General features: G+C 63.1%; 204 protein-coding genes, 2 tRNA genes and 2 pseudogenes (2 of these 208 only partly in view). 100 read left to right on the top strand and 108 right to left on the bottom strand.

Annotated elements, in window-relative coordinates; translation table 11 throughout:
• On the bottom strand, positions 1–677 hold the 5' portion of the coding sequence (locus H163_RS0104715; protein ID WP_115336392.1) for a tetratricopeptide repeat protein. Its footprint begins 130 nt before the window's first position; the window shows 677 of its 807 coding nt (coding positions 1–677); its start codon is at positions 675–677; the stop codon falls past the left edge of the window.
• A 205-nt stretch (positions 678–882) separates the two neighbouring features.
• Here H163_RS0104715 and H163_RS0104710 point away from each other — a divergent pair, with 205 nt between their 5' ends.
• The 3 genes from H163_RS0104710 to H163_RS0104700 all read left to right on the top strand — a co-directional run bounded on the left by H163_RS0104710 (position 883) and on the right by H163_RS0104700 (position 3,602).
• Positions 883–2,280 carry a leucyl aminopeptidase family protein gene (locus tag H163_RS0104710; protein ID WP_026355459.1) on the top strand — a complete coding sequence of 466 codons (1,398 nt, stop codon included), beginning with the start codon at positions 883–885 and terminating at the stop codon, positions 2,278–2,280.
• Positions 2,281–2,342: 62 nt separating this feature from the next.
• On the top strand, positions 2,343–2,693 hold the full coding sequence (locus tag H163_RS0104705; RefSeq protein WP_019963398.1) for a MarR family transcriptional regulator: 351 nt from the start codon (positions 2,343–2,345) through the stop codon (positions 2,691–2,693).
• 33 nt (positions 2,694–2,726) lie between these two features.
• On the top strand, positions 2,727–3,602 hold the full coding sequence (locus H163_RS0104700) for a C40 family peptidase (RefSeq protein WP_026355458.1): 876 nt from the start codon (positions 2,727–2,729) through the stop codon (positions 3,600–3,602).
• 104 nt (positions 3,603–3,706) lie between these two features.
• Here H163_RS0104700 and H163_RS22215 read toward each other — a convergent pair whose 3' ends face one another.
• On the bottom strand, positions 3,707–4,891 hold the full coding sequence (locus H163_RS22215; protein WP_019963396.1) for a DNA recombination protein RmuC: 1,185 nt from the start codon (positions 4,889–4,891) through the stop codon (positions 3,707–3,709).
• Positions 4,892–5,041: 150 nt separating this feature from the next.
• On the opposite strand from H163_RS22215, the gene def reads away from it, so the two are divergent.
• The 4 genes from def (at position 5,042) to truA (ending at position 7,973) form a co-directional block, all read left to right on the top strand.
• Positions 5,042–5,560 carry a peptide deformylase gene (def, locus tag H163_RS0104690; protein WP_019963395.1) on the top strand — a complete coding sequence of 173 codons (519 nt, stop codon included), beginning with the start codon at positions 5,042–5,044 and terminating at the stop codon, positions 5,558–5,560.
• A gap of 77 nt (positions 5,561–5,637) precedes the next feature.
• Positions 5,638–6,576: a methionyl-tRNA formyltransferase gene (gene fmt, locus H163_RS0104685; RefSeq protein WP_019963394.1), complete on the top strand. Its 939-nt coding sequence runs from the start codon at positions 5,638–5,640 to the stop codon at positions 6,574–6,576.
• 34 nt (positions 6,577–6,610) lie between these two features.
• Positions 6,611–7,144: a GNAT family N-acetyltransferase gene (locus tag H163_RS0104680; protein WP_019963393.1), complete on the top strand. Its 534-nt coding sequence runs from the start codon at positions 6,611–6,613 to the stop codon at positions 7,142–7,144.
• A 4-nt stretch (positions 7,145–7,148) separates the two neighbouring features.
• Positions 7,149–7,973 (top strand): tRNA pseudouridine(38-40) synthase TruA, encoded by an 825-nt coding sequence (truA, locus tag H163_RS0104675; RefSeq protein ID WP_019963392.1) that lies wholly within the window; start codon positions 7,149–7,151, stop codon positions 7,971–7,973.
• A 342-nt stretch (positions 7,974–8,315) separates the two neighbouring features.
• Here truA and H163_RS0104670 read toward each other — a convergent pair whose 3' ends face one another.
• Entirely contained in the window at positions 8,316–9,140 is an 825-nt protein-coding gene (locus tag H163_RS0104670) for a DUF2189 domain-containing protein (RefSeq protein ID WP_019963391.1), read from the bottom strand.
• Between the two features lie 205 nt (positions 9,141–9,345).
• On the opposite strand from H163_RS0104670, the gene H163_RS0104665 reads away from it, so the two are divergent.
• The 3 genes from H163_RS0104665 to H163_RS0104655 all read left to right on the top strand — a co-directional run bounded on the left by H163_RS0104665 (position 9,346) and on the right by H163_RS0104655 (position 11,789).
• Positions 9,346–9,771 carry a DUF805 domain-containing protein gene (locus tag H163_RS0104665; protein WP_019963390.1) on the top strand — a complete coding sequence of 142 codons (426 nt, stop codon included), beginning with the start codon at positions 9,346–9,348 and terminating at the stop codon, positions 9,769–9,771.
• A 48-nt stretch (positions 9,772–9,819) separates the two neighbouring features.
• A complete protein-coding gene (gene dapE / locus H163_RS0104660; protein WP_019963389.1) occupies positions 9,820–10,989 on the top strand; it encodes a succinyl-diaminopimelate desuccinylase in 1,170 nt (389 codons plus the stop codon).
• Positions 10,990–11,114: 125 nt separating this feature from the next.
• The gene (locus tag H163_RS0104655; RefSeq protein WP_019963388.1) at positions 11,115–11,789 is read left to right on the top strand and encodes a class I SAM-dependent methyltransferase; all 675 of its coding nucleotides are present in this window, start codon (positions 11,115–11,117) and stop codon (positions 11,787–11,789) included.
• A 61-nt stretch (positions 11,790–11,850) separates the two neighbouring features.
• On the opposite strand, the gene H163_RS0104650 is transcribed toward H163_RS0104655, so the two are convergent.
• Both H163_RS0104650 and dapD read right to left on the bottom strand, forming a co-directional pair.
• Complete coding sequence (locus tag H163_RS0104650; RefSeq protein ID WP_026355456.1) at positions 11,851–13,530, bottom strand: HAMP domain-containing methyl-accepting chemotaxis protein; 1,680 nt, start codon at positions 13,528–13,530, stop codon at positions 11,851–11,853.
• A gap of 579 nt (positions 13,531–14,109) precedes the next feature.
• Entirely contained in the window at positions 14,110–14,958 is an 849-nt protein-coding gene (gene dapD, locus H163_RS0104645; protein ID WP_019963386.1) for a 2,3,4,5-tetrahydropyridine-2,6-dicarboxylate N-succinyltransferase, read from the bottom strand.
• Positions 14,959–15,133: 175 nt separating this feature from the next.
• Between dapD and H163_RS0104640 the strand changes: the two genes are divergently transcribed.
• Positions 15,134–16,039 (top strand): EamA family transporter, encoded by a 906-nt coding sequence (locus H163_RS0104640; RefSeq protein WP_019963385.1) that lies wholly within the window; start codon positions 15,134–15,136, stop codon positions 16,037–16,039.
• Between the two features lie 3 nt (positions 16,040–16,042).
• Here H163_RS0104640 and H163_RS0104635 read toward each other — a convergent pair whose 3' ends face one another.
• The 7 genes from H163_RS0104635 to rpmH all read right to left on the bottom strand — a co-directional run bounded on the left by H163_RS0104635 (position 16,043) and on the right by rpmH (position 22,006).
• On the bottom strand, positions 16,043–16,918 hold the full coding sequence (locus H163_RS0104635) for a LysR substrate-binding domain-containing protein (RefSeq protein ID WP_019963384.1): 876 nt from the start codon (positions 16,916–16,918) through the stop codon (positions 16,043–16,045).
• 91 nt (positions 16,919–17,009) lie between these two features.
• Positions 17,010–17,756: a pyrimidine 5'-nucleotidase gene (locus H163_RS0104630; protein ID WP_019963383.1), complete on the bottom strand. Its 747-nt coding sequence runs from the start codon at positions 17,754–17,756 to the stop codon at positions 17,010–17,012.
• Positions 17,753–18,640, bottom strand: a complete 888-nt coding sequence (argB, locus tag H163_RS0104625; RefSeq protein WP_019963382.1) for an acetylglutamate kinase — start codon at positions 18,638–18,640, stop codon at positions 17,753–17,755. The genes H163_RS0104630 and argB overlap by 4 nt, the downstream gene beginning before the upstream one ends.
• 157 nt (positions 18,641–18,797) lie before the next feature.
• The gene (gene yihA, locus H163_RS0104620; protein ID WP_026355455.1) at positions 18,798–19,439 is read right to left on the bottom strand and encodes a ribosome biogenesis GTP-binding protein YihA/YsxC; all 642 of its coding nucleotides are present in this window, start codon (positions 19,437–19,439) and stop codon (positions 18,798–18,800) included.
• 114 nt (positions 19,440–19,553) lie between these two features.
• The gene (yidC, locus tag H163_RS0104615) at positions 19,554–21,365 is read right to left on the bottom strand and encodes a membrane protein insertase YidC (RefSeq protein ID WP_019963380.1); all 1,812 of its coding nucleotides are present in this window, start codon (positions 21,363–21,365) and stop codon (positions 19,554–19,556) included.
• Positions 21,366–21,374: 9 nt separating this feature from the next.
• On the bottom strand, positions 21,375–21,806 hold the full coding sequence (rnpA, locus tag H163_RS22210; RefSeq protein ID WP_019963379.1) for a ribonuclease P protein component: 432 nt from the start codon (positions 21,804–21,806) through the stop codon (positions 21,375–21,377).
• 65 nt (positions 21,807–21,871) lie between these two features.
• Positions 21,872–22,006 carry a 50S ribosomal protein L34 gene (rpmH, locus tag H163_RS0104605; protein WP_026355454.1) on the bottom strand — a complete coding sequence of 45 codons (135 nt, stop codon included), beginning with the start codon at positions 22,004–22,006 and terminating at the stop codon, positions 21,872–21,874.
• A 389-nt stretch (positions 22,007–22,395) separates the two neighbouring features.
• Here rpmH and H163_RS0104600 point away from each other — a divergent pair, with 389 nt between their 5' ends.
• On the top strand, positions 22,396–23,913 hold the full coding sequence (locus H163_RS0104600; RefSeq protein WP_019963377.1) for a sensor histidine kinase: 1,518 nt from the start codon (positions 22,396–22,398) through the stop codon (positions 23,911–23,913).
• 475 nt (positions 23,914–24,388) lie between these two features.
• A tRNA-Arg gene (locus tag H163_RS0104595) sits at positions 24,389–24,465 on the top strand.
• On the opposite strand, the gene H163_RS24290 is transcribed toward H163_RS0104595, so the two are convergent.
• Positions 24,436–24,585 (bottom strand): hypothetical protein, encoded by a 150-nt coding sequence (locus H163_RS24290; RefSeq protein WP_155975124.1) that lies wholly within the window; start codon positions 24,583–24,585, stop codon positions 24,436–24,438. The two genes, H163_RS0104595 and H163_RS24290, sit on opposite strands and share 30 nt — an antisense overlap.
• Positions 24,586–24,733: 148 nt before the next feature.
• Between H163_RS24290 and H163_RS24285 the strand changes: the two genes are divergently transcribed.
• Positions 24,734–25,447 carry a hypothetical protein gene (locus H163_RS24285; protein ID WP_147290385.1) on the top strand — a complete coding sequence of 238 codons (714 nt, stop codon included), beginning with the start codon at positions 24,734–24,736 and terminating at the stop codon, positions 25,445–25,447.
• 108 nt (positions 25,448–25,555) lie between these two features.
• Here H163_RS24285 and H163_RS24280 read toward each other — a convergent pair.
• From H163_RS24280 to H163_RS22205, 3 genes and pseudogenes are all read right to left on the bottom strand, one after another.
• Positions 25,556–25,651: pseudogene (locus tag H163_RS24280) on the bottom strand (aldehyde dehydrogenase family protein); the annotation flags it as partial.
• Positions 25,645–25,755 (bottom strand): annotated as a pseudogene (locus H163_RS24675) (helix-turn-helix domain-containing protein); the annotation flags it as partial. The pseudogenes H163_RS24280 and H163_RS24675, both read right to left, overlap by 7 nt.
• Before the next feature lie 224 nt (positions 25,756–25,979).
• A complete protein-coding gene (locus tag H163_RS22205) occupies positions 25,980–26,903 on the bottom strand; it encodes a LysR family transcriptional regulator (RefSeq protein WP_019963375.1) in 924 nt (307 codons plus the stop codon).
• A 97-nt stretch (positions 26,904–27,000) separates the two neighbouring features.
• On the opposite strand from H163_RS22205, the gene H163_RS0104580 reads away from it, so the two are divergent.
• Both H163_RS0104580 and H163_RS0104575 read left to right on the top strand, forming a co-directional pair.
• Complete coding sequence (locus tag H163_RS0104580) at positions 27,001–28,182, top strand: CaiB/BaiF CoA transferase family protein (RefSeq protein ID WP_019963374.1); 1,182 nt, start codon at positions 27,001–27,003, stop codon at positions 28,180–28,182.
• On the top strand, positions 28,179–29,315 hold the full coding sequence (locus H163_RS0104575; protein WP_019963373.1) for an acyl-CoA dehydrogenase family protein: 1,137 nt from the start codon (positions 28,179–28,181) through the stop codon (positions 29,313–29,315). The genes H163_RS0104580 and H163_RS0104575 overlap by 4 nt, the downstream gene beginning before the upstream one ends.
• Positions 29,316–29,497: 182 nt before the next feature.
• On the opposite strand, the gene H163_RS0104570 is transcribed toward H163_RS0104575, so the two are convergent.
• Entirely contained in the window at positions 29,498–30,976 is a 1,479-nt protein-coding gene (locus tag H163_RS0104570; protein ID WP_019963372.1) for an NAD-dependent succinate-semialdehyde dehydrogenase, read from the bottom strand.
• Between the two features lie 3 nt (positions 30,977–30,979).
• Entirely contained in the window at positions 30,980–32,257 is a 1,278-nt protein-coding gene (locus H163_RS0104565; RefSeq protein ID WP_026355453.1) for a 4-aminobutyrate--2-oxoglutarate transaminase, read from the bottom strand.
• A 146-nt stretch (positions 32,258–32,403) separates the two neighbouring features.
• On the opposite strand from H163_RS0104565, the gene H163_RS0104560 reads away from it, so the two are divergent.
• Positions 32,404–33,222, top strand: a complete 819-nt coding sequence (locus H163_RS0104560; protein WP_019963370.1) for a MerR family transcriptional regulator — start codon at positions 32,404–32,406, stop codon at positions 33,220–33,222.
• A gap of 184 nt (positions 33,223–33,406) precedes the next feature.
• Here H163_RS0104560 and H163_RS0104555 read toward each other — a convergent pair whose 3' ends face one another.
• The 8 genes from H163_RS0104555 to H163_RS0104520 all read right to left on the bottom strand — a co-directional run bounded on the left by H163_RS0104555 (position 33,407) and on the right by H163_RS0104520 (position 41,605).
• A complete protein-coding gene (locus tag H163_RS0104555; RefSeq protein WP_019963369.1) occupies positions 33,407–34,444 on the bottom strand; it encodes an ABC transporter permease in 1,038 nt (345 codons plus the stop codon).
• A complete protein-coding gene (locus H163_RS0104550; RefSeq protein WP_019963368.1) occupies positions 34,441–35,958 on the bottom strand; it encodes a sugar ABC transporter ATP-binding protein in 1,518 nt (505 codons plus the stop codon). Before H163_RS0104550 ends, H163_RS0104555 begins: the two co-directional genes overlap by 4 nt.
• Before the next feature lie 276 nt (positions 35,959–36,234).
• The gene (gene torT, locus H163_RS0104545) at positions 36,235–37,308 is read right to left on the bottom strand and encodes a TMAO reductase system periplasmic protein TorT (protein ID WP_019963367.1); all 1,074 of its coding nucleotides are present in this window, start codon (positions 37,306–37,308) and stop codon (positions 36,235–36,237) included.
• Between the two features lie 48 nt (positions 37,309–37,356).
• Positions 37,357–38,325 (bottom strand): 5-oxoprolinase subunit C family protein, encoded by a 969-nt coding sequence (locus H163_RS0104540; protein WP_019963366.1) that lies wholly within the window; start codon positions 38,323–38,325, stop codon positions 37,357–37,359.
• Complete coding sequence (locus H163_RS0104535) at positions 38,315–39,190, bottom strand: 5-oxoprolinase subunit B family protein (RefSeq protein WP_019963365.1); 876 nt, start codon at positions 39,188–39,190, stop codon at positions 38,315–38,317. The genes H163_RS0104540 and H163_RS0104535 overlap by 11 nt, the downstream gene beginning before the upstream one ends.
• A complete protein-coding gene (locus tag H163_RS0104530) occupies positions 39,190–40,572 on the bottom strand; it encodes an acetyl-CoA carboxylase biotin carboxylase subunit (protein WP_019963364.1) in 1,383 nt (460 codons plus the stop codon). Before H163_RS0104530 ends, H163_RS0104535 begins: the two co-directional genes overlap by 1 nt.
• Positions 40,569–40,811 carry an acetyl-CoA carboxylase gene (locus H163_RS0104525; protein WP_019963363.1) on the bottom strand — a complete coding sequence of 81 codons (243 nt, stop codon included), beginning with the start codon at positions 40,809–40,811 and terminating at the stop codon, positions 40,569–40,571. The genes H163_RS0104530 and H163_RS0104525 overlap by 4 nt, the downstream gene beginning before the upstream one ends.
• The gene (locus H163_RS0104520) at positions 40,808–41,605 is read right to left on the bottom strand and encodes a 5-oxoprolinase subunit PxpA (protein WP_019963362.1); all 798 of its coding nucleotides are present in this window, start codon (positions 41,603–41,605) and stop codon (positions 40,808–40,810) included. Before H163_RS0104520 ends, H163_RS0104525 begins: the two co-directional genes overlap by 4 nt.
• 288 nt (positions 41,606–41,893) lie before the next feature.
• On the opposite strand from H163_RS0104520, the gene H163_RS0104515 reads away from it, so the two are divergent.
• The 4 genes from H163_RS0104515 to H163_RS0104500 all read left to right on the top strand — a co-directional run bounded on the left by H163_RS0104515 (position 41,894) and on the right by H163_RS0104500 (position 43,809).
• Positions 41,894–42,793: a LysR family transcriptional regulator gene (locus H163_RS0104515; RefSeq protein ID WP_019963361.1), complete on the top strand. Its 900-nt coding sequence runs from the start codon at positions 41,894–41,896 to the stop codon at positions 42,791–42,793.
• A 77-nt stretch (positions 42,794–42,870) separates the two neighbouring features.
• Positions 42,871–43,164 (top strand): type II toxin-antitoxin system RelE/ParE family toxin, encoded by a 294-nt coding sequence (locus tag H163_RS0104510; RefSeq protein ID WP_019963360.1) that lies wholly within the window; start codon positions 42,871–42,873, stop codon positions 43,162–43,164.
• A gap of 2 nt (positions 43,165–43,166) precedes the next feature.
• Positions 43,167–43,460 (top strand): addiction module antidote protein, encoded by a 294-nt coding sequence (locus H163_RS0104505; RefSeq protein ID WP_026355451.1) that lies wholly within the window; start codon positions 43,167–43,169, stop codon positions 43,458–43,460.
• Positions 43,461–43,479: 19 nt separating this feature from the next.
• Positions 43,480–43,809, top strand: coding sequence for a type II toxin-antitoxin system HicB family antitoxin (locus H163_RS0104500; protein WP_019963358.1), 330 nt, complete (start codon positions 43,480–43,482; stop codon positions 43,807–43,809).
• An 8-nt stretch (positions 43,810–43,817) separates the two neighbouring features.
• Here the strand turns inward: H163_RS0104500 and H163_RS0104495 are convergent, their stop codons facing one another.
• The gene (locus H163_RS0104495; RefSeq protein ID WP_019963357.1) at positions 43,818–45,242 is read right to left on the bottom strand and encodes a pyridoxal phosphate-dependent decarboxylase family protein; all 1,425 of its coding nucleotides are present in this window, start codon (positions 45,240–45,242) and stop codon (positions 43,818–43,820) included.
• 259 nt (positions 45,243–45,501) lie between these two features.
• On the opposite strand from H163_RS0104495, the gene H163_RS0104490 reads away from it, so the two are divergent.
• The 11 genes from H163_RS0104490 to H163_RS0104440 all read left to right on the top strand — a co-directional run bounded on the left by H163_RS0104490 (position 45,502) and on the right by H163_RS0104440 (position 58,558).
• Positions 45,502–46,011 (top strand): RNA polymerase sigma factor, encoded by a 510-nt coding sequence (locus H163_RS0104490; protein ID WP_026355450.1) that lies wholly within the window; start codon positions 45,502–45,504, stop codon positions 46,009–46,011.
• 106 nt (positions 46,012–46,117) lie between these two features.
• Complete coding sequence (locus H163_RS0104485) at positions 46,118–47,170, top strand: FecR family protein (protein ID WP_019963355.1); 1,053 nt, start codon at positions 46,118–46,120, stop codon at positions 47,168–47,170.
• A 140-nt stretch (positions 47,171–47,310) separates the two neighbouring features.
• On the top strand, positions 47,311–50,121 hold the full coding sequence (locus H163_RS0104480; protein ID WP_026355449.1) for a TonB-dependent receptor: 2,811 nt from the start codon (positions 47,311–47,313) through the stop codon (positions 50,119–50,121).
• A 114-nt stretch (positions 50,122–50,235) separates the two neighbouring features.
• Positions 50,236–50,952, top strand: a complete 717-nt coding sequence (locus H163_RS0104475) for a hypothetical protein (protein WP_019963353.1) — start codon at positions 50,236–50,238, stop codon at positions 50,950–50,952.
• Between the two features lie 13 nt (positions 50,953–50,965).
• Complete coding sequence (locus H163_RS0104470; protein ID WP_040677812.1) at positions 50,966–52,819, top strand: type I secretion system permease/ATPase; 1,854 nt, start codon at positions 50,966–50,968, stop codon at positions 52,817–52,819.
• The gene (locus tag H163_RS0104465) at positions 52,816–54,126 is read left to right on the top strand and encodes an HlyD family type I secretion periplasmic adaptor subunit (RefSeq protein ID WP_019963351.1); all 1,311 of its coding nucleotides are present in this window, start codon (positions 52,816–52,818) and stop codon (positions 54,124–54,126) included. Before H163_RS0104470 ends, H163_RS0104465 begins: the two co-directional genes overlap by 4 nt.
• A gap of 30 nt (positions 54,127–54,156) precedes the next feature.
• The gene (locus H163_RS0104460; protein ID WP_019963350.1) at positions 54,157–54,783 is read left to right on the top strand and encodes a biliverdin-producing heme oxygenase; all 627 of its coding nucleotides are present in this window, start codon (positions 54,157–54,159) and stop codon (positions 54,781–54,783) included.
• 274 nt (positions 54,784–55,057) lie between these two features.
• Positions 55,058–55,498 (top strand): globin domain-containing protein, encoded by a 441-nt coding sequence (locus tag H163_RS0104455; protein ID WP_081625953.1) that lies wholly within the window; start codon positions 55,058–55,060, stop codon positions 55,496–55,498.
• Positions 55,499–55,563: 65 nt separating this feature from the next.
• Entirely contained in the window at positions 55,564–56,637 is a 1,074-nt protein-coding gene (locus H163_RS0104450) for an anhydro-N-acetylmuramic acid kinase (RefSeq protein ID WP_019963348.1), read from the top strand.
• A gap of 81 nt (positions 56,638–56,718) precedes the next feature.
• The gene (locus tag H163_RS0104445; RefSeq protein ID WP_026355445.1) at positions 56,719–57,336 is read left to right on the top strand and encodes a GntR family transcriptional regulator; all 618 of its coding nucleotides are present in this window, start codon (positions 56,719–56,721) and stop codon (positions 57,334–57,336) included.
• A gap of 139 nt (positions 57,337–57,475) precedes the next feature.
• On the top strand, positions 57,476–58,558 hold the full coding sequence (locus H163_RS0104440) for a TRAP transporter substrate-binding protein (protein WP_019963346.1): 1,083 nt from the start codon (positions 57,476–57,478) through the stop codon (positions 58,556–58,558).
• Positions 58,559–58,603: 45 nt separating this feature from the next.
• On the opposite strand, the gene H163_RS0104435 is transcribed toward H163_RS0104440, so the two are convergent.
• Both H163_RS0104435 and H163_RS0104430 read right to left on the bottom strand, forming a co-directional pair.
• Positions 58,604–59,008 carry an MAPEG family protein gene (locus H163_RS0104435; RefSeq protein ID WP_019963345.1) on the bottom strand — a complete coding sequence of 135 codons (405 nt, stop codon included), beginning with the start codon at positions 59,006–59,008 and terminating at the stop codon, positions 58,604–58,606.
• A gap of 238 nt (positions 59,009–59,246) precedes the next feature.
• Complete coding sequence (locus tag H163_RS0104430) at positions 59,247–59,945, bottom strand: GntR family transcriptional regulator (RefSeq protein ID WP_019963344.1); 699 nt, start codon at positions 59,943–59,945, stop codon at positions 59,247–59,249.
• 177 nt (positions 59,946–60,122) lie between these two features.
• Here H163_RS0104430 and kynU point away from each other — a divergent pair, with 177 nt between their 5' ends.
• Together kynU and kynA are read left to right on the top strand one after the other, a co-directional pair.
• The gene (gene kynU, locus H163_RS0104425) at positions 60,123–61,352 is read left to right on the top strand and encodes a kynureninase (protein ID WP_019963343.1); all 1,230 of its coding nucleotides are present in this window, start codon (positions 60,123–60,125) and stop codon (positions 61,350–61,352) included.
• A 1-nt stretch (position 61,353) separates the two neighbouring features.
• Positions 61,354–62,196 carry a tryptophan 2,3-dioxygenase gene (gene kynA / locus H163_RS0104420; protein ID WP_019963342.1) on the top strand — a complete coding sequence of 281 codons (843 nt, stop codon included), beginning with the start codon at positions 61,354–61,356 and terminating at the stop codon, positions 62,194–62,196.
• 42 nt (positions 62,197–62,238) lie between these two features.
• Here the strand turns inward: kynA and H163_RS0104415 are convergent, their stop codons facing one another.
• A complete protein-coding gene (locus H163_RS0104415) occupies positions 62,239–64,332 on the bottom strand; it encodes a putative bifunctional diguanylate cyclase/phosphodiesterase (protein ID WP_019963341.1) in 2,094 nt (697 codons plus the stop codon).
• 686 nt (positions 64,333–65,018) lie between these two features.
• Here H163_RS0104415 and kynB point away from each other — a divergent pair.
• The 6 genes from kynB (at position 65,019) to H163_RS0104385 (ending at position 70,334) form a co-directional block, all read left to right on the top strand.
• Entirely contained in the window at positions 65,019–65,654 is a 636-nt protein-coding gene (kynB, locus tag H163_RS0104410) for an arylformamidase (protein WP_019963340.1), read from the top strand.
• A 70-nt stretch (positions 65,655–65,724) separates the two neighbouring features.
• Positions 65,725–66,495, top strand: a complete 771-nt coding sequence (locus H163_RS0104405; RefSeq protein ID WP_019963339.1) for an ABC transporter ATP-binding protein — start codon at positions 65,725–65,727, stop codon at positions 66,493–66,495.
• Positions 66,492–67,199: an ABC transporter ATP-binding protein gene (locus tag H163_RS0104400; protein WP_019963338.1), complete on the top strand. Its 708-nt coding sequence runs from the start codon at positions 66,492–66,494 to the stop codon at positions 67,197–67,199. The genes H163_RS0104405 and H163_RS0104400 overlap by 4 nt, the downstream gene beginning before the upstream one ends.
• A 12-nt stretch (positions 67,200–67,211) precedes the next feature.
• A complete protein-coding gene (locus H163_RS0104395; protein ID WP_019963337.1) occupies positions 67,212–68,084 on the top strand; it encodes a branched-chain amino acid ABC transporter permease in 873 nt (290 codons plus the stop codon).
• A gap of 15 nt (positions 68,085–68,099) precedes the next feature.
• Positions 68,100–69,065: a branched-chain amino acid ABC transporter permease gene (locus H163_RS0104390; RefSeq protein WP_019963336.1), complete on the top strand. Its 966-nt coding sequence runs from the start codon at positions 68,100–68,102 to the stop codon at positions 69,063–69,065.
• Positions 69,066–69,128: 63 nt separating this feature from the next.
• Positions 69,129–70,334 carry an ABC transporter substrate-binding protein gene (locus tag H163_RS0104385; protein WP_019963335.1) on the top strand — a complete coding sequence of 402 codons (1,206 nt, stop codon included), beginning with the start codon at positions 69,129–69,131 and terminating at the stop codon, positions 70,332–70,334.
• 100 nt (positions 70,335–70,434) lie between these two features.
• On the opposite strand, the gene H163_RS0104380 is transcribed toward H163_RS0104385, so the two are convergent.
• The 9 genes from H163_RS0104380 to betI form a co-directional block, all read right to left on the bottom strand.
• Complete coding sequence (locus H163_RS0104380; RefSeq protein WP_026355444.1) at positions 70,435–70,782, bottom strand: DMT family protein; 348 nt, start codon at positions 70,780–70,782, stop codon at positions 70,435–70,437.
• 118 nt (positions 70,783–70,900) lie between these two features.
• The gene (gene hemP, locus H163_RS0104375; protein ID WP_208975302.1) at positions 70,901–71,122 is read right to left on the bottom strand and encodes a hemin uptake protein HemP; all 222 of its coding nucleotides are present in this window, start codon (positions 71,120–71,122) and stop codon (positions 70,901–70,903) included.
• Between the two features lie 447 nt (positions 71,123–71,569).
• Positions 71,570–72,028 carry an Rrf2 family transcriptional regulator gene (locus H163_RS0104370; protein ID WP_081625952.1) on the bottom strand — a complete coding sequence of 153 codons (459 nt, stop codon included), beginning with the start codon at positions 72,026–72,028 and terminating at the stop codon, positions 71,570–71,572.
• A gap of 94 nt (positions 72,029–72,122) precedes the next feature.
• Positions 72,123–73,184, bottom strand: coding sequence for a LacI family DNA-binding transcriptional regulator (locus H163_RS0104365; RefSeq protein ID WP_019963331.1), 1,062 nt, complete (start codon positions 73,182–73,184; stop codon positions 72,123–72,125).
• Between the two features lie 76 nt (positions 73,185–73,260).
• Positions 73,261–74,445 carry a BaiN/RdsA family NAD(P)/FAD-dependent oxidoreductase gene (locus H163_RS0104360; RefSeq protein ID WP_019963330.1) on the bottom strand — a complete coding sequence of 395 codons (1,185 nt, stop codon included), beginning with the start codon at positions 74,443–74,445 and terminating at the stop codon, positions 73,261–73,263.
• A 322-nt stretch (positions 74,446–74,767) separates the two neighbouring features.
• Positions 74,768–76,078 carry a DUF5623 domain-containing protein gene (locus tag H163_RS24765; RefSeq protein ID WP_147290386.1) on the bottom strand — a complete coding sequence of 437 codons (1,311 nt, stop codon included), beginning with the start codon at positions 76,076–76,078 and terminating at the stop codon, positions 74,768–74,770.
• 271 nt (positions 76,079–76,349) lie between these two features.
• Complete coding sequence (gene betB, locus H163_RS0104350; RefSeq protein ID WP_026355442.1) at positions 76,350–77,813, bottom strand: betaine-aldehyde dehydrogenase; 1,464 nt, start codon at positions 77,811–77,813, stop codon at positions 76,350–76,352.
• A gap of 63 nt (positions 77,814–77,876) precedes the next feature.
• Positions 77,877–79,535 (bottom strand): choline dehydrogenase, encoded by a 1,659-nt coding sequence (gene betA, locus H163_RS0104345; RefSeq protein WP_019963327.1) that lies wholly within the window; start codon positions 79,533–79,535, stop codon positions 77,877–77,879.
• A complete protein-coding gene (gene betI / locus H163_RS0104340; RefSeq protein WP_019963326.1) occupies positions 79,532–80,143 on the bottom strand; it encodes a transcriptional regulator BetI in 612 nt (203 codons plus the stop codon). Before betI ends, betA begins: the two co-directional genes overlap by 4 nt.
• A 242-nt stretch (positions 80,144–80,385) precedes the next feature.
• Between betI and H163_RS0104335 the strand changes: the two genes are divergently transcribed.
• The 3 genes from H163_RS0104335 (at position 80,386) to choV (ending at position 83,394) form a co-directional block, all read left to right on the top strand.
• Positions 80,386–81,342: a choline ABC transporter substrate-binding protein gene (locus tag H163_RS0104335; protein ID WP_019963325.1), complete on the top strand. Its 957-nt coding sequence runs from the start codon at positions 80,386–80,388 to the stop codon at positions 81,340–81,342.
• A gap of 167 nt (positions 81,343–81,509) precedes the next feature.
• Positions 81,510–82,370 carry a choline ABC transporter permease subunit gene (choW, locus tag H163_RS0104330; protein WP_026355441.1) on the top strand — a complete coding sequence of 287 codons (861 nt, stop codon included), beginning with the start codon at positions 81,510–81,512 and terminating at the stop codon, positions 82,368–82,370.
• Entirely contained in the window at positions 82,363–83,394 is a 1,032-nt protein-coding gene (gene choV / locus H163_RS0104325; RefSeq protein WP_019963323.1) for a choline ABC transporter ATP-binding protein, read from the top strand. Before choW ends, choV begins: the two co-directional genes overlap by 8 nt.
• Positions 83,395–83,859: 465 nt before the next feature.
• Here choV and H163_RS0104320 read toward each other — a convergent pair whose 3' ends face one another.
• Complete coding sequence (locus tag H163_RS0104320; protein WP_019963322.1) at positions 83,860–84,717, bottom strand: MurR/RpiR family transcriptional regulator; 858 nt, start codon at positions 84,715–84,717, stop codon at positions 83,860–83,862.
• Positions 84,718–84,901: 184 nt separating this feature from the next.
• Here H163_RS0104320 and H163_RS0104315 point away from each other — a divergent pair, with 184 nt between their 5' ends.
• The 9 genes from H163_RS0104315 to H163_RS0104275 all read left to right on the top strand — a co-directional run bounded on the left by H163_RS0104315 (position 84,902) and on the right by H163_RS0104275 (position 94,113).
• Positions 84,902–85,708, top strand: coding sequence for an N-formylglutamate amidohydrolase (locus H163_RS0104315; protein ID WP_019963321.1), 807 nt, complete (start codon positions 84,902–84,904; stop codon positions 85,706–85,708).
• A complete protein-coding gene (locus H163_RS0104310; protein WP_026355440.1) occupies positions 85,701–86,297 on the top strand; it encodes a TRAP transporter small permease subunit in 597 nt (198 codons plus the stop codon). Before H163_RS0104315 ends, H163_RS0104310 begins: the two co-directional genes overlap by 8 nt.
• On the top strand, positions 86,297–87,634 hold the full coding sequence (locus H163_RS0104305; protein ID WP_019963319.1) for a TRAP transporter large permease: 1,338 nt from the start codon (positions 86,297–86,299) through the stop codon (positions 87,632–87,634). The genes H163_RS0104310 and H163_RS0104305 overlap by 1 nt, the downstream gene beginning before the upstream one ends.
• A gap of 210 nt (positions 87,635–87,844) precedes the next feature.
• The gene (locus H163_RS0104300) at positions 87,845–88,894 is read left to right on the top strand and encodes a TRAP transporter substrate-binding protein (protein ID WP_019963318.1); all 1,050 of its coding nucleotides are present in this window, start codon (positions 87,845–87,847) and stop codon (positions 88,892–88,894) included.
• Positions 88,895–89,008: 114 nt separating this feature from the next.
• Positions 89,009–90,376, top strand: coding sequence for a glutamine synthetase family protein (locus tag H163_RS0104295; RefSeq protein WP_026355439.1), 1,368 nt, complete (start codon positions 89,009–89,011; stop codon positions 90,374–90,376).
• Between the two features lie 89 nt (positions 90,377–90,465).
• Positions 90,466–90,855, top strand: coding sequence for a DUF7662 domain-containing protein (locus tag H163_RS23600; RefSeq protein WP_019963316.1), 390 nt, complete (start codon positions 90,466–90,468; stop codon positions 90,853–90,855).
• Positions 90,848–91,264 carry a type II toxin-antitoxin system VapC family toxin gene (locus H163_RS0104285; RefSeq protein ID WP_019963315.1) on the top strand — a complete coding sequence of 139 codons (417 nt, stop codon included), beginning with the start codon at positions 90,848–90,850 and terminating at the stop codon, positions 91,262–91,264. Before H163_RS23600 ends, H163_RS0104285 begins: the two co-directional genes overlap by 8 nt.
• Positions 91,265–91,301: 37 nt before the next feature.
• Complete coding sequence (locus tag H163_RS0104280; RefSeq protein WP_026355438.1) at positions 91,302–92,690, top strand: aldehyde dehydrogenase family protein; 1,389 nt, start codon at positions 91,302–91,304, stop codon at positions 92,688–92,690.
• Positions 92,691–92,949: 259 nt separating this feature from the next.
• The gene (locus H163_RS0104275; RefSeq protein WP_019963313.1) at positions 92,950–94,113 is read left to right on the top strand and encodes an iron-containing alcohol dehydrogenase; all 1,164 of its coding nucleotides are present in this window, start codon (positions 92,950–92,952) and stop codon (positions 94,111–94,113) included.
• Between the two features lie 70 nt (positions 94,114–94,183).
• On the opposite strand, the gene H163_RS0104270 is transcribed toward H163_RS0104275, so the two are convergent.
• The 15 genes from H163_RS0104270 to H163_RS0104195 all read right to left on the bottom strand — a co-directional run bounded on the left by H163_RS0104270 (position 94,184) and on the right by H163_RS0104195 (position 111,098).
• Positions 94,184–95,227: an LLM class flavin-dependent oxidoreductase gene (locus H163_RS0104270; RefSeq protein WP_019963312.1), complete on the bottom strand. Its 1,044-nt coding sequence runs from the start codon at positions 95,225–95,227 to the stop codon at positions 94,184–94,186.
• A 3-nt stretch (positions 95,228–95,230) separates the two neighbouring features.
• Positions 95,231–96,148 carry an ABC transporter substrate-binding protein gene (locus H163_RS0104265; protein ID WP_019963311.1) on the bottom strand — a complete coding sequence of 306 codons (918 nt, stop codon included), beginning with the start codon at positions 96,146–96,148 and terminating at the stop codon, positions 95,231–95,233.
• A 69-nt stretch (positions 96,149–96,217) separates the two neighbouring features.
• Entirely contained in the window at positions 96,218–97,153 is a 936-nt protein-coding gene (locus H163_RS0104260; protein WP_019963310.1) for an ABC transporter substrate-binding protein, read from the bottom strand.
• A gap of 137 nt (positions 97,154–97,290) precedes the next feature.
• Positions 97,291–99,138: an amino acid ABC transporter permease/ATP-binding protein gene (locus H163_RS24885; protein ID WP_019963309.1), complete on the bottom strand. Its 1,848-nt coding sequence runs from the start codon at positions 99,136–99,138 to the stop codon at positions 97,291–97,293.
• The gene (locus H163_RS22185; RefSeq protein WP_019963308.1) at positions 99,125–99,733 is read right to left on the bottom strand and encodes a GNAT family N-acetyltransferase; all 609 of its coding nucleotides are present in this window, start codon (positions 99,731–99,733) and stop codon (positions 99,125–99,127) included. The genes H163_RS24885 and H163_RS22185 overlap by 14 nt, the downstream gene beginning before the upstream one ends.
• Positions 99,730–100,929, bottom strand: coding sequence for a M20 aminoacylase family protein (locus H163_RS0104240; protein ID WP_019963307.1), 1,200 nt, complete (start codon positions 100,927–100,929; stop codon positions 99,730–99,732). Before H163_RS0104240 ends, H163_RS22185 begins: the two co-directional genes overlap by 4 nt.
• Before the next feature lie 10 nt (positions 100,930–100,939).
• Entirely contained in the window at positions 100,940–102,280 is a 1,341-nt protein-coding gene (locus tag H163_RS0104235) for an LLM class flavin-dependent oxidoreductase (RefSeq protein ID WP_019963306.1), read from the bottom strand.
• A gap of 13 nt (positions 102,281–102,293) precedes the next feature.
• Entirely contained in the window at positions 102,294–103,292 is a 999-nt protein-coding gene (locus tag H163_RS0104230) for an MsnO8 family LLM class oxidoreductase (RefSeq protein WP_019963305.1), read from the bottom strand.
• Positions 103,293–103,575: 283 nt separating this feature from the next.
• Positions 103,576–104,175 carry an alkylhydroperoxidase domain protein gene (locus H163_RS0104225; protein ID WP_040677804.1) on the bottom strand — a complete coding sequence of 200 codons (600 nt, stop codon included), beginning with the start codon at positions 104,173–104,175 and terminating at the stop codon, positions 103,576–103,578.
• A 14-nt stretch (positions 104,176–104,189) separates the two neighbouring features.
• Positions 104,190–104,828, bottom strand: coding sequence for a CMD domain protein (locus H163_RS22180; RefSeq protein WP_019963303.1), 639 nt, complete (start codon positions 104,826–104,828; stop codon positions 104,190–104,192).
• A gap of 27 nt (positions 104,829–104,855) precedes the next feature.
• Entirely contained in the window at positions 104,856–105,905 is a 1,050-nt protein-coding gene (locus tag H163_RS0104215; protein ID WP_019963302.1) for a putative FMN-dependent luciferase-like monooxygenase, read from the bottom strand.
• Complete coding sequence (locus H163_RS0104210; protein ID WP_019963301.1) at positions 105,902–107,596, bottom strand: dipeptide ABC transporter ATP-binding protein; 1,695 nt, start codon at positions 107,594–107,596, stop codon at positions 105,902–105,904. The genes H163_RS0104215 and H163_RS0104210 overlap by 4 nt, the downstream gene beginning before the upstream one ends.
• Positions 107,593–108,438 (bottom strand): ABC transporter permease, encoded by an 846-nt coding sequence (locus tag H163_RS0104205; RefSeq protein WP_019963300.1) that lies wholly within the window; start codon positions 108,436–108,438, stop codon positions 107,593–107,595. The genes H163_RS0104210 and H163_RS0104205 overlap by 4 nt, the downstream gene beginning before the upstream one ends.
• A complete protein-coding gene (locus tag H163_RS0104200) occupies positions 108,435–109,388 on the bottom strand; it encodes an ABC transporter permease (RefSeq protein WP_019963299.1) in 954 nt (317 codons plus the stop codon). Before H163_RS0104200 ends, H163_RS0104205 begins: the two co-directional genes overlap by 4 nt.
• A gap of 66 nt (positions 109,389–109,454) precedes the next feature.
• Positions 109,455–111,098, bottom strand: coding sequence for a TIGR04028 family ABC transporter substrate-binding protein (locus tag H163_RS0104195; RefSeq protein ID WP_019963298.1), 1,644 nt, complete (start codon positions 111,096–111,098; stop codon positions 109,455–109,457).
• Between the two features lie 265 nt (positions 111,099–111,363).
• Between H163_RS0104195 and H163_RS0104190 the strand changes: the two genes are divergently transcribed.
• The 8 genes from H163_RS0104190 (at position 111,364) to H163_RS0104155 (ending at position 119,574) form a co-directional block, all read left to right on the top strand.
• Positions 111,364–111,984: an NUDIX domain-containing protein gene (locus tag H163_RS0104190; RefSeq protein ID WP_019963297.1), complete on the top strand. Its 621-nt coding sequence runs from the start codon at positions 111,364–111,366 to the stop codon at positions 111,982–111,984.
• 216 nt (positions 111,985–112,200) lie between these two features.
• Positions 112,201–113,673 carry an aldehyde dehydrogenase family protein gene (locus H163_RS0104185; protein WP_026355435.1) on the top strand — a complete coding sequence of 491 codons (1,473 nt, stop codon included), beginning with the start codon at positions 112,201–112,203 and terminating at the stop codon, positions 113,671–113,673.
• Positions 113,674–113,714: 41 nt separating this feature from the next.
• On the top strand, positions 113,715–114,467 hold the full coding sequence (locus H163_RS0104180; RefSeq protein WP_019963295.1) for an SDR family oxidoreductase: 753 nt from the start codon (positions 113,715–113,717) through the stop codon (positions 114,465–114,467).
• Positions 114,468–114,645: 178 nt separating this feature from the next.
• Positions 114,646–116,112 carry a siroheme synthase CysG gene (gene cysG / locus H163_RS0104175; RefSeq protein WP_019963294.1) on the top strand — a complete coding sequence of 489 codons (1,467 nt, stop codon included), beginning with the start codon at positions 114,646–114,648 and terminating at the stop codon, positions 116,110–116,112.
• A 60-nt stretch (positions 116,113–116,172) separates the two neighbouring features.
• Complete coding sequence (locus tag H163_RS0104170; RefSeq protein ID WP_019963293.1) at positions 116,173–116,463, top strand: DUF2849 domain-containing protein; 291 nt, start codon at positions 116,173–116,175, stop codon at positions 116,461–116,463.
• A gap of 101 nt (positions 116,464–116,564) precedes the next feature.
• Positions 116,565–118,223, top strand: coding sequence for a nitrite/sulfite reductase (locus H163_RS0104165; protein ID WP_019963292.1), 1,659 nt, complete (start codon positions 116,565–116,567; stop codon positions 118,221–118,223).
• Positions 118,210–118,956, top strand: a complete 747-nt coding sequence (locus tag H163_RS0104160; RefSeq protein WP_019963291.1) for a phosphoadenylyl-sulfate reductase — start codon at positions 118,210–118,212, stop codon at positions 118,954–118,956. The genes H163_RS0104165 and H163_RS0104160 overlap by 14 nt, the downstream gene beginning before the upstream one ends.
• Before the next feature lie 57 nt (positions 118,957–119,013).
• Positions 119,014–119,574, top strand: coding sequence for a DUF934 domain-containing protein (locus tag H163_RS0104155; protein WP_019963290.1), 561 nt, complete (start codon positions 119,014–119,016; stop codon positions 119,572–119,574).
• Positions 119,575–119,926: 352 nt separating this feature from the next.
• Here H163_RS0104155 and H163_RS0104150 read toward each other — a convergent pair whose 3' ends face one another.
• The 4 genes from H163_RS0104150 to H163_RS0104135 form a co-directional block, all read right to left on the bottom strand.
• Positions 119,927–122,653, bottom strand: a complete 2,727-nt coding sequence (locus H163_RS0104150) for a bifunctional acetate--CoA ligase family protein/GNAT family N-acetyltransferase (RefSeq protein ID WP_019963289.1) — start codon at positions 122,651–122,653, stop codon at positions 119,927–119,929.
• A gap of 522 nt (positions 122,654–123,175) precedes the next feature.
• Positions 123,176–124,006 (bottom strand): universal stress protein, encoded by an 831-nt coding sequence (locus H163_RS0104145; RefSeq protein WP_026355434.1) that lies wholly within the window; start codon positions 124,004–124,006, stop codon positions 123,176–123,178.
• Between the two features lie 188 nt (positions 124,007–124,194).
• A complete protein-coding gene (locus H163_RS0104140; protein ID WP_019963287.1) occupies positions 124,195–125,865 on the bottom strand; it encodes a thiamine pyrophosphate-binding protein in 1,671 nt (556 codons plus the stop codon).
• Between the two features lie 163 nt (positions 125,866–126,028).
• Complete coding sequence (locus H163_RS0104135; RefSeq protein ID WP_019963286.1) at positions 126,029–126,409, bottom strand: hypothetical protein; 381 nt, start codon at positions 126,407–126,409, stop codon at positions 126,029–126,031.
• 156 nt (positions 126,410–126,565) lie between these two features.
• On the opposite strand from H163_RS0104135, the gene H163_RS22175 reads away from it, so the two are divergent.
• Complete coding sequence (locus H163_RS22175; protein ID WP_040678088.1) at positions 126,566–128,125, top strand: bifunctional aminoglycoside phosphotransferase/ATP-binding protein; 1,560 nt, start codon at positions 126,566–126,568, stop codon at positions 128,123–128,125.
• Here H163_RS22175 and H163_RS0104125 read toward each other — a convergent pair.
• From H163_RS0104125 to H163_RS0104115, 3 genes are read right to left on the bottom strand one after another with little or no spacing between them, the layout of a single operon-like run.
• Positions 128,114–128,434, bottom strand: a complete 321-nt coding sequence (locus H163_RS0104125) for an AzlD family protein (protein ID WP_019963284.1) — start codon at positions 128,432–128,434, stop codon at positions 128,114–128,116. The two genes, H163_RS22175 and H163_RS0104125, sit on opposite strands and share 12 nt — an antisense overlap.
• Positions 128,427–129,167 carry an AzlC family ABC transporter permease gene (locus H163_RS22170; protein ID WP_051105309.1) on the bottom strand — a complete coding sequence of 247 codons (741 nt, stop codon included), beginning with the start codon at positions 129,165–129,167 and terminating at the stop codon, positions 128,427–128,429. The genes H163_RS0104125 and H163_RS22170 overlap by 8 nt, the downstream gene beginning before the upstream one ends.
• A complete protein-coding gene (locus tag H163_RS0104115) occupies positions 129,164–129,994 on the bottom strand; it encodes a sulfite exporter TauE/SafE family protein (protein ID WP_019963282.1) in 831 nt (276 codons plus the stop codon). The genes H163_RS22170 and H163_RS0104115 overlap by 4 nt, the downstream gene beginning before the upstream one ends.
• Positions 129,995–130,515: 521 nt before the next feature.
• On the opposite strand from H163_RS0104115, the gene H163_RS23595 reads away from it, so the two are divergent.
• Positions 130,516–132,516: a HAMP domain-containing methyl-accepting chemotaxis protein gene (locus H163_RS23595; protein WP_208975301.1), complete on the top strand. Its 2,001-nt coding sequence runs from the start codon at positions 130,516–130,518 to the stop codon at positions 132,514–132,516.
• Positions 132,517–132,597: 81 nt separating this feature from the next.
• Here H163_RS23595 and H163_RS23590 read toward each other — a convergent pair whose 3' ends face one another.
• The 6 genes from H163_RS23590 to H163_RS0104080 all read right to left on the bottom strand — a co-directional run bounded on the left by H163_RS23590 (position 132,598) and on the right by H163_RS0104080 (position 137,358).
• Positions 132,598–133,056 (bottom strand): BLUF domain-containing protein, encoded by a 459-nt coding sequence (locus H163_RS23590; protein ID WP_019963280.1) that lies wholly within the window; start codon positions 133,054–133,056, stop codon positions 132,598–132,600.
• Positions 133,057–133,271: 215 nt separating this feature from the next.
• Positions 133,272–133,724, bottom strand: a complete 453-nt coding sequence (locus tag H163_RS0104100) for a BLUF domain-containing protein (protein WP_019963279.1) — start codon at positions 133,722–133,724, stop codon at positions 133,272–133,274.
• Between the two features lie 103 nt (positions 133,725–133,827).
• Positions 133,828–134,514 carry an SDR family NAD(P)-dependent oxidoreductase gene (locus tag H163_RS0104095; RefSeq protein ID WP_026355433.1) on the bottom strand — a complete coding sequence of 229 codons (687 nt, stop codon included), beginning with the start codon at positions 134,512–134,514 and terminating at the stop codon, positions 133,828–133,830.
• Between the two features lie 149 nt (positions 134,515–134,663).
• Complete coding sequence (locus H163_RS0104090; protein WP_019963277.1) at positions 134,664–134,963, bottom strand: type II toxin-antitoxin system RelE/ParE family toxin; 300 nt, start codon at positions 134,961–134,963, stop codon at positions 134,664–134,666.
• Positions 134,960–135,247: a type II toxin-antitoxin system ParD family antitoxin gene (locus H163_RS0104085; RefSeq protein WP_019963276.1), complete on the bottom strand. Its 288-nt coding sequence runs from the start codon at positions 135,245–135,247 to the stop codon at positions 134,960–134,962. Before H163_RS0104085 ends, H163_RS0104090 begins: the two co-directional genes overlap by 4 nt.
• A 131-nt stretch (positions 135,248–135,378) precedes the next feature.
• The gene (locus H163_RS0104080; protein ID WP_019963275.1) at positions 135,379–137,358 is read right to left on the bottom strand and encodes a bifunctional 2',3'-cyclic-nucleotide 2'-phosphodiesterase/3'-nucleotidase; all 1,980 of its coding nucleotides are present in this window, start codon (positions 137,356–137,358) and stop codon (positions 135,379–135,381) included.
• A gap of 213 nt (positions 137,359–137,571) precedes the next feature.
• Between H163_RS0104080 and H163_RS0104075 the strand changes: the two genes are divergently transcribed.
• The 3 genes from H163_RS0104075 to H163_RS0104065 all read left to right on the top strand — a co-directional run bounded on the left by H163_RS0104075 (position 137,572) and on the right by H163_RS0104065 (position 141,033).
• A complete protein-coding gene (locus H163_RS0104075) occupies positions 137,572–138,762 on the top strand; it encodes an Mrp/NBP35 family ATP-binding protein (RefSeq protein WP_019963274.1) in 1,191 nt (396 codons plus the stop codon).
• Between the two features lie 147 nt (positions 138,763–138,909).
• Complete coding sequence (locus tag H163_RS0104070) at positions 138,910–139,788, top strand: DMT family transporter (RefSeq protein WP_115336395.1); 879 nt, start codon at positions 138,910–138,912, stop codon at positions 139,786–139,788.
• Positions 139,789–139,791: 3 nt separating this feature from the next.
• Complete coding sequence (locus H163_RS0104065) at positions 139,792–141,033, top strand: multidrug effflux MFS transporter (RefSeq protein WP_019963272.1); 1,242 nt, start codon at positions 139,792–139,794, stop codon at positions 141,031–141,033.
• Positions 141,034–141,056: 23 nt separating this feature from the next.
• Here H163_RS0104065 and moaA read toward each other — a convergent pair whose 3' ends face one another.
• Positions 141,057–142,073: a GTP 3',8-cyclase MoaA gene (gene moaA / locus H163_RS0104060; protein WP_019963271.1), complete on the bottom strand. Its 1,017-nt coding sequence runs from the start codon at positions 142,071–142,073 to the stop codon at positions 141,057–141,059.
• Between the two features lie 177 nt (positions 142,074–142,250).
• Between moaA and H163_RS0104055 the strand changes: the two genes are divergently transcribed.
• Positions 142,251–143,714, top strand: coding sequence for a cryptochrome/photolyase family protein (locus H163_RS0104055; protein ID WP_019963270.1), 1,464 nt, complete (start codon positions 142,251–142,253; stop codon positions 143,712–143,714).
• Positions 143,715–143,987: 273 nt separating this feature from the next.
• Entirely contained in the window at positions 143,988–144,347 is a 360-nt protein-coding gene (locus tag H163_RS0104050; RefSeq protein WP_019963269.1) for a gamma-butyrobetaine hydroxylase family protein, read from the top strand.
• A 13-nt stretch (positions 144,348–144,360) separates the two neighbouring features.
• Here H163_RS0104050 and H163_RS0104045 read toward each other — a convergent pair whose 3' ends face one another.
• The 3 genes from H163_RS0104045 to H163_RS0104035 all read right to left on the bottom strand — a co-directional run bounded on the left by H163_RS0104045 (position 144,361) and on the right by H163_RS0104035 (position 147,203).
• On the bottom strand, positions 144,361–144,957 hold the full coding sequence (locus H163_RS0104045) for a L,D-transpeptidase (RefSeq protein ID WP_019963268.1): 597 nt from the start codon (positions 144,955–144,957) through the stop codon (positions 144,361–144,363).
• Between the two features lie 242 nt (positions 144,958–145,199).
• Complete coding sequence (gene attM, locus H163_RS0104040; protein WP_019963267.1) at positions 145,200–145,991, bottom strand: AttM family quorum-quenching N-acyl homoserine lactonase; 792 nt, start codon at positions 145,989–145,991, stop codon at positions 145,200–145,202.
• A gap of 51 nt (positions 145,992–146,042) precedes the next feature.
• The gene (locus tag H163_RS0104035) at positions 146,043–147,203 is read right to left on the bottom strand and encodes an iron-containing alcohol dehydrogenase (RefSeq protein ID WP_019963266.1); all 1,161 of its coding nucleotides are present in this window, start codon (positions 147,201–147,203) and stop codon (positions 146,043–146,045) included.
• A 254-nt stretch (positions 147,204–147,457) separates the two neighbouring features.
• On the opposite strand from H163_RS0104035, the gene H163_RS0104030 reads away from it, so the two are divergent.
• Positions 147,458–148,267, top strand: coding sequence for an IclR family transcriptional regulator (locus H163_RS0104030; protein ID WP_026355430.1), 810 nt, complete (start codon positions 147,458–147,460; stop codon positions 148,265–148,267).
• Positions 148,268–148,573: 306 nt separating this feature from the next.
• On the opposite strand, the gene H163_RS0104025 is transcribed toward H163_RS0104030, so the two are convergent.
• The 4 genes from H163_RS0104025 to H163_RS0104010 all read right to left on the bottom strand — a co-directional run bounded on the left by H163_RS0104025 (position 148,574) and on the right by H163_RS0104010 (position 152,162).
• Positions 148,574–150,211: a fumarate hydratase gene (locus H163_RS0104025; protein WP_019963264.1), complete on the bottom strand. Its 1,638-nt coding sequence runs from the start codon at positions 150,209–150,211 to the stop codon at positions 148,574–148,576.
• A 149-nt stretch (positions 150,212–150,360) separates the two neighbouring features.
• Positions 150,361–150,915: a YceI family protein gene (locus H163_RS0104020; RefSeq protein ID WP_026355428.1), complete on the bottom strand. Its 555-nt coding sequence runs from the start codon at positions 150,913–150,915 to the stop codon at positions 150,361–150,363.
• A gap of 39 nt (positions 150,916–150,954) precedes the next feature.
• Positions 150,955–151,527 carry a cytochrome b gene (locus H163_RS0104015; RefSeq protein ID WP_019963262.1) on the bottom strand — a complete coding sequence of 191 codons (573 nt, stop codon included), beginning with the start codon at positions 151,525–151,527 and terminating at the stop codon, positions 150,955–150,957.
• A gap of 59 nt (positions 151,528–151,586) precedes the next feature.
• A complete protein-coding gene (locus tag H163_RS0104010; protein ID WP_019963261.1) occupies positions 151,587–152,162 on the bottom strand; it encodes a YceI family protein in 576 nt (191 codons plus the stop codon).
• A gap of 304 nt (positions 152,163–152,466) precedes the next feature.
• On the opposite strand from H163_RS0104010, the gene H163_RS0104005 reads away from it, so the two are divergent.
• Positions 152,467–152,781 carry a DMT family transporter gene (locus H163_RS0104005; protein ID WP_019963260.1) on the top strand — a complete coding sequence of 105 codons (315 nt, stop codon included), beginning with the start codon at positions 152,467–152,469 and terminating at the stop codon, positions 152,779–152,781.
• A 53-nt stretch (positions 152,782–152,834) separates the two neighbouring features.
• Here the strand turns inward: H163_RS0104005 and H163_RS0104000 are convergent, their stop codons facing one another.
• Positions 152,835–154,001 carry an acetyl-CoA acetyltransferase gene (locus H163_RS0104000; protein WP_026355427.1) on the bottom strand — a complete coding sequence of 389 codons (1,167 nt, stop codon included), beginning with the start codon at positions 153,999–154,001 and terminating at the stop codon, positions 152,835–152,837.
• A 454-nt stretch (positions 154,002–154,455) separates the two neighbouring features.
• Between H163_RS0104000 and H163_RS22155 the strand changes: the two genes are divergently transcribed.
• Entirely contained in the window at positions 154,456–155,202 is a 747-nt protein-coding gene (locus H163_RS22155) for a glycosyltransferase (RefSeq protein WP_019963258.1), read from the top strand.
• A gap of 130 nt (positions 155,203–155,332) precedes the next feature.
• Here H163_RS22155 and H163_RS0103990 read toward each other — a convergent pair whose 3' ends face one another.
• Complete coding sequence (locus tag H163_RS0103990) at positions 155,333–156,190, bottom strand: DUF6492 family protein (protein WP_019963257.1); 858 nt, start codon at positions 156,188–156,190, stop codon at positions 155,333–155,335.
• Between the two features lie 189 nt (positions 156,191–156,379).
• Between H163_RS0103990 and H163_RS0103985 the strand changes: the two genes are divergently transcribed.
• The gene (locus tag H163_RS0103985) at positions 156,380–157,156 is read left to right on the top strand and encodes a glycosyltransferase family 2 protein (protein WP_019963256.1); all 777 of its coding nucleotides are present in this window, start codon (positions 156,380–156,382) and stop codon (positions 157,154–157,156) included.
• A 19-nt stretch (positions 157,157–157,175) separates the two neighbouring features.
• Here the strand turns inward: H163_RS0103985 and H163_RS0103980 are convergent, their stop codons facing one another.
• A complete protein-coding gene (locus tag H163_RS0103980; protein ID WP_115336397.1) occupies positions 157,176–158,507 on the bottom strand; it encodes an HD domain-containing phosphohydrolase in 1,332 nt (443 codons plus the stop codon).
• A 222-nt stretch (positions 158,508–158,729) separates the two neighbouring features.
• Here H163_RS0103980 and H163_RS0103975 point away from each other — a divergent pair, with 222 nt between their 5' ends.
• Together H163_RS0103975 and H163_RS0103970 are read left to right on the top strand one after the other, a co-directional pair.
• Entirely contained in the window at positions 158,730–159,950 is a 1,221-nt protein-coding gene (locus H163_RS0103975) for a BaiN/RdsA family NAD(P)/FAD-dependent oxidoreductase (RefSeq protein ID WP_026355426.1), read from the top strand.
• Positions 159,947–160,408, top strand: a complete 462-nt coding sequence (locus H163_RS0103970) for a YaiI/YqxD family protein (protein ID WP_019963253.1) — start codon at positions 159,947–159,949, stop codon at positions 160,406–160,408. Before H163_RS0103975 ends, H163_RS0103970 begins: the two co-directional genes overlap by 4 nt.
• 239 nt (positions 160,409–160,647) lie before the next feature.
• On the opposite strand, the gene H163_RS0103965 is transcribed toward H163_RS0103970, so the two are convergent.
• The 4 genes from H163_RS0103965 to H163_RS0103950 form a co-directional block, all read right to left on the bottom strand.
• Positions 160,648–161,055, bottom strand: coding sequence for a BA14K family protein (locus H163_RS0103965; protein WP_026355425.1), 408 nt, complete (start codon positions 161,053–161,055; stop codon positions 160,648–160,650).
• 251 nt (positions 161,056–161,306) lie between these two features.
• Entirely contained in the window at positions 161,307–162,704 is a 1,398-nt protein-coding gene (locus tag H163_RS0103960; protein ID WP_019963251.1) for an aspartate aminotransferase family protein, read from the bottom strand.
• A gap of 64 nt (positions 162,705–162,768) precedes the next feature.
• Entirely contained in the window at positions 162,769–164,178 is a 1,410-nt protein-coding gene (locus tag H163_RS0103955; RefSeq protein ID WP_051105322.1) for a glutamine synthetase family protein, read from the bottom strand.
• A 173-nt stretch (positions 164,179–164,351) separates the two neighbouring features.
• Entirely contained in the window at positions 164,352–165,104 is a 753-nt protein-coding gene (locus H163_RS0103950; protein WP_019963249.1) for a GntR family transcriptional regulator, read from the bottom strand.
• Positions 165,105–165,264: 160 nt separating this feature from the next.
• Between H163_RS0103950 and H163_RS0103945 the strand changes: the two genes are divergently transcribed.
• The 10 genes from H163_RS0103945 to H163_RS0103905 all read left to right on the top strand — a co-directional run bounded on the left by H163_RS0103945 (position 165,265) and on the right by H163_RS0103905 (position 176,507).
• Entirely contained in the window at positions 165,265–166,650 is a 1,386-nt protein-coding gene (locus H163_RS0103945) for a glutamine synthetase family protein (protein ID WP_019963248.1), read from the top strand.
• A 204-nt stretch (positions 166,651–166,854) separates the two neighbouring features.
• On the top strand, positions 166,855–167,943 hold the full coding sequence (locus H163_RS0103940; protein WP_026355423.1) for a polyamine ABC transporter substrate-binding protein: 1,089 nt from the start codon (positions 166,855–166,857) through the stop codon (positions 167,941–167,943).
• Positions 167,944–168,043: 100 nt separating this feature from the next.
• Complete coding sequence (locus H163_RS0103935) at positions 168,044–169,201, top strand: ABC transporter ATP-binding protein (RefSeq protein WP_019963246.1); 1,158 nt, start codon at positions 168,044–168,046, stop codon at positions 169,199–169,201.
• A gap of 83 nt (positions 169,202–169,284) precedes the next feature.
• Positions 169,285–170,211 carry an ABC transporter permease subunit gene (locus H163_RS0103930; protein WP_019963245.1) on the top strand — a complete coding sequence of 309 codons (927 nt, stop codon included), beginning with the start codon at positions 169,285–169,287 and terminating at the stop codon, positions 170,209–170,211.
• On the top strand, positions 170,208–171,032 hold the full coding sequence (locus tag H163_RS0103925; protein WP_019963244.1) for an ABC transporter permease: 825 nt from the start codon (positions 170,208–170,210) through the stop codon (positions 171,030–171,032). Before H163_RS0103930 ends, H163_RS0103925 begins: the two co-directional genes overlap by 4 nt.
• 190 nt (positions 171,033–171,222) lie before the next feature.
• Positions 171,223–172,371 (top strand): GNAT family N-acetyltransferase, encoded by a 1,149-nt coding sequence (locus tag H163_RS0103920; RefSeq protein WP_026355422.1) that lies wholly within the window; start codon positions 171,223–171,225, stop codon positions 172,369–172,371.
• Positions 172,372–172,630: 259 nt separating this feature from the next.
• Entirely contained in the window at positions 172,631–173,326 is a 696-nt protein-coding gene (locus tag H163_RS0103915) for a CoA transferase subunit A (RefSeq protein WP_019963242.1), read from the top strand.
• Between the two features lie 14 nt (positions 173,327–173,340).
• A complete protein-coding gene (locus tag H163_RS0103910) occupies positions 173,341–173,970 on the top strand; it encodes a CoA transferase subunit B (protein WP_026355421.1) in 630 nt (209 codons plus the stop codon).
• 48 nt (positions 173,971–174,018) lie between these two features.
• Positions 174,019–174,189 (top strand): hypothetical protein, encoded by a 171-nt coding sequence (locus tag H163_RS24275; RefSeq protein WP_155975122.1) that lies wholly within the window; start codon positions 174,019–174,021, stop codon positions 174,187–174,189.
• Positions 174,190–174,311: 122 nt separating this feature from the next.
• The gene (locus tag H163_RS0103905) at positions 174,312–176,507 is read left to right on the top strand and encodes a putative bifunctional diguanylate cyclase/phosphodiesterase (RefSeq protein WP_115336398.1); all 2,196 of its coding nucleotides are present in this window, start codon (positions 174,312–174,314) and stop codon (positions 176,505–176,507) included.
• A gap of 29 nt (positions 176,508–176,536) precedes the next feature.
• Here the strand turns inward: H163_RS0103905 and H163_RS22150 are convergent, their stop codons facing one another.
• The 4 genes from H163_RS22150 to H163_RS0103880 form a co-directional block, all read right to left on the bottom strand.
• A complete protein-coding gene (locus H163_RS22150; protein ID WP_019963239.1) occupies positions 176,537–178,213 on the bottom strand; it encodes an ABC transporter permease in 1,677 nt (558 codons plus the stop codon).
• Positions 178,214–178,349: 136 nt separating this feature from the next.
• Entirely contained in the window at positions 178,350–179,402 is a 1,053-nt protein-coding gene (locus tag H163_RS0103895) for a Fe(3+) ABC transporter substrate-binding protein (RefSeq protein ID WP_019963238.1), read from the bottom strand.
• A gap of 468 nt (positions 179,403–179,870) precedes the next feature.
• A complete protein-coding gene (locus H163_RS0103890) occupies positions 179,871–180,395 on the bottom strand; it encodes a phasin (protein WP_019963237.1) in 525 nt (174 codons plus the stop codon).
• Positions 180,396–180,706: 311 nt separating this feature from the next.
• Entirely contained in the window at positions 180,707–181,090 is a 384-nt protein-coding gene (locus H163_RS0103880; protein ID WP_019963236.1) for a phasin, read from the bottom strand.
• A 498-nt stretch (positions 181,091–181,588) separates the two neighbouring features.
• Here H163_RS0103880 and H163_RS24750 point away from each other — a divergent pair, with 498 nt between their 5' ends.
• Together H163_RS24750 and H163_RS0103870 are read left to right on the top strand one after the other, a co-directional pair.
• Positions 181,589–185,662, top strand: a complete 4,074-nt coding sequence (locus H163_RS24750; protein WP_019963235.1) for a histidine kinase dimerization/phospho-acceptor domain-containing protein — start codon at positions 181,589–181,591, stop codon at positions 185,660–185,662.
• A 221-nt stretch (positions 185,663–185,883) separates the two neighbouring features.
• Positions 185,884–185,960, top strand: a tRNA-His gene (locus H163_RS0103870).
• A gap of 233 nt (positions 185,961–186,193) precedes the next feature.
• Here H163_RS0103870 and ribB read toward each other — a convergent pair.
• The 3 genes from ribB to H163_RS0103855 form a co-directional block, all read right to left on the bottom strand.
• Positions 186,194–187,513 carry a 3,4-dihydroxy-2-butanone-4-phosphate synthase gene (gene ribB, locus H163_RS0103865; RefSeq protein ID WP_026355419.1) on the bottom strand — a complete coding sequence of 440 codons (1,320 nt, stop codon included), beginning with the start codon at positions 187,511–187,513 and terminating at the stop codon, positions 186,194–186,196.
• A 71-nt stretch (positions 187,514–187,584) separates the two neighbouring features.
• On the bottom strand, positions 187,585–188,667 hold the full coding sequence (gene aroC / locus H163_RS0103860) for a chorismate synthase (protein ID WP_019963233.1): 1,083 nt from the start codon (positions 188,665–188,667) through the stop codon (positions 187,585–187,587).
• A 74-nt stretch (positions 188,668–188,741) separates the two neighbouring features.
• Complete coding sequence (locus H163_RS0103855; protein WP_019963232.1) at positions 188,742–189,953, bottom strand: DUF3095 domain-containing protein; 1,212 nt, start codon at positions 189,951–189,953, stop codon at positions 188,742–188,744.
• A 218-nt stretch (positions 189,954–190,171) separates the two neighbouring features.
• Between H163_RS0103855 and H163_RS0103850 the strand changes: the two genes are divergently transcribed.
• Positions 190,172–190,429 carry a DUF1344 domain-containing protein gene (locus H163_RS0103850; RefSeq protein ID WP_019963231.1) on the top strand — a complete coding sequence of 86 codons (258 nt, stop codon included), beginning with the start codon at positions 190,172–190,174 and terminating at the stop codon, positions 190,427–190,429.
• A 10-nt stretch (positions 190,430–190,439) separates the two neighbouring features.
• Here the strand turns inward: H163_RS0103850 and H163_RS0103845 are convergent, their stop codons facing one another.
• Together H163_RS0103845 and fabI are read right to left on the bottom strand one after the other, a co-directional pair.
• A complete protein-coding gene (locus H163_RS0103845) occupies positions 190,440–191,078 on the bottom strand; it encodes a histidine phosphatase family protein (protein ID WP_019963230.1) in 639 nt (212 codons plus the stop codon).
• A 201-nt stretch (positions 191,079–191,279) separates the two neighbouring features.
• Complete coding sequence (fabI, locus tag H163_RS0103840; protein ID WP_019963229.1) at positions 191,280–192,098, bottom strand: enoyl-ACP reductase FabI; 819 nt, start codon at positions 192,096–192,098, stop codon at positions 191,280–191,282.
• A 192-nt stretch (positions 192,099–192,290) separates the two neighbouring features.
• On the opposite strand from fabI, the gene H163_RS0103835 reads away from it, so the two are divergent.
• Positions 192,291–193,703, top strand: a complete 1,413-nt coding sequence (locus tag H163_RS0103835; RefSeq protein ID WP_019963228.1) for an FAD-binding oxidoreductase — start codon at positions 192,291–192,293, stop codon at positions 193,701–193,703.
• Positions 193,704–194,089: 386 nt separating this feature from the next.
• Here H163_RS0103835 and H163_RS0103830 read toward each other — a convergent pair whose 3' ends face one another.
• The 3 genes from H163_RS0103830 to H163_RS0103820 form a co-directional block, all read right to left on the bottom strand.
• Positions 194,090–195,244 (bottom strand): acyl-CoA dehydrogenase family protein, encoded by a 1,155-nt coding sequence (locus H163_RS0103830; RefSeq protein WP_019963227.1) that lies wholly within the window; start codon positions 195,242–195,244, stop codon positions 194,090–194,092.
• A gap of 128 nt (positions 195,245–195,372) precedes the next feature.
• On the bottom strand, positions 195,373–196,983 hold the full coding sequence (gene xseA, locus H163_RS0103825; protein WP_019963226.1) for an exodeoxyribonuclease VII large subunit: 1,611 nt from the start codon (positions 196,981–196,983) through the stop codon (positions 195,373–195,375).
• A 50-nt stretch (positions 196,984–197,033) separates the two neighbouring features.
• The gene (locus H163_RS0103820; RefSeq protein ID WP_040678077.1) at positions 197,034–197,645 is read right to left on the bottom strand and encodes a TetR/AcrR family transcriptional regulator; all 612 of its coding nucleotides are present in this window, start codon (positions 197,643–197,645) and stop codon (positions 197,034–197,036) included.
• Between the two features lie 232 nt (positions 197,646–197,877).
• On the opposite strand from H163_RS0103820, the gene H163_RS0103815 reads away from it, so the two are divergent.
• From H163_RS0103815 to H163_RS23585, 5 genes are all read left to right on the top strand, one after another.
• Positions 197,878–199,014, top strand: coding sequence for an efflux RND transporter periplasmic adaptor subunit (locus H163_RS0103815; protein WP_019963224.1), 1,137 nt, complete (start codon positions 197,878–197,880; stop codon positions 199,012–199,014).
• Positions 199,015–199,016: 2 nt separating this feature from the next.
• Entirely contained in the window at positions 199,017–202,139 is a 3,123-nt protein-coding gene (locus H163_RS0103810; protein ID WP_019963223.1) for an efflux RND transporter permease subunit, read from the top strand.
• 104 nt (positions 202,140–202,243) lie between these two features.
• Positions 202,244–203,005 carry a 16S rRNA (uracil(1498)-N(3))-methyltransferase gene (locus H163_RS0103805; RefSeq protein WP_026355415.1) on the top strand — a complete coding sequence of 254 codons (762 nt, stop codon included), beginning with the start codon at positions 202,244–202,246 and terminating at the stop codon, positions 203,003–203,005.
• A gap of 83 nt (positions 203,006–203,088) precedes the next feature.
• The gene (locus tag H163_RS0103800) at positions 203,089–204,462 is read left to right on the top strand and encodes a glutamate--cysteine ligase (RefSeq protein ID WP_019963221.1); all 1,374 of its coding nucleotides are present in this window, start codon (positions 203,089–203,091) and stop codon (positions 204,460–204,462) included.
• 147 nt (positions 204,463–204,609) lie between these two features.
• Positions 204,610–205,440 (top strand): DUF937 domain-containing protein, encoded by an 831-nt coding sequence (locus H163_RS23585; RefSeq protein WP_147290388.1) that lies wholly within the window; start codon positions 204,610–204,612, stop codon positions 205,438–205,440.
• 133 nt (positions 205,441–205,573) lie between these two features.
• Here the strand turns inward: H163_RS23585 and H163_RS22140 are convergent, their stop codons facing one another.
• Positions 205,574–205,909 carry a DUF1127 domain-containing protein gene (locus tag H163_RS22140; protein WP_160118247.1) on the bottom strand — a complete coding sequence of 112 codons (336 nt, stop codon included), beginning with the start codon at positions 205,907–205,909 and terminating at the stop codon, positions 205,574–205,576.
• A 234-nt stretch (positions 205,910–206,143) separates the two neighbouring features.
• On the opposite strand from H163_RS22140, the gene H163_RS0103785 reads away from it, so the two are divergent.
• Positions 206,144–207,019 carry a LysR substrate-binding domain-containing protein gene (locus H163_RS0103785; RefSeq protein WP_019963218.1) on the top strand — a complete coding sequence of 292 codons (876 nt, stop codon included), beginning with the start codon at positions 206,144–206,146 and terminating at the stop codon, positions 207,017–207,019.
• Positions 207,020–207,028: 9 nt separating this feature from the next.
• On the opposite strand, the gene H163_RS0103780 is transcribed toward H163_RS0103785, so the two are convergent.
• Together H163_RS0103780 and H163_RS0103775 are read right to left on the bottom strand one after the other, a co-directional pair.
• Positions 207,029–207,946 carry a DMT family transporter gene (locus tag H163_RS0103780; protein WP_019963217.1) on the bottom strand — a complete coding sequence of 306 codons (918 nt, stop codon included), beginning with the start codon at positions 207,944–207,946 and terminating at the stop codon, positions 207,029–207,031.
• Positions 207,947–208,064: 118 nt separating this feature from the next.
• The gene (locus tag H163_RS0103775; protein WP_026355414.1) at positions 208,065–208,670 is read right to left on the bottom strand and encodes a hypothetical protein; all 606 of its coding nucleotides are present in this window, start codon (positions 208,668–208,670) and stop codon (positions 208,065–208,067) included.
• A 103-nt stretch (positions 208,671–208,773) separates the two neighbouring features.
• On the opposite strand from H163_RS0103775, the gene H163_RS0103770 reads away from it, so the two are divergent.
• Entirely contained in the window at positions 208,774–209,475 is a 702-nt protein-coding gene (locus H163_RS0103770) for a type 1 glutamine amidotransferase (RefSeq protein ID WP_019963215.1), read from the top strand.
• A gap of 18 nt (positions 209,476–209,493) precedes the next feature.
• On the opposite strand, the gene H163_RS0103765 is transcribed toward H163_RS0103770, so the two are convergent.
• Together H163_RS0103765 and H163_RS22135 are read right to left on the bottom strand one after the other, a co-directional pair.
• On the bottom strand, positions 209,494–210,657 hold the full coding sequence (locus tag H163_RS0103765; RefSeq protein ID WP_019963214.1) for an alpha-hydroxy acid oxidase: 1,164 nt from the start codon (positions 210,655–210,657) through the stop codon (positions 209,494–209,496).
• 43 nt (positions 210,658–210,700) lie between these two features.
• A complete protein-coding gene (locus tag H163_RS22135; RefSeq protein WP_019963213.1) occupies positions 210,701–211,540 on the bottom strand; it encodes an FCD domain-containing protein in 840 nt (279 codons plus the stop codon).
• A gap of 166 nt (positions 211,541–211,706) precedes the next feature.
• Here H163_RS22135 and H163_RS0103755 point away from each other — a divergent pair, with 166 nt between their 5' ends.
• Positions 211,707–213,029, top strand: a complete 1,323-nt coding sequence (locus tag H163_RS0103755) for a DUF3422 family protein (RefSeq protein ID WP_019963212.1) — start codon at positions 211,707–211,709, stop codon at positions 213,027–213,029.
• A 257-nt stretch (positions 213,030–213,286) separates the two neighbouring features.
• Here the strand turns inward: H163_RS0103755 and H163_RS0103750 are convergent, their stop codons facing one another.
• Positions 213,287–213,682: a c-type cytochrome gene (locus tag H163_RS0103750; RefSeq protein WP_019963211.1), complete on the bottom strand. Its 396-nt coding sequence runs from the start codon at positions 213,680–213,682 to the stop codon at positions 213,287–213,289.
• Positions 213,683–213,791: 109 nt separating this feature from the next.
• On the bottom strand, positions 213,792–214,733 hold the full coding sequence (locus H163_RS0103745; protein WP_019963210.1) for a LysR family transcriptional regulator: 942 nt from the start codon (positions 214,731–214,733) through the stop codon (positions 213,792–213,794).
• 182 nt (positions 214,734–214,915) lie between these two features.
• On the opposite strand from H163_RS0103745, the gene H163_RS0103740 reads away from it, so the two are divergent.
• The 3 genes from H163_RS0103740 to glcF are packed head-to-tail and all read left to right on the top strand — an operon-like array spanning position 214,916 to position 219,047.
• Complete coding sequence (locus H163_RS0103740; RefSeq protein WP_019963209.1) at positions 214,916–216,412, top strand: FAD-linked oxidase C-terminal domain-containing protein; 1,497 nt, start codon at positions 214,916–214,918, stop codon at positions 216,410–216,412.
• A gap of 13 nt (positions 216,413–216,425) precedes the next feature.
• Positions 216,426–217,694, top strand: coding sequence for a glycolate oxidase subunit GlcE (glcE, locus tag H163_RS0103735; RefSeq protein ID WP_019963208.1), 1,269 nt, complete (start codon positions 216,426–216,428; stop codon positions 217,692–217,694).
• Positions 217,695–217,715: 21 nt separating this feature from the next.
• Positions 217,716–219,047 carry a glycolate oxidase subunit GlcF gene (gene glcF, locus H163_RS0103730; RefSeq protein ID WP_019963207.1) on the top strand — a complete coding sequence of 444 codons (1,332 nt, stop codon included), beginning with the start codon at positions 217,716–217,718 and terminating at the stop codon, positions 219,045–219,047.
• A 110-nt stretch (positions 219,048–219,157) separates the two neighbouring features.
• On the opposite strand, the gene clcA is transcribed toward glcF, so the two are convergent.
• The 3 genes from clcA to H163_RS0103715 all read right to left on the bottom strand — a co-directional run bounded on the left by clcA (position 219,158) and on the right by H163_RS0103715 (position 222,233).
• Entirely contained in the window at positions 219,158–220,525 is a 1,368-nt protein-coding gene (gene clcA / locus H163_RS0103725) for a H(+)/Cl(-) exchange transporter ClcA (RefSeq protein ID WP_019963206.1), read from the bottom strand.
• A gap of 58 nt (positions 220,526–220,583) precedes the next feature.
• Positions 220,584–221,327 (bottom strand): L,D-transpeptidase, encoded by a 744-nt coding sequence (locus tag H163_RS0103720; protein WP_019963205.1) that lies wholly within the window; start codon positions 221,325–221,327, stop codon positions 220,584–220,586.
• 183 nt (positions 221,328–221,510) lie between these two features.
• Positions 221,511–222,233, bottom strand: a complete 723-nt coding sequence (locus H163_RS0103715; RefSeq protein WP_019963204.1) for a DUF2927 domain-containing protein — start codon at positions 222,231–222,233, stop codon at positions 221,511–221,513.
• A gap of 235 nt (positions 222,234–222,468) precedes the next feature.
• Here H163_RS0103715 and H163_RS0103705 point away from each other — a divergent pair, with 235 nt between their 5' ends.
• The gene (locus H163_RS0103705; RefSeq protein WP_019963203.1) at positions 222,469–223,203 is read left to right on the top strand and encodes a protein phosphatase CheZ; all 735 of its coding nucleotides are present in this window, start codon (positions 222,469–222,471) and stop codon (positions 223,201–223,203) included.
• A 116-nt stretch (positions 223,204–223,319) separates the two neighbouring features.
• Positions 223,320–223,958 carry a DNA-3-methyladenine glycosylase I gene (locus H163_RS0103700; RefSeq protein WP_040677797.1) on the top strand — a complete coding sequence of 213 codons (639 nt, stop codon included), beginning with the start codon at positions 223,320–223,322 and terminating at the stop codon, positions 223,956–223,958.
• A gap of 149 nt (positions 223,959–224,107) precedes the next feature.
• Here H163_RS0103700 and hisG read toward each other — a convergent pair whose 3' ends face one another.
• The 3 genes in view from hisG to hisS are tightly spaced (at most 10 nt apart) and all read right to left on the bottom strand, a layout consistent with a single transcriptional unit that may run on beyond the window.
• Positions 224,108–225,076: an ATP phosphoribosyltransferase gene (hisG, locus tag H163_RS0103695; protein ID WP_019963201.1), complete on the bottom strand. Its 969-nt coding sequence runs from the start codon at positions 225,074–225,076 to the stop codon at positions 224,108–224,110.
• Positions 225,073–226,242, bottom strand: coding sequence for an ATP phosphoribosyltransferase regulatory subunit (locus H163_RS0103690; RefSeq protein WP_019963200.1), 1,170 nt, complete (start codon positions 226,240–226,242; stop codon positions 225,073–225,075). Before H163_RS0103690 ends, hisG begins: the two co-directional genes overlap by 4 nt.
• 10 nt (positions 226,243–226,252) lie before the next feature.
• Positions 226,253–227,580, bottom strand: the 3' portion of a protein-coding gene (hisS, locus tag H163_RS0103685; RefSeq protein ID WP_019963199.1) for a histidine--tRNA ligase. 208 nt of this gene lie beyond the right edge of the window; the window shows 1,328 of its 1,536 coding nt (coding positions 209–1,536); its start codon lies beyond the right edge, outside the window — the gene reads right to left on this strand; it ends in the stop codon at positions 226,253–226,255.

Raw genomic sequence — 227,580 nt, 5'->3', positions numbered from 1 at the left:
TTTCCTTGCAGCCCCAGTGCCAGCGCCAGATTCTGGCGGATGCGGCTGTCGGCGCGCGGGCTCGCGGCTGCACGGCGCAGATAATATTCCGCGTCCGGCGCTTGACCTGCCAGAAGGAAGGAAAGACCCAGATTGTTGAGCACAGTAGGCTCTTCCGGCACGATCTTCAGGGCCTGATTATAAAGCGCCCGTGCCCGCTGCGGATTGCCCATCTGGTCATGTACGGCGCCTTCTGCCGACAGCAGGCGCCAGTCCGGGGTCGCCGGGGTCTGGGCATTCTGAAGCACATTCAGCGCTTCCTGCAGGTTGCCGTTCATCGCGAGGATCTTGCCATAGGCCGATGCGATTTCCCGGTCAGAGCCGTGCTTGATGATGGCCGTGCGCAGCACCGCCATGGCCTGCTCGGCCTGCCCGTTGCGGCGCAGGGCATTGGCAAAACCGATGATCACCTGCCGGTCATCCGGGCTGCGCTGATAGGCGCTGGACCATGCGGAAACCTCGCGCATGGCCTCGGCCGAGCCGGGCTGTACATAAGCGGCAGTGGCAGAGGAGTTGGTGCTGGTCTGCTGCCGGGTGGAGTTGCAGCCCGCGGTCAGGACCACGGCGAGCGCGGCCATGGCAATGCGGCCAGCCTTTGCGGCGCGATACCCTGTCCGGAGTTTCCCAGCCTGTTCCATGATCAGCTCCCTGTGCGGCCTGCTGCTGCGGCGAGGCCCGCCGATTTGACCAGATGACAGAAATAGCTTGTTAACCCTAATGCATGGTTAACCTGCCGCAGATTGCGAAAGCTTAATGTCTGGAAGCATTTGCACGTGATTGCATTCGCCGCCCCGGGGCATTACCACTGGTAACAATCCTGAGGGTCATTGGAAGGAAATGAACATGCCTCATGCTCTTCTGCCTGGCGATGCGAGCCTGACGCCCGTGCCGGTCGAGGCCGTAACCCCGGCGACTTTGCCCGATGTTCTGGCCCGGATCGGCGGGACGGCGGAGGCCTGGGCAAGCCTTCAGGGCTACAAGGCAGCGGCAGGGTCCGTCCTGCTGGTTCCGGCCATCGATGGCACGCAGGCCGCTGTTCTTTTCGGGCTTGGGGACAATGGCCTGACCGATCCCTTTGCGCCGGGCGCACTGGCAAATGCCCTGCCGGAAGGGGACTACGTGCTGGCCGAAGGTTTCCCGGATGCCGAGACGGCACTCGTCGCCATCGGTCTGACAGCATACCGCTTCTCCCGTTACCGCTCCGAAATGCCCAAGCCGCTGCCGCGCTTCCGCGTTGCCGATGAGGCGGTGCTGAGCCGGGTGGCCCGGATCGTACGGGCTGTGTCGCTGGCCCGTGATCTGGTCAACACGCCCTCTAACGACATGGGGCCGGACGAGCTGGAAGGCGCGGCCCGCGCCTTGTTCAGTGCTCACGATGGTGCATCCCGTGTCATCAGCGGTGAGGCACTGCTGGAAGAGGGCTTCCCGATGATCCACGCAGTGGGCCGTGCCAGCCCGCGGGCGCCGCGCCTGATCGATTGCAGCTGGGGTGAGGAAAGCCATCCGAAGATCACGCTGGTGGGCAAGGGTGTGGTGTTCGACACCGGCGGCCTCGACATCAAGCCGTCCAGTTCCATGCTGCTGATGAAGAAGGACATGGGCGGCGCCGCCAACGTGCTGGGCCTTGCCTCGCTGATCATGGATGCCCGCCTGCCGGTGCGCCTGCGCGTGCTCATTCCGGCGGTGGAAAACGCCGTCTCGGGCAATTCCTTCCGTCCGGGCGACATCCTGCCGAGCCGCAAGGGCCTGACCATCGAGATCGGCAATACCGATGCGGAGGGCCGTCTCGTGCTCGCCGATGCGTTGACGCTGGCTGATGAGGAGGAGCCGGATCTGCTGATCGACATGGCGACCCTGACCGGTGCGGCGCGAGTGGCGCTGGGCCCGGATCTGCCGCCCTTCTACACCGGTGATGAGGCTCTTGCGGGCGAGATTTCCGCACATGCGGTGAAGGTCAATGACCCGCTGTGGCGCCTGCCGTTGTGGCAGCCCTACATGAAGTATCTCGACAGCAAATGTGCCGACATGAATAACGTCAACCAGTCTGGCGGCGGCTTTGCCGGGTCGGTGACTGCGGCGCTGTTCCTGTCCCGCTTTGTAGCTAAAGCCAAAGCCTGGGCGCATTTCGATATCTTCGCATGGACCCCGATCGAGCGGCCCGGCAAGCCCTATGGCGGCGAGGCGCAGGCAATCCGTGCGCTGTTCTCCCTGCTGGAAGCGCGCTACGGCGCAGGTAAATAACGCATCCGAAACGATTTCGTGCTCTTCTCCGGATCTGAACAGGATTCGGGGAAGCGCCTTACATGGCAGTGGAGATCCGCGCCTCGCAGGCGCTCAGGCTGTGGCACGAAGTCAATCTGGAACTGGTGCGCGACGGGGAGCAGGATCTCTCCGCCCGTCAGATGACGATTCTGCTCACGGTCTATCTGGAGCCGCCTCCGCACACCGTGCGCGGGCTGGCGGCAAAGCTGAACGTGACCAAGCCTGCCATTACCCGTGCGCTGGACACGCTTGGCAGCATGCGGCTTCTTTCGCGCAAGCGTGACGAGGCCGACAAGCGTAACGTCATCATCACCCGCACCGTTGACGGCGCGCTTTATCTTGACCGGCTGGGCGATCTGGTGTCCGAAAAGGCCAAGGAACTGCCGCGCTGATCTTCCAGCATCGATTGCCTTTGAGGAATGTCCATGTCTGACACGCTCGACCGCCGCCGCCATCCCGTGCGCCCGGATCTTGCCGCCCGCGCCTATGCGGGCCGGGTGAGCCCGCGCCGCTTTGCCGATGGCGAGCGCATGCGCATTGCGGCGGATGTGGTGGCGCTGCGCAAGGAACCGCGCCCCGATTGCGGGCTGGATACGCAGGCGCTCCATGGGGAAACGGTGATGGTCTATGAGACCACATCCGAGGGCTGGGCCTGGGGCCAGCTGGACGGCGACGGCTATGTCGGCTGGCTTCCTTCCGATGCTCTGGCGCCGGTGGAAGAGGCGACGCATGTGGTGCGGGCACTTCGCACTTTCCGTTACCCGGGCGCGGACCTGCGCTTTCCGGCACTCGGGCATCTGTCTCTCGGTGCGAAGGTGCGTGTCGTGGGGCAGGCGGAAACACGCGGTCTGGCCTATGCGCTGTTATCTGACGGCTCGGCTGTGGTGGCCGGGCATCTGGTGCCGGTTGGCAGCTTCGAGCCGGATTGGGTGGCGATTGCCGAAAGCCTTTTGGGCGCGCCCTATCTGTGGGGAGGCAAGTCCTCGCTGGGGCTCGATTGTTCGGCGCTGATCCAGCTTTGCGCGTCTTTTGCTGGCCACGCCCTGCCGCGTGACAGCGACATGCAGGAAGCCGAAGCGGGCGAGCGTCTGGATTTCACGGAAGGTGGCCCTCTGCCGCAGGATCTGCGGCGGGGAGATCTTCTGTTCTGGCGCGGCCATGTCGGCGTGCTGAGCAGCCCCACCATCCTCACCCATGCGAACGGCTACACCATGACCGTTTCGCAAGAACCCCTCAATGCCGCCGTTGCCCGCATCGGCGCCAAGGAATACGGCGCGCTGACCTCGATCCGGCGGCTTTGACTGGGGTAGACGCGGGAACCGTTCCTTATTTTGCGCCGTCCCGGCCTTCGTGCCGGGACCTGTCAGGGGGTGCACTGCCTTCCAGCTCACTCAGGCGGCAGCCCTTATTCCTCGCCCGCCATCAGCCGCACTCGTTCCCCTGACGAAGTGGCGGCCTCCCCACGCACCTCGCCAAGATCCAGATCCTCGATCTTGCGGCCGCGCTTTGAGATCTTGTCGGTGGAGATGAGGATCTGGTCGATGTCCTTGCTCGCCTGCGCAAAATGCGCCTGCAGCTTGCCGGTGCGGTCGTTGAGGCGGGCGATATCGGCGGTGAGATGGGCGACTTCGGCCTGAATGAGATGCGCCTGCTCGCGCATGCGGGCATCGCGCAGCACCGCCTGAATGACCTGAATGGACAGCATCAGCAGGGAGGGCGAGACGATGACGACGCGGGCGCGGTGGGCTTTCTGCACCAGATCCTCGAAATTCTCGTTGAGCTCCGCAAAGACGCTTTCCGAGGGCACGAAGAGGAAAGCCGTATCCTGCGTTTCTCCGGGGATGAGGTAACGCTCCCGGATGTCCTGAATGTGCTTGGTAAAGTCGCGCCGGAACTGCGTCTGCGCCTGTTTCAGATCCTCCTCCGACTGGGCCTTGCGCAGGAGATTGAAGGCCTCCAGTGGAAACTTGGCGTCGATGGCCAGCGGCGGCGCGCCGTTGGGCATGTGCACCAGACAGTCGGGCCGTGAGCCGCTGCTGAGTGTGGCCTGAAAGCTGTAGCCGGAAGGGGGCAGCTGGTCCTGGATGATGGCTTCCATCCGTCCTTGCCCGAAGGCACCGCGCGTCTGCTTGTTGGCAAGGATCGCCTGCAACTGGCCGACCTGACCGGACAGATCCGTGATGGTCTTCTGCGCCCGGTCGATCACCGCCAGCCGTTCGTGCAGCTGGCGCAGGCCGTCATGGGTCTGGCGGGTGGTGTCGGCCATGGAGAGGCCCAGTTTATGGCCCATGCCATCCAGCCGCTCGTTGACGGCACGCATCATGTCGCCCTGACGGCTGGAGAACACCTCGGCCATGGTCTGCATGCGCCCGGTGATTTCCCCCTGCGAGCGCAGCATCCGGGCCAGATGCTCCTCCAGATCCTCGATCCGGTCTGCGGCAATGGCCTCGCTCGTGGCCCGTGCCTTGATCTGGCGCAGGGCGCTGACCACCAGAAGGGTGATAAAAGCCAGCAAAAGAAGCGCGGCGAGAACGCTGGCTTCCAGCAGGCTGACGGGTCGGGTGCCGAAGGTGAAAACTGTGTCTTGCATGAAACAAACATAGAACGATTCGGGTGTGGGGGCAGCCTTGGCCTTGCGTGGCGGGCATGGAGGGCACAGAAGACCGAAACACGCCCATCAACAGCTGAAACCTTGAGGAAACGCGTTGACCGGCTAACCGCCTTTGCCTATCTGGATCACATGACGAAACGCACCATCATCACCCTTCCCGATCCCGTGCTGCGGCAGGTCTGCGCGCCTGTTGCCGCCGTTGGCGATGACATCCGCCAGCTGGCCGACGACATGCTGGACACCATGTATGACGCGCCGGGCATCGGCCTTGCCGCCAGCCAGATCGGGGTGCTGCAGCGCATCTTCGTGCTGGACGTGGCCAAGGAAGACCAGCCGAAGGCACCCATGGTCTTCATCAACCCGGAAATCGTCTGGTCCTCGCCGGAACTGTCAGTCTATCAGGAAGGCTGCCTGTCGATTCCCGAGTATTACGATGACGTGGAACGCCCGGCCTCCGTGCGCGTGACCTTCCAGAACCGGGAAGGTGCGCAGCAGGAAATCCTCGCTGACGGGCTGCTGGCCACCTGCATCCAGCACGAGCTGGACCATCTCAACGGCAAGCTCTTCATCGACTATCTGTCGAAGCTGAAGCGCGACCGGGTCGTGAAGAAGTTCCAGAAACAGGCCCGCACCACGGGCAAGTCCTGACACGGCAGACGGCCCATAGCGGGCCGTTCGCATTTTCCGGGCCATCGCGGCCCCGCCCAGATTTTCGGAAGCAGCGCATGACACTTCGCATCGTCTTCATGGGTACGCCTGATTTCTCCGTGCCTGCCCTCATGGAAATCGTGGGGCAGGGGCATGATGTGGTGGCCTGCTACAGCCAGCCGCCGCGCCCCGCAGGCCGTGGCATGGAGTTGAAGAAGTCGCCTGTGCATGAGGCGGCAGAAGCACTGGGCATTCCGGTCTTCACCCCGCTCAGCCTCAAGGGCGCGGACGAGCAGGGCGTCTTTGCCGGGCATGATGCCGATGTGGCCGTGGTCGTGGCCTATGGCCTGCTGCTGCCTAAGGCTGTTCTGGATGCCCCGCGTGAGGGTTGCCTGAACATCCACGCCTCGATCCTGCCGCGCTGGCGCGGGGCTGCCCCGATCAACCGGGCGATCATGGCCGGTGACACGGAAACCGCCGTGCAGGTGATGCGCATGGAAGAGGGGCTGGATACCGGCCCCGTCTGCATGTCCGAAACCGTGGCGATTACGCCGGACATGACCGCAGGTGACCTGCATGACCGTCTGTCGGCGCTGGGCGGGGACCTGATCGTGCGGGCGCTGGCCGCCCTGTCACGCAATGCGCTGGCGCAGGTGCCGCAGGCGGAAGAGGGCGTGACCTACGCGAAGAAGCTCAGCAAGACTGAGACGCGGATCGACTGGACGCGGCCTGCCCGCGAGGTCCACAATCACATTCGCGGCCTCTCGCCCTTCCCCGGCGCCTGGTGCGAGCCGGTGATCGCCGGCACGGCGGAGCGGGTGAAGGTGCTAAGGTCTGCAATTGCCGAAGGGCAGGGCGCACCGGGCGAGGTGCTGTCCGTGGACGGTGCGCCGGTGATCGCCTGCGGCGAGGGCGCGGTGCGTCTCGTCAACGTGCAGCGTGCCGGCAAGAAGCCGATGGGCGGCGAAGAGTTCCAGCGCGGTGCCAAGCTTGCAGCTGGCGAGCGGGTTGGCTGAGCGGCATTTGTTGAGATTGAGGGAGCATCCGGTGATGACTGCAGCGCAGAACAGCCCCGTCTTCACGGTCCGTCCTGTCACTGAGGCTGACGAGAAGGAGGTAGCCGGTGTCATTACCGCTGCCTTCAACCAGCAATCTGAAGTCCGGCTGGTTCATAACCTGCGCCACTGCGGTGCGCTGCTGGTGGAGCTGGTGGCGCAAGGGGATGACGGGCGGCTTCTGGGCCATGTCGCCTTCAGCCGGGTGACCGGGGCTGGCGCCGGCCACCGGCTGCAGATTTCCTGCCTTGCGCCGGTCTCCGTGCTGCCTGAGGTGCAGAAGCTTGGGATCGGCTCGGCGCTGATCACGGCCGGGCTGGATGAGCTGCGCTCGCAGGGCGAGGATCTCGTTCTGGTTCTGGGCCCGCCCGCCTATTACCCGCGCTTCGGGTTTGATGCCGAGCTGGCAAGGCAGGTGCAGGCGCCCTATGCCGGGGCTGCCTTCATGGCGCTGGCGCTGACGGATGCCGGGCGTGAGCATTTGCCGGTGGAAGTGAGTTTCGCCACGCCCTTCCAGGAATTCGAGTAGCCTGATGCCCCGCTACAAGCTGACCATCGAATATGACGGCCGTCCCTTCTGCGGCTGGCAGCGGCAGGCCAATGGCCCTTCCGTGCAGGCGGTGCTGGAGCGTGCCGTCAAGGCCTTCAGCGGTGAAGAGGTGGCCATCGGCGGCGCCGGGCGAACCGATACGGGCGTGCATGCCACCGGGCAGGTGGCGCATGTGGATCTGGAAAAGGACTGGCCGGCCGAAACCGTGATGGGGGCGATGAACTTCCATTGCCAGCCGGACCCGGTCGCCATTCTCGCCTGCGAGAAGATGCATGAGGGCTTCGACGCCCGCTTTTCTGCCATCCGCCGCGCCTACCGCTACCGCATCCTCAACCGCCTGCCGCCGCTGACCTTCGAAAAGGGGCTGGCCTGGCATGTGAAGCAGCCGCTGGATGTGGAGGCGATGCACGAGGCCAGTCAGGTTTTCATCGGCCATCACGACTTCACGACCTTCCGCCACACCCGCTGTCAGGCGAAGAGCCCGGAGAAGACGCTGGAGACCTTCAGCGTGCGCCGGGAAGGGGACTTCGTGATCGCGGAATGCTCCTCCCGCTCCTTCCTGCACAACCAGGTGCGCTCCATGGTGGGCACCCTGCGGCTGGTGGGGGAAGGGCGCTGGACGGCAGATACCGTGCGCGAGGCTCTTGCGGCCCGCGACCGCAAGGCCTGCGGCCCTGTGGCTCCACCGGACGGGCTCTATCTCACCCGCGTCGACTACCGCCCCGCCGCCACCGACATCGCCTCCCACGCCGAATGGCACGCCCGCTCTGCGGCTGTGGAGGATGACGGGGATGACGTGGAAGTGTGACGGAGGGCTTTGATCGGCTTTTGCTGTGAGGTTCACACGGCAGTTGCAGATGGTTCATTGCGATGACGAGCGAGTTTGCAACAGAGAGTTTCAGCCTCGCTCCCCGCAAGAGGGTCGTTTTTACATCGGACGGCCAGTCCGGCTTCCCGGTCATGGTTTGAGGAAAGCCTGCGTTCTGGTCATTCCGGCCCGGCGTTTCAGCCCCCTCCCCACGAGGGGGAGGGGGGCGGAGGGGGCCTGCCGGAAAGCAGTTGCATTACTGCGGTCGACGTCAGAACCTGATGTGTGAAGCCGGTAGGACGCCTGAACCCCCTCAACACACGGCGGCCCCTCGCTTGCCCCTTACCCCGCCTCCGGCTCCACCGCGATCCTGTAGATGTGCCAGGTCGTGTGGCCGAGGATGGGGAGGGTGAAGATGAGGCCCATGAAGGAGGGGATCATCGAGACGATCAGCGTCAGCGTGACCGCGATGCCCCAGCCGATCATCGGCAGGGGTGAAGTGGCGACGGTGCGCACGCTGGTGATCATGGCGGTGATGAAATCCCGGTCCCGGTCGAGCAGCAGCGGGAAGGAGATGACCGTCAGCGAGAACAGCAGCAACGACAGGATGGCCCCGACAATGTGGCCGGTGAGCAGGAACATCAGGCCTTCCGGCGTCGAGATCACCGTGTCGATGAATTCGGGGAAACTGGCGAAGGACTGGAAGCCGAGGAACAGGGCCAGCAGCAAGCGCACCTGATACATCCACATGATCAGCACGAACAGTACGGCAAAGGCCATCCAGCCGATTTCCCGGCTGCGCTGCGCCCAGATGACGCCGAGCACGCCGCCCCAGGTGAGCGGCTCGTTCTGCTCCAGCCGGCGGCTCACCTCATAAAGGCCGCAGGCGATGAAGGGGCCGACGAGGGCAAAGCCCGCCGCCAGCGGATAGCTGAGATAGCTCATGTGCAGCGCAGAGGCCGTCAGCAGCACGAGGATGCCGCCGAGGGCATAGATGCCGCCGAAGAACAGGCCGAATTGCGGGGCCCGCCGGAAATCGCGCAGGCCCTTGCCAAGGGCGGTGATGATGTCGGCGGAGCTGATCTTGCGCACCTTGGGATCAGGTCTGTGCGCCGGAGCCGCTTGCGGATGTGTGCCGTCTGTTTTCTCGATACTGGTCTCTTCCATCGCCGGTTTCTCCTCCCTGCGTTGCAGACCTTCGCGGCAACAGTGACGTGAAAACCGCAAGCCGCCAATCGTATTTTCCGGTAGGAGGGGCCGAAATTTTCCAATCTGCACCTACATATGCGTTGCGGTGCTGCTTTTGCTTGATCCCCGCTGCTTGCCGCAGTACCTGCCACGTCAGGACCTGTCCTCACCCACTGGAGCAACAATGGTTTCCGGACTTCCCCCTGCCCAGCTGAGCCCCGGCATCCGCTGGCTGCTGCTCAGCCCGATTGGCCGCCTGTCGCGCAAGGTCTATTGGTACGGGCTTGCCTTCAACTGGGTGATCATTGCCATCGCCGCCAACATGTGGATGAAGTCCCTGCCGGGCGATGTGGACCTCGCCTCGCTCACCTTTGGCGACTTCATGGGCTCCAACCCGCTGTTTCCGGTGCTGTTTGTGGTGCTGACCTGGTTCGAGATGGCTCTGCTGATCAAGCGGCTGCAGGATGTGGGGCTGCCCGGCTTCTTTGCGCTGGTGGCCTTCGTGCCGGTGATCAATTTCTTCGCGGTGCTGACGCTGGGCTTCCTTCCCAGTGCCGCAGGGCCGAACCGCTATGGCCCGCAGCCCGACAGCTATTACCGCCGCCGCTGACACGGCACGCATTGACCCGCTCCCCCAACCGGGGCTAGGACTCTGATCATGACCCAAGCTCTGTCTCCCGCCGTTTCCATCGCCCGTGATCTCATCCGCTGCCCTTCCGTCACGCCCGCTGAAGGCGGCGCGCTGGCGTTTCTGGAACAGCTTCTGGGCAATGCAGGCTTCTCCGTCTCCCGCGTCACCTTCTCCGACACGGATACGCCGGACGTGGAAAACCTCTTTGCCACCATCGGCAGCGGCGCGCCGCATTTCGTCTTCGCCGGCCACACGGATGTGGTGCCGGCAGGTGCGGAAAGTGACTGGCAGCATGATCCCTTCGGCGGCGAGATCCGCGACGGTGTGCTCTACGGGCGCGGCGCGGTGGACATGAAGGGCGGCATCGCCTCCTTCGCCGCTGCTGCACTGGGCTTCATTGCAGAGCGCGGCAAGGCCTTCGGCGGCACCATTTCCTTTCTCATCACCGGCGACGAAGAAGGCCCGGCGGTCAATGGCACGTCGAAGCTTCTTGCTTGGGCGAAAGAGCAAGGCCACGTGTTTGATGCCTGCATCGTCGGCGAGCCGACCAATCCGGCAGCGCTTGGAGATGCCATCAAGATCGGCCGCCGTGGTTATCTCTCCGGCATCGTCACGGTGGAGGGTACGCAAGGCCACGCCGCCTATCCGCAGCTCGCCGACAACCCCATCCCCGGCCTTCTGGCGCTGATGAGCGCGCTGGATGCGCTGGTGCTGGACGAGGGCAACGAGCGGTTCGAGCCCTCGAACCTTGAGATCGTCAACCTGCATGTGGGCAATCCGGCTTTCAACGTCATCCCGGCCCGCGCCGAGGGGCGCTTCAACATCCGCTTCAACGACGAGTGGACGCTGGACGCCCTGAAGGCGAAACTGCAGGACACGCTGGCGGCTGCGGCCCGCCCGGGCCTGCGCTACAGCCTCGACTTCCGCCGCGATGCAGGCGAATCCTTCCTCACCCGCGATGATGCGCTGATCACGGCGCTGGCGGACGCGGTGGAAGCGGTGACGGGCCGCCGCCCGGATCTGTCCACCAACGGCGGCACTTCCGATGCCCGTTTCATCAAGAGCTACTGCCCGGTGGTGGAATTCGGCCTTGTCGGCCAGACCATGCACAAGGTGGACGAATGCACCCCGGTCGCCGACCTCGACCAGCTCGCCGCCGTCTACCGCCGCTTCCTCGACAGCTATTTTACTGGCTGAGGCAAGGCATTCTGCCCCTGCGTTAATCGGCAATTATCAGTAGCCTGCCATAGTCCCGGTCATTGGGTCCCGGCACCGGCCGGGACTGCAGAGCCTTTGCTGTGCCCAGATCCGGGAGTTGTCCCTTGCTCGATGTATCGCCGGTTTCAACGCAGAACTCGTTCCGCAAGAAGCGTGTGCAGTCGCTTGCCCGCATCATTGATGATTATATCGCCGCAAAAGGCCACTGCAGGATCATCGATCTGGGAGGCACGCGCGGCTTCTGGGATGTGTGGAAGAGCGAGCTCGATTTCGCCAATCTCTCGGTCGATTGCGTCAACCTGTTTCCGGACAGCGATCCCAACACCACCGACATGCCCAATGTGCGCATGACGCAGGGCAATGCCTGTGACCTTGCCGGGGTGGCAGACGGGGCCTATGACCTCGCCTTCTCCAACTCGGTCATCGAGCATGTGGGCTCCTGGAGCAACAAGAAGGCCTTTGCGCGGGAGGCGGGCCGTGTGGCGCGCAGTTACGCCATCCAGACGCCCAGCTTCTCCTTCCCCATTGAACCTCATGCCCGCAGCCTGTTCCTGCACTGGCTGCCGGATCCGGTCCGCTACCGCATTCATCTGGCGCGGACCACCGGCTTCTATCCGAAGGCTGCGAATATCGACGAGGCCATGGCATCGCTGGAAGACGCCCGCATGCTGGACCTGCGCCAGATGCGCTATCTCTTCCCCGATGCGGTGATGGAGAAGGAAAAGTTCTTCGGCCTCACCAAGTCCTTCACCGCCGTGCGGCATCTGCCGCTGCGCTGAGAACGCCGGGAACTAAAAATCCCCCGCCGGAGCACCCTCCGGCAGGGGCTTTTGCTTGAGGTCAGCCTTGACGCAGGGTCTTGACGAACTCAACCACTTCCCGCTGCAACGTGCCGGACTGATCGTTCAGATCCGAGGATAGCGTCATCAGCTGGGTTGAGGCGGCGCCGGTCATTTCTGCGGCAGTGCCGACACCCGCGATGTTCTGCGTCACGTCATCGGCGCCTGTTGCAGCGCGCTGGGTGTTGGCGGCAATCTCGCTGGTTGCTGCCCCCTGCTCCTCGACGGCAGCAGAAATTGCCTGAGCCACTTCCTGAATATGTCCGATGGTGCGGACGATGCGTGAAATCGACTCCACCGTCGTGTTGGTCGAGGACTGGATCTCGCCGATCTTCTGGCTGATTTCCTCTGTGGCCTTTGCGGTCTGGCTGGCCAGCCCCTTCACCTCGGAAGCAACAACCGCAAAGCCCTTGCCGGCTTCGCCTGCGCGGGCAGCTTCAATCGTGGCGTTGAGAGCCAGAAGGTTGGTCTGCTCGGCGATGCTGGTGATCAGTTCGACGACCTCGCCGATCTGCTGGGCAGCAGCCGAGAGGTTCTGAACATTGCGGCTGCTGGCCTCCGCTTCCAGGGCTGCATCATTGGCAATCTGGGCGGAGCGGGCAACCTGGGAGGAAATCTCCCGGATCGACGCGGACAGCTCTTCTGCGCCGGAGGCGACGGTCTGAACATTGAGGGAGGCTTCCTCAGCCGCACCTGCAACGACCTGAGCCTGGCGGGACGTCTCTTCCGCCGTGGCCGAGAGATTGCGCGCAGCTTCTGCGACCTCGTTCGACGACCTGACGAAGGACGTGGCCAGCTGGCCCATGGTCGCCTCAAAGCGGTTGGCGATCGAGTGGCGTTCGCTGGTCAGCTTCTCCGCGTTCAGGCGCTCGGTTTCCAGCTGCTCGGCGCGCAGGCGCTCGGTTTCAAGCAGATTGTCCCGGAAGGTTTCCAGCGCGCCAGCCATGCTGCCAAGCTCGTTCTTCTTGTCCGTGTAAGGGATTGCCGTTGCCAGCGCGCCGGACGCAATCTGACGCATTGCTTCCGTGATCTGGTTGATGGGGCCCGTCACCTGGAAGACCACGAAGTACAGGCAGACCAGACCGATGAGACCGGCGATGACGGCACTGATGATCGTGGTGTTCATCACGCTGGCGTAGACGGCCTGGCTCTCCTCTCCTGCTTCCTGCGAGCCGGCAACATTCATCTCGGTCAGCTTCTTGAGCAAGTCTGAGGCGGCGTTATATGCCGTACGCAGTTCCCCTTGAAAAAGCGCGCCAGCCTGTTCTTTGTCCCCGGTCCGGGAAATGGAGACAAGTGTATCATTCAGCTTGGCATATTGTTGCCATGCGCTCTGGAAGTCCATGAAGATTTTACGCTCTGATTCAGATGCAATCAGAGGCTCGTAACTACGCTTGGCGGTTTCGATGTTCTGTATTTCTTCTTGCAGGCGGCGCTCCGCGCGGTTCATCTCTTCCGGGCTTTGAGCGATGACATGATTTGAACCACTGATACGATAGTCTGCGGTTGCAGTGTTCATCTCTCCCAGATACCGGACGCTTGGCAGCCAATTGTCCTTTATCTCGAGGAGGTTGCCATTCAGCTGATGGCTGCCGCGAAGCGCGACCACTGCCAGTGCGCCGGTGAGGGCGAGCATAAGAATTGTAAGCGTGATTAATAAATTCCGGATCGAGAGCTTCATCTAACAGACTCCAATACACTGCCCGGCATGTAAATCTCTGATTCCGTGTTAAAAAATTATGAATAATGAAATATAAATCATCCGAATTAATCCCGATAACCTAGAGTTGCTATGTAATAAAATGGTAAATTTCAGAAAAGAAACTTTGTCTCGATGTGGATGTTGATGTGAAATATCGATACTCATACATATGGTATCGTTTTCATTCTTGTGGGTATGATTTTAGAGGAAGTATGATGGAGGATACAGGGTCATGTTTGGGGTATGCCTTGTTTTTGGGCGGATGCCGCTTTTGTACGCTACGGCAGCTCTGCAGAAGCTCCGTTGATCGACTTGGTTTGCCAGCTCATCCGCTGCCGGGAATCCTTTTGGGCTTGAAGGAAATGTGAGGTGCGCGGGGCTGAATGAAGTAGCGCAACAGGAAATGCAGTTTTTACGTGTATTTTGGTTGTGTCGAGCGATCCTGATGCCGGAACTCTGGCCGTCCCACGCAAAGAAAAAGCCCAGGATAGAGTATCCTGGGCTCGGTGACCGCTTGCTCTGCAGAGCCTTGGAGCTGTTACTCCAAGGCACTTGATTTCAATCGCGCAGCAGCTCGTTGATGGCGGTCTTGGCGCGGGTCTGGGCGTCGACGCGCTTGACGATCACGGCGCAATAGAGGCTCGGGCCGGGGGTGCCATCCGGCAGCGGCTTGCCGGGCATGGAGCCGGGCACGACGACGGAATAGGCCGGAACCTCGCCGATGAAGACTTCGCCGGTGGCGCGGTCAATGATCTTGGTGGAGGCGCCGATGAAGACGCCCATAGACAGCACCGCGCCCTCACGCACGATCACGCCTTCCACGACTTCCGAGCGGGCGCCGATGAAGCAGTTGTCCTCGATGATCACGGGGCCTGCCTGCAGCGGCTCCAGCACACCGCCGATGCCGACGCCGCCGGACAGGTGCACATGCTTGCCGATCTGGGCGCAGGAGCCCACGGTGGCCCAGGTGTCCACCATCGTGCCTTCACCCACATGGGCGCCGAGGTTGACGAAGGAGGGCATCAGCACCACGCCCTTGCCGATGAAGGCCGAGCGGCGGACGATGGCGCCCGGAACGGCGCGGAAGCCGGCTTCCTCGAAGTCCACACCGCGCCAGCCGTCAAATTTGGACGGCACCTTGTCCCACCAGGTCGCATCGCCGGGGCCGCCCTTGATGACGTCCATCGGGTTGAGGCGGAAGGAGAGCAGCACGGCCTTCTTGGCCCACTGGTTCACGATCCAGCCGCCGTCCTGCTTTTCTGCAACGCGCAGCTGGCCACGGTCCATCAGGTTCAGGGCAGTGTCCACGGCCTGACGCACGTCACCCGTCGTGTGCGTGTCGATATTGGCGCGGTCTTCAAAGGCGGCGTCAATGGTGGCGGCAAGTTTCACGAGATCGGTCGACATGGAAATGATCGGCTCCGCAATGGGGTCGGTTAGGGTTCGCCGGATAAAAGGCGGGTGCGGGGCTTGAGTCAATGGTTCATGCGGCTTGAGAAGCGCTCAACTGCGCAAAGGCCGCAAACAGGCGACATTGAGGACGGTTTCTTCCGCATCTTCTCAAGCCCGCAGGCCGCCTCTCATGGAACTCTGGATTCCCATCACTCTCTTTGCCGCCTTCTGCCAGAACCTGCGCTCGGCGCTGCAGAAGCACCTGAAAGGCCGCCTTGGCACCAGCGGGGCGACGCTGGTGCGATTCGCTTATGGCTTTCCCTTTGCCCTTGCCTATGTGCTGGTGCTGCATCTGGCCTTCGGCATGTCCTTTCCGGACATGAACGGCCGCTTCCTTCTGGCGGCGGCTCTCGGCGGCCTCGCCCAGATCATTGCGACCTTCCTGCTCGTCCACCTCTTCTCCTTCCGCAATTTCGCGGTCGGCACGGCCTATTCCAAGACCGAACCGGTGCAGGCGGCAATCTTTGGCGTGGTCATCCTTGGCGAGCACGTAACCGGGCTGACGGCAACGGCCATCGGCATCGGCGTTGCGGGCGTGATCCTCATTTCCATGGCGCGGGTGCCGCTGACGGGCCGGGCGATCGTGGCCTCTCTGGCCGGGCGTCCGGCGCTGATCGGGCTGGCTTCGGCTGCCTTCTTCGGGGGCTCGGCTGCGCTCTACCGCATGGCTTCGCTCTCGCTGGAGGGGCCCGGCTATCTCATGCAGGCCGCCTACAGCCTTGCGGTTGTCACCCTGATGCAGACGGTGGCCATGGGGCTCTACATGGTCTGGCGCGAGCCGGACCAGCTGGCCGCCTCCGTCCGCCACTGGCGGCAGGCGGTGTGGGTGGGGCTTGCCGGTGTGGCAGGCTCTGCGGGCTGGTTCACCGCCATGACGCTTCAGCAGGTTGCCTATGTGCGGGCACTGGCGCAGGTGGAACTGGTCTTCACCCTCATCGCCTCCTGGTTTTTCTTCAAGGAGCGCATCAATGGCCGCGAGATCACCGGCTGCGTGCTGATCGTCGCCGCCATTCTGGTGCTGCTGTCCGGTACCTGATCACTACCCGGCATCCGCCGCCGAGGTACCGATCAGCCAGTCGCGGAAGCCGGAGATGGGGCGGGAGAGGGGGCGGTTGGGCGAGCGTACGAACCAGTAGCCGCTGTCGAGCTGCAGCACCGGCCAGTCGGGCATGACGAGATGCCCGGCCGCCAGCTCCAGCATGACGAAGCGCCGGTCGATGACAATGGCGCCCATGCCCGCGATGGCGGCCTGAATGGCAAGATCCCGGCTTTCCAGCACCATGCCGGAGCTGGCATCGGGCAGCTTCAGCCCCGCATGGGCCAGCCAGCGGGACCAGTCGTCACGCCGGGAGGCACTGTGCAGCAGCTTGAGGCCGGGCAGGGCGGCGTCCGGGCCAGCATCTTCGCGCATCAGGCGCGGGGCCATGGCAACGGCCAGATGCTCGCGCCACAGCAGCGTTGCGTCGATGCCCGGCCAGTCGCCCCGGCCAAGCCGGATAGCACAGTCGTAATTTTCCCGGTCGAGATCAACGACGCGGGTGGAGGCCGAGAGCAGCAGCTCCACATCGGGCTGTGCGGTCTGAAACTGCGGCAGGCGCGGGATCAGCCAGCGGGTGGCGAAGGTGGAGACGGTACTGATGCGCAGCTCCGTCCGGCCCCGGCGGCGGAAACCGTCCACGGCCGATTCAATGCGGTCAAAAGCATCGCCGAGCCCGGCGGCCAGGCGCTTTCCCTCTTCGGTGAGTGACAAGCCGCGTCCGTCGCGCAGAACCAGCGTGGCGCCCAGCTCGCTTTCCAGCTTGCGCAGCAGATGCGACAGGGCAGAAGGCGAAATGCCGAGGTCGTCCGCTGCCTGCGCGGCGCGGCCGTTGCGGGCCAGAAGAGCAAAGGCATGCAGGGCGCGCAGGGAGACCATGGTTCACTCGCGGGCTTCGGTTCGCCGGGCTGGCGGCCGGGATTGTTGAGATTACATCAATAAACCGGCGAAGCTCCCGCGGTCCAGTGCCTCACGCTTCAATCGCTCCCAGAACCCCTTCGAGGAAGCCGGCCAGATTGCCGGTGACGAAGTCGATATGCGGGGCGTCGTGGCCTTCCATCTCCCACTCCTCGCGGAAGACTTCTCGTGTGACCTTCGGCACGATCAGCGCCGTGCGCATGCCAAGCTTGTGCGGCACCAGCAGATTGCGCGGCAGATCCTCGAACATGGCCGCCCTGGCGGGTGATACGCCTGTCCTTGCGATGAAGGTCTGGTAGGTCTCAAGGTTCGGCTTCGGCATCAGGCCTGCGGCAACGATATCGAAGATGTCCTCGAAATGATCGCTGATGCCGAGCGCGGCAGCGGTGCGCTCCGCATGGGGCCGGTCGCCGTTGGTGAAGATGAACTTGCGGCCCGGCAGACGGCTGATCGCTACCCCAAGCGCCGGGTCCGGCTTTACCGGCGAATAGTCAATGTCATGCACATAGGCGAGGAAGTCATCCGGATCGATCTTGTGCTGCATCATCAGCCCGCGCAGCGTGGTGCCGTAGTCGCGGTAGAACTCCTTCTGCTTCGCCCGCGCGGCATCCCTGCCGATGTCCAGCAGCTTCGCGATGTAGTCGGAGATGCGGATGTCGATCTGCGAGAACAGATCAATCTCAGCCGGGTAGAGTGTGTTGTCGAGATCAAAGACCCAGGCCTCCACACCGGTGAAGGCCCGAAGATCATGACGATGGGCGCCCTGGCCCTCGCCCGGTGTGGGGATGGTGTCTGTCACTTGCTGATCAGGGTCCCGGCGCCCCGGTCGGTGAAGAGTTCCAGCAGGACGGCGTGCTTCACCTTGCCATCAAGGATGACCACGCCCTCGACGCCGCGGTCCAGCGCCTCGATGCAGGTTTCCACCTTCGGGATCATGCCGCCGGAAATGGTGCCGTCGGCGATCAGCTCGCGCGCATGGGCAACGGTGAGGTTCTTGATCAGCTTGCCTTCCTTGTCGAGCACGCCCGGCACGTCGGTCAGGAACAGCAGGCGCGAGGCATGCAGCGCACCGGCAATGGCGCCGGCGAAAGTGTCGGCGTTGATGTTGTAGGTCTCCCCGTCCGCACCAGGCGCCACGGGGGCGACCACGGGGATCAGGTCTTCCTTCAGCATCAGGTCCAGCATCACCGGATTGACATGCGCGGGCTCGCCGACGAAACCAAGATCGAGGATCTTCTCGATGTTGGAATCGGGGTCCTTTTCCGTGCGTGTCAGCTTGGTGGCGGTCACCAGATTGCCGTCCTTGCCGCACAGGCCAACCGCACGGCCGCCCTCGGCATTGATCAGCTGGACGATTTCCTTGTTGATCGAACCGGCCAGCACCATCTCGACGATCTCGACGGTTGCCTTGTCGGTAACGCGCAGGCCGCCGCGGAACTCGCTGACGATGTTCAGGCGCTTCAGCATGTTGCCGATCTGCGGGCCGCCGCCATGGACGACAACCGGATGCACGCCGGACTGGCGCAGCAGGGTGATGTCGGCGGCAAAGGCCTTGCCCAGATCCGCATCGCCCATGGCATGGCCGCCGTACTTCACCACGACACGCCGCTTGTCATAGCGCTGCATGTAGGGCAGGGCCTGGGCGATGATATGGGCGTTGTTGCTGAAGTCCGGGGTGCTCATGTGCGGGAACACTCGCTGCTGCGGTGGCGGGAAAAGGCGCGGAGGCCCTTGATCGGAAGCAAGGGCTTGCAGCGTCTATAACCGGTTTGGCCGGGTATCTCAACGGATCGCATGACCGGACACGAAAGCTTCAATCCAGTCCCGGCTTCGGCGCGCCTCAGGGCAGCGCGCAGATCTCCGCACGCAACAGGTCGATGCCCAGACCCTTCTCGGAGGACGTGGGGATGAGCACCGGGTGGGCCGCCGGCCGCTTGCGCAGGATCTCGGCTGTTGCCGTCATCAGCGTGGCCAGCTGGCCGGGCTTGATCTTGTCCGCCTTGGTGAGAACCACCTGATAGACGACGGCCGCCTTGTCCAGCAGCTGCATGGCCTCAAGGTCGTTCTCCTTGATGCCGTGGCGGCTGTCGATCAGGAGGAACACGCGCCGCAGGTTGGGCCGCCCGCGCAGGTAGGAGAACACCAGCCGCGTCCAGGCATCCACCATCTCCTTCGGCGCCTGGGCATAGCCATAGCCCGGCATGTCCACCACGGTGACGCTCGCGCCCTCCGCGCCGAAGAAGTTCAGCATCTGCGTGCGGCCCGGCGTGTTGGACGTGCGGGCAAGGCCCTTGCGGCCTGTCAGTGCGTTGATGAGGCTGGACTTGCCCACATTCGAGCGCCCGGCAAAGGCGATTTCCGTGCCGCGTGAGGCCGGAAGCTGGCGCATGTCGGCAACGCTGGTCTGGAAGGTCCAGGGGCGGTTGAACATCAGCCGGCCGGCTTCAAGCTGTTCGTCGGTGTATTCGGGCAAGTCGGTCATGATGTGCTTTTAGCTGGCTGCGGCCGCGCCGTCGAGCGCAGGTTGAGCATGTGGCAAACAGAAGGGCCTGCCGTGTGGCAGGCCCTTTGATCTTTGGTGCTGAAGAAGGCCGGATCAGCTCTTCTTTTCCGCTTCGGGTTCGCCCTTCTTGCGCTTGAACGTCTCCCTGAGGTTCCCCCACAGTTCCACCTTCACGCCCTGGCGGCGCATGATGATGTACTGCTGGGTGATCGACAGGCTGTTGTTCCAGGCCCAGTAGATGACCAGACCTGCCGGGAAGGAGGCCAGCATGAAGGTGAAGAGCACCGGCATCCAGGTGAAGACGATCTGCTGGGCCGGATCGGTCGGCGCCGGGTTCATCTTCATCTGCAGGAACATGGTGATGCCCATGATGATCGGCCAGATGCCCAGCATCAGCAGATGCGGCGGGGTCCAGTCGATCAGGCCGAACAGGTTGAAGATCGTCGTCGGATCCGGGGCGGAAAGGTCCTGAATCCAGCCAAAGAACGGCGCATGGCGCATTTCGATGGTGACGAACAGCACCTTGTAGAGCGCGAAGAACACCGGGATCTGGATCAGAACCGGAAGGCAGCCCGCCAGCGGGTTGATCTTCTCGGTCTTGTACAGCTCCATCAGCGCCTGCTGCTGCTTGGCCTTGTCGTCCTTGTATTTCTCGCGGATGTCCATCATCTGCGGCTGCACGAGCTTCATCTTGCTCATGGAGACATAGGACTTGTTGGCCAGCGGGAAGAAGATGGCCTTGACCAGAACCGTCACCAGCAGGATGGCGATGCCGAAGTTGCCGACCAGATGGAACAGCCAGTCGATGACGTAGAACATCGGCTTGGTGAGGAAGTAGAACCAGCCCCAGTCGATCAGCAGGTCGAAGCGGTCGATGCCGATGCTCTCTTCATAGGAGGCAAGGAGCTTGGTTTCCTTGGCGCCGGCAAAGAGATAGGTGCTGGCCTCCTGCGTGCTGCCGGCTGCAATGGAAACCGCGTCGCCCAGGTAATCGGCCTGGAAATTGTCGGTGGCCTTGTTGTAGCTGAAGCTCGGCTGGAAGCTGGTGCCCGGCTCCGGCGCAACCGTTGCAGCCCAATACTTGTCGGTGAAGCCGAGCCAGCCCCGGTTCGCTTTTGCCGGCATGGTCTTGCCGTCTTCGGCGAGGGTCTTGTACTTGATTTCCTGCAGGCCTTCGTCACCGGTCACACCGATCAGGCCTTCATGCAGAATGTAGAAGCCTTCGGTGTGCGGCGTGCCGTTGCGGACAATCAGGCTGTAGGGATAGAGCGTCAGATCAGCGCCCGTGTTGTTGGTCACCGACTGGGTGACCTTGAACATGTAGTTCTCGTCGATGGAGAAGGTGCGGCTGAACACGGCGCCTTCACCATTGTCCCAGGTCAGGGTGACCGGGGTGCCGGGGGTCAGATTGCTTTCGCCCGCAACGGTCCACACCGTGTCTGCACCCGGCAGCTTCACCTGTGCGCCCGGCTCAGACACCCAGCCATTGTCGGCATAGAAAGCGCCCTGCGTGCCCTTGGGCGAGAACAGGGTGATGAGCGGGCTGTCCTTGTCGACCGTCTCGCGGTAGTCCTTCAGGCGCAGGTCATCGACCCGTGCACCGGTCAGGCTGATGGAGCCGCTCAGGCGCGGTGTCTCGATGGAAACGCGCGGAGCCGCTGCAATTGCCTGCTCGCGGCTGAGGGGGCCGGTGGCTTCACCTGCAGAGCCGGGGATGCCAGCCGTGCCGGGTGCGGCACCGGGCGTTGCGCCGGGTGCCGGAGTGCCGGCCTGCTGTGCCTCTGCCTGCTGCTGCGCGGCCTGCTGAGCCTGCTCCAGCTGCGGCCGGGCGACAAAATACTGCCACCCGAGAAGGACCACCAGCGACAGCGCGATGGCGATGAATGTGTTGCGGTTGTCAGCCATGAGCTGCGGTTACCCCTGTCTCTGTCCTGACCCCTGTGCGGGTTCCTTGCCTTGTGCCTGCCCGCCTGCCTTTGGCTTGCGGTTGTCACGGCGGCCCTGCCATGATCCGTTGCCCTTGCGCTCCAGAGCAGGCTTGAGCCCTGAGTTAAGCTCTCTGACCAGATCTGCAAAGGGCTGATTCAGCGCGGCGCGGCGTCCGATGATCACAAAATCCGCACCGGATGGTACGGTCTCGTCCTCAAGTTGCGCAACAGCCGCGCGCAGCCGTCTCTTGATCCGGTTCCGCTCGACCGCATTGCCGGTCTTCTTGGTCACCGTGTAGCCGACGCGGGCCGGGCCTTCATCCGCGCGTTTCAGGCCCTGTAACGCAAAAGCGCGCCGGTCTGTCCGTCCACCTTTGGCGACGGCCAGAAACTCGGAGCGCTTTTTAAGAGTTTTCATGTGCTGCGGCGTTCTGAAATCCAGAGCCTCGAAAGGGTGGTCCGAAGCGCCGCTGCAGGGCGCTATCAGGCGCTCAGGCTCTTGCGGCCCTTTGCCCGGCGGCGGGACAGGACCAGACGGCCATTCTTGGTCGCCATGCGTGCGCGGAAGCCATGACGGCGCTTGCGGACGAGGCGGCTGGGTTGATACGTACGCTTCATTTTTCTATTCCGCGCCGTCGCGCGGCCCTTTTATTTGAAACTTGAGGCTGGATGCATCCTGCCGCCACAAGGCAAGCCTGCTCCATGAGACAGGCCGGATGCCGGTCCGAGTCGAGCGCGCTTATACGAGGGCTCTGGCGGTGAGTCAACGCAGAACCGCCTTTTCCTGCGCCATTGCACGGCTTTGCCCTGCCTGCGGGCCGCAGGAGGCAGGATTTGCACAGCTGGCTCAGGTTCTGCCGGGCATCTGCTTCCTGCGCCTGCCGGCCCGCGAAGGGGAATCGCCACTCTGCAACGGCTTGATGGCGGGGTAGCTGACATACCGCTTGCGCCGGGTTATAAAGCTGAAGCAGGTGCTTGGGGCGGATGAGGGGCGCTGGAGCAGAGTGATGAAGCACGAACAGCCGCCCATGGTGCCCGGAGGGGCCGTTCCGCCCCCCGGTGAAGGGCTGCCCGCCGTCCCGCCTGCGGTTGTCCCCACAGGGGCCGCTGTCCGGCGCCGTTCGGCCGGCCTGTCCGGCAAATTGCTGTTTCTGACGGTGCTTTTCGTCATGCTGTCGGAAGTCTTCGTCTATGTGCCGTCAGTCGCCAATTTTCGCAGCACCTGGCTGAAGGACAAGCTCAACACCGCCGGTGTGGCCGCCGCCGTCCTGTCCGAAACCAACACCATCGCACCGCGCCTTCAGGAAGAGCTGATGCGGGTGACGGGGGCCGTCGCCATCTCTCTCACCCACAAGGGCCGCCGCAGCCTGATCGCCATGAGTGGCCTGCCGGAGGAGATCCGCTATGTCATCGACATGGAGGAAGAGTCGCCCTGGAGTGCCATCCGCGACAGCGTCGGGGTGCTGTTCTCCGATGGCTCCGGCCTGATGCGCGTCAGCCAGCCGCTGCCGATGGGCTCCAGCGCCGGGGATGACGTGCAGAAGGTGGACATCGTGCTTCCGGTCGCCATGCTGCGCAAGGACATGCTGGCCTTCTCGGGCCGCATCCTCGGGCTGACGCTGATCATCTCGGTGATCACGGCCAGCCTCGTCTATCTGGCGCTGCGCTGGATGTTCGTGCGCCCGCTGCAGCGCCTGTCTGCGTCCATGGCCCGCTTTGCCGAAGATCCCGAGGATACGGCGCGGATCATTGTGCCGGGCGGACGTGACGACGAGATCGGCGATGCGGAAAAGCGGCTTGCGGATATGCAGACGGCACTCTCCCGCGCCCTGCACCAGAAGCAGCGGCTGGCTGATCTTGGTCTTGCCGTGTCCAAGATCAACCATGACCTGCGCAACCTTCTGGCCTCGGCACAGCTGTTCATGGAGCGTATCGAGCATGTGCCCGATCCAACCGTGAAGCGGCTGGTGCCGAAGATCCTGGCAACGCTGGATCGTGCGGTCGGCTACACCCAGGCCGTGATGGCCTATGGCAAGGCGCGGGAAGAGCCGCCGCGCCGCCGCCTGATCCGCCTTGAGCGGGTGGTGAGCGACGTGGCCGAGCTGCTGGCGCTTGCCGAGCATCCGGACATCGAATTCGAGAGCCGCGTGGCCGAAGGCTTCGAGCTGGAGGCAGATCCGGAGCAGCTGTTCCGGGTGCTGGTCAACCTGTGCCGCAATGCCGTGCAGGCGATGGAAGCGGGCGCAGATGCCGCCCATGTCTGCCGCCTGACCATTGAAGCGGCGCTGATTGAAGGCGAATGCCTCATCCGTGTCAGGGATACCGGGCCCGGCATTCCCCCTGCCGTGCGTGCAGGTCTGTTCCGGGCCTTCCAGAGCGGAACAAAGAACGGCGGCACCGGCCTTGGCCTTGCCATCGCCCTTGAAATCGTCCGTGCCCACGGTGGACGCCTTGTGCTGGAAGACACGGGCCCCGGCACCACTTTCTGCATCCAACTGCCGCAGCGCGCCGTGCCGGAGGCGTGACCGGCTGCCAATGAGCCCGGCAGGCCGGGAGCTTCTCAAGTTCGTTTGGTGCCTGAGTCTTTTCAGCGCGTGATGCGTGAGCGTCCAAAGCCTCGGCATGAGATGCAGGCCCGTGGGGCATGCCTTCACCGGCGCCTTCCGGCAGAGCCTTTGCGGCGGGGCAGGGGCTGCTCCGGACCTCAGGCCAAATCAGATCTGAGGGCTTTTGCCAGGGCGGGAGGGCGAAGGCCCTTTGCCGGATATGTTATCCACCGCCATGCACAGCGGCTTGCCCGTTATTTTTCCGCAAGAGGCTGCGGTTTTCCGGCGCCGGATAAAAAAACTCGAAAACGCCCCTTGCATTCCGTCCGGGAGGCCGGTAGATACCGCCTCGTTCGCAGCCGCCGCGGCAACGCGGTGAACGAACAGCTGTCCGGTTCCTTCAACGGTTTATCCTGAAGGCCAGCAACCGGACACTGCCTCACACAGGCACTGCGCGCCCGTAGCTCAGCTGGATAGAGCACCAGACTACGAATCTGGGGGTCAGAGGTTCGAATCCTTTCGGGCGCGCCATTTTTCTCTCCAAATCGACCTAAAAATATCAAGGCGCTTGGCGATTTTTATCTTGAAGGCCGCGATGCCTTGCTCTGCTTCGCCAGCACTGCTCTCGCAGTTTATTTTGTTCTCTTTCATTCGCCCAACTGCTGTGTTGCCGCGCAAGAGAAAAAGAAACCGCTTCTTTGAAACAGCTTGAACATGTATATTACCTTACGTTACACTGTATGCGCGTAATGAAAGTATTTCATTGGGGAGTGTGCAACTCGTTGACGAGGGGGATGCTATGCGTAGAGTCAAGATTTATGGTAGTATTTTTATCGCGGTATTTGCCGTAGCATGTCATAGACATCCGATAGATCAGGTCGATAAGTCCAATTTTTTTGGTGCCGACGCAGCGATCGCGCCATTTGAAACAAAACTGACCATCGGTGGTATTTATACGACAATCGGATCGCCCAAAAAGCTGGTTTCCGGAGCTCGAATTGATCAATTCTGCGATGTTGACACGAAATATGCTTCGCCTGAGGTTGATGAGTCGGGCGTAATTGTCGCGGCAAGCGAAGAAAAAATCGATGGCAGCTCAATGGCCAAGCTTGGCGCGCAAAAATTCCCCGGGTTCTCTGTGTCACTTGCAGCTGGGTCAGATTACTCAGCAGCATATACACTGAAGAATGTTACGAGGACGAGGCTTGCAAATAGTGAATTTATTATTGAAGACATAATCACAAAGATTGGTAGTAAATGTCGAGGTTACATACGCGCGTATCAACGGCAAGGCCGAGACGTCTTTGTTCTTCTTGAAGGATATAAAGCAGAACGCGTCGAAGGTACGATTAATCATAAGCGAAACGCTGAGGCCGGTGTAACTGTGCAGATTGCAGGCCAGAGGTCCTCGCCCATCGATGCAGGCGCTGACTGGGAAAGACAGAAACGGATGGCTGCTGAGAACGTCTTTATTGAGGTCAGTGGGTTCAAGATTGAACCTGGGTCGATATAGTTGCATTAGAATAGTAAGTAGTTTTTTCTTTTGAACTGGGCGTGCCCCAAAAAAATCCCCCGGAGCGTGCCTGCTCCGGGGGATTTGTGTTTCAGTCTGCCGCTATCTTCAGATGCTGAGGCAGAGGTATTTCATCTCGGTGTAGTCCTCAAGGCCGTAGCGGGAGCCTTCGCGGCCCTGGCCGGACTGCTTGATGCCGCCGTAGAAGGCGCAACGCCAAACCGGGCCGCAGCCGCCCGGCAGCTCATCCCCTCATCAATCGCCGCGATCAAGCGAACACGCAAATCCATCGAAAGAGGCTGTCCCATCCGATTCAAGACGCTCGAAGACCTTTTAAGACGCGCCGTACGGCGAAGCGCTAAATTGTATAGAGCACTGTCATGGCTACGCCCCACATAGAAGAGCGATGGAGAGCAAAAGGGCATTCGACTGCCTGATCTGCGTCCGCGAGGGTCTCAACAGTGATTGAATGCCGCCAGTCGGCGCAGAATTCATGGATATAATTGAAGGCAGTGATACTGCGGTCCACAGTTCATGACGCCGCAGATTTGCTTCCGCAGGCGCTTGGTGCTCGGGTTGGCGAGCTGAAATAGGCTTCGGTAAAGGCTGTAAAAGCCTGAATGACTGGCCGCCGAAGCGTCGCGCCGCGATGGGCAATGGCAATCCGGTGCGGTGGTGGATGGCCAGCCAGAGGCACACGGACTACCGGACTGCCATCGTAACAGGTGTCGCCAGGCAGGTCAGTTGCCAACAGGCCGATACCGAACCCGTTGGCCACCATTGATCGCAGCATTTCAATCGAGCCGGTTTCGTGGGCGACACGTACCGGGACGCTGGCATTCTGCAACAGCGACAGGAAATAGCTGCGGCTGTGCGGCAGGTTCACCAGGATGACCGGCTCCTGTGCCAGCTCTTCGCCGTGCAGGCTGCTCCGTCCGGCGAGCCTGTGTCCCTGCGGCAGCAGGGCATAGGGCTCGGCCGCGGCCAGGGGCCTGATGACGAAGTCGGACGGAATACCGAAATCGTAGAGCAGCGCCAAGTCAATCCGGCCCTCGCTGAGCCAGTCGAACAGCGTTTGCAGGTCGCCTTCAAGGATACGGACTTCGGTGTTGGGGTGGGCCTTCAGAAAGTCTCGCACCAACTGCGGAGCGTGGCGCGGCCCCAGGGTGGAAAACACCCCGAGATGCAAGAATTCCGGCGTTCCTTCACCGCCGCTCAGGACCCAGCGCGCCTGCTTCTCCAATTCGCGCAACTGGGCGAGCTTGTGCTGCCCGAACGGGGTCAGTTCCATCCCGCGTCCGGGGATACGGATGAAAAGCTTCTGCCCGAACACTTCCTCGCAGCGGGAAATGGCCAGCGAAACTGCGGGCTGCGAGGTATTCAGCGCGCGGCTTGCCGCAGCGGTGCTTCCGGTGTCCGCGACTGCCAGCAGGACTTCGACTTGACGGAAGTTCAATGGTATATTCAAACGAGAATATCCTTTATATCGCGCTCTTATTTCCGAGTATACCCAACCGGACGCTATCCTCCAGTAAACAAATGATGGGGGATGCATGTTCGAAACTGACAGAACCGCAGGCCGCAAGCCGCTCGAGGGTGTTCGGGTGCTGGATTTCTCCCGCGTTCTGGCCGGGCCCTACTGCACGGCGCTGATGGCTGATCTGGGTGCGGAGGTGATCAAGGTCGAGCCTCCTACGGGCGACGATTACCGCCATATCGGTCCGTTCAGGGACGGCGAGAGCCTGCTGTTCCAATCGGTGAACCGCGGCAAGAAATCGATCATTCTGGATCTGAAATCCGAAGAAGGCGCGGCGGCGGCCCGGGCGCTGGCGGCGGAGTGCGACGTACTGGTCGAAAACTTCCGCCCCGGTGTGATGGAGCGGTTCGGGTTGGGGGCGCAAGCGCTGTGCGAGGCCTGTCCCCGGCTGGTCTATGTTTCTGTGTCCGGGTTCGGCCAGACAGGCCCGAACCGGATGCAGCCGGCCTATGACATCATCATCCAGGCGATGAGCGGGCTGATGGATATGACTGGCGCCGGAGACGGGCCGCCCATGATGGTCGGCGAAGCCTTTGCCGACGTTGCCGGCGGCATGTTCGCGGCCTTCGGGGCGATGGTAGCGCTGTTCGACCGCAGCTGCAGCGGCAGGGGGCGGCATGTCGATCTGGCGCTCTACGACTCGTTGGTGTCGATGATGCCGGTTGCGGCCTGCCGGGCTCTGATGGCGGGTGAGACGCCAAGACGGACGGGCAACAAGCATGCGCTTTCGGCCCCCTTCGGCACCTATCCGGCGAGTGACGGCGGGTTCACCGTTGCGGTGCTGAACGACCGGCTGTTCGAGCGTTTCGCGGCCGCCATCGGCGCGCCGGACCTGGCGGACGATCCGCGTTTTGCCAGCGATGCCTTGCGGCGGCAGAACGAGCCGGCGCTGGCGCAGCACATCGAAAGCTGGGCCGCCGACCGCAACGCGAAGGAGGCTGTAGCGGTTTTGTCCGAGGCGGGCATTCCGGCTGCTGCCCTGTGCTCGGTATCCGAGGCCTGGAACTCGCCGCAAGTGCGGGCTCGCGGGCTGGCATCAACAGTGGAGCATCCCGCCCTCGGCACTGTCACCGTGCCAGAGCAACCGGTGCATTTTAGCGGTGCGCCGCGGGGCGGACGCCGGCCGGCGCCCGCCCTGGGCGCCCACACCCAGGATATTCTGCAACAACTGCGGCACAAGCAGGGAGAGCCCCGATGAGCCTTGACCTGAACAGCGAAGAACAGGCCGTCATCGGCCAGATCGAACGGTTCTCCAGCAAGATACTGGCGCCTGCCGCCGCCGAAATCGATGCAAAGTCCCGATTTGCGACCCTGCATCGTCCGGCGTTGGCCGGGATGGGCATCATGGGGATGAACCTGCCCGAAGCTTATGGCGGCATCGGCCTGTCCGGGCCGGCGCTCTACTGTGCGGTGGAGGCCATCGCGGGGGCCTGCGGCTCCACCGCATCAATGCTGACCGCGCATTTCCTGGCCACGGATTCGCTGCTTCTGGGCGCCGATGAGGCGCTGAAGCAGCGCATTCTGCCTGCCGCAGCGGCGGGTGAGGCTCTGGGGGCCTTTGCCCTGACGGAACCGATGGCCGGCTCCAACCCGGCGGACATGCGCAGCACCGCCACCCGCGACGGCGACGGCTACCGGCTGAAGGGCTCCAAGTGCTTCATCTCCAATGCGGGGGAGGCGGATTTTATTGTAGTCTACGCCAAGACGGACAGCGCTGCCGGCGCCCGCGGGGTCAGCGCCTTCGTGGTGGAACCGGCCAGGATCGAGGGGGTGGAGATCGGCAGGCACGAGGAAACCATGGGCCTGCGCGGCGGCCATGTGTTCCCGGTCTCGTTCGACTGCCACGTGCCTGCGGAAAACCGGCTAGGCGACGAAGGCACCGGGTTCCGCACCGCGATGAAGGTACTGGACAATGGCCGTATCGAAGTGGCTGCTCAGGCCACCGGCATTGCGCGCGCCGCGCTGGATGCGGCTGTGTCTTATGCAAGGGAACGCGAGGTCGGCGGACAGCCGATCGGCAGTTTCCAGGGGCTGCAATGGATGCTGGCCGACTGTGCCACCGAACTGGCGGCTGCGCGGGCCCTGGGGTTGCAGGCCGCCCGCAAGCGCGGAACGGGAGAGCGCTATTCGCGGGACTCCGCCTTTGCCAAGCTCTACGCTAGCGAGGCGGCCTGGCGCATTGCAGACCGGGCGCTGCAGATCCACGGCGGATACGGCTACACCCGCGACTTTCCGCTGGAACGCCACCTGCGGGACCTGCGGATCTTCCGGATTTACGAAGGTTCCTCTGAGATCCAGCGAACCATCATTGCCCGTGACCTGCTGAGCTAGATATTTAGTCCCGGGAATTGATGGAGCAGATTGAAGTTGAACCTTTCTGGCTCCGAAGTCCAGACTTTGCAGATGTATTCGTAAGGTGTGCTCTAGTACTGTCATACCTCGACTGCCCAAAACACAAAATCCCCCGAAGCCTGTCAGCTCCGGGGGATTTGCGTTTCAGTCTTTCGCGCTCCTCAGATGCTGAGGCAGAGGTATTTCATCTCGGTGTAGTCCTCGAGGCCATAGCGGGAGCCTTCGCGGCCCTGGCCGGACTGCTTGATGCCGCCGAAGGGGGCGACTTCGGTGGAGATGAGGCCGGTGTTGATGCCGACCATGCCGTATTCCAGCGCCTCGGCCACGCGGAAGATCTTCGACACATCGCGCGAGTAGAAATAGGAGGCGAGGCCGAATTCCGTGTTGTTGGCCATGGCGATCACGTCCGCCTCGGTCTTGAAGCGGAAGAGCGGCGCGACGGGCCCGAAGGTTTCCTCGCGGGCGATCTTCATGGCCGGGGTCACGTCTGTCAGAACGGTCGGCTCGAAGAACAGGCCGCCGCGCTGGTGGGCCTTGCCGCCCAGCATCACCTTGGCGCCCTTGGAGGTGGCGTCGGCGATGTGATTGTTGACCTTGGCAAGGGCAGCATCGTCGATCAGCGGGCCTGCATTCACCCCGTCCTCGAAGCCGTCGCCCACTTTCATGGCCGACACCTTGGCCGCCAGTTTTTCGGCGAAGGCGTCGTAGACATCCGCATGCACATAGATGCGGTTGGCGCAGACGCAGGTCTGGCCGTTGTTGCGGTACTTCGAGACCATGGCGCCTTCGACGGCAGCATCAAGGTCGGCATCCTCAAAGACGATGAAGGGCGCGTTGCCGCCCAGCTCCAGCCCCAGCTTCATGATGTTGTCGGCGCCCTGACGCATCAGGATGCGGCCAACCTCGGTGGAGCCGGTGAAGGTGAGCTTGCGCACCTTGGTGTTGGTGGTGAACTCCTGCCCGATAGCGGGGGCATCGGTGCCCAGGATCACGTTGTAGAGCCCGGCTGGCAGGCCCGCGCGCTCGGCCAGAACGGCGAGGGCAAGAGCGGACAGCGGCGTTTCGGCGGCGGGCTTGGAGACCATGGCACAGCCGGCTGCCAGCGCCGGGGCGAGCTTGCGCGCCAGCATGGCATTGGGGAAATTCCACGGCGTGATGGCGGCCACCACACCCACCGGCTGGCGGATGATGATGATGCGCTTGTCCGGCTGGTGGCCGGGGATGGTGTCGCCATAGACGCGCTTGGCCTCTTCGGCGAACCACTCCACATAGGAGGCGCCATAGAGGATTTCGCCGCGGGCCTCGGCCCAGGGCTTGCCCATTTCCATGGTCAGGATGGTGGCGAGGTCATCAGCATTGGCGACCATCAGGTCGAAGAGCTTGCGCAGTACTGCGGCCCGGTCCTTGCCTGTGCGGGCGGCCCAGGCAACTTGTGCAGCGTGAGCTGCGTCAATCGCCTGCGCGGTTTCCTCGCGGCCCATGTCCGGCAGGGTGGCGATGACCTCGCCATTGGCCGGGTTGGTGACCTCGAAGGTGGTGCCGCTTTCGCTGGCCGAGCGCCAGGAGCCGTTGATATAGGCCTTGTCCGTGGCGAGCGAAGCGTCCTTCAGGCGGGACAGGAGAGAGGTGGAAATCGTCATGGTTCAGCCTTCCTTCGCGCTGAGAAGCGCGGCTTCGAGAATGTCCAGCGCCTCGCTGAACACATCATCGGGAATGGTGACGGGCGCAAGGAAACGGATGACATTACCGTAGACGCCGCAGGTGAGCAGGATCAAGCCGCGCTCCAGCGCCTTTTCGCGCACCCTGTTGGTGAACTCCGGGTCCGGGGTCGAGGTTCCCGGAATGTTGAACTCCACCGCATTCATGAAGCCGGGGCCGCGCACATCGGCGATCTGCGGCACGCTGGCGGCAAGGCCGGAGAGGCGCTGCTTCAGCCGGTTGCCAAGGCTGACGGCGCGCTCGCACAGGCCCTCTTCTTCGATCACTTCCAGCACGGCAAGACCTGCTGCAACGCCAATCGGGTTGCCGCCATAGGTGCCGCCAAGGCCGCCGGGGGCAGGAGCATCCATGATCTCGGCGCGGCCGGTGACAGCGGCAATCGGGAAGCCGCCGCCAAGGCCCTTGGCCATGGTGGTGATGTCCGGCACGACGCCGTAATGCTCCATTGCGAAGAGTTTGCCGGTGCGGGCGAAGCCGGTTTGCACTTCATCGGCAATCAGCAGGATGCCGTGCTTGCGGGCGATTTCCTGCAGCTTCTCCATAAAGGCGCGCGGCACTTCATAGAAGCCGCCTTCGCCCTGCACGGGCTCGACGATGAAGGCGGCAACGCGGGCCGGGTCCACATCCGCCTTGAACAGCTTGTCGAGCACGGAGAGCGAATCCTCGACGGAAACGCCATGCAGCTCGACGGGGAAGGGCACGTGGAACACGTCCGGCATCATGGCGCCGAAACCGGCCTTGTAGGGCTGCACCTTACCGGTCAGCGTCATGCCCATGAAGGTGCGGCCATGGAAGGCGCCGGTGAAGGCGATGACGGCAGGCCGGTTCGTGGCGGCCCGGGCGATCTTGACGGCATTTTCCACCGCCTCGGCGCCGGTGGTGACGAAGATGGTCTTCTTGGCAAAGTCGCCGGGCACGGCTGCGTTCAGCTTTTCGGCCAGTGCCACGTAGTTCTCGTAAGGTACGACCTGGTGGCAGGTGTGGGTGAAGCTGTCGAGCTGCGCCTTCACAGCCTCGATCACCTTCGGGTGGCGGTGGCCGGTGTTGACCACGGCGATGCCTGCGGCAAAGTCGATGTAGCGGCGGCCCTCCACATCCCAGATCTCGGCATTCTCGGCCTTTTGGGCATAGACCTGCGTCGTCACGCCAACGCCGCGCGAAATGGCAGCAGCCCGCCGGGCCGCGATCTGAGAATTCTGCATCTTCATCTCCAGACAGGGCGGACATGGCGAAAATTGCCAGTCCGTATCACCGGATCGAAACTCTACATTTTTTCTGTAGAGTTGCAATCCCGTCCGTGCCACTTTTTAGTGGCTCGTGGATTCGAACAGCGGAGCGGCGCAAGGCCATGACAGAACCGGTGCGTTTCAAGATCGCCGAAGCGGCGCGCATGGCCGGGGTATCTGCCTCCACGCTGCGGCTGTGGGAGAGCCAGGGCCTGATCGAGCCGCTGCGCACGGACAAGGGCCAGCGGCTCTACAGCGAGGCGCATGTGGAGCAGCTGAAGAAGATCAGCTGGCTGCGGCAGGAAAAAGGGATCAATCCGGCGGCCATCCGCGAGGGGCTGGCGGAGACGGCGGGCAAGCCATCCCGGCAGCGCAAGGCCGTCCGCCGTGCCGCTGTGCCGCAACTGGGGCCGAAGTTCCGGCATCTGCGGCGCGAGACCGGGCAGACACTCGGGCAGGTCAGCGCGGCCATTGGCGCGTCGTCTTCCGTGCTCTCCACCTTCGAGCGCACCTCGCAGGGGCTGTCGTTGAAGGCGCTGCGCGATCTGGCCGGGCATTTCGGCACCACGCTGGCAGCTCTTACGGGCACTGAAGGCAACAGCACGGGCGAGTCACTGGTGCGCAGCGGCACCTGGGCCAGCTGGCCGCCCACCGCCTCCGGTGTGGTGGTACAGGTGCTGGCGGAAGGGCCGTTCCAGATGGAGTGCCACCGCTTCGTGCTCGCCCCCGGCGCGTCGAGCGAAGGCGCCTATGCGCATGAGGGCGAGGAATTCGTCCATGTGCTGTCCGGCGCGCTGGAAATCATTCTGGAGCAGGACCGCTTCATCACGCTGCAGACGGGCGATTCCTTCTATTTCGAAAGCCGCCGCCCGCATTCCTGGCGCAATCTCAGCGATGGCGAAACCGTGCTCCTGTGGGTCAACACCCCGGCGTCGTTCTGATACCAGTTCTCGATGAGCTCGACTCATCGAGAACTGGTTAAGCCGGTGCGGCGCTTGAGCATTTTCAAGGCGTGATGCGTCAGCATCGAAAGCCTTGGTATGAGGCAGATCAATCAAAAGGGAGGCCGGGAGGGAACGGCCAGTATGGTGCGGTGGTGCCGCCCCCTCCCGTCCCGGACGGGCGTTACCGCCCGCCGGTCAGCATGCGGTAGCGGTATTGGTCCGCCACCACGGCAAGGATGAGCAGCCCGCCCAGCAAAACCATCTGCATGTAGGAGCCGATCTGCATGATGTTCATGCCGTTCTGCACCAGCACGATGAAGAAGGCGCCCAGCACCACATTCTCCACCCGGCCGATGCCGCCCCGCAGCGACACCCCGGCGATGACGCAGGCAGCGATGGATTCCATGGCAATCGTTCCGCCCAGATTGGTCTCGCCGCTTTCCACCCGGGCCGTCAGCAGGATGCCGGCAATGGAGGCAAGGGCGGCGCAGATGAGATAGGCGATGAAGAGCGTGCGCGCCGTGTTGATGCCGGACAGCTGCGCCGCCTTGATGTTGCCGCCGATGGCATAGATGCGCGCGCCCGTGCGGGTGCGGTTCATCAGCACCCACATCACCGCAATGGCAACGAGCGCCACCAGCACCGGCACGGGAACGCCCGCCACCCGGCCGAAGCCGAAGAGGTTGCCGAACTCATAGGGCAGGTTGCCGACCGGCACGCCGCCGGTCAGAAACAGGGCGGCGCCCGCGCCCGCAGATTGCACGCCCAGCGTCATGATGAAGGGCGAGACGCCGAATTTTGCGACGCCAAAGCCGTTGACGGCGCCAATGGCCAGCGCAGCGGCAAGGCCGGCGAGAAGGCCGGGCAGGATCACCAGCCAGCCGGCATCGGGGAAGATGCCGGCCAGATGCACCATCATCATGGCCGAGACCACGGATGTCATGGCGATGGCGGTGCCGACCGCCAGATCAAAGCCGCCGGTGATGAGCACGGTCATCTGCCCCAGCGACACAAGGATCAGATAGACCGACTGGCGGGCGACGTTGGTCAGGTTGCCAAGCGTCAGGAACTGCGGCGAGGCGAGGGTGAAGATCACCACGGCAGCGGTCATGAACAGGGGCAGAACCCCGGTTCGGAGGAATGTTTCCCGCGCAAGCGAGCCTGCGCGGCTGGGCAGCGTTCTGGCCGCCATGGGGGCGGTCCCGGCGTCGAGCGTCATGCGGCATGCCTTTCGTTGCTGAAGAAGGCGCGCAGAACCGCCTCTTCGGAAATCTGGGTCTGATCAAATTCGGCGGAGATGCGCCCTTGCGAGAAGACGATGAGCCGGTGGGCGAGGTGCATCACTTCATGCAGGTCGGAGGAGATGACGACGACCGCCTTTCCCGCTTCCGCCACCTGCTTGATGATGCGGTAGAGTGCGGCGCGTGTGCCCATGTCGACGCCGACAGTCGGCTCGTCGAAGATGTAGATCTCCCGGTCTTCGGCAAAGCCCTTGCCGAAGAGGATCTTCTGCTGGTTGCCGCCGGAGAGGCTGGAGGCCATGCGGCCTATATAGGCATCCGCCAGATCCACCTTGCGGCCAATGCGGCCCGCCTCCGCCGACAGGCGCGAGGGGGAGAGCAGCCCTGCGGCGCTGCGCATGTCCGCCCGATCCATCAGCGCCAGTTTCAGGTTGTCGCGGGTGGTGGCGCCCAGCACCAGGCCTTCGCTTTTGCGGTCCGAGGGCAGGTAGAAGATGCCTTCGCGCAGCAGGCGGCGCACCGGCTTGCCCGTCACATCCCGGCCCTTCAGCCGCACCTCGCCCGCCTCGATGCGGTTGAGGCCCAGCATGGCGCGGAAGCAGCGGGACTTGCCCGAACCGACCAGCCCGGCGACGCCCAGCACCTCACCCCGGCGGATATCAAGATCCACTCCTGCAACGCCCCAGGCATGAAGGCCGCGGATGGTGAGCACGGGTTCAGGCTCTGCGGCGCGGCTTATGGCCGGGTAGATCTCGTCCACCGGGCGGCCCGTCATCATCTCCACCAGCGCCTTTTCGCTGATGCCGTGTGCGTCCACCGTGCCGATCAGCCGCCCGTCGCGCAGCACGGTGATGCGGCTGGCGATGGCCTGAAATTCCTGGATGCGATGGGAGATGTAGACGACACCCACGCCTTCGGTCACGGCGGAGCGGATGAAGGCAAAGAGCCGTTCCGTCTCGCGCTCGGTCAGGGAGGCGGTGGGCTCGTCCAAAATGAGAATGCGCGCCTTGCGGTGCAGCGCCTTGGCGATTTCGACCATCTGCTGCTCGGCGCGGGAAAGCGACAGCACCCGGCGGCTCACGTCCACATCGAAGCCGAGGCGGGCAAAGAGGGCGCGGGCCTCGCGCCGCATGGCGCGCCGGTCGATGAAGGGGCCGCGCCGGGGTTCATCGCCCAGATAGATGTTCTCGGCCACCGTCATGGTGGGCACGAGCGAAAATTCCTGAAACACCGCGCCGACGCCTGCGGCCTGTGCATCGCGCACGCCCGCAAAATGCACCGGCTCCCCGTCAATGCGGATCTCTCCGGCGCTGGGCTGGTTCACGCCCGCAAGGATCGAGATGAGCGTGGACTTGCCCGCGCCGTTCTCGCCGAACAGCACATGCACTTCCCCCGCTTCCAGCGTGAGATTCACGCCATCGAGGGCCTTCACGCCGGGATAATGCTTGGCAATCCCGGTCATCTCGACGAGCGGCTTCCGGTTCACGGACATCTGCCATTCTCCTTCAGGACTGTGCCTGTGGTGTCTTCCGGGCTGTTGCGGCTGTGCTCCTGACAGCGATCCGGACACCAGCTCCTCTCCCCACGAAGAGGCAGTGTTTACATTGGACGCACAGAGTAGGATCGGGCCCTTGTTTTGCCGCAGCGCCCCTCTCCCCCTCAAGGGGGGAGAGGAATGGGAGCCTGCCTCACTGGCAGTCCGTTGCAAACACAGCGCCTTTGAAGGGAGGTGAGGCGCTATGTCACCAATGGCGCCTCACCATCTGCATCACTCCACCGTAAACACCGGCTTGAAGCCGTCCGGGGGCAGGATGCTGGTCTTGGAGACGGCGGCGATGTTGTCCCCGTCCACGACGAAGATCTTCGGCCCCACGTGCTTGATCAGGTCCTTGCCTTCGAGGGCGCGGACGGCCTGGTCGATGGCGATGCGGCCCTGGATAACCATGGAGTCGGCGGGGGCGGCGGCGATGAAGCCGCGTTTGATGCCCTCATAGACGCCCGGCGTCATGTAGAAGGCGAGAAGGTCCACCTTGCCCTGCAGCCCGCGCTCGCGGATGAGGCCCTGTGCGGCTTCGGCGGTGACGGCGGTTCCGGCGATGTAGCGCACGTCCGGTTCGGCCTGCAGCACGTCCTCCACCAGTTTCAGCTGGGCTTCCTTGCCGGTGTCGCCATATTTGGGGTCCAGAATGGTGAGGCCGGAGTCCTTGACCGCCTCCATGAAGCCCTTGTTGGCGGCTTCCACCCAGCCGGCGCCCGCAGGACCGGGGAACCAGCCCACCTTCACCGGATCGCTGCCCTTCGGGTGCTTGGCGGCAAGGTATTTTCCGGTCTCGAAGCCCATGGTGTAGAAGGAAACGAGGGACTTGGCCGTCAGCTTGGGGGAGGACATGCCGTTGACGACATCGATGACGGGAATGTTCTTTGCCGCCAGTTCTGAAACGAGGTTGTTGAGCCCGTCATAGGAAATGGCGCCGATCACCACCGCCTGCGCTCCGCCGGCGACGCAATCCTCGATCTGCGAGATCTGCTTGGCGAGCTCGGTGTAGCCGCCCGCTTCGACGAGCGTCATCTTGACGCCGAGATCCTTCGCCTGTTCGGCAACGCCATAGTCAACGCCAAGCCAGTAGGCATCCTTCATGTGCGGGAAGGAGACGCAGATCTTGTAAGGCTGGCTGGCCTTTTCGAGCGGTGTGTATTGCACGTCCGAGGGCGTGCCGTCCGCCGAGAAGGCGGGGGTGATCTCGGTGGCATCATAGGGATACCAGGTCTCCGCCAGAGACGGGGCCATCGAGGCAAGCAGGATCATTGAGGCCGAAAGCCCCTTGAAGGCAGTGCGTGTCATGTTGTCTTCCCCGGTTGAAAGGTTGCGTCTTGTTTTTGTTATGCGAAGTCAGAAAAGCGCCCTGATGCGGCTGATCAGCTCTGCCCGTTCCCTGCGGGCTTTCAGGGCGTTCTCCATGTCCACCTGGACAAAACGGGTTGGGGTGTTCGGCTGCAGCTGGCCGATAAGGTCCATGTCGGCCGAAATCACCGTGCCCACCATGAAGTAGCCGCCGCCCGACACCGCATCGCGGTGCAGGATGATCGGCTCGCTGCCGCTGGGCACCTGAATGGAGCCATAGGGGTAGCAGCTGTCGACGATGTTGGACGGGTCCGAGCCTGCGCCGAAGGGCGGCTGGCGCGGTACGAAATCAAGCGGGCGTCCGCCGCGGAAGCGGTAGCCCATGCGGTCAGCCTCAGGCGCCACCTTCCACTCATCGGCAAAGAAGGCCTGCTGTGCCTCTTCGGTGATGCGGTGCCAGTAGAGCCCCGGCAGCACGCGCAGCTCCGCCGGAGTGCCCGGCTTGCGGCGCAGTTCTTCCGGAATGGTCCGCCCGTCCGTGCTGGCTCCGGCGTCTCCCACCGGCAGCTCGTCACCGGCGGCAATCGCCCGGCCCTGGAAGCCGCCGAGGGCACCGATGGCATAAGTGGAGCGGCTGCCGAGCGCCAGCGGCACGTCGATGCCGCCCGCGACGGCGATGCAGATGCGGGCGCCGGATTTCAGGAAATCGAAGCTGAGCACCTGTCCGGCCTTCACGGCAAAGGCGGTCCAGCCGGGCCGGGCCTCGCCGTCGAGTTTCACCGGCATGTCCGCGCCGGTGACGGCGACGGTGGCATCGCGGGTGAACTCCAGCTTTGGGCCGATGAAGACCGCCTCCAGACCGGCCGCGCCCTCGTCATTGCCCACCAGCAGGTTGGCCGCCCGCATGGCGAGCCGGTCCATGGCCCCGCCAATGGGAATGCCGAGATGGAAATATCCGGGGCGGCCGAGGTCCTGAACCGTGGTGGCAAGGCCGGGATGGAGAACCTTAATCGCCATAGAGGACGCCCTCCAGTTTCTGGTTGTAGCCGTCGATGTCCTTGCTGAATTCGGTGAGGTCAAAGCTCACCTCGCGGACCGGCGGGGTGAAATGCCCCTTGGCCACCTCTTCCACCGCCGTGTCATAGCCATCCCGGTCCACCGGCTTGAACTTGACGATGTCGCCCGGGCGGAAGAACACCATGAAGTCCTTGAGGTAGCTCGTCTCCTGCGCCGGGTCATAGATCGGCATGGGGGTGATGCCGAACATCTGGTAGCCGCCTGCGCCGCGCACCGAATAGATGCAGCCGAAGCAGCCGCCATGGCCCACGGTCAGCCGGGGCGTGTCCGTGCGCGGGCGCAGGTATTTCGGCACCTCGATCTGCCGCTGCCGCTCCACCATCTGGTACATGAAGGGCAGGCCCGAGACGAAGCCGACCATGGAGACGAACCAGGGCGAGCCGGAATGGGCGGTGATGAAATCACTCACCGTGTCATAGCCGTTGATCCGGGCGGCATAGTCGAGATCGGTGCCGGTCGGGTCCTGATGGCGCTCGCGGAAACGCATCAGCGTCTCATGCGTCCAGGGATCGTTGTAGAAAACCGGGATCTCGACGATGCGGGTGCGGATCACCGGTTCGGCTTTGGCAGCGGCGGCCTCGATGGCCTTCACCTCGCGCATGAGGTCGTCCGGATGGATCACGTCCGGATTGAACTTCACCTGAAACGATGCATTGGCCGGGCAGATTTCCGTGACACCGCTGATGCCCGCATCACGGATGCCATTGGTCATGGACAGGGACTGGAAGAATGCATCGAGGGACATGTCCTCGCTGCATTCCACGAAGAGGTGCTCGTCACCGCCGAATGTGTAACGCATCGCCATTACGCAACCTCCTCAAGTCCGGCATCCGGCTGGAAGCTCTCTTCGAGCCAGGGTTCCAGGAAACGTGTGTGAACGGCACCCGTCCTCACGCTGTCATCGCGGCACAGGGCCAGATGCAGCGGCACGGTGGTGGCCAGCCCGCCGATCTTCAGGCCCTTGAGGGCCTGTTCCAGCCGGGCCATGCAGGCCGCCCGGTCCGTGCCATGGACGATCAGCTTGCCGAGCAGGGAATCGTAGAAGGGCGGCACCGTGTAGCCCTCGTAGAGCATGGTGTCGAAGCGGATGCCCTCGCCCTCCGGCACGCTCAAGCTGGAGATGGTGCCGGGACCGGGGACGAAATTGCGGGCCGGGTCTTCCGCATTGATGCGGCATTCGATGGCATGGCCCGACAGGCGGATGTCCTCCTGCCGCAGGCTCAGCTTTCCGCCGCCCGCAATGCGGATCATCTCCTGCACCAGATCCACGCCGGTGATCATCTCGGTCACCGGGTGCTCCACCTGAATGCGGGTGTTCACCTCGATGAAATAGAAGGCGCCCGCGTCCTCATCATAGAGGTATTCAACCGTGCCAGCGCCCTTGTAGCCAACCGACTTTGCAAGTGCCACGGCGCTTGAGCAGAGCGCATCGCGGATATCATCAGGCAGGCTGCAGGAGGGGGCTTCCTCCCAGACCTTCTGGCGGCGGCGCTGCAATGAGCACTCCCGCTCGAACAGGTGAATGGCATCAACGCCGTCACCCAGGATCTGCACCTCCACATGCCGGGCGCGCTCGATCACCTTCTCGATATAAAGCCCGCCATCGCCGAAGGCAGCCTTGGCCTCGGCGGAGGCCAGCGGAAACTGGCGCTCGAATTCCTCCATGCTGGCGGCAATGCGGATGCCGCGCCCACCGCCACCGGCTGCGGCCTTGATCATCACCGGAAAGCCGGTGCGGGCGATAACTGCGCGGGCGGCCTCGATATCTGCAATGAGGCCGTCGCTGCCCGGAACGGTGGGCACACCGGCAGCCGCTGCCACTTCGCGTGCTTTCACCTTGTCGCCAAGCAGGCTGATGGCTTCGGCGCTGGGGCCGATGAAAATTAGCCCTGCATCGGTGACGGCCTGCGCGAAGGCGGCATTCTCGGACAGGAAGCCGTAACCCGGATGGATCGCATCAACGCCGGCCTCCTTGGCGGTGGCCACGACACGCTCGATGTTGAGATAGGATTTGGCGGCAGACGGCGGGCCGATATCGACAGCTTCATCCGCAAGCTTCACCGCCAGCATGTCCGCATCGGCAGCGGAATGGACCTGCACGGTGCGCAGGCCCATGGCCTTGGCCGCCTTGACGATCCTGACGGCGATCTCGCCCCGGTTGGCCACAAGGAGGGAGCGGATCGTCATGCGTCAACCTCGGCCAGAACCTGACCTGCCATCACCGGCTCGGCATCTTCCACATGAAAGGTGATGTTGCTGCCGGACAAGCCTGCCGGGATCTCGTGGAAGGTCTTCATCACCTCGATGAGGCCGATCACATCCGCCTCGCCAACGCTTGCGCCGTCCTGCGTGAAAGCTGCCGCATCGGGGGAGGGCTTGCGGTAGAAGATGCCCGGAAGGGGCGATCTGATCTCGATCTTGCTCATGCGCTTCTCCGGAAGGTTTCTTTTGCGAGTTCAGAGACGGGAATGATCTTGATGCCGGCGGCCTTCAGGCCCTCGCGCATGGCCAGGCCGATCTCCTGCGCGCCCAGCGTGTCGGAATGGAAGCAGATGGATTCGAACGGCACCTTGATGTCGGTGCCGGTGACGGTCGTCACCACGCCTTCCTTGCAGGCGCGCACCACCTTGCGGGCAATGGCCTCCGGGTCGGGCCGGCCCACGTCCCGGGTGAAGACGATGGAGCCGCTGTCGTCATAGTCCCGGTCGGCATAGAACTCACGGATCACCGGCTGGCCCGCCTCAAGCGCGGCGGTTTCGGTGGCCGAGCCCGACATGCAGAAGACAAAGGCGTTCGGCGCCACGGTCTGCATGTAGGTCATGAACAGTTGGGAAAGCTCGGTGTTGACCGCCATCTCCATGTAGAGCGCGCCATGCGGCTTCACATGCTGCAGGCTGGCGCCATGGCGGCGGGCGAATTCGCGCAGTGCGCCGACCTGATAGATGATGTCGTTCAGAAGCTCGCGTGCCGTGCCGTCGATCCGGCGGCGGCCAAAGCCCTTGAGGTCATTGTAGCCGGGGTGCGCGCCGATGCCGACGCCATGCTCCACGGCCATGCGCACGGTGCGGTCCATCAGGTTGGGATCGCCTGCATGAAAGCCGGTGGCAATGTTGGCCGAGCTGATCAGGCCCATCAGCGCGGCATCCTCGGTATCGCCGATGCGCCAGCGGCCGAAGCCCTCTCCCAGATCACAATTGATGTCGACAGCTTCGAGTGCCAATGTCCGCCCTTTCACCGCCTGCCTGCCTTTTGAGCAGGAAGGTGGGGTGCCTCTGTTTTCGTCATGGATGACGCTAGGCGAAAAAAGAGCGTTTGAAAATTTTTATGTTTTGCGCTTCTCTATCTGAAAAGAAGAATAGTGATGTCCAGGCAGCTGGGGAATTAGAGAATAAAAATCAACAAGATGCTGGATCGTGAGCAGAATTTGACAGCTCGCTGCTCAAGATGAAGGCGGTCTCATCTGAAAATCAGATGGGCTCTGATTGGAAAATACGGGAGGGGTGCAATCATGTCGATCAGCCTGAGGCAGATCCGCTACTTTGTGGCGACGGCGGAGCAGGGGCAGGTGTCGCAGGCGGCCATTCATCTGTCGATTTCCCAGTCGGCCGTGACGACGGCGATCAAGGAGCTGGAGCAGATTGTCGGCTCGCCGCTGTTCGAGCGGGTGTCCCATGGTATGGAGCTGACGGAGGCCGGGCGGCAGTTCCTCTCCCACGCCTATGAGATCCTGCGCAAGGTGGAGGAGGCAACGCATCTGTCGCTGACGGGCAGCGAGCTGACCGGGCGGCTGACGGTGGCTGCCACCTACACGGTCATGGGCTATTTCCTGCCCCTGCATATCGAGCGGATCCGCCGCCGCCTGCCGGGGCTGGACATCCAGCTGCTGGAGATGAACCGGGAGTCCATCGAGGAGGGGCTGCTGACCAACCGGCATGATATTGCCGTGCTGCTGACCTCCAACATTCTTAATCCGGAACTGACCACGGAAAAGCTGATGAGTTCGGCCCGCCGCCTCTGGGTGCCGGGCCAGCACCGGCTGCTGTCCGCGCCCTCGGTCGGCCTCAGGGAAGTGGCGGACGAACCCTACATCATGCTGACGGTGGACGAGGCCTCGCACAGCTCGCTGAAATACTGGAGCCAGTCCGGCTATCAGCCGCACATCACCTTGCGCACCTCGTCGGTGGAAGCGGTGCGTTCGCTCGTCGCCAATGATCAGGGCGTTGCCATCCTCTCCGACATGGTGCACCGCCCCTGGTCGCTGGAGGGACGCCGCATCGAGACCATCAACCTGCGCGATCCCGTGCCGTCCATGGATGTCGGCCTTGCCTGGCGCAAGAACGCCGAATTCACCCCCGCCATGGCCGCCATCCGCCGCTATTTCCGCCAGACCTTCCATTTGCCGGGGTGAGGGGGCACCAGAAGGCTGGTAAGAGGGGGTGTAAATTATAATTTACACCCCCCGGCCGCTGGCACTATATTCCTCGCATGATCGAAGTCCGCCAGACAGCCGTCTTTCGCGGCTGGTTTGCTGAGCTGAAAGACTTGCGCGCCCGAAGCCGGATCGCCAGACGGATTGCCACCGTGCAAAGTGGTTTATTGGGCGATGTAAAATTCTTCGATGGCATAGGCGAGCTTCGTATCGATTATGGCCCGGGCTATCGCGTTTACTTTGTCCGCAAGGGTGCTGTGGTGATCATCCTGCTGTGCGGGGGAGACAAAGGCAGCCAGGCCCGCGATATCCGCAAGGCCAGGATGATGGCTGCGGATCTGGAGGAATGACCATGGCACTTGAAACCTTTCCGTTCGATGCCGCCGAGCACCTGACAGATCCGGTTGATCAGGCCGAGTTGCTGAACGAAGCCTTGGGAAGCGGAGATGCCGCCGCTATCGCTTCCGCCCTCGGGATTATTGCCCGGGCGCGCGGCATGACTGAAGTCGCCCGCGAGGCCGGTGTAACCCGCGTCGCACTTTACAAGTCCCTGAGCGAAGAGGGAGACCCCCGCCTGACAACCTTGCTGGGAGTGATGCGGGCTTTGGGGATGAAGCTGTCTGCAGAGATTACGCCTGCTTCCTGACTGAAGCGGAGATACTGCCATGACGATGATGCACTACAAGGGCTACGAAGCCGTTGTCGAGTTCGATGAAGAGGCTGAGATCTTCCATGGCGAGGTGATGAACCTGCGTGACGTGATTACCTTTCAGGGAACGTCCGCCGCCGGGTTGAAACAGGCTTTTGCAGAGTCCGTCGAGGATTATCTGGCCTTTTGTGCAGAACGGGGCGAAGAACCGGAAAAGCCCTTCTCTGGGCAGTTTGTCGTCCGGGCTGATCCGGGTTTGCACAAGGCATTGACGGTCGCCGCCCGCCGCGCCGGGGTCAGCCTCAACAAGTGGGTGACCTCGACGCTGGAGCGTGCTGTTAGCTAAAACCGGTATCACCCCGCCTTGCACGCAAGGCCGGTGATCACGTCAAAGGCCAGCATCACGTCATCGCGGGTGGTTTCGAACTGGCCGGCCTGGAAGCGCAAGACGAAGCGGCCGTCCACCAGCGTCTGGGTGAGGTAGATCCGCCCGTCTGCATTGATCGCTTCCAGCAGCGCCCGGTTGGCGGCGGCAATGGCCTCCTCATCGCCGGAGAGATGTTCCGGGCGGTAACGGAAGGTGAAGAGCGAGAGCATGGGATCGGTGACGATCTCGAAATCCGGCTCTTGGCCAAGTTTTTCCGCCAACTCCACCGACCAGGCCACGTGGTTGCGGATCATTTCACGCAGGCCGGTGAGGCCATGGGCGCGCATCAGGAACCAGAGTTTCAGCGCCCGGAAACGGCGGCCCAGCACCACGGACCATTCGGAATAATTGGTGATTTCGTCCTGACCGGATGTCTTCAGATATTCCGGCCGGATGGCGAGGGCGCGCACCTGCTGGGACGGATCGCGCAGGAACTGCACCGTGCAATCGAACTGGGCACCCAGCCACTTGTGCGGATTGATGACGATGCTGTCCGCGCCCTCGATGCCATCCCACAGATCACGGAACTCGGGGCAGATCATGGCGGAGCCGGCCCAGGCGGCATCGACATGCAGGTAGAGGTTTTCGCGAGCAGCAATCTCCACCACGGCGCGGATATCGTCCGTACCGCCGCAGCCTGTACCGCCGACGCAGGCGATGATACCGGCCGGCAGATATCCGGCCTCACGGTCGGCGGTGATGGCGGCTTGCAGCGCCTGCGGGTTCATCGCCCGCCCCTGCCCGTCGATGGGGATGCGCACCAGATTGTCCGCGCCAAGACCTGCAAACCACACTGCCCGGTCGATGGAGGTGTGCACCTCGCCCGAGCAATAGACCCGGAGCCGCGGCTGGCCGGACAGGCCTTTGCTGTTGCCGTGCCAGCCAAGGGCGCGCTCGCGCAGGGTCAGAACGGCAGCCAGCGTGGCGGACGAGGCCGTATCCTGCAGCGTGCCGGAAAAATCTGCAGGAAGGCCAATCGCCTGACGGAACCAGTCCGTCACCCGGCCTTCCAGCTCGGTTGCCGCCGGTGAGGTTTGCCAAAGCATGCATTGCGCGGCCATCGCGCTGACGAGATACTCGGCAACCACAGAGACCGGCGCGGCATTGGCCGGGAAATAGGCGAAGAAGCGCGGATGCTGCCAGTGGGTCATGCCGGGCAGGATATCGGCCTCGAAGCTCTGGAAGATCGCCTCCATGGCCTCCGGCTCTTCCGGCGGGCTGGCAGCAATGCGGGCGGCAATTTCGCCGGGGGCTGTCTGGGCCCGCACCGGACGATCCCTCAGGCCTGCCCTGTAGTCAGCACCCCAATCGGCTGCGCGCCGCGACCAGTGGCGGAATTCTTCGCCGTCCATTCCATCCTCCCCGGAAAGATTATTCGCGCATACTGTTATCTCCCGTCATTCCTGCCTGCAAGCTGCGCGCTTTCAGTTTGGCAACCAGCGGATGGCTTGCTAAAAGATGAGTTTCCGAGTTAGGTATTGGCGCGCGAGGGACGGCTGCCGCCTGGCAGCTGCTGCCTGCAGGCTGATACGAAAACATGCAGCCCCTCAAGGCCGGTGCGTGACGCATGTCTTGAGCTGGCCCTCCTGCCGCAGATGAATGAACGGGTCCATGTCACTCAGGGAAAGCGACAGCCGGTATGCTGCTTATCTGGCACATCGCAGTGCCCTGATCGACTATGGCACCCGGCTGCTGGGCTCGCGCGCCGATGCAGAGGATGTGGTGCAGGAGGCCTTCATCCGCTTCGTGCCGGAGAACAGCCCGCCTGCCTCGTCCCTCAGGGCCTATCTCTTCCGCATTGTCCGCAATCTTGCCTTCGACATCCGCCGCCGCCGCCAGCTCGAATCACGTGAGGAGCCGGCCGACCTGCCGCACTGGACGAAGCCGCAGGATGTGCAGACGCCGGAAGAGGACGCCCTGCTCTGCGAGAATCTGCGCCACATCTCGGAGTATCTGGCCACGCTGCCGCCAGAGGTGCGTACCTCGCTGGAAATGCACCGCTTTGGCGGCTACACGCTGGATGAGATCGGCTCTCATCTGGGCCTGTCCACTGCCACTGTGCACCGTCATGTCACCCGGACACTGGCGGCTCTGGCTGCCCTGCTGGAGCCTGAAACGTGATTTTTTGGAGCCATTCTGAAAAATTCTTGCGGCTCGCTCGTCTTGGGGAGAGTAAGGGACATCCGGCACGGCAGAATTTGCCGCTGCGGAAAGAGACGCGCGCGACATGCCAGTGACACCGGCCGGAGACATCAAGGATCCTGCGCTGCTCGAAGTGGCGGCAGACTGGCTCGTGCGCCTGCGTGAGGCGCCGGAGGATGAGGTCCTGCAGCAGGCCTTTGAGGTCTGGCTGACGCAGACCCCTGCCCATGCGGCGGCCTGGGCCCGGATGAACCGGACCTGGGACCTGCTTGGCCATGCGGGCGCAGCATCAGCGGAAGAGCCTCTGGCCGGTTCCGTACCACCCATCACCCGCGAGCCCATCATCCACCAGTCTGTGGCGCCTTCCCGCCGTCCGGTCTCCGGCAGACTTGCCGCAGGTCCGCGGCGCTGGCGGCGCGCGGTTCTGGCTGCAACAGCCGGAGCGATGGCGGCCTGCCTTGTCCTGCTGGCCGCACCAACCCTTCTGCTGCGTCTTGAAGCCGATCATTACACCGCAGCAGGCGAGCAGCGCGGCGTGACGCTGGAGGATGGCACGCGGGTGACCCTCGCCGCTGCCAGTGCGATTGCCACGGGATTCACGCCGCAGGCCCGCAACGTCGAGCTGCTGTCAGGGGATGCCTATTTTGATGTGGTCAAGGACGCTGCCCGGCCCTTCACCGTCGGGACAGGGAATGTGCGCATCACAGTCCTCGGCACGTCCTTCGATGTGCGCGCCACCAGCGGCATGATCGATATAAGCCTGGCGGAGGGTTCGGTGCAGGCCGAGGTCAGCGCGGGCGGCAAGGTGCAGCTGCGGACGCTAGTACCCGGCGAGATGCTGAGCATCGACCGGGCGACAGGACATCTCGTCATCCGCCAGATTGCGCCGGAAGATATCGGCTCCTGGCGGCAGGGCCGCCTCTATGTGGTGGATGCCACCGTCAGTTCCGTGCTGGAGGATATCGCCCGCTATCACTCTGCCTGGCTTCGTCTCACTGACGAGTCTTTGGGCCGCCAGCGTGTCACCGGCGTCTTCGATCTCAACGATCCGGACCGGGCCTTGCGTGCCCTTGTCGAGCCATTTGAGGGCGAAGTGGTGGCTGTTTCGCCCTATGTCCGGCTGATTTCCGGACGCTGAAAAGAAATATGAGTTTTATTTTCAGATTTTTTCGTCCGGGATGCCGGAATCCTGAAAAATTTGACAGAGCCGTTCGTCTCTAGGGTCGGAAGCGCAGCACCGGGGAGGTCTGCGCCAGGACGTAAAGAGACAGGGCAGGCATGTTTTCGAGTAGCGGGTCTGGGGCAGCCAACAGCCGGCGCAAGGCTGGTTTTCCCCATCGGGCAAGACTTCTGGCCACCATTGCCATGGTGCCTCTGGCAGCCGTGGGGGTGAATCATCTGCCGCCGCAGGCGGCACAGGCGCAGACGTCAGCCGTGCGGAGCTTCAGCATTCCTGCGCAGGGGCTGGCCAGTGCCGTCAGTGCCTTCGGCCGCCAATCCGGCCTGCAGGTGACGCTTGCAGCCAGCGCGTCAAACGGGGTGACGACGCAGGCCGTGCAGGGGGCCATGACGCCGCAGGAGGCGCTGGGCCGGATGCTGCAGGGCACTGGCGTTCCCTTCCGGATCACGGGCGATGGCACGGCGGTGATCGGTGCGGCCCGCCCCTCTGCCGCGGCAGGCGAGGGCGTGGAGGGCGCTACGCAGCTTGAGACGGTGACGCTGACGGGCGAGGGCTCCAGCGGCTACATGGGCGCGCCCGACTGGGTTTACGACACGCCGTCGAGTGTTGCCGTGGTTTCGGGTGAGGCCATCCGCGATGCGGGCGTGAGGGATATCCGGGAGGTGTTCAATGCGGTTGCCGGCGCCTATGCCGGTGAGGGTGTTGCCAGCTTCCCCACCGTTTCTCCGAACCTGCGCGGTGTGCAGGATGCCGGGCGCGTTGCCGTCTCCATCGACGGAGCGCGGCAGAATGCGCAGGACGGCGGGCGTTACGGCTCCTCCAGCATCGGCGCGGGCGGTACGGCCATTGTCGATGGCGCTTTCATCCGCCAGGTTGAAATCGACAAGAACCCTGGCGCAACGGCTGGGAACACGGGCACGCTGGCCGGCTCCGTCGATTTCCGTACGGTTGGCGCCGCTGACATCATTCAGGACGGCAAGTCCTGGGGGGCGGAGGCCGATGTGGCCACCGGCAGCAACGGCTATGACCTGCAGACATCGGTGATCGGTTCCGCCCGGCTGTCGGACGTCTTTGCCCTGACCATGGGCCTCAGCAAGACCGAACTGAATCAATACCGCGCCGGCCGGATGGGCGAGGCGACGTCGACTGCCGATGCCACCGGCATCCGCAAGGACTTGCGCGGACGCGATACCTGGGGCTCCATGCTGAAGCTGGAAATGGAGCATGAGGACATGAGGGCCTCGGCATCCTGGATGCATCAGCAAAATGATTATGCCTACAGCGCCGGCGGCAACGCCGGCGGTGCGTATAGCGATATCAGCCGGTTCGAGAACACCAATGATAGCGGTTCCCTGAACTTCGGCTGGGATCCGGACAGCGAATGGGTCGACTTCAAGGCTAACCTCTGGCTCAACGATTCTTCCGTTCTGGAAACCCGTGATGCCCGTGGCAACCTGTCTCCCGAAACGGAAATCGGCAAGAGCCTGACCAGCTTCGGCATCACCCTGCAAAACACCAGCACGGCAAACACGCCTCTTGGTGGCCTTGCCCTCAACTATGGCGTCGAGGCCTTCCGTGATGTGGCCAGCAAGTCTGCCTCAAGCACGTCGATCTCGCAGACGCCTTACTATGCGGACAATTATGGCGTGTTCAACCCGCCAGGCCGCCGCGACATGGCCAGCATCTTCCTCAATGGCAAGCTTGAACCCGTCCGCTGGTTCAACGTGTCCGGCGGCCTGCGCTATGACTGGTACCGGCTGAAAGGTACGGCCCGCTACTATAACTTCGGCAAGCTTATAGCTCCGGCGGCGGTTGTGCGTGCAGGGTGCGTTGCTACTTTTCAGCAAGCTTACCCTGTCGGATCGTCGACTTATGATACTAATCTTAGGTTGCGAAATTCCAGGAATTCAGCCCTAAGACGCCGGGGAACCGAATGGTTTGCCACATGGAATTCCAATCCCTGTGGCGCATACAATTCCAGCGGAACCTGGGTTCAGGAGGGTTCGGTTCTCTCCTCGACTGCAGCCGTCCGCGAGGACGTCATTTACGACGAGGAGATCGACCGTTCCGGCGGCAAGCTGCTGCCCTCGGTGACGTTGGAATTCGTTCCGGTTGACTGGTTCAAGCCCTATGCCAGCTACAATCAGACCTACCGTCCGCCCACCATCACCGAAGCCTTCATGAGCGGCGGTTTTCAGCCTGGCGATGGTCAGCCCGCCCAGACTGCGCCCAATCCATGGCTGCGCCCGGAAACGGCGGAAACCTACGAAATCGGCGCCAATATCGTGACGGACGGCCTGATCACGGAGCGAGACCGGCTGCGGATCAAGGCGGCCGCCTTCTACCGGGAAATCGACGACTACATTGTTCTGGGCACGATCTATGCCTCGCAGGAGACAGCCAGGACCTATACGAGCTTCGTCAACATGGATGGCATCACCCGCACCCGCGGTGTGGAGGTGGAAGCCAATTATGATGCCGGGCGTTTCTGGTTTGGCGGTTCGGCGACATTCCTGTCCACCAACTGGCCGAGCAAGACTGAAGTCTTCAGCAATGGCACGGATGTGACCAGCGGCAACGTTTTCGCCTGGAACGGCAACATCCCGCCGCGCTTCAAGGTGACGGGCGACGCGGGGCTGCGCTTCTTTGAAGAAAAGCTCAGCCTTGGTGCGCGTGTCACCCATGTGACGCCCAGCCAGACGGCGGTGCTGGACGTGGATACCGGCATGCTCACCGAATACAGCGATAGCTACACCACGCTGGATCTCTACGGCTCCTACAAGGTCAACAAGAACGCCACGCTGCATCTTTCAGCCAACAACGTCACGGATGTGGCCTACATCCCGGCCAACAGTTCCATGGCAGCGGCCGGGCGCACCCTGCAGGCGCGGTTCAATGTGAAATTCTGAAGGTTTGCGGAAGGCATCCCTTCCGCCCGTCATTCCTGGCCGGGTGGCAGCCCGGCCAGGAAACCGCTGCCCCCCGAAACGGGCGGCACGCCACAGCCAACCAAGGAGATTGAAATGGCTGCGACTATCGAACTGAACGGAACGTCTTTCGACATGGTGAGCTTCTTTGCCGACTGGCTGGCAAGTTTCACCCCAAGCTACGGTGCATTCTGGTCCGCTTCGTCCGGCATCACCACCGCCCCGTCCAGCACGGCTGTTTACGACCAGTGGGGCAACGGCGCAACCGGAGGCTCCGGCGTCGTCATGAGTGGTGACATGCAGTACAGCCAGGGCAACCTGACTGGCTCAGTGGACACCGTTGCCCTTGGCTCCAACTACAGCGAATCCAACGCAAGCGGCTTCGCCGTTGATGCGGGGCTGACGATCACTGCAGATCCGGACTACTCCCTGGCTGGCCGTGGAGATCTCTTTGACTATGCTATCTACTATCTCTCCCAAGGCTCTCTGACCGGGATCTACAACTATCTGGGTGCCGTTGGCACCGAGATCGTCGGCACCACCGGGGATGATGTCCTTGTTGGCTTCAGCGGTGCCGATACGTTCATTTTCCTTGGTGGCCATGACACTGTGACCGCAGGCGGTACCGGCACCTATGGCTACCAGGATGGCACGGACACGCTGGATGTGTCGATCTGGGGGGCCACGGCCTACAGCGATCTGGCTGTGGCAGCCTCCGGTTCCGATACCGTCATTTCCTACGGCGGCAACTCGGTGACGCTGGCGGGCGTGAGTTCGAGCGTCATCGACGCATCCGACTTCCTGTTCGCCTGACCGGTTGACCCCCATGTTGGCATCCTGCCAGCATGGCTTGCGGCCCCGGCGCAATGCAGGGGCCGCTGGCCTTCCGTTGAGGGGGGTGGTGGTGGCGCTGTTCTGCGCCAGTGCCGTCCTCAACCTGCTCGCCCTCAACGGCTCGCTGTTCATGCTGCAGGTCTATGACCGGGTGCTCGCCAGCCGCAGCATCCCGACGCTGGTTGCCCTGTGCGTGCTGTCTGCCGGTCTCTTCGGCTTTCAGGCGCTGCTCGACAGCCTGCGCGCCCGGCTGCTGCTGCGTCTTGGCGAAAGTGCCGATGCGCGCCTGTCGGCCTGTGTGATGCGGGCCATTGCGCGGCTGCCGCTGATGTCGTGCGGGCAGGGCGATGGCCTGCAGCCCTTGCGGGATCTCGACACGATCCGCTCCTTCTTCGCAACGCCCGGCCCGGCAGCCCTGTTCGATCTGCCGTGGATCCCGGTCTATCTCGCCATCTGCTTTCTCTTTCACTTCTGGATTGGTGTGACCGCACTGGCCGGTACCGTGATCATGGTGGCGATCACCGTCTTTGCCGATGTGTCGGCGCGCCGTCCGGCGCGCATTGCCGCCGAGCGCGGGGCCTCCCGCTCCAGCCTTGCCGAGCAGACCCGCCGCAACGCCGAAAGCCTGAAGGCCATGGGCTTTGCCCGCCGCATCTCTGACCGCTGGCAGGTGGAGAACGATGCCTATCTTGCCGCCAACCGAAGCGCGGGGGACACCAGCGGCACCATGAGCGCCATCTCCCGTGCCATCCGGCAGGCGCTGCAATCGGCCATTCTTGCCGTGGGTGCCTGGCTCGTGATCCAGCAGGAAGCCTCTGCCGGCGTGATGATCGCGTCGTCCATCATGATGGGCCGCACCATGGCCCCGGTGGATTCGGCCATCGGCAGCTGGCGCAGCTTTGTGGCGGCCCGTCAGGGCTGGGCGCGCCTGCGCAAGCTGGAGCCTGTCTTCCAGGAAGCGCCACCTGTGCTGGATCTTCCTGCGCCTTGCCGGGACCTCAGGGCCGAAGGGCTCGTCATCGCGCCGCCCACCGCCGCAGGCAGCGGTGTCTTGCCAACCGTGACGGACATCTCGTTCCGGCTGGCGGCCGGCAGCGCGCTCGGCGTCATCGGGGCTTCCGGTTCCGGCAAGAGCACGCTGGTGCGCGCCCTGACCGGTGTGTGGCCGCTGCTGCGCGGCCATGTGCGGCTGGACGGGGCGGCGCTCGATCAATACGGCCCGGAGGCGCTTGGCCGCCACTCCGGCTATCTGCCGCAGCAGGCGGAGCTGTTCGAGGGCACGGTGGCGGAGAATATTGCCCGCTTTGACCCCGATGCCGCACCTGAAGCGATCATCATAGCGGCTGAAGCTGCCGGGGTGCATGGCTTCGTCACCAGCCTGCCGCAGGGCTACCAGACCCGCATCGGCCATGACGGCGCCGGGCTTTCCGGCGGCCAGCGTCAGCGTATCGGTCTGGCGCGGGCGCTTTATGGCAATCCGTTCCTGCTGGTGCTGGACGAGCCGAACGCCAATCTCGACGCAGACGGCGAGGCCGCCGTGGTGGAGGTGATGAAGCGCCAGCGCGAGCGCGGCGGCATCGCCATTGTCGTGGCGCACCGCCCCAGCGCGCTGGGTGCCGTGGATCAGGTGCTGATGATGGAGGCAGGCCGGATGAAGGCCTTCGGTCCCCGTGACGAGGTGCTTTCCCGCGTGCTCAAGGGCGCCCCAGCCGCAAAGCAGCCGGGGGCGGGGTTCGGCAGTATGTCCGCCCGCCTGCAGCCGCCGCTGAAGGTGGTGGCCGCACAGGCCGGTGTGCAGGCCGGGACTCCTGCTGACGCGGGTGCAGACAAGGAGGCGGCGGAATGAACGCGGCACCATCCTATTCGCTCGCCCGGTCCCTGCGCCGCCACATGCTGGCAAGTGGTGCCGTTGCCGTGCTGCTGGCCGCTGGAGTGGGCGGCTGGGCCATAGCCTCTACCCTTTCTGGCGCCGTGGTGGCGCCGGGAACCTTCGTCGTCGACAGCTATGTGAAGGCGGTACAGCATCCGACCGGCGGCGTGGTGGGCGAGCTTTTGGTGACCGAGGGGGCCTATGTCGAGGCCGGCGAGACCGTGCTGCGGCTCGACGCCACGCAGGAGCGGGCGGCCCTTGCCATCGTCACCAAGCGCCTTGATGAATTGACCGCCCGCCAGGCGCGGCTGCTGGCCGAGCGGGACGGCCTGCCGGAGCTGCGCTTTCCGCCGGAGCTTCTGGCGCGGGCACACGAGCCGCTTGCCAGTGAAGCCATGGCCAGCGAGACACGGCTCTTCGCCATCCGCAAGGCAGCCCGGGAGGGCAACCGGGCGCAGCTGGAAGAGCGGATCTCCCAGCTGGAGCATGAAATCAGCGGTTACGCCAGCCAGCAGAAGGCCTTCGACCGGTCACTTGCCATCCTGACGGACGAAACCGGCAAGCTGCAGGGCTTGTATGACCAGCGCCTTGTCTCTGCCCAGCGGCTCAACGCATTGGAGCGGGAAGCGGCATCTGTCAGTGCCGACCGGGCCGAAGCGGCCGCCTTTCAGGCGCGGGCTGCCGGGCGCATTGCCGAAACACGGCTGCAGATCCTTCAGCTGGAGCAGGACCTCAGCGCCGAAGCCGGCAATGAGCTGCGCGACATTGACGTTCAGCTTGGCGAACTGGTGGAGCGCAAGATCGCGGCGGAAGACAAGCTGGCCCGCATCGAACTGAAGGCGCCCCAGTCCGGCACGGTGCATCAGCTGGCGGTGCATACGGTTGGCGGTGTCATCTCGCCCGCGGACAAGATCATGCTGATCGTGCCCGGCAATGACGATCTGAGAGTGGAGGCGCGGATCAACCCTGCCGATATCGACCAGATCGCTCTAGGCCAGAAGGCCCTCCTGCGCCTTTCCGCCTTCAACCAGCGCACCACGCCCGAGCTGAATGGCGAAGTTGACCGGGTGGCCGCTGATCTCAGCGAGGATCAGCGCACGGGGCAGGCTTACTACCTCGTGCGCATCCGCATTCCGCAAGAGGAACTGGCGCGGCTGGACGGCCTTGGCCTCGTTCCCGGCATGCCGGCGGAAGCCTTCATCCAGACAGGAGAGCGCACGGCGCTGTCCTATTTCCTCAAGCCCCTCAACGACCAGATCGCCCGCGCCTTCAGAGAGGACTGACGGTGCCTGTTCCAACCCCAGGAGACACATATGGACGCGCATACCCTGGACAATCCCGCCCCCAACGAGCCCGCCGCCATCGAACCCGGCAGCCGGGCGAAGATGCTGAAACAGGCAACCCATGACATTCACGATGGCCTCGACAAGGACATCATGAGCCGCGACCCGTTCGGCAGCATTGGCAACTACGCCCGGTTTCTTGAGGTGCAGTACCGGTTTCATACGGTGATGGACGGCATCTACCGCATGCCCGCCCTTGATCCTCTGCTGCCGGATCTCGACGGCCGCCGCCGCCTGCATCTGGTGGCGCAGGATCTGGCCGGCATCGGCATGCCGCTGCCGGAGATCACGCAGGGCTCTGATGAGGCCGGGCCGGGCGATGATATGCCCGCCGCCATGGGCTGGCTCTATGTGGCTGAGGGCTCGAACCTGGGTGCGGCCTTTCTGTTGAAAGCGGCGGCAAAGCTGGGCCTGTCCGAAACCCATGGCGCGCGCCATCTGGCTGGCCATCCGGAGGGTCGCGGCCTGCACTGGCGCACTTTTACAGCAGCTCTGGATGCCATCCCGTTGCCGCCGGAGGATGAGGCACGGGTGATTGCCCATGCGAAACAGGCCTTCGCGCTTGTGCGCCGCTACGTGGGGGAAGCCTACGCCTGATCTCAGATCCCCGTTTCAGATCCCGGTGCCTCCCAGGCGCCGGGACCTGAAACCGTCTGTCAGTTATTTGACGCTGTTCAAGCCCGCAGGTATCCAGACCCGCCATTTCGGGCAGGAGATGATAAAATGAGTTTGAAATAGTTTTTCACGCCGGACACTTCATTTCACGCTGGTACCGCTTGTCTCCCGATGAGATATTTATTATTGATAATGCGGTAATATCATTACATCGCAGCGCCTCCACTCCTACGAGCGGTGCCTGTGCCATCCGCAGATGTGGTTCAGTGGAGGGGTCGAGGTGACGCCTGAGCAGATCCGACTTGTGCAAGCGAGCTTCGACCGGCTGCGTCCGCAGGGGGCATCGATTGTATCCGGCTTTTACTGCCGCTTCTTTGAGCTTTCGCCCACCTTGCGCCCATTGTTCCGCACCCCGCTGCCTGCTCAGGAGTTGCGTCTTCTTGAGGCTCTGTCTGCAGTTATCAGCATGCTGTCCAATCTGCAGATGCTTCTTCCGGAGCTTGAAGCCCTCGCCAAGCGCCATGTTACCTATGGCGTCAGCGCCGCCCATTATCATGCGGCTGGCGATGCCCTGCTGTGGACACTCGAGCGCCACCTTGGCGAAGCCTTCACACCTGCGGTACGCTCTTCATGGATAGCGGCCTATGCAACGCTGTCTGACATCATGATTGCGAGCGCGGAGTACCGCGCAGCCTGAGCAGGCGCGCAGAACGGTAGCTTGCCGGGGTGCCGCGTCCGCGCCGGCAAACCGGAGTTTCAGCCATGGATCCGATTACAGTGCTTGGCACGATCAGCGGCACGTCTGCTGATGGCATCGACATGGCCCTGATCACGACAGATGGTGAGCGGCTGCTGTCGGCAGGGCCAGCAGAGACCGAAGCCTATGCTCCCGAAACCCGCGCCGCCATTCTTGCGACCATCGCGGCAGGCCCATCCCGCCGGGATCTTTGGCCGGGTCTGGCCGAAGCCGTCACCCGCGATCACGCCGTGGCCATTGCCGCCTTTCTGGCACGGCTGGAGCGCAAGCCGGATCTCGTCGTCTTCCACGGCCAGACGGTCTGGCATGATCCCGCCGCTGGCGAGACCGTACAGCTCGGCAACCCGCAGAAGCTGGCGGATGTGCTGGGGCTGCCGGTCGTGGGCGATGTGCGGCAGGCGGATATGGAAGCGGGCGGGCAGGGCGCGCCGCTGGTGCCTGTCTATCACCGGGCACTGGCCGCAGGCCTGAAGCAGCCGCTGTGCTTCCTCAACATCGGCGGGGTGTCCAATCTCACCTATATCGGCGGTGAGCATCTGATGGCCTTTGACATCGGGCCGGGCAATGCGCTGCTGGATGACTGGATCCGTCAGTCCGGCCTCGGTGATTTCGACCGGGACGGGCGCTGGTCCGGGGCAGGGCATGTGGAGGCCTCGCGGGTGGAAATCGCCCTGCGCCATCCCTATTTCGCCCAGCCTGCGCCCAAGTCGCTGGACCGTAATGCCTTCTCGCTGAAATGGGTGGAGGGGCTGTCGTGGCTGGATGGCGCGGCAACACTCGCAGCCATCACGGCAGAGGCTGTGGCCCGTTCCGCCGCGCTGCTGCCGCGCACGCCGAGAAGCTGGATCGTCTGCGGCGGCGGGCGGCGCAATCCGACAATCATGGCGGAGCTGGCGCAGCGGCTGGATGCGGAAGTCGTGAGCTCTGATGTGCATGGCATCGACGGGGATGCCCTGGAAGCGCAGGCAATGGCTTTCCTTGGCGCGCGGTTCATGGCAGGTCTTCCTACCAGCTATCCGCATACGACGGGGGCGCGCGAGCCGGTGATCGGCGGACGCCTCTACCGCCCCTCAGCCTGAGGCGCCTGAAGATACATGGACAAGAGCAGACCCATTGACGAAGACGAGGTCTTCGGAAACCGCGAGCGGCAGGACGAGCGGCTGAACGGAGCCGAAATCTACCGGCGGCTGGTGGAGGCCATCGAGGACCGCACACTGAAGCCGGGAGACCGCCTGCGCGAGGCAGAGCTTGCCGAGATTTTCGGCGTCAGCCGCACACCGATCCGCGAAGGCCTCAAGCGGCTGGAAGCGCAGGGCCTTGCCATACACGAGCCGAACCGGGGCATGGTGATCCCGACGCTGGATCACCGGCAGATTTCCGAGGTCTATTACATGCGCGAGGTGCTGGAAGGCACAGCCGCCCGCCTGGCTGCCCAGCACGCCTCCAACGCCGAAATCGAGATCCTGACCGAACTGGTCGAGGCGGACCGGCAACGGGTTGCGGACGAAAAGTCCATGGTGCGCTCCAACAGGGAGTTCCACCGGCGCATTTATCTCGCCTCCCACAACCGCTATCTCGTCGGCCAGATCGACCATCTGCGCCTGTCGATGATCCTGATGGCCGGCACGACGCTGGACACACCCGAGCGGCGCGAGACGGCCATTGAAGAGCACGCAGCCATCGTGCGGGCCATCGCCTCACGCGATCTGGATGCAGCCGAGACGGCGGCCCGCCGCCACATCGAGCACGCCCAGAAGACCCGCCTCAAGCAGAACTGAGGCTCGCACCCGATCATCTTATCCACCCGGAAAGAGCCGGCAAAAAGGTCAGGGGCATCTGGTCAAGTGGCCGTGCTGCGGTCTACGATCAGGAGTGGAAATTCTGCTTCGGGCCCAGAGCCCGCCGGGAGGTCAATCAATGAAACGCCGTGATTTTCTGAAAACGGGCGCGCTTGCGGCTGCGGCTGCGCCTGCCCTTGCAGCGCCCGCCCTTGCGCAGGCAACGCTGAACCTCAAGCTCGTGGGCGGTTTCCCGCGTGGCTTCCCCGGTGTGGGCACCGGGGCTGAAAAGCTTGCCAAGCGCATCGAGGCGATGAGCGATGGCAAGGTGAAGATCACCTATTACGGCGGCGGTGAACTGGTGCCTCCCTTCGAGGTGTTCGGCGCAGTGTCGAGTGGTGCAGCCGACATGGGCCATACGGCGTCCTATTACCATGCGGGCAAGGTGCGCGCGGCCATGTACTACACCACCGTGCCTTACGGTCTGGAGCAGTCGGAACTGTCCGGCTGGATCGCCTATGGCGGCGGTCAGGCGCTTTGGGACGAGGCTTATGCCCCGTTCGGCGTGAAGCCGTTCTATGCGGGCGGATCGGGTGCACAGGCTGGCGGCTGGTTCAAGAACCCGGTCACCAAGCTCGATGATCTGGCAGGCCTCAAGATGCGCATTGCCGGTCTTGGCGGCGATGTGATGCGCAAGCTCGGCGTTGTCACCGTGCTGACCCCGCCGCCGGAAATCTATCCGGCTCTCCAGTCCGGCGTTGTCGATGCGGCCGAGTTCGTTGGCCCGTGGAACGATGTGGCGCTCGGTCTCTACAAGATCGCACCCTACTACTACCTGCCGGCCTTCCACGAGCCGGGTGCCGCGCTGGAGATGATCGTGAACCAGAATGTCTGGGGCAACATGTCTCCGGCATTGCAGGCCATCTTCGCCAGCGCCGCGCAGGCCCAGGGCGAGGATACGATTGCCGAATTCCGCTACAACAACACCCGCGTTCTGGCCGATCTCGTCAGCAAGGGTGCCAAGGTCTCGGCCTTCCCGGATGATGTGGTGGCAGCGCTGGGCAAGGCCTCGCGCGAGGTGCTGGAAGCCTATCCGCAAGGGGATGCCGTAGCCGAAAAGGTGCACGCCTCCTACATCGCCTACATCAAGGAATGCGCGTCCTACACCAAGGCCATGGAAGAGCGCATGTATCACGACCGCGCCGCCGTCTGGGGCGTGTAACATGATAGGGCCCGGACGGCCGTTCGGCTGTCCGGGCTACCTGATTCACACCACCGCCAGCACGATGCCCGTGACCGCAGAGATGGTGAGGGTGGCGAAGGTGAGGATCATGCCGGTCATGCGGAAGATCAGCTGCTCCTTCGGCTGGGAAACGCCATAGGCGTGCGATACGCGGCCGATCGTGAATGCAAGACCGAGGGCATGCACGAGCAGAACCGGAGCCCCCTGCAACTCGCACATCAGGATCAGGATCAGCACCAGCGGCACATATTCGGCGAAGTTGCCGTGGACGCGCTGACGGCGCAGCAACTCCGTGTCGCCGCCATCCCCCAGCGCCAGCTGAAGGCTCTTGCGGCGGCCGACGACGCGGAAACTCAGGTAGATGTAGATCAGCCCCAGAACCCCTGCATAGATGGGGGTGGCGCTGAGAATAAGTGCTGTCTGCTGCAAAATGGTTCTCCCGGTGCGTGCCGCCGCATGCTGCCCTTGCCCTGACGCGACAGGACCGTCCGTCTCCCGTCAGGGTTTCAGCCCGCGACAATATTCGCGGCAAGGCCGCCGGTCGAGCTTTCCTTGTATTTTTGGGCGCGCCAGTGTGATGCTGTGTCCCATATCTGGCTGGGTCCGGCGGCACCGCGCAGGTTCAATCCGGCAAGCAGCGCCACGCCCTCCGAGCAGAGTCAGGGACTCAGGACCACAAAGCCTCAAAGACGGCGAGTGAAAAGCCGATATGATCCGTCAGAAGGCGGGCTGCACGGTCCGGGTCCCGGTCGAGAGCGGCCTGCATCAGCTCCGTGTGCGGGCCAAGGCCAAGCGTCTTCTGGTAGGTTTCCCGCAGCCGCCCTTGCGGATCATCATCCATGCGGGCGCGCACCTCCGGTGAGCTGAGCATATGCCGCTGGTGGCGCCGGAGCTGGTCATTCACCTGGCTGGCAAAAAGCTGCAGCCACGGTGCCTGCGTGCCCGAGAGAAGGGCGGCATGGAACGCATCGTGCCGCCGCTCCCACAGGTGGATGGCATCGCGCGCCGCATGCGGCACCGGTACGGGCGTTGAAGCCAGCTGGTGATGGGCTGCGACCATACGCCCTTCCCACTCTTCCCCGCCCTCGGCAATGGAGCGGATGAAAAGCCTTGGCTCTATGGCAAGCCGCGCGTCCTGAAGATCGCGCAGGCTTTCCGCCGACACGCCGCAGACCCTGTAGCCGCGATTTGGCATCAGCACCACCAGCCGCTCGGCCTCCAGCCGCGACAGCGCCTCGCGCAGCGGCGTCCAGCCAAAGCCGAACCGCTCCTTCAACAGGGAAACGGTCAGCGGCGCATCCGGAGGCAGGGTGCATTCCAGAATGGCGGTCCGCAGGGCGTTATAGGCGTCTTCGGTCTTCGGCATTCCGCTCGTGGGTCCCGGTTGAGATTTCCGGTGCATCTGATCAGGAATATATGACCTGTCAAATTATATATAATCCTTGCGGGCGTGCAGGTCCGCTGTTAGCGTGACCGCATGAGGCAGCCGTTGCTGCGGCAGTACACCCCAGAGGGTGCGGCAAGCCTGATTGAGGGAGATTTTATGTCCGGAACATCCAGCGCTCATCCGCTTGATCAGGGCGATCCGCTTGGCCCCAAGCGCGCCGCCTTTGCCCTGCCCGAGGGCGTCATCTATCTGGATGGCAACTCCCTTGGCACGTTGCCGGCCCATGTGCCGCAGCGGGTGGCCGATGTAGTGACCAAGCAGTGGGGCGAGAGCCTCATCCGCGCCTGGAACGAGCATGACTGGGTGGATCTGCCGCGCCGTGTGGGCGACCGGATCGGCCGTCTGGTGGGCGCAGCGCCCGGCACGGTGATTGCCGGTGACAGCACTTCCATCAACCTGTTCAAGGTGCTCTCGGCTGCTCTTGCCCTGCGGCCGGAGCGCAAGGTGATCCTCTCCGACACGGGCAATTTCCCGACGGATCTCTACATGGCGCAGGGCCTTCGGGATCTGCTGGACGCCGGCCATGAGCTGCGCCTTGTCGCGCCGGAAGAGGTGGCAGGCGCCATCACGGATGAGATTGCGGTGATGATGATCACGCAGGTCGACTACCGCACGGGCCGCCGTCATGACATGGCGGCGCTAACCCGGCTTGCCCATGAGGCCGGTGCTCTCGCCATCTGGGATCTTGCTCATTCCGCCGGTGCTTTCAAAGTGGAGCTGGATGCCTGCGGTGCCGATTTTGCCATCGGCTGCGGCTACAAGTATCTCAACGGTGGCCCCGGTGCTCCGGCTTTCCTTTATGTGGCAGAGCGGCATCAGGCCGTTGCCCGCCAGCCGCTGAATGGCTGGATGGGGCACGATGCGCCCTTTGCCTTCGACCTCGATTACCGCGGCGCCAAGGGCGTCGATCAGTTCCGTGTCGGTACGCCGCCGATCTTGTCGCTCTCGGCCCTCGATGCGGCGCTGGATGTGTTTGACGATGTAGACATGGACGTGCTGCGGGCCAAATCCGTTTCCCTGTGCGAACTGTTCATCCGTGAGGTGGAAAGCCGCTGCGAGGGGCTGGAGCTTGCGAGCCCGCGCAATCCGGATGAGCGTGGCAGCCAGGTTTCCTTCCGCTTTGCCGAGGGCTATGCCCTGATGCAGGCACTGATCGCACGCGGCGTCATCGGTGATTTCCGGGCGCCGGACATCGTCCGCTTCGGCTTCACGCCGCTCTACCTGTCGCATGCTGATGTGGTGAAGGCCGTCGACATTCTGGCGGACATTCTCGCCACCCGCAGCTGGGATGCACCGCAGTTCAAGACCCGCGCCAAGGTGACCTGATATGACCGCCAAGACCCCCTATGATCCGTCGGAAGACGGCGCGCAGATGCGTTTTGACGGGCGGATGTCCTATGGCGACTACCTGTCGCTGGACAAGATCCTGACGGCACAGTCGCCCCTGTCCGAGGCTGATGACGAGCTGCTGTTCATCATCCAGCATCAGACATCCGAGTTGTGGATGAAGCTGGCGCTGCATGAGCTGGCGTCGGCCAAGGCCCATATCGCCAGCGGCAACGTTCAGCCGGCCTTCAAGCTGCTCACCCGCGTGGCGCGGATCTTCGAGCAATTGAATTCGGCCTGGGATGTGCTGCGCACGATGACGCCCAGCGACTACACCACCTTCCGCGCGGCGCTGGGCCAATCTTCCGGCTTCCAGTCGTTCCAGTACCGGGCGATCGAGTTCATGGCCGGCAACAAGAACGCGGCCATGATGCGCCCGCACGAGCATGTGCCCGGCGTTCATGGCTGGCTGGAGGCCATCCGTCAGGAAACCAGCCTCTACGATGAGGCGATCCGCCTGCTGGCCCGATCCGGCTTCGAGATTTCGGACGCGATGCTCAACCGGGATGTGTCTGAGCCCTATGCCGCCGACGAGACCGTTCGCGCCGCGTGGATCGAGGTCTACCGCGACCCGGCACGCTACTGGACGCTTTACGAGCTGGCTGAAAAGCTGGTCGATTTCGAGGATTATTTCCGGCGCTGGCGCTTCAACCATGTGACCACGGTGGAGCGGGTGATCGGCTTCAAGCGCGGCACCGGCGGCACCAGCGGTGTCGTTTATCTGCGGCGCATGCTGGAGGTGGTGCTCTTCCCCGAACTGTGGGATCTGCGCGCAGATCTGTGACCTTGCTGCAAATCCCGATGAGCCAGTCTCATCGGGACCGGATCAGGCCCGGCGGGTAATGGCCTGCCGGGGCTTGCGCACTTTCAGCACCTTGGACTGATCGCGCCGGCGTTCCTGATCCTCTTCACACTGCTGGATGAGATTGGCAAAAGGCACCGGCCGGCTGAAGAGGAACCCTTGATATTCATCGCAGCCATTGGCCCGCAGCCATTCAAGCTGCTCGTCCGTCTCGACGCCTTCCGCCACGATCCGCACATTCAGCACATTGCCGAGGGAAATGATCAGCCGGGTGATCGGAGCTGCCGTCTTCAGGTCATTGATGAAGGTGCGGTCGATTTTCAGCACATCGATCGGATAGTTCTGCAAGTAGGCCAGATTGGAATAGCCGGTACCGAAATCATCGATCAGGATGTTGTAGCCGCACTTCTTCATGCGCGAGAGGGAGAAGCGCATGGAGGGGCTGTCCCCCAGCAGCATGGATTCGGTGATCTCGAAACCGATCTTGTGGGGATCGCAGCCGGTCTCCTGCGGCAGCAGCAGCAGCTTTTCGATCAGCTCCTGATCCTGGAACTGGTGCACGGAGAGGTTCAGTGACAGGCTGATGTCAATGCCTGCATCCTGCAGGTGCTTCTGGTGCAGCGCCACCTGCCGGTAGACCCATTCGCCCACCTCCACGATCATGCCGGTCTCTTCGCAGGCCGGGATGAAGCTGCCGGGGCTCAACAGGCCGCGCCTGGGATGCTGCCACCGGATCAGGGCTTCGGCGGAAAGGATGGCTCCGGTCCTGACGCAGACACGCGGCTGGAAATGCAGGAGGAACTCGTTGTTCTCCAGCGCCCGCCAGAGGTCCTGTTCCAGCGCCACACGTTCATCAAGACGCTGGCGCAGGTCCATTGAGAACGGGGTGACCTTATTGGCACGTCCGCCCCGCGCCTCGTACAGCGCAAGATCGCCGTGACGCATCAAGGTGTCCATGTCCTTGCCATCGTCCGGGCAGACGCTCATGCCTGCGGCGGCGGTGACCTGAAGCATCTGGCCGCCGATGTCCATGGGCTCGATGAACAGATCCAGCAGCTGGCGGCCGAAGTCCTGCGGGCTCAGGCCAATCATCCGCTCCGGAATGCAGACTATGAACTCATCACCGCCGAGCCGTGCAATCGTTCCCCTCTCGCCGGCGAACCCGGACAGCCGGGCTGCCGCAGCGCTCAGCAGCAGATCGCCCGTGACATGGCCCAGCGTGTCATTGATGACCTTGAAGCCATTGAGATCGATGAAATAGAGGTACAGGCGCCGGCCCTCGGTCAGGGCGGCATTGATCATGGCCGGAAGATGAGACTGAAGATAGAGCCGGTTGGGCAAGCCAGTCAGGAAATCGTGGTCGGCGAGAAATCTCGCCCGCTCCTGGGTTTCCTTCAACTCGGTGACATCAATCTCGCTGACGAGATAGGCCTGCACACCGGTGACGGCATCGCGGCAGGTTCTGGCGGTTATCTCGTGCCAGCGGATGCCATTCGAGGTGCGGGTCTGCGCCACCACCTTGCAATCCGAGCCATAGTCCAGGGCGCCCATCATGGCCTCTGCGATAGACCCGTCCACAAGCCGGTTCTGGAGCGTGAGATCGGCTTCGATCTGCGAGGCGCGTGAGGCGGGGTTGCGGTAAAGCGGAGCGCCGTTGCGGGAGAAGAGGGAGATCATGACGGGCGTGTGCAGCAGCGCTTCGGCGCTGCGCAGCGTCTCCGGCCGGATCTCGTGATTGACGATGCCTTCGCACAGCATGCCGGTGCGGCCGTCCTTCAGACGGATAGCCCGGAAGATGACCTGCAGCGTCTTGGGCACACCGAGAGGATACAGCGTCCAGGTTTCCGCGAAGCTTGAGTCACTTCGCTGGAAATCGGCCTTGTACTGGTCCAGCCGCTCGGCGACTGTCCGCGACATATCCGAGCCTAGATCGCGGGACCGCAATTGTTCGAGGCTCGATGCCCCCCACACCTCAAGGCCGCTGGCGTTGGCCCACACGATACACTTCAGATCGAAGTCATAGATCCACAATGCGGTCGCGATCCGTCCGAGCTGGTCAAGCAGCTCATCTGCTTCCACCTCGCAAGTCCGGAAGATATCGTCCGTCTCTGACTTCATTTAGCTGGTGCCGTATATCCTTGGGGTCAATTCCCGAAAATCAGAAGCTGCATCTGCAATGACGATTGGATGTTCGCATTGTGAGGTTTTGCAAGGGTTGGGGCGTCCAAAGAAATGCAAAGCCTCTTTCAATCTCTAATCGCATTCTCATGTGTCAGTATTCATTGAATGTGTTTTTCAAGGCTTAATCGGGATAGTTACGAATAGGTAAATTTTAATGCATGCCCGCCGCCAAATTCATTTGAAATGAGGCAGTTTCGTTGGCTCTCCGCTTTCCCTGTGTGTGCTTATGGTAAACAGAAGTAAGCCGCCTGAGCGTGGAGAGGTTTGAAATTACTTGGAAATTCTGATGCTTGATGTTCTGGATGGGGCGGTTTGGTGCGTTTTACATACCTGTGATTGAATAATGGTAGTGCGATGTGGCGCGCTCCAGGGTCAAAAAAACGTTTCCATCCAGCCGGGCCGGCCTTGTCAAGAAAGCCGAAAAGGCACCCTTGATATGTTTTAAATTTAAAGTAACCTCACTTTCAGACTGCTTCCGCGCTGCATTGCGCCCTGCTATGTGGAGGCCTTGGGCTTTTGCCGCATCACGCCTTGATTGCTCAGCCGCGGCAAGGGCTTGACCTGGTGTCACTGTGTCAGGCCCAAATGAGCGTTGGTATCACTGGCCGTAACCGGAGTTCGCTTTGTCCCGTCTTATCGACATAACACCGCCGCTTCGGGCCAGTTCTGCCGTTTTTCCGGGCGACGCAGGTTTCGAGCTGCGGCAGACTTTTTCCATCGGTCCCGGCTGTCCGGTCAATGTGGCGGCTTTCTCCATGTCCGTGCATTGCGGTGCCCATGCGGATGCGCCGCTGCACTATGCGAAGGAGGGCGCCACGATCGATCAGCTGGCGCTGGAGGATTACATCGGTCCCGCCCGGGTGATTGACGCAAGAGGTGCTGGCCCCCTCGTCGAGCCGCAGGACATCGAGGCAGCTCTGGTGGACGTGCCGCCGCGTGTGCTCCTGCGCTGTGAGGAGAGCCTTGATCCGGATGTGTGGCCTGAAGGTTTCCGCACCCTTGCGCCGGAAACCGTTGAGCTGCTGGCCTCCAGGGGCGTGCGGCTTATTGGTGTGGATGTGCCGTCGGTTGACCCGGACACGTCAAAGGATCTTCCTTCTCACATGACCGTGTTTCGCCATGACATGCGGATTCTGGAAAATCTGGTGCTGGCAGGCGTTGAACCGGGGGATTATGAGTTGATTGCTCTACCTATCCGGCTAGAAGGATTGGATGCTGCTCCTGTCCGGGCAGTCCTGCGTACGCTTGCGAGGGACTGAGGGAAATCCGGGCACGGGGCGCAAAAAGAAACAATAAGGGCGCTGTCAATTGCAGCGGCGGGGAAAACAGATGCTGGAACTCAACCAGCTTGTCATGCAGTTTGGCGGCTTCACGGCTGTTGATCACTGTACCTTCCAGGTGGCGGAAGGCACGATCACCGGCCTGATCGGACCCAATGGCGCTGGCAAGACAACGCTTTTCAATCTTATCGCAGGGGCATTTCCTCCGGTTGCAGGCAAGATCCGCTTCTGCGGCGAGGATGTGACCGGACTTCCGGCCAACAGGCTGTTCCACAAGGGGCTGGTGCGCACCTTCCAGATCCCGCATGAGTTTCACCGGCTTACGGCGCTGGAGAACCTGATGATGGTGGCCCCGGATCAGCCGGGCGAGAGCCTCTTCGCCAACTGGTTTAACTGGGGCAAGGTGGCAGGCTCCGAGGCCGAAGTGACGCGCAGGGCCTGGGAGACGCTGGAGTTTCTGGAGTTGACCCATGTGGCGGGTGAGCGGGCCGGCAATCTCTCCGGCGGTCAGAAGAAGCTGCTGGAACTGGGCCGCACCATGATGACGGATGCCAAGCTCGTGCTGCTGGATGAGCCTGCGGCCGGCGTCAACCGCACCCTCTTGCGCAAGCTGGAAGAGAAGATCCTGATCCTCAACCGCGAGCGCGGCTACACCTTCATTCTCATCGAGCACGACATGGAGATGATTGAAAAGCTCTGCGATCCCGTCATCTGCATGGCCGAGGGCAAGGTGCTGATCGCCGGTGACTTCCAGACCGTGCGCTCCGATCCGCGGGTGCTGGAAGCCTATCTCGGTGAAACGCAGGGAGATGCAGCATGAGCGCGCTCCTGACGATGCAGTCCCTCACCGGGGGCTATGGCGAGACCAACATTCTCAATCAGGTGTCGATGACGGTGAATGACCGCGAGATCGTGGTCATCGTCGGCCCCAACGGGGCGGGAAAGTCCACCGCGATGAAGGCCATCTTCGGCCTTCTCACCATTCGCGGCGGCTCCATCACCTTCGATGGCACCGATATCACCAACTGGGCGCCGAACCAGATCGTCCAGCGCGGCATCTGCTACGTGCCGCAGGTGGACAATATCTTTCGCGAAATGAGCATCCACGAGAATCTCGAAATGGGTGCCTTCCTGCGCAAGGGCGATCTCTCGGCCGCCTTTGACCGGGTCTACACCCTATTCCCGGACTTGAAGGCGCGCCGCAAGACACCCGCGGGCAACCTCTCCGGCGGTCAGCGGCAGATGGTGGCCATGGGCCGGGCCCTGATGCTCGATCCGAAGCTCCTGCTGCTGGACGAGCCGACGGCAGGTCTTTCGCCGAAATACATGGAGCAGATCTTCCAGATCAGCCGCGATGTCCGCGATACGGGCGTTGCCATCCTGCTGGTGGAGCAGCATGCCAAGCAGGCCCTTGCCTTTGCCGACCGGGCCTATGTGCTGGCGGCGGGTGCCAACCGGCACGAAGGCACGGGGCAGGCGCTTCTCGCCGACCGCGAGGTCGCAGAAATGTTCCTGGGCGGGTGAGGCTGAGACAAGATGACCTTTCTGGATTTCATCAATTTCTACATCGTGCCGGGGCTCGTCATGGGCTCCATCTATGCGCTGGGTGCCGTCGGCATCACGCTGGTATTTGCGATCCTGCGCTTTGCGCATCTGGCCCATGGTGATCTGGCAACGCTCGGTGCCTTCCTGGCGCTGGCGCTGGTAACGGCCCTCGGCATTCCGCCTCTGGCGGCGCTGCCCTTTGCCATCCTGGCGACAGCGGGCGTGGCGGTCGGGCTCGACAAGGTGTTCTACGAGCACCTGCGGAACCGGCCCAAGATCATCACCGTGATGGCAACGCTGGGCGCGGCGCTGATGGTCCGTGCCGTGGTGCAGGTGGTCTGGGGTGTCGATACCCAGACCTATTCCCGCGGGCTGGTGCGGCCGGAGGATTACTTCGGCATCCGGGTGCGCGACCGGGAGATCTACACGCTCATCGCCATGCTGGTGCTGGTGGCCGGACTTCAGCTGTTCCTGTCCCGCTCCAAGTGGGGCAAGGCGATGCGCGCCATGTCGGACAACCCCAATCTGGCGCTGCTTTCGGGCATCGACAACCGCAAGGTCGTCATGCTGACCTGGGTCATCGCTGGCGGCCTTTGCGCGGCCTCCGGTGTCTTCCTCGGGCTCAATACCGAGCTGAAGCCGATGATGGGCTGGTCCATGCTGCTGCCTATGTTTGCCGCAGCCATTCTGGGCGGCGTTGGCCGCGTGGAAGGGGCAGTGCTTGGCGGGCTGATCGTCGGCATCGCGGAGGAGATGTCCGTAATGTTCATTCCGAGCGAGTACAAGGCGGGCATGGCCTTTGCCATCCTGCTGTTCATGCTGCTGGTGCGGCCTACGGGCCTGCTGCGCGGCAAGGTCCTCTGACAGGGAGATTGCGCCATGGAACTCATCGGCCTTGCAAACTATGCCCTGTTCATGGGCGTCTTCATCGGCATCTATGCGCTTCTGGCGCTGGGGTTGAACATTCAGTGGGGCTTCACCGGCCTGTTCAATGCCGGTATCGCAGGCTTCTTCGCCGTCGGGGCCTATACCTCGGCCATCCTGACGAGCCCGCACGTGGATGGCCGGATCGGCGGCTATGACATGCCGGTGCTTGTGGGCTGGGCCGGCGCCATGCTGGCGGCGGGCGCCATCGCCTGGCCGATCGGCAAGATCTGTCTGCGCTTCCGCTCCGATTATCTCGCCATTGCCACCATCGGCATTGCCGAGATCATCCGCCTCGTCATCAAGTCGGAGGACGCGCTGACGGGCGGGGCCCGAGGCATCACCGGCATTCCGCGTCCCTTCGGCGATCTGCCCTATGTGCAGTCGCAGATGGCCTATCTGGCCATCGTCATTGCCGTGCTGGGCGTTGCCTACATGCTGATCCAGCGGCAGATCAATTCGCCCTGGGGCCGCATGATGCGCGCCATCCGCGACAACGAGCTGGCCGCCACCGCCATGGGCAAGGACATTGCCTACCGCCGCCTGCAATCCTTCATCTTCGGTGCGGCGCTGATGGGGCTGGGCGGGGCGCTGTTTGCCCATTTCAACCGCTCGATCACCCCGGAAGCCATCGACCCGATGATTGCCACCTTCCTTGTCTGGATCATGCTGATCCTCGGCGGGTCAGGCAATAACAGGGGAGCAATCCTGGGTGCGGCGATTGTATGGATCATCTGGTCTGTTTCAGAGATTGCAACGGACCGCCTGCCGCATGAATATGCGGTCAAGGCCAAGTACATCCGCGTCTTCCTCATCGGGTTGATGCTGCAGCTTGTCCTGCGCTTCCGCTCCGAGGGGCTGTTGCCGGAAACCCTTCCGGACAACCCGCCCAGGCCGCAGAAGCAGGGGACTGCTGCCTGACCTGGCCGCGGGATTGAAGTTTGCAATGAGGGGCAAAAGCCCCCGCTTTGTGGAGGTAATGAAATGACGCATAAGCTTCTCGCTCTGGCAGGGTCTCTCCTGGCCGCAACTGCCCTGGCCAGCGTTCCGGCCAAGGCAGATGTGAAGATTGGCCTGCTCGGCGGCATTTCCGGCCCGATTGCGGCCATGGCCCCGGCCATGATCGATTCGGCCCAGCTGGCGATTGCCGAAGTGAACGGGCAGGGCGGCATTCTTGCCGGTGAAAAGCTCGTTCCGGTCATCGGCGACAGCGCCTGCAACCCGCAGAACGGCACGGACGCCGCCACCAAGGCCGTGAACATTGACGGCGTCGTCGGCATCGTGGGCCCGCATTGCTCGGGCGCCGTGATTGCCGCAGCCAACTCGGTTTCCATCCCGGCCGGTATCGCGCTCATCACCCCGTCGGGCACCTCGCCGGAAATCACCGGCCTGAAGGACAATGACACCGTGTTCCGCACCGTGCCGTCCGACGACTTCCAGGGCCGTGCCCTTGCCCGTACCCTGAAGGAGCAGGGCTATGGCAAGGTCGCCGTTGCCTATCTCAACAATGACTACGGCTCCGGCCTCGCCAATGCCTTCAAGGCCGAGTACGAAACCATCGGCGGCGAAATCGCAGGGTTCGCAGCTCACGAGGGCGAGAAGGCCTCTTACCGCTCCAACCTTGCCGAACTCGCCAAGGGCGGCGCCGACACGCTCGTCATCTTCGACTATGGTGATGGCAGCGGCCTGACCATGCTGCGCGAGGCGCTGGAAAATGGCTTCTTCGAGAAGTTCGTCGGCGGCGACGGCATGAAGTCCGACGCTCCGATCCGTGAGCTGGGTGCTGACAACCTCACCACCTTCGTGGCTTCTTCTCCGGTCGGCGAGCAGTCCGCAGCCCTCGAAGCCTTCAATGCAGCCTTCAAGGCCAAGGGCGGCGATCCGGATGCGATCTTCGTCACCACCTCCTATGACGCAGCCTTCCTGATGGCTCTGGCCATCGAAAAGGCGGGCGGCGACAAGACCAAGGTGGCAGCTGCCATCCGTCAGGTTGCAGGTTCCGAAGGAGGCGAGCCGATCCTGCCGGGCGAGTGGAAGAAGGCCAAGGAGCTGATCGCCGCTGGCAAGGCCATCGACTATCAGGGCGCTGCAGGCGAGCATTCCTTCGACGAGGCCGGTGACGTTCCGGGAGCTTACTCCCTGTTCAAGGTCGGCGCCAACGGCTTCGAAGTCCTGACCGAAATGAAGTGATCTGGTTTCCGGCCCCGTTGCGGGCCGGTACCTGGCACATGCGGCCACACAAGACCGGCGGCCCCAAAGGCTGCCGGTTTTTGTTTGGATGCGGCGGTGATCAGCCGCGGAAGATGAACCCCGCGCCGAGGGCGATCAGCGAGAAGCCGATCAGGTGATTGAAGCGCAGCGGCTCGCCCAGATAAAATACGGAGAACAGCACGAAGACCGTCAGTGTCAGGACTTCCTGAATGGTCTTCAGTTCGGCGGCATTGAAATAGCCGTAGCCGATGCGGTTGGCAGGAACCTGCAGGCAATATTCGAAAAAGGCGATGCCCCAGCTGACCATGATGACGATCCAGAGCGCTGTGCTCTTGAACTTCAGATGGCCGTACCAGGCGAAAGTCATGAATATATTGGAGGCAAGCAGGAGACCGATGGTCACCAGCGGAACGGGAAGGGAAGCCATGTCAGGATGCACTCCGGCAAGAAAAGGCGCTGGCCGGGCATGATTCCTGCCGCGTGCCAGCGCCTTCACTTGCGCGCAGTTGGCGGCGCGCGCAAGGCCTTCGTGACCCCTCCCTGCGTCATTTTGTCAGAATCAGCTTGCCGAGCTTGGTGATCGTCAGCCGGTAGGTCTCGTCATTGTGCCGGATGCGCACTTCGCGCGAGCCCTTGAACAGGGATGTGCTTTCCAGCGTGCCGTTATGGTCGGCGGCACCACTCTTGCGCATGCCCGGAAGGCTCAGCTTTTCCTGGCGCAGGCTGTTCTGGCTGGGCACGGCGTGGGAGGGGGGAACGTGGCGCATGAAATTACCTCGACAGCTCAACAGTTTGGACAAGTTCCAATGTGCGGTGCGCCCGCAACATTTAACTTGACTGTAATACTCATAATAAGCTATCAAGACAAGGCCTGAGCGGCGGTGCTTCGGAAATCGCGTCCTTCGAACCACACGTCCTCAGGAGGCTGACCTTCAGTCAAAATGCCTGGCAAGCCAGCTGTTTTCTCCTCTCCCTCAGACAGCAAGCCAGCCCGGCGTTCCCCGCTTCAAGCGGGGAGGCCTGCGGGCCCGTTACCGCCCTTTGAGGCGATCTCTCCCCGACCAGATTTCCCGCAACAGACAGTCATCTGAGCACAACCCTGCGGTTGATGCTGCGTGGCCGCCTGACCGTTGCTGTCCAATAAAAAACGCCGGACCTGTCAGGACCGGCGTCTCAATGCAATCGCCTTGCGGCCTGCCGTCGCGGGGAGCCGGTCAGCTGGCGGCGGCGAGAGAAATTTCGCCGATGTTCAGCAGCTGGCGCAGGTCCGTGCGGTTCTCGGAGATGTCTTCGATGGTCTTGCTGTCCAGCACGTCCATGAAGGCCTCCAGCGCTTCGTGCAGCACGCCGTTGAAGCCGCAGGTCGTCAGGATCGGGCAATCCTTCCGGCCGGAGTTGAAGCATTCCGCCAGATAGAAGGATTCTTCGGCAACCCGCACAACCTCGCCCAGCGTGATCTGGTCGGCGGGTCTCGCCAGAACGATCCCGCCATTGCGGCCGCGAAGGGTCTTGATGAGGTCCGCATCCACCAGGATCTTCATGATCTTGAACAGGTGCGTTTCGGACATGCCGAAGCTGGCGGCAATCTCTGCCACCTTGCTGGGACGGCCCGGGTTCGCTGCGCAGTACATCAGCGTGCGAACGGCATAGTTGGTTTGTTGAGTAAGACGCATAGGTTTTAATATGTCCTCAAGAGGGGCAACCGTCAATGGGGTAAACGCGTAAAGATCGCAGTATTCTGCGGCTTACGGACTTGTTGCCGTTGCGTCAGGTTTTTGCGTCCTCCGGGGGCAGATTACCCGGCAAAAAGATGTCGATGCCGATCCGCTCCTGTTCCGCGATCACCGGTGTGCCGTCAATCAGCGCCTTCAGCACCCGGACTGCACTGCGGATCTCGTGGCCGGGGTTCTGGGCGATCAGCGCATCAATGGTGCCGTCGAGCAGCGCCCGGCGGGTGTATGGCGTCAGTTCATGGGCGATGAAGGTCACCTGCCGCGCCACGCCGCGTTCCTCCAGCGCCGAAATGACACCCCGGTTGCCGCCGCCCGCATTGTAGAGCCCTTCGAGGTCCGGATGCTCATCCAGCAGCCGCAGGGTGATGTCGCGTGTCCGCTCGTTGTCATCGCGCCCCTCGCGCACCTTCAGCGCCTGCAAGCCGGGCTGAAGCTCTTCCAGCACCTCAAGGCAGCTGCCGTGGCGCTCCGCATGGTCGCGCAGGCCCAGCGAGCCTGCAATGAAGCCGACCTTGGCCGTGGAGCCGGGACGGTTGCCGGCAATGAACCGGGCGAGCAGCTGCCCGGCAGAGCGCCCCGCCGCCACATTGTCGATGCCGGCGAAATGCGCGCGCGCCGAGGCCGGATGATCGGAGATGAGCGTAACCACAGGCACGTCCCGCATGGCCAGCCGGTCGATGGCGGCGCGCACTTCCGGCGAGCTTGGCGCCACGACGGCCACCCCGTCGCAGATGCTCTTGTCGAGCACGGCCAGCGTTCCGGCGACCGAATGGCTGTCGAAGGCATCGATGGGGGTGATGGTCATCACCACCCGCTCGCCCGCAACACGCAGCGCCACCTGTTCCGCCTCCCGCTTCAGGTCTTCCATGAAGGCGTTGGTGCTCTGGGGGATGAGGAAATGCAGCCGGTAGCGGCGGCGTTTGGCCAGGTTGGCGGCATGGACATCGGGCGTATAGCCCAGCTCCCGCACGGCCGTTTCAACCCGCTCCACCGTTGCGGCCCGCACTCCCGGCCTGCCGTTCAGCACCCTGTCGACGGTGGCAAGGCTCACTCCGGCCCGCGCCGCCACATCATGAATGGTCACACGCTGCATCATCACTCCCCAGCTGCCCTGACTATAGCGGCCGCATCGGGCTTGTCAGCAATTTTGTGCAATGCAGCAAGTGCTGCTTTCAGCCGAGCACTGCCTGTCCTGCCGCATGGCCCGAGGCCCAGGCCCACTGGAAATTGAAGCCGCCGAGATGGCCGGTCACATCCACCACCTCGCCGATGAAATAAAGCCCCGGCACGTCATTGGCCTCCATGGAGCGGGAGGAGAGGGCGGTGGTGTCGACGCCGCCCAGCGTCACTTCCGCCGTGCGGTAGCCTTCTGTGCCTGCAGGCAGCAGCTGCCAGCTGTTGATGGCGCTGCCCGTCTTCTGCAGCACCTTGTCGGGCTGGTCGGCCAGCCGTCCGCCAAAGCCATGGGCGGCGCTCAGCTCTTCGGCCAGCCGTTTGGGCAAAAGCCCGGCAAGCGCAGTGCGCACATCCTGCTTGCCGTGGCTGGTCTTGCCCGCCTTCAGCGCGGCAAATACATCCGTCTGCGGCAGCAGGTCGACGGTGATCGGCTGGCCCTCGCGCCAGTAGGACGAAATCTGCAGGACCGACGGGCCGGAAAGCCCCCGGTGCGTGAAGAGCAGCCCCTCGCGGAAGCGCGTCTTGCCGAAGCTGACCACCGCATCCACCGAGACACCCGCAAGCTTGGTGCAGAGGATCTTGTTGTCGTCCGAAAATGTCAGCGGCACCAGCGCCGGGCGGGGCGGAACCACGGCAAGGCCGAACTGCTTGGCAATCTCATAGCCGATGCCGGTGGCGCCCATCTTGGGGATCGACGGCCCGCCGGTCGCCACCACCAGCGCCCGCGCGCGCAGGGCCCCGCGGGAGGTGGCAACGGAAAACCGGTCATCCGGCTTGCTGACGGCGGTGAAGGACGTCTCCATCCAAAGCTTCACCCCCGCCGCCTCCGCCTCGCGCAGCAGCATATGGATGATGTCCATGGCGGCGTTGTCGCAGAACAGCTGGCCCAGCGTCTTCTCGTGCCAGGGAATGCGGTGCGCCTCCACCAGCTTGAGGAAATGCTGCGGCGTGTAGCGCTTCAGCGCGGAAACGCAGAAGCGCGGGTTCTGCGACAGGAAATTGGCCGGCGTGGTGTGCAGGTTGGTGAAATTGCACCGCCCGCCGCCGGAAATGCGGATCTTCTCCGCCGGGCGTTTGGCATGGTCGATCACCAGCACGGAAAGCCCCCGCTTTCCCGCCTCAATCGCACACATCAACCCGGCCGCCCCGGCGCCGAGAACAAGAACATCAATATCGGTCATGGGCTGCTTATAGGGCTTTGCCGGTGGGACGGCTAGCGGGGCGCGTTGTTCAAGAGGGGCGTCCATACTAGCTGTTGGCCCGGTTGTGAGGTGTAGCAGGACGTTTCCTCTCCTCTCCCTTTGGGAATTGGGGTGGAAGCGCCCTGCTATGCCCTATTTGTTTATTCTCAGTATTCGATCGGTATAGTTACACCAGATCAAGTCTGGGTAATAAGTCGAGGCTGATCCGTGCTGCCATGGAAAATTCAAAAACGTCATAGAGAACGTAACATTTTTGTCCTTCCGGGCTCTAATAAATGGAACCCGACAGAACTAGTGCCGTTTAATGCCAATTTTCCAATGACTTGATCGCCAAGTCTATCTTCTTGGTCAAGTCATTCAGTGGTTTCGATTCTGGATAGGCGCTAATAAGGATAGCTTTGGCGCTCCGCAGGCGCGCAATGCTCTGGGCTCGACTTGCAACGCCTCGCTCAGCATCAGGTACCTTCCCCCCCTCGCGATAGTAGAGATCGAAGAACTCGCTATCTGGCAAGGTCTCACGGTCATATTCGAGTTGAACCCAGTTATCGAGTTCGGACCTGACCAGATCGACACGATTGGTAACGCCCGCCCTGCCTCGGGTGGCCGTTAATACTTCCTTGAGAAGCTTCCCGACCTCTGAGTGCTTCTCAATGGGCATCTTTGCATTCGGTCGTCTGCCTGAGGAAAAGAGCATCTTGTACGAAACGGTGCTCGAAGCTTTCCCAGCAACGCGTGCCGGTTTCGGCACCCGTGCTTTCGCAGCCTTCTCGGCTTGCGCCTGAATTTCACCAGGCGTTCTGAAAGACTCAGCTTCGGCCTTAGCAATGCGCCGACAATTTCCGGGGACGATCGGCGCTCCCAACGCGGACAGCGCTGCCTCAATGGGTTCCAGGGCAGCACCTTTATCTCGATCGGAAAGGAGATAGAGCTCGCTGCCAGCATCTGGGAAGTAAATCCCACGCCATGCCGACTTAAGAATCTGCCAGTTGTTGCGGTCCGCCCAAGCGGTGCGCTCAAGCTGACGATCAGAAACCGCTGCGGCATATGGCTCGTCAAGCATAATTCTCTTCTTCGTCGCCGGATCGAACCATGAGCTGCAATGGTCAAGACCTGGCAGGCGGCCAGTGCTCTTGCTGTTAAGTAAAGCGTCACTTGTAGACGGCTTTAACCCTGTTGCAGCCATGAATTGGAGGGTGCGAGCAGCAGTGCATGCAGCAAAAATGGCCCCATCCTCGCTTTGAGGATTGGTTTGATAAACGATTAAGTCCGGTGCCCGGCGCTTGAACTTCCATAGGCCGTGCGCATTCTTGAAGTGTCTTGCCTCGACGATTTCATCTAGAGGCTTCGGAAGTGAGACTTCAATGATCTCTATTCCACGCGACTTTGTTTCGGGATCTCGCCACCGAACGCTGATGAAGGTTTTAAAAGTCGGTCGCTTGGCAGTGGTAGATGACATGAGGACACGCCGAGCATTCGTGTAATTCGCAAATCCTGCACGAATAGATGCACGGTCCAAACCAACAGCGTGAGGCACGCCGTCCTGCTTAGATATCGTTTTGGCGAGGCGCTTGATGCCGTCAAGGGTGGTGGGCGTAATGTTTGCCGTAGACATGTTTCTTCTCCCGGACTCGTGAGAAGCGTCACCCGTCAACCACCTCGTGAGCCCGAACAAGAGACATGAACGGGTCATCAAACATCAAAGGCAGTGCTGTCTACAGCTTTGCAACTGACGGGTGGCATGCTTCTGCCGGAAGCAGAAATGATTTAATAACACGTTTCGGTCAGTTCAAGAGCGATCATCAAAAAAATAATCATCTCAACATCGTCGCGGCTGCCATTCGAACTTGTTTCTGCCACCGGCAGCTCACGAGGTCACTCCCCCCTCAATAAGCCGCCTCAGTCCGTCCCATTTCCACGTAGACGCTCTTGATCTGGCTGTAGTGGGCAATGGCTGCGTGGCCGTTTTCGCGGCCGATGCCGGAAGACTTGAAGCCGCCGAAGGGCATCTGGATGGGGGTGAGATTGTAGGTGTTGATCCAGCAGGTGCCGGCCTGAAGCTGGCCGATGACCCGGTGGGCGCGCTGGATGTCGCGGGTGAACACGCCAGCGCCGAGGCCGAATTCGGTGGCGTTGGCGCGGGTGATGACTTCTTCTTCCGTTTCGAAATCGAGCACGCACATCACCGGGCCGAAGATTTCCTCACGGGCAATGCGCATGGTGTCCTCGACATCGGCAAAGACGGTCGGCTCGACGAAGAGGCCCTGCGGGAACTGCGGCACCTGCGCGGCCTTGCCGCCGCAGACGAGTCTTGCGCCTTCGTCCTGGCCCAGCTTCATGTAGCCCAGCACCTTGTCATACTGCGCCTTTGACACGAGCGGGCCGAGGTTGACGGCCTCTTCCAGCGGGTCACCCATCACCGCATTGGCGGTGCGCTCCGCAAGGCGCTTCAGGAAGGAGTCCTTCAGGCCCTTCTGCACGAAGACGCGGGTGCCGTTGGAGCAGACCTGGCCGGTGGAATAGAAATTGGCGTTGATTGCCGCCGAGACGGCGCTTTCCAGATCGGAGTCATCGAACAGGATCAGCGGCGACTTGCCGCCCAGTTCCAGCGTCAGATGCTTGAGGTTTGCCCCCGCAAGGCCCGCGACCTTGCGCCCCGTCGGCACGGAGCCGGTGATGGAGACCTTGGCGACAGCCGGATGGGAGACGAGCTTTGCCCCCACATCGCCCGCGCCCTGCACCACGTTGAAGACACCGGCGGGAACGCCAGCTTCGGTGAGGGCTTCGGCCAGCTTCAGGGCGGAGAGCGGCGTCACTTCCGAGGGCTTGAAGATCATGGCATTGCCGCAGGCAAGGGCGGGAGCGGCCTTCCAGCAGGCGATCTGGATCGGATAGTTCCAGGCGCCGATGCCAACGCAGATGCCCAGCGGCTCGCGGCGGGTGTAGGCGAATGAGCCGCCGAGATCGATGTGCTCGCCGGTCAGTGTGGCAGCGAGATTGCCGAAATATTCAAGGCAATCCGCGCCGGAGGCCGCATCGGCGATGAGCGTTTCCTGCAAGGGCTTGCCGGTGTCCAGCGTTTCAAGCTCGCTCAACTCCCGGTTCTGCCGGCGCAGGATGTCGGCTGCCCGGCGCAGCACCCGGCCACGCTCGGCGGCAGGCGTTGCGGCCCAGAGCTTCTGTCCCTCGCGGGCGGCTGTCATGGCGGCTTCGATGGTGGCGTCATCTGCGCCATGCAGCCGGGCGATCACTTCGCCGGTGGCTGGGTAGATGCTGTCGAATGCAGAGCCTTCGGGGCTCTCCACATAGGCGCCGCCGATATAGTGGGAGGCTGCGGGTTGCGCGCGCATGGGCTTGGCTCCGTTCTGTTCACTGGGTGCCGCTTCGGGCACGCTCCTGTTCGGTCTTTTGGCTCAACGCTGGCTGATTTGCCAGTCCGGATGGATCCACGGCTCCTGATTGGAGGCGGGCAGGGGCGTGCGGCCGAGGATATGGTCCGAGGCCTTCTCGCCCACCATGATCGAGGGGGCGTTGAGATTGCCGTTGGTCACCTGCGGGAAGATGGAACTGTCGGCCACCCGCAAGCCCTCGACGCCGATCACCCGGCATTCCGGGTCCACCACGGCCATGGGATCGTCCTTGGCTCCCATGCGGCAGGTGCCGCAGGGGTGGTAGGCGCTTTCTGCATGCTCGCGGATGAATCCGTCCAGCTCATCATCGCTTTGCAGGTGGCTGCCGGGCTGGATTTCCTTGCCCCGGAAAGGGGTGAAAGCCTCCTGCCCGAAAATCTCCCGCGTCAGGCGGATGCAGGCGCGGAAATCGGCCCAGTCATCGGCATGGGACATGTAGTTGAAGCGGATCGACGGCTTGTCCAGCGGATCTGAACTTTTGAGCCGCACCGCGCCGCGAGACTTGGAGCGCATCGGCCCGACATGAGCCTGGAACCCGTGTCCCTCCGCCGCCGCCTTGCCGTCATAGCGCACGGCAAAGGGGATGAAGTGGAACTGGATGTCCGGATAGTCGATGCCGGCCCTGGAGCGGATGAAGGCGCAGGCCTCGAACTGGTTGGAAGCCCCAAGCCCCTTGCCGGTGAACAGCCACTGCGCCCCGATCAGCGCCTTGGAGATGAGGTTCCAGTGCTTGTAGAGCGTGACCGGCTGGGTACAGGCCTGCTGCAGGTAAAGCTCCAGATGGTCCTGCAGGTTGGCGCCGACACCGGGCCGGTCCGCCACGACGTCGATGCCGTGCTCCTTCAGATGCTGCGCCGGGCCAATGCCGGAGTGCATCAGCAGCTTGGGCGAGTTGATCGACGAGGCGGCGATGATCACCTCGCGCCGGGCATGGGCCACTTGCGGTGCTCCGCTGCCGCGCTGATATTCCACGCCTGTTGCCCGGCCATTTTCGATCACCACCCGCCGAACAAGCGCGCCGGTGATCAGGTCCACATTGCCGCGCTTGAGGGCGGGCTTCAGATAGGCATTGGCGGCGGACCAGCGCTGACCGTTGTAGACGGTCATCTCCATATCGCCGAAGCCTTCCTGCTTCTCGCCGTTGTAGTCGGCGGTGGTCTCGTAACCGGCCTGCCGCCCGGCTTCGATGAAGGCATTGAACAGCGGATTGTGCTTTGGCCCGCGCTGCACATGCAGCGGGCCGTTGCGCCCGCGCCAGCCATCGTCACCGGCCTTCGCGTTCTCCATCCGCTGGAAGTAGGGCAGCACATGCCGGTATCCCCAGCCACTGGCGCCCATCTCTTCCCAGGTGTCGAAGTCCTTCGCGTGGCCGCGCACATAGACCATGCCGTTGATGGAGGACGAGCCGCCGATCACCTTGCCGCGCGGGGTCGCCAGCACGCGGCCACCCAGATGCGGCTCCGGCTCGCTGGCAAAGCCCCAGTCATAGCGGCGCATGTTCATGGGATAGGAGAGGGCGGCCGGCATCTGGATGAAAGGCCCGGCATCCGTGCCGCCAAATTCCAGCACCAGCACGCGGTTTGCAGGATCTTCCGATAGGCGCGCGGCCATGGCACAGCCCGCAGACCCGGCGCCCACGATGATGAAGTCATATCCGCTCATGGCTGCACCTCGTTCCCGGCTCCGGACTGACGCATGCGGATCTGCGCTTCCACATAGTCCTCGACCATGCGGATGGCGGCTTCCCGGTCCGGCGATTTCCGGCTCAGGGCCTGACGGATCCACACGCCGTCAATCATGGATGCGGTGCCTTCGGCGACCTCGGCCGCATCCTTTTCCGGCAGGAAGGCCTTGAGGCTGAAGGTCAGGTTGGAGGTGAGGCGCGCGGCATAGATGCGCAGCAGGCGCTGATTGGATTCGGCCGTCTGGGCCTGCGCGTAGAACGACAGCCAGGCCGCAATCACCGCCTCGCGGAACTGCTCGGGGTCGAAGTTCCCGGCGATGATCGCCGAAATCCGCTCGCGCGGGGTCGAGGCTGCGGCAAGGCGCGCGCGGATGCCCTGACCCAGCTCATGCAGCAGGTGCCGCATGGTGGCCGCAAGCAATTGATCCTTCGAGCCAAAATAGTGGTGCGCCAGACCGCCGGACACACCCGCACGGCGGGCGATCTGCGCAATCGTCACGTCGCAGAAGCCTGTCTCGTGAATCGCATCCACGGTTGCTTCGATAAGGGTGCGGCGGCGTTCCGCTTCCATCCCGATTTTCGGCATCAGGCACTCCTTTCCTCACCCTATGGATATTTTTAATTGATCGATCAATCAATCAAAACTTGCCAAGCCTGCGGCAAAATGTTTCAGTAGCAAAATCCAGAGGGGCAAACCGCACCGCAAAGACGGTCGTAGAAAAGGTTCCCCATTGCATAAGGGGTCCTGCCGGGTTCATTTGGGCGTGAACACCGGGGGCGAGTCCTGTTATTACAGGGCGTCAACGCGAAAGCAGGAGAAAGAACCGGATGAAGCGTATATCCACTTTCATCGCCGGGCCGGCAGCGGGTTTTGCCCTTGCCGTGACCTTGACGGGCAGCGCCCTGGCGCTGGAACCTGAGAGCTGCAAGATGGTGCGGTTCTCGGATGTGGGCTGGACCGACATCACCGCGACAACCGCCGTCACCACCACGCTTCTCCAGGCGCTGGGCTACGAGACGGACATCAAGATCCTCTCCGTCCCGGTCACCTATGCATCGCTCAAGAACAAGGACATCGACGTCTTCCTGGGCAACTGGATGCCTACCATGGAAGCCGACATCGCCCCCTATCGTGAGGATGGGTCGGTCGAGACGGTCCGCGCCAATCTGGAGGGCGCCAAATACACGCTCGCCGTGCCGCAATACACCTACGACAAGGGCCTCAAGAGCTTTGCCGACATTGCCAAGTTCAAGGACAGTCTGAACGGCAAAATCTACGGCATCGAGCCTGGAAACGACGGAAACCGTCTCATCATCGGCATGATCGATCAGGATGAGTTCGGCCTGAAGGATTTCGAGGTGGTGGAAAGCTCCGAGCAGGGCATGCTGGCGCAGGTCGCCCGGGCCACCAGCCGGAAGCAGGATGTGGTCTTCCTCGGCTGGGCGCCGCATCCGATGAATGCCAATTTCGAGATCGCCTATCTGGAAGGCGGCGATGACGTGTTCGGCCCCAACTATGGCGGCGCCACCGTCTACACCAATGTGCGCCAAGGCTATGTTGCCGAATGCGCCAATGTGGGCAAGCTGCTGACCAATCTCGAATTCACCCTCGAGATGGAAAACGAGATCATGGGCGCGATCCTGAACGAGAGCGCCGATCCCGCCAAGGCGGCCGCCGAATGGCTCAAGGCCAATCCGGCCAGCTTCGAAGGCTGGCTTGAGGGCGTGACCACCCGCGACGGCGGTGAAGCCATTCCGGCTGTGAAGCAGGCCCTCGGCCTCTGAACCCACCCGTACCACTCCGGTGAGCTGGCCCTGCGGCCCGCTCCCTGCAGGATGCCACGAGATCGGCCGGGCTCCCCGCCCCGGCCGGAAGGGGGTGCATATTGTCTTTTCCCGGTCTTTCTCTTGCCACCGCCGCACAGGCTGCCGCCTCATGGCCAGCTCAGGCGGTGGAGTGGCTGACCAGCCACAAGCTTCCCATAGGCCCCTGGGCAAGATCGGTGGTCGACTGGCTGACCACCAATGCCTACATGGTCTTTGATGCCATTTCCTACACAATCGAAGCCTTTATCGGCAGCCTGCTATGGGTGCTGAAGACGCCGCATCCGCTGACAGTCGTCGCAGTCGTGACCGTGCTGGCCTATGTGGTCCGCCGCAACATCGGTTTCCCGCTGCTGGTGCTGGGCTCGCTGCTGCTGATCATCAATCAGGGCTACTGGACAGCCACGATGGATACGCTGGCGCTGGTGCTTGGCTCGACTGCAATCTGCATGGCTGTTGGCGTGCCGATTGGTGTCGTGGCTGCGCATAATCCGCGCTTCTATGCCTTTCTCCAGCCGGTGCTGGATCTGATGCAGACGATCCCGACCTTCGTTTATCTCATTCCTGCGCTCATTCTCTTCGGCCTTGGCATGGTGCCGGGGCTGATTGCCACGGTGATCTTCGCGCTGCCTGCGCCGATCCGCCTGACGCAGCTGGGGGTGTCTTCGACGCCCACGCAGTTGATCGAGGCGGGCGAGGCCTTCGGCACCACCCGCTGGCAGCTTCTGTGGAAGGTGGAGCTTCCCTATGCCCTGCCGCAGATCATGGCGGGGCTGACGCAGACGATCATGCTGTCCCTGTCGATGGTGGTGATTGCCGCGCTGGTGGGGGCCAACGGCCTCGGCGTGCCGACGCTGCGGGCGCTCAACTCGGTCAACATTGCCATGGGCTTCGAGGTGGGTGTGGCCATCGTTCTGGTCGCCATCGTGCTCGACCGATTCTTCAAGGGCCGTTCGGGCAAGACCCGCAAGGGAGGCGCGAATGACTGAAGCTGCCGTTTCCTTCCGCAATGTGGATATCGTCTTCGGCTCGGACCCCAAGTCCGCCCTGCCGCTGATCGATGCGGGCCGCACCCGCACCGAAATCCAGAAAGAAACCGGCCAGACGCTGGGCGTTGCCGGTGCCACGTTCGACATCATGCCGGGCGAGGTGATCGTGCTGATGGGCCTGTCCGGGTCGGGCAAGTCCACGCTGCTGCGCGCCGTCAACGGGCTCAACCCGGTCATCCGGGGCGAGGCGCTGGTGCGGGATGAGGACGGGCTGGTCAATCCGGCCACCTGCGGCCCGGAGCGCCTGCGCCGCCTGCGCCGCAGCCGGGTGGCCATGGTGTTCCAGCAATTCGCCCTGCTGCCCTGGCGCACGGTGGCGGAAAATGTCGGCTTCGGTCTTGAGGTCGCTGGCATGCCGGTGGCCGAGCGGCGGCGCAAGGTGGCCGAACAGCTGGAGCTGGTCGGCCTTGCGGGCGTGGGCGGCAAGCAGGTGCACGAGCTGTCCGGCGGCATGCAGCAGCGCGTTGGCCTTGCCCGCGCCTTTGCCACGGATGCGCCGATCCTGCTGATGGACGAGCCCTTCTCGGCACTGGACCCGCTGATCCGTGACCGGCTGCAGGATGAGCTTCTGGAGCTGCAGAGCAAGCTTCACCGTACCATCATCTTCGTCAGCCATGATCTCGATGAAGCCGCCAAGATCGGCTCGCGCATCGCCATCATGGAAGGCGGCCGCATCATCCAGCTCGGCACGCCGCAGGAGATCGTCCGCTCTCCGGCAACGCCCTATGTGGCGGATTTCGTCGCCCACATGAACCCGCTCAACGTGCTGCGGGCGCAGGATGTGATGGTGCCGGTGGAAGGGCAGGCCGCTGACGCAGACGACTGCTCCCGCTGCGATCTTGCCACGCCCTTGCGCGAGGTCATCGCCCTCAAGCGCCAATCGGCAGGCCCTGTCGTCGTGCTCGACGGCGGCGTCCCCGCCGGCCTCATCCGCGAGGGGGAACTGCTGGCGGCGATGGGGTGAGGGGAGGCAGGCCTCTGCCTCTCTGCCGTCTGCCATGACCTTGATCATGGCATCTACTTCCTTTGCTGCGGCTGTGTTTACAACGGACTGTAAGTCAGGCTCCAGTTCCTCTCCCCCCTTGAGGGGGAGATGCCCCCGGCAGGGGGCAGAGGGGGGTGTGCAGCCTGACCGTTTATGCCAGAGATACTGCCGTCTTGAGGCGCTGCTACCCCCCTCTGTCAGCTTGCGCTGACATCTCCCCCTCAAGGGGGGAGAGGGGCACTGCGGCAAAAAGAAGTCCCGTTCCTTTTTCCTGCGCCCAAAGTGGACATTGGCCTTCCCTGCCGGTTGGCGCAGTGGCTGACGCGAGAGAGAGAAGCCCTCTCGCGGCCGTGACCTGCGGTGAGGGTACGGCATGGATGCCATTGTCTGGGCAATGGCATGACGGATACGGAGAGGGGGCTCCGCTCTAAATCCGCCGCGCCCTCAATCCGCCGGGCGTTCCGGGTCGCGGGTGTGGCGGAGGGATTCGAGGGCTTTCATGCGCTGCTCGCTGCGGGCCCAGTTTTCCTGGGTGACACCGGCAATCAGTGCCTCGGCAATGGCCATCAGCGCGGTGGAGGAATCCCAGGGGGAGGGAACAGCGACGCGGGCAGGCAGCACGTGGGCGGCAATGCGGGCGATGGGAGACATCCAGCTGTCGGTGATCAGCCCCACCGTCACCCCCTGCAGGGCGGCAGCCTCGGCAAAGCGGATGATTTCGGCCTGATAGCGGCGGATGTCGAAGACGACCAGCACATCCTTCGGTCCCATGCCGATGAGCTGGTCCAGCCAGTTGCCCTGCTGCCCGGCCACATGCTGCACGCCGGGGCGCACGATGCGCAGGTGCGCGGCCATGTAACGGGCGAGGGCATCGGTGAAGCGCCCGCCAATGAGATGGATCGTCCGCTTTTCGTCCGCGAGCAGCCGGACGAAGGCTTCGATGTCCTTCTGCGGCAGATGCAGGAATGTCTCGCGCAGGTTCTCGACCAGCTTGTCGGCAAAGGCATTGCCGCAGCCCGAACCTGATTCCGGCAATGCCGGGTCGCGGGCAAGAGGAGATTTCAGCTGGTTCTCAAGCTCTGCGCGCAGCCGCTTCTGAAAATCGGCAAAGCCGGGAAAACCAAGCCTTGCGACAAAGCGCAGGATCGTCGGCGAACTGACACCGGCAGCTTCCGCGAACTGGGCGACCGTCTCCAGACCCAGCATGGGGTAATTGGCCAGCAGTGCAACCGCCGCCCGCCGTTCGGTGGTGGTGAACTCGTCCAGCCGCTCCCGGATTTCCTCGGTCAGTGCGCGTTCCATGGGCTGTTCCCGGTTCTGTCTGCCGCTTGAGAAGGCAGGTGGCACATGTTGGGCAGGTGCCTTCGTTTTGTGTTTGACACGGCTTCAAACTGTGTATCAAATCATACACAGACAGCCGGACTTCGCAAATCTGTAACAAAAAATACAAGCGCAGATCCGGCCGCCAGAGGTATCGGGAGCAGCTATGGGGCAGGCAGGGGAACCGCAGCCGGAGCACGGCACAGGTGCGGCCATTTCCATCGAGAACCGCGAGGGGCAGAGCGATTTTGTCCTGCTTGTTGATCATGCCTCCAACGTGATCCCGCCCGAATATGGCGATCTTGGCCTCAGCGCGGAAGCCCGTGTGGCCCATATCGCCTGGGACACCGGTGCACTGGGTACCGCCCGCGAGATGGCGCGGCTGATGGATGCGCCGCTGATCTATCCGCTGGTGTCGCGTCTCATCATCGATTGCAACCGCCAGCATGATGCCCATGACCTGATCCCGGCCGTCAGCGAGACGACCCGCATTCCCGGCAACGAAAATCTGACGGACGAAGAAAAGCAGAAGCGCATCGCGCTGGCGCATGCCCCGTTCCATGCAGCGGCGGAAGCCGTGCTCGCCGAACGGGATGCACGCGGACAGGCCAGCATCGTCGTGTCGGTGCACACCTACACCCCGGTCTACAAGGATGTCAGCCGCCCTTGGGAAATCGGCATCATCGCTGCAGAAGACCGGCGGCTGGCCGATTTTCTGATCCGGGAACTCGAAGCCGAAGGCGGGCTGACGGTGGGCGACAATGAGCCCTATTCCCCTGCTGACGGGGTCTATTACACAGTGAACCGGCATGGAGAATCCCAGGGCCGGGCGTGTGTCATGATCGAGGTGCGCAACAACGAGCTGGTGACGGCAGAGCAGGAGCAGCTGTGGGGAGCAAGGCTTGCCCGCATGCTGGAGGCCGCCCATGCCGGAATTGGCCTGTCCGGCAGCAAGGGGAGCGGCAATGCCTAGAGCGGCCCTTGCCTATATCCGCTGGGTGGATGGCTTCAACCGGGGGCTCGGGCGGCTCGTCATGTACGGGCTGTTCATCCTGATGGCGATCCTGTTGTGGTCCTCCATCTCCAAGACTTTCTTCCAGCCTTCGCTTTGGACTCTGGAAGCGGCGCAATTCGCCATGGTCGCCTATTATGTTCTCGGCGGCCCCTATGCCATGCAGGCGGGCGGCAGCGTGCGGATGGATCTTTTCTATGCGGACTGGTCCCTGAAGAAGAAGGCCTGGTTCGACGCCTTCACCGTCTTCCTGCTGATCTTCTATCTCGGTGTGCTGTTCTATGGCGCCATGGGCTCAGCGGCCTATTCGCTCGGCTATTTCGGCACCCAGCCGTTCCATTTCTTTGGTGATCTGATCTACGCCTATGTCACCGGCGGCAGCGAGGCAGCCGGAAAGGTACTGGGCTTTTTGGAGCGCAGCCGCAGCGCCTGGCGGCCTGAGCTCTGGCCGATCAAATTCGTCATGTGCTTCGGTTTCCTGCTCATGCTCCTGCAGGCTTTCTCCGAGTTCCTGAAGGACGTTGCGCGCATCCGTGGGGAGGAAATCTGATGTCCTACGAGATGATTGCCATCCTGATGTTCTCCTCGATGATGCTGATGCTCCTCACCGGGCAGCGCGTCTTCGGGGCCATCGGCGGCATTGCCACCATCGCCTCGCTGGCCCTGTGGGGCACCGGCTCCTACGACATTCCCTTTGCGCAGGCCATGAAGCTGATGGCCTGGTATCCGCTGCTCACCCTGCCGATGTTCATCTTCATGGGCTATGTGCTGTCGGAATCGAGGATCGCCGAAGACCTCTACCGCATGTTCCATGTCTGGATGGGGCCGGTGAACGGCGGTCTGGCCATCGGCACGATCCTCCTCATGGTGCTGGTCTCGGCCATGAACGGGCTCTCCGTCGCCGGCATGGCCATCGGCGCCACCATCGCCCTGCCGGAGCTATTGCGGCGCGGCTATGACAAGCGCATGGTTTCGGGCGTCATTCAGGCCGGGTCATCGCTCGGCATCCTCGTGCCGCCATCGGTGGTGCTGGTGCTTTATGCCATGATCGCCCGCGCACCCGTGGGCCAGCTGTGGCTGGCAGGTGTGTTGCCGGGGCTGATGATGGCCGCCATGTTCATCCTCTATGTGGCGGTGCGCTGCGCCCTGCAGCCGAGGCTCGGGCCGGCGCTGCCGGTGGAAGAGCGCAACATCCCCATGGCGGAAAAGCTGCGGCTGCTCTCCGCCGGCCTCCTGCCCATCGGCATTTTCCTCGTCATGATGGTGCCCTTCGTCAAGGGCTGGACCAGCCTTGTCGAAAGCTCGGCCATCGGCGCGATTGCGGCCCTTGCCGTGGCGCTGGCCAAGCGGCGCATGACGCGGCAGATCTTCCAGTCCTGCGTGCGCCAGACGCTGCTGATCTCCTGCATGTTCATGTGGATCATCCTCGCCGCCCTCGGCTTCGGCGCCGTGTTCGACGGGCTCGGGGCGGTGAAGGCGATCGAGAGCTTCTTCACGGTGGAACTGGGGCTCAACCCCTGGACCATCCTGATCCTGATGCAGGTGTCGTTCCTCGTCATGGGCACGTTCCTGGATGACACGGCCATGCTGGTGATCGTCGCGCCGCTCTATGTGCCGCTGGTGGCCAAGCTTGATCTCGGCCTGCCGCCCGATCAGGTGCTGATCTGGTACGGCGTGCTCTACACGGTCACCACGCAGATCGCCTATATGACGCCGCCCTTCGGCTACAACCTGTTCCTGATGCGCGCCATGGCGCCGCCGGAGATCAGGCTCAGCGACATTTACGCCTCCATCGTCCCGTTTGTTCTGGTGATGATCCTGGCGCTCGTTATCATCATGCTGTTTCCGCAGGTGGCGCTCTGGCTGCCGCAGCAGGTCTACGGATAGGGCACGGGCGCGAGCCCGCGTGCAGGCAAGGCAAACTGCTTCACCCGCCGTCACAGCGGGCGGGAAGCGGACGGGGAGGACTGAAACCGGACGGGCGCACGGGGCAATCCGCAAGGCCGTCACTTCGGGGAAGCCGGACAGGCAAGAACAAGGCCGCAAAGGCAGCTGTCCGGGACACCATGATCATGACCAACAGGGGAGTTAGCAGACATGACCAGCAGACGTGAATTCCTGAAGAATGCGGGCCTTGGTGCAACGGTTGCAGCAGGCGCCACCACGCTGGCCGCTCCGGCGGTTCTCGCCCAGGCCCCGATCAAGTGGCGCCTGCAGACCTATGCCGGGCCTGCCCTTGGCGAGCACGTGATCAAGCCGGCCATCGATGCCTTCAATGCGGCTGCCAACGGCCAGATGGAAATCGAGCTGTTCTACGCCGACCAGCTGGTGCCGACCTCCGAACTCTTCCGCGCCATGCAGCGCGGCACCATCGATGCGGTGCAGTCGGACGATGACTCCATGGCCTCGCCCACCGAAGTGACCGTTTTCGGCGGCTACTTCCCCTTCGCCACGCGCTACTCGCTCGATGTGCCGGTGCTGTTCAACCAGTATGGCCTCAAGGAAATCTGGGAAGAGGAATATGCGCGCGTCGGCGTGAAGCACATTTCTGCCGGTGCCTGGGACCCGTGCCACTTCGCCACCAAGGACCCGATCAACTCTCTGGCCGATCTCAAGGGCAAGCGCATCTTCACCTTCCCGACTGCTGGCCGCTTCCTGTCGCAGTTCGGCGTCGTGCCGGTCACCTTGCCGTGGGAAGACATTCAGACGGCGGTGCAGACCGGTGAGCTGGACGGCATCGCCTGGTCCGGCATCACCGAGGATTACACTGTCGGCTGGGCGGATGTGACCAAGTACTTCCTCACCAACAACATCTCCGGCGCCTGGATCGGCCACTTCTTCGCCAACATGGACCGCTGGAACGAGCTGCCGGATCACCTGAAGATCATGCTGCAGCTCGCCATGGATTCCTCCCATCTCTACCGTCAGTGGTGGTACTGGGGCGGTGAAGCGGACCTGCGCGTCAACGGCACCAAGCTGCAGCTGACCTCCATTCCGGACGAGGAATGGGCAACGGTGGAAGCTGCTGCGGGCAAGTTCTGGGACGAGATTGCCGCCGAGTCCGAGACCAAGGCCAAGGTGGTCGAGATCATCAAGAAATACAACGCAGCCATGGCCAAGGCTGGCCGTCCGTACCGTTACGGCTGATCCACTGTCCAGCCTGCAGCGGCGCGGAGCTTCGCGCTGCTGCCTGCGATCAACGGCGGCGCGGGAGGCTGCGCCGCCCGGTCACTTTCAAGAATGAACGGAACGATCATCCAGATGGCTGCCAACATGACATTCGACGCCCTGAAACAGGCCGTTCAGGAAGGTACGGTCGACACGGTTCTGGCCTGTATCATCGACATGCAGGGCCGCCTGATGGGCAAGCGCTTCCACGCGCGTCACTTCATCGACAGCGCCTATGACGAGACCCATTGCTGCAACTATCTGCTGGCAACGGACCTCGAAATGTACACGGTCGAAGGCTATGCCTCGACCAGCTGGTCGCGTGGCTATGGCGACTATGTGATGAAGCCGGACCTGTCCACCATCCGCCGTCTCGGCTGGCTGGAGGGCACGGTGATGGTGCTGTGCGACGTGCAGGATCACCACACCCACGCTGACGTGCCGCATTCGCCCCGCGCCCTGCTGAAGGGGCAGGTGGCCCGGCTGAAGGACATGGGCTTTCAGGCGATGATGGCGACGGAGCTGGAGTTCTTCCTGTTCGAGAAGAGCTTCGAGGAGATACGCAAGTCCGGCTTCCGCGATCTGGAGCCGATCTCCGCCTATAACGAGGACTACCACATCCTCGCCACCACCAAGGAAGAGCATGTGATGCGCCCGCTGCGCAATCATCTCTACAACGCAGGCATCCCGGTGGAGAACACCAAGGGCGAGGCCGAGGCCGGGCAGGAGGAGCTGAACATCCGCTACGCCCCCGCCATGCTCTGCGCCGATTATCACACCATAGCCAAACATGCGGTGAAGGAGATCGCCTGGCAGAAGGGTCATGGCGTCACCTTCCTGCCCAAGTGGCACAAGGACCGCACGGGCTCATCCGCCCATATCCACCAGTCGCTGTGGACGCTGGACGGCAAGCCCGCCTTCTTCGATGCGTCGGACAGCCTCGGCATGTCGGCGCTGATGAAGCACTACATGGCGGGCCTCATCAAATATGCGGGCGACTACACCTATTTCCTGGCGCCCTATGTGAACAGCTACAAGCGCTTCCAGCGCGGCACCTTCGCGCCCACCCGCACGGTCTGGTCCATCGACAACCGCACGGCTGGCTTCCGCCTTTGCGGCGAGGGCTCGAAGGGCGTGCGCGTGGAATGCCGTATTGGCGGCTCGGACCTCAACCCCTATCTGGCCCTTGCGGCCCAGATCGCAGCCGGTATTCGCGGCATCGAGGAGAAGCTGGAACTTGCCCCGCCGATGACCGGCGACATCTATCAGGCGCAGAAGGCGAAACAGATCCCCCGCACTCTGCGCGATGCGACGGAGACCCTGCGCAAGTCAAAGATGCTGCGCGAGGCTTTCGGTGACGGCGTTGTCGAGCATTACGCCCGCGCCGGGGAATGGGAGCAGGAGGAATTCGACCGCGTGGTCACGGATTACGAGCTGGCCCGCGGGTTTGAGAGGTGCTGAAATAGGTACATTATATGCACTGTTGATGGGTGTGTTGTTTTCCCGTACGATTGTGACAGATGATGCACAGCGTGCGAAGGAGCTTGGCGATGCACAAGTATGATCCGCTTGGAGCCTATTTGAAGTCCGGAAAGTTCGAGACTCTCTCGATGACCTTTTCGGAAATCGAAAGGTTGATCGACGGCAGCCTGCCGGCCTCGGCGCGCAAGCACCGGGCCTGGTGGAGCAACAACCCAAGCAACAGTGTTATTACAAAAGCATGGCTCGATGCCGGCTATGTGACGGCCAATGTGGATCTGGCGGCGGAAAGGCTGACTTTCCGCAAGGCGCATAAGGATCAAACCGTGCAGACAGTGAAGGCGGTCCGTCCGGCGGCCAGCATCTTCGGCTGCATGAAGGGAACGCTGACGGTGCTGTCGGAGGACGATCTGGTGCAGCCTGCCGACGGGGAGTGGGGGAAGGTCTACGAGGATGTCTGAGCCGCTGCTGCTCGACACATGCGCCATGATCTGGCTGTCGCAGGGGGCTCCGGTCTCTGATGCGGCGATGAAGGCCATTGGCGCGGTGGATACGGCGAAGCATCCCCTTCGCCTGTCTGTCATGTCGGCGTGGGAGCTTGGCGTGCTTGTGGCCAAGGGGCGGCTGGCATCGACCAAGCCGCCGCTGCGCTGGTTTGAGGAATTTGTCGATGTGGCAGGCATTCAGGTGGAAGAGGTGACGGCGGGCATTCTGATCGCCTCCTCCTATCTGCCGGAGCCGGTTCACAACGACCCGATGGACAGAATTCTGATTGCAACAGCCCGTGAACACGATCTCACCATCGTCACACGGGATCGTGCCATCCTCGCTTATGGCGAGGCGGGCCATGTCAGGACACTTGCCTGCTGATGCGGGCACAACGGCTTTTGCCAACTGGAAGAAGAACATGACCGAAACAATCAAGCTGATATCGCCGGTCGATGGATCGGTTTACGCCGAAAGGGCGGCGGCTGATGCTGCAGCGGTTGACCGGGCGGTCACGGCGGCGAAGGCAGCACAGCCGGGCTGGGCAGCCATGCCTCTGGATGCGCGCATCGGCCTGTGCCTGAAGGCGCTTGAGGCGCTGCTGGCGATGAATGAGGAAATCGTGCCGGAACTGGCCTGGCAGATGGGCCGGCCGGTGCGTTTCGGCGGCGAGAAGGGCGGCGTGGAAGAGCGCGCCCGCTACATGGCCAGCATCGCCAAGGATGCACTGGCCAATATCGTTCCGCCGGAGCGCCCCGGTTTCAAGCGCTACCTCAAGATGGAGCCGCTCGGCCTCGTCATGGTCATTGCGCCCTGGAACTATCCGTTCCTGACGGCCGGAAACACCATCTTCCCGGCGCTGATGGCAGGCAACGTCGTGCTGCTGAAGCATGCCGCCCAGACCCTGCTGGTGGGCGAGCGCTTTGCCGAGGCCTTCAAGAAGGCCGGACTGCCGGACGGCGTGTTCCAGAACATCGTTATGACCCACGAGGGCACGGAAAGGCTGCTCGGCTCCGGTCTTGTCGATCACGTCAACTTCACCGGCTCGGTCGCAGGCGGCAAGGCCATTGAAAAGGCGCTGGCCGGCACCTTCGCCACCATGGGGCTGGAGCTGGGCGGCAAGGACCCTGCCTATGTCATGGCCGATGCCGACCTCGACTATGCCGTCGCCAATCTGGTGGATGGCGCCTTCTTCAACTCCGGCCAGTGCTGCTGCGGCATCGAGCGCATCTATGTGCATGAAAGCCGCTACGACGCCTTCGTTGACGGCTTCGTCGACCTGACGAAGCAGTACAAACTTGGCAATCCGCTCGATGCGGAAACCACCATCGGCCCCATGGCGCAGACGCGTTTTGCGACCTGGGTGCGCGAGCAGACCGAAGAGGCACTGCGCAAGGGCGCCAAGGCGCATATCGACACGTCCGCCTTCCCGATGGACAAGGCCGGAACGCCCTACCTTGCCCCGCAGGTTCTCACCAGCGTCAATCACCAGATGTCGGTGATGCGTGAGGAAAGCTTCGGCCCGGTCGTCGGCATCATGAAGGTGAAGGATGACGCGGAAGCCATCCAGCTGATGAATGACAGCCCCTATGGCCTCACCGCCTCCATCTGGACGGAAGACCTCGACGCGGCCGAGCGGATCGGCGGCGAAATCGACACCGGCACCGTCTTCATGAACCGTTGCGACTATGTGGACCCGGGCCTTGTCTGGACCGGCGTGAAGGACACCGGCAAGGGCGCCGCCCTGTCGCAGGTGGGCTTCGCCAATCTGACGCGGCCCAAGTCCTTCCACCTGCGCAAGGAACACTGAACCGGATTTGCGGCGCTGGCTGGACAATGATGTGAAGGTACGCAGTGTTGCAAATGCCTTCGATCTTGCCGCAGCGCCCCTCTCCCCCCTTGAGGGGGAGATGTCTGCGTGAGCAGACAGAGGGGGGTATCAGCGCTGCAGCAAAATGGCCTTCCGGGTGAATCGGAAGGCCGATACCCCCACCCCTAACCCCTCCCCTCAAGGGGGAGGGGACGTTCTGCGGACTGATTTCGAGACCTTCAATCTGAAAGCCTGAACCATGACCACCGTTCCCTCTGTCAACTGGTCCTATCCGACTGCCGTGCGCTTTGGTGCCGGGCGCATCAAGGAGCTGGCCGCCGTCGTGAAGCTTGCGGGCATGAAGCGCCCGCTGCTGGTCACCGACCCCGGCCTTGCCAAGCTGCCGATGACGGCAGCCATGCTCGACCTGCTCAAGGCCGATGGCATCGAGGCCGCCGTCTTCTCGGACGTGAAGCCCAACCCGGTCGACAGCAACATTTCCGCAGGCGTTGCCGCCTACAAGGCAGGCGGCCATGATGGCGTCATCGCCGTTGGCGGCGGCTCGGGCCTTGATGCGGGCAAGCTGATTGCCTTCATGTCCGGCCAGACCCGCCCGATCTGGGACTTCGAGGATATCGGCGACTGGTACACCCGCGCGGATCCGGCCGGGATTGCTCCCATCGTCGCCGTGCCCACCACGGCTGGCACGGGCTCGGAAGTCGGCCGCGCCGGTGTGGTCACCAATGAGGAGACCCACACCAAGAAGGTGATCTTCCACCCGAAGATGCTGCCCGCCTATGTCATCTGCGATCCGGAACTGACCACCGGCATGCCGCGCATGATCACCGTCGGCACCGGTATGGACGCGCTGGCCCATTGCCTTGAGGCCCTGTGCTCGCCCTTCTATCACCCGATGTCGGAAGGCATCGCGGTGGAAGGTGCCCGCCTTGCGCTGGAAAACCTGCCGCTGGTTGCTGCCAATGGTCAGGATCTGGTGGCCCGCGGCAACATGATGAGCGCCGGTGCCATGGGCGCGGTGGCCTTCCAGAAGGGCCTTGGCGCCATCCACGCCCTGTCCCATCCGGTCGGCGCGCTTTATGACACGCACCACGGCATGACCAATGCGGTCTTCATGCCCTATGTGCTGAAGTTCAACCGTTCCGCCATCGAAGCCAAGATCGAGCGTCTGGCCGGTTTCTGCGGGATCAAGGGCGGCTTTGACGGCTTCCTGGAGCATATCCTGAAGATGCGCGCCGATCTCGGCGTGCCCCACACCATCGGCGGCCTCGGTGTCGATGATGCCAAGCGTGACCTCATCGCGGACATGGCCATCGTCGATCCGACCGCAGGCGGCAACCCGGTCGAACTCACCCGCGACGCCGCGCTTGCCATCTTCGACGCAGCCCTCTCCGGCGAGCTGTGATCTGCGGGCGAAGATGACCTGAAATGACGGAAGGCGCGGCCCGTGAGGGCTGCGCCTTTTGCTGTTGGGCTCAGACTGACGGGTGTGCAGCATGCACCGGAGCAGGCTGGCTGGGGCCGGAGGGCGCCCGCAGGTCCGGAACAATTTCTGCAAATCGCCGCAGGATGTGCCGGTAGTCCTCGATGCCAAACTCATAAGGGAGTTCGAGCCTGAGTTCCCCGGTGATTTGCAGGACCGGGTCTTCCCGCAAGGCCTTGGCAATCTCGTCCAGCGTTCCGGCGATGTCCGGCAGGAACATGGTACGGCGCGGCCCATTGGGCTGACGGGTGCGCTCCAGCCGCGATGCGGCAAAGTCCTTGAATTTTTCACGCCTTTCCGGCCCGGCTCCATCAAGCGGGAGGATGACACGGCCAACCGCCACACGCCCTCTGCCAGTTTGTGCGGGAGGCAGAGATTGGCGGAACGTTCCGATAAGCCTGATCTGCTCGGCCAGATAATCCTCGCTGGCTTCCGCCGTGATGACGTTCCCTGTCAGCAGATGAAAGCCGCTGCGTCCCGCCCAGGCGGCTGACCGCTGCGATCCGGCGCCATACCAGAGCCGGTCGAGCAGAGCTGGCACATGCGGGTGCAGGCGGGGAAGCTGCGGGCCGGCGGCATTTCCGGCAAGGGCCTCATTGGCCAGAACCGGGCTTGAAAGAGCATGCCGGAGCCTCTCAGCCCGCCCATATGGTTCATCGGGGGCAAAGAGCGGGGGGAGTACATCCCCTAGCAGGCTGGCGAAGGGGGCCGGACCGTCGCTGAAACCTGCGTTGAGTCTTCCGCCTGACAAAGCCTCGACGGTTGCCAGATCCTCCGCGAGGCGGAACGGGTTTTCGTAGCCGAGTTGAATGACAGCCGTCCCCAGACCAATGCGGGATGTACGCTGGCTGGCTGCGGCCAGAAAGGTGGCGGCCGAGGAGATGCCGCGTTCCAGATGACGCTGGCGCACCCATGCACTGTCGAAGCCCAGGTCCTCACCTTCCGTGATCAGCCTGAGCGTCTCCTCAAGCCCCGCACCGGGCGCTGCCGCGCTGAAGTTGCCGGGGGTGAGGAAGGCGAAATGATGAAAGCTCATGGCTCAATACTTCGGCAGGCCGCGAGGATTGACCTCTGAGCGAGGCAGGATCTCATCTTCAAGTCCCCAGCGGACCAGGACCTTTGCAAGGCTGCCGTCTTCGATCGAGGCGTTGAGAACCTGTGAAACCGGGTCAGCCAGACCCGAGCCCTTTCTGGTGACGACAGCCACATCCGACCGTTCCGGCCAGCCTGCGCTCAAGGTTCCAACTTCCCGGATGTTCCGGTCGCGGGCCGCGATGAAGATCAGGGAAGCGCGCGGTTGAACGATCACATCTGCGCGGCCTGACTGCAGCGAGAGAAGACGTGTTGCCTCTTCGTCATAGGACTGGAGATCGGCCCCGGCCAATCCGGCCTTCACGTTGATCGCGTCCCACTCTCTCAGGATGCGTTCCTGATTGGTGCCAACCCCGACGATGATGCGCAGGCCAGCGATGTCTGCCGGTTCGGTTATCGATGTGACCGGACTGTCCTGTTTGACGTAGAAGCCGTGCAGGCCCTGACGGTAGGATGAAAAGTCGTATTTCTCCTTGCGTTCCTCCGTTACACCCACGTTGGAAATCACCGCGTCGTATTTGCCTGAGACGATGCCCAGCGGCCAGTCCGGCCAGGCAACAGCCTCAAGCCGAAGCTCCAGTCCGAGCCCATCCGCAACAAGCTGGGCGACATCGGGCTCTGCACCAACCAGCGTTTTTGCGTCCGTCGCATAGGTGGAAAGCGGTGCCGTTGCGCCGGTGGTTGCCACGGTGAAATAGCCCGGATTGGCAAAGCTGTAACCGGCAGGGATGGCTGCGATGGCGGCCTGAACAGGCTCGCGGCGCACCTTGCCTGGTGCGTCGGGGCTGAGGTCAAACACATCGCTGGCAAGCGCCGGTGCCACCGACAGGGTGAGCAGGGCAAGCGCATGGAAGAACTGTTTCATGATGGACTCCGTGAATTCAAATAACGGAGGCGGCTGTGGGATTCCCCGCCGCCGCCGTGCCGGGCAGCGTCAGTTCTTCTTCGGCAGGCCGGGAGGATTGGTGCGGGATTCGCTGATGGCCTCGGCCGTGTTGTTCCAGCGGGCGAGATACTTCTGATAATTTCCGTTCTTGATCTGGGCATTGACCGCTGCGGTCACGGCATCTGCGAGGCCGGAGTCCTTGCGGGTGACGACGGCGATCTCGGCTGTCAGCGGCCATCCGCCGGGAATATTGCCCGCAAGGCGTGTCGTGCCCTTGAGCTGGGCCTCGAAGGCGGCCAGAACGTTGGGACCGAGATAGGCGTCGGCGCGTCCGGACTGGAGGGTCAGTTCCCGCACGGCGTCGTCGTCGTGATACTGAACTTCTGTATCAGGCAGGCCCTTGGCCTTGTTTTCCTCGATCCAGCGCAGCAGAACCTGCTCCTGATTGGTGCCGGAGCCAACGATGATTTTCTTGCCTGCCACGTGCTCGGGCTGGGTGATCTCCTCGATATCGCTGGCATTAGCGACCCAGAAACCGAGGTCGTCACGGCGGTAGGTCGAGAAGTCGTACTTCTCCTTGCGCTCCTCCGTGACGGTGACATTCGAGACGACGGCATCATACTTCCCGGAGACAATGCCGAGCGGCCAGTCGGCCCAGGCAACACCGACTGATTCAAGCTCCAGTCCGAGCGAGTCAGCCACAAGCTGCGCCAGATCCGGCTCGGAGCCGATCACTGTCTCGTTGTCGGTTGCGAAGGTGCCGAAGGGCAGGCGGGCAGCCGTATGTGCCACGGTCAGCTTGCCCGGCGTGACGAACTTGTAGTCCTTCGGGATCAGGGCGATCGCTTCCGGCACCTTTTCGGCGCGGATGCGTCCGGCCTGTTCCGGGCTGAGGTCCGGCCCTGCCGCGAGCGCGGGAAGCGGAACGGTGAGCGAAAGGCCGAGTGACAGGCCAACTGCGGTAAGTGTGAGCAGATGTTTCATGCGGAATGCTCCATGGTTAGGCATCGAAATGCGGTGTGGCTTGGTATTGGAGGATGCACTCCCCCGGTCCCGGCCACCTGGGGCGGCCGGAATGCGTCATGTCCGGGGACATATTCTGGTGCTGAAGCTGTGCGGGCTCAGAGGACCTTGGCGATGAAGTCCCGGGTGCGGGGATGCTGCGGGTCTGACAGGACCAGCGCAGGCGGCCCTTGCTCGATAATCCGCCCCTGATCCATGAAGACCACGGTGTCTGCCACTTCGCGGGCAAAGCCGATTTCGTGCGTTACGATGACAAGCGTCACACCTGATCTTGCCAGATCCTTGATGACATCCAGCACTTCCTGCACCAGTTCCGGATCGAGTGCCGATGTCGGTTCATCGAAGAGCAGGACCTTGGGCTTCAAGGCGAGGGCGCGGGCGATGGCAACGCGCTGCTGCTGGCCGCCCGAGAGCTGCCGGGGATAGGCTCCGGCCTTGTCGGCCAGTCCGATCCGGCTGAGCAAGGCAAGCGCCAGTTCCCTCGCATCTGCCTTCGGCAGGCCCTTCACGCTGACCGGTGCCTCAATGATGTTCTCCAGCACGGTTAGATGGGGGAAGAGGTTGAAGCTCTGGAACACCATGCCCGTATCCGTGCGCTGGCGCAGGATTTCGCTCTCGGGCAGCTCGTAAAGCTTGTTGCCCTCGCGGCGGTATCCGATGTAGCGGCCATCAATCTGCACATGCCCGCTGTCCGCGCGCTCCAGATGGTTGATGGTGCGCAGCAGGGTGGATTTTCCTGAGCCTGACTGGCCGATGATCGCCGTTACGCTACCCGATGGAAGTCTGAGCGAGATGTTGTTCAGAACCTTCAGTTGTCCGTAGGACTTGGAAATGTTCTCGATCAGGATTTCGCCGCCTCTGGGCAGATTTGCAGCAGGAAGAAGCGCGTTGCGTGTGATGGCCGGTGCGCTGACTGGGGCGCTGACTGGGGCGCTGACCAGTGCGCTGGCCGCGTTTTTGTCCGTGCCGGCGGCAGGGGCATTGATTCTGGCTGCAGCGCGGCCCTGCTGCCATTTCGCCGGCAGGACAGTTCGTACCAGACTGGTGAGCAGGTCAGGTGCGAGGGTGCGGACCGCGCCCCTGGCATAATGCCGCTCGACGTAATGCTGGATGACCGAGAGGACGGAGAGGATGATCAGATACCAGACCGTTGCCACCATCAGCAGGGGGATGACCTCAAGATTGCGGCGGTAGATGATCTGGATCGTGTAGAACAGCTCGGGAAGCGCAAGGATGTAGACCATCGACGTGCCCTTGGCGAGACCGATGATCTCGTTGAAGGCCGTCGGCAGAATGGCACGCATGGCTTGCGGCAGAACGATGCGGAAGGACTGGCGCCGCTTCGGCAGGCCAAGGGCTGCGGCAGCTTCCAGTTGCCCCTGGTCAACGGACAAGATGCCGCCCCGGATCACTTCCGCCGAAAAGGCGCCCAGGTTGAGGCTGAGGCCAAGCACAGCGGCTGCGAAAGGCGTGATGAGATTGGTTGTCTGCCAGCTGTAGAAGGTGATGTCCGTGAAGGGGACGCCGAGGACGATCCGCTCGTAGAGATAGCCGATGTTGTAGAGCAGCAGCAGCAGCACAATGAGCGGCAGCGAGCGGAACAGCCAGATGAAGGACCAGCTTGTTGCTGCCAGCAGCGGCGAGGATGAGACCCGGGCAAGCGCCAGCACCGTGCCGAGCGCAAAGCCGAAGACCGACCCGAGCAGCGTGAGAAGCAGCGTTCTGCCAAGTCCAACGAGGACGGGCTCGGCGAGGAACCATTCTGCGAAGACCGGCCAGCCCCATCGGGGGTTGCCCAGAATGGAATTCAGAACGGCGCCAAGAATGACAATACTCAGTGCAGTTCCCGCGATGCGCCCGTAGTTGCGGACGGGCACGACCGTCAGGCCGGCGGCGCTGCCGGTGTGAGTGTCCCGGGGGAGGGAGCCGATGTCAGTTGCGGTCATGTGAAAGTCCCTCCCTCACGGCAAGTGCGTGCTGCTGAAGCAGTGCAGCGGCTTCTTCAGGGGTAAACTCAGGTTGTTTGAAGGGGGCGGTTCCGGGTTTTCCGGCCTCGCTGCCGATGTGTTTTTCAAAGGGAAGCGAGCGGTAAAGCGCCGGATCCAGCTCAGGATCAAAGAGCCGCCTGTAGCCCATGCTGACATAGAGCGCCGCCGCCTCGGGCTGGCGGAATCCCGTGGTGAGATAGATCCGTGTGTATCCCTGCCGTGCGGCCTGATCCTCCAGAGCCTGAACAATCCGCCGGGCGAGGCCCTGACGGCGCAGGTCGTGGCGTGTCCAGATGCGCTTCAGTTCGGCAGTGCGCTCGTCCTTGCGCATGAATGCACCGCCCGCGACAGTCTCACCCTCGCGCAGGACCAGCAGAAAGTTGCCGTTTGGCGGGGTGAAAGCATCCGGCGGATAGCGGTAAAGCTCCGCCCTTGCCCCTTCCGGGTTGAACACGGTGCCATAACGGCTGTCGTATTCGCGGATCAGATCCTCCACGAGGGGCAGGGCGCGTGGATGGGCTGGACTTGAGAAAATCAGCTGTTCACTGGTCATGCGTTTCCTCCTGAAAGGTAATGCCGCGACAGTTGCACCCAGAACCAGGCTGCCGGTTCGATGATGCTGTCATTGAACTGATAGAGCGGGCTGTGCAGCGGGGCGCCGGGGCCGGTGCCGACAAACAGATAGCTGCCCGGCACCGCTTCGAGCAGGAAGGCGAAGTCCTCGCTCGCCATGCGGGGCGCAAGATCCGGCTCGACGGCGTCAGTGCCGAAAAGGGCGCGTGCGAGACGGCGCGCTGCCTCCGTTTCCTGCGCATGGTTGGTGACGGCGGGAATGCCGCGCCTGTAAGACAGGACTGCTTCACCGCCGAGCCCTTCAACCACACCCCGCAGCACGGTTTGGACCCTTTCGCCGAGGAGGTCGCGTGTCTGCGGGGTGAAGCTGCGCAGTGTCAGCTTCAGGTCCACCTCGTCAGGAATGATGTTGGAGGCAGACCCGCCATGGATTGACCCCGCCGTGACCACGGCGCTCTCCAGCGGATTGACATTGCGCGAGACGATCGACTGCAGGGCGGTGACCGCATAGGCGCTGATGACGACCGGATCGATAGCTTCATGCGGTGCCGCGCCGTGCCCGCCCCGGCCCTTCACTGTCAGGCTCACCTGATCGACAGCCGCCATTGCCGGGCCTGTGATGAAGCCGAACTGGCCCTCCGGCAGGCCTGGCCAGTTGTGCAGGCCATAGATGGCGTCGATGGGGAAACGTTCGAGCAAGCCGTCCGAGAGCATGGCTCTGGCCCCGGAAGCGGTTTCCTCCGCCGGTTGAAAGATGAGCCGCAGCGTGCCGTCGAAGCCGCGTGTGCGGGCCAGCCAGGATGCGGCAGCCAGCAGAATGGCCGTATGCCCGTCATGGCCGCAGGCATGCATGACGCCTTCGGTGCGGCTGGCATAGGGCAGGCCTGTCTGCTCGTGGATTGGCAGCGCATCAAAGTCGGCCCTGAGCCCCAGTTTGCGGCTGCCGGATCCGGACACGAGCGATCCCACGACACCGTGGCCGCCAACGCCGGTTTCCACCTCGTAGCCCCATGCCTTGAGCAAGGCGGCGATCCGGGCAGATGTGCGGACTTCGGAGCCGGACAGTTCCGGCTCCTGGTGCAGTTCCCGCCGCAGTTCGGCAAAACCGGGGACCGTTGCGGCAAAGAGATCCCGTTCAGCCGCGGGGGCGGCTGTTCTCAAGGTCGTCAGGGTCATGTGGCTGGTCCTACTCGGCTGCTGTCCGGCTGGTCAGGCGCTCGGAGTACCGGCTCTCCCTGAAGGGCAGTCCCAGATTGGCGCGCAGGGTTGTTCCGGTCAGTTCCCGCTGGAACCTGCCAAGCCTTTCCAGTTCCGGAATGACAAGCTCCACAAAGTCATCAAGTCCTTGTGCCTGCACCGGAAAGCCGAGGATGAAGCCGTCGGATGCTCCAGCATCGATCCAGCGGATGATCTCGCGGGCCACTTCCTCTCCTGTTCCGAGGAAGCCGGGGCGGGGCGTTGCGGCTGCCAAAGCGGCTTCACGAAGGGTCTGGTTCTTCTCCTTCGCATCGGCCTTGATCCGGTCGGTGGTGGAGCGGAAGCTGTTGCGCCCGATGTCTCCAAGCTCCGGGAAGGGAGCGTCGGGATCATACTGCCGGAAGTCGTGATGATCGAAGTAGCGGCCGAGATAGTCGAGCGCTTCTTCCAGCGACAGAAGGCCCCGGATGACCTCGTATTTTTCCAGAGCCTCTTCCCTGGTGCGGCCCACGATTGGTCCGATGCCGGGGAAAATCCTGACGCTAGACCGCTCCCGTCCGAATTTCTGTGCTGCGTCCTTCACCTTGTTGGTGAAATCGCGGGTCTCCTCAAGGGAAGGCGAGTGCGTGAAGACTGCATCGGCATAGCGGCCGGCAAGATCAATGCCCGCATCCGAGGAGCCTGCCTGGAAGATCACGGGCTGTCCCTGCGCCGAGCGCTGGATGTTCAACGGCCCTTCCACCTTGAAGAAGGTGCCTTCGTGATTGAGCCTGCGGAACTTCTGCGGGTCAAAGAATGTCCCGCTTTCACGGTCCCTCGGGAAAGCGTCCTCGTCCCAGCTGTCCCAGAGGCCCTGAGCCACTTCGAGATATTCGCCGGCAATCTCGTAACGCAGGGCATGGTCAGGGTGTTCGGCGCGGCTGTAGTTGCGCGCAGAACCTTCAAGCGGCGACGTGACCACGTTCCAGCCAGCGCGCCCGCCCGAAATCAGGTCCAGCGAGGCAAACTGCCGGGCAACCGTATAGGGGTCGGAGTAAGACGTGGAGACGGTTCCGGCAAGGCCAATACGGCTGGTCACCGCCGCCAGGGCAGACAGAACGGTCAGCGGCTCGAACCGGTTGAGGAAATGCGGAATGGACTTTTCGTTGATGTAGAGCCCGTCGGCGACGAAGCCGAAGGCAATTCCGTTCGCTTCCGCCTTGCGGACAGTCTTGAGCAGGTAGTCGAAATTGACCGAAGCGTCAGGTGTCGATGAGGGATGCTTCCACGCATTCATGTGGCCGCCCGGCCCGTGGAGCATGATGCCGAAGGGAATGGATTTGCTGGTCATGGGTGTCTCCGTGTCAGGCTGCGGTGAGATGGCGGTGGGTCGCGAGAGCCTCGAGCGCCTCAAACCGGGCCCTGGCTCCTGTGGTTGGAAGATCAAGCACGAATTCATCGATGCCCTGGGTCCGGTGCAGCTCGTCCAGCCTGTCCAGAACCTGGGCCGGCGTTCCGGCAATCAGCTGGGGCGTCAGGGGCTGCAGGGTGTAATTGTTCTCTCCGGACTGGCGGGCGTATTCGCGGGCGGCATCTTCGCTCGGCAGGTTGACGCTGTGGCCATCCGGGAGGGTCACCTTGAAGACACGCGCCTCCTGCGTCAGGCGCGCCGCCTCTGATGCAGATCCGGCAATCACGACACTCACGGCCACGGAAAAGGTCCGGCCGCCAGCCCGTGCATGGGTGGACTTCACCTCGTTGAGAAGGCTGGCGTCACCGTTGTGGTGTCCGGAATAGCCGTAGTTCCAGCCAAGCTTGCCAGCGAGCCGGGCGCTTTCCGCGCTTGCCCCCAGCAGGAACAGTTGCGGCAGGGCTGCAGCTGCCGGAAGCGCCTGAGCCCCTTCAAGCGGGTGGCCAAGCGGCAGCGTTCCCCGGATGAAATGGTCCAGCTCACGCAGCTTCTGCTCGAATGGCCGTTTTTCGGCTGCCAGCTCCCACTGAAGTGCCCTGCGGCCCGCAGGCATGCCGCCGGGAGCCCGGCCAATGCCAAGATCCACCCGGCCCGGTGCCAGATTTGCAAGAACGCCGAATGTCTCGGCTACCTTGTAGGGGCTGTAGTGCTGCAGCAGGACCCCGCCTGAACCAACCCGTATGCGTGAGGTGATGGCCAGAACATGGGCGATCAGCACCTCGGGCGCAGAGCCGGCCAGAGCTGGAACACCGTGGTGCTCCGCAAACCAGATCCGGTGATAGCCGAGCTGGTCCGCCAGGCGCGCCAGCGCCAGCGAGGTCTGGAGCGCCCTCGTGGCGTTGCCATCTTCGCCGGTGGGGGACTTGTCGAGGATACTCAGTCTGAATGTCATGGGGATGTCCACGGCGCTTCCGGAGGCAACTGTCGTGCAGCTGCAGTCCGGAGTTGTATTTGTCTACTTTATTTGTAGACGATAAGCGCGAGGACAGCGGGCGTCCATTCCATATTCAGGGGCTGAAAGGGGAAGTCTGTTTGCTTTCAGAGAGGGCAGGGAGGCAAAAATCCTGGCCTTGCCGCCTGCCATTTTTTCGTCAGCGCAAGGGCGTGGGCCGTTGTTTCGGACGGTTGAATGGCCGGCAGAGCGGACCTGTACCGCTGCCGGCCGTTCAGCTCGTTCAGTTTTCCGAAGCCTCGCCGAGGGAGAGCATGAGCCGGTTGGCCCAGTTGAAGAATGCGCTGGCGTAGATGAGGTCAGCGATTTCTTCTTCCTCGAAGCCTGCGTCCAGAAGCGCTTCGGCATTGTCTGCCGTGAAGGACGATGGGGTGAGCGTCAGAGCTGTGGCGGCTTCCACGACAGCGGTCCAGCGGGGATCCTGCCCCTCTGCCGAACCAGTTTCCAGGAAACGGTCGATATCCTCCGCCCGCTTGGAGTAGGTTGCCGCAAAGCGGGCATGAACCGACGCGCAGTAGATGCAGCCATTGACCCGCGAGACTGCGGCTGCCGCCAGTTCCCTTGCATCACGCGCAAGTCCGCCGGACGTGTTGTAGAAAACATCCTTGTCGAGCCGGGTGCGGGCGCCGAGCACTTCCGGGTCGCGTGCGAGAAGCATGAAGTAGGGCGAGCGTGACCGCGCACGATCCACGAGACCTGTCCAGTGCTTCTCTGTCAGATGCTCCTCCTGCAGAGGCTCCAGCCAGGGAAGCCAGCCCAGTTCGTCACGGGTGAAGACAACCGGTTCGGTGTTGCCGGGATGGGTAAGAACAGTGTTTCCCATGATGATCCTGCCTTTCACTCTGCTGGAATGGACCGCTCAAGGCGGCGTTGACGGGCGGCTGCAAGCGCCTTGAACCCGGTGACGGCCCGGATCTGGAAACTCAGGAAGGCAACGAGCTGTGACAGGATGACAATCCCGGTTTCCGTCCAGCCGGCATCAAGCAGGCGCTGCAGCGCTGATGGGCTTGCATCGCGGGGATGGAACACGAGCAGGTGGACGTGATGCAGGGCTGCGGTGAGGCGGGCACCCAGAATGACAGCAGCCTCCGGCGGGATTTCCAGACCGTGCCCTTCCGTGTTCTCGCGGCTCAGCGGCCCTTGCGGATAGGCACCATAAGGTCCGGACGCGCGGCTTACGGCTGCGGTCGCCTTCACGGCACGGCGCAGGGGGCCATCGGTCGGGTCCGATCCTTCAAGGATCTGGCGGTAGTGCGATGCAATCGCAGGGGCGCCATGAAGCAGGGCTGTGAAGTAGGCGACGGCGTGCCGCTCGGCAAAGGAGACGTCGCCCGCGATTTCCGGCTCAACCAGCAATGTATAGGCCAGCTGTGCTTCCGCTTGGGCCACAGCGCGGTTCTGGCGGATGCGGCTGAGCGCAGAGCCCGGTTCGATGCCGGCAAGTTCGCCGATAATGTCTTCTGATGTGGTCGTCATCAGTGCCTCCGTTGTTTGTCAGTCTGTTCAGAAGGGCCGCAAGCCCGAGAAGATGCGCTCCTGGGCAAAGACGGGAGAGCGCCATCCCAGTGCGGGGGCGGTGACTTCGGCCAGCAGTTCGATGGAGCGCAGGATCAGCTCATGCGGCGGGTCGATGGAATGCACCTGCATCGACACGTCCGTGGCCCGCTCGAGCGATGTGTCGCGGCTCAGGCTTTCGCTGACTTCGTCCGGGGTGCCCGTATGCGTGTCGAATGTTGCCAGCAGGTCTTCCAGCGAGTTGCCCCTCAGCGTATGTCCGGAAGCCTCGAACCGTTTGGCGACGCGGCGCAGGCCAGTTTCGGCATGGAGCAGGGCTTCTTTCCGGCTGTCTGCGATGAAGATGCTGCGGGAGGCCAGAATTCGGGGCTCAACGCCATCGGGAAGGGCTTCGAGATAGGCATCGATAATCGGGTTCTGAATGTCATCCAGAGCCAGAAAGGGCCTGTCCTTCGGCCGGGGCTGCGTGCGCGAGAGCATCAGTCCGTCACCGGCGAGGCCTGCGCGGCGCCCGCCTTCGACCGAGAAGGTGGCCTGCCACACACGGTTGTTGAGCTGGGGTGAGGCCGGATAGAGGCGCCGGCCATCCGTGATTTCCTGCCCGTTCCAGGCCTTGCGCAGCTTTGCAAGCTTGACGGCATGAACCTGCCCCCGTTCTTCGGGTGCGAGGCCAAAGGCTGTGAATGTGGCCGGTGTGCCGCCGGTGCCCAGGCCGATCTCCAGCCGCCCACCCGACAGAAGGTCCAGCACTGCTGTGTCTTCGGCAATGCGCAGCGGGTCTTCCACCGGCAGGGTGATGACGCCGGTTCCAAGGCGGATGGTTCTGGTACGGGCTGCCACATGGGCCAGGAAAACGAGAGGGGAAGGCAGGCCGCCTTCATCCGGGTCGAAATGATGCTGGGCGATCCAGGCCGTGTCATAGCCATGCTGCTCTGCGGCCTCGATCTGCGCCAGCGCAAGCCTGTAGCGCTCTCCCGCCGGAACATCATCGAGAAGCCGTGTGAAGAACCCGAGCCTTTTGGTGGTGAATGAAGTCATTTTGCGGTGCCTTCGATGGAGCGTGCAGTGAAAGGTGCCACCCGTGTTGAGCCAGACTTGCCAACTGCCGGGATGGCTTCGATGAGTTCGCGGGTGTAGGGCTGGCGCGGGTTGGAGAAGACCTCGGCTACGGTGCCCTGTTCGACAATGCGTCCGGCCTGAAAGACGGACACGGTGTCTGAAATGGCCCGCACGACCGCGAGATCATGCGAGACGAAGAGGTAGGTGAGCCCGAGCCCACGCTGGAGATTGCCGAGAAGCGTCAGAATGCGGACCTGAACGGTGACGTCCAGTGCAGAGACAGCTTCATCGAGCACGAGGATGGAGGGGCGCAGGATGAGAGCTCTGGCAATCGCCACACGCTGCTGCTGCCCGCCGGAGAGAGCCGCAGGCCGCCTGTCGAGCAAGTGAGGTTGCAGCTGGACACGTTCGGCCAGTTCTTCCACCTGCCGGAGCCGTTCGGCGCGCGAGGGGCGTTCGAAGTTGAGGAGAGGCTCCTCAATGATCTGACGCACCGTCTGCCGGGGATCGAGCGACTGAAGGGGATTCTGATACACCAGCTGGATCTGGCGGCGGAAACGGCGCAGCTCTTCTGCCGCCAGCGAGCCGGTGGCCGTTCCGTTGATGCTGACCGTGCCGGCGTCCGGGCGCAGCAATCCGGCGATGATCCGGGCCGTGGTGGTTTTCCCCGATCCGGATTCCCCCACGAGTGCATGGGTGGTGCCGCGGGCAACGGAAAAGCTGATGTCTTCCGCTGCTGCCACGGGTGAACCCTTTGCCGAAGCATAGATCTTCCGCAGGCCCGAAACCTCGATGACATTGCCGCTGCCCTCCGGAACCGGCGGCCGGACCGCCGGGGCTGCAAGGGCGGGGGCATCTGCAAGCAGCTGCTGCGTGTAGGGCGAGCGGGGGGCATCGATTACCTGCCGCGCCGGACCGGAATCCTGAATTTCACCGGCCTGGAGCACCAGCATTCTGTTTGCTCTTTGGGCTGCCACTCCCAGGTCGTGGGTGATGAGGAGAACGGCGGTGCCTGTCTCGTGCCGCAGCGTGTCGATGAGGTCCAGAATGCGCTTCTGGACAGTTACATCCAGCGCGCTGGTCGGCTCGTCTGCGATGATCAGATCCGGTCTGAGGGCAATGGCCATCGCGATCAGAACACGCTGGCGCATACCGCCTGACAGCTCGTGCGGATACTGGCTGTAGCGCAGCTCAGGCTGGCGTATTCCCACCCGCTCCAGCAGACTGATCACCTCGGTCTTGACCGCCACAGTGGAAAGATCCGTGTGGAGATGAAACATTTCTGCAACCTGGGACCCTATGGTTCTGACCGGGTTGAGCGAACTGCCGGGATCCTGAGGAACAAGGCTGATCCGCGTGCCCCGCAGCGCCTGCAGCTGCCTTTGGCTGCGGCGGGTGATGTCGTCTCCGCCCAGGAGAATACGGCCACTTGTGATCCTGCCGCTCGCAGGCAAAAGGCCAATCAGCGCCTGGGCGATTGTCGATTTGCCGGAGCCTGACTCCCCCACCAGAGCGACGGTCTCGCCAGCCTTGATCGAGAAGGAGATGTTGTGAACGGCCTGTCTGGTGCCATAGGCGATGCCAAGCCCTTCGGTGCGCAGGACCTCCTTCGGAAAAAGAAGGCGAGCGTCTGGCGTGATGGGGGCATTGATCCGGGCTGCGAAAGTCATCCCCGCCTCCTTTGCAAGATGTGGCCGATGTGGTTTGAGGCAAGAACGACAAAGATCACGGCGGCGCCGGGGAACAGGGTGAGCCACCAGGCGATCATCATGTAATTACGCCCTTCTGCGATCAGCAGGCCCCATTCGGGCGTCGGAGGCGGCGCGCCGTATCCCAGAAAGCCGAGCGTCGAGATCTGGAGGATGGCCCAGCCGAATTGCAGGGCAGCCAGAGCCAGCACCGATGTCAGGGCATTGGGCAGCACATGGCGCCACAGAACGGCAGGCGTGCGGGCGCCGCTGGCAAAAGCGGCTTCCACATAGTCTGCCCGCCAGACCGAGATCACATCGGAGCGCATGAGACGCGCGAAGCTGGCGATTGCCGTAGCCCCCACCGCTATGGCTGCCTGCACGTGGCCAAAACCGAGGATGATGATGATGGCCAGCGACAGCAGGAGGGTCGGGACGGCAAGGAGCACGTCGATCATCCGCATCAGCAAGGCATCCACCCGGCTGCCGGACGTTCCGGCGATCAGCCCGATCAGCGATCCGGTCACGAGGCCTATCGATACGGCGACGAAGGCGCCCGAGAGGGAATAGCGCGTGCCATGGATGATGCGCGCCAGAAGATCGCGGCCGAGTTCGTCTGTGCCCAGAAGATGGGCCTCAGAGGGAGGCTGCAGCTGGTTGCCCTTGAGGCCGGCGGTTCCGCTGTAGCTCGTGAAGAGGTCAGGCGCCACGGCCCAGGCAGCGGCGGTGATCAGGATTGCCAGCGGCACAAGCAGCGTCAGCGGAAGGCGCTTGGCGGCCTCAGGGCCAACGGTGGCTGCAGGACTGATGCTGAAGCTTGTCATGGTGTCAGCCTCCGGGGGGCACGCGCCGTCTTCAGGCGCGGGTCGGCGAGCGGATAGATGAGGTCCACCGCAAGATTGATTGTCAGGAAGGCAAAGGCGGTGATGACGACGATGGCCTGCAGCACGGCTGTGTCCTGCAGCCGGACCGAACGCTCGGCCAGTCTGCCAAGTCCGTTCAGGCCGAATACGGTCTCCGTCACAACCGCACCTGCGACCAGCTCTCCGAACAGCAGGCCAGCGATGGTCAGTGTGGGAAGGATTGCGTTACCGATTACATGCCTTCGCAGAATGTAGGCTTCACTTGCGCCTTTGGCCCTCGCCACCTTCACAAAGGGCCTGCGTGAAACTTCCTCGATGTTGCGCAGAAGGACCTGGGCAAGGGGGGCAGAGACAGGCACTGCGATGGCGAGAACCGGAAGCAGAAGCTTCTCCACCGGCCCCGGATTGATCACCGGAACCCAGCCGAGCTGGAACGAGAATATCTGGATGAGGACGATCCCCAGCCAGAAGACGGGGACGGAGACCAGAAACGATGGCAGGCTTTCCAGCAGGCTGCGCAGCCATTGAAAACGCGACAGGCTGGCAAGGCAGGCAATGGTGAGCGCCAGGATGACGGCGGCTATGAGGCTCAATCCGGCAAGCTTGAGAGTGAAGGGAAGCGTGGTGGCGATCTCGGCGGCAACCGGTGTCCCGGAAATGACCGAGTAGCCGAAGTTCCCGGTGAGGAAGCCCTTGAGGGCCGTGAGATATTGCTCCCACAGGGGCGCATCGGCGCCGTAGAGTACCTGCAGTTCCGCCAGCTGGTCCGGCGTCAGCCCGAAATCGCCCCCCAGAAAGCGGATCAGGACCGCATCACCGGGCAGAGCCTGCAGCAGGACAAAGGACAGGGTGAATGCCGCCCAAAGGACGAACAGGGAATGCCCTGAGCGGCGCGCTATGCTGATCCACATGAAAGTGCTCCCGGTTGATCGGAACAAGCCGCCGCCTCAGGCTTTCCCGTGGCGGCGGCGCAGGCCTCAGCGGTCAAGCCAGGCGCTGTAGAACCAGGGGCGTCCAACGGCTTCGAACTGGATGCCTTTCACGTAAGGAGCACTGCCGTAGACCTGCGGCTCTTCGAAGATCGGAACGGCATAGGCCTCGTCGATGACGTAGTTCTGGACATCGGCGACCAGTTGCAGGCGTTTTGCCGCATCGGTTTCGGCAGCAATGGCTTCGAGCAGGCCATTGAGCTTGCCGTCCCGGAAGCTTTCGACCTTGGTGCTGACACCGCCGGTCTGAAGCAGGACATTGCGGTTTTCATAGTGGTAGTGGCTCTTGATCACGTCCGGATCGGCGCGGCCCACCATGCCGGGAGAGACGGGTGTCTTCTGCGGATCAAGGCTGTCCTGCACCCGGCTGCCGGCGTCTCCGGCCAGCACATTGAACTTCACCCCGGCTTCACCCCACTGCTGGGCGATGAGCTGGAGGGTGGCCTTGTTCTGGGGCTGGGGCGGGGATTCATAGGCTGTCAGCTCCAGCAGCTTTCCGTCCTTCTCGCGCTGGCCGTTTGCGTTCAGCTTCCAGCCGGCCTCATCGAGCAGAGCGGCTGCCTTTGCCGGGTCGTAGGTCAGCTTGCCGCTGATATCGGTGAAGCCCTGGGCGGAGGAGGCAATGATGGAGCGCGCTGCGTGATAATTGTCCGAGAACAGCGTCTTGATGATGCCTTCACGGTCGGTGGCGTGCAGCAAGGCCTGCCGGACGCGCTTGTCTGCCACGAGCGGATTGTCCGGGCGGAAGACAACCGAATTGTTGACGCCGCGTGTCGCTGCAGCATGGATCTGGTATCCGCGGGCCGTGACTTGCGGCTCGTCATAGGCCTGGATCTGGCGGACGAAATCGGCTTGTCCCGACAGGAGCGCGCCAATGCGCACGCCATCTTCCGGCACGATGAGATAGCGGATGCCATCCAGATAGGCGCGGCCCTGATGGGCGAGGTTCTTCGGACCCCAGTTGTAATCCTCACGTGCCTTGAGCACCAGTTCCCGCCCGGTTTCCTGGCTGACGGCAATGAAGGGGCCGGAGCCGATGACGAGCGTTGCATCCCCCAGTTCGTCAAGGTTCCGGTCCAGCGTAGACAGGGACACCAGTCCCGAGCCGATCACCGAAGTTCCCTGCAGGAAACCCGCGCTGGGCTTCTTGAAGTGGAAGCGGACCGTCAGATCATTGATTACTTCGGCGCGGTCGAAGTTGTTGACCACTTCCGATACCGGGAACTTGCGCTCCCTCTTGCCTTTGCCAAAGGCCTCGAAATTGGCTGCAACTGCGGCGGCATCAAGGGCCGTGCCGTCGGAGAATGTGACGCCCGGACGCAGCTTGAAGGTGAACTGGGTGTAGTCCGGGTTGATTTCCCAGGACTCTGCGATCCAGGGCTCGATTTCGAGCGTTTCCGGATTCTGCCAGGTCAGCTTGTCGGTGATCTGGTTGAGAATGCCGCCATTGGGATAAAATCCGCCCGCCGGCGGGTAAAGCACCGTGTGGGGCTGCTGCTCAAGATAGACCAGCGTTCCGCCCTGCTTGGGCTGCTCGCTTGCCGCAGCACTGCCCAGTGCCGTTCCGATGAGTGCTGCCGCCAAGGAAGCCTTGAGAATTCCTGCATTTTTCGTGAGCTGGCTGATGACCATGCTGATATCTCCCCGAGACCGGTTTTCTGATCTCAAAGGATCGTCAGCTGGAGATAAAAGTCTATAGAATTTATAGATCATTTATATCTGTGGCAGCAGTGGATCTCTTTTCCTGAAGAGGGTGCCTGCAGGCGATTTGTTCTCCTGGCCGGTGGGGCGCTCCAATGATTGATTGCCAGGTTCTGCAAGTCATGCAGGCGGTTGCCTCACGAGCGTAGCCTGATAGGCTCCCCGTCCAGTCTCAATCATCCCGTCAGGAAATCCCATGAACAGCGAAAATGATGCCGCCCGCCGCAAGCGCATTTCCGTGCGCGCCCGCCGGATGGTCTATGAGGGCCGCTGCACGGTGGAGGAGATCACCGTGGATCAGGCCCGCAGCGATGGCGCGCAGCAGACCATTGTGCGCGAGGTGGTGCGCTATGGCCGCAATGTTGTGGCCATCCTGCCGGTGGACCGTACGCGCAAATGCCTGCTGCTGTGCCGCCAGCTGCGGGTGCCGGTGATGGCCGATCAGGATGACCCGTTTCCCTGGGAGGTCTGCGCCGGCCGCCTTGAAGAGGGCGAAGACGTGCTGGACGGGGCAAGGCGCGAGCTGATGGAGGAATTCGGCGTGGAAGCACAGGCTCTGAAACTGGCCTGTTCCAGCTATTCCAGCCCCGGCATTCTGGGTAGCCGTGTCGATCACTTTCTGTGTGACTATGCCGGGACTGAGCGCCATGGCGGTGGCGGTCTGGTGGAGGAGGGGGAGGATATCACCGTCCACGAGCTGACCTGCAGCGAGGTGGCTGCGCTTTGGCGGCAGGGCGCAATCCGCGATGCCAAGGCCTTGATCCTGTTGCAGCATCTGATGCTGACAGAACCGGAGCTGTTTTCCGGTGCGGATTGATTGCACCGGCGATTTTCATCCGTTAGCGTGCAAACCATGTAACAGCGCGGAGGAGAGAGGCGGCCTGAAACTGCGGCGCCCGCTTATACCAACTCTCAATGAGCTCGACTCATCGAGAGTTGGTATAAGCCCGTGCGGCGCTTGAGCATTTGCAAGGCGTGATGCGTCAGCATCTCAGCGCCTTGGTATTATCCGTCTGCGAGCAGGGAGGAAGTCATGCCATTACGGACCATTGCGGCAGGGGAAGTGCTGAAGCCGGCGGCCATCATCGATGGCGAGCGGGTGTTCACGCCGGACGGGCAGGTGTTTGAAAGCCTGTGCCCCTCGGATGGCAAGGTCATCGCCCTCATCCCGCGCTGTGATGCGGCGGAAGTTGGCCGGGCTGTCGCCGCTGCCCGCAAGGCCTTCGAGACTGGCCCCTGGCCGAAGCTGACGGCGGCTGACCGTGGCCGCCTGCTGATGAAGCTGTCGGCATTGGTCACGGCGCATCATGACGAACTCTCCGCTCTGGAAAGCCTTGATGCGGGCAAGCCGCTGAAGCAGGGCAAGGCGGATATCACCGCACTTGCCCGCTACTTCGAATTCTATGGCGGAGCGGCAGACAAGGTGATGGGGGACACCATCCCCACCGCTGACGGCTTTCTGGCCATGACACTGCGTGAGCCGCATGGCGTTGTCGGCGGTATCATCCCCTGGAACTATCCGGCGCAGATCATGGGCCGTGTCGCCGGTGCGGCGCTGGCCATGGGCAACACGCTGGTGCTGAAGCCGGCGGAAGACGCCTGCCTCAGCGTGCTGCGCGTCGCCGAACTGGCGCTGGAAGCGGGCTTTCCAGCGGGCGTCTTCAACGTGGTGCCGGGGCTGGGCTCCGAGGCCGGGGCTGCCCTCTCCAACCATCCGGGGCTCGATTACCTCACCTTCACCGGCTCGCCGGAAGTGGGGGTGATGATCCAGACGGCAGCGGCCAAGAACCATATCGGCTGCACGCTGGAACTGGGCGGCAAGTCGCCGCAGATCGTCTTTGACGATGCCGACCTCGGCGCGGCCCTGCCGGTCATCGTCAATGCCATCATCCAGAACTGCGGCCAGACCTGTTCGGCCGGCAGCCGCGTGCTGGTGCACAAGGGCATCTGGGATGCGGTGGTGGAGGGTCTGCGCGCCCGCATCCGCACCCTCGTGTCCGGCCCGCACAGCGCTGACCTTGATCTTGGGCCGCTGATCAATGCGGGCCAGCTGCGGCGCGTGCAGTCCTTCGTGGACCGGGCGCTGGCCGATGGCATTCCGCTGATTGCGGAAGGGGCGATTGCGCCGGACGCCTCCAGCGAAGGCCATTTCGTGCCTGCCCGTGTCTTTGGTCCGGTGCCCGTGGACCATGTGATTGCACGTGAGGAAATCTTCGGCCCGGTGCTGTCGCTGATCCCCTTCCGCGATGAGGAGGAGGCGCTGCGCATTGCCAATGGCACCGAGTTCGGCCTCGTGGCAGGCGTGTGGACGCGCGATGCCCAGCGGGCGGTGCGGGTGGCCAAGGCCGTGCGCGCAGGTCAGGTCTTCGTCAACGCCTATGGCGCGGGCGGCGGCATCGAGCTGCCCTTCGGCGGCTTCAAGAAGTCCGGCCATGGCCGCGAGAAGGGCTTCGAGGCGCTCTACGATTTCTCGGCAACCAAGACACTGGTGCTGCGTCACGGCTGACGCAGCACACCTCAATACGTCAGCAATTCAGGGAGGAATTCATGGCAGACCGGCTCAAGGGCAAGGTGGCAGTCATAACCGGCGCAGGCTCCGGCTTTGGCGAGGGCATGGCGAAGCTATTTGCCAGCGAGGGGGCGAAGGTCATCGCCGCCGATCTCAATGGCGAAGCGGCGGCGCGTGTGGCCTCGGAAATCGGCGAAGCCGCCATTGCGGTGACGGCAGACGTGACGGTGCGTGCCGATGTGGAAGCGATGGTCAAGGCGGCCACGGGCCATTTCGGGCGGCTGGATATCCTCGTCAACAACGCAGGCTATTCCCACCGCAATGGCTCCATGCTGGGCGTCGATGAAGAAACCTTCGACCGCATTTTGGATGTGAACGCCAAGGCGATCTATCTGGCGGCCTTGGCCGTTGCGCCAGTGATGGAAGCGCAGGGCGGCGGCGTCATCATCAACACGGCCTCCACCGCAGGCCTGCGGCCGCGTCCGGGCCTCACCTGGTACAATGCCTCCAAGGGCTGGGCCATCACGGCCACCAAGTCCATGGCGGTGGAACTGGCCCCGGCGAAGATCCGCGTCAACGCGCTCTGCCCGGTGGCAGGCGAGACCGGCATGCTGCATCTCTTCATGGGTGAGGACACGCCGGAAAAGCGCGCCCAGTTCCGCGCCTCCATCCCGCTTGGCCGTCTCTCCACCCCGCAGGACATCGCCAACGCGGCTCTGTGGCTTGCATCGGACGATGCGGAATTCATCACCGGCGTGGCCCTCGAAGTCGACGGCGGCCGCTGCATCTGAGTGTGGGGGCTTCAAATCGGGACCGGTGGCCATATGGCCGCCGGTTCCGTATTTTTCCACCGCGCTCCTGCGAAAGAGATTCTTTTTCTCCCCCCTTTCAAGCTTTGAAAAACGATGCCCGGCATAATCGCCCGGCAACGGCTATTGTGCGTGCGATGATTGATGCAGGAGTGCCTTCATGTCCGTGACCGGGTCCAGCTCCGGCGGCGAGCCCCGCGAGAACAAGCGCCACCGGCGCCTTGACGTGTTCCCGGCCTTTCACAAGGTCGCGGACCGGCGCGTTGTCGTGGTTGGTCATGGCGGCGAGGCGGCGGCCAAGGTGCGGCTGCTGGGCGAGACCAATGCGCTGATCGAGGTCGTTTCCGCCCACATCGAGCCGGAACTGGCCGAGGTGATGGAGACGGTTGGGGCCACCCATGTGGCGGAGGATTTCCGCCCGCGCCATCTCAACGGCGCTGCGCTGGTGTTTTCCGCCCGCGAGGATGAGATGCTGGACCGTGCCGTGGTGCAGGCGGCGCGCATTCTCGGCGTGCCTGCCAATGCGGTGGACAAGCCGGAACTCTGCGATTTCTACACGGGCGCACTGGTGAACCGTGCGCCGATTGCTGTTGCCATCACCTCCACCGGTGTCGGCCCGGTGCTGGCGCGCCACATCCGCGCCCGTATCGAAGGCATGCTGCCGCGTGCGACGGGCGACCTTGCCCGTCTGGCCGAAAGCCTGCGCGACACGGCAGCGAAGGTGCTGACCGATGGTGCGCTGCGCCGCCGCTTCTGGGCGCGGTTCTTTTCCGGTTCCGTTGCTACCAATCTTTACGCCGGGCGCGCCGATGCCGCCCGGGCCGAGGCACAGCGCCTGCTCAACAGCGCCACGGATGACCGGGGTTTTGTCTGGCTGGTGGGTGCTGGCCCCGGCGCCGAGGATCTTTTGACCCTGCGCGCCCAGCGGCTGCTGCAGGAAGCGGACGTGATCGTGCATGATGCGCTTGTGCCGGACCCGGTGGTTGCCATGGGCCGCCGCGATGCGCAGCGCATTTCCGTTGGCAAGCGCAAGGGCGCCCATTCGGTGCCGCAGGGTGAAATCAACAAGGTGCTGGTGGAACTGGCCGAAGCCGGGCACAAGGTGGTGCGGCTGAAGGCAGGTGATCCGCTGGTGTTTGGCCGTGCGGGTGAGGAAATGGCAGCGCTGCGCGAGGCCGGGATCGGCTTCGAGGTGGTGCCGGGCGTGACGGCAGCCTTTGCGGCGGCTGCCTCCGCGCAGATTCCGCTAACGCTTCGTGGCGTCGCATCCACGCTGGTGTTTGCGACAGGACACAATGCCGAGAGCGAAACTCTGCCAGACTGGGCCAATCTCGCCCTGCGCGGCTCTACCGTTGCGGTCTATATGGGGCGCAGCGTGGCGGCGGCCGTGTCGGTGCGGCTGATGGCGGCGGGGCTGAAGCCCACGACGCCGGTGGCGATCATCGAGAACGCCGCCCATCCGGACGAGCGCCAGTTCGCCGGAACGCTGGCCGACCTGCCGCAGCTTGCCGGGCGCAAGGATGTGAATGGCGCCGTGCTGATGGTGATCGGCGAGGCCGTGGGCCATGGCGTGATGGAAAAGGCCGTGCCGATTGCGGCGGCGGCAGAAGCGATCAAGGCGGCCTGACGCGGGCCTGCCGGAATTTTGCAGGCAGCGGGCCCGCCCGCGCCTGGTGAGGAGAGAGGCATGAAGGTGATCACCGCCAACCGTCTGATCGACGGCGAGGTCGTGTTTCAGGGCGAAAACGGCGCCTGGGTCGAGCTGATCGGCGAGGCGCGCCTGCTCGAGGGCAAGGACGTGGTGGCCGAGGCGCTGGCGCTGGCTGCAAAGTCGGTTGCTTCCCGCGAGATCGTTGATCCTTACGACATCGAGATCAAGGACGAGAATGGCAAGCGGGTGCCCGAGCGCCTGCGCGAGAAGATCCGCGCCGCCGGCCCGACCACCCATCCCGCCCTCGGCAAGCAGGCCCGTTCCTGAATAGAACGGCCTGAGTGAAACAAAGGCGCTGGTGCACCGGCACCCGCCCTGCCAGATGACAGATTTTCGGCGCAGCCCGGCTGCCGCCCTGGAGACGCAACATGTACCGCTACGATGAATTTGATCAGGCTTTCGTCAAGGAGCGCACCGCACAGTTTGCCGATCAGGTGCGCCGCCGTCTGTCCGGCGAGCTGACTGAAGACGAGTTCAAGCCGCTGCGCCTGATGAACGGGCTTTATCTGCAGCTTCATGCCTACATGCTGCGCGTCGCCATTCCCTACGGCACGCTCAACAGCCGCCAGATGCGCCGGCTGGCCCACATTGCCCGCACCTATGACAAGGGCTACGGCCACTTCACCACGCGCCAGAACATCCAGTTCAACTGGCCGAGCCTGAAGGACACGCCGCGCATTCTGGAAGAGCTGGCGGAAGTGGAGATGCACGCCATTCAGACCTCCGGCAACTGCATCCGCAATGTCACGGCCGATCATTTCGCCGGTGCTGCTGCCGACGAGATTGCCGATCCGCGCCCCTATGCGGAGATCCTGCGCCAGTGGTCCTCGCTCCATCCGGAGTTCTCGTTCCTGCCGCGCAAGTTCAAGGTGGCCATCACCGGCGCCCCGCATGACCGCGCGGCGGTGCAGGTGCATGACATCGGCCTGCAGCTGACCCGCAATGACAAGGGTGAGATTGGCTTCACCGTCTTCGTCGGCGGCGGGCTGGGCCGCACGCCGATGATCGGCCGCAAGGTGCGCGACTTCCTGCCCGAAGAGGATCTGCTGGCCTATTCGGAAGCGATCCTGCGCGTTTACAATCTCTATGGCCGCCGCGACAACAAGTACAAGGCGCGCATCAAGATCCTGGTGCACGAGACCGGCCTTGAAGAGCTGAAGGCCGATATCGAGGCCGAGTTCGAGAAGATCCGCTATGGCGTGCTGCGCCTGCCGGATGAGGAAGTGCGCCGCATCGAAACCTACTTTGCACCTCCCGCCCTGGAGCCGCGCAATGCGGTCAGCGCCAAGGTGGAAGCCCGAGTGGCGGGCGATACTGCCTTCGCACGCTTCGTGGCGCATAACCTCAACCCGCACCGGGTGCCGGGCTACACCAGCATCACCATCTCCATGAAGCCGATTGGCGGCATTCCGGGCGATGCGACGGATGCGCAGATGGATGTGGTGGCGAACCTTGCCGAGGCCTATGCCTTTGACGAGATCCGCATCAGCCACGAGCAGAACGTGATCCTGCCGCATGTGGCGCTGGATGATCTGCCGGAAATCTTCGACGTGCTGGTGAAGAACGGTCTGGCCGAAGGCAATGCCGGGCTCATCACCGACATCATCGCCTGCCCGGGTATGGATTATTGCGCTCTGGCGACGGCCCGGTCCATCCCGGTCGCGCAGCGCATTTCCGAGCGCTTCGGTGCGCCGGAGCGGCAGAGCGAGATTGGCGAGCTGAAGATCAAGATCTCCGGCTGCATCAATGCCTGCGGCCATCACCATGTGGGCCACATCGGCATTCTCGGCCTCGAAAAGAAGGGCGAGGAATTCTACCAGATCACCCTCGGCGGTTCGGCCAACGAAAGCTCGTCCATTGGCGAGATTATCGGCCGCGGCTTCTCCTCCGACGAGGTGGTCGATGCCATCGAGACGCTGGTGGATGCCTATCTCGGCCTGCGCCAGTCCCCGCAGGAAACCTTCCTGGAGGTCTACCGCCGCGTTGGCGAAGATCCGTTCAAGGAGGCCCTTTATGGCTCTGACTGAGTTGAGCGGCCTCGCCTTCGATCCGGAGCTGGGGCTCGGCGCGGAAGCGCTGGCCTTTGCCCGGCAGTATGAAGGCGAGAACCCGCAGACGATCCTGCGCGATGCCATCCGCAATCACTATGCTGGGCGTATTGCGCTCGTCTCCAGCTTCGGCGCGGATTCGGCTGTGCTCTTGCACATGGTGTCGGAGATTGATCCGTCTGCGCCGGTGATCTTCGTCGATACGGGCAAGCATTTTCCGCAGACACTGCGCTACCGCGACCTGCTGGTGGACCGTCTCGGTCTGACCGGTGTGCTGGATATCCGCCCGGAATCTGAGGCTCAGTCGGCGGCCGATCCCGGCGGCATGCTGTGGATGGTGGATACCGATGCCTGCTGCCACGTCCGCAAGGTCGTGCCCCTGGCAACCGCGCTGAAGGGCTTTGATGCCTGGATTTCCGGGCGCAAGCGCTTCCAGAGCAGCACCCGTGCCGCGCTGCCGGTGTTTGAGGTGGAAGAGGGGCGCGTGAAGGTCAATCCGCTGGCGGGCTGGACGGCCTCGGACATTCTGGCCTATGCCAAGGAACATGATCTGCCACCGCATCCGCTGGTGGCCGAGGGGTACCCTTCCATCGGCTGCCTGCCCTGCACCAGCAAGGTGGCGCCGGGCGAGGACCCGCGCTCGGGCCGCTGGCGCGGCATGGACAAGACCGAATGCGGCATTCACCTGTCTCTGGGCTCCTCCGGCCTGTAAGGCTTGATGAGGCTGCCGGAACCGGATGCCTGACGAATTTTGCGAAGGACGCAACTGATGACCTCGATCTACGCCAACGGCGGCTTCACGCAGGAAAGCTGGGAACGCCTCGACAAGGACGCCGAGCTGCCGGCACATCCCTTTGGTGATGGCCTGAAGCTTCTGGTGCCGCAGGCGCGCTTTCTGGCTGGCCCCGATGCCTTTCTGGCGGTGGCTGCCGATATCGCCGTTCTGGTGAGCCCGGGTGATGACGTCGAGGCGCTGGCGCCCTTCGCCGCCCGCCTGCCGCGCATTGCGGTGGAGTTCCCGAAGTTCAGTGATGGCCGGGGCTTCTCCTCCGCACGCGTCCTGCGCGAACATCTGGGCTATCAGGGTGACATCCGCGCCATCGGAGACTTCATCCTCGACCAGATCCCCCTGATGCTCCGCTGCGGTGTTTCCAGCTTCGAGATCAGCAAGCCGCATGTGGAAGCCGCGCTCAAGGCAGGCATCTGGCCGGAAGTGACCCACTACCTTCAGCCGGTCGGCACCGTCACCGAAATCCCCGCCGGCACCCGCCCCTGGGCCCGCCGCCCCAACAGCGAGCGCAAACTCACCACGGGCGCCGTGGTGGAGTGAGGCGAGGGGTGGCTTCCTGGCCCACGTGCTGTTCTTCCTGATTGGTAAGTCAGACGCCAGGTCTTCTGCCCCTTGAGGGCAGTGTTTACAACGAACGGAAAGAGGATGAAGGGGCTCTCCTTTTGCCGCAGCGCCCCTCTCCCCCCCCTTGAGGGGGAGATGTCTGCGTCAGCAGACAGAGGGGGGTAGCAGCGCTTCAAAATGGCAGGATCTCTCTTGCAAAAGGACAGCCCGTTACCCCCCTCTGCCCCCTACCGGGGGCATCTCCCCCTCAAGGGGGGAGAGGAGTTGGAGCCTGACTGGCAGTCCGTTTCCAGCACCTTCCCTCAATTGCAGAAACGCACGAAATCCCTCACCCCGGCCCATCCATCGTGGCCGCTGCCGATTTGACGGAGAGGGTGACGAGGGCGATGGCGGGGTCGTCGGGGGAGGTGGACATGGTGAAGCCGAGGGATTCGCACATGGTCAGCATGCTGGTGTTTTCCTTCAGCACCTCGCCCTTGATGGTGTCGATGCCATCCACCTCCGCATAGCGGATGATCAGCTTCATCAGCGCCCAGCCAAGCCCCCTGCCTTTCAGGTCCGAGCGCACCATCACCGCATATTCGCCGGTCTTGTGGTCCGGGTCCGCATGCAGGCGCACGACGCCGAGAAGGTCGCCCGTCTCCGGATCAATCGCCGCCAGCGCCATGGCGCGGGCATAGTCGAGCTGGGTCAGCCGAGACAGGAAGCGGTGGTCAAAGTCCTTCACCGGTGCAAAGAAGCGCAGGCGCAGATCTTCCGGCGATACCTGTTCGAAGAAGGCGCGGAACAGATCCTCGTCTTCTGGGCGCACCGGCCGGACGAAAACCTTCTCCCCCTCTCTAAGCGTCAGCGTCTGTTCCCACTCCTGCGGGTAGGGCGCGATGGCAAGACGGGAGGAGCCGGCGCGGCCCGCCTGCACCGGTGCTTCACCCACCACGATGCGCGCATCCAGCGCCATTACGCCTTGTGGCAGGGCGACGAGCGGATTGATGTCCAGCTCCCGCACTTGCGGCAGATCAATGGTGATCTGTGACAATTTCATCAGGGTGAGGGCGACTGCCTGCATGTCCCGTTCCGGCTGTCCGCGATAGGCCTGAAACAGCCGGGAGACCCGGGTGCGGCGGATGAGCTGGTTTGCAAGATTAAGGTCCAGCGGCGGCAGTTCCAGCGACACATCGCCGGAGACTTCCACGGATGTTCCGCCCTGTCCGAAGGCGATGACCGGCCCGAAGGATGGATCATCGCCAAGGCCTGCAAACAGCTCCAGCCCGTGTTTGGCTTCCAGCATCGGCTGCAGGGTGAAGCCCTCGATCCGGGCCTTGGGATGGGTGCGGCCGACCAGATCAATCAGCTCCTGTGCCGATTGCGCGGCGGCATCGGCGCTTTCGATGCCAAGGCGCACCCCATCGATATCGGACTTGAAGGGCAGGGCAGTGGACCACGCCTTGACCACGCAGGCGGGATGCCGCTCCAGCAGGCTGCCCGCCATCTGCCGCACCTGATCGATGGTGCGGGCGAGATGGGTCTCGATCATCGGCACCCGGTAGGCAAAGAGCAGGGCCGCCGTTTCCGCCGGGTCCAGCATCGTGCGGCCTTCCTTCAAGGCAGCAGCCACAATGGCGCGGGCATCCTCCACATCGGGCGAGAAATCGGATGGCAGGCTCGGCGGCGCGGCCATCAGAGCCTCCTGTGCCTCGGCACTGCGCTTGAGGTAGAGGATGCTGCGCACGGCTTCTGCCGGGCTGGCATAGACCGGGACGCGGGCGAAATCGAGGGCGGCACGCGGCAGCGGATCTTCCCCCACCATGGCGGCGACCACAGCCTTGCGGCGGCCTAGGCGGCGCTTGTCCTTGCCGGCGGCATTGGCAATGGCACGGGCCACATCTTCGCCCAGCACAAACGGATTGGGCGCCGCCAGAACCAGAACGCCGTCCACCGCCGTGCTCGCCAGCATGGCCGTGACCGCCTGTTCCACGGCCTCGGGCGCGGCGCCTTCCGGCAGGGTCAGCGGGTTGCCGGGCTGGGTGCCCGGACGGCTCAGCGGCTGCAGGCTGGCAAGGGTTTCGCCGTCCAGTTCGGCCAGTTCCGCCCGGCCATCGTGCAGCCGGTCGGCGGCAAGGGTGGCAAGGCTGCGGCCATTGGCGATGACGCCGAGCCTCTGGCATTTCGGCACCTTGAGCCGGGTCAGGGTCTCGACCGCCTCGAACAGTTCATCAAGATCGGCAATGCGCAGGATGCCGGCGCGGCGCAGGGCGCTTTCATAAACCGCATCGGCGCGCGTCAGCCGCCCCGCATGGGTGTTGCCGCTGGCCGCCGCATCGCGGCTGCGCCCCGAGCGGATGAGGATGATCGGCTTGCTGCGCGCTGCAGCCCTTGCGGCAGAGAGAAACTTGCGCGGATTGTGCACCGCTTCCACATGCAGCAGGATGGCGCGGGTGCGGTAGTCCGAGGCGAAATAGTCGATCAGGTCGCCTCCGTCCACGTCGCTGCGCTGGCCGAGCGAGGCAACCCCGGAAAAGCCGATCTTGCGGGACGAGGCCCAGGACAGGATGCTGTTGACCACGGCGCCGGAGCGGGCGATCAGCGCCAGTTCGCCCGCCTGCGGCGCTTCGCGTGTGGCCAGAAGGTTCAGCCCGGAGTGAGGGGCGGCCACGCCGAGGCTGCCGGGGCCGATAAGGCGCACCGCATGGCTGCGGGCGGCCTGCATGGCGGCGGAAACCGTTGCGTCGGGCCAGGATTCATAGCCTGCCGACTGCAGTGCCACGGCCTTTATCCCGCGCGCCGCCGCTTCGGCGATTGTGGCCGGGGCTGCTTCTGCCGGTCCGAGATAGATCAGCAGGTCCGGCGTGAATGTCAGGTCCGCGATGCTGGCAAACACGGGCCAGCTGTCTGCCTCGTCGGGGGCTTCCAGATTGATCAGCGCGGTGCGGCCCCGGAAGCCTGAGGCCTGCAAGCGGCTGATGATCAGGCCGGGCAGTCCGGCGGCCTGGGCATTGGGCCCATGAATGGCAAGGCTGCCGGGTGCGAAGAGGCCTTCCAGATTACGGATGGTCATGGTCTGAACACTCCGGCAGGACGTGTGATCGGGCTGCGCGGCCGAAGGGTGCCGGGTGCGGCCTCAACAGTCAACAGTGCTGGCTGCTGGCACTGCCTTTCCGTTCCTTCTCCCCTCGAGCTATTGCATGCACGCATCGTGCTTGAAGCCGGAGGCGGCTTGAGGAAAGCCTGCAATCTGCCCACTCCGGCACAGCGGTTCAGCTCCCCTCCCCCCTGGTGGGGAGGGGCAAGGGGGTGGGGGGAAAAGCCTCTCCGTCTGGCAGGGTATCCATTGATCACAGACAGCTTTCCCTCCTGATGCCTCTCCAGGAAAAGCTCCACTTTTCAAATCCTTGCAGGCTCAGAGCCCCCCACCCCTTACCCCTCCCCACCAGGGGGAGGGGGGCGGAGTCGCCCTGCCGGAAAGCAACTACATCATTGCGGGCGATGTCCGAACTTGATGTGTGAATCCGGTATTCCTAGAGGGGGGAGAGGGGGCTGCGGTCAAGAGGAAGCCCTTCAGCCAGAGGCCCCCGCCCCCTCAATGCGCCATCAGCACCGGAACGGTCATGGCGGCGAGGATGTCGCGGGTGGCGCCGCCGAAGAGGAATTCGCGCACGCGGCTGTGGCCGTAGCCGCCCATCACCACCAGATCCTTGCCGTTGTCGCTGACATAGTTCAGCAGCGTTTCGGCGACGGTGGTCTGGGTGTTGGTGATCACGTCCACGGTGACGTTGAGGCCGTGCCGGGCCAGATAGGTGGCCATGTCGGCACCTGGCTCACCGGCCATCTTCGAGCCCTTGTTGATGATCAGCACGGTCACCTTCTTCGCCATGGCAAGGATCGGCAGCGCCGCATGCACGGCACGGGTGGAGGTGGAACTGCCATCCCAGGCAATCAGCACGTTTTCGAATTTCGGAGACGGGGCGCCGATATAGGGCACGATCAGAACCGGCACGCCGCTTTCAAACAGGGCGGTTTCGATCAGCAGTTCGCGCATGGGTTCCGGCTTGTCCGGGTTGTCCTGTCCGACGACGATCAGGTCCGTCAGGCGGCAGTGGCGCAGCACCGGTTCCATCGGGCCGCCGGTGATGACTTCGGCCAGCCGCCCTTCGGACTTCACCGCGCCAAGACGGGCCAACTCGTTGAAGGTGTCCAGGGATGCCTTTGCCGAGGCCAGCGCAAATTGCCTGCTCTGCTCGATGAAATCGACCGGAACGGGCGCTGCCGCAAAGGCCGGAACCACGGGCTCATAGGAAAGGGCCAGGCCGGTTGCATGGGCGTCGCAGCGGGCAGCAAGATCAATGCCGTATTTCACGGCCTGCTGTTCGCCCGACAGATCGGTCACCATCAGAATGTCTCTCAAAGCCATTTCAAGTCTCCCGTCGCTTGGCCCCTCATGAGCCCTTCAGCTCACAAGCTAGGCCGGCAAGCATGACCGGACATTGACACGGGTCAATCCCGGTATTTTCAACCCTTGGTCAGATACCGCTGGCCAAGGGGAAAATGCCGTTCAACACATGTTTGTTCCGTGGGCAGCCGGACGGGAGACGAAATGTCTCAGCCCTTTGCGGCCTCTGCGGCGGCACGGATCTGGCTGAGCGAGGCCGCAGGCGTCAGGGCCTCCGGATCAAGCTTCAGATGCAGCAGCGACAGTCTGCCGCTGGCCCGTGCCCGCTCGAAGGCCGGGCCGAAGTCTTCCGTCGCCGTCACGGTTTCCGCATGGGCGCCATAGGCACGGGCGAGGGCGGCGAAATCCGGGTTCTCCAGCTTCGTGGCCGAGATGCGGCCCGGATAGTGCCGCTCCTGATGCATGCGGATGGTGCCATACATGCCGTTGTCGATGACGAGCACGATGACGGCCGCCCCTTCCTGCGCTGCGGTGCCCAGTTCCTGAATGGTCATCTGCAGGCAGCCGTCACCGGCAAAACAGACCACATCCTGCTGCGGGAAGGCGAGCTTGGCGGCAATTGCGCCCGGCAGGCCATAGCCCATGGAGCCGGAGGTGGGAGCCGCCTGCGTGCCGAACTGGCGGAAGCGGTGGAAACGGTGCAGCCAGGTGGCATAATTGCCCGCGCCATTGGTGAAGATGGTGCCCGGCGCGGCGTTGGCCTCCAGATAGTCCATGACGCCAGCCATCTGCAGCGCGCCCGGCGTCTGCGGCCTGGCGCCCGACCATGCGAGGTAATCCGCGTGAGCCTCGGAAGCGGTGCCCGCGCATTTGTTGCTCTCCGGCGGCTGCAGCCCTTCGGCTGCCTTGCAGAAGGCGGTGGGGGAGGCGTTGATGGCAAGGCTGGGGCGGTAGACGCGGCCCAGCTCATCCGGGTCCGGATAGACATGAATGAACTGCTGCGACGGCTGGGGAATGTCCAGCAGCGTGTAGGACTGGCTCGGCATTTCGGACAGGCGCCCGCCCACCAGAAGCACGAGGTCGCTGGCCTTGATACGGGCCAGCAGCTTCGGATTGGCGCCAATGCCCACGTCGCCCGCGTAATTGGGATGCAGGTTGTCGAAGAGCATCTGGCGGCGGAAGGAACAGGCGACCGGCAGCTCGAAGCGCTCGGCAAAACGGGTGAAGGCTGCCACTGCGTCTGCCGTCCAGCGGCTGCCGCCGAGAATGGCGATGGGGCGCTCTGCCGCCCACAGGCGCTTCTGCAGATCGGCCATCTGGGTCAGGCCCGGATGGGTCTCCACCTGCTTCCACGGCTCGGGCTGGCTCACATCGGCCAGTTCCACCAGCGTATCTTCCGGCAGAGCGAGAACCACGGGGCCGGGGCGGCCCGAGGTAGCCACGTGATAGGCGCGGGAGATGAATTCCGGCACCCGGTCCGCGTGGTCGATTTCGGCCACCCACTTGGCGATGCCGCCGAACATCTGCCGGTAATCGACTTCCTGAAAGGCCTCACGCTCGCGCATGCCGCGTTCGATCTGGCCGATGAAGAGGATCATCGGGGTGGAATCCTGCGCCGCCACGTGCACGCCCGCCGAAGCATTGGTGGCGCCGGGGCCACGGGTGACCATGCAGATGCCGGGGCGGCCCGTCAGCTTGCCATGGGCCTCGGCCATCATCGCCGCACCGCCCTCCTGACGGCAGACGGTGACCGGGATATCAGCATCGTGCAGGGCATCGAGAACGGCGAGATAGCTTTCACCCGGCACACAGAACACCCGCTCCGCGCCATGGGTTTCCAGAGCTTTCACGAGGAGCTGACCGCCGGTCTTCTGTGCCATATCCGTTTTCCCGCTGTTGGTGCAGATGCGCAAGTCTGCCTGCTCTATAGCGCAGGTGAGCTGTGATTGGCACCGGCATGACACCGGCCCCGCACGGCTTTTTGCAATGACTTCATTCCGGTTTAGAATGAATTGCCGTACGGAGCCGGAATTTCATCAAGGATCAGACGGGAAGAACGGTGACCACCTGGAATGTGTGAAGCTCACCGTCCTCGTCGCGGATCGACACATATTCCCCCGGCTCGAAGGCATGCGAGCCGAAGCGGTAGCCGGCTTCATCGTCATCATCGCCATCAATGTCATAGCGGAAGGCCCAGGAGCCGCCGGGGCGGTGGACCAGATGGCCGATCTCGTCTTCCTCGCTGCCCCAGAAGCGGCGGACACGGCAATGGTCGCGCGCGGCTTTCCAGGCCACTGCGTCGATATGGCCCGTGCCGTCCAGCGGCGCGGTGAATTCATAGCCATGATGTGCCGAGCCATTGGGGAACTCTTTGGTCCGGGCGAGGTTAAGTCTTATCTTCTTCAGGCCGTGGCTTGCGGTCATGGGCGGGTCCCTCCTTGCTTCCTCCGGCGTTCTGCCGGTTCTTCTGGCCCTAGACTGGCACAGGACGGCGGCGGGTCATTGAGCAGGATCAATTCGGCAGACCGGTATCTGCCGCATGGTGAGAGCTGCTGCCGCAGCGGAAAATGGGAGATGCACATGCCCCCGTCCGAAGACCATCACCCCGGTGACCAGAGCGAAGCCTACGCCTTTCTCGATGCGCTGGCGCGGGCGGAGCCCGGATCGCGGCGGATCGACACCCACGCCAACACCGTGTTCCTGATTGGCGGTGATGCCTACAAGATGAAGCGCGCCGTGCGTTTTCCCTTTCTGGATTATTCCGCGCTTCCCCTGCGCCGCCGGGCGGTGACGGCGGAACTGACCCGCAACCGCCTGTTTGCGCCGGAGCTTTATCCGGGCGAGACAGCGGTGATGCGGCGCGCGGACGGAACGCTGGCGCTGGGCGGAGACGGCGAGCTAGTGGAGCCGCTGGTGCACATGCGCCGCTTTGATGAAAGCGCCACGCTGGACCATGTTGCGGCCAGAGGGCCGCTGCCGCAGAGCCTCACCTCGGCACTGGCGAAAACTTTCTCTGCTGCCCATGCGGTGGCGCCGGTGCGGGATGCGGCGGAGTGGTTTGCCGGGCTTTCCAGCTACGCCGTGCAGAACGAGGCCGCCTTCCGCGCCGCGCCGGAACTGTTTCCTGCCCATGAGGCCGGGGCGCTGGTCTCCGCCACCCGTGCCGCGCTGGCCCGTATCGAGGATCTGGTGCTCCAGCGCGGGCGCAAGGGGCTGGTGCGGCTGGCGCATGGGGATGCGCATCTCGCTAATGTGGTGCTGATTGACGGCGCGCCGGTGCTCTTCGATGCGGTGGAATTTGATGACGGTATCGCCACCGGCGACGTGCTCTATGATCTGGGGTTTGCGCTGATGGACCTGATCGAACGCGGCCAGACGCCTGCCGCCTGCCATCTGCTCAACCGCTATCTCGATCTGACGCAGCTGCCGGAGATGGGCGAGGGGCTGGCGGCGCTGCCGCTTTACATCTCCATGCGCGCTGCCATCCGGGCCAAGATCGCCGCGGCCAGCATCGCCACCCAGCAGGATGCTGCACTGGCCGATGCGCAGCGCAAGGCGGCGCGGGCCTATTTCGCGCTGGCCTGCCGGGCGCTGGAGCCGGCCACGCCCCGCCTTGTTGCCATCGGCGGGCTCTCCGGCACGGGCAAGTCTACGCTGGCGGGGCTGATTGCACCGCATCTGCTGCCGCTGCCGGGGGCGCGGGTGCTGCGCAGCGATGTGCTGCGCAAGCGCATGCTGGGCCTTGAGGAAACGAGCCGCGCCCCCGCCTGCGCCTATACGCCGGAGGCGAGCGATGCGGTCTATGCGGCGATGATGGCAGAGGCGCGGGCAGCGCTTGCAGCCGGACACAGCGTCATTCTCGATGCCGTCCACGCCAGGCCGGGCGAGAGGCAGGCGGTGGCGGATCTGGCGGCGGTGATGGAACTGCCTTTCACCGGGCTCTGGCTGGAGGCTGAGGAAGCCACGCTCAAGGCCCGCGTCAGCGCCCGCAAGGGGGATGCGTCGGATGCAACAGTTGAGGTCGTGTCCCGCCAGCTTGCCTATGATCTGGGACCGGTGGACTGGCAAGTGATCGGGGCCGGTGCTGCCATCGAGGACACATTGGCCGGTGCGCTCAAGGCGCTGGCTTCAGAGCCCTAGAGCGCGTGCGCCCGCTGCTGCGGCGATAGCCAGCACGACGGCGGCAATATCCTTGCGCAGCACTGCCATGACGGCGGCAGCCACCAGAAGGCACAGAGCGGCGGGTATGCCGCCCTTCAGCGCGATGGGCAGGATGGTAGAAACGATGATAGCCCCCGGCAAGGCCTCCAGCCCCCGGCGGATGCGCGGGGTCAGCGGCACCTGCCCCATGATCCAGTATCCTGCAGCACGCATCAGATAGGTCACGCCGGTCATGGCCATGACCGTCAGGAAGAACAGGAGATCGACGGAGAAGGGGCTCTCAGCCATTCGGCTTCTCCGGTGCGGCGTCAGCGGCATTCGGGTCGCTGGCATAGGCCCCGGCGATGGCGCCCGCAATGGCACCCGTCAGTACGAACCAGTAGCCGCCGATCAGCTGCCAGCTGGCGAGGGCCACAACAGCGGCAACGCCCCAGCTCAGTGTCTGGCGGCGGCCCTTCCACAAGGGCACCAGCATGGTGATGAAGAGGGCCGGCATCACCAGATCAAGGCCCCAGCGCTGCGGCTCGGCAAAAAGCTGGCCGAGGAAATAGCCCGGAATGACTGCCACCGCCCAGAGCACCCAGATCAGCAGTCCGCTGCCGAGGTAAATGCCCCAGTCGCTGCCCCCGCCAGCCCGGTAGCGCAGAGCAAGCAGCCAGTTCATGTCGGTGAGGAAATAGAGAGAAGGGTAAACCTGCCAGGCGGGGGAGGTTCCAAGCCAGGGCCGCAGCGAGGCTCCCAGCAGCAGCATGCGCAGGTTGACCGCAGCGGCGATCCCCGTCATCGCCAGCAGGACGGCAGGGGTGACCGGGTCACGGTAGAGCTCCATCGCCACGAACTGCGAGGCGCCGGCGAAGACGAAGGCGTTGATCAGCAGGGTTTCGGCCAGCGTCAGCCCCTTCTGGGCGCAGACCGTGCCGAACACGGCCGCAAATGTGATGATGCCCGGAACGAGCGGCAAGGTCTGCCGCACGCCGAGCATCATGCCGCTTTGGGTAATAGGGGCGCTGTTGTCCGTCATCCTGCCAGTACGCTGTAGATCATCCTGGCTCCGGTAAAGGCAAGAAATGCGGCGAAGACGAGCCTCAGCTTGGCTGGCGGCAAGGTGTGCGCCAGCTTCGCGCCCACGGGGGCCATGAGAAGCGAGCCAGGGATGATCAGAATAAAGCCAAGAAGATTGATATAGCCGAGTGAAAACGGCGGCAAGTCCGGATTACCATAGCCGAAATAGATGGAGCTGAGCGTGCCGGGCACCGCGATGATGAGGCCGATGGCTGCTGCCGTGCCCACGGCCTTGCGGATCGGATAGGAGAACAGCGTCAGGATCGGCACACCCAGCGTGCCTCCGCCAATGCCCATCATGACGGAGACGCCGCCGATGAGGGCGCCCAGCATCTCGCGCACAGGCGCGCCGGGCAGCTTGTCCGAAATGCCGCTGCCTTCCTTGCGCAGCACCATGTTGGCCGAAACCAGCAGCGCCACCGTGCCGAAGACGAGCGACAGCGCGCCGCCGCTGAGATTGCCGGCCAGCGTTGCGCCGGCAATGACGCCAGCCGAAATCGGCAGCCACCAGCGCTTCAGCAGGTCCATGTCAACGCTGCCGCGCAACCAGTGCGCCCGTGCGGAGGAGTAGCCCGTGGCGACGATGGTGGCGAGTGACGTGCCCACCGCCAGATGCATCACAACTTCCTGCTCCACGCCCACCAGCGGGAAGACGTAATAGAGCACCGGCACGATGACGATGCCGCCGCCGACCCCGAGCAGCCCCGCCGCAATGCCGGCGATGGCGCCTGTGGCCAGCAGGGCGGCGGCCAGGGACGCCAGTTCCATGATGTTCGCGTTGTCCATGAGTGTCCGTTTCCTCGATGCAGCTGCTCTCTACAGGCTTTCCTGTCGGCAATGATGCATCAAAAGCTATTTATTGTATACAATAAACCCTATCCGAAGGACTCGCCTGTTTTCAAGGAAGATTTCCCGCCACGCGATGAACGGGTGAAATTTCACAATGACGAAAGTATATCTTGAGTTATATCAATAATGACATGCAACTTACGATAATAAATGCTGACGTTTGAACAATTTGCCCGATGGCTGACGTTCAATTCTAATATTCAAGCGAGATTTATCTATATTTGCGACTAACTATTTCATCTTAAGTCTATATCGGGCAGATTTGCTGAATATGTCCGCTAGGGTAGGTGGTGTATATTTACATTCTTATGATGAAATTATATCTAAACTATGTTTTTTACTATATTATCATTAATTTAATTAGTGAAAAAACTTATCGTCGGGCGAAATTAAGATGTTGTTAGGGTGTGTCTATTTAAGGGCAGTTGTGGGGGGATGGTCTTGCAGGGGTAGATGTTGTGGGTATCTCCGTTCGTACAAAGCTCTTCAGCGGCTTCGGCTTATCGGTCGCGGCCCTTATTGCCGTTTCCTATATCGGCTATGGCGGCTTGCAGTCGGCTGCTCATTATTTTTCGCAATATCGAACAGCGGCGATTCAGTCTGAAGTGGTGTCTGATGTATCCGCGTCTCTCACTGAGATGCGTCTTGCTATTGTCCGGTTCATGGCGCAGCCGACCAGCGACAGTGCCGCAAAGGCTGATGATGCCATTGAAAAACTGAAAAATGCGAAGGCACAAGCGGCAGAGGCCCTCGCTAACGCACCTCTTTACACCGAACTGCGTGACGCTGAGCGCTCTGTAGACCGCTACATCGAGACCTTTGTCTCCTTCAGGGGGGAGACGGCAAAGGCCGGCGAGAATGTGAAGGCCATACAGACGGCGAACACCGAGTTCAACACGCTGCTTTCGCAGGTCATCGCAGACAGCATTGCTGGCCAGAATGCTCAAGTGGCCACCGCGGCAGTGCGGGCGCAGGAGCAATTTCTGTTGTCCCGCCTCTATATTGCCCGCTACGGCCTTACGGCTGGCGGCAGTGATCTAGAGCAGGTCAAGACACGTTACGCTGCCGCAGAAGAACAGCTGAAAGCCGCAGCTGATGCGTCTCAGAGCCCTGGGCTTGCGCAGCAGACAGCACGGCTGCGTCCAGCCTTCGACAAGGTCAAGGCGCAAGGGGCCGTGTTTGAAGCGAGCGTAAAGGCTGCCGATTTGAAGCGGATGGAAATCCTTACGCAAGTTGGCCCTGCCACTTCTGCAGCCTATCAGGCCATTGAGGACAAAGTGCTTGCGGCACAAAATGAGATCGGTCCGATAGCCTCCGCCGGTATCGAGGGCACGATCTCCACGACACTCACGCTGGCTGCAATCTTCACGCTGGTGATGGCGGCGATTGCTGCTTTCCTCGGTATGTCCATCTCCCGTGCCATCAAGGCGATCACCGATTGCATGAAGGCTGTCGCAGGCGGCAACCTGACGATGAAGGTCTTTGGCTCTGGCCGCTCCGACGAGATCGGCGAGATGGCGGCAGCTGTCGAGGTGTTCCAGGCCAATGGCATCGAGAAGGAGCGGCTTGAAAGTGAGCAGGCCGCCGTCAAGGGGCAGCAGGAGGCCGAGCGCCGCCGGATGATGAACGAACTGGCCGACAGTTTTGAGCGGGCAGTTGGCGGGATCGTCGAGACGGTGTCTTCTGCCGCGCAGGAAATGCAGGCTGCGGCCAACACGCTGAGCGCTTCTGCCGAAGAAACGGCCCAGCAGTCCACCGCCGTCTCTGCTGCCTCCGAGGAAGCCGCCACCAATGTGCAGACGGTTGCCTCGGCGACCGAACAACTGGCAGCTTCCGTCAACGAGATCGGCCGCCGGGCAGAAGAGTCGTCCAATATGTCTCACCGGGCAGTTGGCGATACCCAGACCGCAAGCGAACGCATCGCGTTCCTCTCCTCTGCCTCGCAGAAGATTGGTGATGTTCTGGGCATGATTTCCGATATTGCCGGTCAGACCAACCTGCTGGCGCTGAACGCCACCATTGAAGCGGCGCGTGCCGGGGAGGCTGGAAAGGGCTTTGCGGTCGTGGCCACGGAAGTGAAGGCGCTGGCGGAACAGACGTCCCGCGCCACGCAGGAAATCTCGGGCCAGATCGCCGAGATCCAGGCTGCGACCAGTGCGTCCGTAGACGCGATCCAGAACGTGGGTGATACGGTTGCGCAGATGAACGGCATCGCGGCAACGATTGCGGCGGCTGTCGAAGAGCAGAATGCTGCAACGTCCGAGATTGCCCGCAATGTTCAGCAAGCCTCTGCCGGCACGGCCGAAGTCTCTGCCAACATCACCGGCGTCAGCCGTGCGGCGGAAGAGACGGGGGCTGCGGCCTCGCAGGTTCTGGGTTCCGCCGGCGGCCTTGCCCGCGATGCGGAGATGCTGAAGATGGAAGTTGCCCGCTTCATTGCACAGGTGCGGGCGGCGTAAGCCTCACGGGATCAAAACGACCACCAGAGGCCGGGCTGCAATGCCCGGCCTTTGCCGTTTGCAGGTATCCGAAAGACTGCTTCAGCTGCTCAGCAGGAAGTCGTGCCGCCGGGAGGACTGGGTGACAACAGCCAGCAGCGTCTCCAGCTCCCGGGTGTGCAACTGCAGCAGGGCCAGAGTGTCGACGGCGTGGCTGAGTTCCTGCAGGACTTCCGATGCAAGCTGGAGGCAGCAATCCGGCGCGGTGACCGTGGTTCCGGCAAAGGCTCTGCCTAGGATGTATCCTTCGCTCAGAACCCGCAGGTTCTGGTGCCTCGTATCTCTCGAAATGCGGCCGAAAGTATCTTCAACGTCCTCCGGCTCACCCTCGAGTGTCTGGAAGAACTTGTTGCCCGTGAAGAACAGGCAGCCCGTCAGTCCCAGCCTCGCGTTGTTTCTGAGGCATTGCTGGCCAATGGCACGAATGCTTCCGCATGTGTCCGGCCCCAGAGCATGGGGCTTTGCATCGCTCATGTATGAGATGTGATAAAGCTGCGGCATCTTATCCCCTCCGCTTGATTGCGAGCGAATTTACGTAGGGGAAATTCAACCGGAGTTAAATGTAGAGATAAAAATTAAATTTTTGCGATAGATGTATTTCTGGAAGACACAACCCATATGCAGCCATGCCTAGAAAATTCTGGCAAGCGCAGAATTCTGACAGGAGCCGTGCCGGGCGGAGCTCCGCCTCCAGAGAGGCGGGATCGCCTCCTGATCTATCCGGCCAGAAGCGCATCCTGCTTGCGGCTTGGTTGTGTGAGAACCGAAAGCAAGGTTCGAATTTCCCGGATGTGCAGCTGATGCTGGGGGTAATCGAGCACGGCACTGATCTCGGCCAGCGCTTCCGCCGTCAGGGTCTCATCACCGCCGCAGTTGACAGCCATCTCGGGGAAGTCGCGTACCTCGATGGGGCCTTCGCTCAGAACCCGTACATCGGTGTGCCGGGTATCACGCGAGATCCTGCCAAATGTGTCTTCCACGTCTTCCTGAATGCCTTCGATCACCTGCAGGAAATGCTGCCCGGTGAAGATGATGCAGCCTGTCAGGCCCGCTGCGGAATTGGCCTTGCGGGTCTTTTCCTTGATGGCCTCAAAGCCGAGTTCGGGCGTTGGTTGAAGGGCGGACAGCTTTGCTACGCTCAGGTAGCAGATGTGATAAAGACCCGGCATGGAAACCTCCGTGTTCCCGTCGATATCAGGAGCTTACACGCAGGCCTCTCTTCTTCGATTAAGCTTTCAGATAAAATTTAAGGATTTTTCTTTGCGGAAGATTTCAGAATTCACGCTCTTCACCTGTCCATCGGAAGAAGCGCCCCGTTCGTGTAATGTCAAAATTCTCGATAAGCCCAACGATGCCGCTGGCCACTTCTTCCGCCGTCAGGTCAGCTTCGCCGCCGCCCATATCCGTGCGCACCCAGCCTGGATCGATCAGGCCGACGGCAATGTTCTCGGGCTCCAGATCGCTGGCAAGGCATTGCATCACCTTGTTCACCGCAGCCTTGGACGCCCGGTAGGCAACCCGGTCGGACTTGGCATAGCCCATCCAGGACATCTGGCTGGAGATGGTCAGGATTCTCGGCTGGACTGCCTTGCGCAGGCGCAGCAGAAAAGCCTGCGCCACGGCGAGAGGGGCGAGGGTGTTGATTTCCAGCGTCCGCAGGAAACCGTCAAAGTCCATATGGAGGGAGCTTTGATCCTGTCCGTCCGGCCCGATGATCCCGGCGTTGTTGAGCAGAACGTCAATCGCCTGCGGGCTGGAGGCGGCCGATGCGGCAAGGGCGTCCCGGTCTGCCACATCAAACAGCTGCGGACGGAACAGAGGCCCGAGTTCTGCCGCAAGCCTGTCAGCATCCTCTTCCCGCCGCATGCTGCCGAGAACCGTCCAGCCCCGCGCGAGGGCAACCCGTGCAACAGCCAGGCCGATCCCTCTGTTGGCACCTGTGATGAGCATGACTGGCATGGGCAAAACACCTCCTGCACGTGAAAGAAAACGCCGCCGGATGTGACCGGCGGCGACCCGTTGCATGTCAACCTAGGGCGGCCCGGACCACCCGGCAACCGCATGGATCAAATCCGGACCTCTCAACTCTGCTGGCGGGGTGGCCGACGTCAGTCTCCGGGAAACAGGACGTCTTCATAGTCCTGCGCTCCGTTGAGGATGTGAAGAACATCGATCCGCTCTCCGGCAACCCGGTAGAAAATCAGGTAACGCCCATGCGGACGGCGGCGTATGCCGCTTGCAGCATGCCGCGGCACGAGTGGAAAGGCGTGCGGCATGGCGGAGAGAGAGCGGCAGCCTTCCAGAAGCTCCTGTACGAAGCTGACAGCGCGGACAGGGTTATCCTGCGCGATATAGGCCGCGATCCGGTCAAGGTCTGTCCGTGCCTCATCGGTGATGAGGACGATCACTTGTCCCGGTCTTCTGTTTGGTCTTCTGTCTGGACTTCCGCCATGCGCCGGTATTTCGCCAGAAGGTCACGCTCGACCGCGTCCACCGGCTGGCTGCGCCCGGCATCGGCATCGGAAAGGCCGCGGTTGAGGGCGGCATCAAGGGCGGCCAGTTTCTTTTCCCGCTCTTCAACAAGGCGTACGCCTTCACGCAGAACCTCGCTGCGTGAATTGTAGCGGCCTTGCTTCACGAGGCTCGTGACATAGGCTTCCAGCCTGTCACCAAGATTTGCGCTGCTTGCCATCCCGGTTCCTTCACATGGTTCCGGACCATACCATGGGCTGATAACAGTTATCAACGCAGCGGAGGAAGCCCGGACGGCAGGGGGCGCGATACACCTTGCCGTCCGGAGGGATGCGGATTCCTGGCCGCCGCTCAGAGCGTGATGCGGTAGCGGGCGAAGCCGTCGGCGCCGTCGCCTGCCGGTTCAATCTTCACGCCCTTGACGGAAGCCGCATGGGCCTTGCCGCCGGGGCCGGTGTCGAACAGGACCGTGGTGCCGGGCATGGGCTTGAAGGTCCAGTTGTCATCGGCGCTGGGGCTGATCGTGCCCTTCTCGACGATGTAGCGGACCAGCGCATCGCGGTTGGTGTCGGGACCGGCGAAGATGACGACGCTGTCGTTGATGCCCGGGAAGCTGCCGCCGCCGCTGGCACGGTAGTTGTTGGTCACGACAACGAACTTCTGCTCCGGGTCAACCGGTGCGCCGTTGTAGGCGAGGTTGACGATGCGGTTCGCTTCCGCATTCAGCACCTCGCCCTTTTCGCCATATTTCGACGGCTGCGACAGGTCGACCTGATAGGTGACGCCATCGATGATGTCGAAGTTGTAGCTCGGGAAGGTGGGCTCGATCAGCATCTCGTCGCTCGCGCCCGGCGTGATCTGGCGGAAGATGCCGGCAGAGCGCTCCAGCCATTCCTTCACATCCTTGCCGGTGATGGCCACGGCCTGAACCGTGTTGGGATAGAGGTAGAGATCGGCAACGTTCTTGATGGCGACATCGCCCACCGGCACATCGGTGTAATATTCGGGGCCGCCGCGTCCGCCTGCCTTGAAGGGGGCGGCAGCGGAAAGGACCGGCAGGCTTTCCCACTCGGTGCCCTTGAGCATTTCGGTGATGTACCAGATCTGCGCCTGCGACACGATCTGCACGCTCGGGTCATCGGCCACCAGCGCGAAATAGGAATGCAGCGGTGCGTCGGTCTTGCCGACCGGGCGGCGCACATAGGCAAGCGTCGCCTCATGCTCGGCCTTCACGGCGTCCAGCACATCGTCCTGGCTGTCCACGGTTGGGGTGACCGTGCGGCCTTCCTTCGTGTAGATCGGCCGCGCTTCGGTGCTGAAGCCGGTGATGCGCCAGCTGTTGCCGTCCCGCGCCAGCATCAGGTCGATGACGCCCAGATGCGAGCCCCAGAAGCCGCCCATGGCAGCGGGCTTGCCGAAGAGCGTGCCCTTGTCCGTGTCCACGCCCTCAAGGCCGTCAAAGGCAGTGCCGGGGAAGACGAGGTGCTGGTGGCCGGTGAAGATGGCATCGATGCCCTCGACAGCGGCGAGGTGCAGCGAGGCGTTTTCCATGCCGCCGGCATAGGTTTCGGCCGAGATGCCGGAGTGGGAGAGGGCGATCACGATGTCGCAGCCCTGCTCGCGCATTTCCGGCACGAAGGCCTTGGCCGTCTCCACGATGTCGCGGGCGTTGACATTGCCTTCCAGATGCTTGCGGTCCCAGTTCATGACCTGGGGCGGCACGAAGCCGATGAAGCCGATACGGATCGGATAGTCCTTGCCCGAGCCGTCGCGGATGGTCTTGTCGACGATGACATAGGGCTTCAGCAGCGTGGTGTCGCTGCGCGGACCGGCGGAAAGCTGACCCTTGGCAAGGTTGGCGCAGACGACCGGGAAATTGGCGCCAGCCAGCACCTTGTCGAGGAACTCGAGGCCGTAGTTGAACTCGTGATTGCCCAAGGTCGCCGCGTCATAGTCCAGCACATTCATGCCCTGGATCACCGGATGCAGGTCACCGGCCTTCATGCCGCGCTCATAGGCAATGTAGTCGCCCATCGGATTGCCCTGCAGGAAGTCGCCATTGTCGACCAGCACAGAGTTGGTGGCTTCATTGCGGATGGCGCGGATCAGAGAGGCCGTGCGGGCAAGGCCTGCGGTGTCCACCGGCTTGTCGGAGTAATAGTCATAAGGGAACACGTGGACATGGAGATCGGTCGTCTCCATCAGGCGCAGGTGCGCCGTGCCTTCCTGCGCACGCAGGGAATAGGGGTGAAGGGCGGCGGCAAAGCCGGTGGCAGCTGCACCCAGCAGCAGGCCGCGCCGGGTGAGACGGGGTGATAGCAACTCGTTCATGCCGAAATCTCTTCGCAAGGCCGTGGCCTGTGGAACGGGGAAGGACAGGCTGCCTGGAGCCTGCAGGGACAAGTTGTAGGCCCGCAATCTTGTCGCTGCAATGACGGTTGCGGCACCTGGTGCGATTGACGGGGGCGGGTGAGAGGATAAGTTACGGCACAAGGAGAGCGGGGTGCTTCGCACAAGCCCGCAAGCAGACAGGACGCCATAAGCATGAGCGAACAGATCAAGGCGGCAGTGCATCAGGCGCTGTCGCGCATTCCCGGCCCGGACGGAAACGGCGACATCGTATCGCTTGGCCTTGTGTCCGATGTGTTTGTTTCTGACGGCCGCGTGGCCTTTTCCATCACGGTGCCGGCGGAAAGGGCCCGCCAGATGGAGCCCCTGCGTCAGGCCGCCGAGACTGCGGTGAAGGCCGTGCCGGGCGTCGAGAAGGCGATGGTGGCGCTGACGGCTGAGCGCGCCTCCGGCTCCGCCTCTTCTCAGGCGCCGCAGGCGCACAGCCATGCTCACGGTCATGCTCATGGCCACTCCCATGCCCAGCCGGCTGCTCAGCCGCGCGCGCCGCAGCCGCAAGGCGCAGGGCCTGCCAAGGCAGGCGTTCCGGGCGTGGCGCATATCATTGCCGTGGCTTCCGGCAAGGGCGGCGTCGGCAAGTCCACCACCACGGCCAACCTTGCGCTGGCGATGAAGGCCAACGGCCTGAAGGTCGGCGTGCTGGATGCCGATATCTACGGGCCTTCCGTGCCGCGCCTCTTCGGCGTGTCCGGCCGGCCGGAGCCGGTGAGCGGGCGCATCATCAAGCCGCTGGAGGGTCATGGGCTCAAGGTCATGTCCATCGGCTTCATGGTCGAGGAAGACACGCCGATGATCTGGCGCGGGCCGATGGTCATGTCGGCGCTGACCCAGATGCTGCGGGAAGTGGCCTGGGGCGAGCTGGATGTGCTGGTGGTCGACATGCCCCCCGGCACGGGCGACGCCCAGCTGACGATGGCCCAGCAGGTGCCGCTGTCGGGTGCGGTCATCGTCTCCACGCCGCAGGATCTGGCGCTGATCGATGCCCGCAAGGGGCTCAACATGTTCCGCCGCGTCGATGTGCCGGTGCTCGGCATCATCGAGAACATGAGCTATTTCGTCGCCCCGGATACGGGCAAGCGCTACGACATCTTCGGCCATGGCGGCGCCAAGGCAGAGGCGGAGCGGCTGAACCTGCCGTTCCTCGGTGAAGTGCCGCTCGACATGGACATCCGCATCAACTCCGACGCTGGCACGCCGATTGTTATGGCTGACCCGCAGGGCGCACATGCCGCCGTCTACCGGGACATTGCCGCGAAGGTCTGGGCCAGCGTGACGGGTGAAACGGGCGAGGTCCGCCGCGCCCCGCCGCGCATCGTGATCGACTGACGGCGTTTTCCGCCTGTGCCGTGCTGCCTCTTGCAGTGCGGCACAGCTGGAAGGTTGACCTTTGCACATAAAGGCGGGAAAGATTTCCCACGTCTTCCGCTTGTGGCACCTGTTCCGTGCCCGGCGCTCCCGGATCAGGATTGTCACGTGGATCTTCGAGAAAACAGCAAGGCCATCACGGCAATGTTGCTGGCTATGGCTGCATTCCTCACGAATGATGCCATCGTCAAATTCATTCATGACGAGCTGCGGCTCGGTCAGATCATCGTCATGCGCAGCGTTTTTGCCTGTGCATTGATGTATGCGGCATCGGTCGCCACGGGCGTGCACCGGGAGTTCCGGCATCTGGCACATCCGACCGTGGCTATTCGCACGCTCGGCGAGCTGGGATCGACCTTCTTCTACCTGGTGGCTCTCATCCATCTGCCGATTGCCAACATCACCGCGGTGCTGCAGTCACTGCCGCTGCTGGTGACGGCCGCAGCTGCCATCTTCCTCGGCGCGACGGTCGGCTGGCGGCGCTGGACGGCGATCGGCATCGGCTTTGCCGGTGTGCTGATCATCATCCGGCCGGGTGTGTCTGGCTTCAACGAATGGTCGCTCGTTGCCCTGTGCGGCGTGTTCTGCATGGTGCTGCGCGATCTTTCGACCCGGCGCATGCCGCAGGCCATTCCCACATTCGGCGTCACACTCGTCACCTGCTTCGGTGTCATGGCGCTGGGCGGGGTGATGGTGATCTTCGAGGGGTGGGAGCCGATGACGGCCCGCCAGCTCGGCATCATTGCCGCTGGCTCCCTGTTCCTCCTCGCCGGTTACATCTTCATCATCATCGCCATGCGGCTTGGGGATATCGCTGTCGTGTCCCCCTTCCGCTATTCCAGCATCCTGTGGGCCATTCTCATTGGCTACATGGTCTGGAGCGAGGTTCCCGATGCGCTGACGCTGGTTGGCACCGCCATCGTTGTGTCAACCGGCGTGTATACCTTCATCCGCGAGCGCAAGCTCTCGCAGCAGGGGCAGGGCTGAACCATGGATGCGGCCGCGAACGCGCAGATGCAGGGTGCCGGGCAGACGCCCTCCGGCGGGCGCCGTCCTCCGGTGGCGATCCTGATTGCCATCTCCACGATCAGCCCGTTGGCGATGAACATCTATCTGCCGTCCCTGCCGGGCATGATCAAGGCGCTGGAGAGCACGGCTGCCGAGGTGCAGCTCACCATGTCGCTCTATCTGGCGGCGGTGGGCCTGTCACAGCTTGTGCTGGGGCCCATATCCGACCGCTATGGCCGCCGCCCGGTGGTGGTGACCGGCATGGCCGTCTTTGTGATCGGCACGCTCATCTGCCTGGCCGCGGCGACGGTCGAAACCGTCATTTTCGGGCGCATCGTACAGGCTGCGGGCGGCTGTTCCGGGCTGGTGCTGGGCCGTGCCATCGTGCGCGATCTTTATGAGCGCGAACAGGCCGCCAGCATGATCGGCTACGTCACCATGGGCCTTGCGGTGGGCCCCATGCTCGCCCCCGCCATGGGCGGGGCGCTGGATGGGGTGGCCGGGTGGAAGGGCGGCTTCTACCTGATGCTGGCCATCGGCATTGCGGTCACACTTGCGGCCTGGGCCTGCCTGCATGAGACCCATCACGACCGCAGCCAGACCACCAGCCTCAGAAGCCTTCTGGCGAGCTACAGGGCGCTGAGCCGGGAGCGGCTGTTCTGGGCCTATGCCTGCACCTCCATGTTTACCTCGGCCGTCTATTTCGCCTTCCTCGGCGGGGCTCCTTTCATCGCCTCGCAGGTGCTGGGGATGACGCCGCTGACCATGGGCCTCTATTTCATGATGGTGGCTGGCGGCTATATTGCCGGCAATGGCCTGTCGGGCCGCTTTGCGGCACGCATCGGCGTGCTGCGCATGGTCACCATCGGCTCGCTGATGCCTGTGATTACCGTTGTGCTGGCTGCGGCTCTCTTTGGGGCGGGTATCTATCACCCCTTCTCGCTGTTCCTGCCCATGTGCATTCTGGGCCTCGGCAACGGCATCTGCCTGCCCAGTGCCCTGTCCGGTGCCATCAGCGTGCGCCCGGATCTGGCTGGCGCGGCCTCTGGTCTTGCCGGCAGCATGCAGATCGGCCTTGGCGCCGGTGTTTCGGCGCTGGTGGCCTGGATGCTGTCTCAGAGCATGTATCCTGGCACGGTCTGGCCGCTGCTGGTGGTCATGGGCGGCTGCGTGACGCTGACACTCATGTCCGTCATCGCCTGCTACCGCAGCGAACGGGTCTAGGATGGGGCAGGAAGAGCCTCCGCTCAGCCACCGGTCACGCTCATGTGGCGGGAGACGGAGGGGCGGTTGGTGCGCCGGTCGATGATGAAATCGTGCCCCTTCGGCTTGCGGCCGATGGCCTCATCAATGGCGCGCGACAGGAGCTCATCGCCTTCCGAGGCACGCAAGGGCGCGCGCAGGTCGGCGCTGTCGTCCTGGCCGAGGCACATGTAGAGCATGCCCGTGCAGGTGATGCGCACCCGGTTGCAGCTTTCGCAGAAATTATGCGTCATCGGCGTGATGAAACCTATGCGCCCGCCGGTTTCCTCGATCTGCATGTAGCGAGCGGGTCCGCCGGTCTTGTAGGGAATGCTGGTGAGCGTGAAGCGCTCCGCGAGCCGCGCCCGCACTTCGCTCAAGGGCAGATACTGGTCCGTGCGGTCGCCGTCGATCTCGCCCATGGGCATGGTCTCGATCAGCGTCAGGTCATGCCCTTCGCCATGGGCCCATTCCAGCATCGGGACAATTTCGTCCTCGTTGATGCCCTTAAGCGCCACCATGTTGATCTTGATCGACAGGCCTGCCGCCTTGGCGGTCTTGACGCCTTCCATCACCTTCGGCAGATCGCCCCAGCGGGTGATGGCGCGGAAACGGTCCGCATCCAGCGTATCGACGGAGACATTGAGACGCCGCACGCCTGCATCCGCCAGCTCGGCGGCATAGCGGGCGAGCTGCGAGCCATTGGTCGTCAGCGTCAGCTCGTCGAGCGCACCCGACTGCAGGTGGCGGGAAAGGGAGCGGATCAGCCCCATGATGCCCTTGCGTACCAGCGGCTCGCCGCCGGTCAGCCGCAGGCGGCGCACGCCCTTGCCGATGAAGGCGCTGCACAGGCGGTCCAGTTCCTCCAGTGACAAAACCTCGCGCTTGGGCAGAAAGGTCATGTCCTCCGCCATGCAATAGACACAGCGGAAATCGCAGCGGTCCGTCACCGAGACGCGCAGATAGGAAATGTCGCGGCCGAACGGATCGGTCATACGCGGAAAGGCCGCGGCGTCATTCATCTGTCTCTCCCTCATCAGCAATCTCTGGCCGTGTCTGCGACGATGTTTCGTTCTGTTTGTTGGGGAATAACGTAGACGGTTTTTCCGTCAGGGCAAGATGGCATCCGGCAATGTGATCTCACAGACGGGGAATGACGTACAAACAACCACTTGATATTTATCCCGGACAGCCTTGCCATGCCCTCTCAGCCACGTGACCGCACGACGATCGTCTGGTTCCGCCAAGACCTGCGCCTTGGCGACAATCCGGCCCTGTTCGAGGCGGCAAAGGCAGGCGCCGTGGTGCCGGTGTTCATTCTGGAAGACCCGAAGGACTGCGGCGAAACCCACCCGATGGGCGGCGCCAGCCGCTGGTGGCTGCATCATGCGCTGGCGGCACTCGACGAAAGCCTGGGCGGCAGGCTGGTGCTGATGCGCGGGCCCGCCGGCAAGGCGCTGGATGCGCTGATCAAGGAGACGGGTGCCTCTGCCATCCATTGGAACCGGTGTTACGAGCCGCATGCGATTGCCCGCGACAAGCGGCTGAAGGCGGATCTCATGGCTGCCGGCGTCGAGGTGCGCAGCTTCAACGGCTCGCTGCTGCATGAGCCATGGGAGCTGGAGACGAAGACCGGCGGTCCCTTCAAGGTCTATTCGCCCTTCTGGCGGGCGGCGCTCGCCAAAGCCGTGGCGGCGCCTTTGCCGGTGCCGGAGGTGCTGGACATTCCGCAGGTCAGTCAGTCTCTGCCGCTTTCAGACTTCGCGCTGCTGCCGGTGAAGCCGGACTGGGCGGCGGGCTGGCTGGATCTCTGGCAGCCGGGCGAAAGGGGCGCGGCAGCACGGCTGACAGCCTTTCTTGCGGAAGGGCTTGATGGCTATGGCGAGCTGCGCAACCGGCCGGACCTGCCCAATGTCTCGCGCCTGTCGCCGCATCTGCATTTCGGTGAAATCTCCCCCCGGCAGATCTGGACGGCCACCCGCTTCCACACGGAGCAGCATGGGCACCTGCAGAAGGATCGCGACAAATTCCTGTCGGAAATCGGCTGGCGGGAGTTCTCCTATCATCTGCTCTACCATTTCCCGCATCTGCCCGAGCGCAACTGGAAGCCTGCCTTCGATGCCTATCCCTGGGCGGAGGATGAGGCCGCGCTGAAGGCCTGGCAAAAGGGGCTGACCGGCTACCCGATGGTGGATGCGGGCATGCGCGAGCTGTGGGCCACCGGCTACATGCACAACCGGGTGCGCATGCTGGCCGCGTCCTTCCTCGTCAAGCATCTGCGCCTGCACTGGCACCATGGCGAGGCCTGGTTCCGCGACACGCTGCTCGATGCGGATCTGGCCAACAATTCCGCCAGCTGGCAGTGGGTGACGGGCAGCGGCGCTGATGCCGCGCCCTATTTCCGCATCTTCAACCCGGTGGGGCAGGGGCAGAAATTCGATCCCGATGGCGTCTATGTGCGCCGCTGGTGCCCGGAGCTTGCGAAGCTGCCGGACGAATTCCTCCACTGCCCGCACGAAGCGCCCGAGCGCATCCTGAAGGCGGCAGGCGTCATTCCGGGCCGCACCTATCCCCGGCCAATCGTCGATCACGCTGCGGCACGTGCCGCGGCATTGGCGGGGTACGATGCGGTGAAGCAGGCGGGGCTTGAGGCGGCAGGGTGAGGCGGTTCGGCAGGCCGCTCCCTCTCCGCAGTCATCCCGGCCAAGCGCAGCGCGAGCCGGGACCGGAGGGCCGGGGTGGAGGTTGGGTGAACGCGGGAAGTGGGCCGAAAGACCTTGGCTCACCGGTACCGGATCTTGGCTTCGCTCTCGTCCGGTATGACGAAGGAGGGCTTCTGCGGTCATGCCTCAGCAGTTGCCCTGCCACCAGCCTTGACCTTTGCGGCCACGGGGCTATCGTCCGGCACAATTCCTCATCCATCAGGACAAGCCCGAATGACCGCCGCATGGCCCACCGAACTGCGTCTCTCCAGTGACAAGCGCACCCTCACCGTCAGCTTCGACAATGGCGAGACGCATGCCTTTCCGGCGGAATATCTGCGTGTCTGCTCGCCCTCGGCGGAGGTACAAGGCCATGGTCCGGGGCAGAAGAAGACCGTGCCGGGCAAGCGCAATGTGCTGATCTATCAGGTCGAGCCGGTCGGCAACTACGCCGTCCGCCTGCACTTCGACGACATGCATGACACGGGTATCTTCACCTGGTCCTATTTCCTCGAACTCGCCCACGAGGAAGACCGCCACTGGGGCACATATCTGCGCGAACTCGAAGAAAAAGGCCTCAGCCGCGACCGGTGAGGCCAGTTCCCCCTCAGCGCTTCACGACCACCGTCGCACCCACATCCACGTTTTCATAGAGGTGGGTCACATCGTCATTGGCAAGGCGGATGCAGCCGGATGAGACGGCGGTGCCGATGGTCCAGGGCTGGTTGGTGCCGTGGATGCGGTAGAGCGTCGAGCCGATGTAGAGCGCCCTTGCGCCCAGCGGGTTGTTTGGCCCGCCTTCCATATGCACCGGCAGGATGCGCCCCTTGGCGCGCTCACGGGCGCGCATCTGCGGCGGCGGCGTCCAGCCCGGCCATTCGGCCTTGCGGGTGATGCGGTGGGTGCCTGCCCACTGCATGCCTTCCAGCCCCACGCCGACGCCGTATTTCATGGCCTTGCCGCCCTCGCGCACGTGATAGAGGCGGCGCTCGGTGGTGTCGACGATGATCGTGCCCGGCTTGTGGGGGCCGTCATAGCGCACCATCTGGCGCTCGATGGGTGACTTGCCGCTGTTGTGCAGGCCCGGACCGTATTCCACCCAGCTCTTGCTCACGGGATCAAAAAAACGGCTGGCCTGAGCTGCGGCAGAACCGGCTGCTGCGACAATCATCAGCGCTGCCAGGGCGCCCGTAAGTCTTTTCATTGCTGTCTCCTCCGTCCACTCATGGCCGGTTCATCACTCCACTCCGCTGATGACGCTATGTCACATCACATTTCCGCGCGCTTAACGCTGTAGCGAAGACATGAGAAAAACATAGAGAAGACTTGGGCAGGGGATGTGCCGCCCGTCACACCCTTGACGGTTGTGCGGACGGGGCTGTTCCGGAACTGAAAAAGGGGCCGCAGGGGCCCCTTTTCCGGTGTCTGTGCGGTGGTGCCGAAGGCTCAGGAGTAGAACTCCGGGGCCTTCTTGAAGTTGGCCCAGGCGTCCGGATCATGGCCGGTGACAACCAGGGCGCCGGTGCGCTCCGCCAGGGTGCGCAGCTTCTGCACCGAACGCACCGTGTCGACGGTGGAGGCGAGGAAGCCCGGCAGTGCCTTCTCTTCCCAGTGATCCACCGTATAGGCGGCATCAATGGTCAGGAGGATCGGCTTGCTGTTCGGCAGGCGCACGAGGAAGGACTGATGCCCCGGCGCATGGCCCGGCGTGAACACCGTGGTCAGCGTGCCGTCGCCGTAGATGTCGTAATAGTCATCCTGGGTGCCATTGAGGAACTGCCACTTCAGGCCCGGACGGTCGAAGTCCTTGCGGATATAGCCGCCGCCGGCAAACCAGTCCGGCGTGAAGGCATATTCATATTCGCAGCGCTGCACGATGTGCGTGGCGTTGGGGAAGCGGCCGATGGCGCCGGTGTGGTCAAGGTGCAGGTGCGACTGCACCACATACTTGACGTCTGCCGGGTCGATGCCGAGTGCCTTAACCTGATCGACGCAGCCCTTGTCCTTGTCCAGAACCGGCGTGTAGACGTCGCAGATCGAACCCCAGTAGCCATAAGGGTCGGTCGCCACCTCAATGGCATTGCCGCCGTCGATAATGGTATGGCCCTCAGGATGGGTGATCAGGAAGAAGGGCACCGGGATTTCATAATCCGCGCCATTGCCCTGGTTCATCTTGATGTTGTGCACCTTGCACTTCAGGGTGCCGGACTGGAGCATGTACAGTCTGATATCGGTCACGTGGATCCTCCCATGGGTTGTGACGTGTTGATGGAAATCTGTCTGCGCGGGTCAGTAGGCTTCGCGGTAAAGCGCGAGCGCGTCCTCCTCGCGGACTTCGACGGGATTGTTGACCAGAAGGCGCGTCTGCTTCATGGCATCGGCTGCCAGCATGGCGAGGCTGTTGTCCGTGACGCCCACATCGCGCAGGCGGCGGGGCGCACCGCTGGAGTCCATCAGCTTTTCCATATGGGTAACGAAGGCAGCCGAACGCTTCTCCGCATCGCCTGTACCGGCAACGCCCAGCACATCAGCCAGTTCCGCGTAGAGCGGCGCGGCGGCCTTGGCGTTGAAGCGCAGGACCGGCCCGAGCATCAGCGCATTGGAAAGGCCGTGCGGCACGTGATAGTGCCCGCCCAGCGGATAGGCGAGGGCGTGAACGGCGGCCACCGGCGAGTTGGCGAAGGCCTGACCGGCCAGCGTTGCGCCCAGCAGCATGCCTTCGCGCGCGGCGCGGTTGCTGCCGTCTTCGCAGGCGGCAATGAGATTGGCACCGAGCAGCCGCAGCGCCTCTCGGGCGAGCGCATCGGACAGCGGGTTCTTCTTGTGGCGGCTGGTATAGGCCTCGATGGCATGCACCATGGCATCAATGCCGGTCGCTGCCGTGTGTACCTTCGGCAGGCCTACGGTCGTTTCCGCATCCAGCAGCACATAGTCGGCATAAAGCTGCGGCGAGACGACGCCCATCTTGGTGGTCTCGCCCGTGGTGATGATGGAAATGTTGGTCACTTCCGAGCCGGTTCCGGCCGTCGTCGGCACCAGGACCAGCGGCAGGCGGCTGCCCTTGACGTTGCCGATGCCATACATCTCCGCAAGCGGCTGATCGGACTGCAGCAGCACGGCCACCAGCTTGGCAATGTCGAGCGACGAGCCGCCGCCAAGACCCACGACGATGTCAGTGCCCGCCTGGCGGGCCTCATCGACGCAGCCATGCACCACGTGCTCCGGCGGATCGGCCACCACCTTGTCGAAGATGGTGACGCCGAGCCCGGCGGCCTTGATGTTCTGCGCAATCGGCGCGATCAGCCCTGCCTTCACCAGCCCGGCATCGGTGACCAGCAGCACGTTCTGCGCGGAGAACCGGGCCTTCAGGATTTCTCCCAGCCGCTGCGCACCGCCCCAGGCCACTTCCATGGCCGGAACCGTCCGGAATTCAAAGGGGTTCATGGTCATCTCGTTTCCTCCTTTGTGCCCGTTTTCTCATGCAAGGAATCTCATGCAGGGACCGGACACATTTTTGCTTTGGGAATTGTCTTCAGTGCTGCAGCGGGCGTTTGTCCGCTCTGCTGCAGGTTCCGCTTTCGAGGCCCGATGGGCGGGCAAGAAAGCGAATTTTCAGATTGACCTCCCGTTCCTTAATCCATAAAGTTCAATATATTGAACTCATATCAACTTGTTGAACTTATGATGACGGGATGTGCTGAAAATTGTCAAGGCAGTTAAATGCTCCCGCTGAAGCGGACAGGGATCAGTCCGCCGCCGATACGGTGCCCGCGCTGCGGCGCACGGTGATGGTGCTGGACCTGATTGCCGGATCGCCCGCACCGATGACGGCAGCGGATATCACCCGCGCCCTGAAGCTGCCGAAGAGCACGGCGCACGGGCTTTTCGCCGTGATGCAGGAGCTGAACCTTCTGGTGAAAAAGTCCGATGGCACGTTCCGGCTGGGCCCGCATCCTCTGCGCTGGGCCAACAGTTTTCTGTCGGAACTGGATGTTCTGACCGTCTTCCGCGCCTATTTTGCCAAGGATACGGCCTTCGCCAGCTACACGCTGACCCTGACGGTGCTGGACGGGCAGGAGGTCGTCTATATCGGCTGCCGCAACTCCGACCAGCCGCTGGGGCACACCTTCCGCCTCGGCATGCGCCTGCCTGCGCCCTTCACCGCCACTGGCAAGATGCTGCTGTCACAATTGCCGCCGGAGGAGCTGCAGCGCTTGTTCGCCGATGGCTTCCCCGAGCCCATGACTCCGCGCAGCGTCACCAGCCTTGCCGCATTGCAACGGGAGCTGCCGGCAACGGCGGCGCGTGGATATTCGATTGACGACGGCCAGATCCGCGAAGGCATGGTGTGCCTGGGAGCTGCTCTGCGCGATCACTCGGGCCAGGCCGTCGCGGGCATCGCCATCAGCCTGCTGAGCAGCGAAGCAACGGCGGAAACCATCGCCGGCCTCGGCATCCGCATCCGCACCACCGCCGAAGACGTCTCCCGCCACCTCGGCCACCACGGCGGGTGAGGGGCGCCATTTAGCCAGCGGTCACATAATTTTGGCTGGAGCGGCTGGCGCAGCCGTGCTGCTGATCCTTTGAAAACCCCTCCATCGTCATCCCGGCCGAGCCGCGCGAGAGCCGGGACCGGTGAGCCGGGGGGCAAGTTGTTTGAACGAGGTGGGTGAGCCGAAAGGCCTTGGCTCACCGGTCCCCGATCTCCGCTTCGTTGCGCCGGGGATGACGATGGAGATGGGATGCCAAAAGGTACGGGCGGCCCAATGAGCCGCCCGTTTTTATGCCAGAAATAGCGCCGCTGCTCCGGCGGGCGGGATTTACCCCAGGTTCAGTTCCTGGAAGAAGTCGTTGCCCTTGTCGTCGACGACGATGAAGGCGGGGAAGTCTTCGACTTCGATCTTCCAGATGGCTTCCATGCCGAGTTCCGGATAGGCGACCACTTCCACCTTCTTGATGCAGTCCTGTGCGAGGCGGGCAGCCGGGCCGCCGATGGAGCCGAGGTAGAAGCCGCCATGGGCCTGGCAGGCGCGGCGGACGGCCGGGGAGCGGTTGCCCTTGGCCAGCATCACCATGGAGCCGCCCGCAGCCTGGAACTGGTCCACATAGGCATCCATGCGCCCGGCGGTGGTGGGGCCGAAGGAGCCGGAGGGCATGCCTTCCGGGGTCTTGGCGGGGCCGGCGTAATAGATCGGGTGGTTCTTGAAATAGTCCGGAAGCGGCTCGCCCGCTTCCAGCCGCTCGCGCAGCTTGGCGTGGGCAAGGTCGCGGGCCACGATCAGCGGGCCGGTCAGCGACAGGCGAGTCTTGATCGGGTGGCGCGACAGCTCGGCCAGAATTTCCGGCATCGGACGTGTCAGGTCGATCTTGACCACATTGTCCGAAAGGTTGTCATCCGTGACTTCCGGCATGTAGGTTTCCGGATGCATCTCCAGCTGCTCAAGGTAGATGCCGTCCTTGGTGATCTTGCCGGTGGCCTGACGGTCGGCCGAGCAGGAGACGCCAAGGCCGATGGGCAGCGATGCACCATGACGCGGCAGGCGGATGACGCGCACGTCGTGGCAGAAATACTTGCCGCCGAACTGGGCGCCGACGCCGGTGGCCTGGGTCAGCTTGTGAATCTCGGCTTCCATCTCAAGATCACGGAAGGCGTGGCCAAGCTCGGAGCCTTGCGTCGGCAGGTTGTCGAGATAGCGGGCGGAGGCCAGCTTCACAGCCTTCAGGCACATTTCCGCCGAGGTGCCGCCGATGACGATGGCAAGGTGATAGGGCGGGCAGGCAGCGGTGCCGAGCGTCAGGATCTTTTCCTTGAGGAAATCGATCATCCGGTCATGGGTCAGCAGCGAGGGCGTGCCCTGGAACAGGAAGGTCTTGTTGGCCGAGCCGCCGCCCTTGGCCATAAACAGGAACTTGTAAGCGTCATCGCCTTCCGCATAGAGCTCGATCTGCGCGGGCATGTTGTTGGAGGTGTTCTTCTCCTGGAACATGGAGATCGGCGCCAGCTGCGAGTAGCGCAGGTTGCGCTTGAAATAGGCGTCACGCGCACCTTCCCCGAGAGCCTTCTCATCGGAGCCGTCGGTCCACACGCGGCGGCCCTTCTTGCCCATGACGATGGCCGTGCCGGTGTCCTGGCACATGGGCAGCACGCCGCCCGCGGCGATGCTGGCGTTCTTCAGCAGGTCGAAGGCGACGAACTTGTCGTTCGCGGTTGCTTCCGGATCATCGAGAATGGCCCGAAGCTGGGCGAGATGGCCCGGACGCAGATAGTGGTTGATGTCGATGAAGGCCTGTTCCGCCAGAAGGCGCAAGCCCTCGGGCTCCACCATCAGCATCTCCTGGCCGTTGAAGGTGGTGGTGGAGACGTAATCGGACGTCAGCTTGCGATACGGCGTCTTGTCCTCGCCGAGCGGGAACATGGCGCTGTGCTGGTAGTCCGGAGGCGTGACGGGAGCATTCATGGCGGTCTCTCGCATCAGGGTCTTGGAAAACGTCCACCCTTGGGCAGTGCCCCGGGCAGTTCTGTCTTTGGCTGGCTCTTCTTTACGGCAAAAGGGCCGGTGGCAACAAGCGCCCCGGCCCCTTCTGGCATCGCAATTTTGGATGAGGCTCAGCGCGTGGCGGTGAGGTCGACCGTGACCGCTACGTCATCCTTGAGATTGTCCTGGCCAACGCTTGCGCCAATGCCATAGGCGCTGCGCGACAGGGTGGCCGTGCCCTTGGCGACGGCGGTGTTACCGGTGATGTCGAGGGTGAAGGCCAGCGTGACCGGCTTTTCCTCGCCGCGCAGCGACAGGGTGCCTTCCGCCTCATACGCATTGCCGCCCTTGGCCGTGACGGACGTGGAGGTGAAGCGGGCTTCCGGGAAGGCTTCCGATGCCAGCCAGTCCGCACCCGGCAGCATGCCGGCAAACTGGGCATTGGCCATCTGGGCACTGCCGGTGGCGATGGTGGCTTCGATCTTGGCGGCGGAGACATTCTCCGGGTCGAAATCGATCTTCGCGGTCCAGGAGCCGAAATTGCCGGAGACCGGCGCGCCACCCTGTTCGACGGTGAAACCGATGCTGCTCTTGGCCGGGTCCACGGTCCATTCAGCGGCAGAGGCGGTGCTGGCGGCGAGGATCAGGCTGGCGGCGGTGAAGGCGGCTGCGAAAGTCTTGCGCATGGGAAACTCCATGGAAACAGGAGGGAGCGAGGGAATGTCTCAGCCCTTGACCGGGTGGACAATGCGCTTCAGCATCCCGTCCCGGGCGATGAAATGATGCTTGAGGGCCGCGCCGATATGGGCGGCAAGCAGGGCAACCAGCGCCCAGGCAAACAGGCTGTGCAGCCCCTTGAACAGGCCCTCCGCCTCTTCCTTGGTGCCGAGCGCTCCAGGCACCGGAAGGTGCGGCACGTGCACTGTGTTGAACAGGATGGTCGGGATGTTCCAGGGCGACGCGGACACCATCAGCCAGCCGCTGAGCGGAATGGCGAGGATCAGCGCGTAAAGCCCGATGTGGCCGAGATGCGCGGCGGCCTTTTCCCAGGCGGCCATGCTGTCGGGCAGGGCCGGGGTGGGGTTCATGAACCGCCAGACAAGCCGCAGCACGGCAAGGGCCAGCACCACGAAGCCGATGGACTTGTGCAGCTGGAAAATGGCGAAGGTCGAGGGATCGGACATGGGCAGACCGTCCATGTAGAGCCCGAGGCCGATCATGCCGATGATGAGCACGGCCATGGTCCAGTGGAATGCAATGGCCAGCCAGCCGTAGCCTTTGGTGCTGTTGCGCATCATGGAAACTCTCCCTGCAGCATGCGCGCGGGGCAGCGCGTCACCGCCCCGCGCTTCAATGCTTACTGAGCCTTGGATGCCTCGGCATGCAGCACGATGGTCACGCCGTCACCCACATACGGGGTGTACATGTCCATGCCGAAGTCAGAGCGCTTGATGGTGGTGGTGCCGGCAAAGCCAACCCACGGCTTCTTTTCCATCGGGTGTTCGCCCATGGCGGTCACGGTCACGTCCAGCGTGGCGGGCTTGGTGATGCCCTTGATGGTCAGGTCGCCGTCGATCTGCAGCGTCTGCTCACCAGTCTTGGTCACCTTGGAGCTCTTGAACGAGGCTTCCGGGAACTTGGCGGTGTCGAAGAAATCGGCGCTCTTGAAGTGGGTATCACGTTCGGCCCAGAAGGTGTCCAGGCTGTTGGTGTCGATGGTCATTTCGAGCGAGGAGTTCTCCGGCTGATCGGCATCGATCATCAGCTTGGCATCCCAGGTGCCGAAACGGCCATCGGTGGTGGAATAGCCAAGGTGGTTGTAGGAGAACGAAAGGTTGGAATGGCTCTTGTCGAATTCATAGGCCACAGGAGCGGCCAGAACCGGCGCGGTCAGCAGGCCGAGAGCAAGGGCAGAGGCGGCAAGACGGATCATCAGAAATCTCCGGACAGAAAAGTGTCTGAACAGGGCGCTTTGTCGCAGCCCAAGGGACTATGTAATGATTTTTCCGCACTGCACAACTTGACGCACCGTTTCCATTAAATGAACAGTTCTCAAATGCAGGCGCGAACAGGTAAAATATTGTTGATCAATTGATTGTCCAGGAAACCACATTTTTCAAGCGGAAAATGGCAGCTTGACCCGTTTCTCTCCCGGTCCCATATGAGGGCATCAGAGGACGGCCTCGCTGCCCGGTCATGGGCGCCAGAATTCCGGGACGGCCCGCAAAGAGGTCAATATGTCCTGGATTTATCTGCTTGCTGCCGGAGTTCTCGAAGTCGTCTGGGCCTATGCGATGAAGCTGTCAGACGGTTTCACAAGGCCTGTCCCGACCCTTGTCATGATCGTCGGCATGATCGGCTCCTTCGCGCTGCTGACGCTTGCCATGCGCGATCTGCCGCTTGGCACGGCCTACACCATCTGGACCGGCATTGGCGCTGTGGGAGCCTTTGTGCTTGGCGTCATCATGCTCGGCGAAGTGGTCTCGCCTGCGCGTGTGGCGGCAGCGCTTCTCATCATCAGTGGCATCGTGCTGATGAAGGTCTCTTCCTGAGCTGACACGTCTTTGGGCCAGAGCCTCTGCTCCGGCCCAAAGACAGATTCAAATCACTTCAGCGCCTGCAGGATCGACACATAGTTGGCGACGGCCGCGCCGCCCATGTTGAAGATGCCGCCGACTTCGGCATTCTTCACCTGAATGCCGCCCGCTTCCCCAGTCAGCTGCATGGCCGTCAGCACGTGCATGGACACGCCCGTGGCGCCGATCGGGTGGCCCTTGGCCTTCAGACCGCCGGATGGGTTGACCGGCAGCTTGCCGTCCATTTCGGTCCAGCCTTCAAGGATGGCACGCGCGCCCTGGCCTTCCGGCGCAAGCCCCATGGCCTCGTATTCGATCAGCTCGGCGATGGTGAAGCAGTCGTGTGTTTCAACGAAGGACAGGTCCTCCAGACCCATCCGCGCCTGCGTCAGGGCCTGCCCCCAGGCATGGCGGCAGCCATCGAACTTCAGAATGTCGCGCTTGGACATGGGCAGGTAATCCTGCACATGGGCGAGCGAGCGGAAGGCAACAGCCTTCTTCATGCCAAGAGCAGTGGCCGTATCCGTCAGCACCAGAGCGGCTGCGCCATCCGAGACAAGCGAGCAGTCCGTGCGCTTCAGCGGGCCTGCGACGAAGGGGTTCTTCTCGCCTTCATTGCGGCAGAACTCGTAGCCGAGGTCCTTGCGCATCTGGGCATAAGGGTTGTTGACGCCGTTCTTGTGGTTCTTGGCGGCAATGCGGGCAAGTGCGTCCGACTGGTCGCCGTGGCGCTGGAAATAGGTCTCTGCAATCTTGCCGAAGACACCAGCGAAGCCGCCTTGAACGTCACCTTCTTCAGCAAGATAGGAGGCTTTGAGCAGGTTGCGGCCAATTTCCGGCCCCGGCGTCGTGGTCATCTGCTCGACACCCACGACCAGCACGAAACGCGCTGCGCCCGCACTGATGGCACGCACGCCCATATGAACCGCCGTGCTGCCGGTTGCACAGGCGTTCTCCACGCGGGTGGCGGGGGTGAAGCGCAGGGCAGGGTCCGCCTGCAACACCAGCGAGGCCGTGAAATCCTGGGCAGAGAAGCCGCCGTTGAAATGGCCGAGATAGATCTCGCCGATATCCTTCGGCTCCAGACCTGCGTCACTGATGGCGTCAACGGCCACCTTGACGATCATGCTCTCGACGGTTTCCTCCGCGTGCCGGCCAAAAGGCAGGTGCGCCCATCCAACGATTGCCGCTGTCATTCCGGGATCCTCCACTGGCATCCGGCAGCTCCGGCTGCGGATGTCCTTTTCTGTCACGGGGCAAAGCCTCAATTGACTTTAACGTAACATAAGCCCGTCCCGCGCCGCATGGCCAGCAGGTTTTGCCTCCTCTGTTTGGGGGAGTGTCTGGCACCGTCAGAACCCGGTCGCGGGCGGAAAATGTATCTGACTGCCCCCCAGGTCATACGCCTGTCATCAAAAGCCCCGATAAGAGCGTCATTCCATACGTAAAAATTACTTAAAGTGTTGCCGAAAGTTTTGAGGCCGGGTTCCGTCGGAACCCGGCCTTTTTGTGCGTATGGCTGGTGGCGCGCCAGCCGGTTGCCAGCCACATGGCCAAATGGTATCTGCGGCTTATTCCGGCCCCGGTGACGCAGTTGCGCAAACTCCGGTGGCTAGGTCCTCAAATGCGCAAAAGAGGCATGCAAATCCGATGACTGCTGCGGCCGAAATTCCCGGAACTGTCACGATCTGCGTCACCAGCTGCGGGCGGCTGGATCTGCTGGCCGAGACGCTTGCCTCCTTCCGCCGGTTCAACACGGGCGGCAAATTTCTGATCCATGAGGATTCCAGAGACGGCGCCATCATCGATGAAGTGCGGCGGACCTACCCCTGGGCGGAAGTTATCTCCAGTCCCGAGCGCATGGGCCTGATGGCCTCCATCGACAGGCTCTATTCGACGGCCACAACGCCCTACATCTTCCATCTGGAAGATGACTGGCAGTTCGATGGTCCGGTCAACTGGGAAGCTGCGATCCGGGCACTGGAGACCCATCCGGAAATCGCCAATGTGTCGCTGCGTGCCTATGACGAGATCAAGGAAAAGTTCCGGGAGAAGTCGGATCCGCTGGCGGTTGCGGGCGTTGATTTCCGCCTGATGCGGGCTGATGCCCATCCCGAGTTCTTCGGCTGGTCCAGCAATCCGGGGCTGATCACCAAGGCGCTGTACGAATCCTATGCGCCTTTTGCCCAGCATTTCCATGACAAGATGTCGGCCGTCATCAAGCAGGATGGCAAGCGCGTTGCCTATCTGCTGCCGGGTGTTGCGCGGCATATCGGCCAGAAGCGCAATGTAACTGACCCGACGATGCCACCGCGGCCGAAAAGCAAGCTCGGCAAGCTGATGCGCTCCATCCGCAAGAAGCTCTATTACGCGGGCCTGCGCAAGGATCCGTTCTGACGCGGATGCTCGTCCCTTAAAGACGGGTTATACCAAGGATTTCGATGCTGACGCATCATGCCTTTAAAATGCTCAAGCGCCGCGCGGGCTTAACCAATGCTCGATGAGCCAGGCTCATCGAGCATTGGTATTAGTCGGTCTTCACATGATTGGAGATGAACCGGGACAGGCGCAGCCGCATGCCTTTCAGGAACGTGCCCTTCTTGGTCCGCTTCACATTGTAGAAGTAGCGGTGCCGGTAGCCGAAGTCCTGATGCTCGCAGACGAACGTCCCGTAAAGCTCGTATTCCGAGAAGTGGTCTGCCCTGTCCTTCACCAGTGACTGAAGCGCTTCCAGCCAGGGCTGGTTGAAGCGCTGCTCAATGTGAGCCTGCAGGGCGGCCATGGCCCCGCGCCGGAAGATCATCGTGTGCGCCACCAGTGACCATGGAAACTGCTTCGGGCGGCCGAGGGCTTTCTCGACAAAGCTGTTCCAGCCGGGGTTTTCATCGTCTGCCGTGAACAGCCAGTAGTGTCCTTCGGCGCTGATATAGCTGGCCGGGCGGTTGATGAAGGTGTCCGCATCCAGAACGATGCAGCTTTCTGACCCGATGTAGGCAGGCCAGCTGAGCTTGATGATCTGCTGGGTGATCCAGCCGCTGCGTTTCTTGCCCTCACTGTCCGTGAAGCCCTGTGCGGAGAAGTCTGCGGGCAACACCTGCGCTTCCGGGATGATGCGCACCGCGCAACCGTCGACCGAGAAGCCGTCCAGCTCTGCGCAGGCTTTCGCCGTGCCCACAAGGACGAGCTCATCAACAGGCTGAACAAGGTTTTTCAGCGTCGTGCTGATATGCTCGCGGAAGAAGGGCAGGTCCTTTTCATGCAAGGGGATCAGCAGCGCGCTGGCAAAGGGGGAGGGTTTGTCGCCGCGCAGGAACCAGATCAGCACATAGTTGCACAGATTATGCCGCAGCCTGCGGAAGCGTCTGAGAAATGCGCCTTGCATCATGTGCCTGCCGTCCTGTCTCTCGGAGGAGTTTCCTCTCGGGGGCTTCGCCGTGTGGGCCTGTTTATCCATCCCGCTTGATCCGATCAAACTTTTCCGCAATACCTCGCAGCCGGACAGCCCGTGACGCAGTGCTTCCCGTTTCCGCCTGTCCGCCTGCTTTCAAGCCCGTTTCTCCGGTCTGGTGGTTGCATGTCCGACGTTTCTGCCCCGATCTCCGTCCTGATCCGCTGCTTCAACGAAGGAGACCGCATCGGCCGCACCTTGCAGAGCGTGCAGGGGCTGGGGCGGGAGATCGTCGTCATCGACTCCGGCTCGACCGATGGCACGGTGGCCATATGCCATTCTTTCGGGGCACGGGTGATCAGCAATCCGTGGGCCGGCTTCGGGCCGCAGCGGAGCTTTGGTGAAAAGCAGTGCCGCAATGACTGGGTCTTCTACATCGATGCCGATGAAGTGGTGACGCCGGAGCTGCGGCAGGAGATTGCTGGCCTGTTCCGGAACGGTGAGCCACAGCACGCCTGCTATCTGGTGCGCAACACCATGGTGCTGCCGGGCGATGACCGGCCGCGCCCCTTTGCCGACTACCGCAAGGTGCCCCGGTTGTACAATCTGAAACACGCCCGCATCCGGCTGGAGCCGTCCTACGACCGCATGGATGTGGATGAAGGCTTCACCACCGGCATCCTGAAGGGCCGGCAGCATCACTTCTCGTTCCGCACCTGGGGTCACGCGATTGCCAAGCTGAACTACACGTCAGATCTGGCGGCTGCCACACAGAAGAAAAAGAACGGGCTGCTGCTGCGCCTGCGTCTCGTCACCGAATTTCCGGTCGAGATGCTGAAGTACCTGATCATGCGGCGCTTTATCTTTGCAGGCTGGAAGGGCTATGCCTTTGCGACGATCCAGTCCTTTGGCCGGTTCGTGCGCATCCTCAAGATGCTCGACAAGCAGCGGTCCTCCAGTTGAGAGCACTGGTTCTGTCTGCCTAGCCGATAAGGTTTTCTGTCACTGCGGTCATGCCCTGCTGCTGCTGCGAGCCATCCAACTGGGCGTGGACCTGCTGTCCCTGGCCTGGCGACGGCATCTTGCTGCGGTCGGCCGGAGCTGCCGAGGGGGCTGAGGTTGCACCAGACACAGGATCTGCAAAGAGCACTTCCTGCCGCTTCACCCGGATTGGCTGACGCAGGCCGGTCAGGCGGTCGAACTGCGACAGGCGCTTGATGGTCGTTTCCGTCAGCTGGTGACCGCGTGACAGGACCAGTTCATGGCTGCCATCAGTGATGATGTCGTCGATGAGAATGTCACCGGGACGCAGGGCGCGGATATGGCAGGCGACGGTCTGGAAGCGCTCGGTGAGGCTTTGTTCCGTTTCCAGCAGGCATGCCCTGACGACTTTCAGCAGCGCCGGATCGTATTGCCGCCGGTTGATGTTCAGCGCTTCAAAGGCGGCCAGATCGACGCCCGTGTCCGGGCTTGCGTACCACAGGTCGATCAGGATCTTGAGAATGCGCGAGTGCAGCGGAATGTCCTTGCCGGTCGGGCCATCCGTGGGAAAGCCCGAGCCATCAAAGCCTCTGCCCGAGTAATACAGCACCTCGGCAATCCGCTCGAACTGGGGAATGTTGCGCAACAGATCCCGGCTCTGCTCCGGAGCGCGGGCGAGCAATTCACGCTGGGGGTCCGTCAGGGTCTTGGCCGAACGGTAGCGGGAGAGGATTTCCCGCGGCAGCAGCGCCTCACCGAGCGGCGAGAACATGACCGCCATCTCCAGTTCCCAGATCTTCTTGAGCCCGAGCGCCTTGGCCACCTTCAGTGCCTGCTGACGCATGACGGTCGTCTTGCGGAAGGCGTCCGTGTGGAACAGGGCCAGCATGTCGATCAGCAGCTTCACCGAACCGGAGAGTGTCTTCTCCAGCAGGTTCTTCTCCTTCAGAACCCGGTTGTGGTAGGCAAGTCCGGAACGGATGGCATTCTCGATCTCGTCGGCCGGGCATGGCTTCAGCAGATGCATGAGGACATTCGCCTCATTGACCGCCCGTCTTGCCACTTCCAGTGAGCGGTCGGCCGTCAGCATGATGCGGGCCGCAACTGGTGCGAGTTCTGTTACGGATCTCAGAAACTCGATGCCGTTGATGTCGGGCAGATTGAGACTGGAAATGACGACAGCGACAGACGTGTTGCGCTCGATCCAGGCGGTCGCCTCGACGCCGCTGCGAGCCGTGGCTATCTGGAACTTGCTGCCAAGCAGCTGCTGAAACGCCGTCAGCACCTTGACGTCTGCATCGACAACAAGAATAAGCTTCTGTGTCTCCGCCATGATCCAATCTCCATGCATCTGGCCGGGGCTCTGGCGGGCTGATGAGTTCGAAAACCGATTCCCGCCACTCGGGCTCCTGACATCAGCAAGCAGCCCTATTTGCTAATAAAATCCTGTTTGCTGCAAATTTTTAGGGGTAAGCAAAAGGGAAAATGAAATTTTTCCGTAAAATTTTGCGATGCGGCAAGAAATAGGTCTGGAACATCAGGATAAATTGGTAAAATGACGGATGTGGTAATCGTAGGGTCTGGTCCTGCGGGTTTGGCAGCTGCGGATAAACTTTCGGCGGCAGGGAATAAAGTTACGGTCCTCGATCGTATGGCTTCACCTGCGCGCAAGTTTTTGCTGGCAGGCCGCGGCGGGCTCAATCTGACGCATTCCGAAGACATCGGAGCCTTTCTGGAACGCTACGGCAGCGGCCGTCCCTTTCTTGAGCCTTTGATCCACCGGTTTGACCCTCAGACGCTGCGCCGATTTGCCGAAGATCTGGGGCAGGAGACCTTTGTAGGCTCCAGCGGACGTGTGTTTCCGAAGGCGATGAAGGCCTCGCCGCTGCTGCGTGCCTGGCTCGCCAGGCTGGAGAAGCAGGGGGTCACATTCCGCCTGCGTCAGACCTGGGAAGGGCAGGACGCTGAAGGCCGCAATCTCTTCCGCGCTCAGGACGGTTCGCTGGAGGCTCTGCCGGCCCGTGCCACGCTTCTGGCGCTGGGCGGTGGCAGCTGGCCCCGCCTTGGCTCGCGCGGGGACTGGCTCTCCGTGGTGGAAGGCTGGGGTGTGGACGTGGCGCCGCTGCGCCCGTCCAATTGCGGCTTCCTGTGCAACTGGTCACCGTTCTTTGCGGAGCGTTTTGCCGGTCAGCCGCTGAAGCGTATCGAACTGGCGCACGGGGATATCCGCCAGCGCGGGGAGGCGATGATCAGCCGCACGGGCATCGAGGGCGGTGCGGTCTATGCCTTGTCGGCTGCTCTTCGCGAGGCGATCGCCAGCGAGGGAGAAGCTGTGCTCTCCATTGACCTGCGCCCGGACATGGACGTGGCAACGCTCGCCAGCCGCCTGTCGAGGCCACGGGCCAAGCAATCGCTTTCCACCTTCCTGCGCAAGGCTGCGGGCCTGCTGCCCGTGGAAGTGGCGCTCCTGCGGGAGTCCGCAACGCCTCAGGATAGCTCCCCGGAGGCCCTTGCAGCCGCCATCAAGCAGGTGCAGCTGAAGCTGACGGGCACCAGCGGCATGGAACGGGCGATTTCGACGGCCGGGGGCATCCGGCTTGAGGCGCTCGATGAAGGTCTGATGCTGCGCCAGCGTCCCGGTGTCTTTGCCGCCGGGGAAATGCTGGACTGGGAAGCACCCACCGGCGGCTATCTGCTGCAGGCCTGTTTTGCGACGGGCATGGCAGCAGCCGATGGCATTCTCGCCTATCTGGCTGCCGGAAAGGCCTCTGCATGACGGTCATTTACATCGATGCGGATGCCTGCCCGGTGAAGGAAGAGGTGGTGCGCGTCGGAGAGCGGCATGGGCTGCAGATGATCTTCGTCTCCAACGCCTTCATGCGCCTGCCGGAGAGTGAACTGGTGCAGCGGGTGGTCGTGTCCGAGGGATTGGATGTCGCCGACGACTGGATCGCAGAGCGCGCAGCGCCCGGTGATGTCGTCGTGACGGCAGACGTGCCGCTGGCATCCCGCTGCGTCAAGGCAGGTGCCATCGTGCTGGGCCCCTCGGGCAAGCCCTTCCGCGACGTGGGCCTTGCTTTGGCCATGCGGGACCTGAAGACGCATCTGCGTGAAATCGGCGAGATCCGTGAAAGCGGTCCATCCTTCTCCCGGCAGGACCGGTCCCGCTTTCTGCAGGCGCTGGAAAATGCGGTGCGCGGGGCGTTGAGAGCCGCGCCAGGCGGCCAGTCCTGAGATCTGTCAGCTGGCTGGAGCGGAAAAGAAAAGGCCCCCGTCCCGAAGGACGAGGGCCGGTTGGGCTGGCAGTCGTTTGCCAGACAAGATTTTGGGCAAATCAGGCAAGTGCCTGATTCCAGCGCCTCCTGACGGCGCAGGCCTGAAATAAGGCCGCCCTTCGCGAAATTTTAAGTCAAAAAGTCTGGTGCCTGGGCGGCGGGCCGTCCAGGCTAAAGGTCTGCTGAAAACAGTGGTGCCTACTGGCAGAAAACGTAGCGGCCGGAGTAGCTGCGGAAGTAGCCGGTTCTGGGGTCAAACGACCGGTACCGCGACGAGCAGTACTGATACCAGGCCGGGCTCCATGGCGCCGGGCGGTAATGAACCGGTGCCGGCTGCTGGTAATAGACGCGGGGCGCCGGACGGTAATGATAGACCGGTGGCGGCGGCGGGGCCACGTAGACCGGTGCAGGATAGCGCGGCGCAGACAGGGCCGAGCCAATGAGCGCCCCGGCTGCAAGCCCGCCAACAATGGCAGCGCCTGTCTCCCAGCCATGGCCGTGATGACGGTGGTGGCGGCGGCCTGCCTCCGCCGTAGAGACAGCTGCAAGCACAACGGCTGCTGACAGAAGCGATGCCGACGCTATTCTGGTCGCTCGGCTCAACATGGCGAAGCCCCCTTCTCCGGAAGATTCTGCCTTTCTGGCCGGGCCAGACGGGCAGCTCTGTCTTGAGTTCATGGTGACAACGTAGCCGGAGCCGTGTTGTTCCACTGTGATGGCGGTCACGTTACGGAATGATAATGTTCAACAGGTTTGTGGCAGGAGATGGGCGCGCAGTGAAATGAGCCTTGAATGCAAAATCCCCCGCAGGGCGGCGGCCATGCGGCGGACCATGCGATCTTGCGAAGTTGGCCGTTTCAGGCGGCGACCTTGCCCTGACGCTTCAGCTCGGCCCAGGTGTCGTCCAGCGTCTTGCGGGCGAGGGCGACGAGCTGGTCGGCTTCATCGTGGCTGATGACCAGCGGCGGGGAGATGATCATGCTGTCGCGCACGGCGCGCATGATCAGCCCGTTGCCGAAGGAAATGTCGCGGCAGAGGGTGCCGACGGTGCCGGTGTCGGCAAAGGCCTTCTTGCGGTTGCCCTTTTCCGGTACCAGCTCCAGCGCGCCGACAAGCCCGGTCATGCGGGCTTCACCCACCAGCGGATGATCGCCAAGCGCACGCCAGCGGGCCTGCAGGTAGGGGCCGATGTCATTGGCCACCCGCTCCACCAGCTTCTCGCGCTGGATGATCTCAAGATTGACCAGAGCTGCGGCCGCGCAGGCCGGGTGGCCGGAGTAGGTGTAGCCGTGATAGAACTCGCCGCCCTTGCCGATGACGCCTTCTGCCACCTTGTCCGACACCAGCACGCCGCCCATGGGCAGGTAGCCGGAAGTCAGGCCCTTGGCGATTGGCATCAGGTCCGGCTCAATGCCGAAATACTCGGAGCCGAACCAGGTGCCGAGGCGGCCAAAGCCGCAGATCACCTCGTCGGCGACGAAAAGAATGTCGCGTTCCTTCAGGATGCGGGAGATTTCCGGCCAGTAGGTCGAGGGCGGAATGATGACGCCGCCAGCCCCCTGAATCGGCTCGGCGATGAAGGCAGCCACCTTGTCCTCACCGATCTCGTCAATCGCACGCTCAAGCTGGCGGGCGACGGCGATGCCGAAGTCTTCCGGAGACATGTCGCCGCCCTCGCCGAACCAGTAGGGCTGGTCGATGTGGCGCACGCCCGGCACCGGCAAATCGCCCTGCTCGTGCATCGCCTTCATGCCGCCAAGGCTGGTGCCGGCCAGCGTCGAGCCGTGATAGCCGTTCCAGCGGCCGATGATCACCTTCTTCCCGGGCTTGCCCATCTGGTCCCAGTAGAAGCGGACCATGCGGAATACGGTGTCGTTGGCCTCGGAGCCGGACGAACAGAAAAAGGTGCGGTTGAAATTCGGCGGGGCGATTTCCGCCAGCTTCTCCGACAGGGCGATGACCGGCGGATGGGTCGTCTTGAAGAAGGTGTTGTAGTAGGGCAGTTCCAGCATCTGCTTGTAAACCGCCTCGGCGACTTCCTCGCGGCCATGGCCGATCTGGGCGCACCACAGGCCGGCCATGCCGTCCAGAATGCGGTTGCCATCGGAATCGGTCAGCCAAACGCCCTTGGCATTGGTGATCACCCGGCTGCCTTCCGCATTGAGCTGGAGCGTATCCGTGAAGGGATGGAAATGATGTGCCGCATCAAGGGCACGCAGCTCTGCGGTCGGGTAGCGGTTGGATACACCGGTCATTTCAGGCTCCGTCGGGCGTTAAGGCCGGGCAGGGGCTGGAGTTGCGCCCCCGCCCGGCGGGATTTCAGACATTGAGCAGGAGGTATTCCCGCTCCCAGGGGCTGATCACGGACATGAAGGTCTCAAACTCTTCCTGCTTGATCGCCCGGTAGGTGGCGACGAACTTCTCGCCGAAGACCTCGGTGAGTTCCTCGCATTCCTCGAAAAGCGTCACCGCCTCGATCAGGCCGCGCGGCAGCGACTGCTGGATGTTGCTGGCATCGGACATGCGCGGCTCATCCGGCTGCAGCTTGCCCTCGATGCCGAGATAGCCGCAGGCGAGGGAGGCCGCGATGGCGAGATAGGGGTTCACATCCGAGCCGGGCACCCGGTTTTCGAGGCGGCGTGCATCGGGCTTGGAATAGGGCACGCGCAGGCCGACCGTGCGGTTGTCGTAGCCCCAGTAGACGTTGACCGGTGCCGCCGTGTTGCGGGAGAAGCGGCGGTAGGAGTTCACGTAAGGGGCCATCAGGCAGGTCACGTTCGGCAGGTACTGCTGGTGGCCGGCGATGAAGGACAGGAACTCGCGCGTCGCCTCGCCATCCTCGTTGGAGAAGATGTTGCGGCCGGTCTCCATGTCCGTCAGCGACTGGTGGATGTGCATGGCAGAGCCCGGCTGGTTCGACATGGGCTTGGCCATGAAGGTGGCATACATGTCATGCCGCAGCGCTGCTTCGCGGATGGTGCGCTTGAACAGGAACACCTGATCGGCCAGTTCCAGCGGATGGCCGTGGCGCAGGTTGATCTCCATCTGCGCCGCGCCTTCCTCGTGGATCAGCGTGTCGATTTCCAGCCCCTGCTTTTCCGACAGGTCGTAGATATCGTCGATGAGATCATCGAACTCGTTCAGCGCCGAGATGGAATAGGACTGGCGTCCGGCTTCCGGGCGGCCCGACCGGCCGGTCGGCGGCTCCAGCGGGTAATCTGGGTCGGTGTTGGGGCGCACGAGATAGAACTCGATTTCCGGCGCGATCACCGGCTGCCAGCCCTTTTCCTCATAAAGGCCGAGCACGCGCTTGAGCACGTTGCGCGGCGCGGTCTCCACCGGAATGCCGTCACGGGTGTAGGCATCGTGGATCAGCTGCGCCGTCGGATCGGTTTCCCACGGAACGGTGGTCAGCGTCGAATAGTCGGGGCGGAAATAGAGGTCGCCGTCGATCGGATTGTGCTGGAAACGGTCATCATCCTCCGGATAGTCACCGGAAATCGTCTGGGCGAAGATCGAGGACGGCATGGTCATGACCGGGCCGGAGAGAAATTTCTCCGCCGGCATCATCTTGCCGCGTGCAACGCCGGCAAGGTCCGGGGCAATACATTCGATGTCTTCGATGCCACGCTCGGCAAGCCAGGTCTGGGCCGCCGCCATATCCGCCACGCCGCGCGGGCTCGTCACGGGCTGGGCTTTCTTCTTCTTGCTCACGCTGGGCTCCTGCATATCGGTGTCAGCCCGGATTGGCGCATGCCGCATTGCAACGCCGGGCGCAGGCATCTTGCGCCCGGATGGCGTTCCGTCAAGCAGATGCAGTTTTCCGGTTCCTCTTGCCGGTTGATGAGCTGCATCCTCGTCCGTCCAGTTATTCTGATTTTGTGATCACAAAATGCGTGCGGTCAACTGTTTTCTGTTCGAGCCGGTTGGCCGGTCCGTCCCTGGGCCTGTTCGATGAAGTCCATGCCATCCTGAATGTCTGCAGCAATGGCGGCGGCGAGCGCCTCGTCCTTGCGCTGGCGGATGGCAGCTATGGCCTCCTTGTGATGGTCCACCAGAACGGCCGTGCCAAGGCGCCCATAGACGGTGCGCATGAAGGGGGCGAATTGCAGCCATAGGCTCTCCACCAAAGGCAGCAGCACCGTGGAGCGGGCGGCGGAATAGATGCGGAAGTGGAAGGCATGGTTGAGCCGCATGTAGCCTTCCGCATCGCCGCTGGCGATGCTGACATCCATGCGGTTGTCGATGTCCTCGAGCTCCTTCGCATCGGCCTTGCCTAGGGCGGGAAGGGCGCGGCGGGCCAGCTCCGGTTCCAGCAGCAGACGGGCGCGCAGGATCTCGTCAAAGCGCTCGGGCGTCATGTCCGGCACCTGCACCCGGCCGCTGGCCCGGATCGACAGGGCGTTTTCGGCAGCCAGCCGCTGGATCACCTCGCGCACCGGCATCGGGCTGACGCCAAGCTCGGCAGCAAGGCCGCGCAAGGTCACGGCCTTGCCGGGTATGAAGCGGCCCGTGATCAGAGCGTGGCGGATGCTGCGGTCCACATGGCCGCGCGCCACACCGCGCTCGGCGGTTTTTTCATAGCCCTGCTCCTGGGGGCGGTGTGCTGCAGCACCCGCTGGCGGGGGCTCGTTCGAGGCTCCGGTCTTTGCCACTTTGGCTGGCCCTTTCGGTCTTGCATTTCAGGCAGGCATGCTTGCCGCTTGGGCAGACGCGCTTGACAGTCCTTCTGCAACGTGATCACAATTTGCCTCACGGTGCAACTGCGGGCCACAAGGCCGTGCGGACACCGCTGACGCCGGAAGGAGAGCCATCATGCATACGATTCCCCGCCAGACCTGGGTGCGCCCGGAGGATGAGGGTTGGGAGGAGGTGCTGGAGCGCTTTCTGGCTGAGCACCCGGACATCGACACCTTTGAGGTGATCCTGCCGGACACCAATGGCGTGCTGCGCGGCAAGTGGCTGCCTGGCACGGCAATCCGCAAGGTGTTCGAGGAAGGCGTTGCGCTGCCCTTCGCGCTGTTCGGCGTGGACGTCTGGGGGCGTGAGGTGGAGGAAACCGGCCTTCACATCGAGACGGGCGATATGGACGGCGTGTGCTGGCCGATTGCCCGCACGCTGACACTGGTGCCCTGGGCCGCCCGCAAGACGGCACAGGTTCTGATGCACATGTATGACCGGGAGGGCAAACCCTTCCTCATCGACCCGCGCCATGTGCTGGACCGGATGAACGGCAAGCTCGCCAGCCACGGACTGTCGGCGACGGCGGCCTTCGAACTGGAATTCTATCTCTTCGAGGAAAGCGAAGGCGACTGGAGCGGGCCGCCGAAGCCGGTCTTTGCCACCCATCTCGGCCCGGCCCGGCAGAACATGTATGCCCTGTCGGATCTTGAATCGCTGATGACGCTGGTGGACGAGATCCGGCGCGGTGCCGAGTTGCAGGGCATTCCGGCCGATGCGGCCGTGTCGGAAGCAGCGCCCGGACAGTTCGAGCTTAACCTGCATCACCGGCGCGATGCGCTGATGGCCGCCGATGATGCCGTGCTGCTGCGCCGGCTCGTGGCGGGTGTTGCCCGCAAGCACAGCCTCAAGGCTTCGTTCATGGCCAAGCCGTTCGTCGACTGGCCCGGCAACGGCATGCATGTGCACGTGTCGCTGGAGAACGAGCAAGGCAACATTTTCGCTGACCCGGTGGAGGGGGAGACACGCCTCCAGCACGCCATCGCCGGTCTGCTCGACACCATGCCCCAGTCGCTGCTGCTCTATATCTCCACTTTCAACGGCTTCCGCCGCATGCAGCCGGGTTCCTACGCACCGACATCGATCTGCTGGGGCTATGACAACCGCTCGGTGGCCTTACGCGTTCCGGCCAGCAAGCCGGCTGCCTCGCGCATCGAGCACAGGATCGCGGGCGCAGATGCCAACCCCTATCTGGTGCTCACCGGTGTCATTGCAGGGATGCTGGAAGGCATCAGCGCCGGGGTGATGCCGCCGCCGCCGGTCGAGGGCAACGCCTATGAGAAGGGCTACAAGCGCCTGACGCCCTGGATGGATGAAGCCATCGATGCCTTCGTTGCCTCGGAGCGGATGAAGGAAGCGGTCGGGGCCCACATGCACAAGGTCCTGACTGACATCAAGCGCGAGGAACTGACGTCTTTTGGCCGCGAGATTTCCAGCCTGGAGCGGCAGACATATTTGTGACGTGCAACCGTGCTGAAAGGAAAGGCGGAGGGTGCCGCAAAAATGATCGCCGGAGGGCTATCAAGCTGTTGAGCCTTTGAGATTTCGCTTCTAGTCTCACTGGCAATGGCATAGACGCTGGCCGGTCGCGGCCACGCCTCCGGCACGGCGGCTATGCGAGAAAAACCGGGCGCAGGCCCGCTGCAATCAGTGGAGACGGAACAGATGTTGAAGGTCATTCTTTCAGGTGTCGCGCTCACCGCCATTCTGGCAGGCACTGCAACCGCGCAGGAGCGCGTGGTGAATGTCTACAACTGGTCGGATTATATCGACGAATCGATCCTGACTGACTTCACCAAGGAGACCGGCATCCGCGTCGTCTACGACGTCTTTGACAGCAACGAGACGGTCGAGACCAAGCTGCTGGCCGGTGGCACCGGCTATGACATCGTGGTTCCGACGGGCACTTTCCTTGGCCGCCAGATCCAGGCTGGTGTGTTCCAGAAGCTCGACAAGTCCAAACTGCCGAACCTCGTGCACATGTGGCCGGAAATTTCCGAGCGCCTGACCAAGTATGACCCGGGCAACGAGCATGCCATCAACTACATGTGGGGCACCACCGGCATCGGCTACAACGTCGACAAGATCAAGGAGCGCATGCCTGACGCTCCGATCGGCAGCTGGGATCTGGTGTTCAAGCCGGAGGTAGTCTCCAAATTTGCCGACTGCGGCATCTTCGTGCTCGACACGCCGGAAGAAATCATTCCGGCAGCGCTGAACTATCTGGGTCTCAACCCGGACAGCGACAATGCTGATGACATCGAAAAGGCCGGCGAGCTGCTTGCGACGATCAAGCCGTACATCACCAAGTTCCATTCTTCGGAGTACATCAACGCACTGGCCAATGGTGATGCCTGCATCGCCGTGGGCTGGTCCGGGGACATCCTGCAGGCGCGCGACCGTGCCGCAGAAGCCAACAATGGCGTCACCGTCGAGTACACGATCCCGAAGGAAGGCGCGCTGATGTGGTTCGACAACATGGCGATCCCGGCTGACGCCAAGAACGTTGCCGAGGCGCATGAGTTCCTGAACTACATGATGCGTCCGGAAGTCATCGCCAAGGCGTCCAACTATGTGTTCTATGCCAATGGCAACAAGGACAGCCAGCCGCTGCTGAACAAGGAAGTCCTGGAAGACACCGCCATCTACCCGGATGCGGAGACGATCCAGAAGCTCTACACCGTGTCGACCAAGGATGCGAAGATCAACCGCATTCAGAACCGCGTCTGGACCAAGGTCAAGAGCGGCCGCTGACAGTCTCTGCCCCGGCGCGGCACGGGCTGCGCCGGGCTTCTGACCAGGCATCCCAAGGGGTGGGAAGCTGGATTATTTCCGGTAGCGTTGGGGGTGGAATTTGGCCAAGAAACCGATCGGACCGGTACGGCGGTCCTTTGCACCCTGGGAAAATCCCCAGTCGGTCCCTTTCATCGAATTCCGCAATGTGACCAAGCGCTTCGGTGACTTTACCGCCGTTGATAACCTCAGCCTCAAGATCTATGAGCGCGAGTTCTTCGCCCTGCTCGGTGGTTCGGGCTGCGGCAAGACGACGATGATGCGCATGCTGGCCGGCTTCGAAACACCGACCGAAGGCGAGATCCTGCTGGATGGCCAGAGCCTGTCCGGCGTGCCGCCCTACCGCCGCCCCGTCAACATGATGTTCCAGTCCTATGCGCTGTTCCCGCATATGAGTGTCGAGGCCAATATCGCCTTCGGTCTGAAGCAGGACGGCATGGCCAAGGCGGACATCGAGGCGCGCGTGGCCGAAATGCTGCGCCTGACCAAGCTGGAGAAATTCGGCAAGCGCAAGCCGCACCAGCTCTCCGGCGGCCAGCGCCAGCGCGTCGCGCTCGCCCGTTCGCTCGCCAAGCGGCCGAAGGTTCTGCTGCTGGACGAGCCGCTGGGCGCTCTGGACCGCAAGCTGCGCGAGGAAACCCAGTTCGAGCTGATGACGCTTCAGGAAGAGCTTAAGATGACCTTCCTCGTCGTCACGCATGATCAGGAAGAGGCCATGACCATGGCCGACCGTATCGCAGTCATGGATGCGGGCAAGATCATTCAGGTGGCAACGCCTGCCGAAATCTACGAAACGCCGAACAGCCGTTTCGTGGCCGATTTCATCGGCGACATCAATCTGATCGAGGCCACCGTGGCCGAGCGCGGCGAAGGCGGAACGAAACTGTCCGTCAGCGGAGACCATGGCGGCTTCGTCATCGATACGCTGCAGGAAACCGGCGCCGCCGTAGGTGAAACGGTCTGGTATGCTGTCCGTCCCGAAAAAATCACCATCGAGCACGGCACGCACGAGCCGGGCGCGGTCAACAAGGTGAGCGCCGAAGTCTGGGACATTGCCTATCTGGGCGACATGTCCGTCTACCATTCGCGCGCCGGAGAGGGCATGACCATGCGCTCGACAGTGACCAACCGCACCCGTCTCGTCGAACGGCCGATCGGCTGGGATGACAAGGTGGTCCTGTCCTGGGGGCGGGATGCAGGCGTGATCCTCACAAACTGAGGCAGAAGCGCAGAGCGCTGGGCGTCACAGGCCGCAGATCCTGCAGGCATCTGCGGAACGGCTTCTTGGAAGGGACGGGGGCGATGGAAGAAACCGGTCTTGAAAAACTCAAGGGCAAGCTGGGAAAGTGGCTGGTCATCAGCATTCCCTATGCCTGGCTGATGCTGTTCTTCCTTGTTCCCTTCTTCATCGTCTTCAAGATCTCGCTGTCGCATGTCGCGGTCTCGATCCCGCCTTATGCGCCGGTGTTCGACTGGTCTGCCGGCTGGGACGGCTTCAAGGAAGCCTTCTCGGAACTCAGTTTCGAGAACTATGTCTGGCTGATCGAGGATGACCTCTACTGGCGCTCCTATCTGTCGAGCGTCACTATTGCTGCTGTTTCCACCTTCATCACGCTGCTGGTGGGCTACCCGATCGCCTATGGCATGGCCCGCAGCCCGAAGTCCTGGCGGCCAACGCTGCTGATGCTGGTCATCCTTCCGTTCTGGACCTCGTTCTTGATCCGCGTCTACGCCTGGATCGGCATCCTGAAGAATGAGGGCCTGCTCAACCAGCTGCTGCTGTGGGTGGGTGTCATCGACCAGCCGCTCAGTATCCTGAACACCAACATCGCCGTCTATATCGGCATCGTCTATTCCTATCTGCCCTTCCTGGTGCTGCCGCTTTATGCCAGCCTTGAAAAGCTGGACGAGAGCCTGCTCGAGGCTGCTCAGGACCTGGGCTGCCCGCCCTGGAAAGCCTTCTGGAGGATCACCTTTCCGCTGTCGCTTCCCGGTGTCATCGCAGGCTGCTTCCTGGTGTTCATTCCGGCCGTCGGCGAGTTCGTCATCCCCGATCTGCTTGGCGGCTCGCAGACGCTGATGATCGGCAAGACCCTGTGGCTTGAGTTCTTCAACAACCGTGACTGGCCGGTTTCCTCCGCTGTGGCGGTGGTGCTGCTGCTCATTCTGGTCATTCCCATCGTGCTGTTCCAGCGGCAGCAGCAGAAGGCATCGGAGAAGGCGGCATGAGAAACGGTCCCTCCTGGTTCAACGTCACATCGCTGGTTCTGGGGTTTTCCTTCCTCTACCTGCCGATCGTCATTCTGGTTGTCTTCTCCTTCAACGAGTCGCGTCTTGTGACCGTCTGGGGCGGGTTTTCGACCAAGTGGTATGCGGAGCTGATGAACAATCAGCAGCTTCTGGAAGCGGCCGGAGTTACCTTGCGGGTGGCCTTTCTCTCCGCGACCTTCGCTACCATTGTTGGCACGCTCGCGGCCCTTGTTCTGGTGCGTTTCGGCCGGTTCCCGGGCCGCACGCTGTTCTCGGGCATGATCTTCGCTCCGCTGGTGATGCCGGAAGTCATCCTCGGCCTGTCGCTGCTGCTGCTCTTCGTGGCCATCGATCAGGCGCGCGGTTTCTGGACAATCATGCTGGCCCACACCACGTTCGCCGCCTGCTATGTGGCGGTGGTGGTGCAGTCGCGCCTTGTCGGGTTTGACCGCTCGCTGGAGGAAGCCGCGCAGGATCTCGGCTGTCCGCCCGCTCGCACCTTCTTCGTCATCACCCTGCCGCTGATCCTGCCGGGTGTCATTGCCGGCTGGATGCTGGCCTTCACCCTGTCACTGGATGATCTGGTGATCGCCAGTTTCACCACGGGGCCTGGCGCCACGACGCTGCCGATGAAGATCTATTCGCAGGTGCGCCTCGGCGTAACGCCGGAAATCAATGCGGTCTGCACGATCCTGGTGACCATTGTGACCGCCGTCGTCATCGCCACTTCGGTTCTGACGCGGCGCAGCGAGCTGCAGCGCGAGCGTGACCAGCGCCGGGCGATCGCGGCAAAGGGCTGACCATCCTTGAGGCTGAAGTCATCCCGGGCGGCAGATCATCCGGGGTGATACCTACTGCCTGCTGTCTGAAATCGCGCCGGGTGCCCGGTGCATGAAGGGTTGCTTTAGAATTCTTCCCTAAACTCCTGCACACCGGGTCCGCTGTATTGGATTCGGCCTGTTTCATGTGTTTGCGTATCAGGAGTTCCGGGTGGAGAGCGTTTCCGCGGAGCCGCAGATCTTGGGCTCGGCTGCTGTTGAGGCAGCGAGCGGCGTTCGTGGCGTCCTCCACCGGGAGGTCACACGGCCTCTGCTGGGGCGTCTGTTTGCCTCTCTTCCGGGAAATGCCATTGCCACCGCATTTCAGCGCCCGGACGTGCTGGACGCCCTTAACCGCCATGTGGCGGCCTCATCGGGCGCGCAGATGCGCCTTCTGGAGGTGCGCGATGCGGTGACCGGCCGTACCCGGATGCTGGTTCCCCTGATGGTCTCCCGCCGCGGTCCGTTGCGGATCGGCGGTATGCCCGACTTTGATCTGGCCGATCTTTGCGCGCCCGTACTTGCCAGCGAAGCACCGTTTCAGCCTTTCGAGGGCGGAGCCGTCTGGCCGTTGATCGACGAGGCACTGCGCGATGTGGATCTGGTCCGCTTTGCCAAGATGCCGCCGCGCATCAGTGGCTTTCCCAACCCGCTGTTTCATGTGCTGCGCCAGCCCGAAGCCGAACCGACATATGTTCTGGACCTCGAAGGCGGCTATGGCGCCGGTGGCTGGCGCAAGAGGTCGGTCTACAAGGAGGCGCGGGGCAAGTACCGCAAGCTGCAGGCCGAGGGTGTAAGCTTCGTTCAGGCCGGTGGCGTGGAGCAGAAGGCTGACTTCCTGCGGGAATTGCGCCGCCAGAGAGCGCTGCGCTTTGCGGAAAAGGGCTGGGCGAACCTGCTGGAGCAGGATGCCTCGCAAGGACGTTACTACGATGACCTGCTGGAAGGGCCTGTCGAGGTCTTTGCCCTCCAGGCGCAGGATGGTGAAATCGCCGGGGCCATCTGCGTTCTGTGCCACAACAGCATGGTCAGCGCGACACTCATCTCCATGGGAGATGCAAAATGGCACCGGTTCTCGCCAGGGCTGGTGCTCTTTGCCAAGCTGATCGAATGGGCGGAAGCCTCAGGCTACAACGAGCTGTGCTTTGGTGCGGGCGTCCAGTTCTACAAGCAGCGCTTTGGAGGCGACCCAGTCGAGACGCTGTATTTTGAGCGGGCGCTCACGGCGGCAGGCAGCGCCTATCTCGCCCTCCGGCGCCTGAAACGCATTGCCCGCCGTCTGCGCTCCGAGACGAGGGCCCAGTCCGGGGCGGATGAATAGGACCTGCGCTTTCCATCCGGATGCGCCGCCTTCTGAAATGTCTCATGACTTTCACCTGCCTGATGGGGCGGGAAAAGCCGTTCCAGCCTTTCTGCCAGTTGACGCCTGCCGAAAATCTTAGTCTTGTTGCGTTGCAACCTGGCCAGAGGGCCGAACCGGACTGTCCGGTGCGGCCGGGGCTGCGGGAGGACTGCCGTGAGCGCGCGCGCGCTGTGCCGGGCAGGGCTTGAGGGCCATGGCCAGACTTGAGGAGACAACGATGAACAAGGTGTACCCGAACGCAAAGGCCGCCCTCGAGGGGCTTGTGTTTGACGGAATGACCATCATGGCCGGTGGTTTCGGCCTCTGCGGTATCCCGGAAAATCTCATCACGGCCCTGCGCGACAGCGGCACGAAGGATATTACCGCCATTTCCAACAATGCGGGCGTGGATGACTTCGGCCTCGGCCTGCTGCTGCAGACCCGCCAGATCCGCAAGATGATCTCCTCCTACGTGGGCGAGAATGCCACCTTCGAGCGCCAGTATCTCAATGGCGAACTGGAGCTGGAGTTCAATCCGCAGGGCACCCTGGCCGAGCGCATCCGTGCTGGCGGGGCGGGCATCCCCGGCTTCTACACCAAGACCGGTGTCGGCACGCTGATTGCCGAGGGCAAGGAGCACAAGGACTTCAACGGCGAGACCTACATTCTGGAAACCGGCCTCATCGCCGATGTTTCCCTCGTCAAGGCCTGGAAGGCCGACAAGGAAGGCAACCTCATCTACCGCAAGACCGCGCGCAACTTCAATCCGATGATGGCGACGGCTGGCCGCAAGACGCTGGTGGAGGTCGAGGAGATCGTCGAGGTGGGCGAACTGGACCCGGACCAGATCCACACCCCCGGCATCTTCGTTGACCGCATCATCTGCGGCACTTTTGAAAAGCGCATCGAGAAGCGCACCACGCGTGCAGCCTGAGGGGAGTTGGATAGATGGCCTGGACTCGTGAAGAAATGGCCCAGAGGGCCGCGCAGGAACTGGAAGACGGCTTTTACGTCAACCTCGGCATCGGCATCCCGACGCTGGTTTCGAACTATATTCCTGAAGGTGTCCACGTGACCCTGCAGTCGGAGAACGGCATGCTCGGCATGGGGCCGTTCCCCACGGATGACGAGGTCGATGCCGACCTGATCAATGCCGGAAAGCAGACGATCACCGAGCTGCCGCACACCAGCTACTTCTCCTCCGCCGACAGCTTCGGCATGATCCGCGGCGGCCATATCGACCTGTCGATCCTGGGCGCCATGGAAGTGTCGGAGAAGGGCGATCTCGCCAACTGGATGATCCCGGGCAAGATGGTCAAGGGCATGGGCGGCGCCATGGATCTGGTGGCGGGCGTCAAGCGCGTCATCGTGCTGATGGACCACACCTCCAAGGCTGGCGAAAGCAAGCTGCTCAAGGCCTGCAGCCTGCCGCTGACCGGCGTTGGCTGTGTCGACCGGATCATCACCAACCTTGGCGTCTTTGACGTGAAGGAGGATGGCCTGCATCTGGTGGAACTGGCCTCCGGCGTGACCCTTGATGAGGTCAAGGCTGCGACAGAAGCGGCACTCGTTGCCTGATGTGACCAGCTTTCAGCTGGAAGCTTGAGAACAGCAGGAAACACCCGGATGACGCAGGTCATCCGGGTGTTTCCAAATGTGCCAAATCGGGCCGTATCATTGACCTCAACCGGCTCAACTGCGCCATTTGTTAATGGCAATACTGGTCACGAAATCCTCATTTCAATCAGCTTTCCGTTGGCTGCCGCCGCATTCCGTCGCCTTTCATTAGCTGAATAAGCAGCCATCATGGTTTCCTGCCGATCCGCATTTTTCTCTAGACCGTCAATCGCAATGATAACTTTTCATGAGATCATGCGACTTGTGGGGTTGGGTAATGCGACGGGATTGGCCGGGGAACGATGGCACTCGCACTGGGCAAGGCGTGGAAGCGGCGAACGGGCCAGCGGTTTGGGCTGCGAATGCGGTTTACGCTGTTCGTGGTACTGCTGTTTGCGTGCCTGACGGCCATTACATTGGTGACAGCCAGTGTTCTCGACTATCAGGATGAGCAGACGAAGTCCGTCGCTCATGTGCATTCTATTGGGGCTACCGTCAGCCGGCTCGCGGTGCCGCAACTGGCCAACCATCACTATCTGATCCTTTCCCAGGAACTTGAAAGCATCGCGGCCAGCGGTCTGGTGCAGCAGGCCTATGTCTGGGACCCGCGCCGGACGATCCTGGTCGATTCTGACCCGAAAACCGGAATTTTCGACCAGCAGGAGGTCAATCCGCTGCTTCTGGCGGCTTATTCCGCCGAGGAAGATCAGGTACTCGTCGAGACAGGGCGCATTTCGGTTGCCATGCCGGTCTGGTCCACCGATGGCGCTGCAGTGGCTGGTGCCGTTCTGGTTTCGGTTGAACGGACGGCCATCTCCAGCCAGTTGCACAGCATCTGGCTGCGCAATGCCATTGTGTCGGTCTGCCTCCTGGCTGTTGCCGTTCCCGTGCTGCTGCACTTCGGCAGTGGTTTTCTGAAGCCGATCAAGCGCCTGACGTCCATTGCCCATCAGGTGTGTGCCGGGGAGTTCGATGTGAAGTTCCCGGTCGAGCGCACCGACGAGATCGGCGTTCTGGCCCGCGCCTACCGGGACATGGTGAGTGAGATCAGCTCCAACATGGAGCAGATCAACAAGCTGGCCTTCACCGATTCCGTCACCGGCCTGCCCAACCGGGAAGCTTTCCGCCAGCATTTCGCCCGATACATGCGGCAGGCCGATGGCAGTCCGCGGCCGCTGACGGTGATGTTCATCGACCTTGACCGCTTCAAGCGCATCAATGACAGCTACGGTCATGAATGCGGCGATATTCTCCTGCGCGAAGTGGCGTCGCGCTTTGAAACGGTTCTGCAAACCTTCGGGCGTTCCGAGACCGGGTTTACGGCTGGTTACGGCATGCAGATCCGTTATCTGGCGCGGTTGGGCGGTGACGAGTTTGCGCTGATCTATCCTGCCGGAGAGGACAGGCGGGAGGAGATCCTGGCGCTGGCTGGCGAAATCCTGAAGGCCGTGGAAGAACCTTGCGATGTCAACGGGCTGCAGCTGTCCATCGGCGCGAGCATCGGGATTGCAAACTTCCCCTCCAATGGACGGGACTTCAGCGCCATTCTCAAGAATGCCGACATCGCCATGTACGCGGCGAAAAACTCCGGTGGCAGCAACTGCTTCACCTTTGGCCAGATCGCTGCAGATGTGAAGGCACAGGAACGGCTTGCTCTGGAAGCCGAATTGCCAATGGCGCTCGCCGCCGGCCAGATAACCGTGTTCTTCCAGCCGAAAGTCTCCGCGGCGACCGGCGAGGTGACGGGGGCGGAAGCTCTTGCGCGCTGGAACCACCCGGAGCGCGGGCTGCTGACACCGGCAGCCTTCATCGCTATTGCCGAGGAAACGGGATTGATCCTGCGCCTCGGCGACAGGGTTCTGGAGCTTGCCTGCCGTCAGGGACGGGAGTGGCTTGATCAGGGCAGGGGGCTGTCCCTGGCGGTCAATGTCTCGATGCGTCAGCTGGAATGGCCAGAGTTCCCCTCACGTGTGCTGGAGATTCTGGACCGGACGGGCTTCCCGCCTTCGCTTCTTGAGCTGGAAGTTACGGAAAGCGTTGCCATGGCCGATCCGGAGCGTGTGCGCAGTGCGACAGAGCGCCTGCGCATGGCCGGGATCCGCTTTGCCATTGATGACTTCGGCACCGGCTATTCCAGCCTTGCCCATCTTCAGCGGATGCACTTCGACACGTTCAAGATCGACCGCTCCTTCGTGGCCGGCCTTGGCGAGGACAAGAGCAATCGTGCCATCGTCCAGACCATTCTGGCCATGGCACAAAGCCTTGACTATGACGTGGTGGCAGAAGGGGTCGAGACCGAGTTCCAGCTCGACTTCCTGCGCCTGTCCGGCTGCAAGACGGTGCAGGGCTATCTGCTTGGCAAGCCGATGGCGGCTGACACCTTCATCAAGTGGCGGGCCGCGCATGAGGGGGAGGGTTGTGAAGATCTGTCCGCCCTGACGCCGTCCACCAACTTGTCCATGGAAAACGCGGGCGGGGCGGCCATTCACGCGGCGTGACGGAGGCGGCTGCTCGTGGCGGCCTTTCCTTAAGACGTGGACGCAAGCCCCCGCTTGCTGATGCTCTGCCGGAAGCTGCGCGCGCTGGTGCTGGCCAGCAGGATCACCGGAACAAGCCCCGTCAAGACGATCGCCAGAGCCGGCAGGGCTGCCTCTTCGAAGGCCTCGCGCGACGCCGCTTCGTAGACGCTCGTCGCCAGGGTGTTGAAGTTGAACGGCCGCAGCAGGATCGTTGCGGGCAGTTCCTTCATGCAGTCAACAAAGGTGATGAGCAGCGCCGACAGCAGCACCGGGCGCAGCAGCGGCATGTGCACTTCGCCCAGAATGCGCGTTGAACCGCGCCCCAGCGTGCGCGCTGCCATGTCGAGGTTGGGCGAGATCTTGCCGAAGCCGCCTTCCACCTGTCCATGCGCCACCGCGAGAAAACGGCAGAGATAGGCGTAGACGAGTGCGGTTCCGGACCCGATCAGCAGCAGTCCGGTGCCGAAGCCGAACATCTGCTTCATCATCGCGTCAATGGTGTTGTCGAGGCTGGCGAGCGGAATGAGAATGCCGACGGCCAGAACCGTGCCCGGCACTGCATAACCGATCGAAGCGATGCGGCCGCTCATATACAGCAGCTTCGACTTGTGCAGCCTTGCTGCATAGACAAGCGTGATGGCTAGGCCGGTGATGAGGCTTGAGGCGATGAGCGCCATCACCACGCTGTTGCGCACCGCCAGCAGGAATGCCGGATCCTGTGCCTGCTCAAGGCGGCGGAACGCCTGTCCGGCCAGCATGCTCGCGGGGACGATGAAGCCGAGCACCACGGGAAGGGCGCAGACGGAGATGGCCAGCAGCGCCCGCAGGCCGGTGAGCTGGTACCGCGCCGGGGCGTGGTGCTTGCCCCGGCTGCTGTCGAAGCGCAGATGCCGCCGGGCGCGGCGCTCAAGCGCCAGCAGGATCACGACGATGATCAGCATCGCGCAGGCAAGCTGCGCGGCTCCGGCCAGGTTGGAGCGGTTCAGCCAGGTGTCATAGATCGAGAAGGTCAGCGTCCGCACGCCGAAGAAAGTGACGGCGCCGATGTCGTTGAGGCATTCCATCAGGGCAAGGGCGATGCCGGCGGCAATGGCCGGACGCGACAGCGGCAGGGCAACGCGCAGGAAAAGCCGCAGAGGCCCGGCCCCCAGCGTGCGCCCCACGTCCAATGCGCTGGCGGATTGCAGCAGGAAGCTCGCCCGGGCCGAGAGATAGACATAGGGGTAGAGCACCGCGCTCATCACGAAGATGGCGCCGCCCAGCGAGCGGATCTCGGGGAACCAGTAGTCCCGCGCCGTGCGGAAGCCGAAGATGGCCCTGAGCGTGCTCTGCACGGGGCCGGAATAGGCCATCACGTCCACATAGGCAAAGGCGATGATGTAGGTCGGCACGGCCAGCGGGATCAGCAGCGCCCAGTCAAACAGGCGACGTCCGGGAAAGCGGCACATGGTGACAAGCCATGCGGTGATGACGCCCGTCACCCCGGTCAGGATGCCGACACCCAGCAGCAGCAGGGCGGTCGTCTGCAGGGCGCGCGGCAGGACAGTGGAGATCAGATGGCCCCAGCTGCCACCGGAAGACCCCAGCGCCATCAGGAACAGCGCCGCGACAGGCATGAGGATCATGACAGCGGAAAGAATGGCTGAGGTCAGCCAGATCCGGTCTTTTCTGGGGGCTGCGTTCATGCGCGCTCTTGTCGGGGCTCTTCTGGATGGACCGGCATCTTCACGCCGCGTCATAGCACATCACGGGACGGCAAATGCAAGCAGGGTGCCGGAAATAATCTTCCGGCACCCCTCTTGATCAGCCCAGGTCAGGCGGTCAGGACTTCGGGCCTTCGTCGAAGGCAACCTTGTCTACCAGCTCACTGGCTTCCTTGCGGAACTTCGCCACTTCCGAGAGCGGCAGGCTGTCAGCCTTCAGTTCGCCCCAGGACTTGACCAGATCGGACGGCTCCACACCCGGGGTCACCGGATATTCGAAGTTCGCCTCGGCATAGATCTTCTGGGCCTGGCCGGTGGTCAGGAACTCGATCAGCTTGACCGCATTGTCCTTGTTCGGCGCATTCTTGGCCATCACGACGCCGGAGATGTTGACATGTGCGCCGCGGTCAGCGGCGTTCGGGAACAGAATCTTGGCAGAAGCGGCCCATTCCTTCTGTTCCGGCTCCTTCTCGTTGTTCATCATGGCACCCATGTAATAGGTGTTGCCAAGTGCCAGATCGCACTCGCCATTCATGATGCTCTGAACCTGGGACCGGTCGTTGCCGGCCGGCTTGCGGGCGAGATTGTCGCGCAGGCCAACCAGCCACTTTTCGGTCTCTTCAGTACCCTTGTTGGCGATCATCGAAGCGACGAGACCAATGGTGTAGACGTGCTGGCCCGAACGGGTGCAGATCTTGCCCTTCCACTTCGGGTCGGCCAGTTCCTCATAGGTGATCGTGTCCTGTGCGACGCGGTCCTTCGAGGCATAAACGATACGGGCACGCGACGTCAGGCCGATCCAGTGGCCTTCCGGATCACGGAACGCAGCCGGGATGTCATTGGCAACCACTTCCGAAACAACCGGCTGGGTGATGCCGGCCTGCTTGGCGCCATCAAGGCGGCCAATGTCCACGGTCAGCAGCACGTCGGCAGGGGAGTTTGCTCCCTCGGCCGCGATGCGCTCTTCCAGGCCTTCGCTGGCGAAGATGACGTTGGTCTTGATGCCGGTCTCTGCCGTAAAGGCATCGAGCAGCGGCTGAATAAGCGTGGGCTGGCGATAGGAATAGATGTTCACCTCGCCATCAGCGACAGCAGCCGTGGAAGCGGTTGCAGCAAGAAGTGCTGCCAGCAGGCTGGTGCGGGCAAGGGAATTCATCTTCGTCAGTCTCATTGTAATCCTCCGGTCTGCAGAAATGACATTCCGCATAACTTGTCTCAGGCGGCCACCTGAGGCGCGCGAAATATGAGTTTTAAATTCCGGTATGTCAACAAGTCTATTAAATCAACAGGTTAGAATAGTTCTAAAAGTGGATGTTGCAGTTCCCCTTTTCCGAGCGGCAGACAGACAGTCCTGCCTGCGCTCCCGTCTTGGGCTCGCTGGGGCAGGAGCTGGCGGAGCGCTCCGGGAGGTCTTGTAACCTGCGGAAAATGCTGATGCCGTTGCGATATGCCCTGTCAGGGCCGGTGCAACGCAAACGAGGTCCTTATCCGGGCATGTGCGCCGGCTGCCCGTCCCGTGAGGCGGGTGCCGGGCCGGATCACGAAGCCGTGATAAATGAAAAGCCCCGGATGCGGTGCATCCGGGGCTCACGTCTGGCTTGGCCTGAAGACAAGCGTCAGGCCATCGTGCGAGGCTGCCTCAGGCTGCCTTCAGGTCCTTGAAGGACTTCTCGACAGCTTCCTTGACCGGCGCGGTAACGTCGGTGGTCAGCTTGGTCGCGAATTCCTGCATGTCCTTGGCCTGGGCGCTCAGCGTATCAAACTGCTGGCGGGCGAAGGTGGACTGCAGCTCGATGGCTTCAGCAACGGTCTTCACCGACATCAGGTCCTTGATGAAGGAGAAGGTGGCGTCGGTGTTGGTCTTGGCAGCGTCGAGAGCCTTCATGTTGAACTCGACAACGCCCTGACGGGAGGTTTCGAAGGTGTCTTCGAGCAGGTCGGTCGCCTCTTCGGCGGCAGACTTCACCTTGGTGTAGGCGTCGCGGGCCTGTTCGATGCCTTTTTCGGTCATTTCACGGACCATCGCGGGAACTTCGATCTTGGGCATGGCAAAAGCCTCGAATTCAGCAAAGGGGGAAGCGGCAGTGGCCGGCTTGGTGGTCTTGGTGGCACGCGCCTTCGGCGCAGCCTTGGCCGGGGTCTCCGGCGTCAACATTTCGCTCATGTGTCATCTCCTGCTTGGGCCGGAGTCGATCACGTGACAATCGCACCCGGCATGAGGGCGGCAGGCCCGTATGGCCCCACCCTCGTCATCCGCATGCTTAATATAGGTGAGATTTTGCTGCATTGCAATATTATTTTGCAGTGCACAAAAATCCAGTAAACCACAGCGTCTCCTGCATCGCTGCAAGAGCTGGCACGGGATCTTCGGTGCAAGGAACCCGGCAAGAGCCAAAGAGTTCCGCAGCGGGAGCGCCCGGGCCTTCAATCCGGAAACCTGCTGGTTCCGTGCTGAAAGGCGCGGGCGGTTTGTTCTTATTCCTTCACGGCCTTGGCGGCGTCCTGAGCGGCGCGGGTGGCTGTGTCGCTGAGGTCACGCGCCTGCTCGCCAAGCTGTTCCATCTGGCGGCGCAGATAGTCCTGCTGCAGCTTCATCATTTCTTCCACGTCCTTGGCCCGCACCATCTGCTGGGCGAAGCGGAAGGCCGCATCCACGTGCTCTTCGGCGTAGCTGAGGGTCTTGCGGTTGATGTCGGATGCACCGGACTGCACCACGGTGGCGGAGCCTTCAACATTCGAAACCGTCTTGTGGGTCAGGGAGATGAAGTCGTCAAAGGCCTTGCGGGCCTGATCAACGCTCTTCTCGGCAAAGTCGCGCATCTGATCGGGAATCTCGAACGTGTTCTTGTCCGCAGCCATGTGGTATCACTCCCCTGTGTTTCACTCGGCGGGGCGCAAGTGCCTGATGCCGCAGTGCCGCAACTCCCTAAGGTCCGCGGACTGGTTTCCATCTGCACTGCACGATGTCCCCGTGGAGGGATCAAAACACGCGGGGGCGGCGTTAGGCAAGTCTCGCGTCCCACGGGTTTGAAAAATACGGAATTTCCCGCAGAGCGTGTGTGGTTCCGGCTGTCCTGCGTGGCAAGGCCGCCAGGCAGAATATTCAAATTGGAATACCGTTGTTATGGTCTTGTTTACCCTGAGATAACAAGGCCGTGGACGCAGCCGGATGACGCCTCCGGATTAACCACAAGGCAAGGCCGTTCCTGCGATTGGGGGCTCTGGCGTGGACGCTGGCTGGCTTTGACGGTATTTAACTAGATATTTACCGAAAGGCCCCGGCTGACCACGCATGATTTTGCTGGCCTGAGACCGTCCGGGTTCGCAGGTTCCTTTCCGGCGTAGTGGAGTTGACCCATGGACGAGCACCTGACGACCTTTCTGGAGCTCGGCAGCCTGGCCCCGGTGGCGCGGCTGGCTGGCTCCGGCCGTCCGGCATGGATCTGGAACGCAGCGGCGGACAGCATTCTGTGGGCCAATGCCGCAGGCGCGGCCTTCTTTGATGCCTCTTCCGCCGAAGACCTGGGGCAGGTGCCGGGACTTGAGCGTTCCCAGGCGCGCCCGCATCTGGCGCGGATCGCGGCTGAAGGCCCGGTTGGCAAGCCGGTGCTGGAGCGGCTGCGCTTCTACAAGGGACTGCGCGCCATTCTGCTCACCTGCCAGTGCCAGCGGCTGGAACTGCCGGATGGCAGCTACGGCGCCCTGATTGCTGCTGTCGATGGGGCCGAGGCGCCAGGCGATGCGCTGGCGGCCTATGCCAGCCTTTTGCAGGGACCGGAGCACAGCGCCTTCATGCTGGACGCAAACGGCACTGTTCTGGCTGCTGCCGGGGTGCTTGGCGCGCGCCTGACGGCCGGAGAGGCGGCTGGGTTCGAGCCGGACACCGGCACCTTGATGATCGCGGGCGCCTTTCACGATGCCCTGCGCCTGCCGCTTGCCGATGGCCGCAGCCTGATGCTGGTCGATGACCAGCCGCTTGAGCTTGATGCCCCGGATGAGGTTAAGACGGCAGCCGCCATCGTTGAGGCCGCAGGAACTGAGGCCGTTGAGCTGGCCGCAGAAGAGGGTGCCCGGAGCGGGGAGGCTGCGCCCGAAGAGGCTGCAGAGGCCGCCGCTCCTCAGTCCGTTGAAGAGCCGGTGTCTGTTTCCGGGGCGCCTGCCACGGAAGCAACTGAAGCGCCCGTGGAAGATGCCCCGGCATCTGAAACGCCCGCGCGTTTCGAGCCCCGGGAGCGCTCCGTCCGTTTTGCCTGGAAGATGGATGTGGACCAGCGCTTCACCTTCGTTTCGCCGGAGTTCACCGATGCGCTTGGCCCGGATGCAGGCGCCATCACCGGCATGACCTGGGCCGAGGTGACCGAACGCTTTGGCCTTGATCCGCGCGGCAGCATTGCCCGTGCCCTGCTGCGACGCGACACCTGGAGCGGCAAGACGCTGGACTGGCCCGTCGATGGCGGGCGCCTGCGGGTGCCGGTGGATATGGCGGCCTTGCCTGCCTTTGACCGCCGCCGCGTGTTTGAAGGTTATCGCGGTTTCGGCGTGGTGCGCCTTGGCGACGCAGAGCCTCAGGCGGGAGTACCTGCGCAGGCCATGCCGCTGGCAACGGAAGCCGCTGAAAGCCCGGAGCCAGCCGCCGCAGAACCCGCCGCCGTAGAACCTGTCATTGAGACGGCGTCCGTTGCAGCACCGGTGCCTGAGGCCGGTGCTGTGGTTGCTCTGCCGGAAGTCATTCTTGCGCCCGCGCTGGAACTGGCTGATGAGGCGGCCGGTGAGACGGCTCCCGAGGACGTTGAGGCCGTGGCCGAAGACGAGGCGGAAGAGGCCGCTCCCGTTGCGGACGAGGCCGTAGAGCCCGAGCTTGAAGCTGAAGCCGTTTCAGCTGCTGAGGAGACCGATCAGCCCGAAGAGGATGAAGCGCCTGAAGAGGATGCGCGTCCGCAGGCGGTGGCGTCCGCGGCACACAGCTGGATCGAGGATATCAAGGCGACGACTGCAGCCCGCAAGGCGGAGGCGCCGCGTGAAGCGGATCTTTTCGGCGATGCGCCGAAGGTCGGCATCACCGGTGATCAGCCGCTGAAGCCGAAGGAAATCGAGAAGGCGGTGCGTACGCTCGCCCGTGAGTTTGATGCCGCCGTCGAGCGCCGGGCTGCGGCCCGTGAAGCCGCCAATGCAGCTGCCAGTGCGGAGCCGCGTGCCTACCGTCAGAAGGTGGAGGACACTCTGCCGGAAGATGCGGCCGCCCAGGCCGCGCCGGAAGAGGCTGCCCCGCAGGCTGAGGCAACGGTGCAGGAGGCAGCCCCGGAGGCTTTGGCTCTGCCGGATACCGGTTTCGCAGCCGGGGAAGAAGCGGTTGACGCCGCTGAAGACGTGACTGTCTTTGAGGCGGAGGGTGACGCTGAAACGGCTTCTGAAACCGAAGCTGCCGAAGCTCAGGACGAGCCTGCCCTTGAAGAGGACGCTGACGTCCGGCAGGACGAAACTCCGGCGCCGGTGGCTGACGAGGCCGGTGACAGCGTTGCTGGCGAGGTTGCAGAGGCAGCCCCTGCGGCGGATGATTTTGCAGCGCTGGAAGAGGCTATGCAGATTGCCACCGCAGAGGCGCAGGCGGAACCGGAAGCGGAGCCGGAAAGTGAAGCTGCTGCCGTTGCCGAACCTCAGCCTGAACCTGCTGCCCAGCCGCGTCCCGACAGCCGCGTCGTGCCTTTCACCGGCAAGCCCACCCGCGTGGTGCCGGTTGATGCCTCGCGCCTGACCAAGCCGGAGCGGGCCGCTTTCCGCAAGATCGCCGAAGCGCTGGGCGCAAGGCTTGAAGGCGACTTCGGCCTTGACGACGATACGGAAGAGGAGATTGCGGAAGCGGCTGCCCGGCTGCGCCCGGTCGCTCCGCCTGCCGCCCCTGTCGATCCGCGTCTTCTCGACCGGTTGCCCATCGGCATTGCCATCGTCCGCGACCGTGAGGTGCTCTACACCAACGAGACGCTACTGGCGCTGCTCGGCTATCCCAATCTGGAGGCTCTGGACGAGGCCGGCGGCTTCGAGGCGCTGTTTGCCGGTCCCGATCATCTGCCGGGTGACCGGCTGGAAGGCACGCTGGACGAGACCATGAAGCTGCGGCTGGCCGATGGCCGCCTGAAGCCGGTCTTCGCCCGCATGCACACCGTGCCGTGGAATGGCGGGCGCGGACTGATGGTCTCCATCATCGAATGCCGCCAGCCGCCGGCCGGCGAGGCGTCTCCGGCGCCTGCTGCTGCTGCCGTGGCTGCGCAGCCCTCTGGCATTCCGGCACATGTGGAGCGGGAACTCGCCCGCGCCCGTGAGCAGATTGCCGAAATGGACACGATCCTCGAAACGGCGACGGACGGCGTCTTGCTGCTGGACCGGTTCGGCACCATCCTCAAGGCCAATGGCTCTGCCGAAGCGCTGTTCGGGGCCGCGCGCGTCGATATCACCGGTGCGCCGCTTACCGAGTTCCTCGCCCCTGAAAGCCACCGTTCGGCGCTGGACTATCTCGATGGGCTGTCCCGCAACGGCGTTGCGAGCGTCCTCAACGACGGGCGCGAGGTGATTGGCCGGGTGTCCTCTGGCGGGCTCATTCCGCTGTTCATGACCATCGGCCGGTTAGGGCAGGGCAATGATACGCTGAAGTTCTGCGCGGTGCTGCGCGACATCACCCAGTGGAAGGCGGCTGAGGAAGAACTGACCAAGGCCAAGCGCCAGGCGGAAACCGCCAGCTCGCAGAAGTCGGATTTTCTTGCCAAGATCAGCCACGAGATCCGCACCCCGCTCAATGCCATCATCGGCTTCTCGGAAGTGATGATGGAGGAGCGTTTCGGCGCCATCGGCAACGAGCGCTACAAGGAATATCTGAAGGACATCCGCACCTCCGGCTCGCATATCATGAGCCTGATCAACGATCTTCTCGACCTGTCGAAGATCGAGGCGGGCAAGATGGACCTGACCTTCGCCGCCGTCTCCGTCAACGAGATCGTGCGCGAGTGTGTGGCGCTGATGCAGCCGCAGGCGAACCGGGAGCGGGTGATCATCCGCGCCAGCCTGCCGGCTACGGTCCCCAATGTGGTGGCAGACCTGCGCTCCCTGCGCCAGATCGTGCTGAACCTTCTGTCCAACGCCATCAAGTTCAACCGCTCCGGCGGGCAGGTGATCGTGTCCTCGGCGCTCGAGCCGACGGGCGAGGTGGCGCTGCGGGTGCGCGACACGGGTACGGGTATGAATGCCAAGGATCTGGCCGCCGCGCTGGAGCCCTTCCGCCAGCTTCACACCGCCCGCCCCGGCAGCGGCACGGGCCTTGGCCTGCCGCTGACCAAGGCGCTGGTGGAAGCCAACCGCGCCGCGTTCCGCATCGACAGCGTGCCGGATCAGGGCACGCTGGTGGAAATCATCTTCCCGCCCCAGCGAGTGCTGGCTGAATGATCTGAGAACAGGCCGCAAGTCTGCGGCTTGTCCGGCTTGCCCACAGGGCAGGCGCCTCCATGTTGATGACGCTGCTTTTTTGCTTGCCGCAGCAGCAAAGCTCGATTAGAAGACCGCTTGTAAAGACGGACCGCAGCGCTGACGGTCCGCGCCGTTGTTTTGCGGGCTAAGGGCCTGGAATGCTGGAAGCGCTGATGCGGGAGGCTTGCCTCTCAGCCCGTGCAGACGTAGCTCAGTTGGTTAGAGCGTCGGATTGTGGCTCCGAAGGTCGGTGGTTCGAATCCACTCGTCTGTACCACTTGTTTTCCATGAATGATGTGTGTGAAGCGCCGTTGTCATGACACGGCTGTCATCCCGGTTTGGCGCGCAGCGGCAAGACCGGGATCTAGTATGCCCTGTCTTCGCCGTCACGGCTTCAGGGGCTACTGGATCCCCACCTTCGTGGGGATGACGGGAGAGGCAGGGCCTCACCGCACAACAAAAAACGCCGCAGGGTGAGCTGCGGCGTTCTGGTGTCATATCCGTAAAGCCTCAGGCTTCCAGGATTTCCGTGGATTCGATCTTGATGTCGAAGCCTTCGAGGCCGACGTAGTGGCGCTCGCGGGAGGAAAGGAGGCGGATGGAGGTGACGCCGAGATCCTTCAGGATCTGCGCGCCGATGCCAACCTCACGCCACTGTTCCTGCCGCACCTGTGCCGAGCCGTGCTCTTCAAACTCGGCAGCTTCCAGATCCGTGCGCTGGCGGCGGGACTGGCGGGCAACGCCTACCGAGCCCTCGCGCAGGAACACGATGACGCCGCGGCCCCGGTCCGCAAAGCTCTTCATCACTGCGTCGAGCGGCTGGGCGGCGCCGAACACATCATCCAGCACCGATTCCAGTTGCAGCCGCACGGGCACGCTGCGCCCGTCGAGGATGTCTCCATAGACGATGGCGACATGGTGCATCGGGTCGTAGGGCGTGGAATAGGTGACGGCATAGGCCGGGCCTGCGACGGTCTGGATCGGCTGCTCGTTGACGCGCTCGATCAGCTTTTCGGTGCGCTGGCGCCAGGCGATGAGGTCGGATACCGACACCATCTTGAGGTCATGCTCGGCGGCAAATTCCGCCACCTGCACACCGCGCTTCACCGTGCCATCGTCGTTGACCAGTTCGGAAATGACGCCCACCTGCTCCAGCCCGGCAAGGCGGCACAGGTCCACGGCGGCTTCCGTATGGCCGGAACGGATCAGCACGCCGCCTTCCTTGGCGATCAGCGGGAAGATGTGGCCGGGGCGGACAAAATCGGAAGGTCCGGCATTCGGGTTCGCCAGTCCGCGCACGGTGGCGCAGCGCTCGTCCGCCGAAATGCCGGTGGTCAGGCCGTGGCGGTAATCAACGGAAATGGTGAAGGCGGTCGAAAGCGGTGCATCGTTGTTCGACACCATCGGGTCAAGGCGCAGGCGCTTGGCGGCGGCCAGCGTCATCGGCGCGCAGACGATGCCGGAGGTGTGGCGCACGATGAAGGCCATCTGCTCCGGCGTCACCTTGGTGGCGGCGACGATCAGGTCGCCTTCGTTTTCGCGGTCGTCATCATCGGTGACGACAACAATCTCACCGCGCTCAAAGGCACGGATCGCTTCGGCTACACGGGCCTGGGACACGGGATGCTCCTTGGTGATGGAAAGGCCGAGAAAGTCATTGGGCGTGACGCCGCCGCCGGTTGCCTCGGCAATCTTGCGTGCCATGTCACGCGATACCCAGGCGCCGGGATCGTTGCACAGAGCCGTCACCGAAGCCGGTGACAGGCCAGCCCGCCGCGCAAATGCGCTGCGGCTTTCTCCATTTGCTGCAAGCCAATGATCTAGTCTCATGCGCAGACGCTAGCGCATCGCGCTTTCAGCTGCAAGGAAAAGAACATCCTGTTTTCAGTGTCGCTGAAAGATTATCCAACCTGTCCGCGATGGCGCAGGAAATGGTCTGCCAGCACGCAGGCCATCATCGCCTCGCCCACCGGCACGGCACGGATGCCGACGCACGGGTCGTGGCGGCCCTTGGTCATCACGTCCACTTCGTCCCCCTGCCGGGTGACCGACTGGCGGGTGGTGAGAATGGAGGAGGTGGGCTTCACCGCAAAGCGGGCCACAATCGGCTCGCCGGAAGAGATGCCGCCCAGAATGCCGCCGGCGTGATTGGAGAGGAACAGCGGGCGGGCATTGCCGGCGCGCATCTCGTCGGCGTTTTCCTCGCCGGTGAGGCTGGCGGCATCAAAGCCGTTGCCGATCTCTACGGCCTTCACCGCGTTGATGGACATGAGCGCGCTGGCGATGTCCTGATCCAGCTTGCCATAGAGCGGCGCGCCAAGGCCTGCGGGCACGCCTTCGGCCACAACCTCGATCACCGCGCCAACGGAAGAGCCTGCCTTGCGGATGCCGTCGAGATAGTCCGCGTAGAACTCTGCCATCTTTGCATCGGGGCAGAAGAAGGGATTGTTGTCCACCTCCGCCCAGTCCCAGTTGTTGCGGCCGATCTTGTGCGGGCCCATCTGCACCAGTGCAGCGCGGATGGTGACATTCGGAATGATCTTGCGGGCAACAGCGCCAGCGGCAACGCGCATGGCGGTTTCGCGGGCCGAAGACCGTCCGCCGCCGCGATAGTCACGGATGCCATATTTGGCGTCATAGGTGTAATCGGCGTGGCCGGGGCGGTAGCGGTCCTTGATCTCGGAATAATCCTTGGAGCGCTGGTCCGTGTTTTCCACGTAGAGGGAAATCGGCGTGCCGGTGGTCTTCTGCACGCCGTCCTCATCCACCATCACGCCGGAGAGGATCTTCACTTCGTCCGGCTCGCGGCGCTGGGTGGTAAAGCGGTTCTGGCCGGGCTTGCGCTTGTCCATGAAGCCCTGAATGTCGGCTTCCGTCAGCGGGATCAGCGGCGGGCAGCCATCCACGACGCAGCCGATCGCCGGCCCATGGCTTTCGCCCCAGGTGGTGAAACGGAAGAGGTGGCCGAAGGAATTGTGCGACATGGAAAGCCCGTGGCGGTTCGTGCAGGTTCGTAACAGTTCTGGGGCCAGTGTCTTAGGTGGGAATTGCCTTGCGGTCAAATGGCCTGCGCGGAGTAGAGCTGCTGATGCCGCTCCTTGAAGGCCCTTGCGGCAACGGAGAGCCCGCCATCGGCGCCATCCACGAAATGCACGTGCTGGCGCCCGGCCATGTCGGAGACAAGGCAGGTCATCAGCGCGGTGTCTGACTGATGCAGGCCATAGATGATGCGCCCGGCAGCGAACTCCGCCTGCAGAAACGCTTTGAGGCCACTGATCTGCTGTTCGTTCAGGTCCAGCACCAGCCGCAGCGTGTCATCGAACTTGCGGTAATCGGTGTTGGTCAGCATGTCCTGCATATATTCTGAAGGTTTGAGCGGCCCGATGGTCCAGCCGGTCCAGCGGGAAAAGCGCACGGCGGCCACGCCGAGAATGATCTTCAGCACCTCTTTCAGGCGGATCTTGCCGCCGCCGAGCAGCCGGGCTTCCCGGGTCAGGGTGTCCGGGGCCGCACGCAGCGACAGGGCTTGCGGCGTGACCGGGGCCTCCGGCATCTGCGCTGCCTGCGGATCGCTGCCCGTTGCCTGGCGCAGGCCGCTCATCAGGGTCTTGAGCGCTGCCGGATCGCTCGTCGTCGCAGGCCGCACCATCAGGCTGACCATCTGCCCATGGCGGGAGGGCAGGGGCTCCCAGCGGCAGGAAAAGCCGGTGAGGTCGGGATCGGCAGGGGCCTCGACGCCGGAGAGGAAGGGGCGCACCGCGTCCGGATCCTTCAGGATGGTTTCCGCAAGCTGCAGCCCGTCGCCGGAGAACATGGCCAGATAATTGCCGGGGCTCAGCTCGAACTTGCGCACCAGCACATCGGTGCCACGGGCGCGCAACGCGCTGACGGGGATGAGTGCCGTGCGCAGATCGAGCGAAAAGATCTGCTCTGCCAGCCGGACGACACCGGCCAGAGCCTCGGCCGCAACGCTGCGCGCTTCCGGCGGCACCAGCACGGTGGCTCCATCGCCGCCGAAGACGAAGGGCACCTGATCGACGCCGAGCTTGTTGGTGAGGGCGGAAATCACCGCCACACCCACCATGTTCACATCCTTGTAGCGCCCGGCGGCAATGGCGGCGGTGGACTGCAGGATGTCGGCGATGCAGACGATCCAGTCATCGGGAACCGGGGCATAGCCGCCTGCATCGGCAACACCGGCAAACTCCGTGAAGGCCGGCAGGAGGGCATAAAAACTCGCGGGACTGCGGGTCTCTGCGCCGATTTTCATGATGGTGCCATGCCTTCCTCCGGTGATATCCCGATCCTGCCAAGAAAACGCCTTCAGTTTCCCTTACAGGTTTGCTTAAAGTCGTGCCGGTGCTTCGCATGCTGACATAGGCAGGTCATGGAATGCGGGCAAGGACTGGACGGCCAAACCTTCGGATGCCCTACCCATGGCGGACCTGCCATGAGCGGCCGGCACCCGCCGAGAGACCGGAGAAGAGAATGAAGCATGTGCGTGCAGGTTTGATCGCCCTTGGCCTGTTTGGGCTGGTGAGTTCGGCAGCTCTCGCTGACGAAGCAACTGGGGAGATCGCCCAGATCAACGTGGACACCGCCACCATCACCATGACCGACGGGACGACCTACACCTTCCCGGTGGATTTCTTCGTTGATGACATCAAGCCGGGCCAGAAGGTGCGCGTCTTCTATGACGTCGAGGGCAGCCAGCGGAAGCTCTACGATCTGCAGATCGAAAGCTGAAGGCAGCCTCTCAGATCAGGCTGAGCTTTCCATCTTTCCACAGATAGACAACATCCTGAGGCACATCGAGCCTCGGGATTTCAGCCGGGGCAATGTCTTCCAGCAGGCCGCGCAGCACGCGGATCACGCCGCCATGAATGACAGAGACCGACGGCTCCGTCTGTTCCGCCAGCCAGCCGCTGATTCGCTGCGACAGGATGGCGTAGCTTTCGCCCTGCGGCGGCACGAAGCCCCATTTGTCGGACCGGCGCTGCGCAACAAGCGCGGGATCGCTCGCCGCGAGTTCTTCAAGGGTGCGCCCTTCCCAGTCTCCGAAGGTGATTTCCTTGACGCGCGGCTCCAGTTCGTAGCCTCCGGCGGGCAGGCCCATGGCCTCGCGCATCAGATCCATGGTCTCGCGGGTGCGGCCGAGGGGCGAGGCAATGAAGCGCAGTCCCGCCGGATCAATGCCCTCATGCGCCAGGAAGGAGGCCAGTGCCTGGCCGTTGCGGCGGGCCTGACCACGGCCTGTATCATTGAGCGGAATGTCCTTCTGGCCCTGCATCCGGCCTTCCGCGTTCCAGTCGGTCTGGCCGTGACGGATGAAGATGAGCAGTTTGGAGACTTGCAGCTTCATGCGGAGCGTTCCGGTCTCGGTGAGGTCGGCCATGAGGTCTCTTTCGGGAAGATACGCAGCGTGCGGGGCACTGGATGCTGCTGTGCGAGAATGCCATGGCTTTGTAAACGAGGCATTTGCCTGGCGGAAGCCACACCGGTAAATTTTGCGAGACCGGAATGCGGGCAGTCCAAATACAAAAAGGGCACCCGGTGGGGTGCCCTTTCAATCATGCTTCAGGTCCGGCCCTGAAGATCACTCCTTGACCACCGAAATATCCGGTGCGTCCACGGCCTTCATGCCGACGACGTGGTAGCCGCAGTCCACATGCTGGATTTCGCCGGTGACACCGCGGCCAAGGTCGGACAGCAGGAACAGGGCTGCATCGCCCACTTCCTCGATGGTGACCGTGCGGCGCAGCGGGGCGTTGTACTCGTTCCACTTCAGAATGTAGCGGAAGTCGCCGATGCCGGAGGCGGCGAGCGTCTTGATCGGACCTGCCGAAATCGCGTTGACGCGGATGTTCTGCGGGCCGAGGTCCGCGGCCAGATACTTGACGCTGGCTTCGAGGGCGGCCTTTGCAACGCCCATGACGTTGTAATGCGGCATCACCTTTTCGGCGCCGTAATAGGTCAGCGTCAGCACGGAGCCGCCATCGGTCATCAGCTTCTCGGCGCGCTGCGTGACAGCGGTGAAGGAATAGACCGAAATGTCCATGGTGCGGGCGAAGTTGCCTGCCGTGGTGTCCACATAGCGGCCGGTCAGCTCTTCCTTGTCGGAGAAGGCGATGGCGTGGACGAGGAAGTCGAGCTTGCCCCAGGTCTTTTCCAGATGGGCAAATACCTCGTCGATGCTGGCCGCGTCCGTTACGTCGCAATGGCCAGCAACGATGGCACCCAGCTGCTCGGCGAGCGGCTCGACGCGTTTCTTAAGGGCTTCGCCCTGATAGGTGAGGGCAATTTCAGCGCCTGCATCCGAGAGGGCCTTGGCGATACCCCAGGCAATCGACCGGTTGTTGGCAACGCCCATCACGAGGCCGCGTTTGCCTTTCATCAGTCCGTGCGTTTCCGCCATGTTTTTCTCCAGATGACTTCCTTAACCGTCTGCCCGGCGGGCTGGCTTCCTATGGCACACGCGGTTGCCCGCTTCAAGCCTGCTGCCGCGCCTGTGGCAAAGCTCCGGCTGGACCGGCGGCCTGCGATATGATAGCGGCGCGCTGTCGTCAGTTTTGCCCCCTGCCGGGGCCGGACCTTCAGGGAGCCCGTCATGGCCGATACTGCCCACGCCGCCCGCTTTGCCGAAATCATCGGCGCTGCCAATGTTCTGACTGCTGCCTCAGACAAGGCGCCCTACCTCGTGGAGTGGCGCGATCTTTATCAGGGTGTGACGCCCATGGTGCTGCGTCCCGGCTCCACGGCAGAGGTCAGCGCGGTGCTGCGCTATGCCGATGAGCAGGGGCTCAAGATCGTGCCGCAGGGCGGCAACACCGGCCTCGTCGGCGGCCAGATCCCGCAGGAATCCGGGGATGAGATCGTCCTCTCGCTCGGCCGCCTCAACAAGGTGCGCAACGTCGATCCGGACGGTTTCACCATTACGGTGGAGTCTGGCGTGGTGCTTGAAGCGCTGCAGCGCGAGGCGGAAAAGGTCGACCGGCTTTTCCCGCTTTCCCTCGGTGCGCAAGGCTCCTGCCAGATCGGCGGCAACCTCTCCACCAACGCCGGCGGCACCGCGGTTCTGGCCTATGGCAACAGCCGCGATCTGGTTCTCGGCCTCGAAGTTGTGATGGCAAACGGGGACATCTGGAACGGCCTGCGCGCCCTGCGCAAGGACAACACCGGTTATGATCTGAAACAATTATTTATCGGCGCAGAGGGCACTCTGGGGGTCATCACGGCCGCCACGCTGAAGCTTTTCCCCAAGCCGAAGAAGCTGGAAGCCGCCTTTGTTGGTCTGGCGAGCCCGGAAGATGCGCTGCAGCTGTTCTCGCTCGCCAAAGGGCAGGCCGGACCGATTCTCACCGGCTTTGAAATCATGCCGCGCGTCGGCCTGGAGTTCTGCCTCCGCCATCTGAGTGGCGCCCGCGACCCGCTGTCCGGCAGCCATCCCTGGTATGTGCTGATGGAGCTTTCCTCCGGCACCGAAGCCTTCCCGGTGCGTGACCTGCTGGAGTCCATTCTGGGCGAGGCCTTTGAGAAGGGTGTGGTCGAGGATGCGGCCTTTGCAGAAAGCCTGCAGCAGGTGAACGACTTCTGGCACATCCGCCACGGCATGTCGGAAGTGCAGCGTGCCGAAGGCGGCTCGATCAAGCATGACGTGTCCGTGCCGGTCGCCTCGATCCCGGCTTTCCTCAACAAGGCCATTGCCGCCGTTGAAGCCATGGTTCCCGGCTGCCGCCCGGTGCCTTTCGGTCATCTGGGAGATGGCAACATCCACTTCAACGTCAGCCAGCCCATCGGCGCCGACAAGGAAGCCTATATCGAGCGCTGGGACGAGATGAACGAGCTGGTGCATGGCATCGTGCACGAGTTCAACGGGTCAATCTCTGCCGAACACGGCATCGGCCGCCTGAAGCGCGATCTGATGAAGCAGGTGAAGAGCGAGCTGGAACTCGACCTGATGCAGCGCATCAAAACCGCCTTCGACCCGAAGAACACCCTCAATCCTGGGCGTGTGCTGTAAAGCGAATGAGTGGGGCTGGCCTGTGTTTCGTGACGCGGGCCAGCCCCGTTCGGGGCAGTGTTTATGACGGACAGCCCGTCAGGCACCAACTCCTCTCCCCCCCCTTGAGGGTGGAGAGGGGCGCTGCGGCAAAACGTGGGCCCGATTCTGCTCCGTGCGTCCAATGAAACATTGCCCTCTTTCGGGCTGCAAGCCCCCCATTTTCGTCCTGCCATGGCTCGACCATGGCACCCACCCCGTTCCCCGTCAGCGCGCACGCTTGTGACAAGTCGAAGGGCCAGCCCCGCCAGACCCCTTGGATAGGCAAGGGCATGGATGCCATGGTCAAGCCATGGCAAGACGGAGAGAGGACGAGAGGCGCGTGCCTTTCCGCCAATCTCTGCCCCTCAAATCCCCTTCAGCACCTCACGGGCGATGATGAGGCGCTGGATTTCGCTGGTGCCTTCGTAGATCGTCGTGATCCGGGCGTCGCGGGCGTAGCGCTCCAGCGGGTAGTCCTTGATGTAACCGGCGCCGCCGTGCAGCTGCAGGGCTGTGTAGGTGGCTTTCTGCGCAGCTTCCGAGGCGAATAGCTTGGCCATGGAGGCTTCGCGGGCGAAGGGGCGGCCCTGATCCTTCAGCCATGCGGCCTGCAGGATGAGAAGGCGGGCAGCTTCCAGCTCGGTTTCCCTATCGGCGATCATCCACTGGATGCCCTGCATGTCAGAGAGCGGCGCGCCGAACTGCTGGCGCTCCTTAACATAGGCCTTGGCCGCGCTCATGGCGGCGCGCGCAATGCCGAGCGACAGGGCGGCGATGCCGATGCGCCCGCCTGCCAGTTCTCCCACTGCAACGCGGAAACCCTGATTTTCATGCCCCATCAGGGCAGATGCGGGCACGCGGCAGTCCTGAAAGAGCACCTCGTTGGTCGCAGAACCCGTCTGGCCCATCTTCTTTTCCGCCTTGCCGATGATGAGCCCCGGCGTCCCGGCTTCAACGAGGAAGCAGGAAATGCCCTTGCCCTTCGGCGCGACGGGATCGGTGACGGCCCAGACGACGAAGACGCCCGCATATTCGGCGGAGGTGATGTAGAGCTTGGCGCCGTTGAGGATGTAGCTGTCCCCGTCCTTCACGGCGCGGGTCTTCATGCCGGCCGGATCAGAGCCCGCACCTGCTTCCGTCAGGCAGAAGCCGCCGGCTGCATAGGTGCCATCGGTCAGCTTCGGCAGATAGGCGGCGCGCTGGGCCTCGTTGCCGACAGCCTGGATGACCTCGCCGACCATGTTGGTCACCGACACGGTGACGCCGGTTGAGGCGCAAGACTGGCCCAGAGCCTCGACGGAGAGCGCAAAGGCCAGCGTACCGGCTTCCGTGCCGCCGTAATCGCCCCGCACATTCAGGCCCATGAAGCCGTTTTCGGCCAGAACCTTCAGGTTCTCCAGAAACGCCTCGCGTCCGCCGCCGTGGTCCAGCGTTTCGGCCAGCGGCGCCAGCCGGTCTGCCGCCAGCTTGCGGGCGGTTTCGGCGATGAGGCTCTGTTCCTCGGTCAGGTCGAAATGCATGGCTTTTCTGCTCCCGCAATGAGGCCGGGTCCTGCGCGAAAGCTAGCGAAGGGGGCAGGGCCTGTCCATTGGCCGGGAGCCCTCCAAATGGCGGACAAGCCTGCGAAATTCACCCGGGATCTTTGCCCTCAGAACAGGCTGCCCTGATTGGAAGCCGGTGCATCCGGCTTCGATGCGGCGGCTTTGGCGGCGCGGGGCTTCTTTGCAGGCGGCACGGTGCTGCTGCCGGCGGAAGAAGATGCGGGGCCGTCACCCTCCACCACTTCGGCGGAGATCTGACCGCCTGCCAGTTCGATGGAGAGCAAGGTGCCTGCGGGGGCATCGGCGGGGTTGCGCAGCGGCTGGCCATCGGCGGCGCGTACGAGCGCATAACCGCGCGACAGCACATCCTTGTAGGACAGAGACTTCAGCAGCTTGGACAGACTGTCGAGCCGTGCGCGGCGTTCCTGCGTCAGCTGCTGGCCGGTGCGGCCCAGCCGGGTGGAGAGCGTGCCGAGCCGCTCCTGCCCCAGCCGGATCTGACGGATCAGCGGGGCAGGCGTCAGGCGGCCTGAAACGGCGTTGAGCCGCTGCGACTGGCTGGCAATGGCAACGGTGAGGGCACGGGCCAGCCGCTCTTCCAGACCGGTCAGCCGGTCACGGGCCTGCGTGGTCCGGCGGGCCAGCGTCAGCGGCGTGAGCAGCGCCTCGGCGCGCATCAGCCGGGTGCGGTGGGCGCGGGTGTTGACGGACAGCCCACGCTCCAGATTGCCGGCAGCAAAGTCGAAGCGCTGGCGCGGCAGGGCCAGAAGATCACGCGGGGCGGGCAGGGCGGCGGCGGCGGCGCGCAACTCCGTCCGGCGGCTGGCCACCAGCCGCAAGAGCCCGGCGGAAAGGCGGCGGTTCAGGTCGTTGAGCGAGGCCAGCAGTTCCGCCTTCACCGGCACGGCGATTTCGGCTGCGCCCGTGGGCGTCGGGGCGCGCAGATCTGCGGCCAGATCGATCAGCGTCCAGTCGGTTTCGTGGCCCACGGCGGAGATCAGCGGGATGGCGCTTTCGGCAGCTGCGCGCACCACGGCCTCGTCGTTGAAGCCCCAAAGGTCTTCGAGGCTGCCGCCGCCACGGGCAACGATGATGAGATCCGGCCGGGGAATGGCCCCGCCCTCGGGCAGGGCGTTGAAGCCACGGATGCCGTTGGCGACTTCCGCGCCGCAGGTCTCGCCCTGCACGCGCACGGGCCAGACCAGCACATGCAGCGGGAAACGGTCGGAGATGCGGTGCAGGATGTCGCGGATCACCGCGCCGGTGGGCGAGGTGACGACGCCGATGACGCGCGGCAGGGTGGGCAGCGGCCTTTTGCGCTCGGGCGCGAACAGGCCCTCGGCGGCGAGCTTGCGCTTGCGCTCTTCCAGCAGCGCCATCAGCGCCCCGGCACCCGCCGGTTCCAGCGCATCGATCACCATCTGATACTTGGACTGGCCGGGGAAGGTGGTAACCTTACCGGTGGCGATCACCTCCAGCCCCTGTTCGGGCTGGATCTTCAGCTTGGAAACTGCGCCTTTCCAGATGACGGCGGACAGCACCGACCGGTCATCTTTGAGATCGAGATAGATGTGGCCGGAGCCGGGCCGCGAGATGCGCCCCAATTCGCCGCGCACCCGCACATAGCCGAAAGCATCCTCAAGCGTGCGCTTGATGGAAAAGGAGATATCGGAAACCGTGAATTCGGCGATGTTGGAATTCGGGGAAGCTTCAGTCACGCCACTTGTCCTGCCAGTTGGCGGTAAGGTGGACGGACGGGCAGCCGGGGTCAAGAGCGCGGGTCGTCCTGCTCCCGATTGCCTGTGAATGCGGCCGGAGGATTGGCCAGAAGCTCGGAAAGGCGGTCGAGCCGCTGAAGTATCTCTTCCTCCGAGAAGGGGCAGACGGAAAACATCATCAGCTGCCAGACGCCCTCGATCGCCAGGAAGGCAATCTCCGCAAGCTCCGGCGTTTCGCAGGTCGCGCGGATTTCGCGGACAAGGCTGACGTGGTGGGCCTTGACCGGGGCCAGCAGCTCGGGCTCCTCGGCAATGGCGGCAAGCATTCCGGCAGGCGGTTCGCTCAAGGGGCAGACGTCCCGCGCCACGGCAATCAGATAGGCCCGCATCAGGGCATTGGGCTTGTTGTCGCGCGATGTTTCCTCGAAAGCCTCACTGACCGACTTGCTGACCATCGCCATGTGCCGCTCGACCATGGCGCGCAGAAGCTCTGATTTGGACTTGAAGTGATAGAGCAGCCCGCCCTTCGAGACGCCAGCTCTTTCGGCAACAGCCTCAAGCGACAGCTTCCGGGCACTTTCTGCGTAGACGAGTTCCACGGCCGCATCAATGAGTCGCTCCCGTGTCGCTTCCCGCTTTGCCTGCCTTGAACCCTGTTGCACTTCAGTCACATTCACCGCCGATGTTTGTCATTTTCCGCACTGCGTCATCTTGACTTTACCGTCCGGACGGTAAAGTTTGCAAGCCAATGAGCGCAGATTGGTGATTACCCCTATAAAGAGTGATCGAAAATCCGCCGCTCCAGCGATACTATCCGCGGCAAAGCCCGGCAGGAAACTGCAGGGGGGCAGTCGCATTAGAAAGCGGCCGGTTCGCCGCATGACCGGGAAACAGATGAAACGTTTCATTATCGGGCTTATTGCCATTGCGATCGTAGGTGGCCTTGGATACGGCGCCTGGTGGTTCGACAACTTCCGCGCCAGCATGATCCAGGCGTTCTTCGCGCAGCCGCGTCCGCCGATCACCGTTTCGGCGCTGACCGTTGAACCGGAGCGGGTAGAGCCCGTGATCCAGTCCATCGGCACCATCCGCGCGCGTCAGGGCGTGGACGTACCGGCCAGAACGTCAGGCATCATCAAGGAAATCCTGTTCACCTCCAATCAGGACGTTGAAAAGGGCCAGCTGCTGGTGCAGCTCGATGATGAAACCGAACAGGCCGACATGATCGCCGCCAAGGCGAACGAGGCCCGTGACGCACAGGCGCTGAGCCGTGCCTCTGCGCTGAACACCCGCGGCTTCAGCTCCACTTCGGAGCTGGACAATGCCACGGCAGCGCTGGATGCCTCCCGCTCGCAGGTTGAGCGCGTTCAGGCGGCCATCAATCTGAAGAAGATCGTTGCGCCCTTCTCCGGCACCATTGGCATTGCCAAGGTTGATGAGGGCCAGTTCCTGCAGGCCGGCACCACGATTGCCACGCTTCAGGATCTGAAGGTCATGAAGGTGGACTTCACCATCCCCGAGCAGCAGCTGCCGCTCGTCAGCATCGGCCAGGAGATCAAGGCCGGCCTGACGGAAGGCGAGTTCAGCCACCGCGGCAAGATCACAGGTATCGATCCCAAGATCGACCCGCAGTCGCGCCTCGTCTCGCTGCAGGCGGAAGTGGACAATTCGGAAGGCCTGCTGCGCCCCGGCCAGTTTGCTTTTGTCGACGTCGTGCTGCCGGCGGAGGAGAACGTCATTGCCCTGCCGCAGACGGCGGTGGTGCAGAGCCTCTATGGCACCTACGTCTTCCGCGTCGTCGACGCCAAGCCAGAGGAAGGTGCCGCAGCTGATGCGCCGAAGAAGCAGATCGTCGAGCAGGTGTTCGTCACCGCAGGCCGCCGCTTCGGCACCCAGATCGAGGTCAGCAAGGGCGTTTCCGCCGGTGATGTGATCGTCAATGCCGGGCAGAACAAGCTTGCCGCCGGCAACAGCGTGACCATCGACAATACGATCATGCCCAATGCCACGGGCATGACGACCGGAGAGTAAGAATGAATTTCTCCGAAATTTTCATCAGGCGGCCAGTGCTGGCAATTGTGGTCAACGTGTTGATCCTTTTGATGGGCGCGCAGGGCATCCTGAACATGACCATCCGCCAGTATCCGAAGATCGACGAAACGGTGATCACCGTGACGACGGCCTTCGTCGGTGCCAGTGCGGACCTCATTCAGGGCTTCATCACCACGCCCATCGCCAAGGCTGTCGCCTCGGCGGAAAACGTGGACTATGTATCGTCCAAAAGTACGCTCGGCGTGTCGACCGTCACGGTCAACATGAAGCTGAATTCTGACCCGGACAAGGCGCTGACGGAGGTCATCTCCAAGGTGCAGCAGGTGCGTGGACAGCTTCCCACGGAGGCCGAAGATCCGATCATCCAGAAGGGCACCGGCCAGTCCTTCGCCATTATGTATCTGACCGTGCTGTCGGATGTGATGTCGCCGCAGGAAATCACCGAGTTCACCTCCCGCGTGATCCAGCCGCAGCTTTCGATTGTCGAAGGCGTGGCGGATGCGCAGATCCTGGGTGAGCAGACCTTCTCGATGCGCATCTGGATCGATCCCATCAAGCTCGCCGCCCGCAATGTGACGGCAGCAGAGGTGCTTTCGGCCATCCAGAGCGCGAACTTCCTGTCTGCTCCCGGCAAGACGGAAAACGAATACGTCGCCTATCAGATCGAGACGAAGACCACGCTGCAGACGCCGGAAGCCTTCGGTGCACTGCCGATCCGCTCCGATGGCACCGAAGTGGTGCGCCTGCGTGACGTGGCCCGCACGGAACTCGGCTCGAAGAGCACCGATGTGCGCGTGTCCTTCAACGGGCAGGGCGGCATCTTCCTCGGCATCATGCCGACGCCGTCCGCCAACCCGCTCGACACGGCACAGGGCATCCGCGATGCACTGCCCAAGCTGCAGGAAAACCTGCCTGAGGGCATGTCGGTCGTGATCACCTATGACTCGACCCAGTTCATCAGCGCCTCGATCACGGAAGTGTTCAAGACCATCGGCGAAGCCGTGATCATCGTGATTCTGGTGATCCTGCTGTTCCTCGGGTCCTTCCGCTCGGTGATCATCCCGATTGTGACCATCCCTCTGTCGCTCATCGGTGTGTGCTTCTTCCTCTGGGCGCTGGGCTATTCGCTCAACACCCTGACGCTGCTGGCCATGGTGCTTGCCATCGGCCTCGTGGTGGATGACGCCATCGTGGTGGTGGAGAACATTCACCGGCATCTGGAGGAAGGCCTCAAGCCCATTCCGGCGGCAATCATCGGCATGAAGGAAATCTTCGGGCCGGTGGTGGCCATGACGATCACGCTGGGCGCCGTGTATGCTCCGATCGGCTTTGCGCAGGGGCTGACCGGCGCGCTGTTCCGCGAGTTCGCCTTCACGCTGGCTGGTGCTGTGTTCATCTCCGGCTTCGTCGCGGTGACGCTGTCACCGATGATGTCCTCGCGGCTTCTCACGGCAGAACAGAGCCGCTTCCAGAAGTTCGTGGACCGGATCTTCTCCCGGCTTACGACCTGGTACGGGCGCCGCCTCAAGGCCTCGTTCAACTACAAGCCGGTCACCCTCATCGTTGTCATCGGTCTGATGGGCCTGACGGGCTTCATGTTCGTCAAGATTTCCTCCGAGCTTGCTCCGGAAGAAGATCAGGGCGCGCTGTTCTCGCTTGTGACGGCTCCGCAATATGCGACATCCGACTACACCCAGCTTTACACGAACCAGTTCTATGGACTGACCGATCATGCGCCGGGTGTGGACACGCGGTTCCAGATCGTCGGTTTCGGCGGCACCAACAGCGCGTTCGCGATCTGGGTGCTGAAGCCCTGGGGGGAGCGGGAACAGTCGCAGAAGGAGATCCAGCAGATCGTGCAGGCAGGCCTGCAGAAATCTGCGGGTGTGGAAGCCTTCGTCTTCGCGCCGGAATCCCTTCCGGGCGGCGGCGGCGGCCTGCCGATCCAGTACGTCCTTCAGACCACCGGCTCCGCCGAACAGGTCTATGAAGTGGCGGAGCAGGTCAAGCAGCGTGCCATTGCTTCGGGCAAGTTCATCGTGGTGCAGAACTCGATGTCCTTCGAGAAGCCCCGGACCACGGTCACCATCGACCGCGACCGTGCAGCCGCCTTGGGCGTGCCGGTTTCGACCATCGGTCAGACCCTCAACATCCTTGTGGGTGATGCCCAGGTTGCCAAGTTCGACCGTGATGGCCGCGCTTACGAAATCATCCCGCAGGTGGACAAGCAGTTCCGCATGAACCCCGAACGTCTGGCGGAGCTCTATGTCCGCTCGGCGGGCGGAGCCATGGTGCCGCTGTCTTCCGTGGTGAAGATCGAGACCAATGCAACGGCCGTGGCCGAAGAGCAGTTCAACCAGCTCTATTCGGCAACCCTGTCGGCCCTGCCGATGCCGGGCGTGACCACGGGTGACGGCCTTGCGACCCTTCAGCAGATTGCCCGCGAGGAAATGCCGGAAGGCTTCTTCGAGGACTATGCCGGACAGTCGCGCCTTGAGGTGAACGAAGGCAACACCATCATCATGGCCTTCGGCCTCGCGGTGATCGTGATCTATCTCGTGCTCGCCGCCCAGTTCGAAAGCTTCCGCGATCCCTTCATCATCATGATGTCGGTGCCGCTGTCGATTTTCGGTGCCGTTGTGCCGCTGTTCATGGGGGCGGGAACGCTCAACATCTATACGCAGGTGGGCATGATCACGCTTGTGGGCCTCATCACCAAGCACGGCATTCTCATGGTCGAGTTTGCCAATGCCCAGCGTGAGCAGCACGGCCTGAGCAAGCAGGATGCGATGATCGAAGCTGCGCGTGAGCGTCTGCGCCCGATCCTCATGACCACCGGCGCCATGGTGCTGGGCGTCCTTCCGCTCGTCATGTCGGAAGGTGCCGGCGCTGCGGCCCGCTACTCGATCGGTCTGGTGATCAGCACGGGCCTTGCGGTCGGTACGCTCTTCACCCTGTTCGTCGTGCCGATGTTCTACATGTACATCGGCCACGGCGACCACAAGAAGACGGACGAGGACGATGAGGTGCCCGCAGCCGGCCACCACAAGCCGGCGGGCCATGGCAATGCCCATGGCGCAGGCGAGGGCCCGGCAACGGCCTGACATGAGCCTCAAGGCTTGAATGATTGGACGCCGCCCCCCACAAAGGGGCGGCGTTCCCGCTTGTTCTGCAAGCCACCAGCCCCCTGCCCAATCAGGATGACGCCATGGCCAAATACGAATTCCGCATGCAGCGCCTGTTTGTGGAGGCTGCGCTTGCCCCGGATGCAGAAATTGCCGCAGACAAGACGCAGGCCAATTACCTTCTCAACGTGCTGCGGCTCGCAGAGGGTGATGAGGTACTGCTGTTCAATGGCCGGGACGGGGAATGGCGTGCACGCCTGAAGCTGCCCAGCCGCAAGAGCGTCCTGCTTTGCCCGCATGAGCAGACGCGGCCGCAGCCGTCCTCTGACGGCCTTGTCTATCTCTTCGCGCCGCTGAAGCACGCCCGCCTCGACTACATGGTGCAGAAGGCGGTGGAGATGGGAGCGGCGCGGCTGGTGCCGGTCATCACCGCGCACACTCAGGCAGCCCGCGTCAACACCGAACGCATGACCGCCAATGTGATCGAGGCAGCCGAGCAATGCGGCATCCTTGGCCTTGCCACGGTCGAGGAGCCCCGGGCTTTTGCTGCCGTGCTGGCGGACTGGACAGCGCGGGAAGGGGAGCGGCGCATCATCTTCTGCGACGAAAGCGATGATGGTGCCAACCCGCTGCAATTGCTCTCAGCCCTCAGGGACGAAGGGGGAGCCGCTGTGCCGCCCGCTGTCCTGATCGGCCCGGAAGGCGGCTTTTCGGCAGCCGAACGCGCGCAGCTGAAGAGCCTTCCCTTCGTCACCGCCATTCCGCTTGGACCGCGGATTCTGCGCGCCGACACGGCCGCTGTGGCCGCGCTGGCGATTGTTCAATCGGTAATTGGCGATTGGTAACCCCATTCATCAAACAAGTTTGATTGTGTGGCGCGCAGGCCCCCGGTAATGTGCGCGCCGATCTCAAGTTTGAAAGACGACGCATGGCCCGCGATACCGTTGATTCCACGCCGATTTCGGGCGCCCGTGAACTCGCTGAACATCTGGAGTCGGGCTGCAAGCCGGAAGACGGCTTCCGCCTTGGCACCGAGCACGAGAAATTTCCCTTCTACAAGGCGGATTTCTCTCCGGTTCCCTATGAGGGGCCGCGTGGCATCGAGGCCCTGCTGACGGGCATGGAGAGCATGCTGGGCTGGGAGCGCATCTCGGACCGCGACAAGATCATCGGCCTTGCCGATCCGGTCGCCGGCGGTGCGATCTCCATCGAGCCGGGCGGGCAGTTCGAGCTGTCGGGTGCGCCGCTCGACAATCTGCACCAGACCTGCCGCGAAACCCATGCGCATCTGGCACAGCTGCGCGAGATTGCCGAACCGCTCGGCATCGGCTTCCTGGGCCTCGGCTTCACGCCGGACTGGCGGCGGGACCAGATCCCGGTCATGCCCAAGTCGCGCTATGCGATCATGACCAACTACATGCCGAAGGTCGGCTCGCTCGGCCTCGACATGATGTACCGCACCTGCACCATTCAGGTGAACCTCGACTTCTCCAGCGAAGCCGACATGGTGAAGAAGCTGCGCGTCAGCCTCGCGCTGCAGCCGGTGGCCACCGCGATCTTCGGCAACTCGCCCTTCACGGAAGGCAAGGTGAATGGCTTCCAGTCGTTCCGCGCCGAAATCTGGAAGGACACGGATGCGGACCGCACCGGGCCGATGCCCTTCGCCTTCGAGGACGGCTTCGGCTTTGAGTCCTACGTGAACTGGGCCATCGACGTGCCGATGTATTTCGTCAAGCGCGGCGATACCTATCATGACGCGACGGACACCACCTTCCGCCAGTTCATGAACGGGGCGCTGAAGGACCGGCTGCCGGATGGGCTGCCGACCATCGGCGACTGGAACAACCACCTGTCCACCCTTTTCCCGGACGTGCGCCTGAAGAAATATCTGGAGATGCGCGGCGCCGATGGCGGCCCCTGGCGCAAGATCTGCGCACTGCCCGCGCTCTGGGTGGGTCTGCTCTATGACAAGGGCATCCTTGAGGATGCCTGGCAGATGGTGAAAGACTGGACGGTGGAAGAACGCCTTGCCCTGCGCAATGGCGTGCCCATCCACGGTCTTCAGACGCCGTTCCGAAAGGGCAAGGTGCTGGATCTCGCCCGCCAGATGACGGCCCTGTCGCTGGAAGGCCTGAAGCGCCGCGCCCGCCTGAATGACGGCGGCCAGGATGAGCGCGTGCATCTGGCAACCGTGGAAGAGACGCTGGCCCTCGGCATTTCCCCGGCAGACCAGATGCTGGCGAAGTTCCACGGCGAATGGCAGGGCGATGTAACCCGCGCCTATGCGGATTACGCCTACTGAAGAGGCCCGTTTGACCGGCCTGCCCCTCAACTCCCTGTTGATGGGCGGGCTGGAAGCGGCTCAGGCGCAACGCGCCATTTGACGTGCGCCGCCGTTGCGCGGATCATGGGGAAAGCTCACGATCCGGTGCGAGGCATTATGAACGGCATGGCAGGTCATCCCTTCTCCTTCGATCCCGCACAGGTTGTCGATGCCGTGCGCCAGCAGTTCGGCCTCAATGAGGCAGATGTGGCCCGGGCCATGGGGGCGCTGATCCCCACCGCCTTCACCGGCCTCAAGCACACGACGGCCGCGCCCAACGCGTTCCAGTCCTTCATGAGCTTCCTGCAGGGACAGGGGCCGTCCGTGATGGCCGAACCCTTCTCGGCTGCGCCCGTGCCGTGGTTCTATGGCTCCGATCCGCTGCAGAAGGCGGTGGCTTCGCAGATTTCGGCTTTCACGGGCGTACAGCAGGAGGCGGTGGCCGCGCTGATGCCCGTTGCCGCAACGCTGGCGCTTGGCAATGTGGCCCGGCCTTTCCTGCAAGGGCAGGCGCGTGACCTGCTGGATGCCTTCATGGCCGGTTATGCCCGCGGCCGCCCGAAGCCCATGCCGGGTGTGGCGATGATGGCAGGCTATGGCGAAGCGGTGCAGTCGTTCTGGTCGGGCTTCTTCGGCTCTGCCGCAGATGCGGCCGGCAAGGCGGCCAGCTTCTGGGGAATGCCCGCCGCAGGGCAGGGCAGCAGCGCGCAGCCTGCGCCGGCGCCAGCCGCGCCTGAGGCCCCGGCCCGCCCCGCTGCAGCGGCACGCAAGCCTGAACCGGCTCCAGCCCCCGAAAGCGTACCCGAGCCTGAGGCGGCCGCACAGGCGCCTGCGCCGGGTGCATCCATTGTTGAAGACTGGCTGTCCGCCGGCCGCGCCTTTCAGGAAAACCACATGAAGACGATCGAAGGCCTGTTCGAGCGTTTCGGCCCCTCTGCCTTGCCGGGCCGGGCGTGAGATAAAAAAAGGCCCGCCGGGGGAGGCGGGCCAGGTATTGTCGGCAAGGCAATCGCCGACGGGGTAAGGCGATGGACCAGACCTCAAAGCCTGCGCGGGGGGACGGCGGCAGGCGAGATCCCGTCCATCAGTCTCAGGCAGCCATTTGCGGGCCTGCGTTGGAGCCAGCGGCAACCGTTGCGGCGGTTCTGCGGGTCTGGGGGATCAGCACGATGCTGGCCGGGACCTTGACCTGCGGCGCATGCGTGTTGCGCTGGGAGGCCTTGGTCAGGGCAAATGACGGATCACGGAAGAAGGGCGCCGCAAGAGCCGTGCGAACATCCCCCCTTGTCAGCCCGATATCCGCGAGCTGAGCATCTGTGAGGTCATTGAGTTTGCGCGCCTGATGGCGGTTACGCAGCACGCGCCATGCTCGCGCTGCGATACCGGCGATGCGGTGGATCAGCTGCGTCTTGAGCGGGGCGTACATGGCGTCAAACTCCTTCATCTCCGGGAGGCTGCGCTCCCGTCAGTGTGTGTCATATTCATCCGGCCGAGCTCAGTAGTTTTACGCTCTTCCGATAGGGGGACCATGTCAGAGCCGCTTGAATTTATCTAACGAATGTTTTTTAATGGGTTTGATCAATGTTGGTGATGGAAGGCGCCGCAATGCAGGAAAAGTCCTGTATTTCCGCGCCTCCGGCATCTGTATGGCGAGGGTTTGATGCTCGATCTCGATCAATTGCGCACGTTTGTGGCCATCGCCGAATATGGCAGCTTCACCCGCGCGGCGGAGATGGTGCACAAGACCCAGTCAGCCGTGTCCATGCAGATGCGGCGGCTGGAGGAGAGAATCGGCCGCCCAATCTTCATGCGTGACGGGCGCCTGTCCCGGCTCACCGAAGAAGGCGAGAAGCTGCTGCACTATGCCCGCCGTCTGGTGCAGCTGAATGACGAGACGCTGGCCGCCTTCGACGAAACCGAAGTGCAGGGCATGGTGCGGCTGGGCACGCCAGATGACTATGCCGATCGCTTCCTGCCGGAGATTCTGGCGCGGTTCTCCCGTTCCAATCCCAAGGCGGAGGTCAGCGTGGTCTGTGCCCCGACTGCCAACCTCATCGATCTCGTTGTTGCCAATGAGCTGGATGTGGCGATCATCACCCACGTGGAAAAGCCCGGCGGCCAGCGCGACGAGGTGATCCGGCGCGAGCCGCTGCTCTGGGTGACGTCAGCCCGCCATGCGGTGGAGAATGAGGACGTGCTGCCGCTGGCACTTGGCCGTGCCACCTGCGGCTGGCGGCGTGCGGCGCTTCTGGCGCTGCGCTCGGTCGGGCGTGAGCACCGGCTGCTTTATTCCAGCTGGAACTCCACCGCCGTGGGTGCTGCCGTTCTGGCGGGTCTGGCTGTCTCGGTGCTGCCTGAATCGGCTCTGCGTCCCGGCATGAGGGTGCTGGCGGAAGCTGATGGCTTTCCCAAGCTGCCGGAGTGCGAGATTGCCGTCATGCGCTCCTGGCACCAGCATTCCCGTGTGACGGAAGCGCTGGTGGAACACATCATCTCGTCTCTCGACAACCTGTCGGTGCCGCAGGCGGCGGAATAGGCCTGCCGCTTACCGGCTGCGCAGCATGATCACATTGCCTGCAATGACGAGGACGAGGCCGAGCAGGGCAGCGAAGGTCCAGACATAGCCTTCAAAGATGGTGGAAACTGTCAGCGCCACCACTGGGAAGATAACCGTGGAATAGCCCGCCCGCGCCGGACCGATGCGGCCAAGCAGCGTCAGGTAGGAGGCAAATGCCAGCACGGACGCGATGATCGACAGATAGGCGAGGCTGCCGAGATAGGTGAGTGTCGGCTCCACCGCAAAGCTGTCGCCACGCAGCAGGCTGAAGGTGCCGAGCAGCCCCATGCCGTAAATCATGCCCCATGTGGTGGCGGATGTGATGCTGATGCCCGCCTTCTGGTTGGACGAGGACACCATGTTGCCGAGGCAGAAGGACAGGGTGCCGGCCGTGCACAGGGCAAGGCCCTTCAGCGCATCAAGGTTCAGTTCAGCCCCTGCAATCTGCGGCCAGAACATCAGGGCAATGCCGGTAAAGCCGATGAGCCCGGCGCCCAGAATGATCAGCTTCGGCCTCTGGCGGAACAGAACCACGCCGAGAATCAGATTGAAGACGGAAGCCAGCGAGAACACTACGGCCAGCAGGCCGGAGGGCAGATATTTGGCACCGTAGTAGAACAGGGTGAAGTTGGTGGAGAAAATGAAGAGCCCGAGCGCGGCAAAGCGCAGGTGTGTCTTCAAGGGAAAGGCCAGCCTTTCCCGCCGGATCACGCTCCAGCCCAGCATCACGGCGGCAGCCAGCACGAAACGCCAGAATACGGAAACTTCGGGGGCGACATTCGCCACCTGCCCCTTCATGGCGATCCAGCTGAAGCCCCAGGAAAAGACGGTGAGGCCATAAAGGCCAAGGTCCTTCGAGGTCAGCGGGGAGGCAGGGGCGGTAATCCGGCTTTCAGCCATCGTCATTTCAAATCTCTCTTCTGCCGGGTATCCGGGCCGGGAGAATGCGCCGTGGTGGCAGGAATTTCAAATGATAGTCGTTGAAGCAACCGATCTGGTTTGTGAATGAAACCGCAATGAAGCTTCAGGATGTGTGATACCAGATTGGCTGATATCCGCCAGACAGGGCCGCAAGAGACAGCGCCGGGGTGATGACCTGCAGCCCGTCGGGCAAGTTCGTGGCCGCATATCCGTCCGGGCTCCAGCGCAGCAGGCGGCCTGATTTGAGGGCGAGAAATCCGGCTCCGTCCGTCAGCATGGTGCCATCCGGCAGGGTCCGCAGGGCCGCGCCGTCAGCAGGCTTGCCCTGCCAGCGCGGGCCGCGCTCGGGTGCCAGCTGCAGGTCCATCCAGTCCGCACCGGGCGCGGCCTCAAGGCCAAGATGCCGGGCGGCTGCCCTGGCATAGGCCTGCGCCTCTGCCCGCCTGCATTCAAAGCAGGGCCGGTGCCCGGCGGCAAGAGCCGTCACCTCATCCAGAAAGAAGAGTTCCGTGTAGCCTTTGCCCATCACCTCACGGCGGCGGTTCTTGAAGGAGAGGACGCAGCAGATCCAGCGCCGGGAAGTCTGCCACCGCCTTATGGTCTTCGTTGCCGGATCATGCAGCCGTCCACCCCGGTTGCCCATCAGCAGGCCCCGGCAAGGGTGAGAGACAAGCTCTCCATCGGGCCAGACCCGGTTCTGCAACGGCATGTCGAAATCTCCATTCAAAGGGAGGGCAGCGCGCCGTCGTCCCTTGACTAGGGTAGGGATACTGCCACATTCGCAGGCGCAGCCGATACCCGCCGGAGACCTCATGCGCGTTCTTGTCATCGAAAACTATCCGCTCACACCCCATGGCCAAGTGGGCCGCGCCCTTCAGGATGCGGGGGCCGAAGTGACCGTGGTGAAGGCCTTCGAGGGGGAACCGGTGCCACAGCGCGCTGAGCGTTTCTCCGGCCTCGCCGTCTTTGGCGGCGGGCAGAACGCGCTGGATGACGAGGGCTCGCCCTTCCTGCCAGGGATCTGTGATCTGATCCGCAGCTTTCACGGGGAGCAGAGGCCGGTGCTGGGCATCTGTCTTGGCTCGCAGCTCATCGCCCGTGCCTTCGGCGGGCGCAACATCATCGGCAGGCCCATAGAATTCGGCTGGCATGACGTGACGCCGACCGATGCGGGCAAGGCGGATCCGGTGCTGTCGGCGCTGGGGGAGGGTGCGCCGCTGTTCCACTGGCACAATGACACATTTGATCTGCCCGAAGGCGCGGTGCATCTGGCCACAAGCGCCCAGACACGCCATCAGGCCTTCCGCATGGGCGCGGCGACCTATGCCATCCAGTTCCATTTCGAAGCAGCCGAACCGGAAGTGCGCGACTGGTCGCGGGATTTCGCCGGCATGATCGCCGAAAACACTGCGGACTGGGCGCAGCGGCTGGAAGCCGAGATTGCCCGGCACGCGCCCCGTGCCGATGCCACCGGCGCCCGCCTTGCCGCCAACTGGGTCCGCCTGCTGAGGTGAGGCGGACCCGGACGTTCGTCAGCGCCAGCGGTCGGCGAAGTCTGCGGGCAGCAGCAGGTTGTGGCGGCCCAGATCCTTGACGTTGCGCTCGCCGCAAAGCGCCATGGTGACGTCCAGCTCCTTGTGGATCACCTCAAGGGCCCGCGTCACCCCTGCCTCGCCCATGGCGCCCAGGCCATAGACGAAGGCACGGCCGATCATGGTGCCCTTGGCACCCAGCGCCAGTGCCTTCAGCACGTCCTGACCGGAGCGGATGCCGCTGTCGAGATGGACCTCGATCTTGTCTCCCACCGCATCCATGATCTTCGGCAGGGTCCGGATGGAGCTGAGCGCGCCGTCGAGCTGGCGGCCGCCGTGGTTGGACACGACGATGGCATCGGCGCCCACATCCAGCGCCTTCTTCGCGTCTTCCGCGTCGAGAATGCCCTTGAGGATGACCGGACCGTCCCACCAGCTGCGGAATTCGCGGATGCGCTCCCAGTTCAGCGAGGGATCAAAGGCTTCCGCCGTCCAGCTGCTCAAGGAGGTGGGGTCGCTCACGCCCTTGGCATGGCCGACGATGTTGCCGAAGAAGCGCCGCTTGGTCTGCAGCATTTCCAGCCCCCACGGCACCTTGGTGGCAAGGTTCAGGATCGAGGAGGGCGTCAGCTTCGGGGGGGCGCTGAGCCCGTTCTTCAGGTCCTTGTGACGCTGGCCAAGCACCTGCAGATCCACCGTGATGACAAGGGCCGAGCAGCTTGCCGCCTTGGCGCGGGCAAACAGGCGCTTCATGAAGTCATCGTCCTTCAGGGTATAGACCTGAAACCAGAACGGCTTGCTGGTGTGCTCCGCCACGTCCTCGATGGAACAGATGGACATGGTGGAAAGCGTGAAGGGCACGCCGAATTTTTCGGCCGCGCGCGCGGCCTTGATCTCGCCATCAGCAGACTGCATGCCGCAGAGCCCGACGGGTGCCAGCGCAACCGGCATCTTGCAGTCCTGCCCCACCATCTTGGCCGCAGTGCTGCGTCCGGCCATGTCGACGGCGATGCGCTGGCGCAGGCGGATCTCGTCAAAGTCCGACGAGTTCTCCCGGAACGTCTGTTCGGTCCAGCTGCCGGTCTCGGCATAGTCGTAGAACATCTTCGGCACGCGGCGCCTGTAAAGCCGCTTGAGGTCTTCGATCTCGGTTATCACGGGCATGCGTTCAGATCCTTCCCAAGGTAACGGGACTTCGGTCCGGGGTTCATGTCTGGCGGGCGGCCACCGGTTTGGCTGTTGATTTGGCTGTTGATTTGGCCTTGGCGCGCCGGGGTTTCGGCAGGCTGGCAATGCGCTGGTCAAGCCTGAGGTTCGACAGGGCGCTGCGGGCGCCTTCCTGCCCGGCTTCCGTCAGCGCGCGGCGCACAAAGGCAATGTGTGCTTCTGCGGCCTGCTGCGCGCCTTCGCTGTCGTCGGCGGTCACCCTGGCGAGGATGGCCCGGTGCTGGTCCAGCAGCGCCTCGCGGGCGCCGGGATGGCGGAAGAGCTTCTGCTGGCTGAAGTAGACGCCGGTTTCCAGCAGGCGGTAGCAGGCCCGCAAGGTGTGCAGCAGGATCATGTTATGGGCTGCTTCTCCGATGGCCTGATGAAACTCCACGTCAAGCCGGGCCTCTGCTTCATGGTCTTCCGCCTCGAAGGCAGCGGCCATGGCCTCCACAATGCGAGTCAGCAGCGCATGATCGGCAGCGGTGGCCCTTGCCGCCGCCTTGGCGGCTGCAAGGCCTTCAATATCGCTGCGGAAGTCGAGATAGTCTTCGATGGCGGCGGGATGGCGGGCGATGAGGTCCAGCAGAGGTTCGGAAAACACTGAGCCGGTCAGGTCTGCCACATAAGTGCCACCGCCCTGGCGGCTCACCAGAAGCCCGCGCTCTTCCAGCGTCTTCAGAGCCTCACGCAAGATCGGCCGCGACACATCCACCAGGTCCACCAGCTCCCGCTCGGGCGGCAGCCGGTCGGCCGGGCGCAGCACGCCATTGAGGATCAGAAGCTCGATCTGATCCACCACAGCATCGGCGGTGCGGGCATGATTGACCTTCGCGAACATGCGAGTCTCCGTTCTCCCTGCTTTAATTGGTCAAATTTCTTGTCCAATTGCAAGACCCGCTTTGCGTGTCCCCTTACATTGTGTCGCAGCTTGCTTCCGTCGCAATTTTGCGCATGACAGATGCGAGGATACTGCGTCACTTTGGGGCAGGAAGACGGGGGCGAGAATGAACGCGGACGCAAACACGCAGCAGACCGGCGGCTTGCTGCCATTCGGCAAGCATCACCTTAGGGCAGCCGTGCTGGGCGAGCTGCATGCCCGCCCGTTCCGGGCGCTGGAAAGCCCGCGCATCCTTTTGCATTACGCCTTCACCTGCGATCCAAAGGCCATCAGCGAGGACCGGATCTGGTTTGCCGATCTCTGCCGCAGCCAGGGTGTAAAGGGGCCGGGGGAGAGCGACCGCTCGCATGTTCTGCCGATGGCAGGCGGCTCGCTGCGCTGGGAGCAGCATTCGGAGTTCATCACCTACACCTTTGACGTGGCGCCGGATGGCGGCCATCCCTTCGGGCGGATTCCCGCCGGTCATCCCTTCGGATCGGGCTTCCGGGCTCCGGGACCGATGCTGGTGGCCGCAAGGCTGGATGCCGTGCCGGAAAATGGTCACGACGAGGCTGCGCAGGCCCGGTGGTTTGACCGGGCAAGCCTGGCCGCTCTCCAATCCGAGGAGGGGCGGGCCGTCGCCATGACGGATTTCCGGCAGGACGGCGAGGGGCTGACACGTATTCTACTCATCGACAGGGGCATGGCGCCCAGCCAGACCGGCGCGCTGGCACAGCGTCTCATCGAGGTGGAAACCTACCGCACGCTGGCGCTGCTTGGCCTGCCCATGGCGACGGAGCTTTCTCCGGATGTCCGGCGGATCGAGGAAGAGCTTGTGCGGTTGACCGGGGAGATGCGCGGGGCCTCGGACATGGACAGCAACCGCCACCTGCTGGAGCGCCTCTCCGATCTGGCGGCTGATCTGGAAGCGGGGGCGGCAGCCAGCGCCTACCGCTTCGGGGCGAGCCGTGCCTATCACAGCATTCTCAAGGCACGGCTGGAGACCATCGAGGAAGCCCCGGTTCCCGGCTATCTCGGGCTGGCCTCCTTTCTTGCACGCCGCATTGCCCCGGCGATGCGCACCATCGAGTCGGTGGAGAACCGGCAGATCAACCTGTCGCGCAAGCTTGCCCGCGCCACGACGCTGCTGCGCACGCGGGTGGATGTGGACATGGAACGCCAGAACCGGGATCTGCTCGATTCCATGAACCGCCGCGCCCGCCTGCAATTGCGCCTGCAGCAGACGGTGGAGGGACTCTCGGTGGCTGCCGTCAGCTATTATGTGGTGGGGCTGGTGGGCTATCTCGCCAAGGGCCTGAAGGAAGCGGGTGTGCCCATGCCCGATCCGGGACTGGTCTCGGGGATGTCGGTGCCGCTGGTGCTGCTCGCTGTCTGGTGGACCGTCCGCCGCATCCGGGCGCATCACACGGATACCGGGGAGCCGCATTGAGGGGGGAGCAGCAGAGCGCTCAATACATCAACGCCGTCATGCCATGACTTGATCATGGCATCCATCCCGTTGCGTATTGTTACGTTTAATAAAAGTAAAGATGTTATATTGTGCGCCGAGTTTGTTGTTACGTATCGGTGTGGATGCCATGGTCGAGCCATGGCATGACGAAAATATTTGATTTTTAATGATAAATATCTTCATGAAACGCAAAAGGCCGGGCGCTGGGCCCGGCCTTGCAAGTCCGGAAATCCGGATTACTTGGTTGAACCGTCCGCGTTGAACTGGTTCATGTAGGCGATCACGTCCAGGACTTCCTGATCCTTCTTCAGACCGGCAAAAGCCATCTTGGTCTTGGGGACGAGGCCCTTGGGGTCCGCCAGATAGGTGTGAAGGGTTTCCGCGTCCCACACCTTGCCACCGGCACCGAACTCGGTCATGGCAGGCGAGTATTTGAACTCGGCAATCGCGGCGACCGGGCGCCCGACGATGCCGTTCAGTTCCGGCCCCACCTTGTTCTTGGCACTCGCGCCAACTTCATGGCAGGCCATGCACTTCTTGAAGACCTTTTCGCCCGCAGCGGCATCGCCGTCGGCACGTGCCCCCGTCGCCGCAGCAGCCAGCATGGCTGCAGCAAGCACTACATATTTCATCGCGTTTCTCCCTCAGTCACGGCCGCCAAGCCGGTCACAGAGAAGATATTCTACTCTTTTCAAGCTGCAAGCGGGTGCGTCACTGTGGCTCATACGCAGAGCTACGCCGTCAGCCCGCCGCGCGTTCCATGCTGCCGAGCCAGCCGGACAGGCCCTCGTCCCAATAGGGCTGCGGACCGTAGAGCTGGGCCAGAAAGTCGATGAAAACCCTGACTTTGGCCGGCAGGAAGCGCCGGGTCGGATAGACCGCATGCAGGCCCACGTCCTTGGAAGCGCGGTATTGGGGCAGCACGATCTTCAGTTTGCCGTCCCGCAGTTCCGGGCCCACATCCCATGTGGAGCGCAGGGCAATGCCCACGCCGGAAAGTACTGCTTCGCGTACCACCTCGCTGGAATTGGTGCGCAAGGGGGCGTCCGTCTTGACGATTTCCAGGCCACGCGGCCCCATCAGCCGCCAGGGATCCTGCGCGGCGGCGGCAACCCGGACGTGGTTCTCGACGAGATCATCGATGCTCTTCGGCTCGCCATGCCGCTCGATATAGGACGGGGCGGCGCAGAGCACCCGGTGCACGGGGGCAAGGCGCCGGGCAACGAGGCTGGAGTCGGACAGTTCGGCAATGCGGATGGCGAGATCGTAGCCGTCACCGACGATGTCGGCGAACTCGTCCGACAGATCGAGGCTGACATAAAGGTCCGGATTAGCTTCGAGGAAGCGGGCGAGATAAGGCGCCACGTGCATGCGGCCGAAGGATGTGGGCGCGCTGACCTTCAGCGTGCCGCGCGCCTGGGCCGATCCACGTGTCACAAAGGTCTCGGCTTCCTCGACTGAGGCAAGAATGGCGAGAACCCGGTCATAGAAGCCATGGCCGGCCTCTGTCAGGGCAATCTGCCGGGTGGTGCGTTGCAGAAGGCGGGTGCCGAGCTTGTCCTCCAGCCGGCGGATGCGTTTCGACACGACGGCGGGGGAAAGCCCCATCTCCCGTCCTGCGGCCGACATGCTGCCGGCTGTGACGACCCGGGCGAAGATTTCCATATCGGTCAGATTGCTCATTTTATTCCCGCCGGAAAGAGAGCTAGTAAGGGACCGGATATTCCGCTTGCGCCGGTTTTTTGCCAGACTGCCTTTCCGTAAGGCTGACAGAGGGCATTTCCGGGGCGGTGGAGCCGGTCCGTTTGCTGTCTTACGGGCAGGAGGGCAAGAATGGATCACATTTTTGCCGGAGAGGAGAGAAAATGGCCGGACTTGCCATGCCGCAGCCGGATGGCGCCATTCTGGCGCGCCGGGCGGAGATCGTTTCCGCGCTTCAGGCCATCGTGCCGGGAGAGGGTGTGATTGCCGATGACACCGGCATGCGCCCCTATGAGACCGATGCGCTGACCGCCTACCGCCAGATGCCGCTGATCGTCGTGCTGCCGGAAACGGTGGAGCAGGTCTCGGCTGTTTTGCGCTACTGCTATGACAACGGCGTCAAGGTGGTGCCGCGCGGGGCCGGCACCTCGCTCTCCGGCGGCGCACTGCCGGTGGCCGATGGCGTGCTCATGTCGATGATGAAGTTCAACCGCATCCTCGATATCGACTTCCCCAACCGTGCCGTCACTGTCCAGCCCGGCGTGACCAACCTTGGCATCACCCGCGCCGTGGAGCACGAGGGCTTCTATTACGCGCCGGACCCGTCCTCGCAGATCGCCTGTTCCATCGGCGGCAATATCGCGGAAAACTCCGGCGGCGTGCACAGCCTTAAATATGGCCTCACCACCAACAACGTGCTGGGCCTCGAAATGGTGCTGGTGACGGGGGAGGTCATCCGGCTTGGCGGCAAGCATCTGGATGCGGAAGGCTATGATCTTCTGGCCATGATGACCGGGTCCGAAGGGCTGCTTGGCGTCGTGACGGAAGTTACCGTGCGCATCCTGCAGAAGCCGGAAACGGCCCGCGCCGCGCTGGTCGGTTTCTCTGCCACCGAAGATGCCGGACGCTGCGTAGCGGATATCATCGCCGCCGGCATCATTCCCGGCGGTCTGGAGATGATGGACAAGCTGGCACTTGAGGCGGCGGAGGATTTCGTCCATGCCGGTTATCCGCGCGAAGCCGAGGCACTGCTGATCGTGGAGCTGGACGGGCCGGAAGCGGAGGTGGACTATCTCCTCGCCCGCGTCGAGGAAATCGCCCGCGCCAACAACTCCGGCTATTTGCGCGTTTCAACCAGTGAAGAAGAGCGGATGGTGTTCTGGGCCGGGCGTAAGGCGGCTTTCCCGGCGGTGGGGCGCATTTCGCCCGACTATCTGTGCATGGACGGCACCATTCCCCGGCGCGAGCTGCCGCGTGTGCTGGCCGGCATGCGGGCGCTGTCGGAGAAGCATGGGCTAAGGGTCGCCAACGTCTTCCACGCCGGAGACGGCAACCTGCATCCGCTGATCCTCTATGATGCCAATCTGCCGGGAGAACTGGAGGCTGCCGAGGCCTTCGGCGCCGACATCCTGCGGCTTTGCGTCGAGGTGGGGGGCGTGCTGACCGGCGAGCATGGCGTCGGCATCGAAAAACGCGACCTGATGCCGGAGATGTTCACTGAGGATGACCTGAAGCAGCAGCAGCGGGTCAAATGCGCCTTCGACGAGCGCCAGCTCCTCAATCCCGGCAAGGTCTTCCCCGTGCTGCACCGCTGTGCCGAGCTTGGCCGCATGCATGTGCACAAGGGGAAAATGCCTTTCCCGGACATTCCGCGTTTTTGAGCAGGTGGAACAGATGACCCCAGACCAGACCACCTTGGCTCCAGATGCTGCTGCGCTGAAAGCCGTGCGGCCCCGCAATGGTGAAGAATTGCGTGACCTGGTGGCCCACGCGGCTGCCGGGGATCTGCCGCTTGAAATCATCGGTCAGGGCTCCAAGCGGGCGCTGGGCCGTCCGGTTCAGGCTGGACTTGTGGCGGACCTGTCGGCTCTCTCCGGCATCCTCGTCTATGAGCCTGCCGAACTGGTGCTGACTGCGCTGGCAGGCACGCCGCTGGCCGAAATCGAGGCAGCGGTCGCCGCTGCGGGGCAGGAGCTTTCCTTCGAACCGATGGACTATGGCCCGCTGCTGGGCGGCGCTGCGGCGAGAGGCACGCTGGGCGGAACGCTGGCTGCCAATCTCTCCGGGCCCCGGCGCATCAAGGCAGGCGCTGCCCGTGATCACGTGCTCGGGATGGAAGCCGTCTCGGGGCGCGGGGAGATTTTCCGCGCAGGCGGCAAGGTGGTGAAGAACGTCACCGGCTACGATCTGCCCCGTGCGCTCTGCGGCTCCTGGGGCACGCTGGCGCTGTCCACCGAGCTGACGCTCAAGGTCAATCCACGGGCGGAGACCAGCGTCAGCCTGCTGATCGAGGGGCTGGATGATGCCACGGCGGTTGCCGCCCTCTGCCGGGCGATGGGCATGCCTGCCGAAGTGTCGGCGGCGGCGCATCTGCCCGAGGGCCTGTTTGCAAGGCTCGGCCTTGCCGGGCAGGACCGGGACAAGGCAGTGACGCTGATCCGGCTGGAGGGCTTCGGTCCCTCTGTCGACTACCGCTTTGCCGCACTGTCCCGCCTGCTGGCTGAGGACTTGCCGGATGAGGCTGCCGTGGAGCGGCTGGAGGACACGGCGTCCCGTGCCGCCTGGGCCGCGATCCGCGATTGCCAGCCCTTTGCAGGCGGCAGCCTGCCGGTCTGGCGCGTGTCGCTGCCGCCAGCTTCGGGGGCAAGATATCTCGCCAGCCTGAGGCAGAGCATTCCGGTGGAAGCCTTCTTTGACTGGAGCGGCGGGCTCGTCTGGCTGCAGTGCCTTGATGGCAATCTGCATGACGTGCCCATTCGTGATGCTCTGGCGGACCACGGCGGCGGCCATGCCATGCTGGTGCGGGCCGATGCCGGAGCGCGGTCCAGCGTGCCGGTGTTCGAGCCGCAGGAACCGGCGCTGGCAGCATTGTCGCGGCGGCTGAAAGCCCAGTTCGACCCGAAAGGCATTCTCAATCCCGGCCGTATCGCGCCGGATCTGTGACCCTTGACCCTCAGGTGATGCATGCAGACCAATTTCACCGCCGAACAGCTCGCAGATCCGCATGTGGCCGAATCGGAGAAGATTCTGCGCAAATGCGTGCATTGCGGCTTCTGCACGGCCACTTGCCCCACCTTCACCCTGCTGGGCGATGAGCTGGATAGCCCGCGCGGGCGCATCTACATGATCAAGGACATGCTGGAAAACGGCCGTCCGGCGGATGAACAGATCGTGCGCCACGTGGACCGCTGCCTGTCGTGCCTGTCCTGCATGACCACCTGTCCCTCGGGCGTGAATTACATGCATCTGGTGGACCACGCCCGCGCCCATATTGAGCAGACCTGGCGCCGTCCGCTGGCTGACCGGCTGATCCGCTCGCTGCTGGCCGCTGTCCTGCCCTATCCCGGCCGCTTCCGGCTGGCGCTGGTGGGGGCCTATATGGGCCGGCCGCTGGCGGGAGCCTTCAAGGCGCTGGGCGGTCCCTTTGCCAAGCTGGGCGCGATGCTTTCGCTTGCTCCTTCCAAGGCGCCAGGACGTGGCCAGTATGAGGCGCCGGGCAACTTCCAGCCGCAGGCGGCGGCGAAGAAGGGCAGGGTCGCCCTGCTCAACGGTTGCGCCCAGCCGGTACTGGCCCCCTCCATCAACGATGCCACCATCCGCCTGCTGACGCGGGCCGGATATGAGGTGGTGCTGCCCAAGGGCGAGGGCTGCTGCGGTGCGCTGGTGCATCACATGGGCCGGGAGGAGGATGCCCTCGCCAATGCCCGGCGCAATGTGGATGTGTGGATGCGCGAGGCGGACGGCGAAGGGCTCGACGCCATCCTCATCACCGCTTCCGGCTGCGGCACGACGATCAAGGATTATGGCTTCATGCTGCGCAATGATCCGGCCTATGCGGAGCGGGCGGCGCAGGTGTCTGGTCTGGCCAAGGACATCACCGAGTTTCTGACCGGGCTGGATCTTGGCGCGCCGGTGCGTCCCGGCGGGCTGACGATTGCCTATCACTCCGCCTGCTCCATGCAGCACGGGCAGAAGATCACCCGCCAGCCGAAGGACCTGCTGAAGGCCGCAGGCTTCACCGTGAAGGATGTGCCGGAGGGGCATCTGTGCTGCGGCTCGGCAGGCACCTACAACATTCTCCAGCCGGAAATTGCCACGCGCCTCAGGGACCGAAAGGTTGCCAACATCCGCAAGACGGTGCCGGATCTGGTCGCCACCGGCAACATCGGCTGCATGACGCAAATCGGAACCGGGATTGATATCCCCGTGGTGCATACGGCGGAGTTGCTGGACTGGGCCTATGGCGGGCCCTGTCCGGAGGCTCTGGAGGGCAAGGGGCTGACCGTCGCGTACTGATGCCAACTCTCGATGAGCTTGACTCATCGAGAGTTGGTCAAGCCCGCGCGGCGCCTGAGCAATTTCAAGGCGTGATGCGTCAGCATCTCAGCGCCTTGGTATGAGTCGGCTCAGCTTCCCGGAAGGCCGAGCTGGATGGGCGTGCGGTCCTTCTCCGCTGGCGGCGGCGTCTCGCCTGCAAGGCGGAGCGTACGTTCCAGCAGCATTTCATAGATTGGCCGCCCGTTCAGGGCATGAGCGGCCAGCGTTGCGGCAGCGCAGGTGACGAGCACCGGCAGCAGCAGCGGATAGGCGCCCGTCAGTTCCAGCACCAGCACGACCGCGACGAGCGGCGCCCTTACCGATGCGGCAAAGAAACCGCCCATGGCGGCGATGGCAAAGGCCTGTGCCGGAAGGTCCGCGCCGGGAAGCAGCTGGCTGGCCACAACGCCGAAGGCAAGGCCCGCACAGGTGGCGATGGAAAGCATCGGCGCGAAGATGCCCCCCGGCACACCGATGCTGTAGGATACCAGCGCCCCGGCAAAACGCAGCGCTGTCAGCAGCAGAAGCAGGCCAAGGCCCAGATGATCGGCCGTGACGAAGCTGACCAGCTGGTCACCGCCTCCCGTTGCAAGGGGAAAGGCAATCAGCAGGGCACCGGCGAGGCCGCCCGCAGCAACAGGCGGCAGCCACCAGAGCCGTTTCGGCAGCTTCTGGACCGCGTCGAGACTGGCAAGGACAGCGCTGTTGAAGCCTGTGCCAAGCGCCCCCAGCAGCGCGCCGAGCAGGATGAACAGCGGAAAGCTCAGAACGGGCAGGGCACTGGTGTCGATCTCCAGCGCCGGGCGGGTGCCCAGAAGGCCCTCCACCGTGAGGCCGCTGGCGATGCTGGCGAGGATCACTCCCATATAGGTGCGGTAGCCATAGGGGAACTGGCGGCGTGTTTCTTCCACGATGAAGAGAATGGCTGCGAGCGGGGCCGAAAAGGCCGCAGCAAGACCAGCCGCCGCGCCTGCGGCGAGCAATCCGCGCCGGTCATCTGCGGTAAAGCCCAGGCCTTGCGAAATGCCTGCGGCGGCGGCAGCCGACATGTGGATCGTCGGGCCTTCCCGGCCAAGCACCAGACCGGAAGACAGGGCCAGCAGCCCGCCGGTGAACTTCGCCACGAGAACCCGGAGCCAGCGCATGGGCCGCAGGCCCTCCATGGCACCTTCCACTTCCTGGATGCCGCTGCCCGCGGCTTCCGGCGCGATGCGGCGCACGATCAGGGCAGCAAGAAGTGCGCCAAGTGCGGAGATGGCGGCCGTCATGAGGGCCGAGAGCAGCGGGTCAGTCACCGCAAGGCGCAGATCGCGGTACAGGCTGGAGAGGGCATCCACGCCAAGGTGAAAGGCCGTGCCAGCCAGCCCGCCGGAGATGCCCGCAGCAACGGCTGCCAGCAGATAGACCGCGCCCGCATGGGGAGCGGCAGAGTGCCGGGATCTGGAGAAGGGGAACATGGCCGGGATCTTTCGCCGCAACCGGCAGCAGCACCGTTGCCGGGGCTGCGCCGCCAGATCAGATGACGATCACCGTCGCACCGACGCCGACACGCTCGTAAAGATCGGTCACGTCCTCGTTGCGCATGCGGATGCAGCCGGAAGACACCGCATGGCCGATGCTCCAGGGCTCGTTCGAGCCATGAATGCGGTAAAGCGACGAGCCGAGATAGAGTGCCCGGGCGCCCAGCGGGTTGTTTGGCCCGCCTGCCATGAAGGTGGGCAGTTCCGGGCGGCGCTTGCGCATGGAGGCCGGCGGGCGCCAGTCCGGCCACTCCGCCTTGCGGGTGACCTTGTGGGTGCCGGCCCATTCAAAGCCCGGCTTGCCGACGCCGATGCCATAGCGGCGCGCGGTGCCGTCATTCTGCACCAGATAGAGATACCGGGTGTTGGTATCCACCACGATCGTGCCCGGCTTGTGGGGGCCTTTGTAGTCCACCACCGCAGGCAGGAATTTCGGGTCGATCTGGCGGGTGGCCTGCGGTGCCTTGCGGGCTGGCTCGGCGTGGGCCAGCTGCACGGGGGCAGGGGCAGCTCTTTGACCGAAGGAGAACCAGCTCTGCTGCGGCGGCTGCGGCCTTGGCGGCTGGATGCCATGGGGGCGCAGCTGCAGCAGCCAGGGCTCTGCCAGATCCGGGCTGAGCACCACGGGCGGCGGGGTGGCGCTGTGCGTGCTCTGGGCCATGGCACTGCCGCAGACGGCAGGCATCAGCATAAGGCCGTTGATAAGCCCCATGGCAGTCAGGATCAGGATCCGCTTCATTGGCGTTACTCGCAAACAGATAGCCTTCGGCCGGAGACCGGCATTCGTTCAAATTTTAGGTATCTGACCGCGTGGAAAGGATGAACGGCGCGCTAGCCAGTCCGGCTATCTGGAATCACGGTAAAGGAACGGTTTGCGGATATGGTGAACGGCTGCTTACCCGCCGGATGCGGGCCCGGTGGCTCAGGGCTGGATCCGCCGCCGGGCATCCCGCACGACCACCGGCAGCACCTTTTCTGCCTCGGAAGGGGACATGCCGGGCTTGATGCGCGGGTCATAGAGCATGTTCAGGATAAGCTGGTCGAAAACGGTGAAGCGGTTATGGCGCGAGCCGTCGTTGAAGACCGAATGTACAAGGCGGTCATCATCATTCATGGGGCCGAGCCCCTGCAGCAGTTCCTCCACCAGACAGCGGCGGAACAGAAAATCGCCTTCATCGGAGACAATGACGGCACGGGAGTTCTTGATGCCCCGCCGCCCGGACTCCACCCGCACAAGGCAGCGGCCCGGCGCATCGGCGGTCATGTCCTTGTAGACCGACTGGCGCACCACGTCCTCATACTGGTGCCGGTCAACGATGTAGACGTCAAAGTTCGGCTCTTCCGTGGCGCTGGCCACCTGGATCGAAACGCCTGCGATCTTGCGGTCCATTTCGGCAATGAAGGCCTCGACTTCGGCCCGGCGGTCCTTGTGCGACAGGCTGAAGATGCGGAAACGGACGGGCTTGGCGAATTTCTTCACCAGATAGGGCTGCCAGCTCCAGGTGCGGTACTCGAGGCCGAAGACGGTCGCGTTGAAGCCGGTCACGAGTTCCTCCGTCGTGAAGGTATCCGGCTGCGCCACAGCCTTGCCGGCGAGGCTGCCGGCAAGCAGAAGGGCAAGGCATGTGATGGAAATGCGCGGCATCTGAAACTGCTTCACCGGGCTGCGGGACCTTCCTCACGCGGCGTTAACCATCCACGCCCGCGGACTTTAATCGCTTGCGCTGCAGCTTGAAAACCAAAATCGCATCAATAGCCTGAATCCGTATCATCTGCGCGTTTCAACGTAACCCGGGAACATTTCCTTAAACATCGGCGGTTATAAATCACCCTAAGGATGGGCAATCTCCTATAGTATTTGCGTGATAGCAGGAGCAGTTATGGCGGCGGCAAAACGTGCATTCCGGGTTGAAAGTCTTTTCCGTGATGCGACGGCTGCAGCGCAGCCAGAAAGACTGGAGGAGTACCGTCATCAGGAACTGATGGCGGAGATCCGGGCGCTCAAGTCGCTTGTGCAGGGCAACGAGCCCGCCGACAGCAAGTCCATCAGCGATCAGGTGCTGAAGGAGTTCCGCAAGGAACTCAATGAAGCTGCCAAGCTGAAGGCAGAACTTGACGCGATCTACGAGGCCATCAACGCCACGAAGAAGGAAATCGCAGCCCTTCACCACACCACCGGGTCGGAAGGTGAGGAGATGGCGCGCGTTTCCAACGAGCTGGATGCTGTTGTCGAAGGTACGGAAGGGGCGACCGACAGCATTCTGTCCGCCGCCGAATTCATTGACGAGACCGCCAATACGCTGTCTGCCCGCGTGAGCGGCCATGACCGTGAAATGGCTCAGGATATCCAGGAAAAGGTCATCCTGATTTTTGAAGCCTGTAACTTCCAGGATCTGACCGGCCAGCGCATCACCAAGGTGATCAATACCCTGCGCTTCATTGAAGAGCGCATCATCGACATGATGAACATCTGGGGCGGTATCGAGAGCTTCAACGATCTTGAGGTCAAGATGCGTGCGCAGGCCGAGGGCGATGCAGCCCTGCTCAACGGCCCGTCGCTCAAGACCGACTCCAACGTTGCCTCGCAGGACGACATCGACGCGCTCTTTGCCTGAGGCAAACCTCTTTCATTTTGGGAAAAGCCGGCCTTCGCGCCGGCTTTTTTCGTTTGCGGCATGGATGAAAAGAATATAGAACAAAAAAAGAACAAATACCTGTGCCGGAGGCGGTGATGGATGGATTGATTGAGGGCGCCGATGGCCAGCACCGCTGCAAATGGTATGGGGGGCTCGAGGATTACCGCATCTATCACGATGAGGAATGGGGCTGGCCCGTCAGGGACGATCACCGCCTGTTCGAGAAGATCTGCCTCGAAGGCTTCCAGTCCGGCCTGTCCTGGCTGACGATCCTGCGCAAGCGTGAAGGCTTCCGCGCGGCTTTTGCCGGGTTTGATTTCAACAAGGTCGCCGGGTTCGGGGATGAGGACATTGCCCGCTGCCTTGCCGACACCGGGATCGTGCGCCACCGTGGTAAGATCGTCTCCACCATCAACAACGCCCGGCGCGCCATAGAGTTGAAAGCCGAGTTCGGGTCGCTTGCCGCCTATTTCTGGCGTTTCGAGCCGAAGCCGGAGGCGCGTCCCTTGCGCTGCGACCGTGCCACCCTGTCGCAAATCACCCAGTCAGCGGAAAGTGTGGCCCTGTCCAAGGACCTCAAGAAGCGCGGCTGGAGTTTCGTGGGGCCAACCACCGTCTATGCCTTCATGCAGGCGATGGGACTGGTGAATGACCACCTTGAAGGCTGCTGCCGCCGGGCGCCGCTTGAAGAATACCGGGCTACGTTCGTGCGGCCGGTTGCCGTGCCGGTCTGATCCACCGGGCAGCCTTCCGCGTACATCTCATACCGTGAAGCTGTTGCAGAAACGGTTGCCGGTGCCGCAGCCCCCCGCGCGGCGCACCGGTCTTCCCCCGATGAAACTGGCCGCCTTGCGTTTTCTAGCCCGCAAGGCGGCCATTTTTTTCAGCGCCGCACCTTCTCCGCCAGCGGATCGAACAGGCGGTTGGTGCTGCGGAAGATGTAGTCCGGCGTCTCGACGCTGACCGTCTGGGCGCCATGCTCGATCAGCTTCTGGGCACAGTCGGCCACCTGATCCTTGGGGCAGAGCAGGGCGAGAACCGTTTCGTCGGCCGGATGACCGAAGGCAAGTTCAGCCCCCAGCGGCAGCACGGCCTTTACCGCGCCACGCGGATCGGTGACGAGCGCACGGACAATGCGCAGGCCCCTTGCGGTTTCTTCTGCCGCCACCCGGTCCAGAATGGTGCGTGCCGCGCCCAGTGCCGTTTCGCTCCAGTCCGCCTTCAGCGAGGCGACAAGATGCGCCTGGCTCTTCAGGATGACGCCGTCCTTCAGGATCTTCAGCGCGTTGGCTTCCAGCGTCGAGCCGGTGGTGGTGATGTCGACAATGAGTTCCGCAGAGCCGGCCGCAGGAGCGCCTTCCGTGGCGCCGGCGCTTTCAACGATGCGGTAATCGGCGATGCCCTGACGAGCGAAGAAGGCGCGGGTCAGGTTCACGTATTTGGTCGCCACCCGCAGGCTGCGGCCATGGCGGGCGCGGAAGTCGGACGCAACGTCGCCAAGGTCGGCCATGGTCTCCACGTCGATCCAGGCCTTGGGCACGGCGGCGACAACATCCGCCGGGCCGAAGCCGAGCGGAGTGACGACATGCACGAGGCGTTCCGGCGCGGCGATGCTCTCATGCACCAGATCCAGCCCGGTAATGCCGAAGTGGATGGTGCCTTCCGCCAGTTCGCGCGCAATCTCGGAGGCGGAGAGGAAGGCGATTTCCGCATCCTCCAGCCCCTTGATGGCACCCCGGTAGTTGCGGTCGCCGCCCGGCTGGACGATCCGCAGCCCGCTGGCTGCGAAGAACTCGGAGGTCTTTTCCTGCAGGCGGCCCTTGGAAGGAATGCCGATGATCAGACGGGTCATGCGCGTGCCTCCAGAACGGTCTGCAGCCGGTCGAGCCACAGCGAAAAGCCGACTGCAGGCACCTCGTGCGGGGCGCCCAGCAGCCGCAGAAGCTTGTCATAGCGCCCGCCGCCGACGATCTGCCCCGGCAGGTCATGGCCTGCGGCGGTCATCTCGAAAACGAAGCCGGTGTAATAGTCGAGGCGGCGGCCGAAGTCGGCGGCAAACTGCATGCGCGAGGCGGCAAGGCCGTGTGCATTGATGGCCGTAAGCCGGGCCTCGAAGGCGGCAAGCGGGCCGGAAAGATCCAGTCCATGACGGCTGGCGAAGGCCTTCAGCTCGCCAAGCGCCACATCCGGCTGGCCCTTGATGGAGAGATATTCGCGCAAGGTGGCCGCCGCGCCCGCATTGGCGCCCGAGCCGTTGGCAAGGGCGGCCTGCTCCAGAAAGCGTTCGGCAATTTCGCTGGCACTGCGCCCGGCCACGGCGGTGATGCCCGCGATGGACAGAAGATCGGTGACCACCTGCTGCGCGGCTTCATGGTTGGCGCCGTCGAGCGCGGCGAGGAAGCCGAGGCGGGTGGCGCTGTCATCCTGCACGGCTTCGCCACCCATGCGGGCGATGGCCGCGTCCAGCCGGGCCGTCTCGCCGAACAGGCCGCGCAGGCGGCGCTGCCACACCACGGGCAGGTTCAGCCCGGCAAGAACGGCGGTGAAGAGCGTTTCGTCGCCGATGCGGATCACCGGATCGCTGATGCCAAGATCGGCCAGCACGCCGGTCGCCAGCGCCAGCATGGCAGCATCCGCCTGTTCCCGGTCGCTACGGCCAAGGCTTTCGGCGCCCACCTGCGGGATCTCGCCAATGCCGCCGGGGCGCTGGCGGAACACGGGGCCCGCGTAGCAATAGTCATCGCGCCGGTTGGCCGGTTCGCTTTCGAGGTGCTGGCGGCAGACGGGAATGGTGAAGTCCGGGCGCAGGCACAGCTCCGGCCCATCGGCACCGTTTGTCAGGAACAGGCGGCGGCGGATGTCCTCGCCCACCAGATCCAGAAACGTGTCCGCAGGCTGCAGGATCGGCGGGTCGATGCGCGTATGCCCGGCGGCCTGCAGCCGCGCCAGTGCGGTTGCGGCCAGCCTTGCGGTGCCGGCATCAGCCCCTGATCCGTTTGCTGCGGTGCTTCCCGTCATCGTCCTGTCCTCAGCTTGCCGCACGGGCGCGGTCTTCGGCCTGCCCGGCCAGCATGCGCTTCACGGTTTTCACCAGCTCGCCTGCGGCCACAGTCACCTGTGCCGGGCGGCTTTCGCGCCATGTTACATTGTCGGTTATTTCACCTGAAAGACGCTTGCCCTCGATCAAGTCCTTGATCTGAATTTCGCCGTTGGCTCGCTCATCGGAACCTTGAATGATGGCGAGGGGGCAGCCGCGCTTGTCGGCATATTTCAGCTGGTTGCCGAATTTCTTCCAGTTGCCCTGATACATCTCGGCGCGGATGCCGGCCTGCCGCAGCTGCTGGGTCATGGCCTGATAGCTGGCCATGGCGTCTGCATCGCCGTCCATGACGGTGACGAGAACCGGCGGCAGCGTCTCGCTGCCCTGCAGCTTGCCGAGGTTCTTCAGCGCGCTCATCAGGCGCGACACGCCGATGGAAAAGCCCGTGGCCGGAACATCACGGCCCGTGAAGCGCTTCACCAGCCCGTCATAGCGCCCGCCGCCGCCAACGGAGCCGAACTGCACCACCTCACCCTTTTCATTGGTGACGGGGAACAGCAGCTCGGCCTCATAGACAGGGCCGGTGTAATATTCGAGGCCGCGCACAACGGAGGTGTCGATCTTGATGCGCTCGGCACCATAGCCCGCAGCGCGGACGAGGCCGGAGATGGCGCGCAGCTCCGAGAAGCCATCGTGCAGCGCGGCATTGAAGGGTAGGGCCGCCAGAGCCGGGGTCTTGAAGGCGAGGTCCTCGCCATCAGCCAGCAGGGCTTCCAGCGAACCGCCTTCCAGAATTTCGATGATGGCGGCGATGGCAGCGTCCGCAAGCCCGGCGCCCTTGGTGAAGTCGCCGCTCTCGTCCTTGCGCCCGGCGCCCAGCAGCAGGCGCACACCTTCGCTGTCGAACTTGTCGAACTTGTCCATGGCGCGCAGCACGGTCAGGCGCTGTTCGCCGTCCGCCTCGCCGCCAAGGCCGATGGCTTCCAGCACGCCGTCCAGAACCTTGCGGTTGTTGACGCGCACCACATACTGGCCCTTCAGCCCCAGGGCCTCCAGCGTGTCGGCGAACATCATGCACATTTCCGCGTCAGCCCCGACGCCCGGCGCGCCGACGCTGTCGGCGTCGAACTGCATGAACTGGCGGAAGCGGCCAGGGCCGGGCTTTTCGTTGCGGAACACCCAGCCCGCCCGGTAGCTGCGGAACGGCAGCTGGATCTCGTTGATGTGCTCGGCAACATGGCGGGCGAGCGGGGCCGTCAGGTCATAACGCAGGCTCAGCCACTGTTCGTCATCATCCTGCACGGAGAAGACGCCCG

This window comes from Pannonibacter phragmitetus DSM 14782 (assembly GCF_000382365.1).
Taxonomy (GTDB): Bacteria; Pseudomonadota; Alphaproteobacteria; order Rhizobiales; family Stappiaceae; genus Pannonibacter; species Pannonibacter phragmitetus.
This window is presented reverse-complemented; position numbering and strand designations above follow the sequence as displayed.

Bases quoted from the DNA above. Each gene is read 5' to 3' on its own strand.
- H163_RS0103720 (WP_019963205.1), bottom strand. From the start codon at position 221,327: ATGAAGCGGATCCTGATCCTGACTGCCATGGGGCTTATCAACGGCCTT.
- H163_RS22150 (WP_019963239.1), bottom strand. From the start codon at position 178,213: ATGAACGCAGCCCCCAGAAAAGACCGGATCTGGCTGACCTCAGCCATT.
- H163_RS22140 (WP_160118247.1), bottom strand. From the start codon at position 205,909: ATGTACGCCCCGCTCAAGACGCAGCTGATCCACCGCATCGCCGGTATC.
- H163_RS24275 (WP_155975122.1), top strand. From the start codon at position 174,019: ATGACGCAGGTCATCCGGGTGTTTCCAAATGTGCCAAATCGGGCCGTA.
- H163_RS0104320 (WP_019963322.1), bottom strand. From the start codon at position 84,717: ATGGAACGCGCACTGACCGAGGAAATCCGGGAGCGGCTGGACGAGTTC.
- H163_RS0103775 (WP_026355414.1), bottom strand. From the start codon at position 208,670: ATGCCGTTGCAGAACCGGGTCTGGCCCGATGGAGAGCTTGTCTCTCAC.
- H163_RS0103805 (WP_026355415.1), top strand. From the start codon at position 202,244: ATGGCCAAATACGAATTCCGCATGCAGCGCCTGTTTGTGGAGGCTGCG.
- H163_RS0104295 (WP_026355439.1), top strand. From the start codon at position 89,009: ATGGCTGCCAACATGACATTCGACGCCCTGAAACAGGCCGTTCAGGAA.
- H163_RS23600 (WP_019963316.1), top strand. From the start codon at position 90,466: ATGCACAAGTATGATCCGCTTGGAGCCTATTTGAAGTCCGGAAAGTTC.
- H163_RS0104515 (WP_019963361.1), top strand. From the start codon at position 41,894: ATGTCGATCAGCCTGAGGCAGATCCGCTACTTTGTGGCGACGGCGGAG.
- H163_RS22135 (WP_019963213.1), bottom strand. From the start codon at position 211,540: ATGTTCGCGAAGGTCAATCATGCCCGCACCGCCGATGCTGTGGTGGAT.
- H163_RS0104600 (WP_019963377.1), top strand. From the start codon at position 22,396: ATGAAGCACGAACAGCCGCCCATGGTGCCCGGAGGGGCCGTTCCGCCC.
- H163_RS0104430 (WP_019963344.1), bottom strand. From the start codon at position 59,945: ATGCCGAAGACCGAAGACGCCTATAACGCCCTGCGGACCGCCATTCTG.
- fmt (WP_019963394.1), top strand. From the start codon at position 5,638: ATGACACTTCGCATCGTCTTCATGGGTACGCCTGATTTCTCCGTGCCT.
- H163_RS0104240 (WP_019963307.1), bottom strand. From the start codon at position 100,929: ATGACCCTGACGACCTTGAGAACAGCCGCCCCCGCGGCTGAACGGGAT.
- H163_RS0103715 (WP_019963204.1), bottom strand. From the start codon at position 222,233: ATGCCGCGCATTTCCATCACATGCCTTGCCCTTCTGCTTGCCGGCAGC.
- H163_RS0104145 (WP_026355434.1), bottom strand. From the start codon at position 124,006: ATGGCTTTGAGAGACATTCTGATGGTGACCGATCTGTCGGGCGAACAG.
- H163_RS0103980 (WP_115336397.1), bottom strand. From the start codon at position 158,507: ATGGCGGAGACACAGAAGCTTATTCTTGTTGTCGATGCAGACGTCAAG.
- hemP (WP_208975302.1), bottom strand. From the start codon at position 71,122: ATGCGCCACGTTCCCCCCTCCCACGCCGTGCCCAGCCAGAACAGCCTG.
- H163_RS0103930 (WP_019963245.1), top strand. From the start codon at position 169,285: ATGGAAGAAACCGGTCTTGAAAAACTCAAGGGCAAGCTGGGAAAGTGG.
- aroC (WP_019963233.1), bottom strand. From the start codon at position 188,667: ATGTCGCACAATTCCTTCGGCCACCTCTTCCGTTTCACCACCTGGGGC.
- H163_RS0103990 (WP_019963257.1), bottom strand. From the start codon at position 156,190: ATGATGCAAGGCGCATTTCTCAGACGCTTCCGCAGGCTGCGGCATAAT.
- choV (WP_019963323.1), top strand. From the start codon at position 82,363: ATGACTGAAGCTGCCGTTTCCTTCCGCAATGTGGATATCGTCTTCGGC.
- H163_RS0104150 (WP_019963289.1), bottom strand. From the start codon at position 122,653: ATGACCATCCGTAATCTGGAAGGCCTCTTCGCACCCGGCAGCCTTGCC.
- H163_RS0104335 (WP_019963325.1), top strand. From the start codon at position 80,386: ATGAAGCGTATATCCACTTTCATCGCCGGGCCGGCAGCGGGTTTTGCC.
- fabI (WP_019963229.1), bottom strand. From the start codon at position 192,098: ATGGCGGAAACGCACGGACTGATGAAAGGCAAACGCGGCCTCGTGATG.
- H163_RS0104530 (WP_019963364.1), bottom strand. From the start codon at position 40,572: ATGACGATCCGCTCCCTCCTTGTGGCCAACCGGGGCGAGATCGCCGTC.
- H163_RS0103830 (WP_019963227.1), bottom strand. From the start codon at position 195,244: ATGCATTTCGACCTGACCGAGGAACAGAGCCTCATCGCCGAAACCGCC.
- H163_RS0103940 (WP_026355423.1), top strand. From the start codon at position 166,855: ATGTTGAAGGTCATTCTTTCAGGTGTCGCGCTCACCGCCATTCTGGCA.
- H163_RS0104225 (WP_040677804.1), bottom strand. From the start codon at position 104,175: ATGGGAAACACTGTTCTTACCCATCCCGGCAACACCGAACCGGTTGTC.
- H163_RS0104135 (WP_019963286.1), bottom strand. From the start codon at position 126,409: ATGACCGCAAGCCACGGCCTGAAGAAGATAAGACTTAACCTCGCCCGG.
- H163_RS0104700 (WP_026355458.1), top strand. From the start codon at position 2,727: ATGTCTGACACGCTCGACCGCCGCCGCCATCCCGTGCGCCCGGATCTT.
- H163_RS0104455 (WP_081625953.1), top strand. From the start codon at position 55,058: ATGTGGTTCAGTGGAGGGGTCGAGGTGACGCCTGAGCAGATCCGACTT.
- H163_RS0103815 (WP_019963224.1), top strand. From the start codon at position 197,878: ATGAAACGTTTCATTATCGGGCTTATTGCCATTGCGATCGTAGGTGGC.
- H163_RS0104480 (WP_026355449.1), top strand. From the start codon at position 47,311: ATGTTTTCGAGTAGCGGGTCTGGGGCAGCCAACAGCCGGCGCAAGGCT.
- H163_RS0104555 (WP_019963369.1), bottom strand. From the start codon at position 34,444: ATGACGCTCGACGCCGGGACCGCCCCCATGGCGGCCAGAACGCTGCCC.
- H163_RS0104140 (WP_019963287.1), bottom strand. From the start codon at position 125,865: ATGGCACAGAAGACCGGCGGTCAGCTCCTCGTGAAAGCTCTGGAAACC.
- H163_RS0104080 (WP_019963275.1), bottom strand. From the start codon at position 137,358: ATGAACGAGTTGCTATCACCCCGTCTCACCCGGCGCGGCCTGCTGCTG.
- H163_RS0103970 (WP_019963253.1), top strand. From the start codon at position 159,947: ATGACGGTCATTTACATCGATGCGGATGCCTGCCCGGTGAAGGAAGAG.
- H163_RS0104185 (WP_026355435.1), top strand. From the start codon at position 112,201: ATGCCATTACGGACCATTGCGGCAGGGGAAGTGCTGAAGCCGGCGGCC.
- H163_RS0104215 (WP_019963302.1), bottom strand. From the start codon at position 105,905: ATGACTTCATTCACCACCAAAAGGCTCGGGTTCTTCACACGGCTTCTC.
- H163_RS0104165 (WP_019963292.1), top strand. From the start codon at position 116,565: ATGTACCGCTACGATGAATTTGATCAGGCTTTCGTCAAGGAGCGCACC.
- H163_RS0104485 (WP_019963355.1), top strand. From the start codon at position 46,118: ATGCCAGTGACACCGGCCGGAGACATCAAGGATCCTGCGCTGCTCGAA.
- H163_RS0104235 (WP_019963306.1), bottom strand. From the start codon at position 102,280: ATGACCAGCAAATCCATTCCCTTCGGCATCATGCTCCACGGGCCGGGC.
- H163_RS23585 (WP_147290388.1), top strand. From the start codon at position 204,610: ATGGCAGGTCATCCCTTCTCCTTCGATCCCGCACAGGTTGTCGATGCC.
- H163_RS0103915 (WP_019963242.1), top strand. From the start codon at position 172,631: ATGAACAAGGTGTACCCGAACGCAAAGGCCGCCCTCGAGGGGCTTGTG.
- H163_RS0103975 (WP_026355426.1), top strand. From the start codon at position 158,730: ATGACGGATGTGGTAATCGTAGGGTCTGGTCCTGCGGGTTTGGCAGCT.
- H163_RS0104635 (WP_019963384.1), bottom strand. From the start codon at position 16,918: ATGGTCTCCCTGCGCGCCCTGCATGCCTTTGCTCTTCTGGCCCGCAAC.
- H163_RS0104370 (WP_081625952.1), bottom strand. From the start codon at position 72,028: ATGCGTCTTACTCAACAAACCAACTATGCCGTTCGCACGCTGATGTAC.
- betI (WP_019963326.1), bottom strand. From the start codon at position 80,143: ATGCCGAAAATCGGGATGGAAGCGGAACGCCGCCGCACCCTTATCGAA.
- H163_RS22215 (WP_019963396.1), bottom strand. From the start codon at position 4,891: ATGCAAGACACAGTTTTCACCTTCGGCACCCGACCCGTCAGCCTGCTG.
- H163_RS0104285 (WP_019963315.1), top strand. From the start codon at position 90,848: ATGTCTGAGCCGCTGCTGCTCGACACATGCGCCATGATCTGGCTGTCG.
- H163_RS0104205 (WP_019963300.1), bottom strand. From the start codon at position 108,438: ATGACAAGCTTCAGCATCAGTCCTGCAGCCACCGTTGGCCCTGAGGCC.
- H163_RS0103910 (WP_026355421.1), top strand. From the start codon at position 173,341: ATGGCCTGGACTCGTGAAGAAATGGCCCAGAGGGCCGCGCAGGAACTG.
- H163_RS0104710 (WP_026355459.1), top strand. From the start codon at position 883: ATGCCTCATGCTCTTCTGCCTGGCGATGCGAGCCTGACGCCCGTGCCG.
- H163_RS0103925 (WP_019963244.1), top strand. From the start codon at position 170,208: ATGAGAAACGGTCCCTCCTGGTTCAACGTCACATCGCTGGTTCTGGGG.
- H163_RS24290 (WP_155975124.1), bottom strand. From the start codon at position 24,585: ATGAAAGAGAACAAAATAAACTGCGAGAGCAGTGCTGGCGAAGCAGAG.
- yihA (WP_026355455.1), bottom strand. From the start codon at position 19,439: ATGACCGACTTGCCCGAATACACCGACGAACAGCTTGAAGCCGGCCGG.
- H163_RS0104450 (WP_019963348.1), top strand. From the start codon at position 55,564: ATGGATCCGATTACAGTGCTTGGCACGATCAGCGGCACGTCTGCTGAT.
- kynU (WP_019963343.1), top strand. From the start codon at position 60,123: ATGTCCGGAACATCCAGCGCTCATCCGCTTGATCAGGGCGATCCGCTT.
- H163_RS0104155 (WP_019963290.1), top strand. From the start codon at position 119,014: ATGACCTCGATCTACGCCAACGGCGGCTTCACGCAGGAAAGCTGGGAA.
- glcE (WP_019963208.1), top strand. From the start codon at position 216,426: ATGACCCCAGACCAGACCACCTTGGCTCCAGATGCTGCTGCGCTGAAA.
- H163_RS22155 (WP_019963258.1), top strand. From the start codon at position 154,456: ATGACTGCTGCGGCCGAAATTCCCGGAACTGTCACGATCTGCGTCACC.
- H163_RS0104280 (WP_026355438.1), top strand. From the start codon at position 91,302: ATGACCGAAACAATCAAGCTGATATCGCCGGTCGATGGATCGGTTTAC.
- clcA (WP_019963206.1), bottom strand. From the start codon at position 220,525: ATGTTCCCCTTCTCCAGATCCCGGCACTCTGCCGCTCCCCATGCGGGC.
- H163_RS0103740 (WP_019963209.1), top strand. From the start codon at position 214,916: ATGGCCGGACTTGCCATGCCGCAGCCGGATGGCGCCATTCTGGCGCGC.
- H163_RS0104190 (WP_019963297.1), top strand. From the start codon at position 111,364: ATGAACAGCGAAAATGATGCCGCCCGCCGCAAGCGCATTTCCGTGCGC.
- H163_RS0104065 (WP_019963272.1), top strand. From the start codon at position 139,792: ATGGATGCGGCCGCGAACGCGCAGATGCAGGGTGCCGGGCAGACGCCC.
- H163_RS0104680 (WP_019963393.1), top strand. From the start codon at position 6,611: ATGACTGCAGCGCAGAACAGCCCCGTCTTCACGGTCCGTCCTGTCACT.
- H163_RS0104210 (WP_019963301.1), bottom strand. From the start codon at position 107,596: ATGACTTTCGCAGCCCGGATCAATGCCCCCATCACGCCAGACGCTCGC.
- H163_RS0104055 (WP_019963270.1), top strand. From the start codon at position 142,251: ATGCCCTCTCAGCCACGTGACCGCACGACGATCGTCTGGTTCCGCCAA.
- H163_RS0104380 (WP_026355444.1), bottom strand. From the start codon at position 70,782: ATGGCTTCCCTTCCCGTTCCGCTGGTGACCATCGGTCTCCTGCTTGCC.
- H163_RS0103770 (WP_019963215.1), top strand. From the start codon at position 208,774: ATGCGCGTTCTTGTCATCGAAAACTATCCGCTCACACCCCATGGCCAA.
- H163_RS0103745 (WP_019963210.1), bottom strand. From the start codon at position 214,733: ATGAGCAATCTGACCGATATGGAAATCTTCGCCCGGGTCGTCACAGCC.
- H163_RS0104005 (WP_019963260.1), top strand. From the start codon at position 152,467: ATGTCCTGGATTTATCTGCTTGCTGCCGGAGTTCTCGAAGTCGTCTGG.
- H163_RS0104400 (WP_019963338.1), top strand. From the start codon at position 66,492: ATGAGCGCGCTCCTGACGATGCAGTCCCTCACCGGGGGCTATGGCGAG.
- def (WP_019963395.1), top strand. From the start codon at position 5,042: ATGACGAAACGCACCATCATCACCCTTCCCGATCCCGTGCTGCGGCAG.
- H163_RS0103845 (WP_019963230.1), bottom strand. From the start codon at position 191,078: ATGGCCGACCTCACCGAGACCGGAACGCTCCGCATGAAGCTGCAAGTC.
- H163_RS22170 (WP_051105309.1), bottom strand. From the start codon at position 129,167: ATGACGGACAACAGCGCCCCTATTACCCAAAGCGGCATGATGCTCGGC.
- betB (WP_026355442.1), bottom strand. From the start codon at position 77,813: ATGCGCGCGCAACCCGCAGCCTCCCACTATATCGGCGGCGCCTATGTG.
- H163_RS0104560 (WP_019963370.1), top strand. From the start codon at position 32,404: ATGACAGAACCGGTGCGTTTCAAGATCGCCGAAGCGGCGCGCATGGCC.
- hisG (WP_019963201.1), bottom strand. From the start codon at position 225,076: ATGACCCGTCTGATCATCGGCATTCCTTCCAAGGGCCGCCTGCAGGAA.
- torT (WP_019963367.1), bottom strand. From the start codon at position 37,308: ATGACACGCACTGCCTTCAAGGGGCTTTCGGCCTCAATGATCCTGCTT.
- ribB (WP_026355419.1), bottom strand. From the start codon at position 187,513: ATGAGACTAGATCATTGGCTTGCAGCAAATGGAGAAAGCCGCAGCGCA.
- betA (WP_019963327.1), bottom strand. From the start codon at position 79,535: ATGAGCGGATATGACTTCATCATCGTGGGCGCCGGGTCTGCGGGCTGT.
- H163_RS0104475 (WP_019963353.1), top strand. From the start codon at position 50,236: ATGGCTGCGACTATCGAACTGAACGGAACGTCTTTCGACATGGTGAGC.
- H163_RS0104160 (WP_019963291.1), top strand. From the start codon at position 118,210: ATGGCTCTGACTGAGTTGAGCGGCCTCGCCTTCGATCCGGAGCTGGGG.
- dapD (WP_019963386.1), bottom strand. From the start codon at position 14,958: ATGTCGACCGATCTCGTGAAACTTGCCGCCACCATTGACGCCGCCTTT.
- H163_RS0103985 (WP_019963256.1), top strand. From the start codon at position 156,380: ATGTCCGACGTTTCTGCCCCGATCTCCGTCCTGATCCGCTGCTTCAAC.
- moaA (WP_019963271.1), bottom strand. From the start codon at position 142,073: ATGAATGACGCCGCGGCCTTTCCGCGTATGACCGATCCGTTCGGCCGC.
- H163_RS0103850 (WP_019963231.1), top strand. From the start codon at position 190,172: ATGAAGCATGTGCGTGCAGGTTTGATCGCCCTTGGCCTGTTTGGGCTG.
- H163_RS0104405 (WP_019963339.1), top strand. From the start codon at position 65,725: ATGCTGGAACTCAACCAGCTTGTCATGCAGTTTGGCGGCTTCACGGCT.
- H163_RS0103705 (WP_019963203.1), top strand. From the start codon at position 222,469: ATGGCGGCGGCAAAACGTGCATTCCGGGTTGAAAGTCTTTTCCGTGAT.
- H163_RS0104075 (WP_019963274.1), top strand. From the start codon at position 137,572: ATGAGCGAACAGATCAAGGCGGCAGTGCATCAGGCGCTGTCGCGCATT.
- H163_RS0103880 (WP_019963236.1), bottom strand. From the start codon at position 181,090: ATGGCTGCGGACAAGAACACGTTCGAGATTCCCGATCAGATGCGCGAC.
- H163_RS0103890 (WP_019963237.1), bottom strand. From the start codon at position 180,395: ATGAGCGAAATGTTGACGCCGGAGACCCCGGCCAAGGCTGCGCCGAAG.
- H163_RS0104495 (WP_019963357.1), bottom strand. From the start codon at position 45,242: ATGGACGGCGAAGAATTCCGCCACTGGTCGCGGCGCGCAGCCGATTGG.
- rnpA (WP_019963379.1), bottom strand. From the start codon at position 21,806: ATGAAAACTCTTAAAAAGCGCTCCGAGTTTCTGGCCGTCGCCAAAGGT.
- H163_RS0104470 (WP_040677812.1), top strand. From the start codon at position 50,966: ATGTTGGCATCCTGCCAGCATGGCTTGCGGCCCCGGCGCAATGCAGGG.
- rpmH (WP_026355454.1), bottom strand. From the start codon at position 22,006: ATGAAGCGTACGTATCAACCCAGCCGCCTCGTCCGCAAGCGCCGTCAT.
- H163_RS0103690 (WP_019963200.1), bottom strand. From the start codon at position 226,242: ATGACGGGAAGCACCGCAGCAAACGGATCAGGGGCTGATGCCGGCACC.
- H163_RS0104640 (WP_019963385.1), top strand. From the start codon at position 15,134: ATGGAACTCTGGATTCCCATCACTCTCTTTGCCGCCTTCTGCCAGAAC.
- H163_RS0104015 (WP_019963262.1), bottom strand. From the start codon at position 151,527: ATGATGCGCAACAGCACCAAAGGCTACGGCTGGCTGGCCATTGCATTC.
- H163_RS0104390 (WP_019963336.1), top strand. From the start codon at position 68,100: ATGGAACTCATCGGCCTTGCAAACTATGCCCTGTTCATGGGCGTCTTC.
- H163_RS0104025 (WP_019963264.1), bottom strand. From the start codon at position 150,211: ATGAATGCTCCCGTCACGCCTCCGGACTACCAGCACAGCGCCATGTTC.
- H163_RS0104095 (WP_026355433.1), bottom strand. From the start codon at position 134,514: ATGCCAGTCATGCTCATCACAGGTGCCAACAGAGGGATCGGCCTGGCT.
- H163_RS0104260 (WP_019963310.1), bottom strand. From the start codon at position 97,153: ATGAAACATCTGCTCACACTTACCGCAGTTGGCCTGTCACTCGGCCTT.
- H163_RS0103955 (WP_051105322.1), bottom strand. From the start codon at position 164,178: ATGCAGGAGCCCAGCGTGAGCAAGAAGAAGAAAGCCCAGCCCGTGACG.
- kynA (WP_019963342.1), top strand. From the start codon at position 61,354: ATGACCGCCAAGACCCCCTATGATCCGTCGGAAGACGGCGCGCAGATG.
- cysG (WP_019963294.1), top strand. From the start codon at position 114,646: ATGTCCGTGACCGGGTCCAGCTCCGGCGGCGAGCCCCGCGAGAACAAG.
- H163_RS0104650 (WP_026355456.1), bottom strand. From the start codon at position 13,530: ATGAAGCTCTCGATCCGGAATTTATTAATCACGCTTACAATTCTTATG.
- H163_RS0103780 (WP_019963217.1), bottom strand. From the start codon at position 207,946: ATGACGATGGCTGAAAGCCGGATTACCGCCCCTGCCTCCCCGCTGACC.
- H163_RS24885 (WP_019963309.1), bottom strand. From the start codon at position 99,138: ATGACCGCAACTGACATCGGCTCCCTCCCCCGGGACACTCACACCGGC.
- H163_RS0104020 (WP_026355428.1), bottom strand. From the start codon at position 150,915: ATGCGCAAGACTTTCGCAGCCGCCTTCACCGCCGCCAGCCTGATCCTC.
- H163_RS0103945 (WP_019963248.1), top strand. From the start codon at position 165,265: ATGCATACGATTCCCCGCCAGACCTGGGTGCGCCCGGAGGATGAGGGT.
- H163_RS0103800 (WP_019963221.1), top strand. From the start codon at position 203,089: ATGGCCCGCGATACCGTTGATTCCACGCCGATTTCGGGCGCCCGTGAA.
- H163_RS0104465 (WP_019963351.1), top strand. From the start codon at position 52,816: ATGAACGCGGCACCATCCTATTCGCTCGCCCGGTCCCTGCGCCGCCAC.
- H163_RS0104550 (WP_019963368.1), bottom strand. From the start codon at position 35,958: ATGTCCGTGAACCGGAAGCCGCTCGTCGAGATGACCGGGATTGCCAAG.
- H163_RS0104665 (WP_019963390.1), top strand. From the start codon at position 9,346: ATGGTTTCCGGACTTCCCCCTGCCCAGCTGAGCCCCGGCATCCGCTGG.
- H163_RS0104125 (WP_019963284.1), bottom strand. From the start codon at position 128,434: ATGGCTGAGAGCCCCTTCTCCGTCGATCTCCTGTTCTTCCTGACGGTC.
- H163_RS0104575 (WP_019963373.1), top strand. From the start codon at position 28,179: ATGAGCCTTGACCTGAACAGCGAAGAACAGGCCGTCATCGGCCAGATC.
- H163_RS0104085 (WP_019963276.1), bottom strand. From the start codon at position 135,247: ATGGCAAGCAGCGCAAATCTTGGTGACAGGCTGGAAGCCTATGTCACG.
- yidC (WP_019963380.1), bottom strand. From the start codon at position 21,365: ATGGCTGACAACCGCAACACATTCATCGCCATCGCGCTGTCGCTGGTG.
- H163_RS0104010 (WP_019963261.1), bottom strand. From the start codon at position 152,162: ATGATCCGTCTTGCCGCCTCTGCCCTTGCTCTCGGCCTGCTGACCGCG.
- H163_RS0104310 (WP_026355440.1), top strand. From the start codon at position 85,701: ATGCCTAGAGCGGCCCTTGCCTATATCCGCTGGGTGGATGGCTTCAAC.
- H163_RS0103960 (WP_019963251.1), bottom strand. From the start codon at position 162,704: ATGACCGGTGTATCCAACCGCTACCCGACCGCAGAGCTGCGTGCCCTT.
- H163_RS0103855 (WP_019963232.1), bottom strand. From the start codon at position 189,953: ATGAAAATCGGCGCAGAGACCCGCAGTCCCGCGAGTTTTTATGCCCTC.
- H163_RS0104115 (WP_019963282.1), bottom strand. From the start codon at position 129,994: ATGGACAACGCGAACATCATGGAACTGGCGTCCCTGGCCGCCGCCCTG.
- H163_RS0104305 (WP_019963319.1), top strand. From the start codon at position 86,297: ATGTCCTACGAGATGATTGCCATCCTGATGTTCTCCTCGATGATGCTG.
- H163_RS0104050 (WP_019963269.1), top strand. From the start codon at position 143,988: ATGACCGCCGCATGGCCCACCGAACTGCGTCTCTCCAGTGACAAGCGC.
- H163_RS0104505 (WP_026355451.1), top strand. From the start codon at position 43,167: ATGGCACTTGAAACCTTTCCGTTCGATGCCGCCGAGCACCTGACAGAT.
- H163_RS0104300 (WP_019963318.1), top strand. From the start codon at position 87,845: ATGACCAGCAGACGTGAATTCCTGAAGAATGCGGGCCTTGGTGCAACG.
- H163_RS0104525 (WP_019963363.1), bottom strand. From the start codon at position 40,811: ATGAGCAAGATCGAGATCAGATCGCCCCTTCCGGGCATCTTCTACCGC.
- H163_RS0103895 (WP_019963238.1), bottom strand. From the start codon at position 179,402: ATGAGACTGACGAAGATGAATTCCCTTGCCCGCACCAGCCTGCTGGCA.
- H163_RS0104045 (WP_019963268.1), bottom strand. From the start codon at position 144,957: ATGAAAAGACTTACGGGCGCCCTGGCAGCGCTGATGATTGTCGCAGCA.
- H163_RS24285 (WP_147290385.1), top strand. From the start codon at position 24,734: ATGCGTAGAGTCAAGATTTATGGTAGTATTTTTATCGCGGTATTTGCC.
- H163_RS0104500 (WP_019963358.1), top strand. From the start codon at position 43,480: ATGACGATGATGCACTACAAGGGCTACGAAGCCGTTGTCGAGTTCGAT.
- H163_RS0104670 (WP_019963391.1), bottom strand. From the start codon at position 9,140: ATGGAAGAGACCAGTATCGAGAAAACAGACGGCACACATCCGCAAGCG.
- H163_RS0104180 (WP_019963295.1), top strand. From the start codon at position 113,715: ATGGCAGACCGGCTCAAGGGCAAGGTGGCAGTCATAACCGGCGCAGGC.
- H163_RS0104705 (WP_019963398.1), top strand. From the start codon at position 2,343: ATGGCAGTGGAGATCCGCGCCTCGCAGGCGCTCAGGCTGTGGCACGAA.
- H163_RS0103700 (WP_040677797.1), top strand. From the start codon at position 223,320: ATGGATGGATTGATTGAGGGCGCCGATGGCCAGCACCGCTGCAAATGG.
- dapE (WP_019963389.1), top strand. From the start codon at position 9,820: ATGACCCAAGCTCTGTCTCCCGCCGTTTCCATCGCCCGTGATCTCATC.
- H163_RS0103750 (WP_019963211.1), bottom strand. From the start codon at position 213,682: ATGAAATATGTAGTGCTTGCTGCAGCCATGCTGGCTGCTGCGGCGACG.
- H163_RS22185 (WP_019963308.1), bottom strand. From the start codon at position 99,733: ATGACCAGTGAACAGCTGATTTTCTCAAGTCCAGCCCATCCACGCGCC.
- H163_RS0104490 (WP_026355450.1), top strand. From the start codon at position 45,502: ATGTCACTCAGGGAAAGCGACAGCCGGTATGCTGCTTATCTGGCACAT.
- H163_RS0104535 (WP_019963365.1), bottom strand. From the start codon at position 39,190: ATGGCGATGCGTTACACATTCGGCGGTGACGAGCACCTCTTCGTGGAA.
- H163_RS0104315 (WP_019963321.1), top strand. From the start codon at position 84,902: ATGGGGCAGGCAGGGGAACCGCAGCCGGAGCACGGCACAGGTGCGGCC.
- H163_RS0104460 (WP_019963350.1), top strand. From the start codon at position 54,157: ATGGACGCGCATACCCTGGACAATCCCGCCCCCAACGAGCCCGCCGCC.
- H163_RS0104035 (WP_019963266.1), bottom strand. From the start codon at position 147,203: ATGACCATGAACCCCTTTGAATTCCGGACGGTTCCGGCCATGGAAGTG.
- H163_RS0104385 (WP_019963335.1), top strand. From the start codon at position 69,129: ATGACGCATAAGCTTCTCGCTCTGGCAGGGTCTCTCCTGGCCGCAACT.
- H163_RS0103905 (WP_115336398.1), top strand. From the start codon at position 174,312: ATGGCACTCGCACTGGGCAAGGCGTGGAAGCGGCGAACGGGCCAGCGG.
- H163_RS0104365 (WP_019963331.1), bottom strand. From the start codon at position 73,184: ATGATGCAGCGTGTGACCATTCATGATGTGGCGGCGCGGGCCGGAGTG.
- H163_RS0104000 (WP_026355427.1), bottom strand. From the start codon at position 154,001: ATGACAGCGGCAATCGTTGGATGGGCGCACCTGCCTTTTGGCCGGCAC.
- H163_RS0104230 (WP_019963305.1), bottom strand. From the start codon at position 103,292: ATGACATTCAGACTGAGTATCCTCGACAAGTCCCCCACCGGCGAAGAT.
- glcF (WP_019963207.1), top strand. From the start codon at position 217,716: ATGCAGACCAATTTCACCGCCGAACAGCTCGCAGATCCGCATGTGGCC.
- H163_RS0103765 (WP_019963214.1), bottom strand. From the start codon at position 210,657: ATGCCCGTGATAACCGAGATCGAAGACCTCAAGCGGCTTTACAGGCGC.
- H163_RS0104395 (WP_019963337.1), top strand. From the start codon at position 67,212: ATGACCTTTCTGGATTTCATCAATTTCTACATCGTGCCGGGGCTCGTC.
- H163_RS0104270 (WP_019963312.1), bottom strand. From the start codon at position 95,227: ATGAGCTTTCATCATTTCGCCTTCCTCACCCCCGGCAACTTCAGCGCG.
- H163_RS0104540 (WP_019963366.1), bottom strand. From the start codon at position 38,325: ATGGCGATTAAGGTTCTCCATCCCGGCCTTGCCACCACGGTTCAGGAC.
- H163_RS0104195 (WP_019963298.1), bottom strand. From the start codon at position 111,098: ATGGTCATCAGCCAGCTCACGAAAAATGCAGGAATTCTCAAGGCTTCC.
- H163_RS0104100 (WP_019963279.1), bottom strand. From the start codon at position 133,724: ATGCCGGGTCTTTATCACATCTGCTACCTGAGCGTAGCAAAGCTGTCC.
- H163_RS22175 (WP_040678088.1), top strand. From the start codon at position 126,566: ATGCCCCCGTCCGAAGACCATCACCCCGGTGACCAGAGCGAAGCCTAC.
- H163_RS24765 (WP_147290386.1), bottom strand. From the start codon at position 76,078: ATGTCTACGGCAAACATTACGCCCACCACCCTTGACGGCATCAAGCGC.
- H163_RS0104170 (WP_019963293.1), top strand. From the start codon at position 116,173: ATGAAGGTGATCACCGCCAACCGTCTGATCGACGGCGAGGTCGTGTTT.
- H163_RS0104580 (WP_019963374.1), top strand. From the start codon at position 27,001: ATGTTCGAAACTGACAGAACCGCAGGCCGCAAGCCGCTCGAGGGTGTT.
- H163_RS0104200 (WP_019963299.1), bottom strand. From the start codon at position 109,388: ATGTGGATCAGCATAGCGCGCCGCTCAGGGCATTCCCTGTTCGTCCTT.
- H163_RS0104440 (WP_019963346.1), top strand. From the start codon at position 57,476: ATGAAACGCCGTGATTTTCTGAAAACGGGCGCGCTTGCGGCTGCGGCT.
- H163_RS0103755 (WP_019963212.1), top strand. From the start codon at position 211,707: ATGAACGCGGACGCAAACACGCAGCAGACCGGCGGCTTGCTGCCATTC.
- H163_RS0104415 (WP_019963341.1), bottom strand. From the start codon at position 64,332: ATGAAGTCAGAGACGGACGATATCTTCCGGACTTGCGAGGTGGAAGCA.
- H163_RS0104265 (WP_019963311.1), bottom strand. From the start codon at position 96,148: ATGAAACAGTTCTTCCATGCGCTTGCCCTGCTCACCCTGTCGGTGGCA.
- H163_RS0104565 (WP_026355453.1), bottom strand. From the start codon at position 32,257: ATGCAGAATTCTCAGATCGCGGCCCGGCGGGCTGCTGCCATTTCGCGC.
- H163_RS0104570 (WP_019963372.1), bottom strand. From the start codon at position 30,976: ATGACGATTTCCACCTCTCTCCTGTCCCGCCTGAAGGACGCTTCGCTC.
- argB (WP_019963382.1), bottom strand. From the start codon at position 18,640: ATGAGCACCCCGGACTTCAGCAACAACGCCCATATCATCGCCCAGGCC.
- H163_RS22180 (WP_019963303.1), bottom strand. From the start codon at position 104,828: ATGACGACCACATCAGAAGACATTATCGGCGAACTTGCCGGCATCGAA.
- H163_RS0103785 (WP_019963218.1), top strand. From the start codon at position 206,144: ATGCTCGATCTCGATCAATTGCGCACGTTTGTGGCCATCGCCGAATAT.
- H163_RS24750 (WP_019963235.1), top strand. From the start codon at position 181,589: ATGGACGAGCACCTGACGACCTTTCTGGAGCTCGGCAGCCTGGCCCCG.
- H163_RS0104510 (WP_019963360.1), top strand. From the start codon at position 42,871: ATGATCGAAGTCCGCCAGACAGCCGTCTTTCGCGGCTGGTTTGCTGAG.
- truA (WP_019963392.1), top strand. From the start codon at position 7,149: ATGCCCCGCTACAAGCTGACCATCGAATATGACGGCCGTCCCTTCTGC.
- H163_RS23590 (WP_019963280.1), bottom strand. From the start codon at position 133,056: ATGCCGCAGCTTTATCACATCTCATACATGAGCGATGCAAAGCCCCAT.
- H163_RS0104275 (WP_019963313.1), top strand. From the start codon at position 92,950: ATGACCACCGTTCCCTCTGTCAACTGGTCCTATCCGACTGCCGTGCGC.
- H163_RS0103965 (WP_026355425.1), bottom strand. From the start codon at position 161,055: ATGTTGAGCCGAGCGACCAGAATAGCGTCGGCATCGCTTCTGTCAGCA.
- H163_RS0104360 (WP_019963330.1), bottom strand. From the start codon at position 74,445: ATGACCGATATTGATGTTCTTGTTCTCGGCGCCGGGGCGGCCGGGTTG.
- H163_RS0103835 (WP_019963228.1), top strand. From the start codon at position 192,291: ATGGCCGATACTGCCCACGCCGCCCGCTTTGCCGAAATCATCGGCGCT.
- H163_RS0103810 (WP_019963223.1), top strand. From the start codon at position 199,017: ATGAATTTCTCCGAAATTTTCATCAGGCGGCCAGTGCTGGCAATTGTG.